The sequence below is a fragment of the Aciditerrimonas ferrireducens genome (assembly GCF_023130475.1).
Classification (GTDB): domain Bacteria; phylum Actinomycetota; class Acidimicrobiia; order Acidimicrobiales; family UBA8190; genus Aciditerrimonas; species Aciditerrimonas ferrireducens.
This window is the reverse complement of sequence record NZ_JAKHEX010000002.1, coordinates 1-194,661: the sequence shown is the minus strand read 5'-3', so window position 1 is coordinate 194,661 and position 194,661 is coordinate 1. Positions and strand designations below refer to the sequence as shown.

Below are 194,661 nucleotides of genomic sequence, written 5' to 3'. Positions count from 1 at the left end.
TCAGCACCCACCAGCCAGTACCCCTGGCCATCAGGCGCCGCCGCCAACCCCACGATCGGCGCTGCCAGGCGGGTCACGCCCTGGGTTGCCGGGTCGCCGTAGAACGGGGCGCCCCCGACCGGCTCCACCGCCCCCCCGTTGTCCACCATCCAGTAGCCCTTGCCGTCGGCCGGGGCAGCTACGGCCACGATGGGCGCCGGCATCGGCGTCGGAGCCGGACCGGCTGGCGCGGCCGGGGTGCCGGTTCCGCCCGACCCCGAGGCCTGTCGGGTCTCCGACGGCCTCCCACCGGAGACCGTCGACGAGGTCGACCCACCACCTCCGCTTCCTGCCGAAGCGGAGGCGCTGCCGGACCCCCCGGCGCCAGCGCCGCTCTGGGAGAGCGGGGCGAGGCTGGCGCCCCCACCCGAGCCTCCCCCGGCCGAACCACCCGAGCCGACCCCGCCGCTCGCCGTCCCGCCTCCCGAGGAGCTCCCGCCCGCCGTCGCACCAGCACCAGCACCAGCACCGCCACCGCCCAGTGCCGTCGCCGTCCCGCCTCCGGTCGAGGTCGACGCAGCGGCGCCGAAGCTCGCCGTGGTCGCCGGGCTGGAGCCCATGGTGAACGACACGGTGACGTTGCCGCTCGGTGACAAGGTGAAGAACGGATTGCCCATCGGCGTGTTCCCCAGGCTGGCCGCCTCGACATAGATGTTGCCCTGCCCGGCACCGCTGGCGTCGATGGTCACCGTCCGGCTGCCGTTCGACAAGGTCGCCGAGGTGAACTCCGGGCTGCCCACGGCCATGACCGTCTCTCCAGGGATCTCCGGGTAGATCCCGAGCTGGGCGAAGACGTCCCAGGAGGACACCGCACCCAGCTCGTCGTGGCCGGGCATGCCCGTCACGCCTCCGACGAAGAACCGTTGCACGATCTCGTTGGTCACTTCCTCGGTGAGCGCCGGGTCGCCCATCCAGTCGCCTTCCCACGGTGCTTCCAGATCATCTTCGTTCGTCACGGCGAAATTGGGCTCGTTTGCCGAGGCGTCCAAGTGCTCGAGGAAGCTGCTCAGCGCACTGGCTGCTTGCTGCTCACCCCCGAGGGCGGTGACGAGCTGGTCGAGGTGCTCGGGGTCGAGCCAGGTGTACTGCGCAGCGTTGCCGTCATCGAACCCTTGCTGGCTCCACTGGCCACTCGGCGCCACACTGCTCACGTCGAAGAACTGGCCAGTGTTCCACGGTGGCGGTGCCTGCCGCTGTGCTCATCCAGACGTCACCGCGCACAGCTCGTAGATTGCCCAGTCGTCCATGGCCAGCTGCTCGGACAGGCTGGTGTAGCCAGCCACGTAGCCGGTCGAGAGGAACTGACCGCCGTAGTAGCGCTCGTAGTACCAGCTCTGCCCGAGGTCGGACCCGTTCTGGGACTGCGTCGCCCCCTTGACCGCGAGCTGCAGGGCTTGCTGCTGCTCGGTGCTCGTCAGATCGCCCCAGGCGGCGGCGTCGGCCAGGAGCACGTCCGCCGGGTCGCCCTCCATCATCCCGGTGTAGGAGTTCGCCACCGACCAGTCCGGGAGCCAGCCTCCCTGTTCGCCGTCGTTGATGAGGCTCTGGACGAACTGCTGGGTGTGCCCCGGGTAGAGCATGGCCAGCAGATTCATCTTTGCGATCTGCCAGTCCCAGGAGGCGAAGTCGGCGTACTGCACCTGGCCTGACGGCTCGGTGTGCACCTGGCCGTCGAACCCGAGGTACTGACCGTTGGCGTCCGAGAACGTCTCGGGTGTCAAGAGGACGTGGTAGAGCTCACTGTAGAGCTCGACCTGCTCGGCAGGTGTGCCTCCTTTGACCTGCACTCTGGAGAGCAGCGCGTTCCACTGTGCCTGCGTGGCGCTGGCCACGCTGCTCTCGCTCCAGCCCGGGTCCTCAGCAGCGAGGTTGTCCTCGGCGTTCGCCACGGACACGTACGAGATGCCGGCCTTGACCCGCACGGTGAGCGAGGAGCTGGGGGTGCCCCAGGAGAGGACGGCGCCAGCTCCCTGCCCGGACGCCTGGTACACCGAGGTCGAGGCGGCTGGGGTGCTGGGGTCGACCTCCAGAGCAAAGTAGACCGTGTAGTGCACCTGGGACTCGCCGCACAGATCGCCGCTGGTCGCCGAGCCCGTGACCAGGGTCGGGGAGTCGACGGTGACCGTCGCGCCGCTGTTGCCGTTCAAGCTGTCACCGGCCTTTACGACCAGCTGGGCCGGCTGCCCGGCGGGGAAGGTCATCTTCATGATGCCGGTCCGGGTGGTGGCGGCCAGGTCGACGAGGACCCCGCCGGCAACAGCCGAGTAACTCCCTGGCGTCCCCTGGCCGTTCAAGAGGGAGTCGCTCGCCGCCCCAGGGTCACTCGGGAGCGAGCCGCTGTAGGGCAACAGGGGGACATCGCCGAAGATCGGGCATTGGGCTCCGGGGAGGTCCGTCAGGGTGAAGCCACGAGTGTCGGTGCCGAGGTTGTAGTTGCCGACCGGGTTCCCGACCGACCCGGGTCCGAACTCGACCATGCCGAAGGGAGCGGCAGCCGCCGGGGTGTCGGTGTTGTAGATGTTCGACCCGACATTGACGTTCACCAGGCTTGCCGGGTCGCTGGTGGCGAGGCTCGCCGCACTGGCCTGCGGGGACGCTGGCAACGAGAGGTCGAGTCCGCCGGTCTCGGCCACGATCAGCTCGCCGAGTGCGCCGGTAGTCACGGGCCAGGGTTCACCCAAACTGGACGCGCTGCTCCACATGGCCAGGGCGTCCTGGGTGGCTTGGGCCGACTGACCACTCTGGTCGAGGCCCCACAGGACAACGCCGTAGATGGACTCCGTCGGTGCCCAGGTGAACAGCCGCCACGCGTTCTCCACGGCGTCGGGGTACGCCGTCGTGGCGGGGTCCGAGGACCACGACACGTCGTCCTCACCGACCCCACCGTTGAACGATTGGGTCTGTGGGTTCCACAACCTCAGCTGGATTGCCGCCTCGAGCTCCTGAGCGGCAAGGACCGCCTGCCCCTCAAGGGTGCTGTCGCCTGCGACGGCGAAGAGATTCGCCGCCGCCAACAGACCCCCGTAGTCCTCGGCGTTGTCCATGGCCATCACCGCGTCGTAGGTCGGTGTGCCGTAGAAGAGGCCATCGGGCTGCTGGGTGGTCATGAGCGCGTGGAAGGCGTTGCTCGCTGCGGTCACCACCCAGTTGTCCGCTGCCGGGATCGTGTCGCCGGCTGCCTTGACGGTCTCATAGGCAGCCAACAGGAACATGGCTGCATAGGCGTCCGTCGAGTCGTACTTTCCGGTGCTCTGGGCCCCAACCCCTGCCGGCAACGGCACGTTGAAGTCGGTCTCGTAGCCCGTGTAGGGCTCCTCGTGGCGGTAGTAGAAGTCCAGTTCCTTCCAGGCAGCTTCGACGTAGGACTGGTTGCCGGTGACCATGGCGGCCCGGGCCAGACCGAGCACGGCATAGTTGGAGACGTAGGTCGTGACGAAGGCGCTCGGCGGGTAGCCCGGTGCTTCCGGGATGGCCCCGTCGGCCAGCTGCGAGGAGACGATCCAGTTGGCCTCGGCGGTCACGGCCTGGTCCACGCTGGCGCTCGTGGCGGCTCCGGCGGCGCTGCTGGCCCCGCCGAGGAGGGCCAGGACCAACCCTCCGGCCATCCCGACCACGGCCCAGGCCCGGAGGCGACGGGTCGGCGTCCTCGAGTGGCTGGTCCCTCGTCCGTCCTTGGCGCGTCCCCAGCGCATCCCGGCTCCCTCCTCGGTCGCGTGCGCGGCGTCACGCGGCCATCGGCGCCAGGGGACGGCCGGTCCACCGGCCGGGGAGCGGGTTGCGGCCCGGTTGAGCCGATCTGTCGGCTCCTTGGCCGACGTCGAGGGTTTCGAGGGCTGCCCCCCGGGGCCTGCCGCCCCGGCTCGGTGCCCCGGCCAGGCTCAGGCAGGAGGCAGGACGGCGACCAACAGCCCGTCGTGGCCCTTGGCGCCCACCGTCTGGAGGACGCTGGCCACCACGCCCTCGGCCCGGGCCACCGCGTCGAAGAGGGCCCGCGTCCCGGCCACGTCGGGGGTCGCCTCACCCTCCTCCAGGATCCGGCCGTGGCGGACGACGTTGTCCACCACCACGAGCCCGCCGGGTCGCGCGAGGCGGCGGGCCCAGCCGAAGTACTCGGCGTTCGACGGCTTGTCGGCGTCGATGAAGCAGAGGTCCACGCTCTGGGCACCGAGCTCGCGCTCGAGGGCCGGCAGGAGGTCGAGGGCCCGGCCCAGGCGGACCTCCACCCGGTCGGCGAGCCCCGCCCGGGCCACGTTGGCCCGGGCCAGCTCGGCGTGCCGGGGTTCGACCTCGAGGGTCACCAGGCGCCCCTCGGGGGGCAGCGCTCGGGCCAGGCAGATGGCGCTGTAGCCAAAGAGGGTGCCGATCTCGAGGACCCGCCGGGCCCCGATGGCCCGGGCGAGGACCTCGAGCAGCCGGCCCTGGAGCGCCGAGACCTGGATCTCCGGGAGGCCCGCGGCCCGGGCCGTCGCCTCAGCTTCGGCCAGGACGGGGTCGGGCGGCAGGAGCCAGCCCACCAGCGCCTCGTCGATGGCCGCCCACAAAGGCGACCCCTGGTCCTCGCCCTGGCCGGGGCGGGGGGCGGGTCCCTCGGGGTCGGCCACGACCGGAGCCTAGCCAGGCACGGGTGCGACACTGGGCCCCATGGAGGAACGCGCTCCACGCCCGCCGCTCGGGCCCGAACGACCCGAGGCCGACCTGGCGGCCGCCCAGCGGCTCGTGCGCCAAGCCCGTCGGGTCCTCGCCCTGACCGGTGCGGGGATCTCCACCGACTCGGGCATCCCCGACTTCCGGGGCCCCGCGGGCCTCTGGACGAAGGACCCCACCGCGGAGCGGCGCTCCTCGATCCACCACTACCTGGCCGACCCCGAGCTCCGCCGCAGCATCTGGCGGGACCGCCTGGCCCGCGGCGGTCCGCCCCCTGCGCCCAACGCCGGGCACCGGGCCCTCGTGGACCTCGAACGCCAGGGCCGCCTTTTACTCCTGGTCACCCAGAACACCGACGGCCTGCATCTCGACGCCGGCCACGACCCGGCCCGAGTGGTCGAGCTGCACGGCACCTCCCGGGCGGCGTCCTGCTTGGACTGCGGCACCCGCTGGCCCATGGCGGAGGTCCTGGCCTGGGTGGCCGCCGGCGAGGACGACCCCCACTGCCCCTGCGGGGGCCTCGTCAAGGCCGCCACCGTGAGCTTCGGCCAAGCCCTCGACCGGAGGGCCCTGGCCCGAGCCGAGGAGGCTGCCGAGGCCTGCGACCTACTCCTCGCCGTCGGCAGCACCCTGGCGGTCTACCCGGCAGCAGCGCTCGTGCCCCGTGCCGCGGCTGCCGGAGCCAGCGTGGTCATCGTGAACGGTAGTCCGACGGCCATGGACGACCTCGCCGACGTCGTGGTCCGGGGCCCCATCTCGACGGTCCTGCCGGCCCTGGTGGCCGCCTGAGGGTGCCGCCTCGGCTCGGCGGCCGGCCTCAGCCCTTGGCGGCCCGCTGGCGGCCCCATCGGGGCTTCAAGGCGAACCACCAGACACTGGCGATGGTGCCCAGCGCTGCCAGACCCGCCGCCACCTGCTTCACCGTCTTGGACGCTCGCACCTCTCGCACCCTAGCCGGACCCCCGGGTCACCGGTCGGCGGCCGATTGCCCAGCTCCCGGGTGGCCCGGCAAGATGAGCGGCCGTGGCCGATCCCCCCCCGCCGACAGCGCCGCCGCCTCGCGCCGGGACCGAGCACCGGCGCACCCGGTGAGGAGACCGACACCGACGTTGGGGTGGCGGGCCGGCTCCGCCTGGTGCGGCCCCAGGGCCGGTTGGCCTTCGCCACCCTCGACGACCCAAGCGGCCAGGTCCAGCTCTTCGCCCGGGACGGGGTCACCGCGGACTTCGAGCAGTTCGGCAAGCTGGCCATCGGCGACTGGGTGGGCGCCCGGGGCCGGGTGGTCAAGACCCGCCGGGGCGAGCTCTCGGTGCTGGTCGAGCGCTGGGAGCTCCTCGCCCTGGCCCGCCGGGGCTTCGGCGACAAGTGGCGGGGGGTCTCGGACACCGAGACCCTCCTACGCCACCGAGAGCTGGACCTGTGGGTCGGGGACCGGACCCGGGAGGTCCTGGTGCTGCGCAGCCAGGTCCTCGCCGCCCTGCGCCGGGCCCTGTGGGACCGGGGGTTCCTCGAGGTCGAGACCCCGGTCCTCCACCCCATCCCCGGCGGGGCCACCGCCCGGCCCTTCGTCACCCACCACCGGGCCCTCGACCTCGACCTCTACTTGAGGATCGCCCCCGAGCTCTACCTCAAGCGGCTGGTCGTGGGGGGCCTGGAACGGGTCTTCGAGCTGGGCCGGGTCTTCCGCAACGAGGGCATCTCCCCCCGGCACAACCCCGAGTTCACCATGCTCGAGCTCTACCTGGCCTACGCCGACTACCAGGACCTCCTGGGGCTCACCGAGCAACTGGTGGCCGAGGTCACCCGGGCGGTGCTCGGCCGGACCACCCTCGAGGTCCACGGCCGGACCCTCGACCTGGCCCCCCCTTGGCGCCGGGCCACCATGGCCGAGCTGGTCTCCGAGGCCCTCGGGCGGCCGCTGGACGTCCACAGCCCCCGGCCGGTCCTCGAGGAGGCGGCCCGCGGCCTGGGCCTCGTGCCCGAACCGAGCTGGGGCCCGGGCAAGCTCCTCCTGGAGCTCTACGAGAAGGCCGTCGAGCCCACCATCGTCGGCCCCCTGGCGGTGCTGGACCACCCGGTCGAGGTCTCGCCCCTGGCCCGCCGCCACCGGGAGGACCCCGAGCTGACGGAGCGCTTCGAGGTGGTGGTGGCCGGTCGGGAGCTGGCCAACGGTTTCAGCGAGCTCACCGACCCCGAGGACCAGCGGGCCCGCTTCGAGGCGCAGGCCCGGGCCCGCGAAGCGGGCGACGAGGAAGCCATGGTGGTCGACGAGGACTATCTCTGGGCCCTCGAGCTCGGCCTGCCCCCCACGGCCGGTCTCGGGCTCGGCGTCGACCGCTTCGTCATGCTCCTCGCCGACGCCAGCCACATCCGGGAGGTCATCGCCTTCCCCACCCTGCGGCCCGAGGCCCCCGGCGCCTAGCCGGCCACCGGCAGGATCGACGGCTCGTCGACCTCGCCCAGCTCGACCGCCACGGCCAGGGTCTCCTGGGCGATCCACTCCCGGTGGGCCAGTAGGGCGGCCGCCGCCGCCGGCAGGACCAAGCGGATCCGGTCCGTCAGGGCCAGGCCCATCTCCTTGCGGCGCCGGTTGACCGAGTGGACCAGGTCGTTCACCTGGCCTTCGAGGGTCAGTTCCTCGTCGAGGGCGGTGTCGAGGGCCACGGCCACCTGGCCGTCGGAGGCGAAGGACCAGCCCTCCCGCGGGATCCGCTCCACGAGCACTTCCTCGGGGCCCAGGTGCTGGCCGGCCACCCGCACCGAGCCGTCCGGGTCGACCTCGAAGGCCCCGGCCGCCAGGGCCGCCCGGACCTCGGCCACCGCCGGGCCGAGCTTGGGGCCGAGGACCCGCAGGTTGGGCCGGACCCGCAGCTCGGTGGCCTCGATGGGCTCGAAGACCACCTCCTTCACCCGCAGCTCCTCGGCGATCTCCCCGGCGTGGGGGGCGGCGGCCGGCGCCCCGTCGACCACGAGCCGCCGGAGCGGCTGGCGGACCCGGATGCCGCTCTCCGCCCGGGCCTGCCGGCCCAGCTCGACCACCGCCCGCACTGCGGCCTGCTCGGCCAGCACGGCTTGGTCCGCAGCCAGCTGGTCCGCGTCGGGCAGGCTCGGCCAACCGGCCAGGAAGACCGAGTCGGGAGCCGACGGCACGGGGTCCAGCACGAGGCGCTGCCAGAGGTGCTCGGCCAGGAAGGGCACGACCGGGGCGGCGAGGCGCACCCAGGTCACGAGCGCCGACCACAGGACCGCCAAGGCCGCCGGGTCCCCGTCCCAGAAGCGCCGCCGGCTCCGCCGGATGTACCAGTTCGAGATGTCCTCCAGGGCCGAGTCCAGGGCCCGGAGCACCTCCACCGTCAGGTAGGCCTCGTAGCCGGCGGTGGCCTCGTGCACCAGCTGCCGGACCCGGGCGGCCAGCCAGCGGTCCAACGGGGCCTCCAGGCCGGCCGGCTCCCCCGCCAGGTCCGCCAGGTCGGGGGTGAACCCCTCCACCAGGTTGGCGTACTGCACGAGGAAGGCCACGCTGTTCCACAAGGTCAGCAGCCGCCGCTTCACCTCGTGGGCGGGCCCGAAGCCGAACAGGAGGTTCTGGGTCGGGGGCTGCTGGCAGTACAGCCAGCGCATGACGTCGGCCCCCATCCGCTCGAAGGCCTCGTCGGCGTCGATCATGTTGCCGTGCGAGCCGTGCATCTCCTGCCCGTGCTCGTCCAGCATCTTCTCGTAGGTCAGGACCCGGCGGTAGGGGGCCCGACCGGTCAGGACGACCGACATGAAGAGCTGGGAGTAGAACCACAGCCGCACCTGTTCCCGCATCTCGGAGACCAGGTCCGCCGGGAACCACTGCTCCCAGTAGGCGTGGTCGGGCAGGTCGGCCACCGTCAGCCCGGCGGCCGCCCCGGTCCCGAGGCCACCCGAGACCCGGACCGGGTTCTGCCAGCCCAGGGTCGAGAACGGCACGATGCCGGCGTCCAGCCAGACGTCCCCGACTTCCTTCACCCGCTCCACCGGGGCCCCGCACGCCTCGCAGCGCACGGTCACCCGGTCGATCCAGGGTCGGCGGAGCTCCGGCAGCTCCCCGACCGGGCCGACCGCCCGCTCCAGGAGGTCCGCCTTGGACCGCAGCACCGTGAGGTGCCCGCAGCCGCAGGGGTAGAAGGGCAGGGGCATGCCGTAGTAGCGCCGCCGGGAGATGTTCCAGTCGGTCATGTTGGCCAGCCAGTCGTCCATCCGCTTGCCGACCGAGGCCGGGATCCACTCCACCGTCTCGTTCGCCCGTCGCAGCTCGTCCCGCAGGGGGTCCACGGCGATGAACCAGTCGTCCGAGAGGCGGAAGATCAGCGGGGTATGGCAGCGCCAGCACTCCGGGTAGCGGTGCCGGATGGTCGTGGCGGCGACGAGGAGGCCGCGGCGCTCGAGCTCGGCCGGCACGAGGGTCCGGGCGTCGTCGGTGCTCCGCCCGGCGAGCGAGCCGTACTCGGGGAGGAAGCGCCCCGCCTCGTCGACCGGGGTCAGGACCGCCAGGCCCTCCCGCCGGCCCAGCTCGAAGTCCTCGGCGCCACAGCCCGGGGCGATGTGGACCAGGCCGGTCCCCTCGTCGAGGGCCACGTCCTCCCAGGCCACGACCCGGTGCTCCACCCCCTGGCCGGGCCCGAGGTCGTCGAAGGGCCCCTGGTAGCGCCAGCCGACGAGCTCGGCACCGGGCCGCACGTCCTCGAGCTCGGCGCCGGCCCCGCCGGGAACGGCAGCAGCCCGCTCCACGGCCACCCAGTCCCCGGTGCCGGGTCGACGGCCGTAACGGGCGTCGGGATGCACGGCGACGGCCACGTTGGCCGGCAGGGTCCAGGGGGTCGTCGTCCACACGACCAGGGACTCCCCGGGTCGGTCCCGCAGGGGGAACCGCACGAACAGCGAGGGGTCCTCCCGGTCGACGTAGCTGCCCACCAGCTCGTGGGCCGAGATGGAGGTGCCACAGCGCGGGCACCACTCGGTGGGACGGTTGCCCTGGTAGAGCAGGCCCCGGTCGGCCACCGTGCCGAGGAAGCGCCAGATGTACTCGATGTTGGTGTCCGAGAAGGTGAAGTAGCTGCGCTCCCAGTCCATCCACATGCCGAGGCGGATGGAGCCCTTGGTGAGCTCGGTGGACGACCAGACCACCACCTCCCGGCACTTCGCGGCGAAGCGCTCCAGTCCGTACTGCTCGATCTCCCGCTTCGAGTTCAGCCCCAGGGACCGCTCGACGCCGACCTCGATCCACAGCCCCTGGCAGTCGAAGCCGTTCTGCCAACGCAGCTCGTGGCCCCGCAGGGCCTTGTAGCGCTGCACGACGTCCTTCAGGGTGCGGCCCCAGGCGGTGTGGACCCCCAGGGTCTTGTTGGCGGTCACCGGCCCGTCCACGAAGGAGAACCGGGGACCCCCGGCCGTCCGCTCCCGGAGCCGCTCGAAGGTCCGGTCCCGCTCCCAGCGCTCGAGGACGTCCCGCTCGATGGCCCCGTGGTCCGGCTTCTCGGGCAGCGGTGCGAACACGCCCCCGAAGCCTACTGGCGGGGTTCCCCCTGCCCCGACCCCGCGACCGGGCTCAGAAGGCCGTCAGGGGGTCCCGGGGCCCGTGGACGACCTCGAGGCCGGCCGGGAGGCCCCGGACCTCGACCTGGTCCCCTTCGACCTCGATCTCCACCCGGGCCCCGGCCAGGGGCACGCCCCGCAGGGCCAGGCGGGGCACCCCCTCGGGGAGGGCCGGGGCCAGCCAGAGCTTGCCCTGGGGCACGTAGGGGTCCAGCCGGAGCAGCGTCCGGAGGCACAAGAGGGGCGCGGCCGACGCCCAGGCCTGGGGGGAGCAGGAGGTGGGGTAGGCCACCGGGCTGGCCAGCTCGGCGCGGTCCAGGCCGCTGAAGAGCTCCGGGGGCCGACCCCCGAAGGCCACCGCAGCGTCGAACAGGCCGCTCACCAGTCGTTGGGCCTCCTCGACGAACCCGTAGCGGGCCAGGCCGGCGGCCACGATGGCCGTGTCGTGGGGCCAGACCGAGCCGCAGTGGTAGCTGATGGGGTTGTAGCCCCCCATGCTGGTCGCCAGGGTCCGGACCCCCCAGCCGCTGTAGAGCTCGGGGGAGAGCAAGCGGGCCGCCACCTGGGCCGCCTTGTCCCGGTCCAGCAGGCCGGTCCACAGGCAATGGCCCATGTTCGAGGTCAGCGAGTCGATCGGCCGCTTGTCGGCGTCCAGGCCCACGGCCAGCCAGCCCCGGTCCTCCAGCCAGAAGTCCTCGTTGAACCGGGCCTTCAAGGCCGCGGCCTTCTGGCGGTAGCGCTCCATGGTGGCCAGGTCGCCCCGCTCCCGGGCCACGTGGGCCCAGGCCAGGTAGGCGCCGTAGACGTAGGCCTGGACCTCGCAGAGGGCGATCGGGGCGCTGGCCACCCGTCCGTCCGCGTAGCGGATCCCGTCCCAGGAGTCCTTCCAGCCCTGGTTGGCCAGGCCCCGGTCGGTGGCCCGGAGGTACTCGACGTAGCCGTCGCCGTCCCGGTCCCCGTAGCGCTCGATCCACGCCACGGCGGCCTCGGCGTTGGGCAGCAGCTCCTCGACCGCTTCTCGGGCCAGGCCCCAGCGGCGCAGCTCGCCGAGGAGCATGACGAACAGGGGAGTGGCGTCCGCGGTGCCGTAGTAGCGGCTGCCCCCGCCCAGGCTCATGGAGGGCGCTTCGGCGAAGCGCATCTCATGGAGGATCCGACCCGGTTCCTCCTCGGTCCGGGGGTCCACCTCCTTGCCCTGGAAGCGGGCCAGGGTCTGGAGCACCCCGAGGGCCAGGTCCGGGTCGAGCAGGAGGGCCATCCAGGAGGTGAGCAGGGAGTCCCGCCCGAAGACCGTCATGAACCACGGGGCCCCCGCGGCCACCACCGCCCGGTCGGGGAACTCGGGGTCGAAGATCCGCAGGGCCCCCAAGTCCTCCACGCTCCGCTCCACCACCTGGTGCCAGCCCTCGTGCCCGATCTCCACCGTCGGGGCCAGCCGACGCCACCGGGCCAGTCGTTCGCTCGGGGCCGCCCGCTCCACCGGCTGGCCGCAGCGGTACCGGGGTTCGATCACCACCTGGTCGATGACGGCGGCCACCTCCAGGCACACCGACCACGAGCCCCGGGCCGGCACGATGGCCTCCCACGCCACCAGGCCCTCGGCGGCGCTCTGGGCTTCGGGGGAGAACCGCACCAGGCAGCCCCGGGCGACCGGTCCCCGCCGGTAGTCGAAGCGCAGCTCGGCCGGGGACTCGACCCGGTCCCGCTCGCCGTCTCGCTCGGTGGGTCGGCCCTCCTTCACCGCGAACAGGTCGGCGAAGTCCGCGTCGAGGAACAGCTCCAGGCGGCAGAAGGTCGGCTCGTCCCCGTAGTTCCGCACCACCAGGTCCTCGCGCAGGCCCCGGCCCACGTAGCGCGAGCGCAGCAGCACCAAGGTGGAGTCGGCCCGCCCGCCGTCGGGGACCTCCCGGGAGACGAACGTGGCGGCGAAGGGGTCGGTGGTGACCACCCCCAGGAGCTCGGGGCGGCGGCCGTTCAGGCGCAGCTCCAGGCGGGAGAGGACCCGGGTGTCCCGGACGAAGAGCCCGTGGGCCCCGCCGGGGACGAAGTCTCCCTCGGCCGAGGAGATGGCGAAGGTGGACTCCTCGACGAGGGTCACCGACCCCCCGCCCCGGGCCAGCGCCACCGGCTGGCCGCTGAAGGTCCAGGGCGCGCTCACGCCCCCCGCCCCCTGGCCGCGGGTCGGCTGCCTCCTCCCTGGGTGCTCCCAGCCTTCGGCACGCCGCAGGACGCTACCCAACCCGGCCGCCCGACGCACCCCATTCCCACTACCTCCATAGTGCAAATGGGGCGGGGCCGGCTAGACTCGGGGCATGGCCGCCGAGCGCTCGGACCTCGACACGGGAGCCACGCCTCCCCTGCTCGCCCTGGAGGGACTCTGCGTGGCCGCCGAGGACCGGGAGATCCTCCACGGCCTGGACCTCGAGGTCGGGTCCGGGGAGGTCCACGCCCTCATGGGTCCGAACGGGTCGGGCAAGTCCACCCTGGCGAACGTGATCATGGGCAACCCCGCCTACCGGGTCACCGGGGGCCGGATCCGGTTCAAGGGGGAGGACGTCACCGACTGGCCCACCGACGTCCGGGCCAAGGCCGGCATCTTCCTCGCCTTCCAGCACCCCGAGGCGGTGGCCGGCGTGCCGGTCGTCCAGTTCCTCCGCCAGGCCATGGCCGCCCGAGCGGGCGAGGACCGTTCGGTCCTCGAGGTCCGCTTCGCCATGCGGGACTGGATGACCCGGCTCGGCATCGACGAGGCCTTCGCCCAGCGGCCCCTCAACGAGGGGTTCTCGGGCGGCGAGCGCAAGCGCAACGAGGTCCTCCAGCTGGCCCTGCTCCGCCCCGAGCTGGCCATCTTGGACGAGACCGACTCGGGCCTGGACATCGACGCGCTGCGGATCGTGGCCGAGGGGGTCGAGGCGGTCCGGGCGGAGAACCCGGACCTCGGGATCCTCCTCGTCACCCACTACCGCAAGATCCTCGACCTGATCCGACCGGACGTGGTCCACGTCCTGGTCGACGGCCGCCTGGTGGCCTCAGGGGGCGAGGAGCTGGCCCGGCGACTGGACATCGAAGGGTACGAGCCGTGGCGGAGCTGACCGCACGGAGCGACCCTCGCGCCGCCGAGCTCGACGTGGCGGCCATCAAGCGGGACTTCCCGGTCCTGGCCGAACGGTTCCGGGGCCGGCGCCTGGTCTACCTTGACTCGGCGGCCTCCGCCCAGCACCCCCTGCCGGTCCTGCGGGCCCAGGAGCACTACTACGAGCACGCCCACGCCAACGTCCATCGCGGGGTCTACGCCCTCGCGGAGCGGGCCGACCAGCTCTACGAGCGGGCCCGGCTGACCGTCGGCCGTTTCATCGGGGCGCCCGACCCGGCCCGTGAGGTGGTCTTCACGAAGAACGCCACTGAGGGCCTGAACCTGGTGGCCCAGGCCTGGGGTCGTCGCCACCTGCGGCCGGGCGACGTGGTGGTGGTCACCGAGCTCGAGCACCACGCCAACCTTGTGCCCTGGCTCATGCTGGCCGAAGAGCGCCAGCTGGAGCTGCGCTGGCTGGAGATCGACGAGGGGTTCCGCCTGGACCTCTCCCGGCTCACCGAGGTCCTGCGAGGAGCCCGGGTGCTCGCCATCTCGGCCATGTCGAACGTCCTGGGCACCATGCCCCCGGTGGCCGAGCTGGCCGAGGCGGCGCACCGGGCCGGGGCCCTCGTGGTCGTCGACGGCGCCCAGCTGGTCCCCCACCAGCCGGTGGATGTCGGGAGCCTCGGGGCGGACTTCCTCGCCTTCTCGGGCCACAAGATGTGCGGCCCGACCGGCATCGGGGTGCTCTGGGGCCGAGCCGAGCTCCTGGCGGCCACCCCGCCGTTCCTCGGTGGGGGCGGCATGATCAAGGACGTCCGCCGGGACGGCTTCGTCCCCGACGATCCGCCCCAGCGCTTCGAGGCGGGCACCCCGCCGATCGCCGAGGCGGTGGGCCTGGCCGCCGCCATCGAGTACCTCCAGGGGATCGGCCTCGACCGCATCGCTGCCCACGAGCACCACCTCACCGCCTACGCCCTCGAGCGCCTGCAGCAGCGCTTCGGTCGCGACCTGGTCATCCACGGACCCCGGGAACCCGAGGCCCGAGGCGCCGTCTTGTCCCTGGCCTACCGGGACGTCCACCCCCACGACCTGGCCCAGGTCCTCGACCAGGCCGGGGTCTGCGTCCGCGCCGGCCACCACTGCGCGAAGCCCCTGATGCGCCGCCTCGGGGTGGCCGCCACGGCCCGGGCGTCTTTCTACCTCTACAACGACGAGGACGACGTCGAGGCCCTGGCCGACGCCCTGGCCTCGGCCGGTAGCCTCTTCGGGTAGCGCCCGAGGGCAGCCGGGCCGATCGGTGCGACCGGTGGCCCGCCGCAGCCCTCGGGACCGGCCAGCCGAACGGAAAGGGCACCCGGCATGAACGACCTGGAGGACCTCTACCGGGAGATCATCCTCGACCACTACCGCAATCCCCGCCAGCGTGGCGAGCTGCCCACCCCGCCGGCGACGCGGGCCGAGGGCTTCAACCCGCTGTGCGGCGACGAGGTGGTGGTCTTCCTTCAGGTCGAAGGGGACCGGCTGGTCGACATCCGCATCTCCGGGCAGGGCTGCTCCATCAGCCAGTCCTCGGCTTCGCTCATGGCGGCCGCCGTGAAGGGCAAGTCCCTGCCCGAGGTCCGCCGGCTCATCGCCACCTTCAAGGCCATGATGTCGGTCCACGGCACCGCGCTCGGCAGCGACGCCGACGGCGAGGAGCCGAGCGGGGAGGCCGAGGACGCCTCGGGGATCGTCCCGGTGGACCTCGACAGTCTCGGGGAGCTGGCGGCCCTGCAGGGCGTCGTGAAGTTCCCGGTCCGGATCAAGTGCGCCACGCTCTCCTGGAACACCTTGGCCCAGGGGCTCGACGAGCTGGCCGCCGCCCGCTGACCAGCGGGACGCCGTCCGCTCGGCCTCAGCCGGCTGTCCCGGGCTCGTCGGCGCCCTCGGCTTCGACGCCCAACGCGGCGGCCAGGCCGGCGTAGCCGGTCCGTTCCAGCTCCTCGGCCAGCTCGGGGCCCCCGCTTTGCACCACGCGGCCGCCGAGCAGCACGTGGACCCGGTCGGGGACCAGCTCGCTGAGGAGTCGGGGATAGTGGGTGATGGCCAGCACGGCCAGGCCTCGCTCTCGGACCTCCGCGAGGACCCGCCGGGCCACGGCCCGCAGCCCGTCCACGTCCAGACCCGAATCGATCTCGTCGAGCACCGCCACCCGGGGGCGGACCACCGCCAGCTGGAGGACCTCGCTCCGCTTGCGCTCGCCGCCCGAGAGGTCCACGTTCACCGGCCGGTCCAAGAAGGCTGGGGCAAGGCCCACGGCCCCGGCCGCGGCCACCAGGGCGTCCGCCGGCGGCGCGGCCTCGCCTCGGGCGGCCAGGGCCTCGGCGAGGACCGCCCGCAGGGGCACCCCGGGCACCTCGGTCGGCACCTGCGGCGCGAGGAACAGGCCCCGCCGAGCCCGCTCCCAGGTGGCCAGATGCCCCAGCTCCTCCCCGTCGACCAGCACCGAGCCGCCCAGGACCTCGTAGCCCGGCCGGCCCATGAGGACGTGGCTCAGGGTACTCTTGCCTGCCCCGTTCGGCCCCATGACGGCGTGGACCTCCCCGGCCCCGACGACCAGATCGACGCCTCGGAGGACCTCCCGGCCGGCGACCGCGGCCCGAAGGCCGCGGACCTCGAGGGCCGGTCGTGCCCCGCTCACGGCAGCTCCAGTTCCACGACTCCCTCGACCACGCTCACCGGGAAGACCGCCACCGGCTCGGTGGCCGGCAGGGTCCGGGGCTCGCCGGTCCGCAGGTCGAAGGTCGAGCCGTGCTTCGGGCACTCCAGCTCCCGTTCCTCGACCCAGACCTCGCCTTCGGCCAGGGAGGTCTCCTCGTGGCTGCAGGTGTCCTCGATGGCGTAGACCTCGTCGTCGATCCGCACCACGGCCACCGGCCGGCCCCCGACCACGAACCGCCGGGCCTCCCCCGAGGGCAGCTCCTCCAGCTGGCACACCCGCACCCGCTCGCCCATCCTCAGCGTCCCTCCTCCCGCTCGGCCTGCCCCAGGCGGGCAGCCACCGTCCGATCCAGCCACGCACCCACGGTCGCGATCGGTGCCCGGCTCACCAGGTCCCCGAAGAAGCCCCGCACCACCAGCCGGTCGGCCACCGCCGGCTCGATCCCCCGGCAGGCCAGGTAGTAGCGCTGCTCCTCGTCGATCGGCCCGACCGTGGAGGCGTGGCTGCAGCGCACGTCGTTCTCCTCGATGTCGAGGTTCGGCACCGAATCAGCCCGAGCGCCCTCGGCCAGGACGAGGTTGTGGTTCGTCTGGTAGGCGTTCGTGCCCCGAGCGCCCCGTCGGACGCGGATGAGACCGCTGTAGACCGACCGGGCCCGGTCGCCCACCGCCCCCTTGAACAGCAGCTCGCTCTCCCCGAAGGGCGCCTGGTGGTCCTGGAACGTCCGGAAGTCCAGGACCTGCCGGCCCTGGGCGAGGAACCCGGCCAGGAGCTCGCTGCGGGCCCCCTGGCCGAGCACCGCGGCGTCGGTCCGTACCCGCGCCCACCCGGCCCCGGTCGCCGCGGTCAGGGCCCGCAGGCGGCCGTCCCGCTCGACCCCGCTCGCCTGGAAGACCACCGCGCTGGCCGAGCGGTCGAGGGCCTGGATCCCGCCGTAGTCCAGCTGACCGCCGGCCGCCACCTGCCAGCCGCTGACCAGGACGGCCAGGGGTCCCCCAGGGGGACCCGACCAGACCGCCACCTCGTGGTCCGTCCCCGGTCGGGCGGCGCCCCGCTGGCCAGGGACCGGACGCTCCCCCTCGGCCACGTCGGGAACCGCCGAGCCGTTGCGGGAGGCCCCTGTGCTCGCCGCCGGGCCGCCCGGCGGCAGGCTCGCCAGGACTTCGACCAGCCCCAGCCGGGCACCCTCCCCGACCTCGACCCGCAGCTCCGGGAAGACCGCTCGACCGACGCCTTCCAGCGGTGCCTGACGGATGGCGTGGACCACCAGGACGAGCCCCTCGACCTGCCGGCCGTTCCCCACCCCCACGAGCACCGGGTCAGCGCTGAAGGCTCGATGGAGCACCCCGAAGGCGTCGGGTGGGTCGCCCGGACCGAGCGCAGCCGCCCGCCGAAGCGGCACCGCGGAGCGCAGCCCGCTGCGCACCTGCAGGCCGGCGGCCGGCCCTTCGCCGTCGAACCCGCCGTCCACCTCGGCCAGCGACCCGGACGCCACCACCAGGCGGCCGTCGAGGGTGACCACGGTGGCCACCGCCGGCCCGAGCGCCTCGGCCCACTGCCTGGCCAGCGCCTGGGCGGGCTCGACGTCCTCGCCGTCGCCCTCGCTCACCACCGGCGCGAACCGGTCGGGATCGAAGCGATCGATCCCGCTGTAGCGCCAGTCCTCCTCGGCCTCGGCCGGCCAGGCCAAAGCGGCCAACTGGGCACCGGCCTCCCGGCGGGCCGCCACCAGCCAGGGCGGACCGGCCAACCTGGCCGCTTCCTGTTCTGCGAACCGCGTCAGCGCCCCACCTCTCCCTCAGGCCATCGACCCGGCCGGCAGCGACCAGCGGCCACCGGCTTCGGTCGGGTCCGTCCGATGCTACCGGGGCCAGGGCACCGAACCGCCGGGCCGCTACGCTTCCGGCGTGCCCGCACCCGACCCCAACGCCTCGGCCGCTGCCGGCCCCGCTCTCTCGGTCCTCAGTGTCCAGGTCGACCGCGACCGGGGGGTCGGCTGGCTCTGGCTTGACCGAGCCGAGGCCCGAAACGCCATGGGCCGGGCCTTCTTCGCCGAACTGCCCCAGGCCATCGGGGCGCTCGGCGCCGATCCGGCGGTCCGGGCGGTGGTGGTGGCCGCCCGAGGACCCCACTTCAGCGTGGGCCTCGACCTGAAGGAGCTCGGGTCCACCCTGGCCGGTGGACCGACGGCCAGCGGCGAGGACCAGGCGACCGACCCCACGGCTCCACGTCGGTCCTCGCCGGCAGCGCGGGCCTTCGCCACCCGCCGATCGGTCCTCGCCATGCAGGCGGCCATCACCGCCGTGGCCGACTGCCCGAAGCCGGTGCTGGCAGCGGTCCACGGTGCCTGCGTCGGCGGCGGCGTCGACCTCGTCACCGCCTGCGACATCCGCCTGGCCTCGGCCGAGGCGTTCTTCTCGGTCCGGGAGACGAAGGTGGCCATCGTGGCCGATCTCGGGACCCTCCAGCGCCTCCCCCGCATCGTGCCAGCCGGGGCGGTGGCCGAGCTCTGCTTCACCGGCAAGGACGTCCCGGCCGAACGGGCCAGGGCCCTCGGCCTGGTGAACGACGTCCTGCCCGATCCCGAGGCCCTCTGGGCGGCGGCAGGGGCCATGGCAGCCGAGATCGCGGCCAACCCGCCCCTGGCGGTCCAGGGAACGAAGGCCGTCCTCCGGGCCTCGGCCGACCGGACGATCGCCGAGGGCCTCGACTACGTGGCCACCTGGAACGCCGGCATGCTCCAGTCCGACGACCTGGTCGAGGCCATGACCGCGTTCGTGGAGAAGCGCCCGCCCCGCTTCACCGGCACCTGAGCCCCGACGACGCTCAGCGCCGCCGCCACGGCGGCCAGCGGCGTCGCCCCTGCCGCCGTTCCTCGACCCGGCGCTCGTGCTCCACCTCGGCGAGCACGTCGGGGGCCACGGCGGTCACGATCCGCTCGGCGTCGTCGAGCAGCTCGGCGATGTGGTCGCCGGCCGGTTCGTCCTCCACGGCCGGTTCCACCAGCGTGCCGTGCACCCATCCGGCGTCGGCGAGCCGGCGCTCGTAGCGGGGACAGTCGGCCGGGCAGCGCCAGGGCGCCTCGGGAGCCAGGTCAAGCTCGCAGAACCGGGCCACCTCGCCCGAGGCGTAGGTCCGGCTCTGGAAGTGCTTGCACTCCTCCCGCATGGCCACGGCGCCATCATGCCCCCCCGCCGAGGCCCCGGGCCAGCGGTCCTCAGCCCACCGCCCCGTCCATCTGCAGCTCGATCAGCCGGCTCCACTCCACCGCGTACTCCATCGGCAGGGTCCGGGTGATCGGCTCGATGAACCCGTTCACCACCATGCTCATGGCCTGGCTCTCGGAGAGTCCCCGGCTCATGAGGTAGAACAGCTGGTCCTCCCCGACCTTCGAGACCGTCGCCTCGTGCCCGATCTGGGCGTCGCGCTCCCCGACCTCCATGTAGGGCTTGGTCTCCGACGTCGAGTCCTCGTCGAGGATCAAGGCGTCGCAGCGCACGAAGCTCTTCGCCCCCTTCGCCCCCTCCTGCACCTTCACCAGGCCCCGGTAGGTGGCCAGCCCGCCGTCTTTCGAGATCGACTTCGAGACGATCGTCGACGTGGTCTCCGGGGCGGCGTGGATCATCTTCGCCCCGGTGTCCTGGTGCTGGTTGGCCCCGGCGTACGCCACCGAGAGCACCTCCCCGGAAGCCTTAGCCGATGTTGCCGTCGATCCACTCCACGTGGGCCTCGGCCTCGGCCCGGGCCCGCTTGGTGACCAGGTTGTAGACGTTCGTCGACCAGTTCTGGATGGTGGTGTAGGTGATCCGGCTGCCCCGCAGGGCCACCAGCTCGACCACCGCCGAGTGCAGCGAGTCCGTCGAGTAGACCGGCGCCGAGCAGCCCTCGACGTAGTGCACCTGGGCACCCTCGTCGGCGATGATCAGGGTCCGCTCGAACTGGCCCATGTTCTCGGCGTTGATCCGGAAGTAGGCCTGCAGGGGCATCTCCACCTGCACCCCCGGGGGCACGTAGATGAACGAGCCTCCCGACCACACCGCCGAGTTCAATGCCGCGAACTTGTTGTCGTTCGGGGGGATCACCGTGCCGAACCACCGCCGGACCAGCTCCGGGTACTCCCGCACGGCGGTGTCCATGTCGCAGAACAGCACCCCACGGCGCTCCAGGTCCTCCCGGTTCCGGTGGAAGACCACCTCGGACTCGTACTGGGCGGTGACCCCGGCCAGGTACTTCCGCTCGGCCTCAGGGATGCCCAGGCGCTCGTAGGTCCGCTTGATCTGCTCCGGGAGGTCCGACCAGTCCTTGACCTGGGACTCGGTCGGCTTGATGTAGTAGTAGATGTCGTCGAAGTCCAGGTCCGGCATGTTCACCGCGAACCACGGGGCCATGGGCTTGGCGAAGAACCGCTTGAGGGCCCGCAGGCGGAACTGCAGCATCCACGCCGGTTCCCCCTTGATGGCCGACATCTCCCGGACGATCTCCTCGGAGAGGCCCTTCTTCGGCTTGAAGACGTAGTCCTCCCGGTCGCTCCACCCGAGCTTGTACCGTCCGAGGTCCAGGTCGATGGTGGCCATGGTCCGCTCCCGCTGCCTGGCGAGCCGCGCCGTCGGACCGGACCGACCGGGCGGCCGGGCCGGCAGGCGCCGGGACCCGCATTTCCACTACGGCCATAGTAACAACCAGGGCGGCTCCCCGTGCCAGGCCCCCACCGGCGAGGCATCATCGCCCGGTGACGACGGACCGCCCTTCCTCACTCCGGCCTCGCCCCCCCAGGGCCCCGAGCCGGTCGCAGCGCACCACGGTCCATGGCCAGGTGCGCCTGGACCCCTGGGCCTGGCTGGCGGACCTCGAGGACCCGGCGGTCCTCGCCCACCTGCGGGCCGAGCAGGCCCACACCGAGCAGGCCACCGCCCCCCTGGCCCCCCTGGCTGCCCAGCTCTTCGAGGAGATCCGGGCCCGGGTGGCCGAGACCGACCGCTCGGTGCCCGTGGCCTGGGGCCCGTGGTGGTACTACCGGCGGACCCTGACCGGCCTCGAGTACCCCTTGCACTGTCGGGCGCCCCGCCGCCCCGAGGACTTCGACCCTCCGGACCCCGGCAACGCACCGCTGCCCGGGGAACAGGTCGTCCTCGACGAGAACCGTCTGGCGGACGGCGCCGCCTACCTCGACGTGGCGGACGTCGTGCCGAGCCCTGACCACCGGCGGCTGGCCTACACCGTCGACCTCCGGGGCGCGGAGCGCTACGTCCTCCACGTCCGCCTCGCGGACCAGCCCGACGCGCCGTGCGAGCGGATCGCCGAGGTGGCCGCAGGGGTGGTCTTCCTCGACGACCGCCACCTGCTCTACACCCGGGCGGACCACGCCAACCGTCCCTGGCAGGTCCTTCGCCATCGCCTCGGCGACCCCCCCGAGGCCGACGAGGTCCTTCTCCGCGAGCCCGACGAGCGGTTCCACCTCGGCCTCAGCCGGACCAAGGACGGCCGCTACGTCCTCGTGGAGTCCCACGCCAAGGTCACCTCGGAGATCTGGGTGGTGCCGACCGACGACCCCGGGGCCCGGCCCGCCGTGCTCCTGCCCCGCCGGGAGGGGGTTTCCTACGTCGCAGAGCACCACCGCGGCTGGTTCCTGCTCCTCACCGACGACCAGGCCCCCGAGTTCCGAGTCTGTGGCCTGCCCGCCCAGGCCACCGGGGAGCTCCCGCCCCGCTGGCGGGAGCTGGTGCCCCACCGTCCCGACGTCCACCTCGAAGCCCTCGAGGTCGTCGCCGACCATCTCGTCCTGGCCGAGCGGGCCGGGGCCAGCCCCCGCTTGTCGGTCCTGCCCCTGCCCGAGGACCTCGGGTCGGCCGACCTGCCGCTTCCCGAGGGCCGAACCGTCCCGACTCCTCCCGACCCGGCGGCCTGTTGGCTGGGGCCCAACCCCGACCCAGCCAACCCCACCCTGCGCTACGAGCACACCTCCCTCCTCGTGCCCCGGACCACCCTGGACCTGGACCTTCGAAGCGGCCGGTCCCAGGTCCGCAAGCAGCAGGACGTCCTCGGGGGCTACGACCCCGATCGGTACGACGCCGCCCGGCTCTGGGCCCGAGCCCCCGACGGCGAACGCATCCCGGTGTCGGTCGTCCGCCGAGCCGACGTGCCCCTCGACGGGCGCGCCCCCTGCCTCCTGATCGGCTACGGCGCCTACGGCCACAGCCTCGACCCGGTGTTCTCCTCGGCCCGTCTGAGCCTCCTCGATCGGGGGGTCACCGTCGCCCTGGCCCATGTCCGCGGGGGCGGCGAGCTGGGGCGGCGATGGTGGGAGGGGGCCCGCCTGACCGCCAAGCCGACCTCCTTCACCGACCTCCTCGCGGTCGCCGACCGGCTGGTCGACGCGGGCTGGGCCGACCCGGAGCGGATCGTGCTCCGCGGCGCCTCGGCCGGCGGCCTCTTGGTCGGGGCCACCCTCAACCTGGCCCCCGAGCGCTTCGCCGGGGTGGTGGCCGAGGTCCCCTTCGTGGACTGCCTCACCACGATGCTCGATCCCACCCTGCCCCTCACGGTCACCGAACGCGACGAGTGGGGGGACCCCCTCGCCGACCCCGAGGTCTACCGCGTCATGGCCTCCTACGCCCCCTACGACAACGTTCGCCCGGTCCCCTACCCCCCGGTCCTGGCCACCGGCAGCCTGGAGGACAGCCGGGTGGGCTGCCACGAGCCGGCCAAGTGGGTCCAGCGGCTCCGGGCCGCCCACCCCGCCAACCAGGTGCTCCTCCGGGTGGACCTCGGGGCCGGCCATGCCGGGCCCTCGGGCCGTTACGCCGCCTGGCGGGAGGAGGCCTTCGTCCTGGCGGTGGTCCTCGCTTTTCTGGGCCTCGCCAGTGTCCCTCGGCCTCAGTCCGAGGAGGGCTCGAACGTCACCTCGTAGGGAGCGTGGTGCCCTGCCGGCAGGGCGAGGGGCTGGCCGTCGACCGTCACCGACGCGTCGGCCGCCCCCATCCGCAGGAGCACGGGCCCTTGGAAGTCGAAGGTGTGCTGCTGGCCGGCGTGGAGGATCCCGGACCACACATCCGTCCCGCTCGTCGTCTCCAGACCCTCGATCCAGCAGATCCCGCTCACCGACACCTGGACCCGGTACGAGGCTCTCGGGACGAGGACCGTGGCCGCCTCGGCGCTGGCCGTCACCGGCTGGAGCGGACCGGTCTGGTCGCCGACCTGGGGCTGGTCGGACCCGCTCCGCGTGGTGCCGTCCTTGGGGCCCCGGCGGGTCGCTGGCCGTGGTGCGCTCGCCACCTCCGCTGTCCCGGGCCGTTGGAGAGCCAAGACCACGGTGGCCACCGACAAGCCCAGCACGCAGACCGCCACCCCGACGACCACGCCGGGGAGCAGCCGCCGGCGGGTGGCGCTCGGCGACCCGCTGACCCCGGCGCCCGACGGCGCCGCCGTGCCCGGGGCCGGCGCGAACCAGGCGGGGACAGCGCCCGGGCCGGGGCCCAGCCCCTCGTGCACGACCGGCCCGGGGCCGAGGTCGTCGAAGACCAGGGCGACTGGGGCGGTGGTCTCGCCGGGCCCCTCGTGCCGCTCGGGGCGCCTGGGCCGGGGGGTCGAGGGTGCCGTCTCGGCGCGCTGAGCGCCCCCGGTGTCCGACGTCCGGGCACCGGGCCAGCCCCCCGGCTCGGGGAGGGCGCCCCTCGCGAGGGGACGTCGGACCCGCAACGGGGAGGGTGCCCCCGAGGGGCTCGCCCCGAGCGCCGACGCCGCGCCGGCTGCCCCCTCGGCAGCGCCGCCGTTCCGGGAGGCCAGTCCCTGGAGGGTGCGGAGGGCTTGGTGGTAGCCGTCCACCGACCGCTCTTCGCCCGAGGAGCCCCAACGCTGCCAGGCGAGGCGCGCCACCCCGACGAGGGCCGCGGCGCCGAGCACCCCCAGCAGCACCACCACGGTCCCATTCAAGCAAGCAGCGCGCCCGAGCGCGCCGCGCCCCGTGCCCCGGCGGCCCGATCCTTACCTCCGCAGTCCGGCCCGGGGTCGAAAGGCTTCGGGGATCTGGTCCCGTCGGGGATTGTTCTGGTCTCGGGCCGAGAGCACCGGGTCGCGAAGGCCCCAGTCGGCGCCGATGGCCGGGTCGTCGTAGGCGACCCCGAGCTCGTCCGCCGGGTTGTAGTACCCGTCGACCAGGTACCACAGCAGGACGTCGCTGAGCGCCGCGAACCCGTGGGCGACGCCGGGGGGGATGAACAGGCCCCGGTCCTCGGCACCGTCGAGGTCGACGCTCCAGGTGACGCCCTCGGTCGCCGAGCCCACCCGCAGGTCGTGGAGGACCACCCGAGCCCGGCCTCGCAGGACGTACCAGTAGTCCGCCTGATGCAAGTGGTAGTGGAGGCCGACCACCGCTCCCTGGCGCTTCTCGGAGCGGTTGGCCTGGATCATCTCTCGGCCCAGAGGGAACCAGGAGCGCCGGTAGGTCTCGACGAAGCGGCCCCGGTCGTCTCCGTGGACCTCGGGCTCGACCAGCACGACGTCGTCGATGGGCGCAGGGGTCAGGCGGGCCACGAGGGCACCCTAGTCACTCGGCCCGAGCGGCCCCGGCGGCTCGCCCTCGGCGGCCAGGAACCGGCCGAAGCGCCCCCGGTAGTAGAGGAGGGGCTCGCCCTGGCCAACCCCCAAGGCCCGGACCTCGCCGACCACAAGCTCGTGGTCTCCGGCGTCGTGGACGACCACGAGCCGGCAGTCCACCCAGGCCAGGACGCTACCCAGCAAGGGGGCGCCGCTGGGGGCCCGCTCGAAGGCCACGCCGTCGAACTTGGCGCTGGGCGGTTCGGCCGGGGTGGCGAAGCGACGGCAGAGCTCTTCTTGACCCGCGGCCAGGACGTTCACGCAGAACGCGCCGGCCTGGGCGATCCGCGGCCAGGAGGTCGAACCCTTCGCCGGGGCCAGGGCCACCAGGGGCGGCTGGAGCGACAGGGAGGTGAAGGCCTGGCAGGTGAAGCCCACTGGGCCCTCGACGGTGGTGGCGGTCACCACCGTCACCCCGGTGGCGAAGCGGCCGAGGACCGCCTTGAAGGCCTCGGCTCCGGGCCCGACGGGGGCCGGCTCGCCGGCCGCCCCGGCGCTCACCCCTGCTCCCCTGGGCCGTCCGCCCCTGGGCCGTCCGACCCTGGGCCGTCCACCCCTGGCCCCTGCCGGCGCGCCTCGTGCCCGGACGACGGTGTGACCGTCCCGGGCTGGACCTCGAGCACCATGCCCTCCTGTGCCGAGAGCACCCTGGCCAACGTGGCGGCCTCCGGCTCGGCCTGGGCTGCCGCCCACATGGCGTCGAGCTGCTCGTCGAGGTGTCGGGGATCGTGGTGGAACAGGACCAGGGTCCGGGCCCCGGCGGCAGCCGCCACGTGGACGGCGTAGGCCGGGGTCGAGTGGCCCCAGTCCGCCTTCGCCCGCAGCTCCCCCGCCGTGTACTGGGCGTCGTGGATCACCAGGTCTGCCCCGTCGCAGAGGGCCAGCACCCCAGGGTCGACGACCCGGTCGTCCTCGGGCTGCTGGTGGTCCGAAAGGTAGGCGAGGGTGGCGCCATCCGCCTCCACCCGGAACCCCAGGGTCCGACCGCTGTGGGGCACCCAGCGAGCCAGGACCCGGGCACCGCCGATCTGGAGGGTCCCCTCCGCCAGGTCGTGGAAGGCCACCGCCCCCTTCAGCTCGCCCACCTGCACCGGGAAGAACGGCGGTTTCACCACGGCGTCCACCACCTCCTGGATGGTCCCCTCCTCCTGGGCCGGGCCGTAGACGTCGAGGTGACCACCGATCTGGAGGATGGGCTCGAAGAAGGGCAGGCCGATGAGGTGGTCCCAGTGCAGGTGCGACAGCAGGGCCACGAAGCGTCGGTCCGCCTCGCTCGCCCCCACGCGGTCGGCCAGCTCCAGCCCCAGGGGTCGCAGGCCGGTCCCGAGGTCCAGGATCAGGGTCGGCTCGCCCGGCCCGAGCTCGACCGCCACGCACGCCGTGTTCCCGCCGTAGCGCCGGTGGCCCTCGCTGGAGCAGGGGCAGGAGCCCCGGACACCGTAGAAGGTCACTCGCACCGCTGCCCTCGCTCCTCTCCTCCGGCGCCGCCCGTGCGCGGCACTCTGGGCCCGGCCCCGCGCCGGGCAGGCTAGCCGTCGACCCCGGCTCGGTCGCCGGCCAGGCGCAACGACCCGGCGGCGTCGAGCTCGGCCAGGCCGTCTCGGATCAGGCGGGCCGCGATCCGGGCTGCCCGATCGGGCTCATCGGGCCACCCGGCCGCCTCGGCCCACGCCCCCGCAGGGACCGGGCCCTGGCGCAAGGCAGCCACCAGGCGACCCCGCCCCTGGCGGTCCGAACCCTCGAAGGGTCCTTGCCGGGCCATCCCTCCGCCGGGGTCCGGCCCGCGATGGCCGGCTGCCCGCCATCGGCAGAGCCCGGCCAGGGGGCAGGCCGCGCAGCGGGGCCGCCGGCTCGTGCAGGTCTGGGCCCCGAGGTCCATCAGCGCCTGGTGGTAGTCCCAGGCCCGCTCGGCCGGCACCAGCCGGTCGGCCTCGGCCTGCAGGGTCCGGGGCGGGACGGCCCGCCCCAGCCAGGCCCGTTGGAGGACCCGGCGGACGTTCGTGTCGACCACCCCCACCGGCTGGCCGAAGGCGAAGCAGAGCACCGCCCGTGCCGTGTAGGCCCCGACCCCCGGCAGCCCCTCGAGGGCAGCGACGTCGCTGGGCACCTGGCCGCCGTGCTCGTCGACGATCCGGACCGCCGCCCGCTGGAGGGCCAGCGCCCGACGGTTGTAGCCCAGGCCGGCCCAGCACCGCAGCACCTCGGCCGGGCTGGCCGCCGCGCAGGCCGCTGGGGTCGGGAAGCGGTCGAGGAACCTGCCGTAGGGTCCCACCACCCGAGCGGCCTGGGTCTGCTGCAGCATGACCTCGCTGACCAGCACCGCCCAGGGATCCCGGGTGGTCCGCCACGGCCAGGGCCGGAGCCGGGCCGACGCCTCGAGCACCGCCGCCTGGAACGCTCCGGCGGCGGCCGGGGCGTCAGGACCAGACGTCGTCGCCGTAGGGGCGCCGCCTGGCCGGGAGGGCCTCACGCTTCCAGACCATCACCTTGCGCCGGAAGCCCCCCGGTCCGGCTTCGACGACGAGGGCACCTTGTCCAAGACCTTGGTCTCGGCGTAGATGGTGTCGCCGTGGAACGTCGGGTGCTTGTGCACGAGGGACTCCACCTCGAGGTTGGCGATGGCCGACCCGCTCACGTCGGGCACCGACATGCCGAGCACCAAGGAGTAGACCAGGTTCCCCACGACCACGTTGCGCCCGTGGACGGTCTCGTGGGCCGCGAACCACTCGTTGGTGTGCAGGGGATGGTGGTTCATGGTCAGCATGCAGAACAGGTGGTCGTCGTACTCGGTGATGGTCTTGCCGGGCCAGTGTCGGTAGACGTCGCCCACCTCGAAGTCCTCGAAGCAGCGGCCGAAGGGTCGGTCGTAGGTCGTCATGGCGCTCGGTGTAGCCCGCCGGGACCGTCCCCGTCCAACGGGCCGCTGCCCGCGGGATCGACCCGGCCCTGATCGCCCGGTTCGACGACCGGTGCTGGGCCGTCGGCCGGCGGGCTCGAGCTGGCCCGGCTGGCCGCCGCCAGCCCGCCAGCCGCCCAGCGACCAGCCAGCGCCAGACCCACCAGGCCGCAGAACGTTCCGGCGCGCGCCGGCGCGGTGTCGACGAGCGGCTGGAGCACCGGGGCATCCCACCCTTCGGCCACCAGGGCAGCGGCCAGCACGAGGAGGCCCACGGCGACCACCCCGGCACTGCCCCCGCCGACGACCCCCCGCTGCCGGCCCACGACGAGCAGGCCGACGACGGCCACCGCGAGGCCCAGGCCGGCCGGCCAGAGCCCGGCGGCCACCACCTCGTGCCACGCGTCGTCCAGACGGGTCGGGATCGAGCCCGGGGCGGGCCCGACCCGGACCACTGCCGCGCCCTTCAGGGCGGCCACCACCGGCCAGGCCACCGCGGCGGCCACCCCGGCGAGCAGACCGGCCGTACCCACCACCCCGGCCAACAGGCCCCGGCGGCCGAGGACCCGGCGCCGAAGCACCAGGGCCAGCACCAAGCCGACCATGGCCACCGACCCCATCGGCGCGGCCAGCGCCCCGACCACGCCGAGCAGCAAAGCGGCCCGCACGCTCCAGCCCTGCCAGGGCACCACGAGCCCGAGGAGGACGGCCGAGGCCGCCGGGACCGCCCAGAGGGCACCGAGGGACCCATCGACCAGCTCGGCCCCCAGCAGCGCCGCACCTGCCAGCACCCAGGCCATCCCCAGCAGGGCACCGACCAGCCGCCGGCTCCGACCGCTCGCCCAGGCCGCCTGGACCGCCTCGGTCATCGCAGCACCCCCGACCCCGAGGGCCGCCAGGACCACCCCGCCGACCGCCCAGGTGGCCAACAAGGGCGAGCGGGAGCGCGTGACCAGCCACGTGACCGCTCCGACCCCTGCCCCGAGCGGCGAGGCGAGCAGCCGCTGGGCCTCGGCCGGGCTCGCCAGGGCGGGCTGCAGGGCCCGGTGGCCCCGCACCAGCAGCCCGGCGAGGGGGAGCCAGTGCTCGGTGGCCCCCGCCGCCGCTCCCCGGCCGGCGAGGGCCGAACCGGCCAGGGCCACGCCGAGCAGCACCGGTGCGGCCTCGAGTGCCAGCCGCCCGAGGTTCCGACTCCGGGCCCGGGTCCCCGGGGGGGCTTCGGCCCTGCGCTCCGCCGGTGCCGCCAGGGACGCGGCGGCCGCAGCGTTGGCGGCCGCGGCGAAGGCCACGAACCAGCGCAGCGGCTCGCTGGCCACCCCGACGGTCACCGCAGCCGACACCCCCGCGATCGCCCCGCCGAGACACGGAGCCAGGAAGAGCGCCACGGGTCGTCGGCCCGCCAGGCGCCAGGCCGGCAGCAGCCCGACCACCGCGAGGAGCCCGATCGCCACGACGCCCCGCCAGAGGGCGAACGGGGGAGCACCGGCTCCCGCAGCCACGGCCACGGCCCGCTGGCCACCAGCGACCGCCCGGTCCCCCAGCAAGGCGCAGCCGGCGAGGGTGACGATCGCGCCCCCCACTCGCCGCAAGACCGGACCGACCGACCGTGCGTCCCCCCCCTGCCCCGCCGTCACGGCGGCCTTCGCTCAGGCCGGGGGCAGCGGCCGGGTCGTGAAGGCCAGCGCCCAGTCCTCGTTCGCCTCGCCGTCGATCGAGAGCCGCCAGATGTAACGGCTGTCGGGCTCGAGCGGCAGCGGACCCAGGTTGACCGCGAGCGCGACGTCGATGGGCGTGCCCTCGGGGACGGTGGTCGGGCGGGTCACCTGGAACTCTCCTCGGACCTCGACCGGCTGGCTGCCCTCGGGGGTCGCCACGAGCACGGGACGGCCGTCGGCGTCCTCGAGGAACAGCTCCCAGTGATGCGGGGTGTCCACCTCGTGCCATCCGACCTCGACCTTCAAGGCGATGGCCGAGGGCACGGGCTCCGGGCCGGTGAGCGACCAGCCGCCACCGAGGATGTAGAGCTTGCCGTCGGCGACCTGGGCCGCGTCGCACAGGAGCATGGTGACCTTCACGGGGCCGCAGGCTAGCCGCCAGCACCCGCAGGCTCCGGCCCCGCCCGGTGGGTCCAAGCAGGCCCTGGCGAGGCGGGCGGGACCGCTAGCGTGGCCCCCGTGCCCCACGCCCTCCGGGACGACGTCTATCGCCGGCCCCTGGCCACCGCCCTGGCCCGCTTGGGCGTCGGTCGGGGCTGGCGCTGCGTCGACGTGGGAGCCGGCCAAGGCGACGTGACCGTGGCACTGGCCGAGCTCGTCGGCCAGGACGGCCGGGTCTACGCGGTCGACAGCGATCCCCGGGCCCGCGACGAGGTCGCCGCCCAAGCGGCGGCCTTCGCCCAAGTCGTGGCCCTCACCCAAGCGGTCGAGGACCTCGTCCTGCCCGAGACGGTCGACCTCGCCTTCTGCCGCTTCCTGCTCATCCACGTCCGGGATCCCCTCGTGGCCCTTCGGCGCATGGCCAGCGTGGTGCGACCGGGGGGCTTCGTCGTGGCCCAGGAGCCGGTCACCTCCGCCGGTCGCGTGGCTGGCCGACCGCTCTCGATGCCCGACGCCCGCCACCCCGACGTCGGGGCGGTCCTCCCGGCCCTCGTCCAGCGGGCCGGGCTCGCCTTGGTGGACGCCTGGGCCGAGGCCCCCGCCGGAGCCGGCCCCGGACCGGTCCACGACTACCTGGCCGAGCTCACCGGCGTGCCCCCCGAGGACGACCCCGTCCTCCTGCCCCCCTTGGTGACCGTCCTCGCCCGTCGATCCCCCGACCCCGACGGGCCGTCGGGCCTGGCCTGAACCGCTCGGGCCAGCCCCACGGCACCCGCCCCCACGGGGCCCCCAGTGACGGCGGGGTAACCTCCGGGGCGTGCCTGCCATCCCCCCTGCCGACCTCGAAGCGGCCCGGTCCGCCACCGACTGCGCCCTGGCCGTGACCCAGGCGGCGGCGGCTCGCCTGGCGAGCGGAACCGACCTGGACGAGCACCAGGTCGTGGCCTACGACCTGGCCCACGCCGCTGCTGCCGTTCGTACCGCCCAGGCCGCCTTGGTCTACGGCGCGAGCGGCCCCGAAGAGGCCGCGCTGGCTTGCGTCTTCGTGGCCGACGCCCTGGCCGAACTGGCCGGGCGGGTCGTCGGGCGGGAGGAGGCCTGGGGCGTGGACCCCGACTGGCTGGCGCCGGCCCGCGCCTTCCTCGCCACCTGGCGACGGCCCGAGACCCTCGCCGCGCTCTGCGGCGTCGAGGGCGACCGGCACCTCGACCCCGACTTCGAGCTGGTCCGGGACACCTTCCGGCGTTTCGCCGAGGAGCAGCTGGCTCCCCGGGCCGAGCACATCCATCGGGCCAACGCCGACATCCCCGAGGAGATCATCGCCGGTCTGGCCGAGCTCGGCGCCCTCGGTCTCTCGATCCCCGAGGAGTACGGCGGGTTCGCCAGCGGCGGGGAGCACGATTACCTCGGCATGGTGGTGGCCACCGAGGAGCTCTCGAAGGCCTCCCTCGGGGCGGGCGGCTCCCTCATCACCCGGCCCGAGATCCTCGCCCGGGCCCTGCTCGCCGGGGGCACCGAGGAGCAGAAGCGCACCTGGCTGCCCAAGCTCGCCAGCGGCGAGGTCATGCCGGCGGTGGCGGTGACCGAACCGGACTACGGCTCGGACGTGGCCCGGATCACCACCAGCGCCACCCCGGTGGAGGGTGGCTTTCGGATCAACGGGGTGAAGACCTGGTGCACCTTCGCCGCCCGGGCCGACGTGCTCATGCTCTTGGCCCGGACCGACCCGGACCGCAGCAAGGCCCACCGAGGGCTTTCGCTGTTCATCGTCGAGAAGCCCCGGGGGGACGGCAAGGGGTTTGTCTTCACCCAGGACCCCCTCGCCCAGGGGTTCAGCGGTGGCCCCGGCCGCATGGAGGGCCGGCCCATCGACACCCTGGGGTATCGCGGCATGCACTCCTACGAGATCGCCTTCGAGGACTGGTTCGTGCCGGCCGACCATCTCATCGGCGGGGAGGCCGGCCTGGGTCGCGGCTTCTACCTGCAGATGGCCGGGTTCGAGAACGGCCGCCTCCAGACCGCGGCCCGGGCCCTCGGGGTCATGCAGGCCGCCTACGAGGCGGCCATGGCCTACGCCGCGAACCGGGTGGTCTTCGGGCACCCCATCCTCGACTACCAGCTCACCCGGGCGAAGCTGACCCGCATGGCCGCCCTCATCCAGATGTCCCGCCAGCTGGCCTACGAGGTGGCCCGCCTCATGGCCAAGGGCGAGGGCAGCCTCGAGGCCTCCATGGCCAAGGCCTACGTCTGCCGAGCCGCCGAGTGGGTCACCCGGGAGGCCATGCAGCTCCACGGCGGCATGGGCTACGCCGAGGAGTACCCGGTCAGCCGCTACTTCGTGGACGCCCGGGTGCTCTCCATCTTCGAGGGCGCCGACGAGACCCTGGCCCTCAAGGTCGTCGCCCGCCGGCTGGTCGAGCAGGCTGCCGGAGGCTGATCGCCTCGCCGCACTCCCATCGGGCCGGGGCAGGGCGGTCCCCGGTCGCCCTTCGGGTAGGACACCATCGGGGGGAACCCCGACTCCAGGTGAGCCCCCATGGTGGCGTCGCAACGGGAGGTCGTCATGGCAGATGCATCGGAGCACCAGGACACTCCCCCGAACGCCGGGCCCGCGGCCTGGCCCTGGTCCTCACCCGCGACCACAGCTCCCGGGCCCTCCCCGACCGGCACGAGCCCCTGGCCCTCGCCGAGCCCGGGTCCTGTGATCCCCCCGGCCGCCGGCCACGACGGGAAGACCGGGCGACGCCGGGGCACCCCGTGGCTGGCGGTGGCCCTCGTGGCGGCCCTGGTCGGCGCGGTGGTCGGGGGCCTAGTCGGCGGGGTGGTCGCCACCAGCGGTCAGCGGACGATCGTCGAGCAGTTCCGACCCACCCGTTCCGACCTCGGGGTGCCGGGCGCGCCGGTCGACGTGGCGGCCATCATCCAGAAGGTCCTCCCGGCGGTGGTCTCCATCCAGACCACCAGCTTCGAACCGTCGGTCGTCGGCGATGAGACCGTCGTGGGGGCCGGGAGCGGCATGATCGTGACCCCGAGCGGGGAGGTCCTGACCAACAACCACGTCGTCGCCGGGGCCGTCTCGGTCCGGGTCACCCTCTACGGACAGACCGTCAGCCACCCCGGGAAGGTCATCGGGACCGACCCGGCGAACGACATGGCGCTGGTGCAGATCGAGGGGGTCCATGGCCTGCCCACCGTCCACTTCGCCCGACCCTCGAGCATCGCCCTCGGGGCGGGCGTGGTCGCCATCGGCAACGCCCTCGCCCTGGCCCCCGGCAGCCCGTCGGTGACCAGCGGCATCGTCTCCGGGCTCGACCGGGCCTTCAGCGCGCAGCTGCCCGACGGCTACACGGAGCACATCACCGGGGCGATCCAGACCGACGCCGCCATCAACCCGGGGAACTCCGGCGGGCCGCTGGTCGACGTCCACGGCCACGTCATCGGCATGGACACCGCGGTGGCGAGCAGCTCGCCGGGCAACGCGCCGGCCCAGAACGTGGGCTTCGCCATCCCGGTCACCCAGCTCGAAGCGGAGCTGCCCAAGCTCGAGGCCGGGGCCGGCCGGCCCACCGCCAAGACCTACCTCGGGGTGGTGGTGACGAGCATCACCCCCGCGCTCCAGGCCGAGTTCGGCCTCCCCGCCACGACGGGGGCTCTGGTCCTCGAGGTCGTCCCGGGCTCCCCGGCCGCGGCCGCCGGCCTCGTCGCCGGCGACGTCATCGTCGGTCTCGACGGCCAGCCGATCGACTCGCCCACCGCCTTGGTCAGCGCCGTCCAGCACCACGCCCCGGGCCAGCAGGTCACCCTGGCGATCCTGGCGGACGGCAAGACCCGGACCGTCTCGGTGACCCTCGGTTCCGAGGAACTGGCGGTGCCGTGAGCCTCCTCGGCCAGAGGGGTCCAGGAGGGCAGCGGCCCGCCCGGCGGCCGCAGGCCGCTAGCGAGCCGAACGGGTCAGGCCGGCCCGCTCGCCCCGGCTCACGAACTTCACCGCCATCTTCCGGCTCGCCTCGTCGATCATCTCGTCCCCGAACATGACGGCGCCCCGGCGCTCCTCCTCGGTAGCCTTCTGGTACGCGTCGAGGATGTCCCAGGCCCGGTCGAACTGCTCCTGGGTGGGCGAGTAGATCTCGTTCAGGACGGTCACCTGGTCCGGGGTCAGGGCCCACTTGCCGTCGTAGCCGAGCACCTGGGTGCGCTGGGCGAAGTCCCGCAGACCGTCGAGATCGCGCACCTTGAGGTAGGGCCCGTCGATGACCTGGAGGCCGTTGGCCCGCCCGGCCATGAGGATCTTCGAGAAGACATAGTGGAAGTGGTCGCCTGGGTACTCGGGGATCTGCACCCCCCCGGTCAGCACCGGCATCTCCATGGAGGCCGCGAAGTCGGCCGGGCCGAAGATGATGGTCTCCAGGCGGGGCGAGGCGGCGCAGATCTCCTCGACGTTGATCAGGCCCAGAGTGGTCTCGATCTGGGCCTCGATGCCGATGTGCCCGACCGGCAGGCCGGCCTTCTTCTCCACCTGGGTCAGGAGCAGGTCGAGGGCCACGACCTCGGCGGCCCGCTGCACCTTGGGCAGCATGACCTCATCGAGCCGCTCGCCGGCGTTGCCCACCACCTCGACCACGTCCCCGTAGGTCCACTCGGTGTCCCAGGCGTTCACCCGGACGCAGAGCACCCGGTCGTCCCAGGGCAGGGTGCGGATGGCCTCGACCACCTTGGCCCGGGCCGCCTCCTTCTCCTTCGGGGCCACCGAGTCCTCGAGGTCCAGGAACGACATGTCGGCCGGCACGGTCGGGGCCTTCTGCAAGAAGCGCTCGTTGGAGCCCGGCGTGGAGAAGCACGAACGGCGCGGCATGCTGCGGGTGCGTGCGGACATGGCGGCAACTGTAGTGCGCGGCGCGAGCACCCCTCCCAGGCCCGGGCCGCCGCCGGTCGGGTCCAGGGGGCTCAGGCCGGGGGGACCAGGTCGGCGGGCAGGAGCTGCTCGCTCACCAGCCGGGCGAAGCGACGAAGGTCGCCGGCCACGAACCGCCGGCACAGCGGCAGGCCGGCGACGTAGCAGGTGATGTAGGCCCGCCAGGTCGGGTGCTGGAGGAACTCGACGGCCTTGGCCGCCCGGGCCCGGGGCACCAGGGCGAAGCGGGCCAGGTCCTCGGTCACCTCATCGGCGTCGGCCCCCTCCACGTGTAGCCGCCACGCCGCGTTCGCCCGGGCTGCCGAGAGCACCTCGGCCGGTTCGGCCACCGCCACGGCCAGCTCGGCGTCGTAGCGCACCCCCGCTCCCCGCAGGACTTCGGCGACGACGAGCGGGTACGTGGGCCCGAGGAGCGCCTCGGCCCCGAGGTCGGCCAGCCCCTCGGCCACCAGGCACTGAGGGGTGCCGACCAGGAAGATGCTCTCCTCCCACCAGCCCCGCCCCCGGACCAGCCGGACCTCCTTCCGGCTGTGCTCGGTGTGGTGCCCGGGATACGCCTCGTGGGCGACGAGCATGGGGAGGCTGAGGGAGAGCACCGGCAGGTCGGTGTTGATCGAGACGGTCGAGCGCAAGCCCCCGTGGTAGCGGTTGAACCCCGACCAGGGCTGGCCTTGGACCAGCTCGAAGTGCACCTCCTCGCCCTCGGGCAAGCCGAGGTGCGCGGCGGTCCGCTCTCGCAGCACCTCGGCCAGGGCCTCGATGCACCGGGGCAGGCGCTCGGGGGGCACGGCATGGGCCTCCCGCCAGGCCACCCAGCGCTCGGCCAGCGGCCCGCTGCCCGGCACGAGGCGTTCCAGGGCCCGGTGGGCGTCGGCCAGCTCGTCCTCGGGCACCGGCGCGGGCCGGACCCCGTAGCAGGCTTCCACTTCCTCCACGTAGCCGACCGGCTCCCCCGCCAGCCGTCGGGCCGTGGTCAGCAGCCCGGTCGTCTGCCCGAGCAGCCAACGCCGGCGCTGGCCCTCGCTCGCCCCTTCGCTGCCTCCGGACTCCCCGTCCAGCGGGGCCCCGGCCTCCAGGTCGGCGAGCAGCCGCCGGGCCTCGGCCACCAGGGTCGGCAGCGGACGAGGCGGGCCAGCGGCTGCCTCCTCGGCGAGCCGGGCTGGGCCGTAGTAGGCGTCGACGAGGCCGTCGAGATGTCGACCTAGCTCCAGCCCCAGCCGCACGTACCGTTCGACCAGGCTCTCGGGGTCCTGGCGAGCCACCGCCCCGTCCTCGTCCGCCGCAGCGCCGGCCCCTCAGGCCAGCTGGGTCCGGAGGAAGTCCAGGGTCCGGCCCCAGGCGAGGGCCGCGGCCTGCTCGTGGTACACCTCGGGCCGGTCGTCGTTGAAGAACGCGTGGCTGGTCCCGTCGTAGACGAAGATCTCGGCCTGCTTCCCCAGCCGACGCAGCTCCGCCTCGAGCTCCCGGGCCTTCTCCGGGGGGAAGAAGTCGTCGTGCTCGGCGAAGTGTCCCTGGACCGCCCCGCTCAGCTGGCTGTAGTCCGGGGTGGCGTTCGGCCAGGGGATGACGCCGTAGAAGGGCACGCAGGCGGCGATGGCGTCAGGGCGGCGACACGCCAGCACGAGCGCCAACCCACCGCCCATGCAGAAGCCCACGACGCCGACCCGGTCCCGGCCGCTGCGCCGACGCAGCTCGTCAGCCGCCCCCGACATGTCCTTGGCGGCCTGGTCCAGCTGCATGGCCATCATGGCCTTCCCGGCCTCGTCCGGCTCGCTCACCTGCTTGCCGTGGTAGAGATCCGGCGCAAGCGCCCAGAACCCCTCCCGAGCCAGGCGATCACAGACGTCTTTGATATGGGGCACCAGGCCCCACCACTCCTGGATGACCAGCACACCGGGCCCCTGTCCACCGGCCGGCTCAGCGAGGTAGCCGGGGCAGCGACCACCGTTGCTCGGGAACTCGATCATCTCGCCCATGGCCTCGACGCTAGCGCCGCTGGGTCGCCACCGGGCCCGGGGGTGCCGGACTCGGACCGGTCTCGCCCCACGCCGACCAGCTGCCGAGCACGCCAGCGAGCACGGCCTCGACGTCGACCTGCCCCCGCGGGTCGGGCCGGGCTCGGCGGAGCCGACGGGCCAGGAAGCCAGCCGCCAAGAGCAGGGCCAGGCCAGCGACGGCCAGGGTGCCCGGAGGCAGCACGAAGCGGGTCAAGCGGGCCCGAAGGATCGTGCCGCCGGCCACGACCTCGATCGTCCCGTGCACCCGGCCGACGCTCGGGACCGGCAGCTCGACCGGCACCGTGAGCGTCCGGCGGCTCCCCGGCGCCAGCACGCCGATCGGCGCGGCCCCGACGGCGCTCACCGTCCCCGGGCCGGCCCCGAGGCGCACCGCTGGCCTGCCCACCTCGACGGGCACGCTGCCCCGGTTCACGACGCTCAGCTCGACCAGCGCCCGACCGCCGAGCCCGACCCACGCAGCCAGCCCACCGACCGGGCCGCGGAGCCGGGCCCCAACGAGCGCCACGTCTGGTCCACTCGTCGACTCCGATCGCTGCAGCGGCGCGCTGGGCGCGTCGAGGAGCCGGAGCGCGGTGATGGCGCCGGGAACGGCCGCTCCCTGCACCGTGGCCTCGACCACACAGGGACACGGCGCCGGCGGCACCGAGGCCCGCAGCTGGACGACCAGGTCGCCGCTTGGGGAGGTGGCCCCACCGGTGGCCCCGGCGAGCGCGCAGTCAGCCGATCCTTCGAGCCCGAGGTCCCCGCAGAGGGCCACCACGACGTCCCGGCTGCCCGGCAAGCCCACCCCGGTGACGGTCAGCACCTGGCCCGGGAGCGCCGTTGCGGGCTCGACGACCAACGCCGCCCGCCCCCCAGCCCAGCTCGGCGGGCTCGGGACCGCCAGCAGGCCGACCGCCCACGCCAGCGAACCGAGCAGGACCGCCGCCGCCGACGTGACCCAGGACCGTGGCCTCATGGGGCGACCGGCGCGTGGTGCTGCCGCTCCCTCGACGGCGCGGGCCGCGCCCGACGACGGCCGTGGCGCCGCCGACGCCGCAGGAGGACGAGGGCCGCCAGCAGCACGAGGACCAGGAGACCCAGTCCCCAGGGCACCGACCAGGTCGACCCCCCACCGCTCGCCCGAAGCCCACTGTTCGTCGTGATTTGAGCGCTGACGGTTGTCGGCCCTTCGATGGGCCGGAGGGTGGCCGGCACGCTCAGCACCACGGTCGCGCCCGGCAGGAGGGTCGCCAGGTGCAGGGTGCGGAGCTCCTCCCGGCCCCCCACCGCAGGGTCCAGGGAGGTCCGGAGGGTCACCTCGTCGATGACGCTGTTGCCGGTGTTCGCCACCTGGACGTGGACCTCGGCCCGTCGGCTGGCCCCCAGGGGCCACAGCCCACCGCCCTTCGGGGTCACCCAGACGCGTCCGACGGCAACGGCGTGGGTCAGGTGCCCCAGAACGGTCATGAACACCCGAGCCCCGATCCCCTCGTGGAGTTGCAGGAAGTTCTTCGACGTCGGCGACCCGATGGTCGTCACGTCCAGGGCCACGATGCCAGCGGCGTACGTGCCGGGGGCGGTGCCCGAGGGAGCCGTCACCGTGAAGGGAATCCGCCACGCCGTGTCGGGGGGCACGACCACCGAGCCCCCGGGGCCCACCACCGATCCGCGGACCACCAGGTCGATCCAGCTCGCCGGACCGTCCTGGGGGCCGCCCGGGGCCCGGTACGCGAAAGCCCCGCCGCGGGGCTGGTTGTAGACGTCGGTGGCGTAGAGCTTGAAGGTCTGGGGAAACGAGGAGCGGTTCTGCAGGAACAACGCGTCCCCCACGGCCGTCCCCGGCTCCAAACTGAACGAGAAGTCCGGTCGCGGCGCGGTCCCGGGCAAGGCGTAAGGACCGAAGGAGAACGAGATCGGCCCCGGCCCCCCGGTCGCCGCGCCGGCCGGGCCCGCCCACCCCAGCACCCCGCCGAGGCTCCCCAGCAGCAGGAGCAGGCCCACCAGCCACCCGCGGGCCAGCCAGCCGCCCCGGTCCCCTCGATCCCCCGCCCGCTGGTCTTGACCCTCGTTCGTCCAGCGGCCGGCGGCCGCCCTCGGCCACCGGACCGTGCGCGCTGCCCTCCGTTGCCCCACGACCCTCGTCCTCCGTCACCTCGATCGACTGCCCGACACCGCCACCCCGCCTCTCGACCCCCTGGCCGCCGGTCGCTCCGCCTGGCCTGCCGAGCAGGGCGGGGCCCGGCCACCGCGTCTGCGGCAGCCGGACCCCGCCAGTGCTCGTTGCCGGGCCGACGCGGATGGGGCGCCGACCCTCGGTTCCCGCCGGTCCTTCGGACCTCAGCCCACCACGAGGTTCAGCGTGGCGGCGTAGGTCCCCGCCGCCACCCAGGGCGGCACGTTCAAGGACACCGGTGCCGAGCAGACGAAGGTGCCGCCACCACCACCGGCTGCCGCCTGGCAGAGGGTGGTCGGGCTGCTCGACGACAGGCTGCTCGCCGCACCCGCCGTCACCTCGTTCGCTCGACCCTCAGGCACCGTCTGGCCGTTGAAGGTCTCGGTCGCCGGCGCCGCCGAGGGCGTCCAGCTGAACTCGTCGGCTCGGATGTAGTTGTCCTGCGGGTTGCCCACCGGCGTCTCGTTCTCGAACGCCCCGGGGTTGCCGTTCGGGTTGCTGGCCCAGTAGCCGGTCTTGGACCGGGCGGTGAACTGCCCGGTGACCGTCCAGCCGGCCAGGGTGCCCCGAGCGTCCACGACGGTCACCGGGTTCAAGGTGCCCGTGGTGGTCTGCCAGCTGCCGTTCAAGGTGACCTTCGAGAGGACCACCTGGGTCTGGGTGTTCGCCGTCCCGCTCGCCGCGTTCTCGGTGATGGTCAGGGCGGCCCCCTGGACGCTCACCGTGGCCACCTGGCTGATGGAGCAGGACGTCGTGCCGGTCGTCCCGTCGGTCGTGCAGGTGTAGGGCGCCGTCACGGTGTAGGTCGCCGAGGCGCTGAGGGTGATGCCGTCATAGGTGTAGCTCGCCACCAGGGGGTTCACCCCGGTCGCCTCGTTGCTCGTGCCGATCGTGCCGCTGATGTCCCCCGAGGACGTCGAGGTCACCGTGGTCGAGTCCACCGTCTGGCCCGACGCCGGGGTCGTGAAGGCCACCGTCACCGTCTGGTCGGGCTCGTACCCGGTCCCGGTGAAGCTGACCGTGGTGCCCGGGTTCCCCGAGGTCGGGGTGACCGTCAGGGTCGGCGTGGGCAGGTTCACGGGGCTGTAGACGAAGACGGTCACCGGCAGGGTCAACGTCTGGGTCGCCCCAGCCAGCACCGCCTCGGCCAAGGCGCAGCCCTCACCGGACCCGTTCGTCGACGAGAGCGCCACTGGCGTCGAGGCCTGGCTCACGGTGCCCTGGGCCTCGGCGTAGGTGAGGTTCACCTGCGTGGGCGCCGAGATGGTGCCGCTCACGTCGAAGGGCTGGGTGTAGGTGCAGAGCCCGGCGGCCCCGGTCGCTGCCGTGTTGTCCAGGGTGACGGTCAGGTTGCCGGTCTCGGTCACCGCTCCTGTGCTCGGGTCGTAGGTGCCCGTCACCGTCCCGTCGTCACTGATCTGGATGGTGGCGGTCACCCCCGAGAGCGAGCCGGTCAGGGTCGAGACCCAGGTGGCCTGGCTCGCCGGGAAGCTCACCGCCCCGGTGCTCGTGTTGAGCGACCCCAGGAAGTCGTTGTAGACCCCGCTCAGGGTCAACGGGGCGATGCTGGAACTAGCCGGGGTGACGGTCAGGGTCCCCCCGCTGCTCGTGGTGGCGTTGGTGCCGCCGTCCACACAGATGTTGTTCGTGCTGCTCAGACTGCTCGAGCAGTCGAACCCGTTGTTGAACTGCGCAGCGCCTGCCACCCCGCCGCCGGCAGCCACCAGGGCTGCACCGGCGAGACCTGCCACCGTGGCGGCAGCCAGGCCGAGGCGGGCGGCGCGGCGCCCGTACGTTCGTCGTTGCACTCCTCGCTCCTTGGTCGGTTCGGGGGAGGTCGGCTTCCCATGGGGCCGGGCCTCCCCGAGTTCTCCCCTGGCGGCGCCGCCTCGGGGACGACGACGCGCGGCGAACCCAGCGCGTGATCCCACGCGCTCGCTCTCCCACCGATCAGCAGCGACCGGCACCCACAAGGCGCGATCTCGGGAAACCGGCGGCCGCTTGACGCCCCCCTTGGCGGGCAGTGCGGCCAGAGCACCGTGCTCCTGCCGCCCTCACCGCCCGATCACTGGCAGCACGCCGTCGCGTGCCGTGGCATCACCCCCCGATCTCGCCACGACTTCCGAAGCTGGGAGCGCCGGACCGAGCCCCCTGCACGTTCGGTGATCTGGACCCCCATCCCCGGCAGGCACCACACCACCGTGTCACCACGTATCGTGCTCGTTGTTGAGCCACCGTGGTGACTGACGGAACGGTAACAAGGCGGCAGGCAGCCGTCAAGGGTCGGTGCTGCCCCGCTGCCCGGGTCGACCGACGACCCCAGGCGACCTGGCACGTTCCCAGCGTCACGACCGTTCGGTCGAATCGGTGAGCTCGGCGAGCTCGAGATCGTGGATGCGGCGCTTGTCCTTCACCGTGGCCGCCTGCCGGCCGATGCCCGGTCATGGCCTCCCGCCTCGCTCCTTCCACCGCCGGGCCGGATCCGGTGCCGGGAGGGGCGCGCCGGGTCGCCAGACGGCTGGTCGGTGGCCTGGTCGTGGCGGGGCTCGCCCTGGGTGGCCTCGGGCTCGAGGCCGGGGCGCTGGTCCTGACGAGCCGGCAGGCCCCACCCTCGCCCGCCGCCGCAACCCCGGGGCGGCGCCACCCCACCTGGGCCGCTGCGGCCCCGTCGACGTCCCGCCGAGGCCTTCTGCCCTCGTCGGGCGAGGCGACCGATCGGGTCGACCTGCGGGTGGTCGGGGGGCCCGGGCCGGAGGTGTTCCCGAGGACGGTCGTCGTTCCGCTCCACCGGGCCGGGTCGGCCCTGGTGGGCTCGCTTCCGTCGATCATGGTGCTCGACGCCCAGGGCACCCTGAGCGGTTGGACGCTGGTCGCTCGTCTGCGTGGGGAGGCGACCGGTCCCGCGGTCCTGGTGCCCGCCCCCCCTCGCGCGGCGGGTGGGCGCCCCGACGAGGTCAGGGCTGGTGCCCCTGGTCCGCTTCGCCGAGGGCGACCAGCCGTCGTGGCCGTCGCCCCCGCTGGCGGCGGCGACGGTCGCTTCGAGCTGGGCGGCGAGCTGCTCCTCCCGGCAGCCGGCCAGCAGCCGCCGCGGGCTCTCCGGCTGGTCCTCAGCGTCCGGGCCGGTGGGCCTCTGGCGTCCCCCAGACGTCCGCCCAGCCGGTGAGCTCGGGGGGTTCCGGGCAGCTGACCCGGGCGAAGACGGCCGCCAGGGGCAGGCGACCGAAGGGGCAGACCACCGCCTCCACCCCCTCGAGGGGCTCCAGGCCTCGCCCCGGGGGCAGGCGACGGCGGAGCGCCGCGAAGAGGCTGGGGGGCAGCACCGTCCCCACTCCGGCCACCAACCAGATCGCCGGCCCGAGCTCCCGGGCCCCGGCGAGGAGCGCGGCGCCGTCGGCGTCCACCAGGAAGCCCTCGGGGCCGAGGGCCTCGACCGGCACGACGACCAGCTCGGCTCGCGCCAGCTCCTCGACCGTCGCGCCCCGGGCGACCGCCCGCTGATCCTCGGCGAGGGCGACCCCGAGCTGCGCCCGGCTCGGATCCTCCTCGAGCAGCGTCGCGCAGCGCTCGGCGGCCGCGGCAGGGTCGGGGGCGCCGAGCACCTCGGCCGCCACCCACCACAGGGCGGCGCACGAAGGTCGGCGCTCGAGGAGCCGCCGGCACGCCGGCAGGAGCGCCCAGGGCTCGCTTCGGGCCAGCGCCCCGAGCGACCAGGCTGCCTCGGCGGCCACCTCCGGCGCCGGTGCCCACTCGGCCCGAGCCACCCACCGCAGCTGCTCGATGGGGTGCACGAGGGCAGGCTAGCGACCCCTGGCGCTGGTGGACCTCAGCCCGGGTCCCCCAGGCGCCCGGGGGGCACCGCCCCTTCGGCCCCAGGCGTCCGGGGACCGGGGGGTCGCCGGAACCGGAAGGGGACGGGGGGCCGGCCGGCCTGGACCACCACGGCTTGCCCGACGGCGTCGGCCGCCGCCACCCGCACCACGGCCTCGGCCACCGCCCGGGCGTCGATCAGCGGGAAGTGGGCCTCGGCCAGCATGCGCCGGACCTCGGGGCCGAGGAGGGGCGTGTCGACCATGCCGGGGCAGACGGCGTGGACCCGGACCCCCCGTTCGGCCATCGACGGGGCCACCGCCCGGACCAGCCCCACGACCGCGTGCTTCGTGGCCGTGTAGATGGGGTCGCCGGGCAGGGGGACCAGGCCAGCGAGGGAAGCCGTGGCCACCACGGCCCCCCCGCCCTGGGCGGCCAGCAGGGGCCCGAGGGCGCCGAGCCCGAAGACCACCTGGTCGAGGTTGACGCCGAGGACCCGCCGGTACTGGTCGACCGGCAGGGCGGCGAGGTCCTCCACCCCGCAGGCCACCCCGGCGTTCAGGTGCACCAGGCCCAGGCCACCGGCCCGTTCGGCCGCCGCCCGCAGGGCCGGCCAGCTGCCCTCCTGGGCGACGTCCGCCACCACCACCGCAGCACCCAGCTCGTCCCGCAGCCGCACCAGGCCCTCTCGTTCGCGGTCGACCCCGAGGAGCCGACCACCGGCGCCGACCACCAGCTCGGCCGTGGCCCGCCCGATGCCCGACGCCGCCCCGGTCACCACCGCCAGCCGACCCTCCAGGGCCCCAAGGGCCACGCCCAGGGGTGGCAGCAGCTCGTCCTCGGGCTCCTCCACGCTCGGGGTCCTTGCACCCTCTGCCATGCTCGCTCCTCCCGGCTCGGGCCCGTCACCGGGGCGCGCCCCCGGGCCTACCCGGCGACCCTAGGGCGAGGACCGGCCGGCCGCCAGGACCACTGCCGCCTGGCCGCCCGAGCCGAAGAACCGCCAGCCAGTAGATTGGGGGACGGTGAAACCGATCCCTGTCGTCTTCCACATCTGGAAGCTCCAGATCCACACCTACGGGATCGGGCTGGCCATCACCTTCTGGGTCGCCTACCGCTACTTCGACCGGCGGCTGCGCAAGTGGGGCTACCCCACGAGCTGGCTGACCGGGGCCTTCGTCTGGATCATCGTGGCCGCCGTGGTCGGGGCCCGGTTCATGCACGTGGTCTCGAACTGGTCGGCCTACGCGCCCGACCCCGTCCAGGTCTTCGCCATCTGGCAGGGTGGGCTCTCCTCCTTCGGCGGTCTGCTCTTCGCCATCCCCACCGGTCTGGTGGTGGCCCATCGGCGCTGTCCTGAGCTCCACCTGATCGACGCCTTGGACCTCGTCTCCCCGGTCCTCATGGCCGGCTGGGCCCTCGGCCGGCTGCTCGGGCCCCAGCTCATGGTGCGGGGCGGCGGCCACCCGACGACCGCATGGTTCGGCATGTACTACGCCGACCAGGTCGGCAAGCGGCTCCCGGTGCCGATCTTCCAGGCCTTCGACAGCTTCGTCATCTTCGTGGTCCTGCTCTGGATCGAACGCCACCTGACGGAGCGGCCCAAGGGGTTCGTGCTGGCGGTCACCGCCTGCCTCTGGGGGCTGGCCCGGTACCTCGAGGAGCACCTCTGGCTGAGCTACCCCGGCCACCTGGGCTCGGCCCTGGTCCAGGACACCGGCCTGGCCCTCTGCGGCGCGGGCCTGTTGGCCGCCGTGGCCCTCTGGCTCAACCGGCGTCGCCTGCCCACCGCCCCGGCGCCGCTGCCGACCGTCCCGAGCGGCGAGCAGGCCGCCGAGGGGACCGAGCCGGCGCCCTCGACGGTGCCCTTGGGCGGTGAGGCCGCCACTCGGTGAGCAGGCCCTCGGCCGGTGGCCCCGACCGGTCCCGACCCTCGACCTCGCCTGGCCCCGCCGAGCCGGCACCGGCGCCTCGCTGGCTCAGCCCGGTGGAGCTGCAGGCCTGGCGATCCTTGTTGGCCGGCACCAGCCGCCTGCTCGCCCGCCTGGACGACGAGCTGCACGCCACCACCGGCCTGCGGCTGGTGGACTACGGCGTGCTGGTGACCCTCGCCGAGGCTCCTGAGGCCCGCCTCCGCCTCCACGAGCTGGCCGAGCGCATCATCTTGTCCCCGAGCGGCCTCACCCGGCGGCTCGACAGCCTGGTTCGGCGGGGCCTGGTGGAACGCCAGCGCTGCCCGGAGGATCGTCGCGGCACGTACGCCGCCTTGACGCCGGCCGGGCAGGCCCGACTCGCCGAGGCCGCTCCCTGGCACGTCGAGCAGGTCCGTCGCTACCTGGTCGACCGTCTCCGACCCGACCAGCTGGCCGCCCTCCAGGCCGTCATGGACGAGGTCCTGGCCGGCCTGGCGACCCCGGAGCGGGGCGAGGCCGGGGACACCCGTGCCTGCTGCTCGGAGACGGCCTGAGCCCTCCCCGACCGGTCCGGCTGCCCCGGCCTCGCCTGCTGCTGCGGGCTCACTCCTGCTCGTTCGGCGGGGTCTGGGCCAGTTTCTCCCCGATCATGTTCACCACGGTGGGATCCAGCAGGGTGGTCACGTCCCCCAGCTCCCGGTGCTCGGCGACGTCCCGCAGCAGGCGGCGCATGATCTTGCCCGAGCGGGTCTTGGGCAGCTCCGGGGTGAGGATGATCTGCCGGGGCTTCGCGATCGGCCCGATCTCCTTGGCGACGTGGTTCCTGAGCTCGCCGACCAGGACGGCCCCCGCCGAGGGGTCGTCCGCGGCCTCGCCCTTCACGGTCACGAAGGCCACGATGGCCTGCCCGGTGGTCGGGTCCGAGGCCCCGACCACCGCGGCCTCGGCCACCGCCGGGTGCCCCACCAGGGCGTGCTCGACCTCGGTGGTCGAGATCCGGTGCCCCGAGACGTTCATGACGTCGTCCACCCGGCCCAGCAGCCAGATGTCGCCGTCCTCGTCCCGCTTGGCCCCGTCCCCGGCGAAGTACCAGTTGGGGAACCGGCTCCAGTAGGTCTGGCGGTACCGCTCGGGGTCGCCCCAGATCCCCCGGAGCATGCCCGGCCAGGGCTCGGTCAGGACGAGGTAGCCGCCCTGCCCGTTGCCCACCGAGCGTCCCTGGTCGTCGACCACGTCGGCCGAGATGCCCGGCAGGGGCCGCATGGCCGCTCCCGGCTTCGTGGCCGTGATGCCCGGCAGGGGCGAGATCATGATCCCGCCGGTCTCGGTCTGCCACCAGGTGTCCACGATGGGGCACCGGTCGCCCCCCACGTGGCGCCGGTACCACATCCAGGCCTCGGGGTTGATGGGCTCCCCGACCGATCCGAGGAGGCGGAGCGAGGAGAGGTCGTGCCCCTCCAGGTACTGCTCGCCCCACTTCATGAAGGTCCGGATGGTGGTCGGTGCGGTGTAGAGGATCGTCACCTTGTACCGCTCGACGATCTGCCACCAGCGGTCCCGGGTCGGGGTGTCGGGGGTGCCCTCGTACATGACCGAGGTGGTCCCGTTGGCCAAGGGCCCGTAGACGATGTAGCTGTGGCCCGTCACCCAGCCGATGTCCGCTGCGGTCCAGAACACGTCCCGGTCCGGCTTGATGTCGAACACCAGCCGGTGGGTGGCGCTCACGTGGGTCAGGTAACCGCCCGAGGTGTGCAGGATCCCCTTCGGCTTCGCGGTGGTCCCCGAGGTGTACATGATGTAGAGGGGGTGCTCGGCGTCGAAGAGCTGGGCCTCGTGGGTGGTGGGCTGGCGCTCCACCAGGTCGTGCCACCACACGTCCCGCCCTTCCTGCCAGGCGACGTCCTGCCCGGTCCGGCGCACCACGAGCACCGAGCGGACGTTCGGGCAGCTCTGGAGGGCTTCGTCGACCGCAGGCTTCAGTCCCGAGGGCGCCCCCCGGCGGTACCCGCCGTCGGCGGTGATCACCACCCGGGCGTCGCAGTCCTGGATCCGTCCCGCCAGGGCCTCGGCCGAGAAGCCCCCGAAGACCACCGTGTGGGGGGCGCCGATGCGGGCGCAGGCCAGCATGGCGGCCACCGTCTCGGGGAGCATCGGCATGTAGATGGCCACCGTGTCCCCGGCCCGCACCCCGAGGGACTCGAGGGCGTTCGCCGCCTGGCAAACCATGCGCTGGAGGTCGGCGTAGGTGATGGTCCGGGTGTCCCCCGGCTCGCCCTCCCAGTGGACCGCCACTCGCTCGCCCAGACCAGCGGCCACGTGGCGGTCCACGCAGTTCACCGACACGTTCAGCTTGCCGCCCACGAACCACTTCGCGAAGGGCAGCTCCCAGTCCAGGACCCGCTCCCAGCGCTGGCCCCATTCGAGGCGCTCCGCCTGCTGCTCCCAGAAACGCAGCCGGTCCGCAGCGGCTTCCTCGTAGATCCCCGGCTGGGCGTTCGCCTGGGCGGCGAATGCCGCCGGCGGCTCGAAGCGCCGCTGCTCGTGCAGCAGAGCTGCGAGGGACTCCCCTCCAGGGACGGTCTCGTCGGCCATGGTGCCACTCCTCCCCTCGTCGTCCTCACCGATCTTCGCGCTCAACCCCCCGAAAGGGCGGGCTCACTGCAACATGGGCTTGCCGACCGGGGCGAGCACCCGACCGGTCATGCCGTTGATGACCCCGGCCGACGAGGTGTACCAGGCGACCACCGCCGTGATGACCCCCACGATGCCCCCCGCCTTCACGATGTTCGTCTGGGCCTCGAAGTTGCCGATCACGAGGAGCACCTCGGTGATCTCCAAGGTCAGGAACACCGCGAAGACCGCCTTGTTCACGAACAGGCTCCACAGGAGCATGTAGGTGTTGAAGAGCAGGAAGGCCAGCAGGATCCACGCCAGGTCGTTGTCGATCTGCGCCGGGGTCGCCTTGTCCGCCGGGATGACCACCAGGACGTAGATGCCGAGCCCGATCCAGAACCCGCCGTAGGTCGAGAAGGCGGTCGAACCGAAGACGTTGCGGTTCCGGAACTCCCACATGCCGGCCAGCAGCTGGCAGAGCCCGCCGTAGGCCAGGGCGTAGCCCAACCAGGCGTCCGTCCCGTTCGTCCAGCCGGCGTTCTTGGCCGACAACAGGAAGGTCGTGAGCGCGAAGGCCGCCAGCCCCAGTGGCGCCGGGTCCGCCGGCGGCGGCAAGGCGGTGATCGCCGTGGGCTGCGCTTCCCGTTGGCTGCCGACGTCCATGACCGATGCCATGTCCCCTCCCCTTCGTTCGGGCGCCGCTCTCCCATGCCCTCCCCGGACCCGAGCAGCGCGTGCTTCGGCGCCCTCATGGTGGACCGGTCGTCCGCGCCCCACAACGCTCGGCGTGGAGTTCTCGACGAGCGGCAGGTCCTCGTCGACGAACGGTCGTTGCCAGGCGACGAGCGGCCCGCCCGCGAGGACTGCAGGTCGCTGGCCGCCTGTGCCACACTGCGTCCTGTCGTCACCCGCCGCGCGCCAACGGTGGCGGGTGCCATGGAGGGGAGCTGAGGGGGAGGACCATGCGGGTCGTCCTGTGGGTGGCACCAGCGCTGCTGCTCGTCGGCCTCGTCCTCGTGCTGCGCTTCGTGGTCCGGGGCGGCCGTCACCTCGGCACGCCAGGGCAGCGAGCCACCTATGCCGCCCTGCGGCGCGCCAACCTGGCGACGCCGGCGCTGCGAGCCGGCTTGACCCCGACGGCAGCCAGCCGGGTCGCGCCCCACCTTCAGGCCCTCCTCGGGACCCCGGGCGTCCTGTTGGCCGACGGCGACGGGGTCCTCGGGGCGGTCGGGGTCGACGAGGAGCACGCGAAGCTCCTCGAGCCCCATCTGGCCTCGGTGCTCCAGACCGGCCAGCCGACCATCCTGCCGGCCTCGGCCCTGGCCTGCCGGCGTCCGGCCGGCTGTCCGCTCACCGAAGCGGTGGTCCTCCCGCTGGCAGTCGACGGGCGGGTGGTCGGAACCCTGGCCGCCCTCGACGACTCGGCCCCGGCCGGACTCCTCCGGCTCGGCGGCGAAGTGGCCCGGTTCGTGGCGACCCAGCTCGAGCTGGCCGAGCTGGACCGCTCCCGCGAGCGGGCCGCCCGGGCCGAGCTGCAGTTCCTCCGGGCCCAGATCTCCCCCCACTTCGTCTACAACGCCCTCACCGCCATCGAGTCCTACGTCCGTTCGGACCCCGACCGGGCCCGACGCCTGCTCGTCGGCTTCGCCGAGTTCACTCGGGCCAGCTTCAAGAGCCACGGGCAGTTCACCACGATGGCCGAGGAGCTCCGCCTGGTCGACACCTACCTGGAGCTCGAACGGGCCCGCTTCGGCGACCGCTTCGACGTGACCCTCCGGGTTGCTCCCGAGACCTTGAGCGTCCGGGTGCCCTCCCTCATCCTGCAGCCCATCGTCGAGAACGCCGTCCGCCACGGCCTCGAGCCCCGCCGGCGGGGTCGGCTCACCATCACGGTCGAGGACGCCGACGCCGAGGCGGTCGTCTCGGTCGACGACGACGGCGTGGGCACCGACCCGACCCGTCTGCAGCGGATCCTCTCGGGCACGGCCGACGAGGGTTCGGTCGGGCTCCGCAACGTCGACGAACGCCTCCGGGCGGTCTTCGGCGACGACCACGGCCTGGTGGTCGAGACGGGCATCGGCGCGGGCACCCGGGTCTCCCTCCGCATCCCCAAGTTCCACCTGGCCACCGCGCAGGTCTCGTGAGCACGGACCTGACCGCCGTCCCGACCCCCGGCGGGCTGCGCGTCCTGGCCGTCGACGACGAGGCCCCCGCCCTCGACGAGCTCGGCTTCCTGCTCGGCCGCTCCCCCCACGTCGGCCGCGTGGCCCTGGCCTCCGACGCCACCGAGGCCCTCCGGGCCCTCCAGGACGAAGCCTTCGACGTCGTGGCGCTCGACATCCGCATGCCCGGCCTCGACGGGCTCGAGCTCGCCCGGGTCCTGGCCCGTTTCGCTCGCCCGCCGGCCGTGGTCTTCGTCACCGCCCACGAGGCCTACGCGGTGGACGCGTTCGCGGTGGACGCCGCGGGCTACCTCTTGAAGCCGGTCGACGAGGACCGTCTCCACGCCCTGCTGGACCGACTGGCCCGCCAGCGGCCCTCGGCCGGCCCGGGCGGGCCCTCGCCGACCCCCGAGGAGGGTAACCTCGAGACCATCGCCGTCGACCTCCCCGGCCGCACCGTCCTGGTGCATCGGCGGGAGATCGCCTGGGTCGAGGCGGCTGGCGACTACGTCCGCCTGCATCGGCGGGCCGGCGAGGGCTACCTCGTCCGGGTCCCCCTCGGGCTCCTCGAGGAGCGCTGGGCCCCCCACGGTTTCGCCCGGATCCACCGCCGCTTCCTCGTCCACCTGCCCGACGTCACCGAGCTGCGGGTCCTCGACGGCCACGCCACGGTCCTGGTCGGGCCGACCGAGCTGCCGGTCAGCCGTCGGCACCTGCGGGACCTGCGGGAATGGCTCGCCCGGGCGGCCCCTCGGAGCCATCGGTGAGCCCCGGCCCCCGACCGCCCGGGCCTGAGGAACCGCAGGCCACCGTCGCCCGACGAACCGTGGTCCGGGCGACCGTGCCCCGGCCGGGCCGGCGCCCGGCCGGGCCGCAGGTGGCCGACCTCGACGGCCGCAGCGCGTACGGCCCGGCCCTCCTCCGCTCGCTCCTGCGGGCCCAGTTGGCCACCACCATCGCCGTCCTGGCCCCCGCCGGCATCCTCGTCGCCCTCTACCCGCTCCTGGCCGTCCTCTTCCCCCCGGTGGCCACGGCCACCGTCGGCCCCCTGCCCCTGGCCGCCGTGGTCCTCGGCGGGGGCATCTATCCGCCCCTCGTCGCCCTCGCCTTCTGGTACGCCCGGCGGGCGAGGCGGGTGGAGGAGCGCTTCGCCGAGATCCTGGAGGAGGGCTAGTGGTCGAGCCCGTGGCCGTCGGCGCCGTCGTCGCGGTGGCCCTCGTCACCTTGACCCTCGGCGCCCGGGGGGTCCGCGTGTCCCGGACCCCGGCCGACTTCCTCGTCGCCGCCCGCCAGGTCCCCCCGGTGACGAACGCGTCGGCCATCTCCGGGGAGTACCTCTCGGCCGCGTCGTTCCTCGGCATCGCCGGCCTGGCCCTCCAGACGGGCCTCGGCGCCCTCTGGTACGCCGTGGGCTACGCCGCGGGGTACCTGGTCCTGTTGGCCACCGTGGCCGCCCCCCTCCGGCGCTTCGGGGCCTACACCATCCCCGACTTCGCCGAGGGCCGGCTGGACTCGGCCCTGCTGCGCAAGGCCGCCACTGTCATGGTGCTGGTCATCTCCCTCTTCTACGTCCTGCCCCAGCTGAACGGGGCCGGCATCACCCTCCAGGAGGTCTTCGGCTCGCCCTACTGGCTCGGGGTCGTGGCGGCCGGCAGCGTCGTCACCCTGGCCATCGCCAGCGGGGGCATGAAGAGCATCACCGTCGTCCAGGCGTTCCAGTTCTGGCTGAAGCTGGTCGCCCTCGGCGTGCCGGCCCTCCTCCTCCTCACGCTCGTCCGCCATCCCCCGCTGGCCCAGGTGGCCGGCCCTGCCCCCGCGGTCTTCCCCCGCCGGACCCTGGTCCGCTTCCCCAGCGCCGAGGTCCTCCATGTGGCCCACCCTGTCCTCGTCACCGCCCGCGGCCTGGTCGACGGGGTCCGGCGCCACGGCCCGCTGCGGCTGGCCGGCACCGTCCGGGTGGGGGCTGGCGCCGCGCTGACCTTCCCAGCCCACGCCCCGGCCCCCGCCGTCGGCTCGGCCCCGGCACTGAGCGGCCGGGCCTGGAGCCTGCCACTGGTCCGCATCGACGGCCGCCTCGACCACCCCCTGGCCGCCACCTACGGCGTCATCGTGGCCACCTTCCTCGGGGCGCTCGGCCTGCCGCACATCCTGGTCCGCTTCTACACGAACCCCGACGGCCAGGCCGCCCGGCGGACCACGACCTACGTGGTCCTCCTCCTCTCCGCCTTCTACCTGCTTCCCGGCCTCTTCGCCCTCCTCGGGAGGCTCAGCGCCCCCGGCCTCTACCTCTCGGGCCGCTCGGACGACGTCGTCCTGGCCCTGCCCCACCTCGTGGCCGCCGGGGCCCTCGCCCGGGCCCTCGGCGCCCTCGTGGCCGCCGGGGCCTTCGCCGCGTTCCTCTCCACGACCTCGGGCCTGGTCATCGCCATGGCCGGGGCCCTCTCCCACGACGTCGTCCGGGGCGGCACCACCGCCTTCCGGGTCGCCGCCCTCATCGTCGGCACCCTGGCCACCGTCGGCGGCCTGGCCGTCGGGGACTTCTCCATCAACATCCTCGTCGGCTGGGCCTTCGCCGTGGCCGCCTCCTCGTTCTGCCCGCTCCTCATCCTCGGCATCTGGTGGCCCCGGCTCACCTGGGTCGGGGCCCTCGCCGGGATCGCCGTCGGAGGCGCCGCTTCCTCCGGGGCGGTGCTGGCCACCATGGCCGGGGCCGGCAGCCGTGGCTGGCCGGCGGTGCTGCTCGGCACCCCCGCCATCTGGACGGTGCCCCTGGCCTTCCTCACCATGGTCCTCGTCTCTCGGGCCACCCCCCAGGCCCTCCCGGCCGACGTCACCGGCAAGCTGCTGGCTCTGCACCTCCCCGAGCACCTCCGGCCCGGCCGACGGGCCGAGGCACGCGAAGGCCGGACCGAGCGGGTGCCGGCGTCCTGAGACCCGGCCGACCCCCGCCAGCCCGGCCCGAGGACTGGTCGGGCGCGTGCCCAGCAGCGAGCCTTCGCCCTACCCTGAGGAGGCGGTGAGCACCCCGACCACCAGCCCCGCTCCCCTCGTCGCCCGGCTCCTCCAGCGGGCCAGGGTCGACTTCCCGGCCCGTCCCGCGCCGCCCCGCACCCGTGCCGTGGTCCTCGCCACCGCAGTGGCCGCCCTGCTGTCCCTGGCGGCCGACACCGGCCTGGTGGCCGTCGGCCACGCCGCCTTCCCCGCCACCACCCACTACAGCCACTTCGCCTTCTGGGACTACGGCAGCCTCACCGTCCTCGGGGTGGCCGCCGCGGGGGCCGCCTGGGCCGGGGTGGCCCGCATCTCCTCCGAGCCCCGCTGGCTGCTCGGCCGCCTCGCCGTCGTGGTCTCCGCGGTCCTCCTCCTGCCCGACCTCTGGCTCGTCGGGGACCACAACCCCATCGGGGGCGTCGGGATCCTCATGTCGATGCACCTGGTCATCGCAGTCATCACCTTCGTCGCCCTCGTGACCCTCGCCCCGGCCGGTCGGCCCGGGCCGGCCGACACGCCGGGGTCCCCGGCCCCGACGCTGCCCCGTCGGGCACCCGAGCCCACCCACCAGCTCACCCCGACCGGCCCCGGTGGTCGGCTCTTCGAAGGCCGGGTCCTCTGGACGGCGCTCCTCGCCGGTGTGCTGGTCGAGCTCGGCCTCGGGGCCGCTGCCTTGTTCGTGGCCCCCCTGGGCCGCCCCACCGGGCTCGTGCCACATCGCGGCCAGCTCGCCTACCTCCTCCACGCGGTCATCGGCATCGTCCTGGCCGGCCTCGCCCTCTGGGCGTGGTCCGCCAGCCGCCGCCTCCCGAGCACCGGGAGGCACCGCGACCGGCGCCTCGGGGCCAGCCTCGGGCTGGTCGGCCTCCTCCTGGCCGGGCTCGGCGGGGCGGCGACGGTCGTCCACGGCTCGCTTCGGGTGGTCGGGCTCGGCCTCATGCTCCTCGGTACCGTGACCGCGCTCCTCGCCTACTCCCTGCCCCTGGTCGGCCCGGCCCTGGACCCCACCCAGCTCCTCGTCGCCACCGCCGACCACTCGAGGCCCGCGGCCCCGGATCCGGCGCCCGGGAGCGACGTCGGGCGGGACGCCAGCGCGACGGGGAGCACCGACCAGGACACGACCGCCACCGTGGGTCCCACGGAGCCGGCGGCGAGCACCTTGCCGCCGGGCTGGGCACTCGCCGCCCCCTCACCCCGCCAGCTCCGCAAGGCTGCTCGCCGGGCCCAACGGTCTTCGTGAGCCACGGCCCTGACCACGGACAGCCGGGAGCACCAGGGGCGGCAGGACCCCCACCGCACACCGCTGGCCTCGGGTTCTCGATCCGCGAAGCCGCTGTCTCGAGGTCGAGGAGAAGATCGAACGTCTCCAAGGTGCGCCAGGCGGTCGGCTGCAAGACCACCTCCAGCAGGGCCTTTGTCAACCCCGTGCCGCCGGCCAGGTCGCACGGCAACCAGCTGCCGGCGTGGCTGACGACCCCTTGGCGCCGGCAGTCACTGACAGGCGCGGACGTGTCGAGGGAGCGCTCGCCTGGGACCTGCCCTCCGGGGTCGGCGAAAGGGTTGTTGCCAGACACCGTTTCCGCCCGCCAGGAGGGCTTTTCCGTGGGATTCCGCCCGCGTTCAGCTCCGAGTTGCTGACGCGGTCCGATTCACCGTCCCCCTGTCGCGATCGCAATCGCTACCCTCAGCCGTCACCGACCGTCGGACGACCCGACCGGGACCGCGGGTCATCGGGTCGCCGGCAGGCCAGCTCGTTCGGCAATACCGGGTATACTGCGCAGGTGGCCAAGGTCATGGTGTCGCTGCCCGACGATCTCCTCCAGGCCCTGGACAGGGAGGCGAGCCGGCGCGGCACGACCCGGAGCGGCTATCTCCGGGAGCTGGCCGAAGAGGCGTTGCGCCGGAGGAGTGCCCGGCGCGCCGAGCGGATGGCTGAGATCGAGGCTATGGACGGCCCGCTCAGGGGCCACGGCGGCGGTGCGGCGGGCCTCGTGAAGGCGAACCGGCCCGAACGGTGAACCTCTGGCTGCTCGACGCCAGCGTGCTGCTGGCGAGCGAGGACCCCGACGACGAGCACCACGACGACTGCCGTCGGCTCCTGGCCGGTGCCGATCCCCTCGCCACCCTCGACCTGGCCTTCTATGAGGTGACGAACGTCGCCCTTCGCTCGTGGCACGACCGCGCCGCGGCACGTCGGCTGCAGGCACGCGTGAGCGCGCTCGGCGACGACGCCGGACTGGTCCGAGCCAATGCCCGACTGCTCGAGGACGCTGCGGCGATCGCTGACACGCACGGCATCTCGGTCTACGACGCGGCCTACGTTGCGGCGGCGCAAGCCACACGTGGCCGACTCGTGAGCTGCGACGAGCGCGACCTGGTGTCCCGTGAGCTCGCCGTGTTCCCCCGCGTCGCCGTCTGGCACTCGATGAGACGGCACGGCCCGTACCCCGGCAGCCACTGACCCCACCCGACCCGATCGGCCCGGTTCGTCGCGTCGATCCGGTGGGGGTGGAGGGACTCGAACCCTCACTGCGAGCGGTTTAAGCGCCCTGCCTCTGCCGGTTGGGCTACACCCCCGTGGCGCCCATCGTGGCAGGCCGCCGAGGGCCCGTCGAGCACCGGCAGTACCATCGAGCCGTGGCCGAGGCCCGACGCCAGGGGGAGCCAGTGGAGGCGAGCCTCGTGCCCCTGCCCCGGACCGATCCGCCGGCCGATCCCGGTCCAGCGGTGGCGGTCGAGGACCCGCCGGCCCCCTTCGAGGGGCAGCGGCGGACCGACGTGGACCACTGGGGACGCTCGGAGCGGGTCCGGCAGGTGGCCCGCACCCTCTTCGCCCCGTTCTACCGGCACTGGTTCCGGGTCGAGTGGGAGGGCTTGGAGAAGGTCCCTCGACGGGGCGGGGCCCTGCTGGTCGCCAACCACGCCGGGGCCATCCCCTCGGACGCCCCGGTCATCATGCACGGCATCGAGGAGGAGCTCGGCCGCCCGGTCTACGGCATGGCGGACTTCTTCTTCCGGCAGGTCCCCTGGGTCGGGACCCTCTGGTCCCGGGCCGGTGGGCTCCCGGCCCACCCCGAGAACGCCCTGCGGCTGCTGCGGGACGAGCAGCAGCTGGCCCTGGTGTTCCCCGAGGGCACGAAGGGCCCCTCGAAGACCTTCACCGACCGCTACCAGCTCCGCCGCTTCGGCCGGGGCGGGTTCGTGGAGATCGCCATGCGGGCCGGGGTCCCGGTGGTGCCGATCGCCGTGGTGGGGGCCGAGGAGTCCATGCCGATCCTCTTCCGCCTCCCGACCCTGGCGAAAGCCCTCGGCCTGCCCTACTTCCCGGTGACGGCCAACATGCTGCTCCTCGGGCCTCTCGGGGTCGTCACCTACCTGCCCGCCAAGTTCCGTCTCAGGGTCCTGGACCCGGTGGTCTTCGACGTGCCCCCCGGCCAGGACCGCTACCGCAAGTCCCTGGTCATGGACGAGGCGGAGCGGATCCGCCAGCAGATCCAGGACGCGCTCCACGAGATGCTCCAGGAGCGCAAAGGCGTCTGGTTCGGGTGAGCCGGTGGGCCGACGGATCCTGGTGACCGGCATCGACACCTTCTGGGGTGGCCGCATGGCCCAGGCCCTCGAACAGGACCCCGAGGTGGAACTGGTGCTCGGATTGGGCCGAACCCCCCCGAGGGTCCGCCTGGAACGGGCCGAGGTGGTCCGGACCGACCAGGCCTACACCCTGCTCTCCCGCATCGTCCGGGCCACCCAGGTGGACACCGTGGTCCACACCTTCTTGGTCGTGGACTCCACCAAGGCGTCAGGACGGGCCCTCCACGAGATCAACGTCATCGGCACCTTGAACCTCCTCGCCGCCTGCAGCCAGCCCGAGGCCGCCGTCCGGCAGGTGGTGGTGAAGTCCTCGACCCTGGTCTACGGCGCCTCGCCCCGGGACCCGGCCTGGTTCGACGAGGACCACCCGCGGGTCGCCCAGGCGGCCACCCGCCTCGAGCGGTCCCTGCTCGAGGTCGAGGGCCTGGTCCGGGACTTCGCCGAGGACAACCCCGGCATCGTCGTGAGCGTCCTGCGCTTCGCCAACGTCCTCGGCCCGAACATCACCACCCCGCTCAGCACCGGCCTGGCCCGCCGGCTCGCCCCGGTGATCGGCGGTTTCGACCCCCTGCTGCAGTTCGTCGAGGAGCACGACGTGGTCCGGGCCCTGGCCCACGCCACCACCGAGCGCCTTCCCGGCACCTACAACGTGGCCGGCGCCGGCAAGGTGCCCTGGCGGGAGGTCCTGGCCACCTGCGGCGCCCTGCCCCTCCGCCTCCCACCCCTCGGCACCCAGCTCGCCGCCGCGCCCCTGGTCCGCCTCGGGGTCCTGGAGTTCCCCCCAGAGCTCGACGCCCTGCTCCGCTACGGCCGGGGGGTCGACGGCCGGCGGTTCGAGGCCACCGGCTTCCGCTACACGGCCACCACCGCCGGGGCGGTCGAGCGCTTCGCCCGGGCCCTCCGCCTGCGCCGCTCCGTCGGCCAGGAACCCCCGGGCTACACCTACGAGCAGGACGTCGAGGAGTTCTTCCGCCGCTCCCCCGCCGTCGTGGTCCGTCCCGAGGGGGTTCCGGCGGGCCCGGCCCGTTCCCACCAGCGCTGAAGGGGTCGGTCCGGGGCGAAGGCCGGGCCTGGTGGCACCTACGCCGCCCAGGCCTGCCAGAGGTCCGGTCCGCGCTCCGCCCACTCCTCAGCGGTCATGGCGTAGCGGACGTGGTCCTCCCAGCGGCCGTCGATCTCGAGGAACCGCACCGCCACCCCCTCCTCGCGGATGCCGAGCTTCTCGACCACCCGCCGGCTCCGCCAGTTGCGGGGCACGATGGCGATCTCGACCCGGTGCAGGCCCAGGTCCTCGAAGGCGAAGCGCAGGACGACGACGACCGCCTCGGGCACCAGGCCCTGGCCGGCGTAGGCCTGGTCGACCCAGTAGCCCACGAAGCCGTTCTGGAAGGGGCCCCGCTGGATGGAGGAGAGGGTGATCTCCCCGACCAGGCGGTCCCCGAGGAAGATCCCGAAGCCGTAGCCCCCGCCGAGCTGGCGTTCCCGGGCCCGGGCGGCGCAGCGGGCGGCGAAACTGGCCCGGTCCTCGCTGGCCGGCGGGGTGCCGGCCGGTCGCGGCTCCCAGGGCACCAGCCACTCCCGGCACCGCTGGCGGATCTCGAACCAGGCCGGGTAGTCCCGCTCCTCCAGGCCCCGCAGGAGGATCCGCCGACCGCGCAACTCCCCGGTGGCGCTCCGACCCAGCCGGCCGATCACCGTCCCAGGACCTCCCCGAGGGCGGCGAGCACCGTCTCGACGCTCCGCTGGCGAGCGTTGTGCCCCATGCAGCCGATCCGCCAGATCTGCCCGGCCAGCTTGCCGGCCCCGGCGCCGATCTCCACCCCGTGCTCCTCGAGGAGCCGCCGCCGGACCCCTTCCTCGTCCAGCCCGCCCGGCAGGTCGGCCGGGACCTTCACGGTGACCAGGGACGAGAGACGGTGGCCCTTGGCGGCGAAGAGCTCGAGGCCGAGGGCCTCCAGCCCGTCTTGCAGCGCGCGGCCGGCGGCCTCGTGGCGGGCCCAGCTGGCCTCGAGCCCCTCGGCCAACAGGGCCTGGAGGGCGCCGTGGAGGACCTGGACCATGAGGACCGGGGCGGTGTGGTGGTAGGCCCGGCCGCCGCCGGCCTCCACGTAGCCGGCGATGAGGTTGAGGTCCAGGTACCAGGTCGGGGGCCGTTCCCGCAGGGCGGCCCGGGCCCGCGGCGACACGGTGATCGGCGCCAGGCCCGGCGGCGCCCCCAGGCACTTCTGGGAGCAGCTGTAGCAGACGTCGGCCCCCCAGCGGTCGACCTCCACCGGCACGCCCCCGAGGGAGGTCACGGCGTCCACGACGAGCAGGGCCTCGCCCTTGCCTGCGGCGACCGCCGCCACGTCGTTCTCCACCCCCGTCGAGGTCTCGGCGTGGACCACGCAGATGATCCGAGGGGCGGGGTGGGCCCGCAGGACCGCATCGGGATCCAGGGGCTGGCCCCAGGGGGCCTCGACCCGGACCACCTCGGCGCCGAGCCGCCCGGCCACTTCGCAGAGCCGCTCGCCGAAGAGCCCGTTGACCCCGACCACCACCGGGTCGCCGGGTCGGACCAGGTTGGCCAGCGAGGCCTCCATGCCGGCCGACCCGGTCCCCGAGAGGGGCAGGGTCAGGCTGTTCTCGGTCCGGAAGACCTGCCGGAGCTCCTCGCACGTGGCGTCCAGGACGTCCAGGAAGGCCGGGTCCAGGTGACCCAGCATCGGGGACCCCGCCGCGGTGACGGCGCCCGGGTAGGGGTTGGACGGGCCGGGGCCCATGAGCAGGCGGTCCGGGGGGAGCGTGGCCACCGCCCGATGGTACCCGGGGGTCCCCGGCGAGCGCCGATCCGGTTCCCGGTCGAGGGGGCCGGCTCCAGGAGGTGGGCTCAGGGTCCCGGGGGACGGGCCGACGACCGGCGGAGCGACGCCACGAGCCCGTCGAGGATGTCCTCCTCGGAGGCCAGGCAGGCCGCCTGGTCGAAGACCGCGAGGGCCTCCGCCAGCACCAGGGCCCCCCCGACGATCACGTCGGCCCGGCCCTCGACCATGCCGGGTTCCCGACGTCGGGCGGCGACCGGCTCCCCGGCCAGCCGGGCCAGCCACGACTCGACCTCCTGCCGGCTGATCCGCTGGTGGTGGACCAGCTCCCGGCGGTAGTGGCCGACGCCGCGGGCCAGCATGACCAGGGTGCTGACCGTGCCGGCCAGGCCCACCAGGGTGCCGCCGGGGGCCGGGGTCGGGAGGACCTCGCGGGCGGCGCCGAGCACCGCTCGCACCTCGGCTCTGGCGGCGCCGAGGGCGGCGGCCGAGGGGGGGTCCTCGGCCAGGAACCGCTCGGTCAGCCGGACGCAGCCGAGGTCCACCGAGACCGCCCGGACCGCGTCGGGCTCCTCGGGACGGCCCACGGCCAGCTCGGTGGACCCGCCCCCGATGTCGACCACGAGCACCGGCCCGGCGGCCGCCAGGTCGGGGGGCAGCTGGGCCGTGGCGCCCTGGAACGACAGCCGCGCCTCCTCCTCGCCGCTCAGGATCTCGGGGTCCACCCCGGTGGCCTCGGCCGCGGCGGCCAGGAACGCGGCGGCGTTCTCGGCGTCCCGGGCCGCCGAGGTGGCGGCGAGCCGAGCTCGGGTGACCCCCAGCTGGGCCATCTCGGCGGCGTACTGGCGCAGGACGGCCACCGTCCGCTCGATGGCCTCGGGGGCGAGGCGACGGGTCCGGTCCACGCCCTGGCCCAGGCGGGTGACGGTCATCCGGCGGGTGAGGACCCGGCCGTCCTCGTCGACCACGAGCAGGCGGGTCGAGTTCGTGCCGCAGTCCAGGGCGGCCAGCACCTCAGCCACCGGACCGGTCCTCCCCCGGGCGCGCCCTTGGGCCCGTACTGTCGAGCCCGAGCTGGGCGGCGGTCCAGGCCCCCACGGGGTCCTCCCCCCCGACCAGCCACCAGGCGAGGTGGGCGTGGAGGCACTTGACCCCGCGCCGGGTGCCCCCGACCCCGCCTCGGGGCCAGGGGCCAGGGGCCTGGCCGCCGAGGCGCTCGACGATGGCCCGGGCCACCTGGTCCCGCTCGGCGGCGTAGCGGGCGTGGGCCTCGGCCAGGGCCGCCGCGGGAACCGCCGCCTCCGCCCGACGGACCCCGCCGATCGCCTCGACCCGGCCCACCGCCCGACGCAGCTCGGGGTCGACCAGCCAGTAGCGGGTCGGCATGGGTGTCCCGTCGTCCAGCCAGGGCGCGTTCTCCAGCACCACCGGTCGGCCGTCGCCGTCGCGCCGGACCACCCAGCAGGCCCCGGCCGGCGGCCGCCCGAGGAGGGCCGCCACGCCGGCCCGTTCGTCCCCGAGGAGGCCCGCGGCGCCGCTCACCGCCAGAACTCGAGGGTCTGGAGCACCCTCGTCAGGAAGCCCGCGCCCTTTTTCGCCCTGGCGGCGGTCGGCGCCCCGGTCGTCGGCGCCTGGGGCGCCAGGCCGTAGGCCACGAGGGGCCCGCCGGCTGCGGGATCGAGCGCGGGGGCGTTCGGGTCCATGCCGGGAGGCAGGGAGCCGCCAAGACTCGGGGCGCTGCCGAGCTCTCGCTCGGCCAGGGCCTTCGCCACCGCCGGGTTCGACAGGGCCTTGACCTCGGCCGCCAGGCGCTGGTCGACCCGGTGCAGACGGGTCACCGCCGCGGTCGTGGCCCGGGTCTGGGCCCGCTGGTGCAGCAGGGTGCCGAGGGGGAAGGTGGTCCCGAGCACCACCCCACTGAAGACCGCGGCTGCGGCCAGGGCCTGGCGGTGCCGGGGCCAGCGCCAGGGCGCCTCGAGCCGGCGGTGGCGGCCTGACCGGTTCGCCCCGGGCCGAGGGGTGCGGGAGGCAGGGGTGCACCTCACGCGCCGGGCTCCGACCCCGCGGCGACCCACTGCCCGAGCCGGAACGCCCCCGGGCCGGCGAAGCGCGCCGCGTCACCCAGCTCCTCCTCGATGCGCAGCAGCTGGTTGTACTTCGCCACCCGATCGGTCCGGGCCGGTGCCCCCGCCTTGATCTGGCCGCAGCCCGTGGCCACGGCCAGGTCGGCGATGGTGGTGTCCTCGGTCTCCCCCGAGCGGTGCGAGACCACGCACGCGTACCCCTGGCGGGTCGCGAGGGCCATGGTCTGGAGGGTCTCGCTCAACGAACCGATCTGGTTCACCTTGACCAGCAGGGCGTTCGCCACCCGGCGCCGGATCCCCTCGGCCAGCCGCTCGGGGTTCGTCACGAAGACGTCGTCGCCCACCAGCTGCACCCGGTCGCCGAGCTGGGCGGTCAGCTGGGCCCACCCGTCCCAGTCCTCCTCGGCCATGCCGTCCTCGATGGACACGATCGGGAAGTGCCCGACCAGCTCCGACCAGTAGGCGCAGAGCCCGTCGGCGTCGAGGCGCCGGCCCTCGCCCTTGAAGTGGTAGGCCCCGTCCTCAAAGAGCTCGCTCGTCGCCGGGTCGAGCGCCAGCGCCACGTCCCGGTGGGGGCGCAGCCCGGCCGCCTCGATGGCCGCCACCAGCACCGCGCAGGCCTCCTCGGTGGCCTGGAGCGCCGGCGCGAAGCCACCCTCGTCGCCGACCGTGGTGGCCAGGCCCCGGGCCCGCAGGACACCCCGGAGGGCCTGGTACACCTCGGCGCCCCAGCGCAGGGCTTCGCCGAAGGAGGCCGCCCCGAGGGGCACGATCATGAACTCCTGGCAGTCCAGGGCGTTGTCGGCGTGCACCCCGCCGTTCAGCACGTTCATGAGGGGCACCGGCAGGACGTGGGCTCCCACGCCCCCCAGGTAGCGGTACAGGGGCAGGTCCCGCTCGGCGGCCGCCGCCCGGGCCACCGCCAGGGAGACCCCGAGGATGGCGTTGGCCCCGAGCCGGGTCTTGCCGGGGGTGCCGTCGGCGTCGCAGAGGGCCTGGTCGATGAGCTCCTGGTGGCTGGCCTCCAGCCCGCGCACGGCCGCGGCGAGCTCCCCGTTCACGTGGGCCACCGCCTGGGTCACCCCCTTGCCGCCGTAGGCCGAGCCGCCGTCGCGCAGCTCCAGGGCCTCGTGGCTGCCGGTCGAGGCCCCCGAAGGCACGATGGCCCGACCCCGGGCCCCCGATCCCAGCTCGACCTCGACCTCGACCGTCGGGTTCCCCCGGGAGTCGAGCACCTGCCGGGCGTGGACCGTCGCCACCTCGCTCACCAGTCCGCCCCCTGCCCCCTGGGCTCCTCGGGCGTCCCGGCTGGCTCCATCGCACCCTCCTCGTTCCTGCCCGGCTCCGACCCGCCTGGCGGCGGCGGGGCCCGACGTTACCGGCTCCGCTCGACCTGGTGGCGGAACCGGGCGGTGGCGGCCCGCAGGGCGGCCTCGGCGTCCACCCCGAGCTGGCCGGCCAGGGCCACGAGCGAGAGCAGGGCTTCCCCGACGGCCCCGGCAGGGTCCGCCGCCGTGGCGGGCTCGGCCCCGGACTGACCCGGCGCGTCCGGCCCCGGGGCGCTCCCCGGGCCCCCGTGGGGCGAGGCCCAGGCCCCCGGGAGGGCGGCGGCCCGCCGGAGGACCTTCGCCGCCTGGGCCAGGGCCGGGAGAGCGCTCGGGATCCCCGCGAAGGGGTCCGAGCGGCCCTCCTCGGTCAGCTTCCGCCGTTCCCAGCCAGCGGCCACCTCCTCGGCGCTCGAGGCGGTCTCGGACCCGAAGACGTGGGGGTGGCGACGGACCAGCTTGTCGTGCACCCGCCGCAGGACGTCAGCCCAGGTGAACCAGCCCCGCTCGGCCGCCAGCCGGCTGTGGAGGGCCACCTGGAAGACCAGGTCGCCGAGCTCCTCCTCGAGGTGGTCGACGGCCGCTGGCAGGTCCGGATGGTCCTCGGCCGGGTCCTCGGCGAGCAGCCGGGCCACCGTCTCGACCGCCTCGAGGGCCTCGTAGGCCTCCTCGAGGAGGTGGGGGGCCAGGGACCCGTGGGTCTGCTCCCGGTCCCAGGGGCAGCGGGTCCGCAGCTCCCGGACCAGCTCCTCGAGCCGAGCGGCCTCGGAGGACACCGTCGGGGCGAGCCGGGGCACGTAGAGGGAGGTGAGGTGGTCGGGCTCGACGCTGCGGTCCAGCTCGGGCCAGGGGACCGACACGACGAGCTGGTCGGGCAGGCCGAGGTGGTGCAGCAGCACCCCGTCCGGCGGCTCGACGCCGGCCAGCTCGCACCACTCGGCCACCGCCAGCTTCACCGCCGAGAGCAGCTCGGGCTGGTCGCACTGGCCGACCAGGAACGGTCCGGGTTGCCCGGCAGCCTCCACGGCGAAGTCGCCGGCGTCGACGAGCCGCACCCCGGCCTCCAGGGGATCGACCCCGAGGGCCGCCCAGGCCAGGTCCAGGAACGACGGGGCGGCCACCAGCCGGAGCCGCACCCGGGGATCGACCCGCAGCGCCCGGACCGTCGCCTCGGCCACGAGAGGCGAACCCGGCACGGCGTAACAGGTGGGCTGGCGAGCCGCTTCGGCCACCAGGTCCTCGACCATGGACCGGTAGGCCTCGTCCAGGGTGCCTGCCGTCTCGTAGTGCTGGTCCAGGGAGCGGACCCGGACCCCGCGGGCTCGGGCCTGGGCGGCCAGCTCGGCGGCTGCCGGGTGCCGCTCGGTCCGCAGGACCAGGAGGGTGCTGCGGGTCGCGGCGTCAGCGGCGGCCGGGGGCAGCCAGCGCCCGTCCGCCGGGCCGAGGCCGACGACGACCAGCTCGGGCGGGTTGGCCTCGGGCACCGCTCAGCCCGAGGCCGGACCGGTCGCGGCCAGGGCGGCGGTGGTCACCGCCGAGGGATCGAGCAGGTCGGTCCGGGGCGGCACCGGCGGGGGCACGAGCCCAGCGTCGCCCCGCCAGCTGCCGTAGCGGGCGGCCACCTCGACGGGGCTCTTCGCCAGCAGGGTCCGCAGGGCGCGGTCAGCCGCTTGGGTCGTCCCGGCCAACAAGGTGGCCCGGATGTCGCTCGCCACGTTCACGAGGGGGGCCTGGGGCAGGGCTTGGACCCGCAGGACCAGCCAGTACGAACCACCGGTGCTCGGGTCCTGCCAGGCGAGGGGGGCCAGCAAGGTGCCGGGCTTCGAGGCGTAGATCCGCGCGCTGGTGCTGGCCCCGAAGGTGGCGGTGATGACCGAGGGGAGCTCGCAGGGCAGCTCGCCTCCCCCCGGCGGGGTCAGCTGCTGGTCGACGCCAGGACCGGTGGCCGCCGCCACAAAGGACTCGCCTCCGGCGATGGCCTTCTGCACGGTCGTCGCCGCCGCCTGGCTGTCGGTCACCAGCACCTCCAGGCAGGCCTGCTCGAAGCGGGCGTGGTGGGCCGAGTAGTAGGCGGCGATGGCCGCCGGCGAGATGTCGACGTGCCCGACCTCGGCCCGGAACTGCTCCTGCACCGCCAGGAACCGAGCCATCTGGGCCACGAAGCCGGCTGGCGCCGCCGCCAGGGGGTTGCTGCCGGCACTGGCGCACGAGGGGGAGACGACACCCTGGCTGGACTCGGCGGAGAGGGCGTCGCTCACCTGGCTGGCCAGGTCCGACCGGGCGGCGGCCAGGGCCGAGCTGGTCAGGGCGACGTGGTGGCTGGCCAGCTGGTGGCGGAGGAGGTGCTCGAGGACCAGGCTCTCCACCTCGGCGTCGGCCACCTGGGTCGTCACCGTCCCCTGGCCGGCACCCTGCACCGGGGCGTCGATCCCGAGCACCGCCGAGAACACGCAGGCCGCTGCCGGATGGTCGGCGAGGACCGCGAGCCGGGAGGTGACGGTTCCCTGGCCGATGGCCTGCCCGTCGACCACGGCAGCCGGCGGGGTCGGTTGGCAGGCGGCGAGGGTCAGGGCGCAGGCCAGTCCGGCGGCCAGCGCGACGAGACGAGTGCTCCAGCGGCTCACGGGGCGCTCATGCTACCGGGGGCCGCCTGGGCGGCGGGTGGCGGCACGAGTTGGCGGAGCACCCCGGTGAGCCAGTCGGCGGCGTCGCGTTCCTCCGGCGGCACCGGCAGGATCAGCTGGCCCAGGTCCTCCTTGTAGACGGCCCGGGGGTGCAGCCGGGCGAGGCGCACCTTGGCGCTGGCCGGCAGGGCCAGGGGTGCGAGCCGAGCCACCTGGCGCCGCTTCCCGCCGGGTCCGACCACCCCGCCGCTGGCCGTCACCGTCACCTCGTGGATCCCGACGCGGACGCACTCGGCCCGCAGGCGAGCCACCGCCAAGAGGCCCTCGGCCGGCGGGGGCAGGGGTCCGAAGCGGTCGAGCCACTCCGCTCGGATCTCCTCCACGCTCTCGGGGTCGGCAACGGCGGCGAGGCGCCGGTAGGCCTCGAGGCGAAGGTCCTCCCGGGCCACGTAGTCCGCCGGGAGGAAGGCCACGCTGGGCACGTCGATGCTGACCTCGGCCGGTGGCCGGATGGGCTCGCCCCGGGCCTCGGCCACCGCCTCGGCCACCATCTGCACGTAGAGGTCGTAGCCGACCGCGGCGACGTGGCCCGACTGGTCCTCGCCGAGCAGGTTCCCCGCCCCCCGGATCTCGAGGTCCCGCATGGCGATCTTGAAGCCGCTGCCCAGCTCGGTGTGCTCCCCGATGGTCCGGAGGCGCTCGTAGGCGGTCTCGGGCAGGACCCGGTCGGGCGGGTGGAAGAGGTAGGCGTAGGCCCGCTGGCCCGAGCGCCCGACCCGGCCCCGCAGCTGGTGCAGCTGGCCCAGACCCAGGCGGTCGGCCCGGTCCACCACCAAGGTGTTGACCGTCGGCATGTCGATGCCCGACTCGATGATGGTGGTGCACACCAGCACGTCCAGGCGCCGCTCCCAGAAGTCCAGCACCACCTGCTCGAGGGCCCCTTCGTCCATCTGGCCGTGTGCCACCCCCACCCGGGCCTCGGGCACGAGCTGCCGGATCCGGGCGGCCACCTGCTCGATGTCGGCCACCCAGTTGTGCACGAAGAAGACCTGGCCCTCCCGCAGCAGCTCCCGCCGGATGGCCTCGACGACCGCCGCCTCGTCGTACTCGCCGACGTAGGTCAGGATCGGCTGGCGCTCCGCCGGGGGGGTCTGGATGAGCGAGAGGTCCCGGATGCCGGTCAGGGCCATCTCGAGGGTGCGCGGGATGGGACTGGCGGTGAGGGTCAGCACGTCGACCCCGGTGGCCAGGCGCTTCACCGCCTCCTTGTGCTGGACCCCGAAGCGCTGCTCCTCGTCCACCACCAACAGGCCCAGGTCCTTGAAGCGCACGTCGGCCGCCAGCAGCCGGTGGGTGCCGATGACCACGTCGACCGAGCCGTCCGCCAGCCCGGCGACGACCTCCCGCTGCTCGGCCGGGGTCAGGAAGCGGGAGAGGACCTCGACCCGGACCGGGTAGGGGGCGAAGCGGGTCGAGAAGGTCTGGTGGTGCTGCTGGGCCAGGAGGGTAGTCGGGACCAGCACGGCGGCCTGCTTGCCGTCCTGGACGGCCTTGAAGACCGCCCGCAGGGCCACCTCGGTCTTCCCGAAGCCCACGTCCCCGCAGACCAGCCGGTCCATGGGCCGGGGCTGCTCCATGTCCCGCTTCACCGCCTCCACCGCGGCCAGCTGGTCGGGGGTCTCCAGGTAGCCGAAGGCGTCCTCGAGCTCCCGCTGCCACGGGGTGTCCGGGGCGAAGGCGTGGCCGGTGGCCGTGAGCCGGGCCCGGTAGAGGGCGACCAGCTCCTCCGAGAGCTTCCGGACCGCCGCTTGGGCCCGGGCCCGGGTCCGCTGCCAGTCGCTGCCCCCCAGCCGGTGCAGGGTCGGGGCCTCCCCGCCGCTGTAGGGGGTCAGCATGCCGATCTGGTCCGAAGGTAGGTAGAGCTTGTCGCCGTCCCGGTACTCCAAGAGGAGGTAGTCCCGGGCCGCGCCCCCGACCTCCCGGGTGACCATGCCGGCGAAGCGCCCCACCCCGTGCTGGCGGTGCACGACGTAGTCGCCGGGGCTCAGGTCGTCGAAGAACCCCTCGGCCGGTCGGCTCCGTGCCCGGGCCCGCCGGTGCGGCCGTCGTCGGCCGCTCACGTCGGCCTCGGCCACCACCGCCAGGCCGGCGCCCGGCGCGAGGACCCCGTGGTCCAAGGAGGCCACGGTCACCACCACCGCACCGCCGCCCGGGAGGTCCTCCAGGCCGCCCGTGGCGTCGCGGACCTCGAGCCCTTCGGCCCGGAGGTGCTCGGCCATCCGGGCCGCTGCCCCGGCGCCCTCGCCGCAGACCACCACCGTGTTGCCCTCGGCCGCCAAGCGACCGAGGCGGCTGGCCAGGGCGGCGCGCTCCACCCCGGCGAGGGACCAGCCGCGGACCCCGACCTCCGGGGTGGCCGGGCCGTCGGGCACCGGGGGGAGGGCCACCACCGGTGCCGGGCAGCGGGCCAGGAGGCGATCGAAGCCCAGGTGCAGCCGGGGCACGTCGTCGGCCGAGCCCGGGAACCCCCAGGTGTCGGCCAGCGCCCCGACGAGGGCCGCTTCGTCGGCCACGAGCTCCTCGGCCCGGTCCCGGGCCCGGCGGGGGTCGACGAGCACCACCCGGGCCTCGGCCGGCAGGAGGTCGGGGAGCAGGCGGGCCTCCTCGTCGAGCCAGGGCCAGAAGGCTTCCATGCCGTCGAAGACCTCGCCGTCGGCCAGCCGGCGCCACTGGGCGGCCGCCCAGGGCTGCTCCTCGAGGAGTCGGGCGGCCCGCTCGGCCACCGCCGGGGTGGGCAGCACCTCCCGGCACCCCACCAGGAGCACCTCCGAGAGGGCCTCTCCCGAACGCTGGTCCCCGGGGTCCAGGACCGCCAAGCGGTCGACCTCGTCGCCGAAGAAGTCGATCCGGACCGCGTCCTCGCCATCGGGCGGGAAGACGTCCACGATGCTGCCCCGCACCGCGACCTCGCCCCGGTGCTCGACCTGGTACTCCCGCCGGTACCCGAGGGCGACCAGCCGGGCGACCAGCTCGTCCCGGCCCATCGAGGACCCCAGGGCCACCCTGACCGGTGCCGTCGTCTCCTCGAGGACCCCGAGGCGCTGGAGGACGGCCCGGACCGGGGCCACGACCACCGTGACGGGGCCCGCGGCGGCGGCCGGATGGCCCTGGAGACGCCAGAGGACCCGCAGCCGCTGGGCCATGGCCCAGGACTCGGGGCTGACCCGCTCGAAGGGCAGGGTGTCCCAGGCCGGGAACAGCTCGACCTCGGCGGCGGGCAGGAAAGCCCGCAGGTCGTGGGCCACCCGCTCGGCGTCGGCCTGGGTCGGGGTGACGACCAGCAGCGGTCGGCGCCCCCCGAGCTGGGCCAGGGCCCCGAGCACGAGGGGCACCCCGGCCTCGGCCACCGCCACCGCCGGCTGGGCGGCGTCCACCAGCGCCGCCATCCCCGGGTCCCGGGCCAGCCGGCCGAGCAGGCCGGCCAGGGGCGGGCGCGCCTCCCTCTCCGTCCGCGTCTGGGCCTGCGTGGAGGTCGAAACTGTCCTCACCTCACCGTTGCGCCCGGGCCGCCCCGTTCACCGCCGTCATGGCCGCCGCCACGCCCTCGCGCACCAGCAGTTCCACGGCGTCGGCCGCCAGCGCCGAGGCTAGCGCCAGCTCCTCCGCGTCCCGGCCGGCCAGCCGCCGCAGGACGTAGTCGGCCCCGGCTCGCGGGTGGGGCGGCTTGCCGATGCCGATCCGCACCCGGAGGTATCCGGAGTGGTGGAGGTGGGCTTGGAGGGACCGCAGCCCGTTGTGCCCCGCCGTCCCCCCGCCGAGCTTCAGCTTCAGCTGGCCCGGAGGCAGATCGAGCTCGTCGTGGACGACCACGAGCCGGGCCGGGTCGGCCAGCCGGTAGCGGCGAACCAAGGCTGCGGCGGCGAGGCCCGAGTCGTTCATGTAGGTGGTCGGCACCGCCAGGATCAACCGGCCCGCCTGGCCCCCGGGCTCGTCCCCGGCCAGGGGGGCCCAGGCGACCTCCGCCCAGGTCCCCCGCTCGGGGCTCAGCCGGAGTCCCCGGCGACGGGCCAGCTCTCGCACGGCGGCCGCCCCGACGTTGTGCCGGGTGCCCTCGAACTCCCGGCCCGGGTTGCCGAGCCCCAGGACCAGCAGGTCGGGACAGGGCCCCTCGGGGACCGGCCAGCCGCCCCGGCTCACCCCTCGGCGCTGTCCTCGGCCACCTCGGCCTCGCCCTCCTCGCTGCGCTGGCCGGCGCCGCCCGTCACGACCACCGTGTCAGGGTCCAGCTCGCAGGTCGCCCCCGCCGGGAGCCGCAGGTCGGCCACCCGGATGACGCCGCCGACCGTCAGGCCCGAGACGTCGACCTCGATCGCCGAGGGCAGCCCACCGGGGGTGGCCGTCACCGGCACGGTGAAGAGCTCCTGGTCGACCACCCCGTCGGCGTGGGCCACCTCGACCGCCTCGCCGACCAAGGTGACGGGCACCTCGGCGGTGACCCGCTCGTCGGGGTTCACGACCTGGAAGTCCACGTGGAGGAGGGTGCCCCGCACCGGGTGGCGCTGGAGCTCCCTCGCCAAGGCCAGGTAGCGCCGGCCGTCCACGTCCAGGGCGAGCACCGCGTTCAGCCCGGCAGCGGTGGAGAACGCGGCCCGCAGGTCCCGGGCGGCCACCGCCACCGGCAGGCCCTCGACCCCGTGGCCGTAGACCACACCCGGCACCTTGCCCTCCCGGCGCAGCCGCCGGGCCGCCGCCGACCCGACCGGTCGCCCGGTCTCCGCCCGCAGCTCGATCTCAGCCATCGCTCCGCTCCTGCGTCGTGCCCTGGTGCTCACCCCGGGGGCCCGGAGGAGCCACGCCAGGATAGTCCTCCAGACGCGAGGCCCGGCCGCCGACACCCTTGTCGTGGGGGAAGGGCGGTCGAGCGAAGCCGATGGGTCCCGGGGTCGGCGCGGGGGGCCGCTGGACACCGGCCAGGCCCTCGCGGTCCTCCTCGAGACGCATCCCGACGCCGACGTCGCGGCCATCAACGGTTCGGGGGTGGCGGTGCCGGTCCCCGCCACGGTGCCCCTCGGCCGTCACCGCCCCCTGCTCATCCCCACCACCTTGGACCTCGTGATGCCCGCCGACCGGGTGGTCCTCGTCGACCTCTACGCCCGGGCTCGGGCCGCGGGCTGTGCCAGCGCCCCGGTCCGCCGGGTCGAGGACCCCGGGCAGCCGGTCACGGTCTTCGCCGTCGACGTCCGACGGGAGCACGGGGTCATCGTGCTGGTCTTCGCCGGCGACCTCGAGAACGAGACGGCGTCCCTGGTCCGGGCCGCCCAGGCCCCGACCCCGCCCCGGGTCGCCCGGGCCACGAAGGACGCCTCGGCCGTCTTCACCTGGGTGGACGACGCCCTGCCCCGCATCCTGGGCTGGCGACCCGAGGAGCTCGTGGGGCATCGCTCCCTGGAACTGGTCCACCCCGAGGACCAGGAGCTGGCCATCGCCAACTGGCTGGACCTCCTCGAGACCCCCGGCACCGGCCGACGGGTCCGCCTCCGGCATCGCCACCGGGACGGCCGCTGGGTCTGGCTGGAGATCACGAACCACAACCACCTCGACGATCCCGACCCGGCCGCCAGCCCACCAGGAGCTCCGCCGGGCCAGATCGTGGCCGACATGGTCGACATCTCCGACGAGATGGCCGCCCACCAGGCCCTCGAGGCCCGGGAACGCCTCCTGGCCCAGCTGGCCGAGACCGTACCCCTCGGCCTGCTGCACGCCGACCAGCGAGGCCACCTGCTCTTCGCGAACGACCAGCTCCACCGGATCCTCGCCGCTCCCCGCACCGCCAGCCTCGCCCGGCTCTTCGACCATGTCCTGCCCGAGGACCACCCGGCCATCGAGCAGGCGCTCGCCGACGCCCTCGGGGGAAGCCCGAAGGACCTCGAGGTCCGGGTGGTGGCCGGCAGCGAGCTGCGCACCTGCCTGGTCCGGCTCCGGCCCCTCCACGGGGCCCCCGCCGCCGAGCCCAGTGCGTTCGACGGCCTGGTGGGCTGCGTCGAGGACGTGACGCTCAGCGTGCGGCTCCGGCGGGAGCTCGAGCAGCAGGCGACCTACGACCCGCTCACCGAGTGCCGCAACCGGGCCTCGACCTTCGCCGCCCTCGAGGAGGCCCTCGCCCGGTCGGGCCGCCGTCCCGGCGGACTGGCGGTGCTCTTCGTGGACCTGAACGGGTTCAAGGCGGTGAACGACCGTCTCGGGCACCGGGCCGGCGACCAGCTGTTGTGCGTGGCGGCACGCCGCCTCCAGGAGTCGGTCCGGGCCGGGGACGTGGTCGGTCGGATCGGGGGCGACGAGTTCCTCGTGGTCGCCCCGGGGGTGCGCCGGGCGGCCGACGGGCTGGCCCTGGCCGAGGTCCTCGCCGCCCGCCTCGCCGAACCGATCCTCCTCGAGGGGCACCGGCTGACGGTGACCGCCAGCATCGGCGTGGCCTGGACCGCCGACCCCGCGACCCCCGGCGACGGGCTGGTGGCCGCCGCGGACACCGCCATGTACCGGGCCAAGCAGCGGCGAAGCGGCCCGTGCCTGGCCGACTGGCGGGCCCTGCCCGCCGCCCCACCCCCGAGCTGAGGGCCGCGGGGCCCTGTGCCGGACGACCGGCCGGCGCCGGGGTCAGGCCCTCGAAGACGGCGTCGATGGCGTCGGCGATGAGCCCTGCGACGGAGAGCACCTCGAGCTTCTCGATGCGCCGCTCGGGAGGGACCGGCAGGGTGTTGGTGACCACCACCTTCGAGATCGGGGCCTTCTCGAGGCGCTCCAGGGCCGGATCGGAGAGCAGGGCGTGGGTGGCCATGGCCCAGACGTCGGCCGCCCCGTGCTCCACCAAGAGCTCGGCTGCCGCGCAGATGGTGCCGGCCGTGTCGATCATGTCGTCGATCAGCACGCAGGTCCGCCCTTCCACCTCGCCGACCACGTGGAGGGCCTCGACCTCGTTGGCCGTGCCCCGGGGCCGACGCTTGTGCACCAGCGCCAGGTCGGTGTTGAGCTGCTGGCTGTAGCGCTCGGCCACCTTCACCCGGCCGGCGTCGGGGGCGACGACCACCAGGTCGTCGGTGCCGTGCCGGCGGAGCTCGGCGAGGAGGACCGGCATGGCGGTCAGGTGGTCGAAGGGAAGGTCGAAGAACCCCTGGATCTGGCCCGAGTGCAGGTCCACGCTCACCACGCGGTCGGCCCCGGCGGTCTGCAGCATGTCCGCCACCAGCTTGGCGGTGATCGGCTCCCGTCCGGTCGCCTTCCGGTCCTGGCGGGAGTAGCCGTAGTAGGGACAGACCGCCGTGATCCGCTTCGCCGACGCCCGTTTCGCCGCGTCGATCATGATGAGCTGCTCCATGAGGGCGTCGTTCACCGGGTTGCAGTGGGTCTGCACGATGAAGACGTCGGTGCCCCGCACCGAGCTGCCGTAGCGGCAGTGGATCTCCCCGTTCGAGAACTCCCGCAGGTTCGCCTCCCCGAGCCGGACCCCCAGGTGCTCGGCGATCTCCTGGGCCAGCTCGGGATGCGATCGGCCGGAGAACAGCTCCAGGCGGCGGCGAGGGACGAGCTCCACGCGCCCGACGCTAGCAACCCCTCCGGCGTCGTTCCCTCAGGCGGCCTGGGGACCGGGGGGCCGGAGCTGGTCGCCGTCTCCCACCACGGCCCCCTCGGCCAGGGCCACGAACGGCCCGACCATCGCCCCCTCGCCGATCCGGGCGTGCCGGGCGTGGCTGGCGACCACCCGGGCGCCGGCACCCACCTCGCAGTCCACCAGCAGGCAGTCCGGCCCGATCTCGGCCCCGGTGCCCACCACGGTGGCACCCTGCAGGATGACCCCGGGCAGGAGGACCGTCTCGGGAGCCAGCTGCACCGTGGCGTCGACGTAGGTCCGGGCCGGGTCCCACATGGTGACCCCCTTGCGCATCCACTCCAGATTGATCCGTCGGCGCAGTTCCGCCTCGGCGACGGCCAGCTGCGCCCGGTCGTTCACCCCGGCTGCTTCCTCGGGGTCCGAGAGGGGCACCGAGGCGAGGGAGTAGCCCGCGCCCGACAGGACCCCGTACACATCGGCCAGGTGGTGCTCCCCGTCGCGCCCCGACGGTCCGATGCGCCGGAGGGCTGGGGCCAGGACCCCGTGCCGGAAGCAGTGGACGGTGGTCGCCACCTCCACATGGCTCGCCGGGGGGGCACTCGGGTCCTCGCCGGCGTCCTCCGTAGCTCCTCCTGATCGGCCCGGGCGGCGTCGTGCGCTCCCCCGACCGGCCGGCGTCGCCCCCGCCTCCGCGAGCCGGTGGGTGTCGGCAGCCGGGACCACCTCGACGACGCTGCCGTCCTTGCCCCGGACCACCCGCAGCCCGGCACTGGCCTCCTCGACCCGGGTGGTCAAGAGCGTGGCTGCCGCCTCCTCGAGTCGATGGACCCGGATCAGGGTCGCCAGGGTCTCGGCCCGCAGCAGCGGGGCGTCCCCGGGGAGGACCAGCACGTCCCCGTCGGCCTCGCTCATCCGGTCCGACAGGGCGGTCAGGCCGACGGCCAGGGCGTCCGCCGTGCCCCGACGCTCGGGCTGCTCCACGAAGGTCAGGGACAAGCCTGCCGGGGCCTGCTCGGTCACCGCCTTCGAGACCCACTCCCCCCGGTGGCCGACCACCACCACCACTTCCTCCACCGGGAGCTCGGCCAGGGCGTCGAGCACGTAGAGGACCATGGGCCGGCCGCAGAGGCGGTGCACGGGCTTGGGTCGGTCCGAGCGCATCCGGGTACCGTCCCCGGCGGCCAGGACCACGGCAGCCAGCGGTCGGTAGGCCATGGACCTAGTCTGTCAGGGCGGCGGGTCGCAGCGTTGCCAGTCCCGGGAGGTCGTTCGACGTGGACTTCCAGGAAGCCGAGGAGCACGCCCTGCTCCGCCAGGCGGTCGCCAAGCTGGCCGCCGAGTACGGCCACCAGGCCTTCACCGCCGCTGCTCGTCAGGGCACGAAGCTCGACGAGCTCTGGCGCGCCCTCGGCGAGGCGGGGCTCCTCGGGGTGGCCGTGCCCGAGGAGTTCGGCGGCGGGGGCGGGGGGATCGTCGAGCTGGCGATCGTCTGCGAGGAGCTCGCGGCCGCTGGTTGCCCCCTGCTGCTCCTCATCGTCTCTCCGGCCATCTGCGCGTCGATCATCGCTCGCTGTGGCACCCCCGAGCAGCAAAGACGCTGGCTGCCCCGCTTCGCCACCGGCGAGCTCACCATGGCGTTCGCCATCACCGAACCCGACGCCGGCTCCAACAGCCACCGCATCTCGGTCCAGGCCCGTCGCGACGGGGACGTCTACCGGCTCTCGGGGACGAAGTACTTCATCTCCGGTTGCGACCAGGCCGAGGCGGTCCTCGTCGTCGCCCGCACCGGCACGGACCCGGCGACGGGCCGGGCCCAGCTCTCCCTGTTCGTCGTGGACCTCGCGGCGCCGGGGGTGTCCCTCGCCCCCATCCCGGTCGAGATCTGCTCACCGGAGAAGCAGTTCACCGTGTACCTCGACGACGTGGCGGTACCCGCAGATCACCTCGTCGGGACCGAGCACCAGGGCCTCCGCCAGGTCTTCGTGGGCCTGAACCCCGAGCGGATCACCGCCGCCGCCCTCTCGGTTGGGATCGGCCGCTACGCCCTGGAGAAGGCCGCGGCCTACGCCCGCGAACGACGGGTCTGGGACGTCCCGATCGGTTCCCACCAGGGCCTGGCCCACCCCCTGGCCGAAGCCAAGGTCCACCTCGAACTGGCCCGGCTCATGATGCAGCGGGCGGCCTGGTGCTACGACCACGGGGTCGAGGCCGGGGAGTGGGCCAACATGGCGAAGCTCGCAGCAGCCGACGCCAGTCTCGAGTGCTTGGACCGGGCCATCCAGACCCACGGGGGCCTGGGGCTCACCCGGGACGTGGGCCTGGCCGACCTCTGGGGTTTGGCCCGGCTGCTCAAGACCGCCCCGGTCAGCAGGGAGATGGTCCTGAACTTCGTGGCCCAGCACAGCTTGGGCTTGCCCCGCTCGTACTGACCGGCAGGATCGGCAACCCGACGTCGTCTCGGCTCCTCGCGGGCCACGAGGAAGGCCGGACTCAGCTCCGGCTCGAGACGGTGACGCTCATCTCGCTGGCGGCGGTCGACCCGGTCGGGCCGACCTCGATCGAGATCGCCCAGGTCGCCGACTGCCAACCCTGCAGGGTGGTGTGGCTGCCGGTGACACTGCTCTGCTCCGTGAACCCCGCGCCGCGCAGCGCCGCGTCGTAGCCGGCCAGGGCGCTGCTCGCCGCGCCCGCCGTGGCGTAGCGGTAGATCAGGTTGAAGCTCGGACCGGAGGGGCCTGGCCCGGTTTCGGCGAGCTGCAACCTGCCGTCCCGTGGGCGCGGCACCGACGAGGGGAAGCCGCTCGGCACGGCCACTGCGCCCCCGCCACCGGCGACCGATTCCGAGACGCCCGGGGCGCTGAACTGCGCATTGCCGTTGTGGTGCACGGTGATCGTGCCCCCCTTTGTGGAGATCGTCGTCCCTCCGCTCCCGCACGCCGCTAAGGCGACCGCCGCCACGACGCCCGCCCCGAGCGCCCCGAAGCGTCGGGAGGTTCTTGCCCGGGTTCTCGATCCACCCGGCCAGCTGCCGCACCGCATCGTTCCGCCTCCGTGCTTGTTGCGTCGAGGGACCAGGTCCCATGACGGTCGATTCGCAGCCGGCGTCACCATCGCCATTTCGCCGGGTCGCAGAAGCGTAGTCGATCCCGGCCAACGGCGGCGGTGATGAAGCGATCCTCGTGCACCACTCGCCTCGGCGTTCAGCTATCCCTCCCCGATCGATCGCTTCGGTTTGCAGCGGGACGACGAGCGCAGCCGCTTTCGCCGGCGACCGTGACCGGCACCGGGGTCGGTGGGGGACCGTTCAGCGCCGACCGGTCTCCCCGGGATCCGCAGGTGGGTCGCCCTCCGGAACCGTGCGGTGCCGCTGGAACCGGCGGGCGTCCTTTGCGGCGTAGACCGCCACGGCGGTGTCGCTTTCGACGGTCCGCTCCACCGCCTCGACGGTCGCCGCCAACTGGGCACCGGGGAGCGCGCAGGTCATCTCCTCGGGCCGCATGCCGGTCCGGGCTCGGCTCAGGGCGCAGCCCACGCTGGCCGCTGGCACCCCCTGCTGGGCGAGGGCGACGATGTGGCACTGGGGCTTCCCCTCGATGCGCAACGCCGGCAAGGCGTCGCGCAGCACCATGAGCTGCCGGGCCTGGACCCGCAGCAGGAGCACGTCGGGGGGGACCGGCAAGCTCGTTCCCGGGCCATAGACGATGGCCCCCGGAGCCGGCCGCACCCGGGGCAGGGAGGCCACTGCCTCGGGCCCCACCCATCCCTCGGCCACCAGGGCGGCCACGTCCTCCCGGTCGGCGAGGTCCTCGAGGTCCGCCAGGCCGTGGGTCAAGAGACCCACCGAGCAGTTGCCGTGGTCCTCGGGGGCGGTCTGGAAGCTTCCCCGGAGGCCCTCGACCCAGAACACGCAGCTGGCCGGCACCCGCCCCCGACGACCGTCGGGCCCGGGCGGCACCAGGGGGTGGTCGAAGGCCGGGAGATCCGCCACGGCCGTCGCCCGGAAGGCGATGCCGACCGGGGGCACCGCCAGGTGCAGGGCGCTGGTCAGGCGAGCCGCCAGGGCCCGATGATCCTGGTCTGCGGCGGCCATGTCGGGTGCCATCGCCGTATGGTGCTCCCCGCCCGACCCGCCTGGCCAGCCGGGCGGACCGACCAGGGCGGCCGGGGGCCAGCCGGATCGGTCGGCGCTGGACGCGCTCAGCCGGGCAGGAACGACAGCCGCAGCTGCCGCTCAGGGTTGTCACCGTTGGGATCGACCAGGACCACCCGTTGCCAGGTGCCCAGGGCCGGCCGGCCGGCGATGACCGGGAGGACCAGGGACGGGGAGACAAGGACCGGGAGCAGGTGGTCGGCCCCGTGGCCCGGGCTCCCATGGCGATGCCGGTACGGGGCGCTGCGAGGCAGCCAGCGGGCCAGCGCGTCGGCCAGGTCCTCCTCGGAGCCCGAGCCGGTCTCCATGAGGGCGACGCCGGCGGTGGCGTGGGGGACGAAGAGGTGGCAGAGTCCGTCGCCCCGATCGCGGCAGAACCGGGTCACGGCATCGGTGACGTCGCTCACCAGCCGGTTCCCGGTCCGAAGCGAGAGGAGCTCGCTCTCCACGGTCCTGCCCCTCACTCCCCGGCCCGAGCGACCAGGGCGGCCCGACGCCTTGCCTCCTGGTCCACCAGCCAGTCCGCCAAGGACCCGAGCGAGTCCAGCACCGCATCGGGCGCGACCGGCCACACCACCGGCACCGCCTCCCCGCCGAGGCGCTCCTCGGGCACGGCCAGGCAGGTCATGCCCGCCGCCTTCGCGGCGGCGACCCCGGTCGGGGAGTCCTCGATCGCCAGGCATCGCCCCGGGGGCACCCCGAGCGCCTCGGCCGCACGCAGGTAGACCGCAGGGTCGGGCTTGCCCGCCCCAACCTCCTCTGCCGAGCACCAGAGCGCGAAGCGGTCGCTCAGCCCCTGAGCGCCCAGGGCCACCTCGATGAGCCGGCGGGGCGAGGACGAGGCCACGGCCCGGGGCCACCCACGGGCCTCGCAGGCCCGGAGGGCCGCCTCCACCCCGGGCTTCTGGGTCGCCTCGGTCGCCAGCAGCGCCGCCACGGCCTCGACGACCTCCTCGGCCAGCTCGCCTGGGTCCAGGTCGTCCCGCCCGAAGACCCGCACCCAGTGGGCGGTGACCTCCCCGACGAACCGGCCCTTCGTCGATCGGCACTGGGCCACGCTCAGGGCGATGCCGTGGCGGGCGAAGACCGCCCGCTCGGCCCGGTGCCAGAGCGGTTCGGAGTCCACGAGCAGCCCATCGAGGTCGAAGACCACCGCCGACCAGGGCAGCCCCCCGGATCCCTGCGCAGGTCCCCAACGGTCGCCGACGGCCACGGCTCGACGCTAGCGGTCCCGGCTACGCCGCGATCGGGGGGTGGCTCGACCTGGGGCGCTGATCGTGCTTCGATGGCAGGAGGAGTCCCGTGCCCGTCGCCCGACGGGTGCCGCAGAGGGGCTCTGGAGGCGAGTGCCGAAGCGAGGTCGACGATGCCCGGGGTGATCAAGCGGATCTCAGCGATCGTCCAGTCCAAGGCGAACAAGGCTCTGGACAAGGTCGAGAACCCGGTGGACATGCTCGACATGTCCTACGAGCAGCAGCTCCAGAACCTGCAGAAGGTCCGACGGGCCCTTGCGGACGTGGCCACCGCCCGCAAACGGCTGGAGCTCCAGGCCCAGCAGCTCCAGCAGCAAGCGGACAAGCTGCAGCAGCAGGCCCGCCAGGCCCTGGCCCAGAACCGGGAGGACCTGGCCAGGGAGGCCCTGACCCGCCGGGGCACCATCGCCGAGCAGCTCCAGAGCCTCGGCCAGCAGCACCAGCAGGTGGAGCAGCAACAGCAGCAGCTCGAGCTCACCGCCCAGAAGCTCCAGGCCCAGGTGGACGCCTTCCGCACCCGCAAGGAGACCTTGAAGGCCACCTACACCGCCTCCAAGGCACAAGCCAGCATCGGAGAGGCGGTCTCGGGCATCTCCGAGTCCATGACCGACGCCGGCATGACCCTCCAGCGGGCCCAGGACAAGATCGCCGAGATGCAGGCCCGGGCCGGGGCCATCGACGAGCTGCTGGACACCGGGGCCCTCCCCGACCTGACCGGCACCGCCGACGACGACATCACCCGGGAGCTGAACGCCACGGCCACCGCCAACCAGGTGGACACCGAGCTGGCGGCCATGAAGGCCGAGTTGGCGGCTGGGCAGCCGGCTGGCTCCCTCGGCCCCGCCCAGGACGCCGCCGGCCAGGCCCCGAACGACCAGGCCGCCACCGACCAGGCCGGGACGGCCGCCACCCCGGGGGACAGCGCCGAGCCGGCGTCGGCCACCGACGGAGCGGGGCCGGCGTGATCGTCCGGATCCTCGGCGAGGGCCCCTACGAGGTGCCCGACGAGGAGGATCGGGCCCTCGGGGAGCTCGACGGCCAGCTCGAAGCGGCCATCGAAGCGGGCGACCAAACCCGCCTGGACGTGGTCCTCGGCGCCTTGCTCGAGCGGGTCCGGGCCCAGGGTCGGGCCCTCCCCGCCGACGATCTCCGACCCTCGGACCTGGTCCTCCCCCACGAGGGCTCGACCGTGGCGGAGCTCCGAGCGCTCCTCGCCGAGGGGGCGACCGCGAGCGGCCTCGCCACGGAGCCCTGACCCGACTCGGACGCTGACCAGCCGACCGACCCGTCGGACCCTCAAGCTCGTCCCAGCTCCCCTGGCTGGACCGGTGGTGCCCGGGCGTAGGACGCGCCCGGCGGGATCAGGACGAAGGAGGTCGGAGGTGGCGAGCACCCCGGAGCTCGAGCTCGAGGGACTCCCAGGTCACCCCTTCTTGGAGTTCCAACCGGCGGTCGACCTGGCCAGCGGCTTGCTGCTGGGCTTCGAGGCCCTGGTCCGCTGGCAGCACCCCGAGCGCGGCCGGATCGACCCCGGGGAGCTCATCCCGTGGGCCGAGGCCCACGGGGCGATCCTGGACCTCAACGCCTGGGTCCTCGAGGCGGCGTGCGAAGAGGCCCAGCGCTGGCCCTCGGGCATACAGCTGGCCGTCAACTGCTCCATCGTCCAGCTCCGCCGGGGCGAGGCGTCCCGGTCGGTCGACCGGGCCCTGGCCGCCACCGGGCTGCTGGCCGATCGGCTCACGGTCGAGGTGACCGAACGAGCCATCGCCGACGACAGCGCGGCTGCGGACCTTCGGGCGCTGGTCGAGCGGGGCATCCACCTGGCCGTCGACGACGTCGGCACCATGTGGACCAGCCTGGAGGTGCTTCGACGCTTCGCCGTCGACACCGTCAAGATCGACGCCGCATTCGTCCGGCACCTCGAGAGCGACGAGGGCGTGAATCGGGCCATCGTCGACGCCATCGTCCACGTGGGCCACTCCCTGGCCATGAGCACCGTGGCCGAGGGCGTCGAGACCGCCCGGCAGGTCGAGATCCTCCTGGAGTTCGGCGCGGACGTGGCCCAGGGCTACTACTTCGCCCGGCCCATGCCGGCCGACGCCGCCCTCGCCTTGGCCCGGGTCGAGCCCCGAGCCGTCCTCCCCTTGGCCGAGGGCGACGCCCTGGCTCCCTCCGGCGCCGAGCGGGGCCCCGCCTCGGGCTTCGGCCCGCTCCCCTTCGACCACTGAGAGTGGAATCGAGCACGCTCTTCGCAAGATCGGTGGTACGGGGGGGAGCGGACGTGGTCTGATTGGCGGCCATGAAGCTCGCCGTCCCGACCGAGACCCGCCCGGGCGAGCGCCGGGTGGCCATGGTGCCGGAGGTCGTCGGCCGACTGCCGGGAGTGGAAGTGGCCGTCCAGGCCGGGGCCGGGCGGGCCGCCCACTTCGGCGACGACGCCTACCAGGAGCGGGGCGCCAGCGTCGTCGGCGACCTCGCGGCCCTCCTGGAGGGGGCCGAGGTGGTGGCGAAGGTCCAACCGCCCACGCCCGAGGAGCTGGCCAGCTGGCCCGAGGGCCTCACCCTCGTGAGCTTCCTCGCCCCCCTGGCCCAGCCCGAGGTCGTGCAGGCCCTCGCCGACCGACGGGCCACGGTCTTCAGCCTGGACCTCCTCCCCCGGATCAGCCGGGCCCAGGCCATGGACGCGCTCTCCTCCCAGGCCACCGTGGCCGGCTACCGGGCCGCCCTGGCCGCTGCCGAGCTCCTCCCGAAGTTCTTCCCCCTCCTCATGACCGCGGCAGGCACCGTCCCCCCGGCGAAGGTGCTGGTGATCGGGGCCGGGGTGGCCGGCCTCCAGGCCATCGCCACCGCCCGCCGTCTCGGCGCCCAGGTCCGGGCCTACGACGTCCGGGCCGCTGCGAAGGAAGAGGTCCAGTCGCTAGGTGCCACCTTCGTCGAGCTGCCCCTCGAGACCCAAGAGGGCGCGGGGGGCTATGCCCGGGCCCAGTCCGAGGAGTTCCTGACCCGCCAACGGGAGCTCCTCGCCAAGGAGGTGGCCGCCGCCGACGTGGTCCTCACCACGGCCGCCGTGCCCGGCCGGCGGGCCCCGGTCCTCGTCACCCGGTCGATGGTCGAGCAGATGGCGCCCGGCTCGGTCGTGGTGGACCTGGCTGCCGACTCGGGGGGCAACTGCGAGGTCACCCAGGCCGGCCAGGACGTCGAGGTCGGCGAGGTCGTCGTCCGGGGCCTGAGCAATCCCCCTTCGGGCATGCCCACCCACGCCAGCTTCCTCTACGCCCGCAACGTCGCCAACTTCCTCGCCCTCCTTGTCCGCGACGGGCAGCTGGCACCGGACTTCGACGACGAGATCGTGAACAGCACCTGCGTGGTCCGCCAGGGCGAGGTCCTCCACGGCCCCACCCGGGAAGCCCTCGGGCTCCCACCCCTGGCCCCCTTGGCCGATCCGGTCACCGACTCCGCCGGCACGGCCCCCCCCACCGAGCCATCGAGCCCGACCAAGGAGGCCACCTCATGACCAGCAGCCCCGGGATCGTCGAACTGCTCACGATCTTCGTCCTCGCCGCCTTCGTCGGCAACGAGGTCATCTCCAAGGTGCCGAGCATCCTGCACACCCCCCTCATGTCCGGCTCCAACGCCGTCCACGGGATCATCCTCGTCGGGACCATGCTGGTCCTGGCGAACGCCCACGGCACCGCCGAGCTGGTCCTCGGCTTCTTCGCCGTCCTCTTGGCCACCTTGAACGTCGTCGGCGGCTTCGTGGTGACCGACCGGATGCTGGAGATGTTCAAGTCGAAGGGACACGGGCCCGAGCGACGCCAGGAGGCAGCCGACCGGCGGGACGGCGACGGCAAGGAGGCGGCGTGAACCGCTTGCCCGCCGCCGTGGACTTCACCTTGGCCGACGGCCGCGACCTGGTCTACCTGCTGGTCATCGCGGGCTTCGTCCTGGCCCTGAAGGGCCTCTCCTCGCCCCGGGGGGCCCGCCGAGGGAACCTCATCGGGGCCGCGGCCGCGCTGGTCGGTATCGCCATGACCTTCACCGACCCGGCTTTCCGGACCCCAGCCCCGGGGGTGGACCACGCCCTCAACCTGGCCCTCATGCTGATCGCCATGGCCCTCGGCGCGGCCATCGCCGTGCCGGCGGCTCGGCTGGTGAAGATGACCGCCATGCCCCAGATGGTGGCCGTCTTCAACGGGGTTGGTGGCGGGGCGGCCGCCCTGGTTTCCATCACCGAGTTCCTGAAGTTCCCCCACGGCACCGTGGCCGTCTACAAGATCTTCGAGGTGGTCTTCGGGGTCGTGGTGGGCTGCGTGTCCCTCACCGGCTCGGCGGTGTCCTTCGCCAAGCTCCAGGAGCTCGTGACCGGCCGACCCATCACCTACAAGGGGCAGCAGCCGGTCAACGCCCTGGTCGGCCTGACCATCCTGAGCCTGGTCCTGGCCACCTTGGTCACCGGCTCCACCCCCCTGCTCGTGGTGGTCCTCGTCCTCGGCCTCGTCCTCGGGGTCATCTTCACCCTCCCCATCGGCGGGGCAGACGTGCCGGTGCTCATCTCGCTCCTCAACTCCTTCACCGGCCTCGCCGTGGCTGCTTCGGGTTTCACCTTGGACTCCAACCTGCTCATCGTGGCCGGCACCCTGGTCGGGGCCTCGGGCATCCTCCTCACCAGGCTCATGAGCAAAGCCATGGGTCGCTCCTTGCCGAACATCCTCTTCTCGGCCTTCGGCTCGGTGGTCACCGCCGGGGCGGCCACCGGCGCCGACGCCCGACCGGTGAAGGCGGGCACACCCGAGGACGTCGGCGTCCTTCTGGCCTACGCCCGCAAGGTCGCCATCATCCCGGGCTACGGCCTGGCCGTGGCCCAGGCCCAGCACGTGGCCCGAGAGCTGGCCGATGCCCTCGCGGCGCGGGGCGTCGAGGTCTTCTACGCCATCCACCCCGTGGCCGGCCGGATGCCCGGGCACATGAACGTCCTGCTGGCCGAGGCCAACGTCCCCTACGAGCAGCTCAAGGAGATGGACCTGGCGAACCCCGAGCTGCCCACCACCGACGTGGCCCTGGTCGTCGGGGCCAACGACACCGTGAACCCGGCAGCCAAGTCCACTCCCGGCAGCCCCATCTACGGCATGCCCATCATCAACGCCGACCAGGCCGGCGCCGTGGTCTTCTTGAAGCGTTCCATGCGGCCGGGCTTCGCCGGCATCGACAACGAGCTGCTCTACGACCCCAAGACCACCCTCCTCTTCGGGGACGCCAAGGAGACCCTCACGAAGCTGGTCCAGGCGGTCGAGGCGGCCTGAGCCGCCCGAACGATCCCCCAACCGCAAGTTTGCGACCCCCTGGCAGTTCCCTTGAGTGCCGTGGCGCGTGCGAAACCACTCCCATGGGTGGCTCGGACGTGTCCTGGCGCCACGAGGGGGGACGGGAGCGTCGGTGCTGGTCCTCGACCGGCAGGGGATGCCCCCCAACCCTCCGCATCGACCAACAGGGCCGACCACCTGCGGGGCGGCCCGGAGCGATCCACGGAGGACAGCACATGGCATCGAAGTCACGGAGACGCCGGGGCCTGCGGCCCGCTCGGCTTGCCGGGGCAGCGGCCCTGGGCCTGAGCGGCGCCGGCCTGGCCACCGGCCTCGGCCTGACCGCCTTCAGCGCGGCTGCCCAGGCCAGCGCCCAAGGAACCCTCAGCCTGGCCTCAGCGAGCCTGCCCAGCCTGCCCAGCCTGCCCGGGCCGCTCGCCAACCTCCTGCCGACCGGCCTGCCGAGCTTCCCCGGCCTGCCCGGGCTCGGGAGCCTGCCGAGCCCGTCGTCGCTCGGCAGCGGCGCCCAGGCCCTCCAGAGCGCCCTGGCCCAGAGCCAGCAGGAGCTCCAGAGCAACCTCGCCAACGGCCAGCAGCAGCTCGAGACCCTGGTGAACGACCTGAAGAGCGGGCAGCTGCCCTCAGGCATGCAGTGTCTGCCCTTGCCGGCCCCGCCGAGCCTGCCCGGGCCGCTCTCGGGGCTCGGGAGCTTCGGGCTGACCGACACCGCCGTCGGCTCGGCCAACGGGCAGGGCGTGAGCCTGGTGGTCGAGCTCAGCTCGAGCCAGGGCCTGACCCTCTGCATCACGCCGCCGGCCGCGCCGAGCAGCTCGGGAACCAACCCGGCCGCCGCGCTGGAGCAGGCCTTCCAGCAAGGGGCGGCGAAGCTCCAGAGCGCCCTGGAGACGCTGGCGAACGAGGTGCAGTCGCACCTGCCGAGCCCACCCACCCCAACCACCAACAGCCAGGGCCAGACCTGCTACACCTTCAAGGCGCCGGCGTCCCTGCCCTTCGGCTCGGGAAGCGGGACGATCTCGGTCGGCGGCGGGGTGAACCAGGAGACCGGCAGCTTCACGCTGAGCGTGGGGACCAGCGGCGGTGAGTTCTGCTACGCCCTGCCGAACCTGCCGAGCGGCACGAGCCTGCCGAGCCTCCCGGGCCTGCCTGGCAGCGGCAACAGCGGCACGCCCAGCCTGCCGAGCCTGCCGACCTCGGGGAGCTTCTCCATCCCTGGCCTGCCGGTGTCGTTGCCGGGGGGTTCCTCGGGCTCTGGGGGCCTCTCGGTGAGCGGGTTCGGCGGCCACCTCTCGGTCAGCCTCGGCACGAGCGGCGGCTCGGTGTCCTACCAGCTGCCGAGCGCGCCGAGCGCCAGCAGCCTGCCGATCGGCCCCTCGACGCTCACGAACGGGCTCTCCGCCCTGAAGAGTGCGCTGAGCGGCGGACCCAGCGAGCTCGAGGGCGCGCTCGGGAGCCTGGCCGGTGCTGCGGGCTCGGGCAACCCGCTCGGGAGCATCCCCGGTCTGTGAGCTGAACACGACCGTCCTCGATCCTGCGTGCCGCAGGTGTCGTCGCCGGTGCCCGGTCTCTCTTCTCGGGGGACCGGGCACCGGCGCGCCCGGGCGGCGTGCGCTGCCGAGCCCGACGGGCGCTCAGCCGACGATGGGCGCTGGCCGGCCCAGGTCGGCCAATTCGGCGAAGACCAACCGGCCCTGGCTGGTCCTGCGGCTCCCCGAGACCACGACCGCCACCCGCTGCTCCCCGAGGTGGGCCTCGGCGCCGTTCACCACCACCATGGTCCCGTCCTCCAGGTAGCCGACCGCCTGGCCGGGCCGCTGCCCGGGCCGCACCAGGTCGACCTCGAGAGCCTCGCCCGGCAGGTGCTCGGGGGCCAGGGCGTCGGCAAGCTCCCGCAGGTCGACGGCCTCGACCCCCGCCTGCCGAGCCCGCCGCAGGGCGCTGCCCGAGCAGCTGAGCAGGCGAATCCCCCGCCGGCGGGCCAGGGCCACGGCTGCCGCCTCGGGGCCCTCGGCCCCGGCCGCGTCGGTCTCCCCCTCGACCACGACGGCCACCCCCTCGGCCTTGGCGTCGGCCAGCAGCTCGAGCGCCCGCCGGGCCCGGCGGCGAGTCGTGGCCTCGGGTGCGTCGGCCAGGAGGCCCACCTCGTCGACCACCGCCCGAGGCAGGCACAGCCCACCTTGGAGCAGCCCGGCGTGGCGGAGGACCGCCACCTGAGGACCGAGGAGGGCCGAGGTGTCGAGGACCACCGCCGCGCTGGAACGCTGGTCGGCTCGGGGGTCCAGCAGCTCGGCGATGCCCGCCGCTCGGGCCACGTCCCGGCCCTTTGCCGCCCCGAGGCGGGCCCCGAGCACGCCACCGGACCAGGCCAGCAGGCCGACCACCGGCCCGTCGAGCGAGGAGCGCACCAGAGCGATCAGCGGCAGGCCGAGGACCAGGCCGGCCAGGGCGCCGCCGGTCCCCACCACGGCGGCTGCCAGGATCTCGGTCGCCGGGACGGCCCGGAGGCGCCTCGCCACGGTGCCGGCGCCGCGATCGAGGAACCGACCGAGGACCCCCCCGAGCACGTACGCGACGCCGGCCCCCACCACCAGCCCGACCACCGAAGCCGTGCCACCCCGGCTGACGGCAGCGCCGGCCCGCTGGCCCCCGAGGGCCCCGAGCACCACCACCAGCAGCCGGAAGACTTCGACGACCACCATCGGCCTGCGCTTCCCCCGTTCGTCGACCTGGGGCGCACCGCGCCCGCTCCCCCACTCTATCGGTACGTGAAGTGGTTTTATCGATACGTATCGTGGTATCAGCGGCGGGGGGGATTCAGGGGAGGGGCGGTCGTGCCGATCCCCTGAGGCGAGCCCATGCCGTTCCGTATGCCTCGCCGCGACGCCCCGGACCACCCGGAGCGGATGACCCTGCCGCCGGCCCCCGGGCTGGTCAGCGCGCTGCTCGTCCTGCTCGTCCTGGCGGTCGCCGGGGCCGGTGCCCTCGGTCTGGCTGGCCTGACCCCGGTTCGGCCTCGGCCCCCGAGCCTCCCCGCCGCTGGGCTGCTCGCCGAGGAGGTGGCCGCGGGGAGCGCGGCCGCCCTGTCGCTCCCGCCTGCCACCCGGCCCCCGGTGCCCCTCGCGGCCGCCCTCCGCCACCAACCCCCCTTGGCGCCCCGTGAGACCTTCGGCTTCCTCCCCTACTGGACCCTCCCGAGCCTGCCGACGGCCGATCTCCAAGGGCTGACCACCGTGGCCTACTTCAGCGTCGGCGTCGACGGGGCCGGCCAGGCGGTGGAGAGCGGACCGGGCTGGACGGCCTATCGGAGCGCGGCCCTGGCCCAGGTGGTCTCCGAGGTCCATCGGGCCGGCGGTCGAGTGGTCCTCACCCTCTCCTGCTTTTCGCAGACCGCCCTCGACCAGCTGACCACCGACCCTGCGGCCCAGGCGACCCTGGCGGCGACCACCGTCCACCTCGTGGCGGCAGCCGGGCTCGACGGGGTCAACCTCGACCTCGAGGGGACCGGCTCGGCCGACCGGGCCGGGCTGGTCCAGCTCGTGGCCACGGTGGCCTCGGCCGTGCACCACGTCGACCCCGCCTGGCAGGTCACCGTGGACACCTACGGCTCCTCGGCCACCGACCCGGGCGGGTTCTTCGACGTGCCAGCGTTGGCTCGGGTCGCCGACGCCCTCGTGGTCATGGCCTACGACATGCAGGACCCCCGCTACCCCGGACCGACTGCCCCCCTCGACGGACCCGGCGAGACCGACCAGGCGGTCCTCGCCCAGTACCTCGCAGCGATCCCCGCCAGCCAGGTCATCGTGGGGCTGCCCCTCTTCGCCGTGGCCTGGCCCACCACGGGCCCCGAGGCCGGGGCCGCCGCGAGCGGCCCCCCGACCTACCTGACCGACCTGGCGGTCCCCCGCCAGCAGGTCTACTGGGACCCCACGACCCAGACCCCCTGGGCGGTGATCGGCGCGGGCAACGCCGTCGACCAGATCTGGTTCGACGACCAGGCCTCCCTCGCCGCGAAGGCCCGCGCCGCCCTGACGGCGGGGGTCCGGGGAGTGGCCCTGTGGGCCCTCGGCATGCCCCCCGCCGGGTCCCCGCCTCGGGACACCCGAGCCGCCCCTCGTCCCCATCGCTCCTCGGGCCCCGGGCCCACCGGCCGCACCCCCGACCCCCGCAAGCCCCGGGCCGTCCTCGTCGACCGCCACGGCCGGCTCCTCGGCCTCGTCGTCGACGGGGTCGTCCGGGGGGTCGTCGACGGGGTCGAGCTCTGCGCCACCGGCCTCGAGCGAGCCCGGGCGCGCCTCGACCGCCGGTCAGAGCACCGGCGGGCCGAGCGGCTCCTCGATCCCCTCCGTCGGCTCCAGCGGCTCGGGCACCAGCGAGGGGAGCAGCGGGGGCGGCCCATCCTCGCTGAGCGGCGGCGCCCTGGTCGGGTCGGGGGCCGGGCTCCTCAGCGGCGGTGCGAGCCCGTGAGGGCCAGCCGGCGCGCCCGGTGGAAGGTGGCGAGGAGGCTCTCGTCGGGCAAGGGCGCGGCGAGACCCAGGCTGAGTTCCCCGGGCAGCCCGGCCAGGGAAGCCGGGAGATCGGCAAAGCGAGCCTCGGCGTCGGCCAGGCTGGTCCCCACCAGGACCAGGCCGCACCCCCGGCTACCGAGCAGCACGCTTCGGTCCCCGGGGCCCAGACGGCTGAGGACCAGCCGCTGAAGCAGCCGGACCGCCACCTCACCGCTCAGGGGCTCGGTCGACGCCAGGCCCCGGGACGCCGAGCCTTCGAGGACCTCGGCGTATCCGAGCACCACGGGCTGGCCGGTGGCCACCACCGCGGCGGCCGCGCCGAGCAGGACCTGTTCCCCGGCGAGGGCCGGGTCGGGGGGTCTGCTCGCCTCCGACGGGCGCTGCCCCCCAGTCGGGGTTGCCGGCTCTGGGACCGGCTCGACCGCTTCGGCCCCGGGGACTGGCCCGCCTGCGTGGCCCGCCGCGGTGCTCGACGCCCCACGGGGCCCCTGGCCCGGCACGCCGGAGGTCAGCTCGGCCCGCGCCTGGGCGAGCCGAGCGGCCAGCCTCTCGGCGACCGCCGGGGCGAAGGCCTCGAACACCTCCAGGGTCACGGCGGCGAGCCGCTCGCTCAGTTCGGTCGGGGCCGCGACGATCTGCTCGACCAGGGCGTCAAGCCCGGCTCCGACCTGCCCTCGACTCCCTTCGGACGCCTCGGCGTCCGGCATGCCAGCCCCTTCCGTCGGCACGGTTCGACCGATCGAAGAGGGACAGCCCGCCTTGCGGTCGCCACCCTCGCTACGGCGTGCGCAGCTGGTGCCCCGTGGCGGCTCCGGCCGCCGCCCTCCAGCGTAGCAAGGGGTGCCTGCCGTCTCACCCTGCGCGCCCGCAGGGGGTGGCCGGGTGGTCGCTCAGCCGGCGCTGGCAAGCAGCTTCTGGAGGCGGCTGACGCCTTCTTGGAGGTCCTCGTCGGCCAGGGCGTAGGAGAGGCGCAGGTAGCCAGGGGCGCCGAAGGCCTCGCCGGGAACCACGGCAACCTTCGCCTCCTCGATGGCCACCTCGGCAAGGGTCGCCGAGGAGTCGATCCGGCGGCCGGCCAGCTGGCGGCCCAGCACCCCCTCGACCGACGGGAAGGCGTAGAAGGCCCCCTCGGGTTCCTGGCAGGTGACTCCTGGACACTCGTTCAGCATCCGGTGGATGGTCTGGCGGCGCCGGTCGAAGACGGCCCGCATGGCGGCCACCGGCTCCAGGCCACCGGTCAAGGCGGCCAGGGCGGCCTGTTGGGCGACGTTGGCGACGTTCGAGGTGGCCTGGGACTGGAGGTTCGTGGCTGCGCTCACCACGTCGGGGGGCCCGATGAGCCAGCCGACCCGCCAGCCGGTCATGGCGTAGGTCTTGGCCACCCCGTTCACCACCACCGCCCGGTCGGCGATCTCGGGGGCGACTGCCGGCAGCGACCAGAAGCGGTGGGGGCCGTAGACCAGGTGCTGGTAGATCTCGTCGCAGAGCACCCAGATGCCGTGCTCGGCCGCCCAGGCACCGATCGCGGCGGTCTCCTCCCGCCCGAGCACCGCGCCGGTGGGGTTCGACGGCGAGACGTGGACGAGCACCTTCGTCCGGGGCGTCCGCGCCTGCTCGAGGGCCTCGACGGTCACGTGGAAGCCGTCGGCCGCTGAAGTGGGCACCGGCACCGGCACCCCGCCGTTCAAGGCGGCGGCCTCCGGGTAGGTGGTCCAGTAGGGCGCGGGGATCAAGACCTCGTCGCCCTCGTCGAGCAGCGCAGCGAACGCGTTGAAGATGGCGTGCTTGCCGCCGTTGGTCACCAGCACCTGGCTCGCGGAGACCTCCAGGCCCGAGTCCCGGGCGGTCACGGCGGCGATGGCCTCGCGCAGCTCGGGGAGACCGGCGACCGGCGTGTAGCGGTGGTTGGCCGGGTCGGCGCACGCCGCCTGGGCCGCAGCCACCACAGCCGGGGGGGTCGGGAAGTCCGGCTCGCCGGCCCCGAATCCGATGACGTCCTCGCCCGCAGCCTTGAGGGCCTTGGCCTTGGCGTCCACCGCCAAGGTCGCGGAGGGGGCGAGGGAAGCCAGCCGGGCCGAGACCCGGCGGGCGACCACCGTGGCCTCCGAGGACGAGCCGTGTTCCGCAGAGCCAGCCATGCCTGCCATGCTTGCACAGGTGAACCCCGGCCACGCCCGCGCCCCGAGGACCGACCCGTCGCCGATCCCGGCCATCGTCATCCCCGAGCACCTGCGGCCCGCCGACGGGCGCTTCGGTTCGGGCCCCTCGAAGGTTCGTCCGGAACAGGTCGCTCGCCTCCAGGAGCTCGGCCGGACCTTCCTCGGCACGAGTCATCGGCAAGCCCCGGTGCGCAACCTGGTCCGCCACATCAAAGAGGGCATGGCCGAGCTCTTCGGCCTGCCCGAGGGCTACGAGGTGGTCCTCGGCAACGGCGGGGCCAGCTGCCTGTGGGACGCCGCCACCTACCGGCTGGTGGAGCGCCGCAGCCAGCACCTGGTCTTTGGGGAGTTCTCGGCGAAGTTCGCAGCGTGTGCCCGCCAGGCCCCCTGGCTGGAGGAGCCTATGGTCCTCGAGGCTCCCCCCGGCAGCCGACCCGAGGTGGTGCCGACCGAGGACGTCGACGTCTACGCCTTCACCCACAACGAGACCTCGACGGGGGTGGCCATGCCGATCCGGCGGCCCCCCGGTCCCCCCGCCGAGGCCGGCGGGCCCCTGGTGGTAGTGGACGCCACCTCGGCGGCCGGCGGCCTGGCCGTCGACCCCAGAGAGTTCGACGTCTACTTCTTCTCCCCCCAGAAGTGCTTCGCCGCCGACGGGGGCCTCTGGCTGGCGCTGTGCTCCCCGGCGGCCCTCGAACGCGTCGAGCGCCTCCACGCGGGCGGTCGCCACGCCCCGGCCTTCTTGGACCTCCAGCTGGCGGTCGAGCAGTCCCGCCAGGACCAGACCCTCAACACCCCGGCCCTGGCCACCTTGGTCCTCCTGGCCGACCAGCTGGACTGGCTGCTGGCGAACGGCGGCCTGCCCTGGGCCGTCAACCGCTGCAAGCGCTCCGCCGAGATCCTCTACAGCTGGGCCGAGGCCTCGGACTTCGCCCGCCCCTTCGTCGAACGGCCGGCAGACCGCAGCCCGGTGGTGGGCACCGTCGACTTCGTGGACGCCGTCGACGCCCGCACCCTGGCGGCCGTCCTGCGGGCCAACGGCATCGTCGACACCGAGCCCTACCGCAAGCTCGGCCGCAACCAGCTCCGGATCGCCATGTTCCCGGCCGTGGACCCCGAGGACATCGCCGCCCTCTGCGCCGCCATCAACTACGTCGTCGGGGCGCTGAGCGCCTGAGCCTCGGGCTCCTCCTCGACGTCGCGCCCCTCGAAGACCACCGTGCGGCTCCGGCGCCGGCCGGTCAGCCAGGCGAAGCCCACCCCGAGGACGATCATGACTGCCAGCGTCTGGTCGATCCCCCCGCCGATGGCCTTCGGCCCCTCGAAGAAGAACGTCACGAGCAACGCACCCATCATGAGGCAGGAGAACAGCGCCCCGGCCAGGAGCCAGCGGTGCCGGTGGGGCTGGAGGGCCACGTCCGGCAGGCGGCGGTGGCCGACGGTGAGGAACACGACGGCCGTCAGGCAGTCGAGGAAGAACTCGGCCAGGAGGAAGAACCCGGCCGCCGAGAGGACCAGGTTGAAGAACGAGCCCAGGGAGCTCACGAAGGTCTCCAGGGCGACCACCACCAAGGTGGCCCCGAGGACCACCAGGGTGGCCAGCTGCGGGGCTCGGTGGCGGTTCGTCCTCCCGAACGACTTCGGGATGAGGTTCTCCCGGCCCATGGCGTAGAGGGCACGGGTGAGGATGTAGGTGGTCAGCCACAGACCCCCGGCGGTGGAGCCCAGGATGGGGATCAGGATGGCCCAGTGCTCACCGGGCAGGATCCGGTGCGCCCAGAGGGCCAGGGGGTCGCTGTCGTTCGGGCTCGCCAGGAGGCGCATGGGGGTCTCGGCGAACATGAGCGGGTAGAGGACGGCGTAGAAACCCAGGGCGAGGAAGGCTCCGACCAGGCCGCTCAGCCCCGGGTCCTTCCGGGGACGGGTCGACTCCTCGGCGGCGTAGGAGTCGATCTCCCAGCCGTCGAGCACCGTGGCCGCCACCACGGCCACCACCAGCATCCCCCCGATGGGGGCCGGCCCGAAGTGCACCGGCACCCCCACCTGGTGGAGCTTCACCAGGCCGAGGACCCCGAAGGCCACGAGCGAGACCATCTCGAGCACGAAGAACGCCTTCGTGATCTGGGCGGTCGGCCGGGCACCGAGCAGGAGGGGGATGGCGGCGAAGCAGATCCAGAACAGGACCAAGGCCATCTGGACGACCTCGGGGGCGTGGTAGTGCGGGGCGATCAGGGCCAAGGTGTAGCTGGCCGCCGGGATGGCGATCGGAGGGATCGAGGTGAAGTAGGCCAGGATGAGGATCCAGGCCTGGTAGCGGGAGACCCGTCCCCCCATGACCCGGGCCGACCAGTGGTAGGAGGCGCCGGCGTGGGGGAAGTGCTTGTTCAGCAGCCGGAAGACGAAGCCGGCGATGACGAAGGGCAGCGCCAGGGCGGCGATGGCCGGCAGCGTCCACCAGCCGGCGTCGGCCGCCATGACCCCGCCGGTGGCGGCCACCGAGAAGACCGGCCCGATGCTCGACACCGAGAGGGGGAAGAGGTCCGTGAGGTGCAGCACCTGCGAGAGCCGGTGCCGACCACCCTCGGCGTCGTTCACCGGGTCGTTCCTCGGGGCGCCCTCGCCGATCGCCGCCTCGGTCACCTTCATCTCCTCCGTCGTCCTCGTCACATCCGTGGCCCCATGGGCCAGTCGAGCCAAGGACCCGGCTTCCGTGGCACTGCGCCGCGAGGGACCGGCCGCACCCGGCCGGTCAACCACCGTGGGGCGACCTGCTGCGACCTCCTCGCATTACGGAGCGTAACAGTAGCCGACAGGAAGAGGTCGTGCAACCAGGGTGCGGCAGCACAACACTCGGCGACACCCGCCGTTCCTCCTCGCTGGGCTTGGCCCCGATGGCCTAGGCTCCACGCAGGCCACGGAAGGAGGGGCCGTGCGTCGTCTAAACCGTCGGGAGTTCCTGGCAGGAGTGGTCGGGGGGGCCGCGGCCCTGGGTCTGGCGGCCTGCGGGTCCGGGTCCAGCGGCACCTCGGTGGGCCTCCCCGCCGCCCGGCCCCGCCGGGCCCCCGGCACCCGGCCGTACCCGAAGCGGCCGGTCGGGTACGACTCGATCCCCGAGATCCGTCACGTACTGGTCTTCATGCAGGAGAACCACTCCTTCGACAACGTCTTCGGGGTCCTGGGCCGAGGCGACGGGCTGACCATCGGGCCCGACGGCCTGCCCACCAACACGAACCCCGGGCCGGGCGGGGAGCTCGTCCGGTCCTTCCCCATGCCGACCCCGTGCCAGCTGCCCCACCAGCCGTCCCAGACCTGGAACGCCAGCCACCTGCAGTACGACCACGGGACGAACCAGGGTTTCGTCAACAGCCCGAGCGGGCCGGTCGCCATGGGCTACTTCACCGAGCAGGACCTGCCCTTCAGCTACCGGCTCGCCAGGGTCTTCCCCCTCGGCGACCGCTACTTCTGCTCGTTGCTCGGCCAGACCTTCCCGAACCGGCGCTACCTGCTGGCCGCCACCTCGGTCGGCATGGTCAACGACGTGGTGGCCCAGCTCGACACCATGCCCGCCCGGGGCACCATCTTCCAGCTCCTCACCAAGGTCGGGATCCCGTGGCGGAACTACTACACGCCGCCGAGCCTGCCCACGGCCGACGTGTTCCTCCCGCAGATGAACGACCCGGCCATCAAGGCCAACGTCGTGCCCATCGACCAGTTCTTCACCGACGCCGCCACGGGCTCGCTGCCGGCGTTCGCCGTCGTGGACCCGAACTTCTCGAGCACCTCAGAGGAGAACCCCCAGGACGTCTACCCCGGGGACCAGCTCCTCGCTCAGGTGGTCCACGCGCTCTTCGAGAGCCCGGCCTGGCCCCACACGCTGCTGCTGTGGACCTACGACGAGCACGGCGGGTACTACGACCACGTCCCCCCGCCCGCCGCTCCGGTCCCCGACGACGTCCCCCCGGCGATCACCGTTCCCCCCGACCAGCCCGGCACCTTCGGCCGCTACGGGTTCCGGGTCCCTGCGGTGGTCGTCTCCCCCTACGCCAAGCCCCACCACGTCTCCCACCAGGTCTACGACCACACGTCGGTCCTGGCGTTCATCGAGCGGAAGTGGAACCTCCCCGCCTTGACCTACCGGGACGCCAACGCCAACGACCTGAGCGACTTCCTCGAGCTGGGAGCCCGCACGCCGCCGTTCCTCACCCCACCGGACCTCCCCACTCCCCCGGCCACGACCCCGCTCGAGGCCTGTGACGCGACCGGTCCCGGCACGATTCCCCTGCCGAGCGCCGTCGTGCGCCGCTAATCGCTCGGGGGGCCTCAGCCCCCCGAGACGTCCTCCAGGCGCTGTCGGCCGGCGCTGATGAAGGGCATCATGGCCCGCAGTTCGCTGCCGATCCGCTCGATCGGGTGTTCCCGCCCGGCTCGGCGCAGGGCCTCGAACCGGGGCCTTCCCGCCTCGTTCTCGGCGATCCACTCCTCGGCGAAGCGGCCGGAGCGGATCTCCTCGAGGATCTCCCGCATGGTTCCCCGGACGTGGTCGTCGATCACCCGGGGGCCCCGGGTCAGGTCCCCGTACTCGGCGGTGTCGGAGATCGAGTAGCGCATCCCCGAGATGCCCTGCTCGTACATCAGGTCAACGATGAGCTTCAGCTCGTGCAGGCACTCGAAGTAGGCCGACTCGGGCTGGTAGCCGGCGTCCACTAGGGTCTCGTAGCCGGCCTGCACCAAGGCAGTCAGCCCGCCGCAGAGGACCACTTGCTCCCCGAAGAGATCCGTCTCGGTCTCCTCCGCGAAGGTCGTCTCAAGCACCCCAGCGCGGGTGGCCCCGATGCCGTGGGCGTAGGAGAGGGCCAGGGCATGGGCCTTGCCGGTGGCGTCCTGGGCCACGGCCACCAGGGCCGGCACCCCACCGCCCTCGACGTAGGTCCGCCGCACCAGGTGCCCGGGCCCCTTGGGGGCCACCATGGCCACGTCGACCCCCGCCGGCGGGGTGATCTGGCCGAAGCGCACGTTGAAACCGTGGGCGAAGAACAGGGCGTCGCCCTCTCGGAGGTGCGGTGCGACGTCGGCCTCGAAGACCTCCTTCTGGCGGGGGTCGGGCAGCAGCATCATGACCAGGTCGGCCTCGGCACAGGCCTCGGCGGTCGGCAGGACCCGCAACCCGGCCTCCTCGGCCTTCGCTGCCGAGGGGGAACCGGCCCGGAGACCGACCCGGACGTCCACGCCGGACTCGGCCAGGTTCAGGGCGTGGGCGTGCCCCTGGGACCCGTAGCCCAGCACCGCCACCTTGCGTCCCTGGATCAGGGCCGGGTCCGCGTCCTTCTCGTAGTAGAGCTTCGCCATCGCTCCTGCCTGTCGCTCGGGCCGGCGCCTGCCGGCGTGGTCTGCTGCCTTCGAGGTCTCCTGGGATGCTGACGCGTCGCGCCGTGACCTGTCCACTACGCCCTCCGCCCTCGGGCGGGAGCGGCCCTGGCTCAGGCCGACCGGTCGGCGACCGGGGTCAGGCGTCGGCGGGCGCCCAGGCGGGGGAGGGCCACCCGGCCGGTTCGCTGGAGCTCCACGATCCCGAAGGGTCGCAGCAGGTCCTCGGCGGAGTCCAAGGCCTCGGGGGTGCCGGTGACCGCCACGGTCACCTGGTCCGGGCCCACGTCGATGACCGACCCCTGGAAGATGGCCACGAGGGTCGCGACCTCCACCCGTGCGGGTCCCTCGGCCCGCACCGTCGCCAGCAAGAGCTCTCGCTCGATGGCCGCCTCGGGGGCCAGCTCGGAGATCTGCACCACGTTGACCAGCTTGTCGAGCTGCCGGATGATCTGTTCGAGCGGTGCGGACTCGACGTCCACCACGATGGTCAGCCGGCTGAAGCGCTCGTCGTCGGTCGGCGCCACAGCCAGGGAGAAGATGTTGTAGCCCCGCCGGCTGAACAGGCTGGCGACCCTCGCTAAGACCCCGGCCTTGTTCTCCACCAGGACCGACAGGATGTGGTGCCGGCTGCCGCCGTGGACCGTGGCGCTGGTGCTCATCGACCCCCCTCCCCCTGTGCCGGGCCTTCGATGATCTCGTCGTTCGACGCCCCAGCCGGCACCATGGGGTAGACCTTCTCGAAGGCGTCGGTCCGGAAGTCGATGACCACCGGCCGGTCGTCGATCTCGTTGGCCTTCTCGATGGTGGGGGCCACCTCCTCGGGGCTCTCCACCCGGAAGGCCCGGCAGCCCATGGCCTCGGCCCACTGCACGTAGTCAGGCAGGTCCGGGGAGAGATACACCTCGGAGTAGCGCTCCTCGTAGAAGAGCTCCTGCCACTGGCGCACCATGCCGAGGTACGCGTTGTTCAAGATCGCCACCTTCACCGGGATCCGCTCCGCGGTAGCGGTCACCAGCTCCTGGGCGGTCATCTGGAAGCAGCCGTCGCCATCGATGGCCCAGACCGTCCGGTCCGGCCGACCGACCTTCGCGCCGAGGGCCGCCGGCACGGCGAAGCCCATGGTCCCCGCCCCGCCCGAGGTCACCCAGGTCCGGGGCTCGGCGAAACGCCAGTACTGCGAGGCCCACATCTGGTGCTGTCCGACCCCCGTCACCACCACGGTGTCCGGCGGGCTCAGCTCCCGCAGCGTCTCGACCACGAACTGGGGCTTGAGCGGCCCGCCCTGGGTCTGCTCGTAGCGCAGCGGGTGCGCCTGGCGCCACTTCGCCAGCTGGGCGTGCCAGGGACCGAGGTCCGGGCGGCTGGCCGCCGGGGTCCCCGGACGGGCCCTGCCCTCCGGGGTCGAGCCCAGTTCCTCCAGGGCCTCGCAGAGGGCCTCGATGGCCACCTTGCAGTCGGCCACGATGCCCACGTCGGCTCGCCGCACCTTGCCGATCTCGGCCGGGTCGACGTCCACGTGCACCACCTTCGCCCCCGGGGCGAAGGTCGCCACCTTACCGGTCACCCGGTCGTCGAACCGGCTCCCGAGCGCCACGAGCAGGTCGGCGCGCTGCATAGCCGTGGTCGCTGTCCAAGTCCCGTGCATCCCCGGCATGCCCAGGCAACGGGGGTCGTCGTCGGGGAACGCACCCCGGGCCATCAGGGTCGTCACCACCGGGGCCCCGCTCAGGTCCACCAGGCGGCGCAGCGCTTCGCTGGCCTCGGCCTTGATGACCCCGCCCCCGACATAGAGCACCGGTCGTTCCGCCCCGAGCAGCAGCTCGGCTGCCCGCCGGACAAGACCTGGCTCCGGAGCCCGGGGCAGCCGGTAGCCCGGGAGGTCCAGGTCGTCCGCCGACGGCCAGTACCACGACGTCCGCGCGTTCGAGACGTCCTTCGGCACGTCCACCAGGACCGGGCCCGGCCGGCCGCTGGTCGCCACGTGGAACGCCTCGGCCACCACCCGGGGCAGGTCGGCCGGGTCGGTCACCAGCCAGTTGTGCTTCGTGATGCCCATCGTGATGCTCGTGATGGCCGTCTCCTGGAAGGCGTCGGTGCCGATGGCCGTCGTCGGCACCTGCCCCGAGACCACCACCAGGGGCACCGAGTCCATCATGGCGTCCATCAGGGGCGTCACGATGTTCGTGGCCCCGGGACCGCTCGTCACCATGGCCACCCCGGGACGCCCGGTCACCTGGGCGTAGCCCTCGGCGGCGTGCCCCGCCCCCTGCTCATGGCGCACGAGGACGTGACGGATCGAGGAGTCCAGCAAGGGGTCGTACACCGGCAGGATCGCCCCGCCGGGCAGACCGAAGACGACCTCCACCCCCTCCATCTCCAGGCTCTTGATGAGCGCCTGGGCCCCGGTCAGCTCCATCGTTCGCTCTCCTCGCTCTCCTCGTCGGCCGGGTCGGCCAGTTCTCGGTGGTCGAGCCCCCGCCCGGAAACGAAAGGGCCTCCCCGGAGGGAGGCCACGGCGCGCACGCGGACGACCGACGTGCGCTAGGTCAGGCGTACCAGTCGGGTGGGGGCAGCAGTCGACACCAAGAAGAGTCTGACACGGGGGACCACCCACTGGCAAGGCAATCCGGATGGCTAGCGCCTGGCCAGGAGACGCCCCAGAGGTCGAAGACGTCGGTCAGCTGGCGGGTCAGCCGCACGCCGGGCCGGGGCCGCAGGACCGGGCCGCAGGGCTCGCCGAGAGCCGCGCGCAGCAGGGCCCCGACGAGGTCGGCGCCGGCCACCGTGCCCAGCAGGACGAAGTCCGAGAACCCGAGGCCGACGTCGAGCACTGCCAGGTTCCCCTCGGCGTCCCGAACTGCCTGCAGGTGGAAGGCGCCCCGAATGGCCAGCGTCCGGGCTACCGCCTCGGCCACTTCATGGCCACCCCGGGTCGTCGCGGAAACGAACGGTGCGATACCAGGTCGCGATTCTCCCCATCCAACGAGACTTGATCCCTCGCCGGGAAAGCCTCAGCGAACCAACCGAGCCAGCAACCGCCGCAGCCCCGGCCAGCCCAGCAGCAGCACGCCCCCGCTGCCCATTGCGACCAGGTACGGCGTCGAACCAGCGAACCAAAGCCCGGTGTGCACCGTCGTCGCCGAAGGCCCAGTCGCAAGGCCCGATGCCGACGTCGACGAACCTGCGCTCGTCGACACGCTCGGCACCGAACTCGTGGAACCCCCGATCGAGGTGCCCGACGAACCGCTCGCCGTCGACACCGGAGACGTCCCCGTCGACCCCGACAACGGATTCGACGACGACCCCGACGACAACCCCGACAACGGATTCGACGACGACCCCGACGACAACCCCGACAACGGATTCGACGACGACCCGGTCAAGCTGGGAGTTCCGCCCTGGCTCTGCGTCGAGCCGCTGCCGCTTGCGCTGACGGTGGCCTGGGTCAGGCGGATCGGCTGGTTCGAGGGGCGCTGCCCCCCGAGGAGGCCGGGCAGGGTCCCGGCGAGTGCGGATGCGACGACGAGGGCCCCACCGGCGGCCGCGATCCCTGCAACCGGTGCAGGGAGCCGTCGGCTGGTGATGGCCGATGACGATGCCTCACTCGGTCGCTGCGTTCGACCCACGGTGCTCTCCCTCCCGCGAGACGGTGGATGCCGGGGCAACCACCGGGGACCACCTGGAGGAACCCGGCACAGGAACGAGCACGGTCGTCCGTTCGCGAGGCCCGCGCCAGGATCCCCCACGTCGTCCCTCCGACGTTCACCCTGGGAACCGTCCAGGGCAGCGAACCTTGCGCGCTGGGGCCGGGTCGAGTGAGCGAAGGTCGAGCGGGCGTCCCGGGAGGGTCAGGGCAGGGTGACGGCGCCCCGGTCGGCGCCCTGCACTAGCCGGGCGTACTTGGCCAGGACGCCGGTGGTGTAACGAGGCGGGGGAGCCTGGACCAGGGCGCGGCGGCGATCGAGCTCGGCCCGGTCAACCAGGAGGTCGATGCGATGGGAGGGCACGTCGATGACGATGCGGTCCCCGTCGGCCACCAGGGCGATGGGACCGCCGTCGACCGCCTCGGGGGCGACGTGGCCGACGCAGAAGCCGTGGGTGCCGCCGGAGAACCGGCCGTCGGTCACCAGCGCGCAGTCCGACCCGCGCCCGGCCCCCTTCATGGCCCCGGTGACGGCGAGCATCTCCCGCATGCCCGGACCGCCCTTGGGTCCCTCGTAGCGGATGACCACGACGGTACCGGGCTGAATCTCGCCCGCCAGGATGGCGTCGAGCGCGCGTTGCTCGCCGTCGAAGACCCGGGCGGTGCCCTCGAAGTGGTCCACGTCGATCCCGGCGACCTTCACCACCGAGCCGGCGGGGGCCAACGAACCGCTGAGGATGGCGATACCGCCGCTGGCGTGGATGGGCTCGGCGAGGTCGTGGACCACGACGCCATCGGGTCGGGGCGGGTCCAGGGCCTGGAGGTTCTCGGCCATGGTCCGGCCGGTGACCGTGAGGCAGTCCCCGTGGAGCAGGCCGGCCTCGAGCAGCTGGCGGAGCACCACCGGCACCCCACCGACTCGGTCCAGGTCGGTCATGTGGAACTTGCCGTGGGGTTTCATGTCGGCGACGTGGGGCACCTTTGCCGCGACCCGATTGAAGTCGTCGAGGGCAAGGTCGACCCCCGCTTCGTGGGCGATGGCGAGCAGGTGGAGCACGGCGTTGGTGGAACCGCCGAGAGCCATGACCACAGCGATAGCGTTCTCGAAGGCGGCTTTCGTCATGATCTGGCGGGGCCGGATGCCCAGTTCCAGGAGTCGGACGACCGCCCGCCCGCTCTCGTAGGCCAGGTCCTCGCGCCGGCGGTCCACGGCGGGAGCGGAGGCCGATCCCGGCAGGGCCATGCCCAGGGCCTCGGCCACCGACGCCATGGTGTTGGCAGTGAACATGCCGGCGCAGGAGCCCTCGGTCGGGCAGGCGTTCCGCTCGATGCAGGCCAGTTCCTCGTCGTCGATGGCTCCCGAGGCGTGGGCCCCGACGGCCTCGAAGACGCTCACCACGTCGAGGGCCTGGTCCCGCCAGCGCCCGGGCAGGATCGAGCCCCCGTAGACGAAGACGGCCGGGAGGTCGAGGCGGGCAGCCGCCATGAGCATCCCCGGCAGGGACTTGTCGCAGCCGGCGAAGCTCACCAGGGCGTCGAAGCGCTCGGCGTGCATCATGGTCTCGACCGAGTCCGCGATGACCTCCCGGGAGACCAGGGAGGCCCGCATGCCCTCGTGCCCCATGGAGATGCCGTCGGAGACGGCGATGGTCACGAACTCCACCGGGAACCCCCCGGCGGCCCGGACCCCGTCCTTGGCCCGCCCGGCGAGGCGGCCGAGGGGCAGGTTGCAGGGGGTCACCTCGTTCCAGGAGGACGCCACGGCCACCTGGGGCTTCGCGAAGTCCTCGTCCCGCATGCCGATGGCCCGGAGCATCGCCCGGGCCGGTGCCCGGGTGGGCCCCTCGGTGACCTCCTGGCTGCGGATCTTCAAGCGTCGTCGCCCGTCTTCCCCGGCCTGCACCAGGCCCGAGGAGCGGTCGGCGTCGGCGAGGTCACGAGGGTCGTCGGCCATGCCCCGAGCCTAGGGCGACCAGACCCCTCGGCTCACTCCCAGTCCAGGGGCAGGGCCAGCAAGGCGTTCTCCACCACCTCCGAGAGGGCCGGGTGAATCCAGTACTGCCCGCGGGCCATGCTCTTGGCGTCGAGCCCGAAGGCCATGGCCTGCACGAGGGGCTGGAGCAGCTGGGGTGCCTGGGGCCCCACGACGTGCGCCCCAAGGATCTGCCCGGTCTCGGGGTTGGCGACCACCTTGGCAAAGCCCTCGGTTTCCTCCATGGCCCAGCCGTAGGCCACCCCGGCGTACTCCTGTTGGCCCACGGCCACCGGACCGCCAGCCGCCCGCGCCTCTCGCTCGGTCAGGCCGACGGCCGCCACCCGGGGGGAGGTGAAGACGGCGTGCGGCACGGCCCGGTGGTTGGTCCGCACCGGCCGGTCCGGGTGCAGGAGGTTGTGCTGGACCACCCTGGCCTCGTGGTTCGCGACGTGCTTCAGCATGAAGGGCGAGCTCACGTCTCCGAGGGCGAAGACCCCCGGCACGTTGGTCTGCTGCTGGTCGTCGACCTGGATCCGCCCGTCGGGGGTCAGGGCCAGGCCCCCGGCGCTCGCTTCGACCAGGTCAGCGTTTGGGACCCGGCCGACAGCGGCCAGAACCACGTTCCCGGCCACGAGCTCGCTGCCCTTGGGACCCTCGAGCTCCAGCTCCACCCCGCCCCGCACCGCCCGCGCCCCGACGAGCTTCCGCTGGAGCCGCAGGTCGAAGCGCCGGTCGAAGGCCTCGGTGACCCGGCGGGACACCTCGTCGTCCTCGGCTCGCAGCACCCGGTCGCCTCGGCCCACCACGGTCACGGCCGCCCCGAGGCTGCCGAAGACGTGGGCCAGCTCGCAGGCCACGAAGCCCGTGCCGACCACCACCAGGTGCTCGGGCACCTCGGGGAGCCGCAGGATGGTGTCGCTGGTGTGCACCGCCGGTCCGGCCTCGGCGAGGACGGCGGGCACCACCGGGCGGCTGCCGACCGCCACCACCACCTGCTCGGCCTCCAGGGTCACTGGCCCCTCGGCGGTGGCGACCTCCAGGCACTTGGGCCCCACGAACCGGGCCCGACCCTCGAGCAGCTCGACGTTCGCCATCCCCGAGACCCGCCAGGCCCGGCCAGCATCCGCGATGGCGTCGATCCGCCCGAAGACCCGATCGACGATGCCTGGCCAGTCCACCGACCGGAGCTCCAGGCCGACTCCGAGCGCCTGGGCGTGCGCCGGGGACTCGGCCAGGTCGGCGCTGTGGACCAGCATCTTCGTCGGGATGCACCCCACGTTCAAACAGGTGCCCCCGAAGGAGCCCCGGGGCCCCACCCCCCGGTCCACGATCGCCACCCGCCGGTCGGCGAAGCGTTCGTCCACGATGCTGTTGCCCGACCCGGCCCCGAGCACCACCACGTCGTACCGTCGGCTCTGCGCCACGACCTGGTCCAACCCCGAGAGCTCCGGACCGATTCCCGCCGGGTCCGGCGGCCGAGGAGCGAAGGCGCCGCCTGGCGCCTCAGCTCGCCGCGTGCCGACCCCGACCCCCAAGCGCAGGCCCGACCACCAGGCACTCGGCGATCGACTCGGCGTGGCCGGCGGCCACCTCCTGCGCCAAGCCCACCAGCGTCGCGACGCGGTCGTCGGCCACTCGGTAGTAGCTGAAACGGCCCTGGCGCCGGACCTCCACCAAGCCGCAGGACACCAGGCACGCCAGGTGGGCCGAGACCCGCCCCTGGGACAGCCCGGCCCGGGCGACGCATTCCCGGCCGGTGGCCTCCCCGACCTCGAGCAAGAAGGCCAGGAGGTCCAGGCGGGTCGGATCCCCGAGGGCCCGGAAGAACCGGGCCAGGACCGCCCGGCCGAGGGCCTCCTCGGGACCCGTCGGCGCCCCGGCCGGCACCACCGGCAAGGTGCTCGCCCGCCGGCTCACGGTGCTCCCGCCTCGGCGGCCCGACGGGTCGCCAGTTCGGCGGCCACCAGCTTGCCGTCCGCCTGGCCCCTGGTGCGGCGCATGACCTGCCCGGTGAAGAACCCGGCCAGCTTCTCCTCGCCCGCGCAGAACCGGGACCACTCCTCTGGGTGGGCCGCCACCACCTCCGCCACCACGCTGGCCAGGGCGCCGCGGTCCAGGCCAACCAGGCCGAGCCGCTCGGCGATGTCGGCCGGGTCCCCCCCGTGCTGGAGCAGCTCGGCGAGCACGGTCTTCGCCTGGGTGGCCGAGAGCCGGCCTTCCTGCTCCATGCGCAACAGGGCCACGTAGGCCCCCGGGTCCACCTGGCGGGCCGCCTCCGCCTGGGCAGCCGCTTCGTTGGCCGTCCGGGCCAGGGCCAACGCCGGGTCCACCCCGGCCTCGGCCGCGGCCCGCACCAGGGCGTCCAGGCCCAGTTCCAGGACGGTCTCCGCCTGCTCCGCCCGGGGACCCTCCAGACGCGCCGCCCCGAAGAGCTCGGCCAGGGCCTGGCGTCGAGCGGCGGGCAGGGGCGGCTGGGACGCAGCCACCGCCTCGCGCCATGCCGGCTCGGGGGCCAGGGCCACGAGGTCGGGCTCGGGGAAGTAGCGGTAGTCGAAGGCCTCCTCCTTGGACCGCAGGGCCACCGTCACCCCCCGGTCCTCGTCGAAGTGCCGAGTCTCTTGGACCACCGGCTGGCCGGCCTCCAGCAGGCCGACCTGGCGGGCCACCTCGTGCTCGAGCGCCCGGACCAAGGAGCGCAACGAGTTCAGATTCTTCACCTCGCAGCGGGTGCCGAGCACGTCGCTGCCGGCTCGCCGGACCGAGACGTTGGCGTCCACCCGCAAGGAGCCCTCCTCCATGCGACCGTCGGAGGCGCCGGTGGCCACGAGCACGCCCCGCAGCTCGGCCACGTAGGCCCGGGCCTGCTGGGCGCTGCGGATGTCGGGGGCCGAGACGATCTCCACCAGGGGCACCCCGGCCCGGTTGTAGTCCACCAGGGCGTAGCCGGCCCCGTGGATCCGGCCGCTCTCCCCGATGTGGCTGGTCTTGCCGGTGTCCTCCTCGAGGTGCGCCCGGACGATCCCCACCCGGCTGCCGTCGGGCAGGGTCAGGGCCCCCTCGACGCAGATCGGCTCGTCGTACTGGCTGATCTGGTAGTCCTTCGGCATGTCCGGGTAGAAGTAGTTCTTCCGGTGGAACACCGAGGGCTCGATCCGACAGCCCAGGGCCAGGCCGATCCGCATCGCCAGCTCGACCGCCTGGCGGTTCAGGACCGGCAGCGAACCGGGCAGGCCCAGGCAGACCGGGCAGACGTGGGTGTTCGGCGGGGCCCCGAACTCGTTCCGGCACCCGCAGAACAGCTTCGTCCTGGTCCGCAGCTCGCAGTGGACCTCGAGGCCGATGACGGCCTCCCAGCCGGCCGGGGTCACCGGGGCACCCCCAGGCGCCAGCTGGCAGCCACCGGCGGCGGGGGCAGGGCCGGCGCTGATCGTTCCAGGACCGCTCCGGCGGCCACCAGGCTCGGTTCGGCCAGCGCCGGAGCCAGGAGCTGGACCCCCACGGGCAGGCCGGCATCGTCGGTGCCGAAGGGCACGCTCAGGGCCGGGTGCCCGGCCAGGTTGGTCGGGATGGTGAAGACGTCGCTCAGGTACATCGCCAGGGGGTCCTCCACCTTGGCCCCGAGGGGGAAGGCGGTGGTCGGCGTGGTGGCCCCGAGCAGGAGGTCCGCCTGTTCGTAGGCCCGTTCGAAGGCCCGCACGATGAGGGTCCGCACCCTCTGGGCCTGGGCGTAGTAGGCGTCGTAGTAGCCGGCCGACAGGGCGTAGGTGCCGAGCAGGATCCGCCGCTTCACCTCCGGCCCGAAGCCCGCCGCCCGGGTCCGGGCCTGCATCTCCTCCACGTCGGCCCCATCGACCCGCAGGCCGTAGCGCACCCCGTCGTAGCGGGCCAGGTTCGAGGAGGCCTCGGCCGGTGCGATCAGGTAGTAGGCCGGCAGGCCCAGGGCCAGCTCGGGCACCGAGACCGGCTCGACCGTCGCACCGGCGGCCGCCAGGGCCTCTGCCGCGTCCTCCACCCGCCGACGGACCCCAGGCTCGATGCCCTCGGCCTCCACCAGCTCCCTGACCAGCCCGATCCGCAGCCCGGCCACCCCCCGGTCGAGCGCCCGGTGGCAGGGCAGGACCCCTTCGGGGAGGGAGGTCGAGTCCATGGGGTCGTGCCCGGCGATGGCGTCGAGCAGGGCGGCGGCGTCCTCCACGGTCTGGGCCAGAGGGCCCACCTGGTCCAGGGAGCTGGCGAAGGCGATGAGCCCGTAGCGGGAGACCGCCCCGTAGGTGGGCTTCAGGCCCACCACCCCGCAGAGGGCTGCCGGCTGGCGGATCGAGCCGCCCGTGTCGGTCCCGAGGGCCAGGGGCACCGCCCCTGCGGCCACGACGGCCGCCGAGCCCCCGCTCGAGCCCCCGGGGACCCGGCTCGGGTCGTAGGGGTTGCGGGTCGGCCCGAAGGCCGAGGTCTCCGTCGAGGAGCCCATGGCGAACTCGTCCAGGTTCGTCTTGCCCACCACCACCGCACCGGCTGCGACCAGGCGGGCCACTGCCGTGGCGTCATAGGGCGGCCGCCAGGAGGCCAGGATGCGGGAGGAGCAGGTCGTGGGCACCCCGGCCGTGCAGAGGTTGTCCTTCACCGCCACCGGCACCCCGGCCAGCGGACCGAGCGGCGCGCCGGCCGCGACCTGGGCGTCGACCGCCTCGGCCTGGGCCCGAGCCAGCTCGGGGGTGAGGGTCACGAAGCACCCCAGCTGGCCCTCGACCTGGTCGATGGCCTCCAGGCACCCCTCGAGGACCTCGCTGGCCCGGACCTCCCCGCTCCGCACCGCCGCGGCGATGGCGGACGCCGTCGGCGCCAGGCTCACGGGGCCTCCCCCAGGATCGGCGGCACCTTGAACCGGCCGTCCTCGGCCGCCGGTGCCTCGGCCAGGACCACCGCCGGGTCCAGCGAGGGGCGGGGCTCGTCGTCTCGCAGCACGTTCACCAGGGCGAAGGGGTGCGCGGTGGGGGGAACCCCGGCGGTCGGGGCGGCCGCCACCTGGGCGGCGTGCTCCAGGACGGCCGCCAGCTGCTGGGCGTAGCGGTCCAGCTCCTCGGGGGACAGGGCGATGCGGGCCAGCCGGGCCACATGGGCCGTGGCCTCCCTCGTGATCCGGTCCGGCTCCTGACCAGCATCTTTTGTCCGTCTCCCGGGCACGCTGCCACGGTAGCGCGCTGCCGCGGACCCCCCGGCGGCCCCGGTCCCGGTCGGGGAGGCCCGGCGGCGGCGCGACGCTCCGGCCCGGTCAGGCCCGGTTCGGTAGGGTGGCGGCGACCCAGCCCGGGCCGATCGACCTGGAAGGAGCGCTGTCCGATGCCGTCCTACCCCTTCCTCAGCGACCAGTGGGTCGCCGAGGCCCGCCGTATCCGGGACGAGCTGGCCGGCCCCCGCCCGGCAGTACCCCACCAGGTCCGCATGAACCTGGTCGTCACCGAGGTGCCCTTCGGCGAGGACCCGGTCCATGCCCACCTGGACACCTCCTCGGGCCTGGTCGAGCTGGACCTCGGCCACCTAGCCGACCCGGACCTGACGGTGACGGTGGACTACCAGACAGCCAAGGCCATCCTCGTGGACGGGAACCCCCAGGCCGCCATGCAGGCCTTCATGGCCGGCAAGGTCCGGGTCGATGGGGACATGAGCAAGCTGGTCCTCCTCCAGACCCTGCCCCCCGACCCGGCGGCCGCTGAGCTGGCCCAGCGGATCCGGGGCATCACGGCCTGAGCGACCGGCCGCTCAGCTCGGGACCCCGGGATCCGCCCCGGCCAGACCGGGCAGGGCTTCCAGGAGCTCCCCCACGCTCCAGCGACCCTCCTTCGCCAAGGTCTCGGTCATCGTCCAGGGCTGGAACAGCCGGACCGTGCCGCCCTGGACGAAGAAGACCTGGCCGCTGACCCGGCTGCCGGGGGCCACGAGGGCCACCACCAGGGGTGCCACGTTCGCCGGGTCCCAGACGTCGAACGCCTCGGGGTCGGCCGGGGGCCGCACGATGTCAGTTAGCCCCGGGGTCTGCTCGGTCAGCCGGGTCCGGGCCGCGGGGGCCACGCTGTTCACCCGGACGCCGTAACGGACCAGCTCCCGGGCGGCGATGACCGTGAGCGCAGCGATCCCGGCCTTGGCCGCCCCGTAGTTCGCCTGCCCCGGGTTCCCCAGCAGACCCGAGGTCGAGGTGGTCGTGACCACGGCGGCATCGGGGGTCCGTCCGGCCTTCGCCTCGGCCCGCCAGTGGGCCGCGGCGTGGTGCAGAGGAGCCACGTGGCCCTTCAAGTGGACCCGCACGACCTCGTCCCAGTCCTCCTCGCTGAGGTTCACCAGCATCCGGTCCCGCAGGATGCCGGCGTTCAGCACCAGGCCGTCCAGCCGGCCGAAGTGCTCGAGGGCCTGGTCCACCAGCCGCTTGGCCCCGGCCCAGTCGGCCACGTCGTCGGTGTTCGCCACCGCCTCGCCCCCCGTCGCCGCGATCTCCCGTGCCACGCTCGCCGCGGCCCCCTCGTCGGCCCCGGCCCCGTCGGGCCCCGCGCCGAGGTCGTTCACCACCACCCGGGCCCCCTCGGCCGCCGCCAGCAGCGCGTACTCCCGTCCGAGGCCCCGGCCACCGCCGGTGACCACCACGACCCGTCCCTCGAGCACGCCCATCGCTCCCCTCCCTCGTGTCCTTCCCTGTCGTCCTGCCGATCCCGATGCGCCGGTCCCTGCGTGGGGGAGCCGGTCACTGGGTGTAGACCGTCACCACCGTCCCTCGGGGCACCACCTGGCCCGGGCCCGGGCTGGTGTGGAAGACCACCCCGCCGCCAGGCCCGTACACCGGGCCGACGACCAGGCCCGCGCCCTGCAGTTCGGTCACGGCCTGGGGCAGGGGCACGTCGTTCTCGACGTTGGGCACCGTGACCGGTGGCGGCCCCGAGGAGAGCACCACGGTCACCGTCGAACCCGCCGGGGCCCGGCCCGTGGGGCTCTCCGAGAGCACCGCTCCGGCCGGCTGGGCGAGGGAGGGCTGGGTGCTGCACGCCGCTCGCAGGCCGGCGGCCTGCAGGGCGCTGGCCACCCCGGCGCAGCTGCTGATCCCGGCCAAGCTCGGCACGGCCACGAGCGGTGGGCCGCTCGAGACCACGACGCTGACGGTCGAGCCCTCGGGGGCCCGACCCGTCGGCGACCACCGAAGGACCCGGCCGGCCGGCACGGTCGTGCTGCTGGCCTCCCGACAGCTGCCCCGCAGCCGGTGGGCATCGAGGAGCGCCACCACCGCCGAGCAGCCCCCCGAGACGCTGCCGAGGTCAGGCACCGACACCAGCGGGGGCCCCAGGGAGACCACCACGGCTACCGTGGCCCCTTGTCGGAGCCACGTGCCTGGTGCTGGGATCTCCCGCAGGACGTCACCGGCCAGGCTCTCGACCTGGTACCGCCGACGCAGGACCCGCAGCCGCAGGCCCTCGGCACGCACCACGCGAGCCGCCTGGGTCTCGGGTCGCCCGACCAGGCTGACCAGCCGGTGTCGGGGGAGGAGCACCCCGCTTCGCCAGACCCCGACCCCGGCCAGTGCCGCCAGCACCACCAGCAGGGCCGCGGCGATGAGCCACCCTCGCCGGCGACGGCCCCGCGGCAGCGGAGCCGGGACCGGGTCCTCGGCCGGCGCCGGGGCAACGACACCGGCGGCCGTGGCGGGCGCCAGCGCCGGTGCCGGTTCGGTGCGCTCGAGGGCCGGGACCGGCGCGCCCCGCAGGGCGAAGCCCCCGATGGCCTCGGGTGGGGGCAGTCGGCGGCCGAGCTCCTCCAGGGACCGAGCCAACTCCTCCGCGCTCGGCCGGTCCGCCGGTTCGGGGGCCGCCGCCTGGGCCAGCAGCGCCTCGAGGGGCCCGAGGGCCGGCAGGGGCGGCAGCCGCCGACCCACCCGGCCGAGGACCGTGCCGAGGGGGCTGTCGGCCACGAGCGGCACCGTGCCGGTCACGGCCTCCACGAGCACCAGGGCCAGGCCGTAGACGTCGGCGCGGTCGGTGGCCGGGCCGCCGCCGGCCCGTTCGGGCGCGGCGTAGCGGGCCGTGCCCAGCACGGCGCCGACCGGCTCGGTCCAGCTGGCCGCCTCCAGGGCCCGGGCCAGGCCGAAGTCGCCCACGGCCGCCCGGCCGTCCTGGTCGAGCAGCACGTTGCCAGGACTCAGGTCCCGGTGCACCAGACCCCGGCGGTGCGCGTAGGCCAGGCCGCCGGCCACCTGGGCACCGAGAGCGACCGCCTGGGCCAACGAGAGCCGCTGGCCGCCGTCCAAGAGGTCTCTAAGCGAACCGTCGAAGCGCTGGAGGACCAAGAAGGGTTGACCGCCCTCCTCTCCCCAGTCGAAGACCGCCACCACCCCGGGATGGGTCAAGGCGGCTGCGGCCCGAGCCTCGGCGGTGAAGCGCCGCACGAAGGCCGCGTCCTCAGCGAGGGAGGGATGGAGCAGCTTCACCGCCACCGGCCGCTCCAGGACCAGGTCCACCGCGTCGTAGACCCGGGCCGAGGCCCCCAGACCCAGGAGGCCCTGGAGTCGGTAGCGGCCGGCCAGCACCCGGCCGGTGTCGTCGGAGACGGTCGCCATGGCAGGAAGGGGCGGGCGCCCGGTGACGCCCGAAGCCGTCAGGCTAGCGGTTTGAGGCCGAGAGCTGGTGGTTCTCCGCTCATGAGGGCAGTTCGCCGCTGCGTAGCAGCTCCTCGAAGCGCTCGCCGGGCACCACCGGGATCCCCAGTTCGGCCGCCCGGGTCAGCTTGCTGGCCCCCGGGTCGGCGCCCGCCACGACGACCCATGTCCGTCGCGAGACGCTCCCGGTCGGCTTGCCCCCGGCTCGGCGCACCGCCTCCTCGGCCTCCTCCCGTGTGAGACCCGGCAGGGTCCCGGTCACCACCACGACCCGTCCCGCCAGGGGACCCTGGCTGGGCCCTTCGGCGCGGTCCGCGGCAGCTGGCCGGTCCTCGCCGAGGGACACCCCGGCGGCCCGTAGCTTCTCCACCAGCTGCCTGTTGGCCGGCGCGGCGAAGAACGCCGTGACGCTGCGGGCGATGACCGGCCCGATGCCCTCGACCGCAGCCAGCTCCTCCTCGTCAGCACCCCGCAGGCGGTCCAGGTGGCCGTAGCGAGCGGCCAGGGCCCGGCTGCCCGTCGGACCCAGGTGCCGGATCCCGAGGGCCACGAGCAGCCGCCACAGCGGCCGCGTCCGGGCCTGGTCGATGGCCTGCACGAGGTTCGCCGCTGAGAGCTCGCCCATGCGGTCCACCTGGGCCAGCTCCTCGGCTCGCAGCGAGAACAGGTCGCCGGGATCGTGCACCATGCCGAGGTCCACCAGCTGGGCCACCCGTTTCTCCCCCAGGCCCTCGATGTCCATGGCCCCCCGGGAGGCGAAGTGGACGATCCGCTGGATCACCTGGGCGGGACAGTCGACCGTGGTGCAGAAGGTGTCGGCCTCCCCGGGCAGGCGCACCAGGGGGCCCCCGCAGCTCGGGCAGGTGCGGGGGAACCGCCAGGGGGCCAGACCCGGTGGTCGTGCCGAGAGCACCGGCCCGACCACCTCGGGGATGACGTCCCCGGCCTTGCGCACCACGACCAGGTCGCCGGGGCGGACGTCCTTCAGGCGGACCTGGTCCTCGTTGTGCAGCGTGGCCATCTGGACCGTCGAGCCCCCGACCACCACCGGCTCGAGCACGGCGAAGGGGGTCGCCCGCCCGGTCCGGCCGATGGAGACCTCGATGGCCCGCAGGGTGGTCGTCCGTTCCTCGGGCGGGAACTTCACCGCCAGGGCCCAGCGGGGGGCGTGGCTGGTGGCCCCCAGACGGGCCCGCAGGGCCAGGTCGTCGACCTTCACCACCACCCCGTCGATCTCGTAGTCCAGGTCGTGGCGGTGGGCCTGCCAGTGCTGGCAGTAGGCCACGACCTCCCCCACGCTGGCCACCGTGGCGATCTCGGGGTTCACCGGGAAGCCGAGCTCCCGGAGCAGCGCCAGCCAGGCCGAGTGCCGGTCGACCCCGACCACCTCGCCGACGGCGGCCACCTGGTAGGCGAAGAACGCGAGCGGCCGGCTGGCCGTCACCGTCGGGTCCTTCTGCCGCAGCGAGCCGGCCGCCGCATTCCGGGGGTTGGCGAAGAGCCGCTGGCCCTCGGCCAGCAGCCGGGCGTTCATGGCCTCGAAGGCGCTGACCGGCAGGTAGACCTCGCCCCGGACCTCCATGACAGCAGGGACCGGGCCCAGGCGCCTCGGCCAGGCCAGCTCCTTTGGGATCGCCCCGATGGTGGCCACGTTCGGGGTCACGTCCTCCCCGACCCGCCCGTCGCCCCGGGTGGCCGCCTGGGTGAACCGCCCCCGCTGGTAGGTCAGGGAGATGGCCAGCCCGTCGATCTTCGGTTCGCACACGAAGGGCCCGGCCGCCGCTTCGGGCACCAGCCGGCCGATCCGCTCCACCCAGGCCTCGATCTCGGCGACCTCGAAGGCGTTCTCCAGGCTCAGCATGGGTTCCCGGTGGGTCACCGGGGCGAAGCGCGCTGCCGGGGGCGCCCCCACCTCCTCGGCCACCGACTGCTCGCCGGCCAGCTCCGGGTGGGCGGCTTCCAGGGCCCTGAGCTCGGCCACCAAGGCGTCGTAGTCGGCGTCGGCGATCTCGGGGTCGTCGTCCTGGTAGTAGCGCCGCCGGTGCCGGGCCACCTCGGATCGCAACCAGGCCAGCCGGGCGGCGGGGTCCGAAGCGGGCGGGCCCTGTTCGGCCACCACGCTTCGGACCACACCCGCCCCCGGCCCCTCAGGCGTCATCGCCGCGCTCCCCAGCCGGGCCCCCGCCCGCGGACGGAGGACCGGCCCTCCGGTCCGTGGCCACGGCCGAACCGAGGACCCGGTCGGGGTCCGCCGGGTCGTAGAGCGCGACCAGCTGGCCCGGGGCCACCGGCCGCTCGGGCCGCTCGAAACGCACCCCGTCGGCGGCGAGCCAGCCCGCCCGGGGAGCGCCGTGGGCCGAGACCTGGGCCAGGACCGGACTGCCGACCGTCAGAGGCTCGTCGACCCAGGTCCACCCGGTCAGGGCCACCTCCTCCACCAGGGCTCGGCGAAGGGGCCCCACGAGCACGACCCGCCGCGCCACGTCGACCCCGACCGCGTAGCGCCGGCTTCCCCCGCCCCCGGGGGAGATGCCCCGGCGTTGGCCGACCGTGACCAGCTCGACCGCAGGCACCTCTCCGACCTCCTGGCCACTGTCCACGTCGACCAGGCGACCGGGATGGAGCGCGAGGGCTCGGCCCAAGAATCCCTCGCGGCCCTCACCGGAGGGGATGAAGCACACGTCCTGGCTGTCGGGCTTCCCCGCCGTCGGCAGCCCCCAGCGGGCCGCCAGGGCCCGAACCTCGGCCTTGGTCAGCTCGCCAACCGGGAACCGCAGGACCTCCAGCTGGGCGCGTCCCAGCATGGCCACCACGTAGGACTGGTCCTTCGCCCGGTCCCGGCCCCGCCGCAGCTCGGCGCCTCGCGGGCCGACGGCCACGCGGGCATGGTGGCCGGTCGCCAGAGCGTCGAACCCCAGCCGCAGAGCCCGGTCGAGCAGCAGACCGAACTTCACCTGCCGGTTGCAGGCCACGCACGGGTTCGGGGTCCAGCCCCGGGCGTGCCCGGCCACGTAGGGCCGCACGATCGGCCACCCGCCGAGCGTCCTCGACGTCGGCCACCGAGCAGCAGCCCGAATCCGACGGGCCGCCCCAGAGCTTCAAGGTGGCACCCACCACCTCGTGGCCCTCGGCGGCCAGCAAACCGGCTGCCACCGAGGAGTCGACCCCACCGGACATGGCCACCAGGACCCGCACGAGCCAAGCCTAGGGCTCCGCCCAGGACCGCCTCGGCGGAGCCGGACGCCGGCGGGCCGCCCCTGCCTTCCCCTGCCCGCCCCGACGTGCTACAACGAGGGAAAGCGCAGGGTGTCGACTACATCACACTCTGTGAGATGATGGCGCAGGTTGGCGGCAGCAAGGACGGCTGCCGATGCACCGAGGGGCGCAGGGAGGCGCCGGGCCCGACACCCCCCCGGAGGGGGCGGAGAGAAGGACCGGAGATGGACCAGGCCAAGCAGCCCAGGCAGCCGTCGGCCCCGGTCGCCGGGGCGTCGACCGACGCGACGCGGGGCTTGCCTCCGGGTCTGCCCGACGTGCTCGAGCCCTGGGCCGAGCGCTGTCGGGCCCGGGGCCTTGCGACCGGCCCCGGGGCGGGCGCCGACGCGCTCCTGGCCACCTTGGCCACCGCCCTCGCCCAGGGCGGCCAGACCGCCCAGCTGGGTCGCTCCGCTCGGAGCTGGGGGGCAAGAGCCCAGTCCCCGGCGGACGTCGTGACCGCCCTGGCCGCCCTGCGAACCCTGCTCGGGGAGGACCCTCGGTCCCTGGTCGCCCTGGGGGTCCCGTCCGCACCGGCCGGCCTCTCCCCGGCGGTGCTCCACGAGCTGCTCGACCAGGTCATGTTCCAGGCGGTCGACGCCGCGGCCGGTCAGCTCTCGGCCATCGCCCGCACCGATCCCTTGACCGGCTGCCGGAACCGTCGGGCCCTCGCCGAGGACCTCCGACGAGCCCTCGCGGCCGCCGAGGAGGCGGACCTGGACCTGGCCGTGGCGGCCATCGACCTGGACGGCCTGAAGACCATCAACGACACCCGGGGCCACGCTGCGGGCGACGCGGCCCTCAGCGCCCTCGTGGCCACCTTCCGTCGGGAGCTCCGGGACGCCGACGACCTCTACCGGACCGGCGGTGACGAGTTCGTCCTCCTCCTGCCCTTCACCGATGCCGCTGGAGCCCGGGCCCTCCTGGGGCGCCTCGAACGAGCCGGGGGACCGGCCTTCAGCTGGGGAGTGGCCGCCCGGCCCCGGTCACCGGGCAGTGCGCCCTTGACCCCCGACGCGCTCGTGCACCTGGCCGACCTCGACCTCTACCGGCGACGCCGGGAGCGCCGTCGCCGTCGAGCCCGCCAGGCCCGTTTCCGGCGGGGCCTCGGGGCGGCCTCGGCGGTGGCCTCCCTGGCCGCGGCGGTGACCGCCTTCGACGTCGCCCAGGCCTCCTCCCCGCCGGTCCCGGCCTCCGTCGGTGCACGCCCGGTCGGCGCAGGCCCAGTCGGCACAGCCTCAGCGGGCTCGGCCCGGGAGGCCACCCGCCGAACGGGCACCCCCGGGGCCAACTCGAGCACCTCGTCCTCCGGCACCCTGGCGGCCCACCAGCTCGGGTCCGCTGACCAGGCCCCTGCCAACCTGCTCAGCGCCCTCCAGCGGGCCAGCATGCCCGCGGGCCAGCTTGCGACCGGGGTCTTCACCTCGGCTGCCCCCAATGGACCAAGCCATCGCGGGCCCGGCAAGCCTGGAGCCAGCCCCAGCGGGCCCGGCCCGGTGGGGACCCGGCCCCCCGGTCTCGGGTCGGGTCACCCCTCCCCCCCGGCTGGGCCCCTAGGTCTCACCCCCGCCGGCCCACCAGGCCGTCAGGGCGGCCCCCGGCACGCTCGCCTGCACCCGCCCCGTCCTGGCGTCGGCGCGCCCGGCCCCCAGCAGGGCCGCCCCCCACAGGGCGCGGCGCCCCCGGCTCAACCGGTGCCGCCCACCCCCGGGACCGCGCCCGGCCGGCCGCTCGGCCCTCCTGGCGTGCTCCGCCGGGGAGCCGGCGTGCTCGCCGCCGAGGCGAGGGTCGGTCCTCTCGACCGGGTCCCCTGATCCCTGATCCGCTCGTCCCCCGGGGCTTTCGACCGCAGGGCACGGACCACCCCGGGGACCACGGCCAGGGCCCGGTCCACCTCGGCGTCGCTCGTCGTCCAGCCGAGGCTGAAGCGAAGGCCGGTGCGGGCCTCGGTCTCGGGCAGGCCGATGGCGGTCAGGACGTGGCTGGGCTCGGGGGCACCGCTGGCACAGGCTGCGCCGACCGAAGCGCAGACTCCGGCGACGTCGAGCCCGACGACCAGCTCCTGGGCGGCGACCCCGGGGAAGCGGAGGTGGGCGAGGTCCACGGCGGCGCTGTCCCACGCCGCACCGAGGGTGGGGACCGCCCCGGCCTCGGCCACCAGGCCCGTCACCAGGCGGCGCCGCAGGGCAGCCAGACGCGCCCGAGCGGCCACCCGATCCTCCCACGCGGCCTGGAGGGCGGCGGCCATCCCGACGGCCAGGGCGACCGGCACGGTCCCCGGGCGCCGGCCCCGCTCCTGGCTGCCGCCCCGCAGCAAGGGCGCCAGCTGGGCCGGTCGTCGGACCACCAGCGCCCCGATGCCCGGCGGACCACCGACCTTGTGGGCGCTCAAGGCCACTAGGGCGCAGCCCTGGGTCAGCTCGGGGAGCTCGACCCAGGGCAAGGCAGCCACCGCGTCGCAGAGCACCAAAGCCCCCGGGGCGGCCCGGGCCACCTGGGCCACGACCTCGGGGACCGGCTGGACGGTGCCCAGCTCGTTGTTCACCGCCATGACCGCGACGAGGGCCACCGGCGGGCCGGGCGAGTCCAGGGCCTCGGCCAAGGCGGCCAGGTCCAGGATCCCGGTCGGCTCGACCGGCACGGTCGCGCCCCCAAGAGCCCGGCAGGGCTCGAGGACCGCCGCGTGCTCGATGGCGCTGCACAGCAGTCGACCCCGGTCGCGGGCCGCATGCACCCCCAGGTTGGCCGCCTCGGTACCGCCGCTCGTGAAGACCAGCTCGTCGGGCCGGCACCCCACGACCGCCGCGATCTGCTCCCGGGCGTCCTCCAAGGCGGCCTTGGCTCGCCGGGCCATCCGGTGGGACCCCGCCGGGTTGGCCGGCTGGCCAGCCAGCCAGGGCAGCATGGCCTCCAGGGCCTCAGGGCGCAGCGGGCTGCTCGCCGCGTGGTCCAGGTACACCGGGGCCCCGCCCGGCTCCCTGCCGGCCCGCGCCGTGGTGTTCATCCTGGGTGGGCCCCCATGATCACGGCCGCCGCGCCGACCAGGACGAGCACCCCGGCGGCCCCGAGGGCCATCCGTCGGCCTTCTCGGGCGACCTCGGGCCCGGGAGTCGGTTCGCGCTCGTCGGCCAGGACCCGGGCCAGGCGCCGCTCGCCGCGCAGGACCAGGGCCTCGCTCAGGAGCACGGCGGCCACCCAGAGCCCGCCGCCCATCTCGACGAAGGGGTCGTCGAAGGCGAAGCGGCCGTCGCTCAGCCAGACCAGGGCGGCCCCGAGCAGGGGCACAAGGTAGACGGCCCGGGCCGCCCAGTTCCGGGGGGTGGCGAAGAACCGGGCCAGGTGGGCCGGGAGCGGTCCCACCGGGAGCCGGGCCAGGCGGGCCCCCTGGACCCCGGTCACCAGGACCGAACCGAAGCCCACGAGGACCGCCGCCACGTGCAGCGCCAGGACGATCCCGAACGCCGGGCTGTTCACTCCGACCCCGGCCAGCCAGACCTCCCCGGGCAGCAGCACGACCTCATGGTGCCCCAGCGCCCGAGGGCCGGGGAGTCGCCGGCCCGGGCCGCCCCGTTCCCCAACGCCGACCCAACCGGGCCGCCGAGTCCTTGGCTCGGGGAGCGGGCCTGCCGAGGTCTTCGGTGTGCCATCCCCGCCGGCCCGCCGCCCGCTAGCCTGAAGCCAACGAGAGACGAGCAGCGCGGGGCAGTCAGCCGGCCCGGGCGATACCCGGACCGGGTACGAGGAGCGTGATCGGCCAGTGAGGTCCGTCGCCGTAGCAGCAACGCCGAGGAGGGCCCGGTGAGCCAGCTCCGCCTTGATCCGCTGACCGGCCGTTGGGTGGTCTTGAGCGTGGACCGGTCCGAGCGGCCCTCGGCTTTCGCCCCTCGGCTCTCGGTGGTCCAGGCCGACACCTCTCGCCCCTGTCCTTTCTGCCCGGGCAACGAGGAGGCCTCCCCGCCGGCCCTCGAGACCTACGGGGCCGGTGGACGGTGGGCCGTCCGGGTGGTGAAGAACCTCTACCCGGCGTTCGAGGGGGACGAGCCCTTCGTCGTGGAGCACCGCGGGCCGGTCTTCACCCAGGCGAACGCGGGCGGCATCCACGAGGTCCTGGTCCTCTCGCCGTCGCACGCAGACGGCTGGGACGCCATCAGTGAGGACCAGGCGGCCTTGGTCATGGCCGCCATCCGGGATCGCGTCGAGGAGCACGCTGCGGTCCCCGGTCTGCGCTACAGCCAGGCCATCGTGAACAGCGGCCGGGAAGCCGGCGCCTCCATCGAGCACCCCCACGGCCAGCTCCTCGGCATCCCCTTCGTGCCCCGGGAGCTGGTCGACGAGCAGGCCGGGTTCGCCCGCTTCGCTGGCCGCTGCTTGCTGTGCGCCACGGTGGCCGCCGAGGAGGACGCCGGCCACCGGGTGGTCCTGGCCGACGACCGGGTCCTCGTGGTGGCCCCCTTCTGGAGCGGGGTGCCCTACGAGATGCTGGTCCTGCCCCGGGCCCACACCGCCCACCTGCACCGGGCCCACCCCCAGGACCTGGCCGGGGTCGGCCAGGCCATCCGGGAGGCCCTCCGCCGGCTGCGCCAGCGGCTCGGGGACGTGGCCTACAACGTGGTCTTCCACGCTGCCCCCTACCGTGCCCCCGAGCCCTACCACTGGCACGTCCACATCCTCCCCAAGCTCACCACCAGGGCTGGTTTCGAGCTGGGCACCGGCGTGGCCATCAACATCGTGGCTCCCGAGACGGCCGCTGCCGAGCTGCGGGCCGCCGACCCGGCCGAGAGCACCCCGGCGCAGGCCGTCGCCGGCCAGGCCTGAGCGCCGGCACGCCCCCGGCAGCCCCCCTGGGACGGCTACCCAGGCGGGACCTCGGCGAGCGCGGCGCCCGGCTGGCCCCGGAGGGCTTCGCCTGCGTCGAGCAGCAGCGTCCGAGCCGCCTCGTAGGGTCCCACCTGGCCCCGCTCGACCGCCGAGAGGAGCTCGGCCCGGTCCCCGAGCTCGAGGTCCCGGACCACCCGGGCGAGCTGGGCCTGCAGGATCCGCTCGAGCTCGGCCCGGGCCCGGGCCCGCCGGCGGCGGTCCCGCTCGCCGCTTCGGACCAGGTAGTCCTGGTGCGCCTCGATCGCCGCCCACAGCTCTGCTACTCCCCGGCCGTCGGCCGCCACGGTCTCGACCACCGGCGGTCGCCAGGCCTCCGCCGGGTCGCCTTCCTGCTCGCCTCGCCGACCGGGCCGGGGCCGGCCCGCGAGGTCCAGCATCTGCTCCAGGTCCCGCCTGGCCTCCCGGGCGCCGGGCAGGTCGGCCTTGTTCACCACGAAGACGTCCGCCACCTCCATGAGCCCGGCCTTGTTGGCCTGGACGGCGTCGCCCCACTTCGGGTTCACGACCACCACGGTCGTGTCGGTGGCCGACGCCACCTCGACCTCCACCTGGCCGACCCCGACGGTCTCGACGAGCACCAGCGGGACGCCGGCAGCCCAGAGCACCCAGATGGCCTCGGGGACGGCCACCGACAGCCCGCCCAGGTGCCCGCGGGTGGCCATGGACCGGATGAAGACCCCGTCGTCGCCGGCGTGGTCCTGCATCCGGACCCGGTCGCCGAGGACCGCCCCGCCGCTGAAGGGGGAGGTGGGGTCGACGGCCACCACCGCCACCCTCGGGGCCCCCCGGCGCCGGGCCTCGGCCACCAGCCGGGAGGTCAGGGTCGACTTGCCGGCCCCCGGAGCCCCGGTGATCCCCACCGTCCAGCCCTCCTGGCCGGCCGCCCGGGCATGGGCCAGGGCCGAGAGGGCCTGCCCCTCGGCGCGCCCGGCTTCGACGAGGCTGAGGAGGCGGGCCAGGGCCCGACGGTCCCCCGAGCCCGCCTGGTCCAGCAGCTCGGCGGGGTCCCGCGAGACGCGACCCGGCCCGGGGCGGGGCTCGGTCGAGACGGTGGCGAGATCCTCAGCCATGGCGCCTGGAGCGTAGGGGACCGGCCCCGGCGCTCACCACCCGGCCTCGGCCATGGCGAGCTCCCCCTCGGGGTGCTCCCGCCACACCGGGGCCCCGAGGGACCGCAGCTTGCCGACCAGGTCGTCGTAGCCCCGGTCGACGTGCTGGGCGTCGAGGACCACCGTCTGCCCCTCCGCCACCAGCCCGGCCAGCACGAGGGCTGCCCCGGCCCGCAGGTCGGTGGCCCGCACCCGGGCTCCCTGCAGCCGGGGCACCCCCCGGACCACGGCGTGGTGCCCCTCGATCCGCACGTCCGCCCCCATGCGCCGCAGCTCCTCGACGTAGCGGAACCGCCCCGAGAACAGGTTCTCGGTCACGATCCCCACCCCCTCGGCGACGCTCAGCATGGCCACGATGAAGGGCTTGTAGTCGGTGGCCACGCCGGGGTAGGGCAGGGTCGAGACGTCCACGCTCCTAAGCCGTCGACGGCCGGCCGCCCAGATACCCTCGGCGTCGCCCTCGACCTCCAGGCCCATGGCCCGCAGCTTGCAGACCAGCATCTCCATGTGGGCCAGGCGGCCGTCCGCCACCCGGACCTCGCCGCCGGCCATGCCGACCGCCGCCAGGAAGGTGGCCGTGACCACGCGGTCCGGGACGACCCGGTGGCTGGCACCCCGGAGGGCCCGAGCACCCCGGACCACGACCCGGGAGGTCCCGGCGCCACGAACCTCGGCCCCCATGGCCTCGAGGAATGCCGCCAGGTCCTGCACCTCGGGCTCCCGGGCGGCGTTCTCGATGACCGTCGTGCCCTCGGCCAGGGTCGCCGCCATGAGGAGGTTGTCGGTCACCGTGTGGCTCGGGTAGGCGAGCCGGATGGTCGTCCCCTGCAGCCGCCGGCCCGGGACGGTCCCCGCCAACCCCCCGCCCTCGGCGGTCTCGAACCGGGCCCCCATGGCTGCCAGGCCCTCCAGGTGCAGGTCGATGGGCCGCTCCCCGAAGTCGTCACCCCCCGGCATGCCCACCACCGCCCAGCCGCAGCGGGCCAGCAGGGGCCCGAGCACCACGATCGAGGCCCGCATCTTCGCCACCAGGCTCATCGGCGCCACCGGTTCGAGCGCAGCCGGCACGGTCACGACCAGGTCCCCAGGGTCGTCGGGACCCGACGGCTCCTGCCGGACCACCTCGGCCCCCATGGCCCGCAGCACCTCGGCCATGAGGCCCACGTCGGTGATCCGAGGCACGTTCCGCAGCACGAAGCGACCCTCGGCCAGGAGGCAGGCCGCCATGAGCTTGAGGGCCGAGTTCTTCGCCCCCCCGGCCCGCACCACGCCCCGCAGGGGGCCCGAGGGACGGACCACGACCTGGGAGCAGGGGGAGGGCTCGGGCACGGGCTCCAGTATGACCCCCCGCCGGGGCCGCCGATGGAGCCCCTCCTGGGTTATCGTCGGGCCGTGGCTGGCACTCCTCAAGCCCCCGACCGCAACCTGGCCATGGAGCTGGTCCGGGTGACCGAGGCGGCCGCCATGGCCGCGGGCCGCTGGATGGGCCGGGGCGACAAGAACGGGGCCGACAACGCGGCGGTGAACGCCATGCGGGTGGTCCTCGACGGCGTGGCCATGGACGGCATCGTGGTCATCGGGGAGGGGGAGAAGGACCAGGCCCCCATGCTCTACAACGGGGAGCGGGTCGGCAACGGCAGCCCGCCCCAGGCCGACGTGGCCGTCGACCCGATCGACGGCACCACCCTCACCGCCCTCGGCCGGGGCGGAGCCCTGGCCGTCATCGCCGTCTCCGAGCGGGGCACCATGTTCAACCCCGGTCCCTGCGTCTACATGGAGAAGCTGGCCGTCGGCCCGAAGGCGGCCGGCGTGGTCGACCTCCGGCGGCCACCGGCGGAGAACGTCGAGGCCGTCGCCAAGGCCCTCGGCAAGTCCGTCCGGGACGTCACCGTCGTCATCCTCGACCGGGAGCGCCACCGGGAGCTCATCGCCGAGGTCCGGGGCATCGGGGCCCGCATCAAGCTCATCACGGACGGGGACGTCGCCGGGGCCATCTCGACCGCCTGGCCCGACTCGGGCGTGGACCTGCTCCTGGGTACCGGCGGCACCCCCGAGGGGGTCCTGGCCGCTGCCGCCCTCAAGTCCATGGGAGGGGAGATCCAGGGCCGCCTGGTGGCCCGGGACGAGGACGAGCGGGCCCGGGCGCAGGCCCAGGGCTACGACCTCGACGCCATCCTCACCACCGACGACCTGGTGCGCGGGGACAACTGCTTCTTCGCCGCCACCGGCATCACCGACGGCGAACTCCTCCAAGGCGTCCGCTACCACGACTTCGGGGCCACTACCCAGTCCCTCGTCATGCGCTCCCGCTCGGGCACCGTCCGGCTCATCTCGGCTCGCCACTCCCTCCACAAGCTCCGGGAGTTCAGCTCCGTGGCCTTCGACTGAGGGTCAGCGGACCGCTCCGGCTCGCCCGCCTCGACCTGACGGGAACATGACGGGGCGACCCCCGGTCCCCGCCGCCGAGGGGTACCCTCGGGCATGATCCTCGCCGTCCTGCTCAGCGTGGTCGTCAGCGGGCTCATCGTCGGTGGCCTCGGCCGGCTGCTGGTCCCGGGCCACAGCCGCATGGGGATCGGCGCCACCATCCTCATCGGCTTCGCCGGTTCCGTGGTCGGCAACATCGTGGGCGCCATCCTGGGAGTCGGCCCGATCATCGATTTCGTGCTGGCCGTCGGGGCGGCGGCGGTCATCGTGGCCGGCACCCACGGCCACCGCCACTTCCGCCAGCGCCGCCTCCCCCCGGGGAGCGGCGGCTCCCTCGGCGCCTGAGCCTCCCCCGAGAGCGCCGCTGGAGCCGGCCTCGGGCCCCGGACCCGAGGCGGGTGCCGGGCTCTTGGCTCAGGGGTCGCCCAGGGCGGGCAAGCCGTCGATGCTCCGGGCGTTCTTCGCCGCCCGGTAGGCGGCCAGGCCCTCGGGGCCCTTGCGCTCCGCCCAGTCGTCCAGCTGCGACCGGTGCCCTTCGAAGCGCAGCAGCGGGACCCCGTAGCCGCAGGAGCTCGAGACCCGCTCGACCTCGAGGACCACGACGGCCCGCACCCCGGCCGGCACCGGCGGCGGGGTCCTGCCAGGGCTGCGCGGTGCGAAGGCCGGGAGCTGGCGGGCCAGGTCGAGGAACTCGGGCGTCGCTCGCTCCGCCACCCGCCCCCGGCCGTGCACCCGGACGATCCGGGGCGGCCCCGAGAACGCGCAGGCCATGAGCACCAGCCGGCCGTTCTCCCGGAGATGGGCGGCGGTCTCGGCGCCACTGCCCGTTTGGTCGGCGTAGGCCAGGAGCCGCGGACCGAGGACCTTGAGCTCGCCCCGGTTGCCCTTCGGCGAGCAGTTCACCCGGCCGTCGGCCGCCAGCGGGGCGCTGGCGACGAAGAAGACCGGCTGGGCCTCCAAGAAGGCAGCGGTGGTCGAATCGATGCGGTCCTCCACGCGGCCCATGCGACAGGCTACCGAGCCCAGCCGAGGACCTGCTGGCCCTCGAAGTCCACCATCACGACCTCCACGGCCAGGGCACCGTCCACGAAGGTCCGGCAGGCCGCCCGGGCCTGCTCGCAGAGCAGCTGGAGGGGCGCGAGGAAGCCCTCGGCCAGGCAGACCTCGCAGAAGTGCCGGGCGGTGGCGGTGGCTCGGGCCGCGGCCACCACCGCCGGGGGCGCGCCGGTGGCCCGAGCCGCCTCCTCGAGCAGGCCGGTGTCGACGTCGGAGCGGTGGAAGTGGGTCATCATCACCCCGGCCGCCAGCTTGCTGACCTTGCCGGCCATGCCCACGAAGACCACCTGGGCCACCCCCTGGCGGACGCAGCGCCGCAGGGCCACCCCGGTGAAGTCCCCGACCTCCACGAAGCACACCGGGTCCAGCCCGGGGTGCAGCCGTTCGGCCGCGGCGAGGGAGCGGGCCCCGGTGGCGAGGACCACGGTCCGCTCGCCCTGGGCGCTGGCCACGTCGACCTGCTGGACCACCGAGGCCCGGTAGGAGGCGGTCGAGAAGGGGCGGACGATGCCGGTGGTGCCCAGGATGGAGATGCCCCCGAGGATCCCCAGCCGGGCGTTCGTCGTCTCCTCCGCCATCCGCTCCCCGTCGGGCACCGAGAAGGTCACCACCAGGGGCTCGGGGCTCACCTCGGCCAGGGCGGCCAGGATCATCCGGCGGGGCACCGGGGTGATGGCCGGACCGCCGACCGCCAGGCCCAGGCCGGGCTTCGTGACCGTGCCGACCCCCTCGCCGGCCAGCAGCTCGGTGCCCGGCCCCCGGCCAGGGGCCACGGCAGCCGTCATGCGGGCCCCGTCGGTGCAGTCCGGGTCGTCGCCGGCATCCTTCACCACCACCGCCCGGCCCTCCTGGTCCCATTCGACCGGGAACCGGACCCGCTGGCCGCTCGGCAGGCCGACCTCGACCTCGGTCGGGCGCTGACCGGTCCACGCGGCCAGGGCGGCGGCCTTGGCCGCCGCGCTAGCGCAGGTGCCGGTGGTCCAGCCGGTGCGCAGGCCCCGTCGACGACGGGCCACCTCAGGGCTGAGGGCCGGCTCGTGGGGTCGCCGGGGCGCGTCGGGCACCCCGCCAGTCTGACGCCCCGGGGCGACCGGCCGCCAGCGTTGCCCCCTACCTGGGCCTCCGCTACCGTCAGCCCATGGACCGGCCCGCCCCGCGGCCCCGGACCCGCGCCCCGCACGCTGACCACCACCACGGCCTTGGGCACGGCACCGCTACCGACGAGCGGGCCCTCCTCCAGGCCCTGGTGCTCATCGGGGGTTTCCTGGTCGCCGAGGTCGTCCTCGGGGTCCTCGCCCACTCCCTGGCGCTGCTCGCCGACGCCGGCCACATGCTGACCGACGCGGGGGCCCTCGTGGGGGCCGTGGCGGCCATCCGGCTGGCCCGCCGACCCGCCGGGGGTCCGTGGACCTACGGCCTCCAGCGGGCCGAGATCCTCTCGGCCGCGGCGAACGGGATCGCCCTCGTGGTGGCCGCCGCCCTGGTCGTCGAGAGCGCCATCAGCCGCCTCCTGCACCCCGCGGTTCGGGTCGAGGGCGCCACGGTCGTCGGGGTGGCGGCCGCCGGGGTCCTCGTCAACCTGGCCGCCACTGCGCTCCTGACGAAGGCGGACCGGGGGTCGCTGAACGTCGAGGGGGCCTTCCGCCACATGGTCGCCGACCTGGCTGCCTTCCTCGCCACCTTGCTCGCCGGGGTCCTCATCCTGGTCGCCCACGTCGAGCTGGCCGACACCGCGGCGTCGCTCCTCGTGGTGGCCCTCATGGTCCGCACCGGCTGGGACCTCCTACGGCGCTCGGGTCGGATCCTCCTCCAGGCCGCCCCAGCCGAGGTGGCCTTGGCCGAGGTCCACCAGCACCTCCTGGCCCTGCCCGGCGTGGTGGCCGTCCACGACCTCCACGCCTGGAGCCTCACCTCAGGCCTCCCGATCCTCACCGCCCACGTGGTCGTCGACGACCGCGTCCTCCAGAGCCGGGCCGGCGCCCTCCTCGACGACCTCCAGGAGTGCCTCGCCGACCACTTCGACGTCGAGCACTCGACCTTCCAGATCGAGCCGGCCAGCCACCTGGACCACGAACGGGCCGTGCACCCCTGAAGTCCGCGGGGCCGGCCCCGGCGGCTCAGCTGCCGGTGCCCGGCCCGCCGCCAGCGGCCACCTCCAGGCGGAGCTGAGCCCGGGCCAAGGCGGCCTCGACCGCGGCCAGCTCCTCGGGTGGGGCCTCGGCGTTGCGCAGCTCGGCCAAGCGGGCCTCGGCCCGCTCCCGGGCCCGCTGGGCCCGGGCCACATCGATCTCCTCGGCTCGCTCGGCCACCGGGGTCAGGACCACCAGGCCGGCCTGCTCGACGTGGACGAACCCGCCGTGGACCGCCAGGCGCTGCTCGCCCTCGGCCTCGACCACCCGCAGCAGGCAGGGCACGAGCGCCCCGATCAGGGGGGTGTGGCCTGGGAGGAACGCGGCTTCGCCCTCCTCGGTCCGCAGGTGGACCTCGGTCGCCTCGGTCCGCACCAGCACCCGCTCGGGGGTCACGACGGCCGCCGGCAGGGCCACGGCTACTCGGCCTCCTTCTGGAGCTCCCGGGCCTTCGCCAGGACCGACTCGGCCCCCCCGACGTTCAAGAAGGCCTGCTCGGGCACGTCGTCCAGCTCGCCCTTCAAGAGGGCCTCGAAGGACTCCACGGTCTCGGCCACCGGCACCGTGACTCCCTTCAGGCCGGTGAAGGCCTCGCCGACGTTGAAGGGCTGGGAGAGGAACCGCTGGATCTTCCGGGCCCGGTTCACCGTCAGCCGGTCCTCCTCGGAGAGCTCGTCGAGGCCCAGGATGGCGATGATGTCCTGGAGCTCCCGGTAGCGCTGGAGGACGCTCTGGACCCCCCGGGCGACCTGGTAGTGCCGCTCGCCGACGACCTCGGGGGTCAAGATGTTCGAGGTCGAGGCCAGGGGGTCGACCGCCGGGTAGATCCCCAGGGACGCGATCTGGCGGGACAGCTCGGTGGTGGCGTCCAGGTGGGTGAAGGTGGTGAAGGGGGCCGGGTCGGTGTAGTCGTCGGCCGGCACGTAGACCGCCTGGAGCGAGGTGATCGAGCGGCCCCGGGTCGAGGTGATCCGCTCCTGGAGCTGGCCCATCTCGTCGGCCAGGGTCGGCTGGTAGCCGACGGCCGAGGGCATCCGGCCCAGCAGGGTCGAGACCTCCGAACCGGCCTGGACGAACCGGAAGATGTTGTCGATGAAGAGCAGGACGTCCTGGCCCTTCACGTCCCGGAAGTACTCGGCCATGGTCAGGGCCGAGAGGCCGACCCGCAGCCGCACCCCCGGCGGCTCGTCCATCTGGCCGTAGACCAGGGCGGCCTTCTCGATGACCCCCGACTCCTGCATCTCGAGCCAGAGGTCGGTGCCCTCCCGGGTCCGCTCGCCCACCCCGGCGAAGACCGACACCCCGCCGTGGTTCGTCGCCACCCGGTTGATCATCTCCATGATGAGCACCGTCTTGCCCACCCCGGCCCCGCCAAAGAGGCCGATCTTGCCGCCCCGCACGTAGGGCTCCAGGAGGTCGATGACCTTGATGCCGGTCTCGAACATCTCGGCCCGGGGCTCCAGGGCGTCGAAGGGCGGGGGGTCCCGGTGGATCTCCCAGCGCTCCTCGACCGCGCCGATGTCGACGGTGTCGAGGGCCTCGCCCAGGACGTTGAAGACGTGGCCGAGCACGGCGTCGCCGACCGGCACCGCCAGGCCCCGGCCGAGGTTCCGCACCGCCGTGCCCCGGCGGAGCCCGTCGGTGGGCTTCAGGCAGATGCAGCGCACCCGGCCCTCACCGATCTGCTGGGCCACCTCGGCGGTGATGGTCACCGTGCGGCCCTCCAGCTCCACGTCCATCTCCAGGGCGTGGTTGATCTCCGGCAAGCCGTGCGGCGGGAACTCCACGTCGACCACCGGGCCGGCGATGGCCACGACCCGGCCGTCGGGGAGCCCGTTGGCCCGCTGGGCCGCCTGGGCTGGGGCTGTCGTCGTCATCCTGCCTCGCTCCTCGTCTCTGGCTCGTCTCTGGGTCCCGAACCGTTCCTGACCAGCCTGCCGCCTAGCTGGCCTCGGCTTCCTCGGCTTGCCGCAGGGCCTCGGCCCCGCCCACGATCTCCATGATCTCGGTGGTGATGGCGTCCTGCCGGGCCCGGTTCATGACCCGGGTCAGGGTCTTGACCAGCTCCTCGGCGTTGTCCGTGGCCGCCGCCATGGCCCGCTGGCGGGCGGTGTGCTCCGAGACCGCCGCCTCGAGCAGGGCCCCGAAGATGGCCGCCTCGGCGTAGCGGGGCACCAGCTCGCCCAGGAGGTCCTGGGAGGCCGGCTCGAACTCCACGTACCCCTGTCGGTCCTCGGGCCCGACGGTGCCCGGCGGCAGGTCCTCGCCGGCCGCCGGGGTGCGCGGGGTCGCCTCCCCGTCGGCGCTCGGGTCGGGCAGGGGCAGGAGCTGGCGCTCCTCGACCACCTGGGTACCAGCCGAGCGGTAGCGGGTGGAGACCACGAGGACCTGGTCGATCTCCTCGGCCAGGAAGGGGGGCACCACTGCCTCGGCCACCGCCCGGGCGTCGGCGAAGCTCGGGCGGTCCGAGAACCCCCCGAAGCTCCGGCTCACCTCCACCCGCCGGAACCGCAGGTAGGGCGGGGCTTTGCGGCCCACGGTCACCACCTGGACCGTCGCCCCGGCCTGCCGGCGGGCACGGACCAGCCGCTCGGTGGCCCGCAGGACGTTGGCGTTGTAGCCGCCGCAGAGGCCCCGGTCGGCCACGAGGCACAGCACGAGGATCCGTCGGGGGTCCTCCGGGGTGCCGAGCAGCCGGCCGGCCTGGTCGCCGGCGTCGGCGGCCGCCTCGGCCAGGACCTCGGCCAGGCCCCGCTGGTAGGGCAGGGCGGCGGCCAGCCGGTTCTGGGCCCGGACGATCTGGGAGGCGGCGATGAGCTCCATGGCGCGGGTGATCTTCTGCGTCGCTTGGACGCTTCGGATCCGGCGCCGCAGCGCCCGTTCCTGGCCGCCGGGCACCTCAGCTCCCCAGGCCGGCGGTGAACCGCTCGGTGAACGTCGAGAGGACCTGGTCCAACCGGTCCCCCTCGGGCAGCTGCCCCGTGTCCCGGATGTGGGCCAGCAGGTCGGCCTGCTCGGCCCGCAGCCAGGCCAGCAGCTCCTGCTCGTAGCGCCGGACCTCGGCGACCGGGACCCGGTCCACGTAGCCCTTCGTGCCGGCGTAGATCACCACGACCTGCTCCTCGACCGGCATCGGGGCGTTCTGGGGCTGCTTGAGCAGCTCGGTCAGCCGGTAGCCCCGCTCCAGCTGGGCCTGGGAGACCTTGTCGAGCTCCGAGCCGAAGGTGGCGAAGGCCTCCAGCTCGCGGAACTGGGCCAGGTCGATCTTCAAGGTCCCCGAGACCGACCGCATGGCCCGCACCTGGGCCGCCCCACCGACCCGGGAGACGGAGATGCCCACGTTCATCGCCGGCCGGACCCCGGCGTAGAACAGCTCGGACTCCAGGTAGACCTGGCCGTCGGTGATGGAGATGACGTTCGTCGGGATGTAGGCCGACACGTCGCCGGCCTTCGTCTCGATGATCGGCAGGGCGGTCAGCGAACCCCCGCCCTTCTCGTCGGAGAGCTTGGCCGCCCGCTCCAGCAGCCGGCTGTGGAGGTAGAAGACGTCGCCCGGGTACGCCTCCCGCCCCGGGGGCCGCCGGAGTAGCAGCGAGAGCTGCCGGTAGGCCTCGGCCTGCTTCGAGAGGTCGTCGTAGACGATCAGGGCGTGCTCGCCGTGCTCCATCCAGTGCTGGCCCATGGCGCAGCCGGCGTAGGGCGCCAGGTACTTGAACGGGGCAGGCTCGGAAGCCGCCGCGGCCACCACCACCGTGTACTCCAGGGCCCCGTGCTCGGCCAGGGTGGCCACCGTCTGGGCGATGGACGACCCCTTCTGCCCGATGGCCACGTAGATGCACTTCACGCCCTGGCCCCGCTGGTTGATGATCGTGTCGATCGCCACCGTGGTCTTGCCGGTCTTGCGGTCCCCGATGATCAGCTCCCGCTGCCCCCGGCCGATGGGGGTCATGGCGTCGATGGCCTTGATGCCGGTCTGCAGCGGTTCCTTGACCGGCTGACGGTCGACGATCCCGGGGGCCTGGACCTCGAGCCGGCGGGTCTCGGTGGCCTGGATGACCCCCTTGCCGTCGATGGGCTCCCCGAGGGGGTTCACCACCCGGCCCAACAGGCCGTCGCCGACCGGCACCGAGAGAATCCGCCCGGTGGCCCGGACCAGCTGCTCCTCCTCCAGGCCGGTGTCGTCGCCCAGGACGACGCACCCGATGGTGTCCTCGTCGAGGTTCAGGGCCAGGCCGACCGTCCCGTCCTCGAACTCCAGCAGCTCGTTCACTGCCGCACCGGGCAGTCCCGAGACCCGGGCGATGCCGTCGCCGACCTCGACGATGCGGCCGACCTGCTCGGCGGCGACCCCCGGCTGGTACTCGCTCACGTGCCGCGCCAGGACGGCGGCGATCTCCTCGGCGTTGATGGTCAGCTCAGCCACGCTCCGATCCCTCCTGTCCCAGGGCCCGCCCGCTTGGGCCGCCCGTGGGCCGCCCCGCACCGGGGCGACCTGCCGCTTCGAACGCGGCCCGGACCGCCCCTTCGGGCACCCGCAACCGCTCGCCCACCTCGGCCAGCCGGTGAGCCGTCGTGGCGTCCACCAGCAGGTCCCCGATCTCGACCCGGGCGCCGCCGAGCAGCGCCGGGTCCAGCGTCACCTGCAGCTCGACCGGCCGACCGGTCAGCTGCTCCAGGGCCGCAGCCAGGGCCCGCTGCTCGTCCGCGTCGACCTCCCGGGCAGCCGTCACCCGACCGATCCGCCACCCCCGGGCCTCGGCGGCCCGCTCGGCCAGCCAGTCCAGGACCCCGACGGCGTCGCGCAGCCGGAGCCGGACCGCTTCGCCGACCACCGTCACGGTCGCCGGATGGGCCCGCTCGGCCAGCAAGGAGCGCACCAGGGCGACCCGCCCTCGGGCCGGCACCCCGTGGTCCCGCAGGGCCCGCCGCAGCTCCCCGTGGGCCTCGACGATCCGGGCGAAGCGGAACAGCTCGTCCTCGACCTCCCTGAGGGTCTCGGCGTCCTCGACCTCCTCGAAGGCGGCGGCCGCCACCCCCCGCAGGAGCCGGCGCAGGGCCCCGTGCCCGAGGGGTCGGTCGTCCTGCGCTTCGACCTCCTCGGGCCGCTCCGCCTGCAACCGGACCAGCTCGACCACGGCCAACAACGCGCTCAGCAGCTCCGGTGCCCGTTCGGTCTCGACGGTGAACCGCACGACCCGCCAGGTCGCCGGCGCCACCCGCTCGGCGAAGAGGTCCTGCAGGATGGCCCGCCGCGCCGGCAGGGCGACGGCCACGTCGCTCACCGCCATGGCCAGGTCGGCTTGGCCTTCCACCAGTTCGCTCACCTGGGCCAGCTCGTCGGCCAGGCGCCGAGCGACATCCTCGCTGCCCTGGCGGCAGACCGTCAGGGTGTAGCCCCGGGTCGCCAGGTCCATCGTCCTCTGCCCTCGCCTCTGGCCGCCTCAGTGCGCGGCGTTCGCCGCGGCCGAGTCCGTCGAGGCCCGCAGGGCCGCCGCCGCCTCGTCGAGCAAAGCCCGATGGGCCTCGGCGTCCACCTCCCGACCGACGACCTGCCGGGCCACCGCCAACACCAGGGCACCGACCTGGGCGCTCACCTCGTCCACGGCTCGCTGGCGGGCCTGGGCGATCTCCTGCTCGGCCGACGCCACGATCCGGTCGTGCTCCTCCTGGGCCCGCCGCTGGGCCTCCTCCCGGAGACGCTCGGCCGTGGCGTTGGCCTGGGCCACGATCTCACGGGCCTGGGCCCGGGCCTCCTCCAGGATCTGCTCCCGCTCCCGCCGGCGCGCGTCGGCCTCGGCCCGGGCCGCCTCGGCGGCCTCCAAGGAGGCCTTGATCTGCCCTTGGCGCTCCTCCAAGGCCTTGTTCAGGATCGGCACCACCTTCCAGCCGATCACGGCCAGGACGATCAGGAAGGCGATGATCTCGACGATGAAGGTCCCGTTGGGGACCAGGAAGTTCGAGGCGATCACCGCGTCGCACCTCCCCTCGGCCCCTGCCGGCCGACCCGGCCCGGCACCTCCCAGCCGGCCATCCTCAGCCCTTCTTGTAGAGCGAGAAGACGAAGAGGGCGGTGAAGGCCAGGTTGATGAAGTACATGGCCTCGACCAGGCCGACGGTCAGGAACATGATGGTGAACAGCCGTCCCTGGGCCTCGGGCTGGCGGGCGACCCCGGCGATGGTCTGGCTCCCGGCCAGGCCGTCACCGATGGCGGCGCCGACGGCGCCACCACCCATCAGGAGGCCGCCGCCGACCATGGCGCCGGCGAGGCTGATCGCCTGGTCGAGGGCTTTGTCCGCTGCCATCGTGGTCTGCTCCTTCTCGGGGTTGCTGGGTCGGGGGGAACTCGGTGCCGCCAGCTCGGCGGCGCGCCTTCGGGCCAGCCGTCGGCTGGCCCAGCGGCGGGGTCAGTGGGCGTCGCTCATGGCTGCATCGAAGTAGAGGATGGTCAACAGGGAGAAGATGAAGGCCTGGATCGCCCCGATCAACAAGTCGAAGAGCTTCCAGACCGTCTCCAGGAGCAAGGTGGCCACGTCGCCGATGGGGATGTGGGCGATCGTCCACGCTGCCAGAGCGGCCAACAGGGCGATCATGAGCACGCTGGAGAGCAGGTTGCCGAAGAGCCGCAGGGCCAGGGTGATCGGCTTGGCGATCTCCTCGACGAGGTTGATCGGGAACAGGAAGGGGTACGGGCTGAAGTAGTGCTTCACGTAGCCCCGAAGGCCTCGGGTCCGGATCGACGCGACGTGCACCGGGACGATCACGATGACCGCCAGGGCCAGGGTGAGGTTGATGTCGGCGGTCGGCGGCCCCAAGGGGTCGATCTTCGCCCCTATCTCGAAGGTGGTCAGCCAGTTGGCCACCAAGATGAAGACGAACAGGGCCAGGGCCAAGGGCACGATCGACCGGCCCCGCGGCCCGACCGAGCCTTCGAGCTGCCGGTTGATCGCATCCACAGCCATCTCCCACATGAGCTGCAGCTTGCCCGGCACGCCCGAGGTGGCCCGCCGGCTGACGAGCAGCCCCAGGCCGATGACGACCAGCATGGCCACCCCGGTCTCCCAGAGGGTGTCCAGGTTGAAGGTCAGGCCACCGGCGGCCACGTGCAGGTGGTCGCCGACGCTGATGTTCGTGGCGAGGATCGGCAGGCCCCCGCCCAGCCGGCCCAGGCCGCTTCCCAGCAGACTCACGACCGACCGTCCTCCTCGGTCCGAAGGGCCCCGTCCCGCAGCAGCGCGGTCACCACGTTGGCCAGCAGGGCGAACTGGAAGAGGGCGAGGCCGACGATGGTGCCGAACCCGAGGGGTCGGACCAGCCAGGCCAGCAGGAGGGCCACCACGCTGATGGCCCCCAGGCGTCCCAGCGTCGAGGTCACCAGGGGCCGGCGCCGAGCCGGCTCGGCTGCCGCCGAGGCTCGAGCCGTGGACCGGGCGATCAGCCGGAAGTTCACCAGGGCCATGGCCAGCCCCAGGCACACCCCGAGGCCGGCCAGGGGCATGCCCAGCACGAAGGTCACGATGAGGGCCACCACGCCTACCCCGAGGGCGACCAGAGCAGTCCGCCGGGCCAGGACGGAGAGCTGGGGCACCGAGAGGGCCGAGAGGACGTTCACCATGGCGCCCGCCCCCCCTCCTCGGTGCCGGGCGGGTTCAGAGGTAGCGCCGCGAGCGGTCCCAGAGCGCCAGGCCGGCGAAGACCACCCCGAGGCCCAAGCCGCAGAACGTGGCGATGGGCGAGCTGCCCAGCCAGTCGTCCACCAGGAGACCGATCCCCAGGCCACCGCCGACCAGCAAGGCCATGGTCAACCCCAAGGCCAGCAGATCGAACAGCCCCGGGGACGGCGGCTGCCCGGGCCCCTGCGGCCCGCTCGACTCCCCGCCTGCTGGCCTCGCGCGCGCCACAGCGCAGAGCGTACCGAGCCATCGCTCCGCCCCGCCGCCGTCAGCCGGCCACCCGGCGGCGCCCCGTCAACGGGCACGTCACCGGCGCCATGGTCGACGCAGGTTCGGGATACGGCACGGGCGCCATGATGGCATCGCCCGGCGGCCGGTGCCAAAACGGCCACTGACCAGGGCGCCTGCGGCGCCTAAGCCCAGGGGTCCTGCGGGGTGGCCCGCGGGCCGCCGCTTCCCGGCGCCCGAGGGCCAGGCGGGACGGTCTCCAGGACAGCCGTCGGCTCGGCGGCCCCCGGTTCGTCCCCGTGCAACGGCCCAGCCCCCGGGTCTCCCTGGCCGACGCCCGTCGTCGCCCCAACCTCGCCCGGATCGCCGCCCCGGTGCAGGCCCGGGTGGAAGAACGTGTAGAGCAGCAGGCCCAGCACCGCCGCCCCGAAGGGGATCACCGCGTTGCCGGCCGGCACGAACAAGGGCGTCAGGACGAACCCCGAGAGCACCGCCGTCCACGCCCACAGGATCACCACCGTCCGCCGGTGCCCGTGGCCCAGCCGCAGCAACCGATGGTGCACATGGTCCTTGTCCGGGGTGTGGAACCCCTGGCGACGGGCCGTCCGGCGGACGATGGCGAAGACCATGTCGGCGATCGGCACCCCCAGGATGAACAGCGGGATGAACAGGGGCGCGAAGAAAAAGTAGGTCTGGCCGCTCACCACCTCGCTGGTCCGCCCGCCCACCACCATGGTCGCCGCCGCCATCAGCAGGCCGAGGAGCAGCGCCCCGCTGTCCCCCATGAACACCTTCGCCGGGTGGACGTTGTGCGGCAGGAACCCCACACACACCCCGACGGTCACCGCCGCCAGCAACGGTCCCAGGTTGTCCGCCGGCAGCGAACCGTCGTGGATCAGCCGCAGCCCGTAGACGCACAGGGCGGCCGCGGCGATCCCCACCACCCCGGCAGCCAGGCCGTCCAGGCCGTCGATGAGGTTCACGGCGTTGGTGATCACGATCACCCAGAGGGCCGTCAGCAACGGGATCATCTGGGGCGAGAGGACCACGAACCCGGCGAAGGGAACCTTCAGCTGGAACAAGGTCACCCCGGTCACCACCAGCACGCTGGCTGCCAGGACCTCCCCCGCCACCTTCGCCGGGGCCGACATCTCCCGGAAGTCGTCGATCAGCCCCACCCCGAAGATCACCGCCGCCCCCAGGCAGACCCCCAGGGGCTCCGAGCTGCCAGCCGTCACCCGCCCCAGGCCGGGCAGCAGACCGGCCACGGCCATCGCCACCACGACCCCCAGGAGCATGGCCGCCCCGCCGCCCAGGGGGGTGGGTCGCAGGTGCACCCGCCGACCCCCGGGCCGGTCCACCAGGCCCACCCGGGGAGCCAGGGCCCGCACGCCGAAGGTGCCGGCGAAGGTCACCACGGCGGCCACGGCCGCGACGGCCAGGTAGCCGCCGTCGGGCACGATCTCAGGCCTCCTGGGCCCGTTCCAGCTCCGGGTAGGGCGGGAAGCTGGCGCAGAGCTCGGCCACCTCGGCTCGCACCCGGGCCACCTCGGCGTCCTCGTGCCGGCACCGCAGGGCCCGCACCAGCAGCCCGGCGATCCGGGCCATCTCGCTCGGCCCCATGCCGGCCGTCGTCTCGGCCGCCGTCCCCAACCGAAGACCCGAGGTCACGAACGCCGAGCGCGGATCGTCCGGGATGGTGTTCCGGTTCACCGTGATGCCCGCCCGGTCCAGCACCTCCTGGGCTTCCTTGCCGGTCAGCTCCGGGTCGAAGGGCCGCAGGTCGACCAGCACCAGGTGGTTGTCCGTCCCCCCCGAGACCAGCCGGAAGCCCTCGGCCGCCAGGGCCTCGGCCAGGGCCCGGGCGTTCGCCACCACCGCTGCGGCATAGGCCTGGAAAGAGGGCTGCAGGGCCTCGCCGAAGGCGACCGCCTTGGCGGCCACCACGTGCTCCAGCGGCCCACCCTGCAGGCCGGGGAACACCGCCTGGTCGATCCGCTTCGCCAGGTCCTCCCGACAGAGGATGGCACCGCCCCGGGGCCCCCGCAGGGTCTTGTGGGTGGTGAAGGTCACGACGTCGGCGAAGGGCACCGGGCTCGGATGGGCCTTCCCGGCGACCAGCCCGGCGGGGTGGGCGAGGTCGACCATCAACAGCGCCCCCACCTCGTCGGCGATCTCCCGGAACGGCTGGGCGTCGAGCACCCGCGGGTAAGCGGTGGCGCCGGCCACGATCAGCCGGGGCCGCTCCCGACGGGCCAGCTCGGCCACCTGCTCCAGGTCGATCACCTCCCCGGGACGGGCCGGGTCGGCCGAGGCCGGCGTGACCCCGTAGGCCACGAAACGCCAGATCTTCGAGGTGATGCTCGCCGGGGCGCCGTGCGTCAGGTGCCCGCCCTGGTCCAGCCGCATCGCCAGCACCGTGTCACCCGGCTCCAGCAGGGCCTGGTAGACGGCCAGGTTCGCCGAGGCCCCCGAGTGGGGCTGCACGTTGGCGTGCTCCGCCCCGAACAGTTCCGTCGCCCGCCGCCGCGCCAGGTCCTCCACCTCGTCGATGACCTGGTTGCCGCCGTAGTAGCGCCGCCCCGGGTACCCCTCCGCGTACTTGTTCGTCAGCACCGACCCCGTGGCCGCCAGCACGGCCGGCGAGGTGAAGTTCTCCGAGGCGATCAGCTGCAGGCAGGTCCGCTGCCGCACCGCCTCCTCCCGCAGGAGCTTTCGGACCTCGGGGTCTCCGGCGAGCCAGGTGTCGAACGGCGTCGCCAACGGCTCCACCTCCACCCGCTCGCCCATCCAACCTCCTCTTCGCCAGCCGGCTCCTGCCGGGAACGACGCAGCGAGCTTAGCCAGCACCCCGCCCGGCGCCCCGCCGCACGTCCCGGCCCCCTGGGAAACTGACTCGCTAATCGATAAGCTGGGCGCATGGCCCTCGACCCGCGAACCCCGGTCCTCGTCGGCGCTGCCCAGGTCACCAACCGGCCCGGTGCACCCCGCGTCGGTGGGCTCACGCCCCGGGACGGCCTCGAGGTGCCCCCCGGTGTCGAACCGGTCGAGCTGGCCGCCCTCGCCGCCCAGGCCGCCTTCGAGGACACCGGCGCCGGTGCGCGTCTACGCGGGGCCCTCGGCTCGCTCCGCATGGTCCGGCCCCTCAGCTGGCACTACCGCAACGCGCCCCTCCTCCTGGCCCGGCGCATCGGCCTCGCCCCGTCCGAGCTCGTCCAGTCGACCATCGGCGGCAACAGCCCCGTCGCCCTCACCCTCGCCGCTGCCGAGGCCATCGCCGCCGGCCACCACGACGTCGTCCTCGTCGCCGGCGCCGAGTGCACCGCCAGCCGCCTCGCCCACCGGCGAGCCCACGACGGGGCCGAACCCCCCTGGACCACCCAGGGGCCCGACACCCCTGAGCCCCGCCTCCACGGGGTCGACCGACCCGGCTCCTCCGAGGAGGAGCTGGCCGTCGGCCTCGGCCTGCCCATCCACGTCTACCCCCTCTTCGAGGAGGCCCTCCGCGCCGCTGCCCAGCGGGACCAGGCCGCCCACCAGCAGCTCGTCGGCCAGCTCTGGGCCCGTTTCTCCACGGTCGCCGCCCGCCACCCCTTCGCCTGGGACCCCACTCCCCGTTCAGCCGAGCAGCTCATCACCCCCGGCCCGGCCAACCGTCTCATCGCCACCCCCTACACCCGCCACCTCGTGGCCTACGACCGGGTCGACCAGGCCGCCGCCCTCGTCCTCTGCTCGCTCGACACCGCCCGGGCCGCCGGGGTGCCCGAGGACCGCTGGGTCTTCCCCCTGGCGGGCGCCGAGGCCACCGACCACTGGTTCGTCTCCGAGCGGCCCGAGCTTCACCGGTCCCCGGCCATCGCCGCCTGCGGCCAGGCCCTCTTCGCCCACCTCGGCCTCGGCGTCGACGATCTGGCCCACTTCGACCTCTACTCCTGCTTCCCCTCGGCCGTCCAGATCGCGGCCTCCGAGCTCGGGCTCGACCCCTTCGACCCCCGCCGGGACCTCACCGTCACCGGGGGCCTCACCTTCTTCGGCGGGCCCCTCAACGACTACGCCGCCCACAGCCTCGTCACCATGGCCCACCGTCTCCGCCAGCACCCCGGCGACCTCGGCCTCGTGAGCGGCCTGGGCTGGTTCGTCACCAAGCACGCGCTCTCGATCTGGTCCACCAGGCCCCCCGAGCGGCCCTTCGCGCTCCTCCACCCCCAGCAGCACGTCGACCAGCTCCCCCGCCAGCCCCAGGCCCCCAACTACCAGGGACCCGCCACCATCGAGGTCGCCACCGTCGTCCACGACCGCCAGGGCCAACCCGAACGGGCCGTGGCCGCCGTCCGGACCCCCACCGGCCAGCGGGCCTGGGCCCAGAGCACCCACCTTGAGGTCCTCGCCGGCCTCCTCCAGACCGACCCCCTCCGCCAGCCCTGCCACGTCCAGCCGGGCCGGGAGCTCCGGCTCGCTTAGCTCGCCCCTCCCTCAGCGGCCCCCGCTCACCGCCGTCGGGTGTCGGCCCAGGGCCTGCTTCTTGGCGTACATCGCCCGGTCGGCCCGTCGGACCACCTCCTCGGCCCCCTCACCCGGGGCCGCCAGCGCCACACCCACGCTGGCCTGCAACGACGCAGGGCCGGCCCGGGTCGCGAACGGTTCGGCCAGGGCTGCGGCCACCCGCTCGGCCACCCGGTCCACGAACGCCTGATCCGGCGGGTCGGCCAGCACGACCAGCAGCTCGTCGCCGCCCCAACGGGCCACCAGGTCCCCCCGACGGACGCAGCCTCGCAGCCGGCGCCCGGCCTCCACCAACACGTCGTCCCCCGCCCCATGGCCCAAGGTGTCGTTCACCACCTTGAACCCGTCCAGGTCCACGAACAGCACCGCCACCTGGCCGACCGCCGGCGCCTTGCCCGCCACGCGCCAACGGTCGAGCAGCACCTCCAGGTCCTCCAGCGCCCCTCGCCGGTTCGCCAAGCCCGTCAGGGCGTCGCTGCGGGCCAACACCTGCAGCTGCTCGGCCAGGGCCCGGTGGTGGTCGATGCTCCGCAAGGTCACCACCAGCTCGGTCTCGCTGCCGCTGCGCAGCGGGCTGGCCAGCGCCTCGTACCATCGGTATTGCCCGTCGGCGTGCCGGATCCGCAGCTCCACGGGCCGGACCGGGCTGTCCGCCGGCTCCTCCAGCCGCTCAGCCGCCCGCGTCGCCGCCCGGACCTGGTCGTCAGGATGCACGAAGTCGAACGCCGAGCGACCGACCATGGCCGCCACCGGGTAGCCCGCCCGCTGGGTCCAGGACCCCGAGACCATCCGGATCTCCCCGCTGGGCCCCAGGACCAGCACCAGGTCCCGCAGCACGCCCAGGATGGTGGCCAGCCGCTCCCGTTGGGTCTCCTCCCGGGCCTGGGCGGCCAGCTCACCGGTCAGGTCCCGCACGGTCCGCACCAGGCCCAGCGGGCGACCCGCCTCGTCGGTCAGCCGACTGATGGTGGTCTCACCCAGGAAGACCGTGCCGTCCCGCCGCAGGTGTTCCGCCACGCCCCGGGCCGTCCCCTCCTTGAGGGCCCGTTGCCGCAGCGGCTCCAGCTGCCGGCGGTAGGCCTCGGGGCGGTGCAGGACCGAGATGTGCCGGCCGAGCAGCTCCTCTACCGGCCACCCGACCATGGCGGCCCCCGTACCGTTGATGAACACGATGCGGCCCCGGGTGTCGGCCACCCCCACGCCCTCGCCGATCTGCTCCACGATCCGCCGCAGCCACTCGGCTGGCGGGCCCGAGGGTTCCACGTCCCCGGCATCGGCACGCCGCGCCCGGAGGTGAAGCGACCTGGTGTCGAGAAGGGGCGGTGGGGTGGGGACCGTGTCCGGCGTTGTGGAGTTTGTGTGACATGTTGTGATTCCGGGCCTGACCGCCGCCCACCCCAGCTCGACGGCCCCGACCAGACGACCGCAGGCGGCGGGGGTTCAGCGAGCGAAGAAGTGCCAGCCCAGCCAGAGCCACCCGAGGAGGAGCAGACCCCGGGCCCAGGGGCGCTCAACGGCGCGGCGGACCAGCTGGCCGAAGGGCTGGACGAGCGGTGCGGGGCGGTCGACCGGGCGGGGCAGGTGGCTGGCCACCACGAGGCCGACGAGCCCAGCGGCGAGGGCGGCCCAGAGCGCGTCGAGGGCGATGGTCACCAGCACCCGGTCCACGTCCTCACGGGTTCCCTCGAGGCCGCCCTGCCAGGGCGAAGCTGGCCCCGAGGGCCAGCCAGCCGAGAAAGAGCAGGGCCCGCAGCACGGGTTGGGCGTCCACCGCGGTCTCGAAGGAGCTGATGGTCGGGAACTGGGCGCGCTGGCCGTCGAAGCCGGCGAAATAGGTGGCCAGCTCGAGGGCCCCGGCCAGGGCGAAAAGGGTCAGCCAGGGCCAGCTCCGGGCCGGCGGGTGGCAGTCGGGCTGGGCCGGGGCCGACGCGACCCCGGCCGGCGGCCCGAGGTCTGCCGAGTCGGTCCCACGGGGCCGTTGGCGTCGCCACTCGAGGACGGCAGGTCCGAGGACCAAGACGAAGCCGGCAGCGGTCTCGGCGTCGGCCGCGTCGGTGAACGGCCGGCTGGTCGCCGCCAGGCCCGCGAGGAGCAAGCCCAGGAGGACCAGGGCGGCCCGGCTCACGACCCGCCGGCCTCCCCGGCGTCGCCGAGGGCGGCGAGGAGCGCACCCGAGGGTATGGCGCCTTCCCGGAGCACCCGGGGCGCGGCGCGGAGGTCCAGCACGCTCGAGGCCAGTTGCCCGCCGACGCCGCCGTCGACGACCAGGGCCACCGCCTCACCCAGGGTGGCGACGACAGCTTCGGCCGTGGTCAGGGGCGGCTCGCCGTGCCGGTTGGCACTGGTGGCCGCAAGGGGCCCGACCCGGCGGCAGAGGGCCTGGAGCCAGGGGTCGTCAGGGCAGCGCAGGCCCACGCTGTCCTCCTGCCCACCGAGGTCGAGGGTCACCCCGGGTCGACGGGGCAGGACGACGGTCAGCCCCCCGGGCCAGAAGCGGTCCAGGAGCCCGGCGATCGGTCCGGTGAGCGTTCCCGGGGCGGCGAGCGCCTCGGCCTGGGTCCGATCCGCCACGAGCACCTGCGTCGGGGTGGCCTCGTCCCGGCCCTTGGCCCGGCTGAGGGTCGCCGCCGCCTCGGGCAGGGAGGCCCGCACCGCCAGGCCGTAGACGGTGTCGGTCGGGAGGGCCACGACCGCCCCTGCGGCCAGGGCCTCGGCCACGCGATCGAGGGCCGCTGGTCCCCGGGGCACCAGCCGCGCCGGCGTCGCGCCCAGGGGCCCGTCGGGGTCAGCCACGGTGCTCCTCCTCGTCGTCGGTCGGGTCCTCGGCGGTGGTGCCCCAGCGGCGAGCGATCAGGGCCCGGGGTCGACCGGCGAGATCGTGGCGGACGACAACGGCGTCGAAGCCGTCGACCAGGGCCCGCAGGGCAGCGTCCTCGGCCTGGCTGGGGGCCAGCTCGACGACGAGCACCCCCCAGGGGGCCAGCCAGCGGCAGGCTTGGGCGAGGATCCGGTCGACCGCTTCCCGGCCGGTCGGGCCCCCGACGAGAGCCCGTCGGGGCTCGTGGTCCCGGACCGTCGGGTCGAGCGCTCGCCACTCGGCTTCGGCCACGTAGGGCGGGTTGGCCACGGCCAGGGTCACCTGGCCGGCCAGGTCCCCGGGCAGGGCGTCGAACCAGTCCCCCTGGCGCAGCTCCACCGGCGCCGCACCGGGATGGCGCTTCCCGAGGGCCTGGAGGTTGGCGGCTGCGACCTCCAAGGCGTCGGGGGCGTCGTCGACCGCCAGGACCCGCAGGGGTCGGTCGCCGACGCGCGCCGGACCCTCGACGGCCAGGGCAGCGGCGATGGCCCCCGAGCCAGTCCCGAGGTCCACGGCCAGGACCTCGGCGTGCGGGCTCTGGCCGAGGGCGGCGGCCAGGTCGAGCGCCGGGCCGAGCTCGTCGAGGGCGTGGCCGACGACGACCTCGGTCTCGGGTCGGGGGATCAGCACCCGGGGGTCGACCCGCAGTTCGATGCCCCGGAAGGACCAGCTGCCGAGCACGTACTGCAGGGGTTCCCCGGACAGGCGCCGGTCGACCAGCCGATCCAGGCGGGCCAGGGCACCGGGGTCGAGCCGAGCGGCCCGTTGGGCGAGGAGGATCGCGCTGGTGCCCTGCCCGAGGACGTGTTCGAGGACCCAGCGGGCCTCCATGGCCGAACCGAGCTGCCGGGCTGTCCGCAGGAGCACGTCCCGGACCTCCTGCCCGTGGTCCTCGCCGCTCCCCGGGTCTGGGGCGAACCGTGACTCCGCCATCGTGTCTCCTCGGGGATCGGCTCAGGTCAGGGCCCGACGGGCCCCACTCGGGGTCGGCGTAGCCGAGGCAGCCTCGGCAAGGGGTTGGGCCAGCTGCTCGGCTCGTTCGGCGGCCAGGAGCGCGTCGACGAGCTCGTCGAGGTCGCCCTCGAGGATGCGGTCCAGCTTGTAGAGGGTCAGCTGGATCCGATGGTCGGTGACCCGGTTCTCCTTGAAGTTGTAGGTCCGGATCTTCTCCGACCGGCCGCCGCTGCCGACCTGGCTGCGTCGCAGGGAGCTGGCCTCGGCCTGCTGCCGTTCCTCCTCGAGGCGCCGCAGCCGGGACCGCAGGACCGCCATGGCCTTCTGCCGGTTCTGGATCTGGCTCTTCTCGTCCTGCATGCTGACCACGATGCCGGTCGGCAGGTGGGTGATGCGGACCGCCGAGTCGGTGGTGTTCACCGACTGCCCCCCTGGCCCGGTCGACCGGAAGACGTCCACCCGCAGGTCCGCCGGGTCGATCTCGACCTCGACCTCCTCGGCTTGGGGCAGCACGGTCACGGTGGCCGAGGAGGTATGGATCCGCCCCTGGGACTCGGTGGCCGGCACCCGCTGCACCCGGTGCGGCCCGCCCTCGTGCTTGAGCCGCTGCCAGGCGTCGGGTCCCTTGACCACCAGGGTCACCTGGTCGATGCCCTGGAGGTCCGAGAGCGTGAGGGAGAGCACCTCGACGTCCCAGCCCCGCCGCTCGGCGTAGCGGCGGTACATCTCGAAGAGATCGCGGGCGAAGAGGTTGGCTTCCTCGCCACCCTCGGCGCCGCGGATCTCCAGGATCACGTCCCGGCCGTCGTCGGGGTCCTTCGGGACGAGCAGGGAGCGCAACGCCGCCCAGGCCTCCTCGAGCACCGTCTCGGCGTGTTCGAGCTCTTCCCGAGCCAGGTCCCGGTCGGGCCCCCCACCGGCGTGGGCCACCAGCTCCCGGGCCACCGCCCGGTCGGCCTCGGCCCGCTGCACCGCCTCAGCGGCCTCGACGAGCGCCGCCAGCTCCTTCTCCCGACGGGAGACCTGCCGGAGCCGGGCCGGGTCCCGCAGGACTGCCGGGTCGCTCAGCGCTTCGAGGACGGCCTGGTGCTCGGCTCGCCAGGTGGCTGTTTGCGCCGCCAGCTCGGGGGCCTCCACGGTCCCAGGGTACCGAGCCTCAGGCTGCAGCCCGCGACGGCGCGGTGCTCAGCTGCCCCGGTGCGCAGGACCCTGGAACCGACCCGAACCAGACGAATGGCGTACGGCCTCCAGGGGCCTCAGGCCCGGCTGGCCGGGCGCCGCCGGGTAGCCCGCTGGCCGTAGCGGCGCTGGAAGCGCTCCACCCGCCCACCGGAGTCCACCAGCTTCTGCTTGCCCGTGAAGAAGGGGTGGCACTCGTTGCAGAGCTCCACGTGCAGCTCGGCCTTGGTGGAGCGGGTGGTGAAGGTGTTGCCGCAGGAGCAGGTCACCCGGCTCTCGACGTAGGCGGGGTGGATGTCGGCTTTCATGGCAGCTTCCTCTCCTTCTGTGACCGTCGTCCGTCGGGGCCGGCGAGCTCAGGCCACCGGGGCGGGGCCCTTGGCGATCTCCGCCAGGAACTCGTCGTTGGACCGGGTGGTCTTGATCTTGTCCAACAGCAGGTCCAGCCCGGCAGCCGCGTTGCCCTCGGCCGCCAGGGCGTTCAGCACCCGCCGCAGCTTCCAGACCTGCTGGAGCTGGCCGCGCTCGAACAGCAGCTCCTCATGCCGGGTCGAGCTGGCGTTCACGTCGATCGCCGGGTAGAGGCGGCGCTCGGCCAGCCGCCGGTCGAGGCGGAGCTCCATGTTGCCGGTGCCCTTGAACTCCTCGAAGATGACCTCGTCCATCTTCGAGCCGGTCTCGACCAGCGCGGTGGCCAGGATGGTCAGCGAGCCGCCCTCCTCGATGTTCCGAGCGGCCCCGAAGAACTTCTTCGGCGGGTAGAGGGCCCCGGAGTCGACCCCACCGGACATGATCCGCCCGCTGGCCGGCTGGGCGAGGTTGTAGGCCCGGGCCAGCCGGGTGATGCCGTCCAGGATGATCACGACGTCCTTGCCGAGCTCCACCAGCCGCTTGGCTCGCTCGATGACCAGCTCGGCCACCTGGGTGTGCTCGTCGGAAGGTCGGTCGAAGGTCGAGGCGATCACCTCGCCCTTCACCGACCGCCGCATGTCCGTCACCTCCTCGGGCCGTTCGTCCACCAGGAGCACCATGAGGTGCACCTCGGGGTTGTTGGCCTCGATGGAGTGCGCGATCTGCTTCATGATGGTCGTCTTGCCCGCCTTTGGCGGGGAGACGATCAGCCCCCGCTGCCCCTTGCCGATCGGGGCCAGGAGGTCGATGATCCGGGCCGTCAGGTTGTCCGGAGAGCCCGGGGTCTCCAGGCGCAGGCGAGTGTCGGGGAACAGGGGCGTCAGGTCCTCGAACCGGGGCCGGCTCCGGGCTTCCTCGGGGGACATGCCCGACACGGAGTCGATCCGCACCAGGGCAGGGAACTTCTCGCTGTTGCCTGCCGGCCGGCAGGCCCCTTCCACCCAGTCGCCCTTCCGCAGGGCGAACCGGCGGGCCTGGCTCATCGAGACGTAGACGTCCCGCTGGCTCGGGAGGTAGCCCTCGGCCCGCAGGAAGCCGTAGCCCTCCTCCCGCAGGTCCAGCAGCCCCCGGACCGGGACCAGCTCGCCCTGGTAATGCTGCTCGTTGCCGTGCGGCTCGCCCCGGTCCTGTCCCCGGCCCCGCCGCCGCCGGCCCCGCCGGCTCCCACCGGGTTCGAAGCGGGGCCCACTGGGCCCGCCGCCCTCACCGTTGGCGCTCTGCCCACCGTTTGGGACCACGGTCGGCAGCCCGGCCGGACTCAACGACTGCCCGTTGCTGCTCGAACCTCCCGGACCTGCATCGGTCCCGGCCGCCGAACCCGGAGACGGAGCGGCGGTCGGCCCGCCTCTCCCCTCCTCGCCAGCGGCCACCGGACCGGCGCCGTTGCCCCGGGTGCCGACGCTGTCGGGTCCGCTGGACCCCGCCCCGATGGCGCTGCCGTTCGCCACCGGCGGGACCCCTCCCTGGCCGTTGTTGGCCTGGCCGCTCGCCTCGGTCGCCGCCTGGACCGGATCGTTGCCGTCCGGGGTGGCCTCGCTGTCCCTCGGCCTCTCCCCCAGGCCAGGGGTTCCCGACCCTGCTCGGGCTGCCTCGGGCTCCACGACCCGTGCGTCCGACCCTTCGGTCGCCTCGGCGAAGAGGGATTCGCTCGGGGCGGCGTCCTCGGCAGCCTTCCGTCCCCGCCCCCGACCGCTTCGGGGCGCGCTCGTCACCCCCTCGGCGTCCGGGGACGGCGCTTCGACCCCAGCGGCCACGAGGATCTTGGTGATCAGATCCGCCTTCCGCATCCGGGACGTCGCCTCGATGGCCATCGCCTGGGCGATTGCCCGGAGTTCGTCCCGCTCCTTGCGCTCGAGCACCGAGCGCTCCAGCTGCTCTGCAGCCATTGCTCCCTCACACGCTCGCGCCGCACTGCCCCGATCCTCGGACAGGCCAACGCAGCCAACGACATCCATGGGCCGCCCACCCGTTCTGCCAGCCGACGAGCGTTGCTCTCGACCCCCGCTCACCGAGCTGCCGACCCCGTCCGGTCGCACCACCCAGGGTTCCTGGGGGCTGCTGCCGCACCCTCGAAGCAGAGCCGGGCGGCGACCCTCATGCTAGAGCATGCCGACGGTCCCCGCCAACCATCGGCCTGGTCGGAACCCCTGGACCGCCCAGCTGCTGGCCACGGACACGCCGTCCCACCCCCGGCAGCGGGCCGAACGGACCCACCTCCAGCCTACAGGCCGAGGGCTTCGGTCACTGCGCCGAAGGTCGGCTCCACGGCATCGGGCACCTGGATCTGGCTGATGGCCAGGTCGGGGTCCTTCAGGCCGTGGCCGGTCAGCACGCAGACCACCGTTGCCCCGCGGGGCACCTCGCTGCGCAGCAACCCGGCGACGGCCGCTGCCGAGGCGGCCTCGCAGAAGACCGACTCCTCGACGGCCAGGAACCGGTAGGCGTCGAGGATCTCCTCGTCGGAGACCGCGGCGATCGCCCCGCCGGACTCGGCGGCCGCTGCCTCGGCGCCCCGCCAGGAGGCCGGGTTGCCGATGCGGATGGCCGTGGCGATGGTCTCGGGTCGCTCCACGACTCGACCCTCCACGATGGGGGCGGCCCCCTTCGCTTGGAACCCCAGCATCCGAGGCAGTCGGGTGGCCCGGCCGGCTTCCCGGTACTCCAGGTAACCCCGCCAGTAGGCCGTAATGTTCCCGGCGTTCCCCACCCACGATCTCGAAGGCCCCGGTCTTCTGCCCCTCGAGCCGGTCCGGGTTGACCGAGTTCACCACCGTGACCGGGGCCCGTTCGCCGAGCTCCCGGACGATCCGGAGGGCCTCGTCGAAGTTCCCTCGCACCTGGAGCACCCGGGCCCCGTGCACCAGCGCCTGGGCCAGCTTGCCGAGCGCGATGTGGCCCTCGGGGATGAGCACGGCCGCCCGGAGGCCGGCCCGGGCCGCGTAGGCGGCGGCCGACGCCGAGGTGTTGCCGGTCGAGGCGCAGACCACCGCCTTGGCCCCGGCCTCCAGGGCCTTCGTGATGGCCATGGTCATGCCCCGGTCCTTGAACGAACCCGTCGGGTTCATGCCCTCGAGCTTCAGCAGCACCCGGGCTCCGACCCGGGCCGAGAGCTTCGGGGCCTCCAGCAGCGGGGTTCCCCCCTCGAGGAGGGTCACCACCGGGGTCCGGGGCCCCACCGGCAGGAACGCCCGGTAGGCCTCGATGACTCCAGGCCAGCCCAGCCGACTCACTCGGACCCCCTCGCCCAGCCAACCCGAGCCCGCCGCCGGTCGCCGGCCCGTGGCGCGCCACCAACCGGCCCTTCGCGACGGGGGCCGCCGGCCCGGTTCGCCCCCCGGTCGGCCTCACCTGGCTCCTCAGCCTCCTCCACGCCGGCCACCCGGATGGCGGCCCCGATGTGCCGGACGGCGTCCAACCGAGCCAGCTCGGCCAAGGTGGCCTGGACGTCACCGTCCCGGGCGCTGTGGGTCAGGAAGATCAGCCGGGCCTCGTCCCCCTGGCCGTCTTGCTCCATGGACCGGATCGAGACGCCGTGGCGACCGAAGACCGAGGCCACCGCAGCCAGCACGCCCGGGCGGTCGGCGACCTCGAGGCTCAGGTAGAACGGGCAGCGCAGCTCGGCCAGCGGCTGGATCCGGGCCGGCCCGAGCACCGGGGCCGGGGCGGCCGTGCCGCTCAGCCGGTTCCAGGCCGCGTCGATGAGGTCGCCGAGCACCGCCGAGGCCGTGGGCGCGCCGCCCGCACCCCGACCGTAGAGCATGAGCTCCCCGCAGGCCTGGCCCTCGACGAACACGGCGTTGAAGGCACCCCGGACGGCCGCCAGGGGGTGTTCCTGGGGCACCAGGGCCGGGTGGACCCGCACCGAAACCGCCCCGCCGTCGACCATCTCGGCCACGGCCAGGAGCTTCACCTCGAACCCCAGGCGCCGGGCCGCCGCGACGTCGGCGGCCTGCAGGCCCTCGATGCCCTCTCGCGACACGTCCTGGTCCCGCACGGCGCAGCGAAAAGCCAGACCGGCCAGGATGGCCGCCTTCTGGGCCGCGTCGTGGCCGCCCACGTCGGCCGTCGGGTCCCGCTCGGCGTACCCCAGCCGCTGGGCCTCCGCCAGGGCCGCCTCGTAGGGCTCACCGGCCTCGGCCATCCGGGTCAGCACGAAGTTCGTCGTGCCGTTCACGATCCCCGCCACCCGTTGGACCCGCTCCCCGGCCAGGGACTCGCGCAGCGGACGGATGATCGGGATGGCCCCCGCCACGGCCGCCTCGTAGAGCAGGTCCACCCCGGCGGCCGCCGCCTTCTCGGCCAGGTCGGGCCCGCAGCTGGCCACCAGGGCCTTGTTCGCCGTCACCACCGCCTTGCCCCGGGTCAGGGCCTCCTCGACCAGCTCCCGGGCCGGGGAGAGGCCACCGATCAGCTCCACCACCACCTCGACCGTCGGGTCGGCCACCAGCTGGGCGGCGTCGCCGGTCAGCAGCGCTCGCGGCACCCCCGGCCGGTCCCTCGTGGGGTCGGCGACCGCGACCCCGACCAGCTCCAGGCCCACACCGGCCCGGTCGGCCAAGCCCTCGGGGTCCTCGAGCAGCAACCGGACCAGTGCCCCGCCCACCGTGCCACAGCCCAAGACGGCCACCCGCACGGTCCCCCGTCGTCGGCTCTCGACCACCGGCTCACGCTACCCCGGCGTCCCCGGGCCCCACGTCGAGGCGCAGCAGATCGTCCAGGGTCTCCCGCCGGACCACCACCCGGGCCCGGCCCTCGGCCACGAAGACGACCGCCGGACGGGGCACCTTGTTGTAGTTGGACGCCATGGCGTAGCCGTAGGCCCCCGTCACCGGAGTGGCCAGCACGTCGCCCACCGCCAGGTCCTCGGGCACCCGGGCGTCGGCCACCACCACGTCGCCACTCTCGCAGTGCTTCCCCACGACCCGCACCGCCCTCGGGCGGGCCGCCAGGGCGGCCCGGGGCAAGAAGGCCTCGTACCCCGAGCCGTAGAGCACCGGCCGGGGGTTGTCGCTCATCCCCCCGTCGACCGCCACGTAGGTCCGGATACCCGGCAGCTCCTTCACCGTCCCCACCCGGTAGAGAGTCATGCCGGCCCGGGCCACGATGGCCCGCCCCGGCTCGGCCGTCACCCGGACCTCCGGCCCGATCCCCGCCGCCTCGCAGGCCCCCCGCACCGCGGCTGCCCACTCCGCCATCGTCGGGGCCGGCTCGCCGGTGACGTAGGGCACCCCGAGGCCACCACCGACGCAGAGCTCACCCAGACCCAGGGGCCGGAAGAACTCGGCCAGGACGGCCACCGCCTCGGCGAAGGAGGCCACCTTGAACACCTGGCTGCCGATGTGGGCGTGCAGCCCGACCAGCTCCAGACCCGCCAGGGCCCGCACCCGGGCCACCGCCTCGGCCGCCGCCCCCGAGGCCAGGCCGAAGCCGAACTTCGAGTCGTCCTGGCCGGTCCGGACGAACTCGTGGGTGTGGGCCTCCACCCCCGGGGTCACCCGCACCAGTACGGGCTGAGGCACCCGGCGCTCGCCCACCCGGCCCGACCGCCCGAGCAGGGCCCCGAGCCGGTCGATCTCGTCGAAGGAGTCCACCACGATCCGGCCCACCCCCAGCTCGAGGGCCTGGGCCAGCTCCTCCTCGGACTTGTTGTTGCCGTGCAGCACCAGCCGCTCCGGGGGCACCCCGGCCGCCAGGGCCACGTGCAGCTCCCCCCCGGTCGAGACGTCCAGCCACAGCCCCTCCTCGACGGCCAGGGCGGCCATGGCCCGGCAGAGGAAGGCCTTGGTCGCATACGCCACCCCCTCCCCGAATGCCGCCCTGGCCTCCCGGCACCGCCGCCGCAGGTCCAGCTCGTCGTAGACGAACAGCGGGGTCCCGAAGCGCTCGGCCAGCTCGCAGACGTCCAGGCCACCGACCCGCAGCCGTCCGGCACCGTCCACCTCGGCGGTCTCCGGCAGCAGGACCCGGGGCACCGGCGCACTCGACGGCTCGGGCCCCTGGCCAGCGAGGAGAGCAGCGGGGTCGAGCACCGCCGCAGGTTACCGTCGGGTCCCCGCCGGGCCACTAGGATGCCAGGCTGGCAACCTTCGGGGTCCAGCCCGTCCCGGCGCCGAGCCCCGTCACGCCCCCGTAGCTCAGTGGATAGAGCACCGGCCTCCGGAGCCGGGTGCGCAGGTTCGAGTCCTGCCGGGGGCGCTCGCTCGTACACAAAGCAGAGGGCTGGTGGCCCGACTTCTGCTCACCAGCGCTCTGCGTCGCGTCGGTGCCACGACGATGATCTCTCGCCAGCCGAGGCGGTGTCCTCCGGGATGGTGGCTGAAACGAGAGCAGGGTGGTTGATGGACCGGTTGCGAGCTTCGATCTCCGCGCCTCCAGGGAGCGCCCGCCAGCATGTGGCGGCGTCTTTGGGAACGCCGACGTCGACGACGGGGGCTCGTCGAGTAGTGACGTGCCTCTCGCTTCGTGGCGATGCTGATCCCGCGGAGAGGATGCCGTCATGCCTGCAGCGAGGGAGGGCGATGCGGGAACCTGCGACGAGGCGGTCGGCTTGCGGCAGGGTCGCCGCCAGAGCCCCAGCGTTGCGTTGGCACTCGAGGTCCTTCAGCGGTCCGGAACGCTTTCTCGCACCAACCCGGACATGAATCGGGACTGGACGGCGCTTTTGCCTTTGGAAGGTCTCGAACGACGACCACATGCGACAACAGACGGATACCTGACGGAGCTCAGTGAGCCCGGCCGTGCCGACCTCGCCTCGGCTCGTATCCGACCCCGTCGTCTGCCGTCCGCTGAGTCCGAACGATGAAGTCCACAGCGGGACAGGAACTCGGCCCGACGGGGGCACACCGCAGCCTTTCCGTGCACCCGACGGTCCGGGGGTACGCCGGCTTGCCAATCGGTGGGCTTGCTGACGAGGCTGGAAGCACGCTGCCCCTTTCAGGCCGAGGACGTCGTTCCGTGACCGATCCCCGCACCACCCATTGGCGTCACCCGGTCCGCTACTTCGAGGCGGACCAGCAGGGCGTGGTCTTCAACATGTGGTACCTCGGCTACTTCGACGAGGCCATGACCCAGTTCCTCGCCGAGGGCGGCCTGGCCTACCCGGACCTCCTGGCCGCCGGCTACGACGTCCAGCTGGTCCACAGCGAGCTGGACTGGTCCGGCTCGCTGCGCTGGCCCGACGAGGCTGAGGTGGCGGTCCGGCTGCTCCGCCTCGGCCGGACCTCCTTCACCCTCGGGTTCGAGGTCCGGGCCCAGAGCGCCGGCGGCCAGCAGGTGGCCCGGGGCCAGACCGTCTACGTCGTCGTGGCCACCGACGGCTCCGGCAGCCGCCCCGTCCCCGCGGTGCTCCGCCGGGCCCTCGGACCACCGGAGGCCTGGCCGTGAGCCCCGGTGCCAGCGGTCCGACACCCCCGTCGGCACCCGAGCCCAGCGCAGCCAGCGAGAACCCCAGCGTCGAACGGGCCCTGGCCCTCGCCGCCGCCTTGGCCGAGCACGCCGCCCGTCGCCAGGGGCGCCGCGAGCGGGCCCGGGCCCGGCGCCTCGCCCGTCTGCTGACCGACCCCCAGGCCATGGCCACCGTCGGTGCGCTCACCGACGAGGTCCTCCGCATCCGCCACGCCTCCCGGGCGGCGGCCGTCTTGGCCGAGCTGGCCGAGGCGCCGGGGCGCGGCCTGGGCCCCCTCGACCGCCTGGCTCTCGTTGCCGGGGCCCGCCTCGGTCGCCTGGTTCCCGAGCTCGTCCTCCCCGTGGTCCGCCGGCGGGTCCTCTGGGAGCTCGGCGACGTCGTCCTGCCCGCCAGCCGCTGCCGCTTCGCCCGCCACGCCCGCCGCCGGCAGCGCCAGGGCATCCGCCTCAACGTCAACCTCCTCGGCGAGGAGGTCCTCGGGGACCACGAGGCGGCGGCACGGGTCGCCCGGCTCCGCCACCTCCTCGCCTGGCCCGCCGTCCAGCAGCTCTCGGTGAAGATTAGCGCCCTCGCCGCCCAGCTCGATCCCCTGCGCTTCGACCACGAGGTCGAGCGGCTGACCGAGCGGCTCCTCGACCTCGCCCGGGTGGCGGCCGCCGCCACGCCCCCTAAGGGTCTGGACCTCGACATGGAGGGCTTCCGAGACCTCGAGCTCACCCTGGCCGTCTTCCGCCGGGTCCTCGACCGCCCCGGCCTCGACGCCCTGCCTGCCGGCCTGGCCCTCCAGGCCTACCTCCCCGACTCGCTCCCCGCACTGGAGGAGCTCGCCCGCTTCGCCCACGAGCGCCGGCGTCGAGGGGCGGTGCCCCTCAAGGTCCGCCTGGTCAAGGGGGCCAACCTGCCCATGGAGCGGGTCGAGGCCGAGCTGGCCTGCTGGCCCCCGGCCCCCTTCGACCACAAGGCCGATACCGACGCCCACTACAAGCGCCTCCTCGAGGCGGCCCTCGACCCGGCCAACGCCGGCGCCCTCCGGGTCGGCGTGGCCAGCCACAACGTCTTCGACCTGGCCTGGGCGGTGGTCCGGGCCGAAGACCTCGGTGCCCTCGACCGTCTCCAGCTCGAGATGCTCGAGGGCATGGCTCCGGCCCTGGCCCGCGTCTGTGCCGAGCGCTTCGGCGACCTGCTGCTCTACGCCCCCCTCGTCGACCGCCACGACCTCGAGTCCGCCGTCGCCTACCTCGTCCGCCGCCTCGCTGGCCCGCCAGTTCTCCCTCCGGGTCGGCTCCCCCGCGTGGCGCGAGGAGGCCGACCGCTTCCGGCGAGCCGTCTCCGACGCCGCCCGACCAGCCCCGCCCACCCGCCGCACCCAGGACCGCCGGGCCGAGGAGACCGCCCCCCTGCGGAGCCCGCCCTCCCCCCGGTTCCGCAACGAGCCCGACACCGACTTCACCCGGCCGGTGAACCGCACCTGGGTCCAGGGCCACCTCGCGGCCCGCCGCGCCGAACGCGATGCTCGCGACGCGCCCATCGTCGAGGGGCAGGAGCGGCACGAGGGCACCGTCCTCGTCGAGGGCCTCGACCCCAGCGCACCCACCGGCGGCCCCCCCTCCCGCTGGGCCGCCGCCCAGGAGGAGGTGGTCCTCGCCGCCATCCGGGCCGCCAGGGACGGGCAGGCGGCCTGGGCAGCCACCGACCCCCACGAGCGGGCCCGCATCCTCCGCCAGGCGGCAGCGGCCCTCGCCCGCGCCCGGGGACGCCTGGTGGCCACCATGGCCGTCGAGACCGGCAAGACCGTCCGGGAAGGCGACACCGAGGTCTCCGAAGCCGTCGACTACGCCAATTACTACGCCACGCAGGTCCCCCCGGCGGACCTCGAGCCCCTCGGCACGGTGCTCGTCGCCGCCCCCTGGAACTTCCCCCTCGCCATCCCGGCCGGCGGGGTCCTCGGGGCCCTCGCTGCCGGCAACACCGTCATCCTCAAACCCGCCCCCGAGGCGGTCGCCGTGGCTGCCGAACTGGTCCGGGTGCTCCTCGACGCCGGTGTGCCCCCCTCGGCCCTCCAGTTCGTCCCCTGCCTCGACGGCGAAGCCAGCCAGCTCCTCGTGACCCACCCGGACGTCGACGCCGTCGTCCTGACTGGCAGCTGGGACACCGCCCGCCTTTTCCTCGACTGGCGTCCCCGCCTCGACCTCCACGCCGAGACCTCCGGCAAGAACGCCCTCGTCGTCACGGCCACCGCGGACCTCGACGACGCCATCCGTGACCTGGTCCGCTCGGCCTTCGGCCACGCCGGCCAGAAGTGCTCGGCGGCCAGCCTGGCCATCGTCGAGGCGCCCCTCCTCGAGGACCGCCGCTTCCTCCGCCGCCTGGCCGACGCCGTCCGCAGCCTCCGGGTCGGGCCCGCCTGGGACCTCGCTACCCAGATGGGTCCCCTCATCCGCCCGCCAGCCGATCCTCTCCGGCACGCCCTCGAGCACCTCGAGGACGGCGAGCGCTGGCTGGTGGCGCCTCGCCGTCTCGACGAGTCGGGCCACCTCTGGTCCCCAGGGGTCAAGCTCGGCGTCCAGCCCGGCTCGCCCTTCCACCTCACCGAGTGCTTCGGGCCCGTCCTCGGGATCATGCGGGCCGCGGACCTCGACGAAGCCATCCGCCTCCAGAACCAGCCCCCCTACGGCCTCACCGCCGGCCTTCACGCCCTCGACCCGGCCGAGATCGCCTTCTGGCGCGACCGGGTCCAGGCCGGCAACCTCTACGTCAACCGGCACATCACCGGGGCCGTCGTCGGCCGCCAGCCCTTCGGCGGCTGGAAACGCTCCGTGGTCGGCCCGGGGGCCAAGACCGGCGGGCCCAGCTACGTGCCAAGCCTCACCCGGCCCCGACCCCTCCCACCCGACACCGACCCGGCGGCCTACGCCGCTGCCTGCCGAGCCGCCTGGGGTCGGCTCCGACAACCCGTCGAGCTCGCTGGGCTGGCCGCCGAGTCCAACGTCCTGCGCCGCCTCCCCCTCGACCGGGCCGTCCTCGTCCCCGGCGACGGGGTCGATGCCGCCACCGTGGCCCTGGCCGAGGCCGCGGCCGGGGCCCTCGGGGTGCACCTCCAGGTCCTCGACCAGGCGGCGGCGCTCGGGCGGGTCGAGCTGGGCGGCAAGTGCCGGGTCCTCGGCGAGGTCCCCGGCGCCGCCCTCCTCGCCCTCCTCGACGCCGGTGCCTGGCTCGACACCCGGCCCCTGGCCGCCGATCCCGCCGTCGAGGTCCAGCGTTGGGTCCGCGAGCAGGCCGTCTCCGAGACCCTCCACCGCCACGGCGACCCAAGCCCGCGGCGACCCGGGCTGCGTGCCCAGGCTCCAGCCCCGGTCGGCCAGTAGTCAGGAGGGTCCGGCGCCCGTTGTGGAGTTTGTGTGACATGTTGTGATTTGCAGCCGCCCGTCGGGACCGGCCCCCCGACCCCCGCCGGGACCGCCCACGCTGGCGAATCCCGCGTTCTCGTCCCCAAACGCGGCGGTTAGGCCTCCTCGCCGGCCGCGGCAGCGACCTGGGGAACGCCGGCCAGCCACGCTCGGGTCCGGGCGTAGGCCAGGTCGGCCAGCCGTCCGCCTTGGCGGAAGTCGAACGGCGAGGGCGCCTCCGGGGCGGGCGAGGGCACCAGGTGGAGCCGACCCCCTCGGGCCTCGAGGTCCCGGGCAGCCGCCGCCACCTGCTCCCGCTGCAGCTGAGCGGTGGTCAAGCTGACGCTGTTCATGGCCATGGCGATCGCGCCACGGGGTGGTCGGCGCCGGGGAGCGGTCTGGGTGGTCAGCACGTAGACCTCCCGGGCACCCAGGGCCAGGGCCTCGAGCACGGGCGTCCCCGCCGCCAGGCTGCCGTCGACCAGCCAGCGGTCCCCGATCCGAACGGGCGGGAAGATGCCCGGGATGGCCGAGCTGGCCAGCAGCGCGCTGGCCAGGTCCCCCTCGGTCAGCACCACGGGGTCGCCCCGCAGGGCGTCGGTGGCGACGGCAGCGAAGCGCACCGGGGTGTCCTCGACGCGACGAACCGTCAGGTGCTCCTCGATCCAGGCCCGCAGCCGCCCGGTGCCGACCAGGTGGTCGCCGAGCCCGAGGAAGCCCCCGAGCGCCAGGCCGAGCCGGAAGCGGAAGAGGTCCCGGCGGCGCAGCCGACGCCAGCCGTCCTCAAGGGCCCAGCAGCCCTCGAGCCCCGGCCGGCTGGCGAAGAACGCGCCGTTGATGGCCCCGACCGAGGTGCCCACCACGAGGTCCGGCCGGATCCCGGCCTCGACCAGGGCCCGCAGGGCCCCGGCCTGGAGGGCGCCGAGGTTGCCACCGCCGCTGAGCACGAACGCCACGCTCATGGCACCGCCCGAGAGCAGGTCGGAGAGGGAGCCACGGCGCGATGATGGCACCAGGGGGCGTCGACCAGGGAGGGGGTCCAGATGGACGGGTTGATGCAGCAGGTCCCGCTGACCGTCGGCGGCATCCTGCGCCGAGCCGAGCAGCTCTTCGGGGACAAGGAGATCGCCACCGCCGGTCCCGGCGGGATCCAGCGCACCACCTACCGGGCCTGGGCCGAGCGGACCCGGCGGCTGGGCGGGGCCCTGGACGACCTCGGGATCTCGGCCGACGGCCGGGTGGCGACCTTCGCCTGGAACACCGCGCAGCACCTCGAGCTCTACTTCGCGGCGCCGGCCAGTGGGCGGGTCCTGCACACCTTGAACATCCGGCTCTTCGCCGACCAGCTCGTCTACATCGCCAACCACGCCGAGGACGAGGTGGTCTTCGTGGACCGCAGCCTCCTGCCCGTCCTCTGGCCCCTCGTCGACCGCCTGACCAGCGTGCGCCACGTGGTGGTCATGGACGACGGCAGCCCGGCCGAGATCCCCGTGGACCCCCGGGTCCTCGACTACGAGGCCCTCGTGGCCCAGGCCTCGCCGAGCCCCCTCGACCAGGTCAGCGACGAGAACCGGGCGGCGTCCATGTGCTACACCTCGGGCACCACCGGCAACCCCAAGGGGGTCGTCTACTCCCACCGCTCCACGGTCCTCCACAGCCTGGTGGCCCTCACGGTCGACGGGCTGGGCATCGGCGAGGCCGACCGGGTCCTGCCGGTCGTCCCCATGTTCCACGCCAACGCCTGGGGGCTCTGCCACGCCGCCGTCCTCGCCGGGGCCTCTCTGGTCTTCCCCGGGGCCGACCTCAGCCCCGCCGCCATCGCCGACCTGCTGGTCGGCGAGCGGGTCACGGTGGCCGCCGCCGTCCCGACCATCTGGATGGGAGTCCGGCCCCTGCTCGCCGGCCGGGACACCTCGGCTCTCCGCAGCATCCTCTGCGGCGGCTCGGCGGTCCCGAAAGCCCTGGCCGAGGCGTACCGCACCGAGCTCGGGGTGCCGATCCTCCAGGCCTGGGGCATGACCGAGACCAGCCCCCTCGCCACCATCGCCCGGGTCCGCTCCGACCTCCGCCACCTCCCCGAGGACGCCCAGGCCGACATCCGGGCCACCCAGGGCCTGCCGGTGGTGGGCATGGAACTGCGCATCGTCGACCCGGACACCGGGGAGACCCTCCCCTGGGACGGCAAGGCCTGCGGGGAGATCCAGGTCCGTTCCCCCTGGGTGGCCGCTGCCTACTACAACGACCCTCGCAGCGCGGAGAGCTTCACCGCGGATGGCTGGCTGCGCACCGGCGACGTCGCCACCGTCTCGCCCGAGGGCTACGTCCACCTGGTGGACCGGACCAAGGACCTCATCAAGTCCGGCGGCGAGTGGATCAGCTCGGTCGACCTGGAGAACGAGATCATGGCCCACCCGAAGGTCGCCGAGGCGGCGGTCATCGCCGTGCCCAGCGAACGCTGGATGGAACGGCCCCTGGCCTGCGTCGTGGTCAAACCCGGCGAGCAGCTCGACCCCGAGGAGCTTCGCCGCTGGCTGGCCGACCGGGTCCCGAAGTGGTGGCTGCCGGACCGGGTCGAGCTCATCGACGAGGTGCCCAAGACCTCGGTCGGCAAGTTCTCGAAGCGCCAGCTCCGGGAACGCTTCGCCGACCTCCGCCTCCCCTGAGGCCTTCAGGCACCGCGGCGGCGCCCGCCGGACCGGGCGAAGCCCAGCGCCCAGGCAGTCCTCAGGTGCCGGTTCGCCGCAGGCCGGTCAACGCCGAGGCGAGCCGGCGCCACTGGTCGTCGGGCACCCCCCGCCGCTCGGTCGGCAAGGGCTGGACCCCGACGTGGTCGGCCCCGGCGTCCAGATGGGCCTGGACCCGCCGCACGATGGCCTCCTCGTCCCCCCAGGCCACGAGGGCGTCGACCAGCCGGTCGCTGCCCCCGCCCCGGAGGTCCTCCTCGGGGAACCCCAGGCGGCGGAGGTTCCGGACGTAGTTCGGTTGGGAGAGGTAGAGGGCGGTGTAGGCCCGGCCCACCTCCCGGGCCCGGCTGGGGTCCTGCTCGAGCAGGACGGCCTGTTCGGGGCAGAGCAGCCGGTCCGCTCCGAGGGTGGCACGGGCCGAGGCGGTGTGCTCGGGGGTCACGAAGTAGGGGTGGGCCCCGTCGGCCGCCTCGGCCGCCAGGGCCAGCATCTTCGGACCGAGGGCCGCCAGGACCCGCCACGGGGCGGCCGCGGGCCGCTGCGCGGTGTAGGGGCTGGCGTCGACCGCTTCCAGGTAGCGCCGCATGGCCGTCAGGGGCTGCTCGTAGCGGTGGCCCCGGAGGTCCTCGACCAGGTTCTTGTGGCTGACCCCGAGGCCGATCACCACCCGGTCCGGGAAGGCCTCGGTCAGGCCCTTCATGGCCCCGGCCATGGTCACGGCGTCCCGAGCCCAGATGTTGGCGATGCCCGTCGCGCCGATCAGCCGCCGAGTGGCCGAGAGGAGCAGGGCCAGGTGCACGAAGACGTCCCGGCCCGCCACCTCGGGCAGCCACACGGCCCGGTAGCCCAGCTCCTCGAGCTCGGCCGCCAGCTCCTGGGCCCGGGCGGCCGGCACCATGTCGAGCTGGCCCGTCCAGATGCCGACCGGCGCCAGGGCCACCCGAAGGGCCGCCCGCCGCTCGTCCCGGCCCGGTTCCTGCAGCGCGCCCGTGGCCGCCCGGGCGTCCTCAGGCATCCTCGCCTCGACCCTCCTGCGCCTCGGGCGCTCCGCTCCCGCCCGGCTCGACTGCTCCGCTCTCGCCGGTTCCCGGACCGGCCCGCCCGGCGATGCCGCCCAGGGCGTCCTGCAAGAACCGGTGGATGCGGCCCAGCTCGGCCATGGCCGCCTCCCGGCGCTCCTGCAGCGCCGCCAAGGCGGCCTGCTGCTCGGCCCGGGCGGCGTCCAGCTCCTCCAGGACCCGGCGTCGGTGCTGCTCGGTCTCGGCCGCCACCTTGTCGGCCCGCCGCCGGGCCTCGACCTCGGCCTGCTCCAGGATCTGCCGGGCTTCCTCCCGGGCCCGCTCGGCCGCGCCCTCGGCCTCCCGCCGCAGCGCCTCGGCCGCCTCCCAGGCCTCCTCGAGGATCCGGCTCACTCGCTCCCCGAGGGCCGCGATCGAGGGGGGCGGGGCCGGGTCCCGCAGCCGCTCGGCCTCGCTGGCCTGCAGCCGGGCCTCCAGCTCCTCGACCCGTCGCCGCTCGGCTGCCAGCTGCTCCAGGGCGTTGCGCAGCTGCCGTTCGGCGGCGTCGGCCTGGCCCTGGAGGAAGGCGAGCTGCCGCTCCCGGTCCTCCACGTAGGCCTGCACCTCGTCGGGGTCGAAACCCCGGCGCACCACGCTGAAGGCCGGCAGCTCCACCTCGCCGGCCTCCGGGGACCACGCCCCGGCAGGATCCGGGCTCGCCGAACCGGTCGGACGGGTCGGGGCCAGACGGTACGCCTGGGTCCGAGGCTCGGTGCCCTCCGACGGCCGGGGCGTCTCGCCGGGCTGGCCCACACCAGCCGGGCGCCCGGCCACGGCGGCACCCGACGAAGAGGCCAGCACGGTCACCCCTTCGCTGGCGCGCTCCTCGCCCGACACCCAGCTCGGCGGGGCCACCTCCGTGTCCCCCTGTCCGGTCTGGCCGAGTCCGGCGGCCTCGCTGCCGCCACCCAGGTCGTCACCTGGCCCCTCGGCCGGTCGACGCCGACCGCTGCGGCCCTCGGTCGGGACGTTCGGTTCGACCACCCTGGCCAGGACGGCGTCGTCCTCCTCGAGGTCGTAGGGCGGAGGTCGCCGCCAGTCGACCCCGGCCGAACCGTTGCCCCACTGCGAGCCTCGTGCCATGGTTGCTCCTCGCCCTCGTCCTGGGTCCCTGGGCCCACGCCCGGTCGAGCCACCCTCCCCTCGGCACGTCTCGGCCGACCATCGAACCTCGCCGGTGCGCCCGGCCCGCGCCAGTCCCCTCGGACCCTACCAGGGCACTTCCCCGCATCGGTGGACGCTCGCCACCCACGCCAGCGCTGGCCCCCAGGCCTCCTCGAGCTCGCGCCAGCCCTCGGCCAGACCTTGGACGAGGACGAGGCCCGGGTCGACCGTCGGCAGGACCACGACCCGGCACCCGCTGGCCTGGGTCAACGGGCCCGGCGCCGGGCTCCTGGCCAGCACCGTCGCCAGCGCAGTGCCCACCACCCGAGCACCGCCCAGGCCCGCGGGACCGCCGAGCGCCGGGTCGTCGGCCGCGAACCGCAGTTCGTGGCGCACCACCGGCCACCCGGCCCGATCCACGGCCAGCCGAGACCGGCCACGCCCCCCCGATTCGCCGCTCCGGCCCAGGATGGTCGCCTCCCGCCACCACAAGCCGGCCCCCTCGGCCAGCTCCAGGGAGCTCGCCGCGTCGTGCGTCGCCCCGTCGGCGACCACGGTGGGCTCGACCAGCCAGCTCAGCCACGCTCCCTCTTCCACGGTGGCCCGGACCTCGAGGCGCGACGGCGCCCCCCTCGGTCCCCGCCGGGCGACACTGGCCGCCGCCGACCGGACGACCAGCCTGGCGCCCGCCTCCACGGCGAGCCGCAGCGTCACCTCGTCACCGCCGAGCGGGGTGGCCGCCGGGGAGACGAGGTGGAGGCCCGCCGGGGTGGGTCGCAAGGCCAGCAACGGACCTTGCCGCAGCACCCGGTAGCGCGGCCGACCATCCGGCCCGGGGGCCACCACGACCTCGGCACCCCTCGGGCCGGCCACCAGGGTCACCGTCGATCTCGCCAGGCCGCCAGCTGCGCCCGAAGCCAACCAGCGACCGGTTCGGCTCCCTCGGGGCCGACCAGGCTTGTGAAGACCGTCGGCAGCTCGCCCCGCTGGGCCCGCGCATCGCGGGCCATGACGTCGAGGTCCGCCCCCACCAAGGGGGCCAGGTCGGTCTTGTTCACCACCAAGAGGTCGGCTCGGGTCACCCCCGGTCCACCCTTGCGGGGGACTTTGTCGCCCCCGGCCACGTCGACGACGAAGATCTGCCGGTCCACCAGGGCCTGGCTGAAGATGGCTGTGAGGTTGTCCCCACCGCTCTCCACGAGCGCCACGTCAGCCCCCGGGAATCGGCGTTCCAGTCCCTCCAGGGCGTCCTGGTTGGCCGCGATGTCGTCGCGGATCGCCGTGTGCGGGCAGCAGCCGGTCTGCACCGCAACGATCCGCTCCACCGGCAGGACGCCTCGACGGCGCAGGAAGTCGGCGTCCTCGGTGGTGTAGACGTCGTTCGTCACCACCACGAGCTCCAGCTCCTCGCCGAGCAGCCGGCACAAGGACGCGACGAGGGCCGTCTTGCCGCTGCCAACCGGTCCCCCGATGCCCACCCGCAGGGTCTGCCGCCCGTCCCGTGGACCCACATCCCTCGGGCCGGTGCGATCGTCGAGCGTCCTCGTCACGCAGCGTTCCTCCTCCCGTCGCCACCGTCACGAAGCGAAGAGCCGGTCGGGCCGGGCGGCTTGGCACTCCAAGAGATGGTCCAGCATCGCCCCGGCTGTCGCCGGCAGCTCGGCGAGGCTCGCCGGCCAGTCCTCCAGCACCGTCGCCGACCGAGCCGCCGCTTCCGATGCCAGGGCCTCCATGTGGTCTGCTCGGCCGGCCAGTAGGCCGGTGGCAGCCACGGGGTCCAGGCCGAGGAGCCGAACAGCCCCCTGGACGACCGCGCTGGCCACCCCCAGCACGGCGAGTAGGGCAGCCTCGTCGGCTCCCCCGCCCACGGCGGCCACGACGGCACCGAGGGCCAGCACCTGCTGCGGTCCTGCGGGCCCGTCGGCGGCCGCTCGACGGGCCGCAGCCTCGGCCGACGGACCGAGCGCGGCCGCTGCCCGCAAGAGGTGCCGCCCGAGCAGCCGAGCGGTGTGCCGGGCCCATGGTGACGCGGTCCTGGCGTCGATCTCGGCGTCGAGCCGCAACCAGCGATCGATCGGCGCCTCCGCCCGTTCCAGCTGCCATGCCGCCGCAGCGGCGTGGGCTGCCAGCACCCCGCTGGTGGCCAGCACGCCGTCCACGTAGGCAGCCGTCGTCGCCAGGTCGACGACCAGCCCCTGGCGCACGGCCTCTTCCAGGCCGAGGGCGTGGGCGTAGGTCCCGGCGGGGAACCGGCCGTCAGCCAGGACGAGCACCGAGACGAGCCGGCCCATCAGAAGAGGAAGTAGCGCTGAGCCATGGGCAAGCTGGTCACCGGGGGCACCTCGATCTCCTCGCCATCCACCCGGACGCTGAATCGTTCCGGGTCCACTTCGATTCGGGGACAGGCGTCGTTCAGCGGCAGGTCGGCCTTCGACCGCCGGCGCACGTCGGCCAAGGGAGCGAGCGGCCGGGATCCGAGACCCAATTCGGCCAGCCGTTCGGCCAGGCCGCCCTCCAGGGCCAAGGGCGCCACGAAGCTCAGGCTCCGCTCGGCGGCCACCGTCGGCGCCGCGCCCCACATGGGCCGAGGGAAGACCGGCTGGGGCGTCGGGATCGACGCATTGGCGTCGCCCATGGCCGCCCAGGCCACCATGCCGCCCTTCAGGACCACCTCGGGCCGCACCCCGAAGAAGCCCGGGCGCCACAGCACCAGGTCGGCCAGCTTCCCTGGCTCCACCGAACCCAGCACGTGGTCGATGCCGTGGGCCACCGCCGGGCAGATGGTGACCTTGGCCACGTAGCGCCGGGCCCGCAGGTTGTCCGCTGGTCCGTCCCCCGGCAGAGCGCCGCGGTGCCGCCTCATGACGTGGGCGGTCTGCCAGGTCCGCAGCACGATCTCCCCGACCCGGCCCATGGCCTGGGAGTCCGAACCGACCATGGCGATGGCCCCGAGGTCGTGCAGGACGTCCTCTGCAGCGATCGTGCTCGGGCGGATCCGCGACTCGGCGAACGCCAGGTCCTCGGGAACCCCAGGGTTCAGGTGGTGGCAGACCATCAGCATGTCCAGGTGCTCGTCCACCGTGTTGACCGTGTAGGGCCGCGTCGGGTTGGTCGAGGAAGGCAGGACGTTCCGTTCGCCGGCTACCACGATGATGTCCGGCGCGTGCCCCCCGCCGGCTCCCTCGGTGTGGTAGGCGTGGATCGTCCGACCCCCGATGGTCGCCAGGGTGTCCTGCACGTAACCGGCCTCGTTCAGGGTGTCGCTGTGCAGGGCGACCTGGACACCGGTGGCGTCGGCGACCCGGAGGCAGGCGTCGAGGGCGGCGGGCGTGGCCCCCCAGTCCTCGTGGACCTTGAAGCCACCGGCTCCCGCCCGGACCTGCTCCAACAAGGCCTCCTCAGACACCGAGCTCCCCTTGCCCAGGAGCACGAGGTTCAGCGGCAGGCCGGCGGTGGCCAGAAGCATGCGCTCGAGGTGCCAGGCCCCGGGGGTGACCGTCGTGGCCTTCGTACCCTCTGCCGGTCCGGTGCCCCCACCGATCCAGGTGGTCACGCCCGAGGCCAGCGCCTCCTCGGCCTGCTGGGGACAGATGAGGTGCACGTGGCAGTCGACCGCGCCGGCCGTCAGGATCAGGCCGTTGCCGGCGAGGATCGTGGACGCCGTCCATGATGTCGGGGTTCCCGGCCTTGCCCAGGGCCACGATCCGACCGTCCCGGACGCCGACGTCGGCCTTGACCACGCCCCAGTAATCCAACACCACCACTCCTGTGATCACCAGGTCCGGGGTGCCCTCGGCTCGGGTGGCACGGGCCAGCCCCATGGACTCCCGGAGGACCTTGCCTCCGCCGAAGACCGCTTCGTCCCCGCGCCCGCAGCGATCCTCGGTCACCTCGATCCACAGATCGGTGTCGGCCAAGCGGATCCGGTCCCCGACCGTCGGTCCGTACAGGGCGGCGTAGCGGGCCCGGTCGATCTCAGTCACGCTGCCCCTCCCGTGCCTGGCCCGGATCGTCGGCGACGTCCAGTGGTTCGCCGTCTCGCAGACCGGGGAGATCCCGGCGCAGACCCAGGACGGTTCGTCGGCCCCGGAGGGGTACGAGGGCCACTTCCCGTTCGATGCCTGGTTCGAAGCGCACTGACGTCCCGGCCGGGATGGCCAGACGACGGCCGAGGGCTCGGGACCGGTCGAAGCGCAGGGCAGGATTCGCCTGGGCGAAGTGGTAGTGCGATCGGGTCGCTCGCCAGCCACAACTCGCCAGGCACCAGCCGGTCAGGCTCGGATGGCGGCACTGGGGAACCGCCGGTCACGGTGCCGGCCGATGGACGGTCACGAGCTTCGTCCCGTCGGGGAACGTCGCCTCGACCTGCACCGGGTCCAGCAGCTCGGCGACGCCCTCCATGAGCTCCTCCCGGCGCACGGCGTGCCGGGCGCTCTCCATGAGCTCGGCCACGCTTCGACCCTCCCTGGCCCCTTCGAGCACGAACGCGCTGATGATGGCCACGGCTTCGGGATAGTTCAGCTTCAAGCCCCGCTCCCGCCGGTCGCGGGCCACCATGGCCGCCACCGAGACCAGGAGCCGCTCCTGTTCGTGCGGAGTCAACCGCATGACCGCATGCTAGGCGCCGCGTTCCCGAGGGGCCCGTTGAACGTCGAAACGGGACCCGCTGGCAACACAATGTTCACACACGGGAAAACCGCCGGAAACAGGGGTCGTGGACACTGTCTACGACCCGCTGGGAATCGGCGGGGCGCACCTAGGGTTCCGCCACCTCGACGGTGGGTCTGGTCCGAGAGGTGCAGGCGTCGTCGCGGCCAGCGGCGCTCGCTCCACGGCGGGACAAAAGCCCGGGAGAGCGAAGGAAACGTCCAGCCGGCGGTCCCAGCCGCCCTCGCTCTCGGAGGTGCACCGTGACCCACCGCGACCCAGACCCCCGGACCCTCCTCCACGACCGTTACGGGCCCGAAGCGGCCTACGCCGTCGCCCGGGAAGCCGAGCTCCCCACCGCCCGCTGGGAGGCCGAGGTCCGACGGGGTCTCGAGCTCGGCCTCCCGGGCGCCGACTCCATCGTGGACCGCCGGATCCCCACGTTCTCCCGCGGGGAACTGCCGCACTTCGCCGGCATCAACACCTTCCTCAAGGCCCCCTTCCTCGAGGACGTCCGTCGCTGCGGCGAGTACGACGTCGCCGTCCTCGGGGCACCCTTCGACGGGGGAACGACCTACCGTCCCGGCACCCGCTTCGGCCCGCAGGGCATCCGCCGCATCTCCGCCCTCTACGGCCCCTACAGCTTCGAGCTCGGCGTCGACCTCCGGGAGTCCATCACCATCGCCGACCTCGGCGACGTGTTCACCATCCCGGCAAACATCGAGAAGACCTTCGACCAGATCAGCAAGGCCGTGGCCCACGTCTTCGCCTCGGGCGCCTTCCCCGTCGTGCTCGGCGGCGACCACTCCATCGGCTACCCGACCGTCCGTGGCGTGGCCCAGCACCTCTCGGGGAACCTCGGGATCATCCACTTCGACCGGCACGTCGACACCCAGGAGACCGACCTCGACGAGCGGATGCACACCACACCCTGGTTCCACGCCACCGACATCCCCAACGTGCCACCCAAGAACCTCGTCCAGATCGGCATCGGGGGCTGGCAGGCACCCCGGCCGGGGGTGAAGGTCGGTCGGGAGCGCGGCACCACCATCATGACGGTCACCGACTGCGTCGAGATGGGGATCGAGCAGGCGGCCGAGCGGGCCCTGGAGGTGGCCTGGGACGGGGCCAAGGCAGTCTGGCTCAGCTTCGACGTCGACTGCCTCGACGCCGCCTTCGTGCCCGGCACCGGCTGGCCCGAACCAGGCGGCTTCCTGCCCCGGGAGGTCCTCAAGTTCATCCAGCTCGTCGCCGAGCGCCCACTGGCCGGCATCGAGGTGGTCGAGTGCTCCCCGCCCTACGACAACGCCGAGATCACCTCGCTCATCGCCACCCGGGTCATCTGCGACACCCTCGGCTGCCTAGTCCGCGCCGGCCACCTCCCCCGACGGCGGACCACCGACGCGGGGGCAGGAGCGGCCCGATGAGCACCGTGGCCCTGCTCGACAGGATCCCCTCGCTCGGCCTCCTCGACCCCGCCGGTCGCTGGGTGGACCGTCGACTCGTCTACCAGGACCCCGACTTCCTCGCCCTCGAACGTCGGACCCTCTGGCCCAGCCACTGGCTGGCCGCCCTGCCCCTCGAGGACCTGGCCCGACCCGGGGCCGTCGTCCCCCTCGACCTCGCCGGTGTCCCCCTGCTGGCAGTCCGGGACGCCGAGTCCGTCCGGCTCCTCTCGAACGTCTGCCGCCACCGGGCCATGCGTCTCTGTGCCACTGCGGGCCAGCACCAGGCGCTCACCTGTCCCTACCACGGTTGGCGCTACGCCCTCGACGGCCAGCTCCTCGTGGTCCCACAGCGGGCACGCGAGCTCCCCGACCTCGATCCCACCCGGCTCCGCCTCGCCGAGGTGCCGAGCACGGAACTTGCCGGCCTGCTCCTCGGGCGCCTCGAGTCCCCCGGTGACGCCGCCCCCAGGTCGTTCCCTTCCGACTCGGACGACCCCGTCGCTCTCGTCGCCAAGGAGCTCGCCGATCACGACCCCCCCACCTTGCCGGTGGTGCTCCGCCGCACCCTGGTCGCGGCGTGCAACTGGAAGCTCCTCGTCGAGAACCACCTCGACGGCTACCACCTCTGGTACCTCCATCAGCGGTCCCTCGGTGCCTACGACCACCGGCGCTTCACCAGCCGGCTCCGACCGGATGGCATCTGGACCAGCTTCGAACCGCTTCGCCCGGCTGCACCGCCCCCAAGCGGCCTGGTGCCCGTTCCGAACCTCGGCCGAGTCGGCATGGGAGCCCACCTGCTCTTCCCCGGCCTCCTGATCGTCACCACCCCCTGGTGGCTGGCCACCGCCTGGCTCGAACCCCTGGCCCCGGACCGGACCCGCCTGCACCTCGTCGTCCGCGGCACCGAAGGCTCTGACCCCGAGGCCCTGTTTGACGACGTCCTCGGGTTCGTCCGGGAGGACATCGACGCCTGCGAAGCGGTCCAGGCCGCGCTCGGCAGCGGCGTGCCCGAGGGACCCCTGGCTCGAACCCTCGAGGCGGACCTCGTCGGGTTCCGACGCGTGGTCGCGGAGATCTGCGGTGCGCCAGCCTGAACCCGGCTCCGCTCCGCCAGCCCCCGCAAGCATTCGGGAAGGGCCGGTTCCCGACTGGCTCTCGGGCGCCTGGTGGCGAACCCGCCTGGTCATCGCCGGACGGGTCGTCCGCCACGCCGGGACGGCGCTGTGGCTCCAGGACGGGACGAGCTTCCTCGACCTCCGCGGGCCGGGACCGACCGGCCTCGACGGACCTCGCATCTTCGCCGGCCGCACCAGCTGGGCCCCGCCCCATCTCCGCTGGCACCATCTCCTGGACTCCCTGCCGGCCGACGATCCCGACGTGGGTCGGATCGCCCGCCGGGACGACCAGGTCCTCGTCGAGAGCGGCATCTTCCCCGGCCCCGAGGGCACCCTCGCCTACCGGGAACGCTGGGAACGCCTGCTCGGCCCGAACGAGCTCAGCATCCGGCTCGACGACCAGGGCGTCCTGGTCCGAGCGGCCCGCCCGCTCCCCCTCGAGCTCCGGGTCCTCGTCCCCGCGGCGGCCCGGCCCCGAGCTCGGGACCCCGCGGAGCACCACCCGCTGCGGACCAGCCCCGTCGAGCTCAGCGAACGCCCAGCGAAGGCCGGACCACCCCACCCGCCCGCGACAAGGAGCAACCCATGAGCCTCACCCTCCGCCCCACTTCCCCGCCGAGCGCTGACGACGCCAGCGTGGGCCTCCAGCGAGACAGCGCGGTTCCCAACCACGTCGTCGCCCAGGGGATCATCGCCAACGGCCCCTTGCTCTGCATGGGTGCCGTCATGACCTCCGCCGCCATCTACGCCCGGGGTGCCATGCCCCTGGCCTACCTCCTCGGGGCCGTCCTGGTCTGGCTCTGGGTCAACACCCCCCTGCAGTACTCCAGGAAGCTCGTCAGCTCCGGTGGCATGTTCTACTTCGTCACCAAGAGCACCTCTCCCTTGGTCGGCTTCGTGACCGGCCTGTCCTACGCCATCTACTACTCGGCCTTCGCCGCCGCCGGGGCCGTCTACTTCTCGGTCATGGTCCAGTCCCTCCTCCAGCAGTTCGGGGCCTCGACCGGACCAGGCTGGGTGTGGGTGGTCTTGCCGGTCGCCGTCCTGGCCGTGCCGATCGGGCTCGTCTACCGGGGAATCCGACCCTCCCTCCGCTACGGCCTCGTCACGGGCCTCATCGAGCTGGTCCTCATGGTCGGCACTGCCCTCGCCATCGTCTTCCTGGCGGGCCACGCCAACACCGGCCGGGTCTTCGAACCCTCCCTGGCCCACAACGGCTTCGCCGGTGTCGGCATCGGCATGCTCCTCGCCGACTTCTCCATGTCCGGCTCCACCGCCACCGTCTACCTCGGGCACGAGGCCAAGCTGCCCCACCGTTCCATCCGCCGAGGCCTGGTCCTCTCCACCTCCGCGGTCGTGGTCGTCTTCATGCTGGTCTCCTACGCCATGACCGTCGGCTGGGGGCCCACGAAGATGGCGGCCTTCGCCAACTCGAACATCCCTGGCCTCCTCGTCATCCACCACTTCCTCGGTTCGGCCGTCGAGATCCTGGTCGCCATCTTCATGGCAAACTCCATCATGAGCGCCATCGTGGCCTCGACCTTGGTGGTCAGTCGAGTGTCCTACGCCATGGGCGAGGCGGGTCTCCTGCCCGGCGCCCTGGCCAAGGTGAACCCCCGAAGCGGCAGCCCGAAGGTCGCCGTGGTCACCACCTTCGCCGCGGCGGCGCTCGGCACACTCCTGACGGGGGCCATCGGGGGCATCGACACCGCCTTCACGGTCCTCATCCTGATCGGGACCATGGGCGAGTTCGTCGGCCACATCCTCGGCAATGCCGCCCTCCCAGCCTTCGCACGCCGACGCCGGATCACCAAACCGGTCGTCCACGTCATCCTGCCGCTGGCCTCGCTCGTGACCACCCTGCTCGGCATCTACTACACCTTCTACCCGGTCTCGTTCCCCACGGCCTGGGGACCGGTCGTCCTCCTTGGCGGCTTGGCCCTCGGGGCGGTCTACTACGTGACCCGACGGCGACCCACCACGAGCGCCGATCGGGCCGCGCAGCGGGCGCGCATCGACGCCACGGGCTTCGACGCCGACCACCTGCCCGAAGGGGAGCAGACCGAGCCGGCCGTCGCCCCCGCGGCGAGCTGAGAACCCACGATGGCGGACACGGTCGGCCCCCACGGCCCGCAGAGATCCGACGTGGTCTGGCGCACCGGGGTGTCGACCGTGTCCCCATCACCACTGCGACGAAAACCCCGTCCCGAGCGAGCTCGACGCCGTTACCTCGACGTCGCCGAGCAAATCCTTTCTGGCTTGATCCTTGACCACCACCGGGCGGGCGATCGGCTTCCCGACGAGCGGACCCTGGCCGATCGGTGCCACGCCGCCCGCTCGACCGTTCGGGAAGCTCTCTTGGCCCTTGAGCTCGCCGGCATCGTGGAGGTCCGCCGAGGAGCAGGCCACTACCTGACCGGCGTCGGCCTCCCCGGTCCGAACCCCCCGATCAGTTCGGTCACTGCTGCCGCGCCGGCGGAGCTCCTCCAGGTCCGTCGGCTCCTCGAGCCCGAAGCGGCGGCGCTTGCGACCACGGCTGCTGCCTCTTCGGAGCTGCGTCACCTCCAGGGTCTCGTCGAACGATCGGCGGCGCTCGCCTCGCAGGACAGCGACGCCGATCTCGACGATTTTCTTCAGCTGGACCTTGCCTTCCACCGGGACCTGGCCAGGATGAGCCGCAACCTCGTCCTGGCCGGACTCGTGGCCCAGCTCGTCGACGCCGGCCAGCACCCGCTCTGGCTGCTGGCGCACCGGGTCGCGCTCCGGCACCCCGAGGCCCGCCTGGCGCAGGTCGAAGAGCACCAGCTCGTGCTCGACGCCATGGTCGCCGGCCGCACCGAAGCAGCAGCGCGGAGCATGGCCGAGCACCTCGGCGAGCTCTCGGCCCGCCTCGCCGCCGACCCGGCCGACAGAAGCGCAGGCCGGCTGAACCGTTCCCCCTGATCACCCGGCGGGGCTCACCACCCCAGCGCGCAGCCGTCCTTCCGGGGATCCGACCCGCCGAGCAACCGTCCGTCCTCCGACCAGATCAGCTGGCCGCCCCCGAAGTCGACCCGGTCGGCGTCCAGCACCACCGGGTAGCCGGCAGCCGTCAGCGAGGCGGCTTCGGGCCACTGGCCCCCCTCCAGGTGGACGGCGCCGTCCTCGACTCGGAACCGGGGCCGGTCGAGGGCCGCCTGGGGGTCCAGCCCGTCGTCCACCAACGACGACACCAGCTGGACGTGGGCCTGGGCCTGGAGGAAGCCGCCCACCACCCCGAACGGACCCCGAAGCTGACCGTCGGCCAGCAGCATCCCGGGGATCGTCGTGTGGTAAGGCCGTCGTCCGGCGCGCACCTCCCCCTCGACGGCGAAGCAGGCCGCCCGGTTGTTCAGCACGACCCCCGTTCCCTCCGCCACCACCCCCGAACCGAAGTCCTCGTAGAGGCTCTGGATCAAGGAGACCGCCATGCCCTCCCCGTCCACCACGGCCACGTAGACCGTCCCCCCCGCCAGCTCCCCCAGGAGCGTCGGCGACGCCTCGGCCCGGTCCGCCAGGACTTCGGGGGCGAGCAGGTGGTCGACCCGGGCCCCGTCCCGGACCACTCGCCGGGCGTCTTCCAAGGCCAGGGCGACGGCGCGCACCTTCGACACCAGGCCCCGGTCCGGCATCAGGGCCAGCAGCCCAAGCCCTTCGAGCGCGGCCACCCCCTGGGTCGGCGGGGGCATCTCAAGGACCTCGAGGCCACCGTAGGTCCCGCGCATCGGGGTGACCCATCGGGCCTCGAAAGCGGCCAGGTCCTCGGGTGCCAACCAGCTGGCCCGCACCAGCGCGTCGGCCACCGGCCCTACGTAGAACCCCCTCGGCCCTTCCTCCGCGACCCGCCGCAGCGTCCCCCCGAGCTCGGGGAGGCGGAAGACCTCGCCGACCCGCGGGGGCCGACCGAGAGCGGCAGGCGCCACTCGACTCCCCTGCCACGCAGCGGCGCAGTGGGCGCCGGCCGCCACGCCACCCTCGGCGGCGTCGATGGCCGGGGCCAGGACACGGTCCAGGCCGAGGCGCCCAAAGCGTTCCAGCAGCGCCGACCACGCCCCGACCACCCCGGGCACCACCACCGACCGGGGACCCCGCTCCGCCGGCGGGCCGCTCGCCGACCGCGGTGCGGCGCCCCCGCCGTCCAGGCCCACTGGCTGGTCGCCGTCGTAGACCAGGGCGAAGCAGTCGCCCCCCAACCCCGTGGCCATCGGCTCGGCCACGCAAAGCACGGCGGCGGCAGCCACCGCTGCGTCGGCGGCCGAGCCGCCGGCCCGCAGCGCCCCGAGCCCGGCCAGGACCGCAGGGACCTGGCTGGTGGCCACCATGCCATCCCGAGCCACCGCAGGTGGCCGACCCGGCGCCCAGCGCATCGTCCCCATGTCGTCCCTCCCGTGTGGACCGGCGAACAGGTTGGCACGCGCCCCGGCGTCGGGCGGCGGGGTGCAGGGACCACCCGGCCCGTTGCCGGGCCCGATCACCCGTTCGGTCCTGACCGACCCCTCACGATCCCCTCATCGACCCCTCACACGATCGTCGCACTGTCCTCACACCGCTGGCCGATGCTGCTGGCATGGCAGGCTTCCCGCCCACCACGACCCCGCCGACCCGTCGCCCCCGACGGTCCCGGCTGCGCCTCGCGCTGGCTGCCCTGCTCGCCGGAGGTCTCGCCGTGGGGGCCCTCCTCGGGACGGCCGGCACGAGTCGGTCGGCGCACGATCCCGGCACGGTGCTGAACATGACCACGGACCCTCTCCCGGGAGGACCGGTCACCTGGATGCTCTCGGTCGGAGCCCTCGGACGGATCGACCAGGCCGGCCTGCCCCCCAGCCTGGTCTCGTCCTTCTTCGACCAGCGAAGCACCATCCTCCTCGGCGCCACCGGGGCCGGGAGCGACACCCTCGCCCCCCACGCCCAGGCCGCGGCGGACTTCACCAGCGCCCAGGCCCTCATCGCGGCCCTGGCCGACCATCGGGTGCCCGCCTCGGTGCCCGACCTGGTCCTCGACCTCGAGGCCTGGCCGCTCACCCCGACTGCCGAGCAGGACGACCCCATCGCCGCCGCCGGCCAGGCCCTCCGCGCCGCGCAGGCGGCCGGCAAACGCCTGATCTTCACCCCCGGGGTCGACCTGGTCCGGGTGCTGACCGGCCAGCACCTCCAGGGACCCGCGCTGCTCGCCGCCTACGACCGGCTTCTCGCCGGCCCCGGCGCCAAGGTCAGCAACGTCTTCGAGGTCCAGGCCCAGGGCACCGAAGGCACCGCTGACGCGACGAGCTTCACCCGCGGCGCCGTCCGGGCGGCGCAGACCGCCCACTCAGGCATCCCGGTGCTCGTCGGCCTCTCCACGAACCCCTCGGGCCGGCGGGTCACCCCGGCCGATCTCCTCCAGGTCGCCGAGGCTGCCAGGGCAGCGGGGGCCAGTGGGTTCTGGCTTAACGTCCCCGAGGCCGGGGCAGCCTGTCCGCGCTGTGGCCAGCCCGAGCCCCAGGTGGCCGTGGCCTTCCTCGAGCAGCTCGCCCGCGGCCACGGCCCCCACCCCGGGGCGCCGAGCAGCCCGGTGAGCAGCGTCACCTCGGCTCGGGGGTCCCTCCTCGACGCTGCCGGTCAGCTCCTCGCCGCGAACGGGCGCCCCGCCGACTGGATCCTGGCCGCCTCCCAGTTCGCCGCGGTGGTCGGCCAACCGGGCGTGGCCCGCCTCATGGGTGGCGGGACCGTCTTCGAACCGGTCTCACCACGGCAGGCACCGAGCGGTCTTCTCCCCGTCACCCCGACGCTCGTGGTCCACAGCGAGGGCCTCTTGGCGAACCAGGTAGCCGCCGGTCAGGTCCGAAGCGACATCCGAGCCGTGCTCTACGACAACGAGCGCTTCCCCGACACCCCCTCGGTCGAGCAGGCCAACCCCCTGGCCTACGACCAGCGGGTCGCCGCCCTCGCCGCCGAGCACCACTGGGTCTCCATCTGCGACCTCATCGAGCCCGACCGTCTCCCCGCCGATCAGCGAACCCCGAAGGACGAGGTGCCACCCTGCAATATCATCGGCCTCAACACCGTCCAGCAGTCCGAGCGCCAGCCCGCCACCTACGAGGCCCTGGTCGCCCGGGCGCTGGCCACGATCCACGCCGTCCGCCCCGATGCCATCGTCCTCGCCGGCCTCTCGGCCAACCCCCGCGGCGGCCCGGTCACGGCGGCCGAACTCGCCGGCGACATCAAGGCCACCCACGACCTCGTCCAGGGCTACTGGCTCAACGTCCCCTCGCCCGGGATCGGTTGTCCGGCTTGCGGGCAGCCCGATCCGGGCCTCATGGCGACGGCCCTCCAGCTCCTGGCCCGCTGACCGGGCCGCCGCGCCGGACGAGTCGAGGCCGGACGAGTCGGGGCTGGCCGCTCACCAGACCCAGTACGGGAGGAACTTGCCGCTCAGGGTCAGCACTACCCGGTCGCCCTTCGGGTCCGGCTCTCGCCGGAGGTCCATCTCGAAGTCGATGGCGCTCATGATCCCGTCGCCGAACTCCTCGGCCACCAGCTCCGCCACCGCAGAGCCGTAGACCTGCACGACCTCTTCGAGCCGGTAGACGACCGGTTCGCTGCGGTCCACGGCCGCAGCGCCGCGCACCGGCGGGAGGCAGAGTCCCTCGACCACCTCCGGTCCCAGCGAGAGCTCCTTGGCCACCAGCTCGGCCTGCTCCCGTCCGAGGGGCTGCTGACCCAGCAGGGCCGACGTGGTCCACACCACCGACCGCCCAAGCAGCTCGGCCAGCTCCGACCATCGCCGCCCCCGTGTTCGCACTGCCCGTCGAACGGCTTCACCGGCTTCCAAGCGATCCATACGCCCATCGCGCCCGCCCCATGGGTCGCCCAGGTTTCGAGCCTGTGAACTCCTCGTGAACCTCGGTCCGACACGTCCTGTTCACACCCCGGCAACCCGCCGGCAACGTCTGCTCGGTACGGTCCGACCGTGGCCGTCGAGGCACCCATCGAACGTCCGACGAGGACCCACGGCGATCTTCCGGTCCCTGGTCGCTGCCCGGAGACCGCACCCGAGGCACCCCTCGACGAGTTCTTCGACAGCTCGGGCCAGCCACGGCCCCACGCCGCGTGCCTCTCCGCGTTCCTGGAGGACCTCGGGTCCGCGGGGCTCCTGGGCCGGCAGGTGGCCGCCCAACGCCAGCTCGCCCGCCTCGGGGTCACGTTCCCGCTCGCCAGCGACCCCGACCCCGACCCCGAGCGGATCTGGCCGTTCGACGTCCTGCCTCGCCTCGTCGCCCTCGCCGAATGGGAACGCCTCGCCGCCGGCCTGGCCCAGCGGCTCGTGGCCCTGAACGCCTTCGTGGCCGACTGCTACGGTCCGCAGGAAGCCCTCCGAGCCAAGGTGGTCCCGCCCGAGGTGGTCCTCGGTTCCCGTCACTTCGAGCCAGCCCTGCTCGGCACCTCGCCACCGGCGGGCATCTGGACGCATGTCGCCGGCACCGACGTCGTCCGGGACGGGAGCGGCCAGTTCGCGGTCCTCGAAGACAACCTCCGGGTCCCCTCGGGGGCCGCTTCCATGCTGGTCAACCGGCAGGTCTCGAAGACGGTCGTCCCCGAGGCCTTCCGGGAGGCGAGCGTGCTCCCCGTCGAGCCCTACCTTGACGCCCTCGGCGAGGGCCTCGCGGCGTTCCGCACAGGCAGCGACGACGACCTGGCCGTCCTGCTCACGCCCGGCCCCGCAAACCCGGCCTGGTTCGAGCACGTCTTCTTGGCCCGCCAACTCGGCATCCCCCTGGTCGAGGGCGCGGACCTCCTGGTCGACGACCAGGACCGTCTCCAGGCCCGGACCGTCGAGGGGCTCCGGCCGGTCGACGTGGTCTACCGGCGGGTGGCCGACGACTATCTCGACCCCGAGCTGGGCCGTCCCGACTCCCTCGTCGGCGTCCCGGGGCTGCTCCGTAGCTGGCGAGCCGGTCGGGTGGCCCTGGCCAACGCCCCGGGGACCGGTGTCGCGGACGACAAGGCGGTCTACGCCTTCGTCCCGGCGATCATCCGCTTCTTCCTCGACGAGGAGCCCATCTTGGCGAACGTCCCGACCTGGTGGTGCGGGGACCCCGAGCAGTGCCGTTTCGTCCTGGCCCACCTGGCCGAACTCGTCGTCAAGCCCACGACCGAAGGCGGCGGCTACGGCGTCGTCGTCGGTCCCGACGTGCCCCGAGCGTCCTTGACGGCGGTCGCCGCCCGCATCCAGCAGAACCCGGCCGGCTGGGTCGCCCAGCCCACCTTGGAGCTCTCCACGACCCCCAGCCTGACCGGCGACGGGACGTTGCAGGCCCGCCGGGTGGACCTCCGCACCTTCACCGTCCTGACCCCCGCAGGCGCCACCAGCGCGGCCGGCGGCCTGACCCGGGTCGCACCCTTCGGGAGCCGAGTGGTCAACTCCTCCCAGGGCGGCTCCTCCAAGGACACCTGGGTGGTCGACGATCGCCTCCCCGCTGGCCGGCCCGGGGCCCGAGTGCTCCCATCCCCCCTGCTCGGCCCCGGCCGGCCGGCGCCCCTCGATCCCCGACCCGGTAGGACGCAGGACCCCCGGTGACCACCACCGCACTGCCCGTCCACCGGCGGGAGCAGCCGCTCCTCGCCCGGATCGCCGACGCTCTCTACTGGCTTGGCCGGTACCTCGCCCGAGCCGAGGGCACCGTCCGGGTCGTCCAGGCCTACCACGACGCGCTCTTCGACCTGCCGGTCGGGGCCGAGCTCGGCTGGACGGTCCTCCTGCGCTTGAGCGGCACCGAGGAGCTCTTCCGCGACCGCTACCAACCACTCCTCGGCGGCGAGCAGCTCCCCGACGCCGGCCCCGGCGAGGACCAGGTCCTGCCCTTCTGCCTGCTGGACCTGTCCAATCCCAGCGCGCTCCGCTCCTCCCTCCGGGCTGTCCGGGCGAACGCCCGGACAGCTGCGGCCCTCCTGCCGATGGAGGTGGCGGCAGCCGTTCACGACCTCTGGCAACTCGCCCAGGACGGCCCCGTCGTGGTGCCTGACCGGGCTCGTCGCCTTGCGTGGCTGGGCGATCTGCTGGTCGCGACGACCGCCGTTGGTCGGGTGGCGGAGGAGACCCTCGGACGCGACCAGCCCGGCGTCTTGCTCGGGCTCGGTCGCGCCCTGGAGCGAGCCGACCTCACCTGCCGGGTCCTCGAGGCCTGGGCGCCCGCCCTGGAGAGGACCGCAGATCCCTTCGCCGCGATTCATCGGGCCACGGTCCTGCGAGCCCTCCACGCCGAGGCCGTCTTCCGACGGGGCGGCTGGCGGCTCCAGAACCCCCTCGCTGTGCCGCTCTTCGTGCTGCTCGAGGAGGCCTTCCCCGGCTCGGTCCGCTCCGAGCTCGGCACCTGCCTGACGCTCCTCGAGGCGTTGCCCTTCCCCTGTCGCGCCACCGCCGCCCTGCTCCAGGCCGGCACCGTCCTGGACGACGCCGTCAGCACCGCCGAGGCCCTCCTCCCGTCGGTGGTCGCTCCGGCCGTCCGGACTGTTTTGACCGGCGTGCACGGCCAGCTGACCCAGCTCTGGAAGCTCCCGGCCTCCCCGCCGGGCACTGCGGCGACCGCCAGCCGCGCCCGTGCGCGCCGCGTTCCCGTCGGACCTCGCCGCCTCCGAGTGCTCCACCGCTCCCGCTACCGCTACGAGGAACCCGCTAGCGCCTCGACGACCGAGGACCACCTCCGACCCCGAGCCACCCCCCGCCAGCGCCTCGTCGCCCATCAGCTCACCGTCGACCCTGCCCCGGCCACCACGACCCCGCTCCTCGACCCCTTCGGCAACCACCTCGTGGTCTTCAGCGTCGACGAGCCCCATCGCGCCCTCGAGGTCACCGCCTCGAGCACCGTCGAGCTGCTCCCCAGCGCATCCCCCGCCTCCAGCCCACCCTGGGAGACCGTCCGTCACCTCCTCCAGCTCGACCGCCACGCCGCGGTGCTCGAAGCCCGCCGGTTCGTGCCCGGGAGCCGCAAGGCCCCCGCCTCGCCCACCTTGGCGGCCTACGCCGCCGAGTCCTTCCCCCCGGGTCGGCCCCTCCACGAAGCCGCCCTGGACCTCGCGTGCCGCATCAGGCAGGACTTCGCCTACCTGCCCGGCTCGACCACCGTCAGCACCCCCGTCGAGGAGGTCTTCGACGCCCGCCGCGGGGTCTGCCAGGACTTCGCCCACCTCGCCGTGGCCTGCCTCCGCTCGCGCGGCCTGGCCGCCCGCTACGTGAGCGGCTACCTCCTGCTGGCCGCCGGGACCCCGGTCGATCCGAGGGCCCAGGCTTCCCACGCCTGGTTCGCCGTCTTCGTGCCCGGCGCCGGCTGGCTCGACCTCGACCCGACCAACGAGCCCTTGGTCTCCGACCACCACGTCACCCTGGCCTGGGGCCGGGACTACGACGACGTCGCCCCTCTCCGGGGCACGGTCCGCGGCGGGGGCACCCAGCACCTCGAGGTCGAGGTCCTCGTCGAGCTCGTCGACGACTGAAGGCCAACGCGCGGCTCGGACGGGTCCGGTGCCCGCGATCCTGCAGCCTGCAGGATGTCGCTTGTCGCCTCGGGCCGTAGCGTCAGCGGTGGCCCTGGCGTACTCCGCAGCCACGGAGCCAGGACCACCGCCTGTTCCACCGAGAGAAGGAGGAACTACCATGATGCTACCCCGACGAGTGCTGGCCCCGCTGGTGGTCGGGGGTCTCCTGGCCACCGGGGGCTCGGCCTTCTTGGCCGTCAACACCCAACCGGCGTCGGGCGAAGGGGTTTCCAACGGCGTGGTTGACGGCTACGCCATCTCGAACATCCACTACACCGTGGACCCGCCGCCGCCCCCGAACAACAGCAGCGTGCCGCCCCCGCTCTCGGTGGCGTCAGTGAGCTTCACTGCCACCACGACCTCGGCTGGGGAGCTGGCTGCCAGCCAGGCCTTCGTGCGTCTCGACCCACCGCCCCCGGCGCCTCGTCAACCCTGGACGGTCTGCACCGTGTCCCCAGGTGGGACATCGAACAGCACGAACTTCACCTGCAGCTTCAACCCGGGCATCCCGGTGAACATGCAACCCCAGCCGGGTTCCGGCGTCGGCTGGATCAACAACCTCGAGATCGAGGTCAACCAGTAGTCGCACCGACCATCGACCCCAAGCGAACGGTGGTTGGCCGACCCTTGCGGGTCGGCCAACCACCCGCCGCTCTCGGGTCCCCCAACGATCGACCAGTGCCAGGAGGGCCATGCGCTTCGTCGGCCTCCGAGTCATCGCAGCGCTGCTGATGGCGGTTGGAGTGCTCGCGGCGTGGTGGTATCTCGCACCTCGGAGCTTGGGAGGTCGGGACACCTACGTCGTCGTCGACGGACCCAGCATGGAACCCATTCTGTGGAGCGGTGACCTCCTGATCCTCCGCCAGGCTCCGGTCTACCGCGTCGGGCAGATCGTCGGCTACCGGACCCCCCAGCTGCGCGCTCCGATCGTCCACCAGATCATCGCCGTGCATCGGGGCCATTTCTCGACCAAGGGGGTCAATAACGCCTTCGTCGACCCCGCTCAGCCCACCTCCCGCGAAGTCGTGGGGCGACTCTGGCTCGACCTGGGCCGGCTCGGCACGGTCCTGCGGACCATGCAGCACCCAGCCGTCGGCGGGCCGCTCCTCGGCCTGGGGGCCGCGACCGCCGCTGTCCCCCGACGGCGCCGTCGCCGACGACCACGACACCCCTTCCCGACCGAAAGGAGGCCCGATGGCCTTCCGATCCCCGACGGGCACGAGGCGACCGGCTCGCCCCCCACGGGTCTGGACCTCTCGGGACAGCATCGAGCAGGCCAAGCAGCGCCTTGAGCGACTGGCGGCTCGAGCGGTCACTCTTGCTCTTCTCCTCGTGGCCACCCTCGTCCTCCTCGGGGTCGCCGCGAGCCGACCGGTGACCCGGCTGCGCCCGGCACCCCTCGACTACCGGCTGACCGTCCAGGTCGACTACGCCGGAACTCCCATCCCGGGTTCGGTCTATGGCACGGTCACCGTTCGCGCCGGGCAGCCTCTGCTGCTCGGCCAGCTCCGCTCCGTGGGTTTCGCCGTCCGCGTGGCCCTCGCCGCTCCCCGGCCACAGCTCCACAGCAGCCTCGGCGCAGCCCTGGTCCTGGAGGACCAGGGCCTGACCAGGACGCTCGCGAGCACCCCCGTTCAGCCCTGGGACTCGGCCGCCACCGTCCTCGACGTCGCGCTCCCCCTCACCTCCTACCAGACCATCCTCACCAGCCTCGACGACGCCTTCGGCCCGCAGAACGCCACCTTGGCAGTGGTAACTAACATTTCCCTTCACGGCACCCTCGCCGGGCGTCCCCTCGACCGGACCCTGGCACTCAGCGTGCCCTTCAGCGCCACCAACGGTTCGCTCGTCCCAGCCAGCACGAGCAGCGCCGACGGCTCGACCGCGACCGGAGCGGCCGCCTCCGATCAGCCCCCCTCGACACGGCTCCAGGCCACGGCCAACGGCTTCCTCCCGGGTCTTCGCGCCACCCCGAGCACCCTCCTCGACCTCCCGGTCCTCGTCGTCCGCTTCGCCGCCGCCGGTTTCGCGGCCCTCCTCGTCCTCGCCCTCGCGGCGCTCCTCCGGGCAACCCGTCGCCTCGCGCTCGCCGAACCTCGGGCCGTTCCCGAACTGCTCTTCGGACGTCTGCTGGTTCGCAGTGCCTCAGCTGTCCTCCCCACGGGGGCCGTGGTCGTCCCCGTCTCCGACCGCCGGGACCTCGCCGCCTTGGCCAAGCGGCTCGAGCTCCCCCTCGTCGCCAGTGACCTCGACGAGCACCGCAGCGTCTACTGGGTCCTCCTCGACCAGACCTGCTACCGCTGGAGCTGTCCCGACCCGCCACCCCCACCCTCAGCGCCCTTGCTCCAAACCGACCGATCCAAGCGGGAACAGCGAACCTAGGGATGGGCGCCACCGGGATCGGTGGACCAACGTCACGGCCTCCTGCTGCGAGTGGACCTCCAGCTTGAGCAGGATGCTCCGCACCTGGCTGCGAACCGTCGTCTCCGAGACGACCCGCTCCAGGGCGATGCCGTGCACGTCCAACCCGTGGGCCAGGAGCCAAAGCACCTCCTGCTCGGCGCTCGTGAGTCGCGCCAGCTTCCGCAGCAGCGGTTCCCGGGTCCGCTGGTCCCGGAGGTAGTGCTCGCGCAGTTCCTCCCGCTGCCGTCGACCCGGTGGTTCCCGACCCGCCAGCAGATCATCCACCACCGCGAGGACGTCCTCCAAGGGAGCGTCCTTGCCGAGCACAGCCCGTGCGCCCGCGGCGATGGCGCCGCCGAGTCGGAGCCGGTCGACCACCCCGCTCAGGACGGCTGCCGGCAGGCCGTGACGGGCAAGGAGCCGGATCACCTCCACACCATCGAGCTCTGCTGCGAGGTTGAGGTCCACCAGGCCCACCAGGGCAGGCACCGAAGGCCGTCCGGCGGCAACCGCTAGGGCCACCATTGCCGGTATCTCGCCGAAGTCCCGCACAACGCCGTCGATCACCTCGACCTCGCAGCCCTTCTCACGCAGCAGCGCCGCCAGGCTCTGGCCCAGCAGGCGGTGGTTGTCGACCAGTAGGACCCGGCCCTCCACGTCCCCTCCCGCTGCTCAGGCCGATACCGTGGTCGGCCCCCGGTGGTCGTCGCCGGTCCGGTACCCGGGGCGGGGCGCGTGGGCCGCCCGTTGCAGGCGGAGCTCCACCCGAGCGCCACCGAGCTCACCCCGTCCGAGCACCAGGTGCCCGCCCTGGGATTCGAGAAGGGTCTGCACCAGACTGAGACCCTGTCCAGGCTCGGCGACGGTGCCTGGGGAGCCGGACCTCCGCATCAGGGGATCCGGTTCACCCGGCGACGGGAACCCGGGGCCGTTGTCGTCGAGTCGGATGCGCACGGTCTCGCCCTCCTCGAGGAGGTCCACGACCAGCCGAGCCGCAGGGGCGTGCTCCACCACGTTGCACAGGACCTCCCGGAGGGCCTGGCTGAGCACGAACGGGTCCGCTTCCGCCATCACCGGAGACGCCGGGCCTCGGACCTCCACCGCACGCAGCCCCAACGTGCGAGCGCCGAGGAACTCCAGGTCGAGCACGGCCCGGATGTCGATTCGGTGCACACCCTGTCGCTCGGCTCGCACCAGGGCCGCCAGGGAGTCGCACCCATGCCGCAGGAACCGGATTGCATCGGACAGCGACGGGTCGCCGTTGCGAGCACCCCACGCCTCGATCTGGGCGATGCTGCTCCGCAGGACCAGCATGGTGGCCTTCATGCCATGGGCCATGTGCCGCTGCTCGGCCCGCAGAGCGTCCGCTCTGGCCACCATGGCCCGAAGCCGCCGACTCTCCCGCTGGTGCCTGCGCTGCTCCTCTCGCCACGCGCCCCGCAGGGTGGAAAAGAGGCCTACGCCGACCCCGACGGTCGCCTCCCAGCGGAACGAGCTCCCGGCGAGGTCACCCAGCCACGACGGGCTTCCAGCCGAATCCAGAAGCGGAACGAAGCCGTTCTGGAGAAGGATGGCCACGGCCGCAAGCACCCATGGGGGGGACGAACACCCGTCGGCGGAGCCAGAACGACCCGAGGGCGAAAACCAACACGCACAGGGAGACCAGTCCGAGGGCCTCGGCGAGCCGAACCCGATCCAGCCACGGCCACACCCCCAAGACGAGGGCCACCGTCGCCACCCCGGCAGCCGAGAGCACCACGGTGGGCCAGCGTTGGCGGGCTCCCCAGTCCCCAACGCCCCGTTCACCGAAGGCTTGGGAGGCCACGGTATCGGCCACCCAGACCGACAGGCAGACCGCCAGCACGACCCCCGAGGCCGGCATGGCCGCCTCTGGCCGGGCCCACTGCCCGAGCGGTCCCGAGGCCCCCGGGGACAGCTGGCGGAGAAGCAGCTCCCCCTCCAGGCCCGCGCCGACCACCAAACCCACGGCCAGCACCAGGAAGCCCGATCCTTGTCCCACAACCCGATGGACCAGGAGGGCCAGGAAAGCCCCCAAGGTGGCGGCTGTCACCGTCAAGAGGCTCAGGACCTCGGAGACTCGAACGACGATGCGGCCCTGGGCCAGCCCGGTGAGGCCCGCGGCGCCCACCAGCGCCCAGGTGAGGGCTGCGAGCACGAACCCGACTCCGAGGGGCATTACCACGCTCGCCGCGTCCTCGGACGGCCGCACCCGCGACCTCTGCGCCGCCAGGGTGGCCGCGCCCGTTCCCTGGGCCCCCACGAATGACCTTGTCGACCCCGTTCGCTGGCCACGATCCGACGATGAGCAACGGGGTGGCCCCGGAGGCAAGCGCTTCCATGCCATGGCACCCCCCTCCGTGAGCGCGACGCACGGTCGCACCCAACGAGACAAGCGTACCAACGCGTCCACAAATGCCCATCGTCCGTCCCGGAGGATGTCCGAGGGTCCGACATCGGCCGTTCATCCCCCGTTCACCCGTTCGAAACACGGCCCTGCGAGGGTGAGGGGGTGCAATCCTTGACAGTTTGTTGCACAGGGCGTACGGTGCGGCGCAGGAGGGTCGCCGGTCAGCTGCCCACAGCCGGCCGGTGCTCGCCCCTGCCAGTCGGTGGCCAGGGGCCAGGGGGAGGGGGAACGGTGCACCAGGACCGTTCTGGTGAGTCGAGCGCCGCCGAGCCGGCTTGGGCCCGGTGGTCGTCGTCGGCGTCCTCCCCGCTCCTTCGCTCTCCCGGGGCGCTGCGTCACCGGCCTCGAAGGCCAGGGGCCGTCCCCGGAGCCCGCCCCCGCATCACCACGACCGACTACGGTGCGCCGACTGGGGGCGGCTGGCGCCCGAGTGGACCCGGAGGACCGACGAAGGAGGGGACGATCCATGGCCAGTGACGCTGCCTCGGCGGCGGTGGGGACGACGGTGGGCGGCGGCAGCGCCCCCTCGGAGGACGCCTACCAGGCCTTCAAGGTCGAGAGCCGGGGGATCGAGCTCATCCCCGACGACCAGCGGCCCATGCGGCCCTCGGACCTCTTCTGGCTCTGGGCCGGGGCCATCTGGAACGTCGAGTTCCTCGTCTACGGGGCCCTCATCGTCTCCTTCGGCCTCTCCTTCACCCAGGCGGTCATCGCCATCCTGGTCGGCAACGTCTTCTACGTCCTGCTCGGCATGGCCTCCATCCAGGGCCCCGAGGCCGGCACCACCGCCTTCGGGGTCAGCAGGGCCCCCTTCGGCATCAACGGGAACCGCGTGCCCTCGCTCTTCAACTGGATCACCCAGGTGGGCTTCGAGGTCGAGGGACTGGTCCTCGTGGTCCTGGTCGTCGAGGCCATGCTCTCCCACGAAGGGGTCTCGGCCGGGACCGGGATCAAGATCGGGCTCATCCTCTTCGCCGTGGCCGTCCAGTTCATCGCCCCGTTCCTCGGCCACGCCACCATCACGAAGCTTCTCCGCTACCTCTCCTTCGTCTTCATCGTCGTCTTCGCCATCATGGCCGCCCTGGTCATCCCCCACGTCCACCTCGGCACGTACCACAAGAGCGCCACGTGGGAGATCTGGACGACCGCCGTGGTCCTGCTGGTCTCGGCCGGCGGGTTGGGCTGGACGGAGAACGGCAACGACTACTCCCGCTACCTGCCCCGCCAGACCTCCAAGGCCAAGACCCTCTGGGCCGCCACCCTCGGGGCGGCGATCCCCTCGATCCTCCTCGAGCTCCTCGGCGCCGCCGCCTACATCGTGAGCCCCAAGGCCACCGCGGTGACCGGCCTGCCGGCGTCCTTCGCCAGCTGGTTCTTCTGGCCGTTCCTCATCCTGGCCTTGCCCCAGATCTTCGCCATCAACAGCCTGGACCTCTACTCCTCGGGGGTCACCCTCCAGGCCCTCGGGGTCCCCGTGAAGCGCTGGGGTGCGGTCATCATCGACACCATCGTGGCCGGTGCGGTCACCGCCCTCGTCATCTTCAAGGGCAACTTCTACACCGACCTCTCCGGATTCCTCGACTACATCGTCGTCTGGCTCGCGCCCTGGTTCGCCATCGTCTTCGTGGACTACCTGCTCCGCCGGGGCCGCTACGACCGCCAGGCGCTCTTCGCCGAGCGGGGCGGCACCTACTGGCGCAACGGCGGCGTGAACTGGAAGGCCATCGTCTCCCTGTTCCTCGGCATGGCCGCGGCCATGATGTGGATCGACGCCGCCTTCTACGTTCCCTCCTACACCGGGCCGCTCTCCAACGCCACGAACGGGGCCGACTTCAGCTGGGTCATCGGCATGCTCGTCGGCGGCATCGCCTACTGGCTCCTCTCCTTCCGTTCCGTTCCGGCCGAGGCCACCCTGCCCCTGGGCGGCAGCCTGCCCGGAGTCGGCGCGGGCCAGGCCGCCTCCTGAGCGTCTCGGCTCCTGGGGGTCCCGGGAAGGCAGGCCTCGCGAGCCGTACCTCGTCCCACCCACGCCGACCGCCCCACCCCGAAGGGAGACCTCGTGTCCCGTACTCGTCTTGTCCCGTCCCTCCTCGCCGGCCTCGGTCTCCTGGGTGCTGGCGCCGGCCTCGCCGCCTGCGGCGCCAGCCCCTCGGCCAGCGCCGCGGCCGCCCGGCTCGGCCCCGGCACCCCCCTGGTCGGCATCGTGAACGCCATGGGCATGGAGCAGGCCCCGATCCTGGCCGCCATGCACGTCACTGGCAGTCGGATCGTCGACGGCTACCGGTTCTTCCTCGGCACCATCGACGGGGTGCCGGTGGTCGACGTCCGCTCGGGGGAGAAGGAGTACGCCGCGGAGCTCGCCACCACCCTCATGGACCTCACCTTCCACGTCCGGGCCGCCATCCTCACGGGCACCGCCGGCTCGCGGAACCCGGCGGTCAACGTCGGGGACGTCGTGGTCAGCGGAGCGGTGGTCGACAAGTCCTCCATCCACTTCCACGACCGCGGCTACCTCTCGCCCTACACCGGCGTCGAGATGGAGGTCACCCAGCGCAGCGACACCGAGGGCGCCATCGTCGGCGGGTACGGGGCCGTCGGGCCCACCCCGAAGGACGCCGCCACCTACGGCGCTGGTCCCTCGACCACCACGAAGCGGTACGTCTACGTCGAGGACCTCGCCGCCCCCGAGGCCCTGGTGGACGACGCCCTGGCCCACGCCCCGGCACTCGGCACCATCTCCGTTGCCGATGCCACCGGGAACACCAGCGCGACCGGCACCCTCACGAACCACCTGCTCGTCGGGGTCATCGGGAGCGCCAACCAGTGGACCGAGCCGCTCGCCGACCAGGAGATCCAGAACGCCCTCTACCAGAGCGACGCCGGGGAGAACGAGGGCATGGGCTTCGCCTACGCGAACGCCCAGCTCGGCGTGCCCTGGTTGGTCGTCCGGGGCATCTCCGACAGCCCCTGGTACCCGAACGCCTACCAGGGGGTCCTGGCCGCCGATCGGGCCGCGGCCGTCGGGGTGGCGGTCATCGAGCACCTGCCCCACCACCTCCCCCGCACCCCCACCCCCTTCTCCCTCCTCTGGCCACAGAGCAACGCCGCTCGGGCCGGCTACATCGTCGCCAGCAAGGTCCAGATCAGCCCGAGCAACCTGCCGACCGCGGTCACCTTCACCAACCAGAGCGGGGCGACCGTCACCGAACCCTGGCCGTTCGCCAGCGAGTACCAGTTCAGCGCCGGCACCGCCACCACCGGCGGGTCCTGAGCCCGGCCGCCTCGTGCTCAGCCGGGCCCGGCGCCGCCGTCGCCCAGGAAACGGGACAGGGCCCGGCGCAGCTCGACGGTGATCCGGTCGGCCCGCGTGTGGACCTCGACCGGCAGCGTCAAGGACAAGCGCAGGTCGTCCAGGGCCTCTTGGACCGCCAGGTCCTCCTCCAGGATCCGCTGCTCGTAGGCCACCGCCTCGGCCATGGCGGCCTCGTCCCCACCGAGGTCGTCCCGGAACAGCGACGAGTAGATCCGGCAGCGCTCGGCGGTCTCGGGTTGGACGGCCAGCACGATAGTGTTCGTGCCCCCGGCGTCCACGAAGTCCAGCCGCAGCCGGGCGAAGAACGGCGGCGTGTACTCGTAGGACATGACCCGTCGCTGCCGCAGGGGCCGCTCCCCTCGAGCCACCGCCGGGTCCTCCCGGTTGGCGAACCAGTGCTCGAGGCGCAACCGCACCACGTTCCCCTCGACCTGCGGTGCGTAGGGCTCGACCTCCCGCTCCTCCTCGGCTCCGAAGGTGCCCCGGTGGACGAAGGGGAAGTGGGCGAAGTCCAGGAAGTTGTCGAGCAGCATCCCCGCCGAGCACCGGGCTTCCCGCACCGGCAGGTCCCCCCGCTCGAACCCGGGGTCCTCGGCCTCCGGCACGACCGGCAGCGATCCCCGGGGTGCCTCCGGGGCCACCCAGACCAGACCCAGGTGGACGGCCACCGCCGCCGCCGGCACCAGCCGGGCCTGGGGTGGCAGGGCGGCGCCAGGCCCGAGAGCCGGGATCTCCACGCAGCGGCCCTCGCCGTCGAAGCACCAGCCGTGGTAGGCGCAGCGCAGCACCCGGCCGTCCTCCACCGCCCCGAGCGACAAGGGCACCCGCCGGTGGGGGCAGCGGTCCAGGAACGCCCGGACCCCGCCGCCCAGCCGGACCAGCACCCAGGGCTCCCCCAGCAGCCAGCGCCGAAGTGGCCGCTCCCCGAGCTCCGCCACCCTCGCCACCGGGTGCCAGGCTCGCCGCAGCCGGCGATCGTCGTTCGCCAGCCAGTCGACGGGTCCCTCGACCATCAGGCCTCCTTGTCGGCCTCCACGCCCTCATCGGCCAGGGTCCCCGTCGGCCAGCCCAGCACCCCCGCGGGCCGCGGGAGGTACCGTCCCCGGCCGGGCCGGCCCACGAACCGCCCGTCGCGCACCACCACCTCCCCCCGCTGCACCACGCTGCGCACGACGCCGGTCACCACCATGCCCTCGTAAGCCGAGTAGTCCACCGCCATGTGGTGCCGACTGGCCGACAGCTCCTGGCGGGACCTCGGGTCGTAGACCACCAGGTCGGCGTCGGCCCCGGGCAGCAGCGAGCCCTTCTTCGGCCAGAGCCCGAAGAGCCGGGCCGGCGTGCTCGCCGCCAGCTCCACCATCCGCTCCAAGGTCAGCCGGCCTTCCACCACCCCTTGGTGCAAAAGGTCCAGCCGGTGCTCGATGCCCGGCAGGCCGTTCGGGATCTTCGAGAAGTCCACCCCGACCCACGGGGCCCGTTCGGCCAGGCAGAACGGGCAGTGGTCGGTGGCCACCGTCTGGAGGTCCCCTCGGGCCAGTCCCCGCCACAGGGCCTCCTGGTGCCGCGTGGAGCGCAGCGGCGGCGAGCAGACGAACCGCTCCCCGCCGGGCCCCCCCAGCAACCCCTCGTCCAGGAACAGGTACTGCGGGCAGGTCTCGGCGAACACCGGCTGGCCCCGTCGCCGGGCCCGGCGCACCGCGGCCAGCGCCTCAGCCGCCGACAGGTGCACGACGTAGAGCGGGCAGCGGGCCACCTCGGCGAGGCAGATCGCCCGCTGGGTGGCCTCGCCTTCCAGCACCGAGGGCCGGGTCGTCCCGTGGGCCGCGGGCCCCAGCTCGCCCCGGGCCAGGGCCTGGGCCACCAGCACGTCGATGGCCAGCCCGTTCTCGGCGTGCACCATGCAGACCATGCCCAAGGCTGCCGCCTCCTGCATGGTCCGCAGGATCCGCCCGTCGTCGGCGTAGAGCCGCCCCGGGTAGGCGGTGAAGACCTTCACGCTGCTCACCCCCTCGGCCACCAGCGCCGGCAGGTCGGCCAGGGCCGCCTCGCTCGGGTCCGAGAGGATCGCGTGGAAGCCGTAGTCGCACACCGCCCGGCCCTCGGCCAGCTCCCGCCACTCGGCGAGGCCGGCCAGCGGGCTCTGCCCCCGGGGCTGCACGCAGAAGTCCACCACCGTCGTCGTCCCCCCCACCAGCGCGGCCTCGGTGCCACTGGCGAAGTCGTCCGCGCTCCGCAGCTCGCCCAGGGGCATGTCCAGGTGGGTGTGCACGTCCACGCCGCCGGGTAGCACCAGCATCCCCCGGGCGTCCAGCCGAGTCGCCCCCGGTCCGGCCAGCACGCCGGCCTGCCCGGGGGCGACCAGCCCGGCCACCTGCTCCCCGGCCACCACCACGTCGGCCGCCACCACCCCCTCGGGGGTCACCACCTGGCCGCCTTCCACCACCAGCGTCACCGGTCCTCCCGACACGCCCACGCCAGGACCCCCAGTGCCGGTGCTCCCAGTGCCGGTGCTCATGGCCACAGCCGCCGGGCCCGCCGAGCGAGCTCCGCCCGGGCAGCCCCGAGGTCCACGCGGGTGGGTTCCCCGCCCTCCACCACCACCTCGCCGCCCACCAGCAGGGTCCGGCAGGGCCGCTCGGGTCCCAGCACGAAGGCGGCCACCGGGTCGGCCACGTCCCAGGCGTCGCCCAGGTCCCAGACCGCCAGGTCGGCCCGGGCCCCGGGCTCGAGTCGGCCCACGTCCTCCAGGCCCAGGCAGGCCGCCCCTTCCGCCGTCGCCATGGCCAGCACCTCCGCGGGCTGCAGCGCCCCGGCGTCGCCGGCGGCCAAGCGGGCCAGGACGAGGGCCTGGCGCAGCTCGGGCTGTAGCCGGCCGCACTCGTTCGAGGCTGCCCCGTCCACCCCCAGGCCCACCGGCGCCCCTGCTCGCCGGAGGGGCACCACCGGGCAGATCCCCGAACCCAACCGGCCGTTCGAGGTCGGGCAGTGGGCCACCCCCGTCCGGGCCGCCCCCAGCCGGGCCACCTCGCCGGCATCCAGGTGCACCCCGTGGGCCACCCAGACGTCGGGCCCCACCCAGCCCAGCTCGTCGAGCACCGCCACCGGCCGCCGCCCGAAGCGGGCCAGGCACTCCCGCTCCTCGTCCTTCGTCTCCGCCAGGTGGGTGTGCAGCCGCAGGCCCAGGCGCCGAGCCAAGGCGGCCGACTCCTCGAGCAGGGTGGTCGACACCGAGAACGGGCTGCAGGGGGCCACGTTCACGAAGACCCGCTCCCCGTCCTGCAGGCGCCCGGCCACCGCCTCGGTCGAGGCCAGGATGGCCTCGGTGTCCTCCACCACCTGGTCCGGGGGCAGGCCGCCGTGGGACTGGCCCAGGTCCATGGATCCCCGGGAGAGGTGCAGCCGGACCCCCACCGCCCGGGCCGCGTCGGCCAGGGCGTCGAACACCGAGTCGTCCCCGCCGGGCACCACGTAGTGGTGGTCGGCCACCGTGCTCGCCCCCGAGACGGCCAGCTCCGCCAGGCCCACCCGGGCGGCCGCCGCCACGTCCTCGGGGTCGAGGCGGGCCCAGACCGGGTAGAGGGTCACCAGCCAGCCGAAGAGCCCCTGGTCCACCGCCCGGCCCCGGGTCAGCCACTGGTAGAGGTGGTGGTGGGTGTTCACCAGCCCCGGGGTCACCAGGCAGCCCTCGCAGTCCAGCACCTCGTCCCCGGGCTCCGGGGGCACTCGGCCCACCGCCTCGATCCGTCCGTCCCGCACCGCCACGTCCCCCGGGGCCCGGGCCCCCCGCAGCACCAGCCGGCTCACGACGCCGCGCCCCCCGCCGCCACCGCCTCGGGGTCCCGGCCCACCAGCCGCCGGTAGGCCTCGGGGTCCGTGGCCCCCTCGGTGCAGAGCAGCAGGACCCGCTGCCCCGGCCCGGCCCGCAACAGGCGCCGGCGCTCGGCCGCCCCGGGGCCGTCCAGCACCACCCGCAGTCCGGCCAGGGCCGCCGCCCCCGTCTCCCCGGCCACCACGCCCTGGGCGGCCAGGGCCACCATGGCCGCAGCTGCCTCCTCGTCGGTCACCGCCACCGCCCCGCTCAGCCCCCCGGCCACCAACGGCCAGGCCACCAGCGACGGGGTCTCACAGTTCAACCCGGCCATGATTGATGGCCGGTAGTCCCGAAGGGTCCGCCGCTCCTTGGCCCGCAGGGACTGGCCCACGCAGTCAGCCCCGACCGGCTCGACCCCCAAGATGGCCGGCGGGTCAGCCAGGCCGGGGCGCCGGTAGTGCCGCACCACCCCGGCGGCCAGGGCCCCGACCCCCATGGGCACCACCACCAGGTCCACCGGCCCCTCGCCCCGGGCAGCCAGGGCTTCGTCGACCTCGGCCAGCATGGTGCTGTAACCCTCGCTGACCCAGCGCGGCACGTCCTCGTAGCCCGGCCAGGAGGTGTCCGAGACCACCAGGGTCCGGCCGCTTCGGTCCTCGGCCGCCTCGGCCGCCGAACGAGCCACGGCGGCGTCGTAGTCCCCCTCGACCACCTCGCAGCTCGCCCCCTCGCCCTCGATGGCCGCGATCCGGGCGGCCGCGGTGCCCCGCGGGACGAAGATCCGACAGCCCAGGCCCAGCTGCCGGGCCATGGCCGCCACCGCCCGGCCGTGGTTCCCGTCGGTGGCCGCCACCACCCGCAGGGGCAGCGCCGGCGCCAGCCGCTCGGCCAGCTCCCCGAGGTTCGCCCAGGGCTCCAGGCTCCGGCCCAGGTGGGCCTCGAGGGTCCGGTAGAGGGCCCAGGAGGCCCCGAGGGCCTTGAACGACGGCAGGCCCAGCCGGCTCGACTCGTCCTTCAGCAGCACCTGCCCCACCCCCAGCTCCTCGGCCAGGGCCGGCAGGTCCCGCAACGGCGTCGGCTCGTACCCCGGCAGCCGCCGATGGAACCGCAGCGGCGCGTCGTCCGGTGGGCCCAGGGTCACGGCCAGCACCTCGGGGTCCTGCTGGAGGGGGTTGGGAACCAGGATCCGGTCGATGCCCGCAGGCTACCCGAGCCTCAACAAACTGTCAGGCATCGGTCGGCTCCGGTGGCTCCTCCCGGGTCACCTGCACCGTCAGCCGGCTCGCCCCGGCGGCGAAGGCCGCCCGGACGGCCTCGGCGAGCGCCCGGGCCACCGCCTCGGCCGGCCCCTCCACGAGGTCCCCGAAGGGCCCCACCACGAGCCGCACCCCGGCCGAACGGGCCGCCTCGGCCAGGGCCTCGACGTGGGGTCCCCGCTGACCGGGCACGAAGGGCTCGACCGTCGCCTCGGCCCGCAGCCACGGGGCGGCCGCCGCTTCCCCCTGGGCCTCCGACGGCTGCCCCTCGGCCGTGCCAACCGCGTTGCCGACTGCGTTGCCGACCGCGTCCAGCGCCATGGCAGCAGCCTACTCCGACGGCCTGTTTCCTGCGTGTTTCCGGGCTGTTTCCGCATCGTCACCGTTGCTGCCGATACCCCGTCTCCTGTCCTCCGCGCGTTGACAAAAGGTTGAAAGCCGTGCGACGCTTGGGCGGATGACGGTCACCGTGGCCAGGTCGGTCCCCGAGGCCCTCCAGGCCCTCGCCGCCGACCCGCCCCCCGAAGTCCTCGCCGGGGGCACCGACTTCATGGTCGAGGTGAACTTCGCTCGCCGACGCCCCGAGGCGATCCTGGCGGTGTCCCGGATCGACGCCCTCGGGCAGTGGCAGCAGAGCGACGGCCAGCTCCGGCTTGGGGCGGGGGTCACGTACACCCAGCTCCTCGAACCGCCCCTGGCCGAGCTGGCCCCAGCCCTCGCCCAGGCGGCCCGCACCGTCGGGTCGCCCCAGATCCGCAACGCCGGGACGATCGGCGGCAACCTCGTGACCGCCTCGCCCGCCGGCGACACCCTGCCGGTGCTCCTCGCCCTCGACGCCGAGGTCGAGCTGGCCAGCGCCCAGGGGACCCGGACCCTTCCCCTCGAGGCGTTCCTCCTCGGGCCCAAGCGTTGCGCCCGCCGACCCGACGAGCTCCTCGTCGCCGTCCGGTTCCCCGCCCCCTTCGGCCGCCAGGAGTTCGTGAAGGTCGGGACCCGCAACGCCATGGTCATCGCCGTGGCCAGCGTCTGCGTCGTCCTCGACCCGGGGACCGGCCAGGTCCGCATCGCCCTCGGCTCGGTCGGCCCCACCCCCCTGCGGGCCCGGGCCGCCGAGGCCTACCTGGCCGAGCAGCTCGTGCCCCAGGGCACCGGGCCCACCGCCACGTCCGCCTTCGAGCTTCGCGACGGCGACGCCGCCCTGGCCGAGGTCCGGCGCCTGGTGGCCGAGGCCGCCCAGCCCATCGACGACCACCGCTCCAGCGCCGCTTACCGCCGCCACGCCGTCGGGGTCTGCGTCGCCCGGGCCCTCGAGCGGCTCCTCCGACCGGCGCCCGGCGCGGCCCTCGGGGAGGTGGCGGCGTGAGGTACGAGCTCGTCGTGAACGGCACCCCCCGGGAGGTCGACAGCAGCTGGCTCGGCGAGAGCCTCCTCTACGTCCTCCGGGAGCGCCTCGGCCTGCCCGGCTCGAAGAACGCCTGCGAGCAAGGCGAGTGCGGCTCCTGCTCGGTCCTCCTTGACGGTCGCCTGGTCTGCGCCTGCCTGGTCCTGGCGGCGAGCGCCGTGGGGGCCGAGATCACCACCGTCGAGGGGCTCGGGGGCGAGGGTCCCGAGGACCTCGACCCCATCCAGCGGGCCTTCGTCGAGGCCGGGGCGGTCCAGTGCGGGTTTTGCACCCCCGGCCTCGTCGTGGCCGTCCACGACCTGCTCCGCCGGGTGCCCCAGCCGAGTGAGTGGGAGATCCGGGAGGCCATCTCCGGGAACCTCTGCCGCTGCACCGGCTACGGCCGCATCCTCGACGCCGTCCAGCGGGCCGCCCGGGCCTTCGCCGAGCAGGCGGTGACCCGGTGACCGTCCTCGAGCGTCCCCGTCGGGCCACCCGGGGCGTGGGGGTCTCGGCCCCCCGACCCGACGGGGTGCCCAAGGTCCGGGGCCAGTTCCAGTTCTCCTCCGACCTCTTTGCCGAGGGGATGCTCTGGGGCCACGTCCTGCGCTCCCCCCACCCCTCGGCCCGCATCCGCCGTCTCGACGTCGGCCCGGCCTGGGCCATCGACGGGGTCCGGGCGGTCCTGACCGCTGCCGACGTGCCCGGGGCGCCGACCTACGGGCTCGAGATCCCCGACCAGCCGGTCCTGGCCGCCGACGTGGTCCGCTACATGGGCGAGCCGGTGGTCGCCGTCGCCGCCGACCACCCCGAGACCGCCCGCCGGGCCGCCGCAGCGGTCCTGGTCGACTACGAGCCCCTGGACCCCCTCGTCGACCCCGAGGACGCCATCTCGGCCCCGCCCATCCACCCCGACGGCAACGTCTTCCGGCACCTGCGCATCGAGCACGGCGACCCCGAGGCCCGTGGCGAGGTGGTGGTCGAGGGGACCTACGAGGTCGGCATGCAGGACCAGGCCTTCATGGGACCCGAGTCCGGCCTGGCCGTGCCGGCCGAGGACGGCGGCGTGGACCTCTACATCGCCACCCAGTGGCTCCACGTCGACCGGGACCAGGTGGCCCGCTGCCTGGGCCTGCCCCTCGAGAAGGTCCGGCTCCACCTGGCCGGGGTCGGCGGGGCCTTCGGCGCCCGGGAGGACGTCAGCATCCAGGTCCACCTCTGCCTCCTCGCCCTGGCCACCGGCCGGCCGGTGAAGATGGTCCTGTCCCGGGAGGACTCGTTCTTCTCCCACGTGCACCGCCACCCGGCCCGCATCTGGCTCCGCCACCAGGCGGACCGCCAGGGCCGCCTCGTCCGGGTCGACGCTCGGGTCCTGCTCGACGGCGGGGCCTACGCCTCCTCGTCGACCGCCGTCATCTCGAACGCCACCGCCTTCGCCACCGGCCCCTACCGGGTGCCGAACGCCACCGTCGACGGCTGGGTGGTCCGGACGAACAACCCGCCCTGCGGGGCCATGCGGGGCTTCGGGGCCGTCCAGGCCTGCTTCGCCTACGAGGCCCAGATGGACAAGCTCGCGGCGGCCCTCGGGATGGACCCGGTCCAGCTCCGCCTGGCCAACGCCCTGCGCCACGGCGACACCCTCATCACCGGACAGCGCATCGAGGGCAGCGCCCCGGTCGCCCAAGTCATCGAGGCGGCCGCTGGCGCGCCCCTCCCGGCGGTGGGCCCCGAGGCCCTGCCCGACGTGGCCCTCCCCGGGGGAGCCGGCCGCACGGCGACCCGCAGCCGGGTCCGCCGGGGAGTGGGCTTCGCGGTGGGCTACAAGAACCTCATGTACTCCGAGGGCTTCGACGACGCCTCGGAGGCCAGGGTCCGCCTGGAGCTCGCCGAAGACGGCCCCCTGGCCACCGTGACCTGCGCGGCCGCCGAGGTCGGCCAGGGGTTCGTGACCCTGGCCCGCCAGATCTGCGAAGAGGAGCTCGGTGTCGAGCGGGTGGTCCTCGCCCCGCCCAGCACCGCGCGCATCGGCTCGGCTGGCTCCACCTCGGCCAGCCGCCAGACCTGGATGTCCGGCGGGGCGGTGGCCGAGGCCTGCCGGGCGGTGGCCGGCCGGCTCCTCGAGCGGGCTGCCCGCCGCCTCGGCACCGACCCGGGCCGCCTGGTCCTCGCCGAAGGGGCGGTCCAGGCCCTCGAGGGGGCCGACGCGCTCTCGGTCGCCGAGCTGCTCGCCGAGGGGCCCCTGGAGGAGACCGTCACCTTCCACCACCGCCAGACCGAGCCCCTCGACGAGCGAGGCCAGGGGGACGCCCACGTGGCCTTCGCCTTCGCCGCCCACCGGGCCGTGGTCGACGTGGACCTGGACCTCGGCCTCGTGAAGGTGGTCCAGATCGCCACCGCCCAGGACGTCGGCCGGGTCCTCAACCCCCTCCAGGTCCTCGGCCAGATCGAGGGCGGCATCGCCCAGGGCGTGGGCCTGGCGGTCATGGAGGAGATCGTCCTCGACCAGGGTCGGGTCCGGAACCCCTCGTTCACCGACTACCTCATCCCCACCGCCCTCGACATGCCCGACGTGGCCGTCGCCGCCCTCGTCGAGGAACCCGAGCCCGGGGCCCCCTTCGGGGCGAAAGGGGTGGGCGAGCCCCCCACGATCTCCTCCACCCCGGCGGTCGTGGCCGCCATCCGGGCCGCCACCGGCCTCCCCCTCACCCGGGTGCCGGTCCGCCCCGCCGACATCGCCCTCGCCACCCCCGGAGACCCCCGGCCGTGAGCCCGACCAGCGGCCACCCTGACCCCGCACCGACGCCGACCCGCCAGGATCTCCTCGGCCTGCCGACCGTCGAGCTCCACGTCCACCTCGAGGGCAGTTTCTCGCCGAAGCGGGTCGCCGAGCTGGCCCGGGCCGCGAGGGAACCGGCGGTCGAGGCGCGGGTGGCCTGGGCCTTCGCCACCGAGGACCTGGCCGACTTCCTGGCCGCCTTGGACTGGTGGTGCTCCCTGGTCCGGACCGAGGAGCAGGCCCTCGACCAGGCGGCCGGCTTCGCCCGTTTCCTCGGGGCGAGCGGCGTGGCCTACGCCGAAGTCACGGTCAACCCGACCCACTGGACCGGCCTGCCCCGTCCCCGGCTCGTGGCGGCGGTCTGCGCCGGGTTCGACCGGGCGGCCGACGAGGGCGCCGCTGATTGCCGCCTCGTGGTCTCCTTGCGCCGGGACCAGCCCGACGACCAGGTCCGCCAGGTCCTCGCCGAGCTCGCCCGGGAGCGCCCTGCCCGGGTGGTGGGCCTCGGGGTCGACGGGGACGAGCGGGCCCCCGGCGCCCACCGCCCGGTGTTCGGCGAGGCCTTCGCCGAGGCCCGCCGCATCGGCCTCGGGGTCACCGCCCACGCCGGGGAATCCTCGGGCCCCGAGGGGGTGGTGGCGGCCCTCGAGCAGCTCGGGGTCCGTCGCATCGACCACGGGGTCCGGGCCGCCGAGGACCCCGGCCTCCTGACCCGCCTGGCCGCCGAGGCGATCACCCTCTCGGTCTGCCCCACCTCCAACGCCCACCTGCTCTACGGCAGCCTCGAACACCACCCCCTGGCGCTCCTCGACCGGGCCGGAGTGCCCCTGAGCATCGGCACCGACGACCCGCTGACCTTCGGCATCGACCTGCCCGAAGAGCTGGCCCGGGCCGCGGCCGTCGCCCACTGGGGGCTGCCCCGGCTGGCCGAGGCCCAGCGGGCCGGCCTCCGGGCCGCCTTCTGCGACGCCGCCACCCGAGAGCACCTGGCCAGGCGCCTCGAAGCCTGGGACCAGGTCCACGCCGAGGCCAGGGCCTGATGGCCCGACCCCCGGCATCCGAGCGGGCCCTGGCCGTCGCCCGAGGCGAGCAGCCAGCCGACCTCCTCCTGCGAGGCGGCCGGGTGCTGGCCTGCGCCACCCGCCAGTGGGTGCCCACCGACCTGGCCATCGCCGACGGCGTGGTCTGCGCCTGGGGCACCCGGGACGCCGCCGAGGTCATCGACGTCGACGGGGCGGCCCTCACCCCCGGGCTCATCGACGCCCACATGCACCTGGAGTCCACGAAGCTCTGGGTGGACCAGTTCGTGGCCACCGTCCTGCCCCGGGGCACCACGGCGGTGGCCGCCGACCCCCACGAGATCGCCAACGTCGCCGGGGTCCCCGGGGTGGCAGCGCTGGCCGAGGCGGCCCGCCGCCTGCCCTTCACCTTCGGCATCTGCGCCTCCAGCTGCGTCCCGGCCTCCCCCTTCGAGAGCCCCGGCGCCAGCCTCGGCCCCGAGGAGGTCGGGGTGCTCCTCGAGGACCTCGGGGCCATCGGCCTCGCCGAGGTCATGGACTTCCCCGGGGTGGTGGCCGGCGACCCCACCATCCGGGCCAAGATCGCCCGGGCCGGCCGCCGGCGGGTCGACGGCCACGCCCCTGGCCTCCACGGCCCCCAGCTCGACGCCTACCTGGCCGCCGGGGTCGAGTCCGACCACGAGTGCACCACCCTCGCCGAGGCCGAGGAACGCCGGGCCAAGGGCATGTGGGTCTTCGTCCGCCAAGGCTCGGCCAGCCAGAACCTGGCCGCTCTCATCCCCACCGTGCTCCGCCACGGCACCGACCTCGTGGCCCTCTGCACCGACGACCGCGAGCCCACCACCTTGGTGGAGCTCGGCCACATGAACGACTGCGTCCGCCTCGCCATTCGCCACGGCGTGCCTGATACCGACGCCTTCGTCCTCGCCACCGCCAACCCGGCCGCCTACCACGGCTTCACCCACCTCGGTCACCTCGGGCCCGGCTACCAGGCCGACGTCTGCGTCTTCGACCGCCTCCAGACCGTCGAGCCCGC

The 194,661-nt window shown here is 74.0% G+C and carries 164 protein-coding genes, 2 tRNA genes, 10 pseudogenes and 1 riboswitch; of the genes and pseudogenes, 64 read left to right on the top strand and 112 right to left on the bottom strand.

The window, feature by feature from the left end; translation table 11 throughout:
• Positions 1–2,741: pseudogene (locus tag Acit_RS02915) on the bottom strand (glycoside hydrolase domain-containing protein); the annotation flags it as partial.
• Between the two features lie 1,176 nt (positions 2,742–3,917).
• Positions 3,918–4,640, bottom strand: a complete 723-nt coding sequence (locus Acit_RS02910; RefSeq protein ID WP_248105519.1) for an O-methyltransferase — start codon at positions 4,638–4,640, stop codon at positions 3,918–3,920.
• Between the two features lie 40 nt (positions 4,641–4,680).
• Between Acit_RS02910 and Acit_RS02905 the strand changes: the two genes are divergently transcribed.
• Positions 4,681–5,472 (top strand): SIR2 family NAD-dependent protein deacylase, encoded by a 792-nt coding sequence (locus tag Acit_RS02905; protein WP_248105517.1) that lies wholly within the window; start codon positions 4,681–4,683, stop codon positions 5,470–5,472.
• A 28-nt stretch (positions 5,473–5,500) separates the two neighbouring features.
• Here Acit_RS02905 and Acit_RS12750 read toward each other — a convergent pair whose 3' ends face one another.
• The gene (locus Acit_RS12750) at positions 5,501–5,623 is read right to left on the bottom strand and encodes a hypothetical protein (protein ID WP_282436065.1); all 123 of its coding nucleotides are present in this window, start codon (positions 5,621–5,623) and stop codon (positions 5,501–5,503) included.
• 60 nt (positions 5,624–5,683) lie between these two features.
• Between Acit_RS12750 and lysS the strand changes: the two genes are divergently transcribed.
• Positions 5,684–7,105, top strand: a complete 1,422-nt coding sequence (lysS, locus tag Acit_RS02900; RefSeq protein WP_312709262.1) for a lysine--tRNA ligase — start codon at positions 5,684–5,686, stop codon at positions 7,103–7,105.
• Here lysS and ileS read toward each other — a convergent pair.
• Both ileS and Acit_RS02890 read right to left on the bottom strand, forming a co-directional pair.
• Positions 7,102–10,203: an isoleucine--tRNA ligase gene (ileS, locus tag Acit_RS02895; RefSeq protein ID WP_248105513.1), complete on the bottom strand. Its 3,102-nt coding sequence runs from the start codon at positions 10,201–10,203 to the stop codon at positions 7,102–7,104. The two genes, lysS and ileS, sit on opposite strands and share 4 nt — an antisense overlap.
• Positions 10,204–10,255: 52 nt before the next feature.
• Positions 10,256–12,400, bottom strand: a complete 2,145-nt coding sequence (locus Acit_RS02890; RefSeq protein ID WP_248105511.1) for an amylo-alpha-1,6-glucosidase — start codon at positions 12,398–12,400, stop codon at positions 10,256–10,258.
• 154 nt (positions 12,401–12,554) lie between these two features.
• Between Acit_RS02890 and sufC (Acit_RS02885) the strand changes: the two genes are divergently transcribed.
• From sufC (Acit_RS02885) to sufU, 3 genes are all read left to right on the top strand, one after another.
• Complete coding sequence (sufC, locus tag Acit_RS02885) at positions 12,555–13,334, top strand: Fe-S cluster assembly ATPase SufC (protein ID WP_248105509.1); 780 nt, start codon at positions 12,555–12,557, stop codon at positions 13,332–13,334.
• On the top strand, positions 13,322–14,590 hold the full coding sequence (locus tag Acit_RS02880) for an aminotransferase class V-fold PLP-dependent enzyme (protein ID WP_248105507.1): 1,269 nt from the start codon (positions 13,322–13,324) through the stop codon (positions 14,588–14,590). Before sufC (Acit_RS02885) ends, Acit_RS02880 begins: the two co-directional genes overlap by 13 nt.
• 87 nt (positions 14,591–14,677) lie before the next feature.
• Positions 14,678–15,187, top strand: coding sequence for a Fe-S cluster assembly sulfur transfer protein SufU (sufU, locus tag Acit_RS02875; protein ID WP_248105506.1), 510 nt, complete (start codon positions 14,678–14,680; stop codon positions 15,185–15,187).
• Positions 15,188–15,212: 25 nt separating this feature from the next.
• Here the strand turns inward: sufU and sufC (Acit_RS02870) are convergent, their stop codons facing one another.
• The 3 genes from sufC (Acit_RS02870) to Acit_RS02860 are packed head-to-tail and all read right to left on the bottom strand — an operon-like array spanning position 15,213 to position 17,769.
• Positions 15,213–15,998, bottom strand: a complete 786-nt coding sequence (sufC, locus tag Acit_RS02870; protein WP_248105505.1) for a Fe-S cluster assembly ATPase SufC — start codon at positions 15,996–15,998, stop codon at positions 15,213–15,215.
• Complete coding sequence (locus Acit_RS02865; protein WP_248105504.1) at positions 15,995–16,312, bottom strand: non-heme iron oxygenase ferredoxin subunit; 318 nt, start codon at positions 16,310–16,312, stop codon at positions 15,995–15,997. The genes sufC (Acit_RS02870) and Acit_RS02865 overlap by 4 nt, the downstream gene beginning before the upstream one ends.
• A 2-nt stretch (positions 16,313–16,314) precedes the next feature.
• Positions 16,315–17,769 carry a SufB/SufD family protein gene (locus Acit_RS02860; protein ID WP_248105503.1) on the bottom strand — a complete coding sequence of 485 codons (1,455 nt, stop codon included), beginning with the start codon at positions 17,767–17,769 and terminating at the stop codon, positions 16,315–16,317.
• A gap of 157 nt (positions 17,770–17,926) precedes the next feature.
• Between Acit_RS02860 and Acit_RS02855 the strand changes: the two genes are divergently transcribed.
• Positions 17,927–18,832: a crotonase/enoyl-CoA hydratase family protein gene (locus tag Acit_RS02855; protein WP_248105496.1), complete on the top strand. Its 906-nt coding sequence runs from the start codon at positions 17,927–17,929 to the stop codon at positions 18,830–18,832.
• A 13-nt stretch (positions 18,833–18,845) separates the two neighbouring features.
• Here Acit_RS02855 and Acit_RS02850 read toward each other — a convergent pair whose 3' ends face one another.
• Both Acit_RS02850 and sufB read right to left on the bottom strand, forming a co-directional pair.
• A complete protein-coding gene (locus Acit_RS02850; protein WP_248105495.1) occupies positions 18,846–19,193 on the bottom strand; it encodes a hypothetical protein in 348 nt (115 codons plus the stop codon).
• A 43-nt stretch (positions 19,194–19,236) separates the two neighbouring features.
• Positions 19,237–20,593: pseudogene (gene sufB / locus Acit_RS02845) on the bottom strand (Fe-S cluster assembly protein SufB).
• A gap of 155 nt (positions 20,594–20,748) precedes the next feature.
• On the opposite strand from sufB, the gene Acit_RS13420 reads away from it, so the two are divergent.
• Positions 20,749–22,926 carry a S9 family peptidase gene (locus tag Acit_RS13420; protein ID WP_312709256.1) on the top strand — a complete coding sequence of 726 codons (2,178 nt, stop codon included), beginning with the start codon at positions 20,749–20,751 and terminating at the stop codon, positions 22,924–22,926.
• Here Acit_RS13420 and Acit_RS02835 read toward each other — a convergent pair.
• The 8 genes and pseudogenes from Acit_RS02835 to Acit_RS02800 form a co-directional block, all read right to left on the bottom strand.
• On the bottom strand, positions 22,893–23,936 hold the full coding sequence (locus tag Acit_RS02835) for a DUF4115 domain-containing protein (protein WP_248105490.1): 1,044 nt from the start codon (positions 23,934–23,936) through the stop codon (positions 22,893–22,895). The two genes, Acit_RS13420 and Acit_RS02835, sit on opposite strands and share 34 nt — an antisense overlap.
• 63 nt (positions 23,937–23,999) lie before the next feature.
• Positions 24,000–24,548 carry a dTDP-4-dehydrorhamnose 3,5-epimerase family protein gene (locus tag Acit_RS02830; RefSeq protein ID WP_248105488.1) on the bottom strand — a complete coding sequence of 183 codons (549 nt, stop codon included), beginning with the start codon at positions 24,546–24,548 and terminating at the stop codon, positions 24,000–24,002.
• Between the two features lie 9 nt (positions 24,549–24,557).
• Positions 24,558–25,112 (bottom strand): flavin reductase family protein, encoded by a 555-nt coding sequence (locus Acit_RS13415; RefSeq protein ID WP_248105479.1) that lies wholly within the window; start codon positions 25,110–25,112, stop codon positions 24,558–24,560.
• Positions 25,109–26,068, bottom strand: a complete 960-nt coding sequence (locus Acit_RS13410) for an MBL fold metallo-hydrolase (RefSeq protein ID WP_248105477.1) — start codon at positions 26,066–26,068, stop codon at positions 25,109–25,111. Before Acit_RS13410 ends, Acit_RS13415 begins: the two co-directional genes overlap by 4 nt.
• 71 nt (positions 26,069–26,139) lie before the next feature.
• Positions 26,140–26,994 carry an iron-sulfur binding domain-containing protein gene (locus Acit_RS02815; protein WP_248105476.1) on the bottom strand — a complete coding sequence of 285 codons (855 nt, stop codon included), beginning with the start codon at positions 26,992–26,994 and terminating at the stop codon, positions 26,140–26,142.
• Between the two features lie 117 nt (positions 26,995–27,111).
• A pseudogene (locus Acit_RS02810) lies at positions 27,112–27,489 on the bottom strand (MaoC family dehydratase); the annotation flags it as partial.
• Positions 27,486–29,087 (bottom strand): hypothetical protein, encoded by a 1,602-nt coding sequence (locus Acit_RS02805; protein WP_248105472.1) that lies wholly within the window; start codon positions 29,085–29,087, stop codon positions 27,486–27,488. The pseudogene Acit_RS02810 and the gene Acit_RS02805, both read right to left, overlap by 4 nt.
• 66 nt (positions 29,088–29,153) lie before the next feature.
• A complete protein-coding gene (locus Acit_RS02800; protein WP_248105471.1) occupies positions 29,154–29,582 on the bottom strand; it encodes a DUF6941 family protein in 429 nt (142 codons plus the stop codon).
• A 99-nt stretch (positions 29,583–29,681) separates the two neighbouring features.
• Between Acit_RS02800 and Acit_RS02795 the strand changes: the two genes are divergently transcribed.
• The 3 genes from Acit_RS02795 to Acit_RS02785 all read left to right on the top strand — a co-directional run bounded on the left by Acit_RS02795 (position 29,682) and on the right by Acit_RS02785 (position 33,480).
• On the top strand, positions 29,682–30,350 hold the full coding sequence (locus Acit_RS02795) for a class I SAM-dependent methyltransferase (RefSeq protein WP_248105470.1): 669 nt from the start codon (positions 29,682–29,684) through the stop codon (positions 30,348–30,350).
• A 70-nt stretch (positions 30,351–30,420) separates the two neighbouring features.
• Positions 30,421–32,040: an acyl-CoA dehydrogenase family protein gene (locus tag Acit_RS02790; protein ID WP_248105469.1), complete on the top strand. Its 1,620-nt coding sequence runs from the start codon at positions 30,421–30,423 to the stop codon at positions 32,038–32,040.
• A gap of 264 nt (positions 32,041–32,304) precedes the next feature.
• Positions 32,305–33,480 (top strand): S1C family serine protease, encoded by a 1,176-nt coding sequence (locus tag Acit_RS02785; RefSeq protein WP_248105468.1) that lies wholly within the window; start codon positions 32,305–32,307, stop codon positions 33,478–33,480.
• A gap of 57 nt (positions 33,481–33,537) precedes the next feature.
• Here Acit_RS02785 and Acit_RS02780 read toward each other — a convergent pair whose 3' ends face one another.
• The 8 genes from Acit_RS02780 to Acit_RS02745 all read right to left on the bottom strand — a co-directional run bounded on the left by Acit_RS02780 (position 33,538) and on the right by Acit_RS02745 (position 43,375).
• A complete protein-coding gene (locus Acit_RS02780) occupies positions 33,538–34,476 on the bottom strand; it encodes an HpcH/HpaI aldolase/citrate lyase family protein (protein WP_248105466.1) in 939 nt (312 codons plus the stop codon).
• A 71-nt stretch (positions 34,477–34,547) separates the two neighbouring features.
• Positions 34,548–35,777 carry a hypothetical protein gene (locus Acit_RS02775; RefSeq protein WP_248105464.1) on the bottom strand — a complete coding sequence of 410 codons (1,230 nt, stop codon included), beginning with the start codon at positions 35,775–35,777 and terminating at the stop codon, positions 34,548–34,550.
• Positions 35,778–35,810: 33 nt separating this feature from the next.
• Positions 35,811–36,491 carry a dienelactone hydrolase family protein gene (locus Acit_RS02770; RefSeq protein ID WP_248105462.1) on the bottom strand — a complete coding sequence of 227 codons (681 nt, stop codon included), beginning with the start codon at positions 36,489–36,491 and terminating at the stop codon, positions 35,811–35,813.
• 10 nt (positions 36,492–36,501) lie between these two features.
• Positions 36,502–37,491, bottom strand: coding sequence for a hypothetical protein (locus tag Acit_RS02765; RefSeq protein ID WP_248105460.1), 990 nt, complete (start codon positions 37,489–37,491; stop codon positions 36,502–36,504).
• Positions 37,488–38,648, bottom strand: coding sequence for a hypothetical protein (locus tag Acit_RS02760; protein WP_248105458.1), 1,161 nt, complete (start codon positions 38,646–38,648; stop codon positions 37,488–37,490). Before Acit_RS02760 ends, Acit_RS02765 begins: the two co-directional genes overlap by 4 nt.
• A gap of 204 nt (positions 38,649–38,852) precedes the next feature.
• Positions 38,853–40,496 carry a hypothetical protein gene (locus tag Acit_RS02755; protein ID WP_248105456.1) on the bottom strand — a complete coding sequence of 548 codons (1,644 nt, stop codon included), beginning with the start codon at positions 40,494–40,496 and terminating at the stop codon, positions 38,853–38,855.
• A 1,299-nt stretch (positions 40,497–41,795) separates the two neighbouring features.
• Entirely contained in the window at positions 41,796–42,476 is a 681-nt protein-coding gene (locus tag Acit_RS02750) for a hypothetical protein (protein ID WP_248105454.1), read from the bottom strand.
• Positions 42,477–42,511: 35 nt separating this feature from the next.
• Positions 42,512–43,375 carry an SDR family NAD(P)-dependent oxidoreductase gene (locus Acit_RS02745; protein WP_248105452.1) on the bottom strand — a complete coding sequence of 288 codons (864 nt, stop codon included), beginning with the start codon at positions 43,373–43,375 and terminating at the stop codon, positions 42,512–42,514.
• Positions 43,376–43,520: 145 nt separating this feature from the next.
• Between Acit_RS02745 and Acit_RS02740 the strand changes: the two genes are divergently transcribed.
• Together Acit_RS02740 and Acit_RS02735 are read left to right on the top strand one after the other, a co-directional pair.
• Complete coding sequence (locus Acit_RS02740) at positions 43,521–44,390, top strand: prolipoprotein diacylglyceryl transferase (RefSeq protein ID WP_248105449.1); 870 nt, start codon at positions 43,521–43,523, stop codon at positions 44,388–44,390.
• Between the two features lie 92 nt (positions 44,391–44,482).
• On the top strand, positions 44,483–44,962 hold the full coding sequence (locus Acit_RS02735; RefSeq protein ID WP_248105446.1) for a MarR family winged helix-turn-helix transcriptional regulator: 480 nt from the start codon (positions 44,483–44,485) through the stop codon (positions 44,960–44,962).
• A 49-nt stretch (positions 44,963–45,011) separates the two neighbouring features.
• On the opposite strand, the gene acs is transcribed toward Acit_RS02735, so the two are convergent.
• On the bottom strand, positions 45,012–47,000 hold the full coding sequence (gene acs, locus Acit_RS02730) for an acetate--CoA ligase (protein WP_248105444.1): 1,989 nt from the start codon (positions 46,998–47,000) through the stop codon (positions 45,012–45,014).
• Between the two features lie 63 nt (positions 47,001–47,063).
• Positions 47,064–47,696: an acetate uptake transporter gene (locus Acit_RS02725; RefSeq protein WP_248105442.1), complete on the bottom strand. Its 633-nt coding sequence runs from the start codon at positions 47,694–47,696 to the stop codon at positions 47,064–47,066.
• A gap of 287 nt (positions 47,697–47,983) precedes the next feature.
• Here Acit_RS02725 and Acit_RS02720 point away from each other — a divergent pair, with 287 nt between their 5' ends.
• From Acit_RS02720 to Acit_RS02685, 7 genes are all read left to right on the top strand, one after another.
• Positions 47,984–49,165: a histidine kinase gene (locus Acit_RS02720; protein ID WP_248105441.1), complete on the top strand. Its 1,182-nt coding sequence runs from the start codon at positions 47,984–47,986 to the stop codon at positions 49,163–49,165.
• A complete protein-coding gene (locus Acit_RS02715; RefSeq protein WP_248105439.1) occupies positions 49,162–49,950 on the top strand; it encodes a LytR/AlgR family response regulator transcription factor in 789 nt (262 codons plus the stop codon). The genes Acit_RS02720 and Acit_RS02715 overlap by 4 nt, the downstream gene beginning before the upstream one ends.
• Positions 49,947–50,357, top strand: a complete 411-nt coding sequence (locus tag Acit_RS02710; RefSeq protein WP_248105438.1) for a hypothetical protein — start codon at positions 49,947–49,949, stop codon at positions 50,355–50,357. The genes Acit_RS02715 and Acit_RS02710 overlap by 4 nt, the downstream gene beginning before the upstream one ends.
• Entirely contained in the window at positions 50,357–52,114 is a 1,758-nt protein-coding gene (locus tag Acit_RS02700; RefSeq protein ID WP_312709235.1) for a sodium/solute symporter, read from the top strand. The genes Acit_RS02710 and Acit_RS02700 overlap by 1 nt, the downstream gene beginning before the upstream one ends.
• A gap of 85 nt (positions 52,115–52,199) precedes the next feature.
• Positions 52,200–53,414 (top strand): hypothetical protein, encoded by a 1,215-nt coding sequence (locus Acit_RS02695; RefSeq protein WP_248105437.1) that lies wholly within the window; start codon positions 52,200–52,202, stop codon positions 53,412–53,414.
• 541 nt (positions 53,415–53,955) lie between these two features.
• Positions 53,956–54,192: a ribbon-helix-helix domain-containing protein gene (locus Acit_RS02690; protein WP_248105436.1), complete on the top strand. Its 237-nt coding sequence runs from the start codon at positions 53,956–53,958 to the stop codon at positions 54,190–54,192.
• Positions 54,189–54,635, top strand: coding sequence for a PIN domain-containing protein (locus Acit_RS02685; RefSeq protein WP_248105434.1), 447 nt, complete (start codon positions 54,189–54,191; stop codon positions 54,633–54,635). The genes Acit_RS02690 and Acit_RS02685 overlap by 4 nt, the downstream gene beginning before the upstream one ends.
• A gap of 42 nt (positions 54,636–54,677) precedes the next feature.
• On the opposite strand, the gene Acit_RS02680 is transcribed toward Acit_RS02685, so the two are convergent.
• A tRNA-Leu gene (locus tag Acit_RS02680) sits at positions 54,678–54,751 on the bottom strand.
• Positions 54,752–54,811: 60 nt separating this feature from the next.
• On the opposite strand from Acit_RS02680, the gene Acit_RS02675 reads away from it, so the two are divergent.
• Both Acit_RS02675 and Acit_RS02670 read left to right on the top strand, forming a co-directional pair.
• Positions 54,812–55,723, top strand: a complete 912-nt coding sequence (locus Acit_RS02675) for a lysophospholipid acyltransferase family protein (RefSeq protein ID WP_248105433.1) — start codon at positions 54,812–54,814, stop codon at positions 55,721–55,723.
• Positions 55,724–55,727: 4 nt separating this feature from the next.
• Entirely contained in the window at positions 55,728–56,807 is a 1,080-nt protein-coding gene (locus tag Acit_RS02670; protein WP_248105432.1) for an NAD-dependent epimerase/dehydratase family protein, read from the top strand.
• Between the two features lie 38 nt (positions 56,808–56,845).
• On the opposite strand, the gene Acit_RS02665 is transcribed toward Acit_RS02670, so the two are convergent.
• From Acit_RS02665 to Acit_RS02615, 11 genes are all read right to left on the bottom strand, one after another.
• A complete protein-coding gene (locus Acit_RS02665; RefSeq protein ID WP_248105431.1) occupies positions 56,846–57,460 on the bottom strand; it encodes a GNAT family N-acetyltransferase in 615 nt (204 codons plus the stop codon).
• Complete coding sequence (locus tag Acit_RS02660; RefSeq protein WP_282436116.1) at positions 57,457–58,527, bottom strand: pyridoxal-phosphate-dependent aminotransferase family protein; 1,071 nt, start codon at positions 58,525–58,527, stop codon at positions 57,457–57,459. Before Acit_RS02660 ends, Acit_RS02665 begins: the two co-directional genes overlap by 4 nt.
• A gap of 107 nt (positions 58,528–58,634) precedes the next feature.
• On the bottom strand, positions 58,635–59,576 hold the full coding sequence (locus Acit_RS02655) for a Ppx/GppA phosphatase family protein (protein ID WP_376746002.1): 942 nt from the start codon (positions 59,574–59,576) through the stop codon (positions 58,635–58,637).
• Between the two features lie 4 nt (positions 59,577–59,580).
• Positions 59,581–60,108: a DUF501 domain-containing protein gene (locus Acit_RS02650; protein WP_248105428.1), complete on the bottom strand. Its 528-nt coding sequence runs from the start codon at positions 60,106–60,108 to the stop codon at positions 59,581–59,583.
• Entirely contained in the window at positions 60,105–60,611 is a 507-nt protein-coding gene (locus Acit_RS02645; protein WP_248105427.1) for a hypothetical protein, read from the bottom strand. The genes Acit_RS02650 and Acit_RS02645 overlap by 4 nt, the downstream gene beginning before the upstream one ends.
• Complete coding sequence (eno, locus tag Acit_RS02640) at positions 60,608–61,918, bottom strand: phosphopyruvate hydratase (protein ID WP_248105426.1); 1,311 nt, start codon at positions 61,916–61,918, stop codon at positions 60,608–60,610. Before eno ends, Acit_RS02645 begins: the two co-directional genes overlap by 4 nt.
• 107 nt (positions 61,919–62,025) lie before the next feature.
• A complete protein-coding gene (locus Acit_RS02635) occupies positions 62,026–63,459 on the bottom strand; it encodes a MazG nucleotide pyrophosphohydrolase domain-containing protein (protein ID WP_248105425.1) in 1,434 nt (477 codons plus the stop codon).
• A 3-nt stretch (positions 63,460–63,462) separates the two neighbouring features.
• Positions 63,463–64,599: a peptidylprolyl isomerase gene (locus tag Acit_RS02630; RefSeq protein ID WP_248105424.1), complete on the bottom strand. Its 1,137-nt coding sequence runs from the start codon at positions 64,597–64,599 to the stop codon at positions 63,463–63,465.
• Positions 64,596–68,147, bottom strand: a complete 3,552-nt coding sequence (mfd, locus tag Acit_RS02625) for a transcription-repair coupling factor (RefSeq protein ID WP_248105423.1) — start codon at positions 68,145–68,147, stop codon at positions 64,596–64,598. The genes Acit_RS02630 and mfd overlap by 4 nt, the downstream gene beginning before the upstream one ends.
• 1 nt (position 68,148) lies before the next feature.
• On the bottom strand, positions 68,149–68,796 hold the full coding sequence (gene pth, locus Acit_RS02620; RefSeq protein ID WP_248105422.1) for an aminoacyl-tRNA hydrolase: 648 nt from the start codon (positions 68,794–68,796) through the stop codon (positions 68,149–68,151).
• The gene (locus Acit_RS02615) at positions 68,793–69,398 is read right to left on the bottom strand and encodes a 50S ribosomal protein L25 (RefSeq protein ID WP_248105421.1); all 606 of its coding nucleotides are present in this window, start codon (positions 69,396–69,398) and stop codon (positions 68,793–68,795) included. The genes pth and Acit_RS02615 overlap by 4 nt, the downstream gene beginning before the upstream one ends.
• 103 nt (positions 69,399–69,501) lie before the next feature.
• On the opposite strand from Acit_RS02615, the gene Acit_RS02610 reads away from it, so the two are divergent.
• The gene (locus Acit_RS02610) at positions 69,502–71,211 is read left to right on the top strand and encodes a diguanylate cyclase domain-containing protein (RefSeq protein WP_248105420.1); all 1,710 of its coding nucleotides are present in this window, start codon (positions 69,502–69,504) and stop codon (positions 71,209–71,211) included.
• A gap of 61 nt (positions 71,212–71,272) precedes the next feature.
• On the opposite strand, the pseudogene Acit_RS02605 reads toward Acit_RS02610, so the two are convergent.
• Together Acit_RS02605 and Acit_RS02600 are read right to left on the bottom strand one after the other, a co-directional pair.
• Positions 71,273–72,187: pseudogene (locus tag Acit_RS02605) on the bottom strand (ribose-phosphate diphosphokinase); the annotation flags it as partial.
• 36 nt (positions 72,188–72,223) lie between these two features.
• Positions 72,224–73,420, bottom strand: a complete 1,197-nt coding sequence (locus Acit_RS02600; protein ID WP_248105419.1) for an NTP transferase domain-containing protein — start codon at positions 73,418–73,420, stop codon at positions 72,224–72,226.
• A 59-nt stretch (positions 73,421–73,479) separates the two neighbouring features.
• On the opposite strand from Acit_RS02600, the gene Acit_RS02595 reads away from it, so the two are divergent.
• A complete protein-coding gene (locus Acit_RS02595) occupies positions 73,480–74,634 on the top strand; it encodes an acyl-CoA dehydrogenase family protein (RefSeq protein ID WP_248105418.1) in 1,155 nt (384 codons plus the stop codon).
• Between the two features lie 61 nt (positions 74,635–74,695).
• Here the strand turns inward: Acit_RS02595 and Acit_RS02590 are convergent, their stop codons facing one another.
• The 4 genes from Acit_RS02590 to Acit_RS02575 form a co-directional block, all read right to left on the bottom strand.
• Entirely contained in the window at positions 74,696–75,163 is a 468-nt protein-coding gene (locus tag Acit_RS02590) for a hypothetical protein (protein ID WP_248105417.1), read from the bottom strand.
• Positions 75,164–75,509: 346 nt separating this feature from the next.
• Positions 75,510–76,307, bottom strand: coding sequence for a DUF169 domain-containing protein (locus Acit_RS02585; RefSeq protein WP_248105416.1), 798 nt, complete (start codon positions 76,305–76,307; stop codon positions 75,510–75,512).
• 95 nt (positions 76,308–76,402) lie between these two features.
• Positions 76,403–76,804 carry a YjbQ family protein gene (locus Acit_RS02580; protein ID WP_248105415.1) on the bottom strand — a complete coding sequence of 134 codons (402 nt, stop codon included), beginning with the start codon at positions 76,802–76,804 and terminating at the stop codon, positions 76,403–76,405.
• Positions 76,805–76,815: 11 nt separating this feature from the next.
• The gene (locus tag Acit_RS02575) at positions 76,816–77,568 is read right to left on the bottom strand and encodes an HAD family hydrolase (RefSeq protein ID WP_248105414.1); all 753 of its coding nucleotides are present in this window, start codon (positions 77,566–77,568) and stop codon (positions 76,816–76,818) included.
• Between the two features lie 153 nt (positions 77,569–77,721).
• Between Acit_RS02575 and Acit_RS02570 the strand changes: the two genes are divergently transcribed.
• From Acit_RS02570 to Acit_RS02540, 7 genes are all read left to right on the top strand, one after another.
• On the top strand, positions 77,722–78,573 hold the full coding sequence (locus Acit_RS02570) for a PspA/IM30 family protein (protein WP_282436058.1): 852 nt from the start codon (positions 77,722–77,724) through the stop codon (positions 78,571–78,573).
• Entirely contained in the window at positions 78,570–78,863 is a 294-nt protein-coding gene (pspAA, locus tag Acit_RS02565) for a PspA-associated protein PspAA (RefSeq protein ID WP_248105412.1), read from the top strand. The genes Acit_RS02570 and pspAA overlap by 4 nt, the downstream gene beginning before the upstream one ends.
• Positions 78,864–78,990: 127 nt before the next feature.
• Positions 78,991–79,836 carry an EAL domain-containing protein gene (locus Acit_RS02560; RefSeq protein WP_248105411.1) on the top strand — a complete coding sequence of 282 codons (846 nt, stop codon included), beginning with the start codon at positions 78,991–78,993 and terminating at the stop codon, positions 79,834–79,836.
• Positions 79,837–79,907: 71 nt separating this feature from the next.
• Positions 79,908–81,122, top strand: coding sequence for a Re/Si-specific NAD(P)(+) transhydrogenase subunit alpha (locus Acit_RS02555; RefSeq protein ID WP_248105410.1), 1,215 nt, complete (start codon positions 79,908–79,910; stop codon positions 81,120–81,122).
• Positions 81,119–81,472 carry an NAD(P) transhydrogenase subunit alpha part 2 gene (locus Acit_RS02550; RefSeq protein ID WP_248105409.1) on the top strand — a complete coding sequence of 118 codons (354 nt, stop codon included), beginning with the start codon at positions 81,119–81,121 and terminating at the stop codon, positions 81,470–81,472. The genes Acit_RS02555 and Acit_RS02550 overlap by 4 nt, the downstream gene beginning before the upstream one ends.
• Positions 81,469–82,908, top strand: a complete 1,440-nt coding sequence (locus tag Acit_RS02545; RefSeq protein WP_248105408.1) for an NAD(P)(+) transhydrogenase (Re/Si-specific) subunit beta — start codon at positions 81,469–81,471, stop codon at positions 82,906–82,908. The genes Acit_RS02550 and Acit_RS02545 overlap by 4 nt, the downstream gene beginning before the upstream one ends.
• Positions 82,909–83,144: 236 nt before the next feature.
• Positions 83,145–84,434: a hypothetical protein gene (locus Acit_RS02540; RefSeq protein WP_248105407.1), complete on the top strand. Its 1,290-nt coding sequence runs from the start codon at positions 83,145–83,147 to the stop codon at positions 84,432–84,434.
• Between the two features lie 123 nt (positions 84,435–84,557).
• Here Acit_RS02540 and Acit_RS02535 read toward each other — a convergent pair whose 3' ends face one another.
• The gene (locus Acit_RS02535; RefSeq protein WP_248105406.1) at positions 84,558–85,625 is read right to left on the bottom strand and encodes a hypothetical protein; all 1,068 of its coding nucleotides are present in this window, start codon (positions 85,623–85,625) and stop codon (positions 84,558–84,560) included.
• A gap of 156 nt (positions 85,626–85,781) precedes the next feature.
• On the opposite strand from Acit_RS02535, the gene Acit_RS02530 reads away from it, so the two are divergent.
• A complete protein-coding gene (locus Acit_RS02530; RefSeq protein ID WP_248105405.1) occupies positions 85,782–87,620 on the top strand; it encodes a glycosyl hydrolase family 18 protein in 1,839 nt (612 codons plus the stop codon).
• Positions 87,621–88,321: 701 nt separating this feature from the next.
• On the opposite strand, the gene Acit_RS02525 is transcribed toward Acit_RS02530, so the two are convergent.
• Entirely contained in the window at positions 88,322–89,569 is a 1,248-nt protein-coding gene (locus Acit_RS02525; RefSeq protein ID WP_248105404.1) for a pyridoxal phosphate-dependent aminotransferase, read from the bottom strand.
• 64 nt (positions 89,570–89,633) lie between these two features.
• Here Acit_RS02525 and serC point away from each other — a divergent pair, with 64 nt between their 5' ends.
• On the top strand, positions 89,634–90,767 hold the full coding sequence (gene serC / locus Acit_RS02520) for a phosphoserine transaminase (RefSeq protein ID WP_376746001.1): 1,134 nt from the start codon (positions 89,634–89,636) through the stop codon (positions 90,765–90,767).
• Here serC and Acit_RS02515 read toward each other — a convergent pair.
• Complete coding sequence (locus Acit_RS02515) at positions 90,740–92,230, bottom strand: APC family permease (RefSeq protein WP_248105402.1); 1,491 nt, start codon at positions 92,228–92,230, stop codon at positions 90,740–90,742. The two genes, serC and Acit_RS02515, sit on opposite strands and share 28 nt — an antisense overlap.
• Before the next feature lie 289 nt (positions 92,231–92,519).
• Here Acit_RS02515 and Acit_RS02510 point away from each other — a divergent pair, with 289 nt between their 5' ends.
• A complete protein-coding gene (locus Acit_RS02510; protein WP_248105401.1) occupies positions 92,520–93,896 on the top strand; it encodes an alkaline phosphatase family protein in 1,377 nt (458 codons plus the stop codon).
• 14 nt (positions 93,897–93,910) lie between these two features.
• On the opposite strand, the gene ilvC is transcribed toward Acit_RS02510, so the two are convergent.
• The 4 genes from ilvC to Acit_RS02490 all read right to left on the bottom strand — a co-directional run bounded on the left by ilvC (position 93,911) and on the right by Acit_RS02490 (position 97,872).
• A complete protein-coding gene (gene ilvC / locus Acit_RS02505; protein WP_248105400.1) occupies positions 93,911–94,936 on the bottom strand; it encodes a ketol-acid reductoisomerase in 1,026 nt (341 codons plus the stop codon).
• A 131-nt stretch (positions 94,937–95,067) separates the two neighbouring features.
• The gene (gene ilvN / locus Acit_RS02500; protein WP_248105399.1) at positions 95,068–95,616 is read right to left on the bottom strand and encodes an acetolactate synthase small subunit; all 549 of its coding nucleotides are present in this window, start codon (positions 95,614–95,616) and stop codon (positions 95,068–95,070) included.
• On the bottom strand, positions 95,613–97,373 hold the full coding sequence (locus Acit_RS02495; RefSeq protein ID WP_248105398.1) for an acetolactate synthase large subunit: 1,761 nt from the start codon (positions 97,371–97,373) through the stop codon (positions 95,613–95,615). The genes ilvN and Acit_RS02495 overlap by 4 nt, the downstream gene beginning before the upstream one ends.
• Before the next feature lie 130 nt (positions 97,374–97,503).
• The gene (locus Acit_RS02490; protein ID WP_248105397.1) at positions 97,504–97,872 is read right to left on the bottom strand and encodes an ATP-grasp domain-containing protein; all 369 of its coding nucleotides are present in this window, start codon (positions 97,870–97,872) and stop codon (positions 97,504–97,506) included.
• A gap of 208 nt (positions 97,873–98,080) precedes the next feature.
• Between Acit_RS02490 and Acit_RS02485 the strand changes: the two genes are divergently transcribed.
• Positions 98,081–98,776 (top strand): hypothetical protein, encoded by a 696-nt coding sequence (locus Acit_RS02485; RefSeq protein WP_248105396.1) that lies wholly within the window; start codon positions 98,081–98,083, stop codon positions 98,774–98,776.
• Positions 98,777–98,805: 29 nt separating this feature from the next.
• Here the strand turns inward: Acit_RS02485 and ilvD are convergent, their stop codons facing one another.
• The 6 genes from ilvD to gatC all read right to left on the bottom strand — a co-directional run bounded on the left by ilvD (position 98,806) and on the right by gatC (position 105,756).
• A complete protein-coding gene (gene ilvD, locus Acit_RS02480; RefSeq protein WP_248105395.1) occupies positions 98,806–100,554 on the bottom strand; it encodes a dihydroxy-acid dehydratase in 1,749 nt (582 codons plus the stop codon).
• A 32-nt stretch (positions 100,555–100,586) separates the two neighbouring features.
• Positions 100,587–101,999, bottom strand: a complete 1,413-nt coding sequence (locus Acit_RS02475) for a mycothione reductase (RefSeq protein ID WP_248105394.1) — start codon at positions 101,997–101,999, stop codon at positions 100,587–100,589.
• Between the two features lie 79 nt (positions 102,000–102,078).
• Complete coding sequence (locus tag Acit_RS02470; RefSeq protein ID WP_248105393.1) at positions 102,079–102,492, bottom strand: ArsR/SmtB family transcription factor; 414 nt, start codon at positions 102,490–102,492, stop codon at positions 102,079–102,081.
• A complete protein-coding gene (gene gatB, locus Acit_RS02465) occupies positions 102,489–103,943 on the bottom strand; it encodes an Asp-tRNA(Asn)/Glu-tRNA(Gln) amidotransferase subunit GatB (RefSeq protein ID WP_248105392.1) in 1,455 nt (484 codons plus the stop codon). The genes Acit_RS02470 and gatB overlap by 4 nt, the downstream gene beginning before the upstream one ends.
• Complete coding sequence (gatA, locus tag Acit_RS02460) at positions 103,940–105,424, bottom strand: Asp-tRNA(Asn)/Glu-tRNA(Gln) amidotransferase subunit GatA (RefSeq protein WP_248105391.1); 1,485 nt, start codon at positions 105,422–105,424, stop codon at positions 103,940–103,942. Before gatA ends, gatB begins: the two co-directional genes overlap by 4 nt.
• Entirely contained in the window at positions 105,421–105,756 is a 336-nt protein-coding gene (gatC, locus tag Acit_RS13405) for an Asp-tRNA(Asn)/Glu-tRNA(Gln) amidotransferase subunit GatC (protein WP_248105390.1), read from the bottom strand. The genes gatA and gatC overlap by 4 nt, the downstream gene beginning before the upstream one ends.
• A 156-nt stretch (positions 105,757–105,912) precedes the next feature.
• On the opposite strand from gatC, the gene Acit_RS02450 reads away from it, so the two are divergent.
• Complete coding sequence (locus Acit_RS02450) at positions 105,913–106,320, top strand: SCP2 sterol-binding domain-containing protein (protein WP_248105389.1); 408 nt, start codon at positions 105,913–105,915, stop codon at positions 106,318–106,320.
• 12 nt (positions 106,321–106,332) lie between these two features.
• On the opposite strand, the gene Acit_RS02445 is transcribed toward Acit_RS02450, so the two are convergent.
• From Acit_RS02445 to Acit_RS13395, 5 genes and pseudogenes are all read right to left on the bottom strand, one after another.
• Positions 106,333–107,232, bottom strand: a complete 900-nt coding sequence (locus Acit_RS02445) for an SDR family oxidoreductase (protein WP_248105388.1) — start codon at positions 107,230–107,232, stop codon at positions 106,333–106,335.
• 73 nt (positions 107,233–107,305) lie between these two features.
• A complete protein-coding gene (locus tag Acit_RS02440; RefSeq protein ID WP_248105387.1) occupies positions 107,306–109,165 on the bottom strand; it encodes a Stk1 family PASTA domain-containing Ser/Thr kinase in 1,860 nt (619 codons plus the stop codon).
• A gap of 79 nt (positions 109,166–109,244) precedes the next feature.
• Positions 109,245–111,362 (bottom strand): NAD-dependent DNA ligase LigA, encoded by a 2,118-nt coding sequence (gene ligA, locus Acit_RS02435; protein ID WP_248105386.1) that lies wholly within the window; start codon positions 111,360–111,362, stop codon positions 109,245–109,247.
• Positions 111,352–111,492 carry a hypothetical protein gene (locus tag Acit_RS13400; protein ID WP_312709266.1) on the bottom strand — a complete coding sequence of 47 codons (141 nt, stop codon included), beginning with the start codon at positions 111,490–111,492 and terminating at the stop codon, positions 111,352–111,354. Before Acit_RS13400 ends, ligA begins: the two co-directional genes overlap by 11 nt.
• A 228-nt stretch (positions 111,493–111,720) precedes the next feature.
• Positions 111,721–112,381 (bottom strand): annotated as a pseudogene (locus Acit_RS13395) (MnmA/TRMU family protein); the annotation flags it as partial.
• Between the two features lie 155 nt (positions 112,382–112,536).
• Here Acit_RS13395 and Acit_RS13390 point away from each other — a divergent pair.
• A pseudogene (locus Acit_RS13390) lies at positions 112,537–113,388 on the top strand (GGDEF domain-containing protein); the annotation flags it as partial.
• Between the two features lie 758 nt (positions 113,389–114,146).
• Here Acit_RS13390 and Acit_RS02420 read toward each other — a convergent pair.
• On the bottom strand, positions 114,147–115,463 hold the full coding sequence (locus tag Acit_RS02420; RefSeq protein WP_312709191.1) for a cysteine desulfurase family protein: 1,317 nt from the start codon (positions 115,461–115,463) through the stop codon (positions 114,147–114,149).
• Complete coding sequence (locus tag Acit_RS02415; protein ID WP_248105384.1) at positions 115,460–115,972, bottom strand: hypothetical protein; 513 nt, start codon at positions 115,970–115,972, stop codon at positions 115,460–115,462. The genes Acit_RS02420 and Acit_RS02415 overlap by 4 nt, the downstream gene beginning before the upstream one ends.
• Before the next feature lie 285 nt (positions 115,973–116,257).
• On the opposite strand from Acit_RS02415, the gene Acit_RS02410 reads away from it, so the two are divergent.
• Entirely contained in the window at positions 116,258–117,274 is a 1,017-nt protein-coding gene (locus Acit_RS02410) for a galactose-1-phosphate uridylyltransferase (protein ID WP_248105383.1), read from the top strand.
• Positions 117,275–117,309: 35 nt separating this feature from the next.
• Here Acit_RS02410 and meaB read toward each other — a convergent pair whose 3' ends face one another.
• Together meaB and murA are read right to left on the bottom strand one after the other, a co-directional pair.
• Positions 117,310–118,407 (bottom strand): methylmalonyl Co-A mutase-associated GTPase MeaB, encoded by a 1,098-nt coding sequence (gene meaB, locus Acit_RS02405; RefSeq protein ID WP_248105382.1) that lies wholly within the window; start codon positions 118,405–118,407, stop codon positions 117,310–117,312.
• Positions 118,408–118,440: 33 nt separating this feature from the next.
• On the bottom strand, positions 118,441–119,775 hold the full coding sequence (murA, locus tag Acit_RS02400) for a UDP-N-acetylglucosamine 1-carboxyvinyltransferase (RefSeq protein WP_248105381.1): 1,335 nt from the start codon (positions 119,773–119,775) through the stop codon (positions 118,441–118,443).
• A gap of 33 nt (positions 119,776–119,808) precedes the next feature.
• Between murA and glpX the strand changes: the two genes are divergently transcribed.
• Positions 119,809–120,834, top strand: a complete 1,026-nt coding sequence (glpX, locus tag Acit_RS02395; protein WP_376746000.1) for a class II fructose-bisphosphatase — start codon at positions 119,809–119,811, stop codon at positions 120,832–120,834.
• 93 nt (positions 120,835–120,927) lie between these two features.
• Positions 120,928–121,218, top strand: a complete 291-nt coding sequence (locus Acit_RS02390) for a GlsB/YeaQ/YmgE family stress response membrane protein (protein ID WP_248105380.1) — start codon at positions 120,928–120,930, stop codon at positions 121,216–121,218.
• A gap of 69 nt (positions 121,219–121,287) precedes the next feature.
• Here Acit_RS02390 and Acit_RS02385 read toward each other — a convergent pair whose 3' ends face one another.
• Together Acit_RS02385 and Acit_RS02380 are read right to left on the bottom strand one after the other, a co-directional pair.
• Positions 121,288–121,878, bottom strand: a complete 591-nt coding sequence (locus Acit_RS02385) for a pyridoxamine 5'-phosphate oxidase family protein (protein WP_248105379.1) — start codon at positions 121,876–121,878, stop codon at positions 121,288–121,290.
• Between the two features lie 8 nt (positions 121,879–121,886).
• A complete protein-coding gene (locus tag Acit_RS02380) occupies positions 121,887–122,993 on the bottom strand; it encodes a cobalt-precorrin-5B (C(1))-methyltransferase (protein ID WP_248105378.1) in 1,107 nt (368 codons plus the stop codon).
• Positions 122,994–123,067: 74 nt separating this feature from the next.
• Here Acit_RS02380 and Acit_RS02375 point away from each other — a divergent pair, with 74 nt between their 5' ends.
• Entirely contained in the window at positions 123,068–124,021 is a 954-nt protein-coding gene (locus Acit_RS02375; RefSeq protein ID WP_248105377.1) for a cation diffusion facilitator family transporter, read from the top strand.
• Between the two features lie 25 nt (positions 124,022–124,046).
• Here Acit_RS02375 and atpC read toward each other — a convergent pair whose 3' ends face one another.
• The 12 genes from atpC to glyA form a co-directional block, all read right to left on the bottom strand.
• Complete coding sequence (atpC, locus tag Acit_RS02370) at positions 124,047–124,475, bottom strand: ATP synthase F1 subunit epsilon (protein ID WP_248105376.1); 429 nt, start codon at positions 124,473–124,475, stop codon at positions 124,047–124,049.
• A 2-nt stretch (positions 124,476–124,477) separates the two neighbouring features.
• The gene (gene atpD, locus Acit_RS02365) at positions 124,478–125,935 is read right to left on the bottom strand and encodes a F0F1 ATP synthase subunit beta (protein ID WP_248105375.1); all 1,458 of its coding nucleotides are present in this window, start codon (positions 125,933–125,935) and stop codon (positions 124,478–124,480) included.
• A gap of 64 nt (positions 125,936–125,999) precedes the next feature.
• Positions 126,000–126,956: an ATP synthase F1 subunit gamma gene (atpG, locus tag Acit_RS02360; RefSeq protein WP_248105374.1), complete on the bottom strand. Its 957-nt coding sequence runs from the start codon at positions 126,954–126,956 to the stop codon at positions 126,000–126,002.
• A gap of 1 nt (position 126,957) precedes the next feature.
• Entirely contained in the window at positions 126,958–128,481 is a 1,524-nt protein-coding gene (atpA, locus tag Acit_RS02355; RefSeq protein WP_248105373.1) for a F0F1 ATP synthase subunit alpha, read from the bottom strand.
• On the bottom strand, positions 128,474–129,472 hold the full coding sequence (locus Acit_RS02350) for a F0F1 ATP synthase subunit delta (protein WP_248105372.1): 999 nt from the start codon (positions 129,470–129,472) through the stop codon (positions 128,474–128,476). The genes atpA and Acit_RS02350 overlap by 8 nt, the downstream gene beginning before the upstream one ends.
• 27 nt (positions 129,473–129,499) lie before the next feature.
• Positions 129,500–130,027 (bottom strand): F0F1 ATP synthase subunit B, encoded by a 528-nt coding sequence (gene atpF, locus Acit_RS02345; RefSeq protein ID WP_248105371.1) that lies wholly within the window; start codon positions 130,025–130,027, stop codon positions 129,500–129,502.
• A 64-nt stretch (positions 130,028–130,091) separates the two neighbouring features.
• Positions 130,092–130,361: a F0F1 ATP synthase subunit C gene (locus tag Acit_RS02340; RefSeq protein ID WP_282436053.1), complete on the bottom strand. Its 270-nt coding sequence runs from the start codon at positions 130,359–130,361 to the stop codon at positions 130,092–130,094.
• Between the two features lie 102 nt (positions 130,362–130,463).
• Positions 130,464–131,246: a F0F1 ATP synthase subunit A gene (atpB, locus tag Acit_RS02335; RefSeq protein WP_248105370.1), complete on the bottom strand. Its 783-nt coding sequence runs from the start codon at positions 131,244–131,246 to the stop codon at positions 130,464–130,466.
• Positions 131,243–131,671 carry an ATP synthase subunit I gene (locus Acit_RS02330; RefSeq protein ID WP_248105369.1) on the bottom strand — a complete coding sequence of 143 codons (429 nt, stop codon included), beginning with the start codon at positions 131,669–131,671 and terminating at the stop codon, positions 131,243–131,245. The genes atpB and Acit_RS02330 overlap by 4 nt, the downstream gene beginning before the upstream one ends.
• Before the next feature lie 34 nt (positions 131,672–131,705).
• On the bottom strand, positions 131,706–131,957 hold the full coding sequence (locus Acit_RS02325) for an AtpZ/AtpI family protein (RefSeq protein WP_248105368.1): 252 nt from the start codon (positions 131,955–131,957) through the stop codon (positions 131,706–131,708).
• 185 nt (positions 131,958–132,142) lie between these two features.
• Complete coding sequence (locus Acit_RS02320) at positions 132,143–133,417, bottom strand: glycosyltransferase family 4 protein (RefSeq protein ID WP_248105367.1); 1,275 nt, start codon at positions 133,415–133,417, stop codon at positions 132,143–132,145.
• Positions 133,418–133,421: 4 nt separating this feature from the next.
• Positions 133,422–134,747, bottom strand: coding sequence for a serine hydroxymethyltransferase (glyA, locus tag Acit_RS02315; protein ID WP_248105366.1), 1,326 nt, complete (start codon positions 134,745–134,747; stop codon positions 133,422–133,424).
• A 129-nt stretch (positions 134,748–134,876) separates the two neighbouring features.
• On the opposite strand from glyA, the gene Acit_RS02310 reads away from it, so the two are divergent.
• Positions 134,877–136,418, top strand: coding sequence for a TLP1 C-terminal extension domain-containing protein (locus tag Acit_RS02310; protein ID WP_248105365.1), 1,542 nt, complete (start codon positions 134,877–134,879; stop codon positions 136,416–136,418).
• Positions 136,419–136,430: 12 nt separating this feature from the next.
• Here the strand turns inward: Acit_RS02310 and Acit_RS02305 are convergent, their stop codons facing one another.
• From Acit_RS02305 to lysA, 11 genes and pseudogenes are all read right to left on the bottom strand, one after another.
• On the bottom strand, positions 136,431–137,723 hold the full coding sequence (locus Acit_RS02305) for a diguanylate cyclase domain-containing protein (protein ID WP_248105364.1): 1,293 nt from the start codon (positions 137,721–137,723) through the stop codon (positions 136,431–136,433).
• Between the two features lie 177 nt (positions 137,724–137,900).
• On the bottom strand, positions 137,901–138,119 hold the full coding sequence (locus Acit_RS02300) for a DUF6186 family protein (protein ID WP_248105363.1): 219 nt from the start codon (positions 138,117–138,119) through the stop codon (positions 137,901–137,903).
• A 13-nt stretch (positions 138,120–138,132) separates the two neighbouring features.
• Positions 138,133–138,585, bottom strand: a complete 453-nt coding sequence (locus Acit_RS02295) for a hypothetical protein (protein WP_248105362.1) — start codon at positions 138,583–138,585, stop codon at positions 138,133–138,135.
• Positions 138,582–139,253 carry an L-threonylcarbamoyladenylate synthase gene (locus tag Acit_RS02290; RefSeq protein WP_248105361.1) on the bottom strand — a complete coding sequence of 224 codons (672 nt, stop codon included), beginning with the start codon at positions 139,251–139,253 and terminating at the stop codon, positions 138,582–138,584. The genes Acit_RS02295 and Acit_RS02290 overlap by 4 nt, the downstream gene beginning before the upstream one ends.
• Positions 139,246–140,250, bottom strand: a complete 1,005-nt coding sequence (gene prmC, locus Acit_RS02285; RefSeq protein ID WP_248105360.1) for a peptide chain release factor N(5)-glutamine methyltransferase — start codon at positions 140,248–140,250, stop codon at positions 139,246–139,248. The genes Acit_RS02290 and prmC overlap by 8 nt, the downstream gene beginning before the upstream one ends.
• A 21-nt stretch (positions 140,251–140,271) precedes the next feature.
• The gene (gene prfA / locus Acit_RS02280; protein WP_248105359.1) at positions 140,272–141,408 is read right to left on the bottom strand and encodes a peptide chain release factor 1; all 1,137 of its coding nucleotides are present in this window, start codon (positions 141,406–141,408) and stop codon (positions 140,272–140,274) included.
• A gap of 119 nt (positions 141,409–141,527) precedes the next feature.
• Positions 141,528–141,758 (bottom strand): 50S ribosomal protein L31, encoded by a 231-nt coding sequence (rpmE, locus tag Acit_RS02275; RefSeq protein WP_248105358.1) that lies wholly within the window; start codon positions 141,756–141,758, stop codon positions 141,528–141,530.
• A 48-nt stretch (positions 141,759–141,806) separates the two neighbouring features.
• On the bottom strand, positions 141,807–143,747 hold the full coding sequence (gene rho / locus Acit_RS02270) for a transcription termination factor Rho (protein ID WP_248105357.1): 1,941 nt from the start codon (positions 143,745–143,747) through the stop codon (positions 141,807–141,809).
• A 335-nt stretch (positions 143,748–144,082) separates the two neighbouring features.
• A pseudogene (gene thrC / locus Acit_RS02265) lies at positions 144,083–145,109 on the bottom strand (threonine synthase).
• Positions 145,088–146,521, bottom strand: coding sequence for a homoserine dehydrogenase (locus Acit_RS02260; protein ID WP_248105356.1), 1,434 nt, complete (start codon positions 146,519–146,521; stop codon positions 145,088–145,090). The pseudogene thrC and the gene Acit_RS02260 overlap by 22 nt, the downstream one beginning before the upstream one ends.
• 4 nt (positions 146,522–146,525) lie before the next feature.
• On the bottom strand, positions 146,526–147,890 hold the full coding sequence (gene lysA, locus Acit_RS02255) for a diaminopimelate decarboxylase (RefSeq protein ID WP_248105355.1): 1,365 nt from the start codon (positions 147,888–147,890) through the stop codon (positions 146,526–146,528).
• Between the two features lie 94 nt (positions 147,891–147,984).
• Here lysA and Acit_RS02250 point away from each other — a divergent pair.
• The 4 genes and pseudogenes from Acit_RS02250 to Acit_RS02235 all read left to right on the top strand — a co-directional run bounded on the left by Acit_RS02250 (position 147,985) and on the right by Acit_RS02235 (position 152,631).
• Positions 147,985–148,056: transfer RNA gene (locus Acit_RS02250), tRNA-Arg, on the top strand.
• A 759-nt stretch (positions 148,057–148,815) separates the two neighbouring features.
• Positions 148,816–149,244 carry an acyl-CoA thioesterase gene (locus Acit_RS02245; RefSeq protein WP_248105354.1) on the top strand — a complete coding sequence of 143 codons (429 nt, stop codon included), beginning with the start codon at positions 148,816–148,818 and terminating at the stop codon, positions 149,242–149,244.
• Positions 149,245–149,429: 185 nt separating this feature from the next.
• A pseudogene (locus tag Acit_RS13835) lies at positions 149,430–150,458 on the top strand (proline dehydrogenase family protein); the annotation flags it as partial.
• 265 nt (positions 150,459–150,723) lie between these two features.
• Positions 150,724–152,631 carry an aldehyde dehydrogenase family protein gene (locus Acit_RS02235; protein WP_248105352.1) on the top strand — a complete coding sequence of 636 codons (1,908 nt, stop codon included), beginning with the start codon at positions 150,724–150,726 and terminating at the stop codon, positions 152,629–152,631.
• A gap of 137 nt (positions 152,632–152,768) precedes the next feature.
• Here Acit_RS02235 and Acit_RS02230 read toward each other — a convergent pair whose 3' ends face one another.
• Positions 152,769–153,614, bottom strand: coding sequence for a patatin-like phospholipase family protein (locus Acit_RS02230; protein ID WP_248105351.1), 846 nt, complete (start codon positions 153,612–153,614; stop codon positions 152,769–152,771).
• 81 nt (positions 153,615–153,695) lie between these two features.
• Between Acit_RS02230 and Acit_RS02225 the strand changes: the two genes are divergently transcribed.
• On the top strand, positions 153,696–155,315 hold the full coding sequence (locus Acit_RS02225; RefSeq protein ID WP_248105350.1) for a long-chain fatty acid--CoA ligase: 1,620 nt from the start codon (positions 153,696–153,698) through the stop codon (positions 155,313–155,315).
• A 61-nt stretch (positions 155,316–155,376) separates the two neighbouring features.
• Here the strand turns inward: Acit_RS02225 and Acit_RS02220 are convergent, their stop codons facing one another.
• The 8 genes and pseudogenes from Acit_RS02220 to Acit_RS02185 form a co-directional block, all read right to left on the bottom strand.
• Entirely contained in the window at positions 155,377–156,351 is a 975-nt protein-coding gene (locus Acit_RS02220) for a TIGR03620 family F420-dependent LLM class oxidoreductase (RefSeq protein ID WP_248105349.1), read from the bottom strand.
• Positions 156,344–157,477, bottom strand: a complete 1,134-nt coding sequence (locus tag Acit_RS02215; RefSeq protein ID WP_248105348.1) for a hypothetical protein — start codon at positions 157,475–157,477, stop codon at positions 156,344–156,346. The genes Acit_RS02220 and Acit_RS02215 overlap by 8 nt, the downstream gene beginning before the upstream one ends.
• Positions 157,478–157,603: 126 nt before the next feature.
• Positions 157,604–158,371 carry an urease accessory protein UreD gene (locus Acit_RS02210; RefSeq protein WP_248105347.1) on the bottom strand — a complete coding sequence of 256 codons (768 nt, stop codon included), beginning with the start codon at positions 158,369–158,371 and terminating at the stop codon, positions 157,604–157,606.
• Positions 158,372–158,376: 5 nt separating this feature from the next.
• Positions 158,377–159,048, bottom strand: coding sequence for an urease accessory protein UreG (ureG, locus tag Acit_RS02205; protein WP_248105346.1), 672 nt, complete (start codon positions 159,046–159,048; stop codon positions 158,377–158,379).
• A 27-nt stretch (positions 159,049–159,075) separates the two neighbouring features.
• Positions 159,076–159,789: an urease accessory protein UreF gene (locus Acit_RS02200; RefSeq protein WP_248105345.1), complete on the bottom strand. Its 714-nt coding sequence runs from the start codon at positions 159,787–159,789 to the stop codon at positions 159,076–159,078.
• Positions 159,789–161,481: pseudogene (locus Acit_RS02195) on the bottom strand (urease subunit alpha). The gene Acit_RS02200 and the pseudogene Acit_RS02195 overlap by 1 nt, the downstream one beginning before the upstream one ends.
• A pseudogene (locus tag Acit_RS02190) lies at positions 161,474–161,728 on the bottom strand (urease subunit beta); the annotation flags it as partial. The pseudogenes Acit_RS02190 and Acit_RS02195, both read right to left, overlap by 8 nt.
• A 75-nt stretch (positions 161,729–161,803) precedes the next feature.
• Positions 161,804–162,106, bottom strand: a complete 303-nt coding sequence (locus tag Acit_RS02185) for an urease subunit gamma (RefSeq protein ID WP_248105344.1) — start codon at positions 162,104–162,106, stop codon at positions 161,804–161,806.
• A gap of 137 nt (positions 162,107–162,243) precedes the next feature.
• Positions 162,244–162,354, top strand: a riboswitch (guanidine-I (ykkC/yxkD leader).
• A 54-nt stretch (positions 162,355–162,408) separates the two neighbouring features.
• Here Acit_RS02185 and Acit_RS02180 point away from each other — a divergent pair.
• Genes Acit_RS02180 through Acit_RS02160 form a run of 5 tightly spaced genes read left to right on the top strand, consistent with a single transcriptional unit; the run spans position 162,409 to position 167,651 of the window.
• Entirely contained in the window at positions 162,409–163,572 is a 1,164-nt protein-coding gene (locus Acit_RS02180; protein ID WP_248105343.1) for an agmatinase family protein, read from the top strand.
• A complete protein-coding gene (locus Acit_RS02175; RefSeq protein ID WP_248105342.1) occupies positions 163,569–164,687 on the top strand; it encodes an aromatic ring-hydroxylating oxygenase subunit alpha in 1,119 nt (372 codons plus the stop codon). Before Acit_RS02180 ends, Acit_RS02175 begins: the two co-directional genes overlap by 4 nt.
• Positions 164,674–165,297: a hypothetical protein gene (locus Acit_RS02170; protein ID WP_248105341.1), complete on the top strand. Its 624-nt coding sequence runs from the start codon at positions 164,674–164,676 to the stop codon at positions 165,295–165,297. The genes Acit_RS02175 and Acit_RS02170 overlap by 14 nt, the downstream gene beginning before the upstream one ends.
• Complete coding sequence (locus Acit_RS02165) at positions 165,294–166,802, top strand: APC family permease (RefSeq protein WP_248105340.1); 1,509 nt, start codon at positions 165,294–165,296, stop codon at positions 166,800–166,802. The genes Acit_RS02170 and Acit_RS02165 overlap by 4 nt, the downstream gene beginning before the upstream one ends.
• A gap of 9 nt (positions 166,803–166,811) precedes the next feature.
• Entirely contained in the window at positions 166,812–167,651 is an 840-nt protein-coding gene (locus tag Acit_RS02160) for a FadR/GntR family transcriptional regulator (RefSeq protein WP_248105339.1), read from the top strand.
• A 14-nt stretch (positions 167,652–167,665) separates the two neighbouring features.
• On the opposite strand, the gene Acit_RS02155 is transcribed toward Acit_RS02160, so the two are convergent.
• Positions 167,666–169,045, bottom strand: coding sequence for a gamma-glutamyltransferase family protein (locus Acit_RS02155; protein WP_248105338.1), 1,380 nt, complete (start codon positions 169,043–169,045; stop codon positions 167,666–167,668).
• Between the two features lie 248 nt (positions 169,046–169,293).
• On the opposite strand from Acit_RS02155, the gene Acit_RS02150 reads away from it, so the two are divergent.
• On the top strand, positions 169,294–171,054 hold the full coding sequence (locus tag Acit_RS02150; protein WP_248105337.1) for a hypothetical protein: 1,761 nt from the start codon (positions 169,294–169,296) through the stop codon (positions 171,052–171,054).
• Positions 171,055–171,105: 51 nt separating this feature from the next.
• Here Acit_RS02150 and cynS read toward each other — a convergent pair whose 3' ends face one another.
• Complete coding sequence (cynS, locus tag Acit_RS02145; RefSeq protein ID WP_248105336.1) at positions 171,106–171,546, bottom strand: cyanase; 441 nt, start codon at positions 171,544–171,546, stop codon at positions 171,106–171,108.
• A gap of 129 nt (positions 171,547–171,675) precedes the next feature.
• On the opposite strand from cynS, the gene Acit_RS02140 reads away from it, so the two are divergent.
• From Acit_RS02140 to Acit_RS02120, 5 genes are all read left to right on the top strand, one after another.
• Positions 171,676–173,283: a circularly permuted type 2 ATP-grasp protein gene (locus Acit_RS02140; protein ID WP_248105335.1), complete on the top strand. Its 1,608-nt coding sequence runs from the start codon at positions 171,676–171,678 to the stop codon at positions 173,281–173,283.
• Positions 173,280–175,196: an alpha-E domain-containing protein gene (locus Acit_RS02135; RefSeq protein WP_248105334.1), complete on the top strand. Its 1,917-nt coding sequence runs from the start codon at positions 173,280–173,282 to the stop codon at positions 175,194–175,196. The genes Acit_RS02140 and Acit_RS02135 overlap by 4 nt, the downstream gene beginning before the upstream one ends.
• A 163-nt stretch (positions 175,197–175,359) precedes the next feature.
• Complete coding sequence (locus Acit_RS02130) at positions 175,360–175,821, top strand: hypothetical protein (RefSeq protein ID WP_248105333.1); 462 nt, start codon at positions 175,360–175,362, stop codon at positions 175,819–175,821.
• Positions 175,822–175,930: 109 nt separating this feature from the next.
• The gene (locus tag Acit_RS02125) at positions 175,931–176,530 is read left to right on the top strand and encodes a signal peptidase I (protein WP_312709134.1); all 600 of its coding nucleotides are present in this window, start codon (positions 175,931–175,933) and stop codon (positions 176,528–176,530) included.
• Between the two features lie 40 nt (positions 176,531–176,570).
• Entirely contained in the window at positions 176,571–177,620 is a 1,050-nt protein-coding gene (locus Acit_RS02120) for a hypothetical protein (protein WP_248105331.1), read from the top strand.
• On the opposite strand, the gene Acit_RS02115 is transcribed toward Acit_RS02120, so the two are convergent.
• The 3 genes from Acit_RS02115 to Acit_RS02105 form a co-directional block, all read right to left on the bottom strand.
• The gene (locus tag Acit_RS02115) at positions 177,570–178,298 is read right to left on the bottom strand and encodes a LuxR C-terminal-related transcriptional regulator (protein ID WP_248105330.1); all 729 of its coding nucleotides are present in this window, start codon (positions 178,296–178,298) and stop codon (positions 177,570–177,572) included. The genes Acit_RS02120 and Acit_RS02115 overlap by 51 nt on opposite strands.
• A gap of 15 nt (positions 178,299–178,313) precedes the next feature.
• Entirely contained in the window at positions 178,314–179,021 is a 708-nt protein-coding gene (locus Acit_RS02110; RefSeq protein WP_248105329.1) for a sensor histidine kinase, read from the bottom strand.
• 127 nt (positions 179,022–179,148) lie between these two features.
• Complete coding sequence (locus tag Acit_RS02105; RefSeq protein ID WP_248105328.1) at positions 179,149–179,871, bottom strand: hypothetical protein; 723 nt, start codon at positions 179,869–179,871, stop codon at positions 179,149–179,151.
• A 664-nt stretch (positions 179,872–180,535) separates the two neighbouring features.
• Here Acit_RS02105 and Acit_RS02100 point away from each other — a divergent pair.
• Both Acit_RS02100 and Acit_RS02095 read left to right on the top strand, forming a co-directional pair.
• Positions 180,536–182,035 (top strand): purine-cytosine permease family protein, encoded by a 1,500-nt coding sequence (locus Acit_RS02100; RefSeq protein ID WP_248105327.1) that lies wholly within the window; start codon positions 180,536–180,538, stop codon positions 182,033–182,035.
• A gap of 93 nt (positions 182,036–182,128) precedes the next feature.
• A complete protein-coding gene (locus tag Acit_RS02095) occupies positions 182,129–183,340 on the top strand; it encodes a 5'-methylthioadenosine/S-adenosylhomocysteine nucleosidase family protein (protein WP_248105326.1) in 1,212 nt (403 codons plus the stop codon).
• Positions 183,341–183,357: 17 nt separating this feature from the next.
• On the opposite strand, the gene Acit_RS02090 is transcribed toward Acit_RS02095, so the two are convergent.
• The 5 genes from Acit_RS02090 to Acit_RS02070 form a co-directional block, all read right to left on the bottom strand.
• The gene (locus Acit_RS02090; RefSeq protein ID WP_248105325.1) at positions 183,358–184,395 is read right to left on the bottom strand and encodes a Rieske 2Fe-2S domain-containing protein; all 1,038 of its coding nucleotides are present in this window, start codon (positions 184,393–184,395) and stop codon (positions 183,358–183,360) included.
• Complete coding sequence (gene hydA / locus Acit_RS02085) at positions 184,395–185,834, bottom strand: dihydropyrimidinase (protein ID WP_312709126.1); 1,440 nt, start codon at positions 185,832–185,834, stop codon at positions 184,395–184,397. The genes Acit_RS02090 and hydA overlap by 1 nt, the downstream gene beginning before the upstream one ends.
• A 59-nt stretch (positions 185,835–185,893) precedes the next feature.
• Complete coding sequence (locus Acit_RS02080) at positions 185,894–187,186, bottom strand: 8-oxoguanine deaminase (protein WP_248105324.1); 1,293 nt, start codon at positions 187,184–187,186, stop codon at positions 185,894–185,896.
• Positions 187,183–188,343, bottom strand: coding sequence for a diaminopropionate ammonia-lyase (locus Acit_RS02075; RefSeq protein ID WP_248105323.1), 1,161 nt, complete (start codon positions 188,341–188,343; stop codon positions 187,183–187,185). Before Acit_RS02075 ends, Acit_RS02080 begins: the two co-directional genes overlap by 4 nt.
• A 76-nt stretch (positions 188,344–188,419) precedes the next feature.
• Positions 188,420–188,770, bottom strand: coding sequence for a thiamine-binding protein (locus Acit_RS02070; protein ID WP_248105322.1), 351 nt, complete (start codon positions 188,768–188,770; stop codon positions 188,420–188,422).
• A gap of 136 nt (positions 188,771–188,906) precedes the next feature.
• On the opposite strand from Acit_RS02070, the gene Acit_RS02065 reads away from it, so the two are divergent.
• From Acit_RS02065 to Acit_RS02045, 5 genes are all read left to right on the top strand, one after another.
• Positions 188,907–189,812: an FAD binding domain-containing protein gene (locus Acit_RS02065; RefSeq protein ID WP_248105321.1), complete on the top strand. Its 906-nt coding sequence runs from the start codon at positions 188,907–188,909 to the stop codon at positions 189,810–189,812.
• Complete coding sequence (locus tag Acit_RS02060) at positions 189,809–190,297, top strand: (2Fe-2S)-binding protein (protein ID WP_248105320.1); 489 nt, start codon at positions 189,809–189,811, stop codon at positions 190,295–190,297. The genes Acit_RS02065 and Acit_RS02060 overlap by 4 nt, the downstream gene beginning before the upstream one ends.
• Positions 190,294–192,597 (top strand): xanthine dehydrogenase subunit D, encoded by a 2,304-nt coding sequence (pucD, locus tag Acit_RS02055; RefSeq protein WP_248105319.1) that lies wholly within the window; start codon positions 190,294–190,296, stop codon positions 192,595–192,597. The genes Acit_RS02060 and pucD overlap by 4 nt, the downstream gene beginning before the upstream one ends.
• Entirely contained in the window at positions 192,594–193,646 is a 1,053-nt protein-coding gene (gene add, locus Acit_RS02050) for an adenosine deaminase (RefSeq protein WP_248105318.1), read from the top strand. Before pucD ends, add begins: the two co-directional genes overlap by 4 nt.
• A partial coding sequence (locus Acit_RS02045; protein WP_248105317.1) for an amidohydrolase family protein occupies positions 193,646–194,661 on the top strand: 1,016 nt, incomplete at its 3' end. The genes add and Acit_RS02045, both read left to right, overlap by 1 nt.

Bases quoted from the DNA above. Each gene is read 5' to 3' on its own strand.
- Acit_RS02905 (WP_248105517.1), top strand. From the start codon at position 4,681: ATGGAGGAACGCGCTCCACGCCCGCCGCTCGGGCCCGAACGACCCGAG.
- sufC (WP_248105509.1), top strand. From the start codon at position 12,555: ATGGCCGCCGAGCGCTCGGACCTCGACACGGGAGCCACGCCTCCCCTG.
- sufU (WP_248105506.1), top strand. From the start codon at position 14,678: ATGAACGACCTGGAGGACCTCTACCGGGAGATCATCCTCGACCACTAC.
- Acit_RS02865 (WP_248105504.1), bottom strand. From the start codon at position 16,312: ATGGGCGAGCGGGTGCGGGTGTGCCAGCTGGAGGAGCTGCCCTCGGGG.
- Acit_RS02780 (WP_248105466.1), bottom strand. From the start codon at position 34,476: ATGTCCGCACGCACCCGCAGCATGCCGCGCCGTTCGTGCTTCTCCACG.
- Acit_RS02770 (WP_248105462.1), bottom strand. From the start codon at position 36,491: ATGGGCGAGATGATCGAGTTCCCGAGCAACGGTGGTCGCTGCCCCGGC.
- Acit_RS02765 (WP_248105460.1), bottom strand. From the start codon at position 37,491: ATGAGGCCACGGTCCTGGGTCACGTCGGCGGCGGCGGTCCTGCTCGGT.
- Acit_RS02745 (WP_248105452.1), bottom strand. From the start codon at position 43,375: ATGGCAGAGGGTGCAAGGACCCCGAGCGTGGAGGAGCCCGAGGACGAG.
- acs (WP_248105444.1), bottom strand. From the start codon at position 47,000: ATGGCCGACGAGACCGTCCCTGGAGGGGAGTCCCTCGCAGCTCTGCTG.
- Acit_RS02725 (WP_248105442.1), bottom strand. From the start codon at position 47,696: ATGGCATCGGTCATGGACGTCGGCAGCCAACGGGAAGCGCAGCCCACG.
- Acit_RS02720 (WP_248105441.1), top strand. From the start codon at position 47,984: ATGCGGGTCGTCCTGTGGGTGGCACCAGCGCTGCTGCTCGTCGGCCTC.
- Acit_RS02660 (WP_282436116.1), bottom strand. From the start codon at position 58,527: ATGGGCCCCGGCCCGTCCAACCCCTACCCGGGCGCCGTCACCGCGGCG.
- Acit_RS02615 (WP_248105421.1), bottom strand. From the start codon at position 69,398: ATGGCTGAGATCGAGCTGCGGGCGGAGACCGGGCGACCGGTCGGGTCG.
- Acit_RS02600 (WP_248105419.1), bottom strand. From the start codon at position 73,420: ATGGCCTACCGACCGCTGGCTGCCGTGGTCCTGGCCGCCGGGGACGGT.
- Acit_RS02585 (WP_248105416.1), bottom strand. From the start codon at position 76,307: ATGGCACCCGACATGGCCGCCGCAGACCAGGATCATCGGGCCCTGGCG.
- Acit_RS02570 (WP_282436058.1), top strand. From the start codon at position 77,722: ATGCCCGGGGTGATCAAGCGGATCTCAGCGATCGTCCAGTCCAAGGCG.
- Acit_RS02555 (WP_248105410.1), top strand. From the start codon at position 79,908: ATGAAGCTCGCCGTCCCGACCGAGACCCGCCCGGGCGAGCGCCGGGTG.
- Acit_RS02550 (WP_248105409.1), top strand. From the start codon at position 81,119: ATGACCAGCAGCCCCGGGATCGTCGAACTGCTCACGATCTTCGTCCTC.
- Acit_RS02540 (WP_248105407.1), top strand. From the start codon at position 83,145: ATGGCATCGAAGTCACGGAGACGCCGGGGCCTGCGGCCCGCTCGGCTT.
- Acit_RS02535 (WP_248105406.1), bottom strand. From the start codon at position 85,625: ATGGTGGTCGTCGAAGTCTTCCGGCTGCTGGTGGTGGTGCTCGGGGCC.
- Acit_RS02530 (WP_248105405.1), top strand. From the start codon at position 85,782: ATGCCGTTCCGTATGCCTCGCCGCGACGCCCCGGACCACCCGGAGCGG.
- Acit_RS02525 (WP_248105404.1), bottom strand. From the start codon at position 89,569: ATGGCTGGCTCTGCGGAACACGGCTCGTCCTCGGAGGCCACGGTGGTC.
- ilvC (WP_248105400.1), bottom strand. From the start codon at position 94,936: ATGGCGAAGCTCTACTACGAGAAGGACGCGGACCCGGCCCTGATCCAG.
- ilvN (WP_248105399.1), bottom strand. From the start codon at position 95,616: ATGAGCACCAGCGCCACGGTCCACGGCGGCAGCCGGCACCACATCCTG.
- Acit_RS02495 (WP_248105398.1), bottom strand. From the start codon at position 97,373: ATGGAGCTGACCGGGGCCCAGGCGCTCATCAAGAGCCTGGAGATGGAG.
- ilvD (WP_248105395.1), bottom strand. From the start codon at position 100,554: ATGGCCGACGACCCTCGTGACCTCGCCGACGCCGACCGCTCCTCGGGC.
- Acit_RS02450 (WP_248105389.1), top strand. From the start codon at position 105,913: ATGCCGTCCTACCCCTTCCTCAGCGACCAGTGGGTCGCCGAGGCCCGC.
- Acit_RS02445 (WP_248105388.1), bottom strand. From the start codon at position 107,232: ATGGGCGTGCTCGAGGGACGGGTCGTGGTGGTCACCGGCGGTGGCCGG.
- Acit_RS02440 (WP_248105387.1), bottom strand. From the start codon at position 109,165: ATGGCGACCGTCTCCGACGACACCGGCCGGGTGCTGGCCGGCCGCTAC.
- ligA (WP_248105386.1), bottom strand. From the start codon at position 111,362: ATGACGCCTGAGGGGCCGGGGGCGGGTGTGGTCCGAAGCGTGGTGGCC.
- Acit_RS02420 (WP_312709191.1), bottom strand. From the start codon at position 115,463: ATGAACACCACGGCGCGGGCCGGCAGGGAGCCGGGCGGGGCCCCGGTG.
- meaB (WP_248105382.1), bottom strand. From the start codon at position 118,407: ATGGCTGAGGATCTCGCCACCGTCTCGACCGAGCCCCGCCCCGGGCCG.
- glpX (WP_376746000.1), top strand. From the start codon at position 119,809: ATGGAGCCCCTCCTGGGTTATCGTCGGGCCGTGGCTGGCACTCCTCAA.
- Acit_RS02390 (WP_248105380.1), top strand. From the start codon at position 120,928: ATGATCCTCGCCGTCCTGCTCAGCGTGGTCGTCAGCGGGCTCATCGTC.
- Acit_RS02385 (WP_248105379.1), bottom strand. From the start codon at position 121,878: ATGGGCCGCGTGGAGGACCGCATCGATTCGACCACCGCTGCCTTCTTG.
- Acit_RS02375 (WP_248105377.1), top strand. From the start codon at position 123,068: ATGGACCGGCCCGCCCCGCGGCCCCGGACCCGCGCCCCGCACGCTGAC.
- atpD (WP_248105375.1), bottom strand. From the start codon at position 125,935: ATGACGACGACAGCCCCAGCCCAGGCGGCCCAGCGGGCCAACGGGCTC.
- Acit_RS02350 (WP_248105372.1), bottom strand. From the start codon at position 129,472: ATGGACCTGGCGACCCGGGGCTACACCCTGACGGTCTGCCGCCAGGGC.
- Acit_RS02340 (WP_282436053.1), bottom strand. From the start codon at position 130,361: ATGGCAGCGGACAAAGCCCTCGACCAGGCGATCAGCCTCGCCGGCGCC.
- Acit_RS02330 (WP_248105369.1), bottom strand. From the start codon at position 131,671: ATGGTGAACGTCCTCTCGGCCCTCTCGGTGCCCCAGCTCTCCGTCCTG.
- glyA (WP_248105366.1), bottom strand. From the start codon at position 134,747: ATGGGCGAGCGGGTGGAGGTGGAGCCGTTGGCGACGCCGTTCGACACC.
- Acit_RS02310 (WP_248105365.1), top strand. From the start codon at position 134,877: ATGGCCCTCGACCCGCGAACCCCGGTCCTCGTCGGCGCTGCCCAGGTC.
- prmC (WP_248105360.1), bottom strand. From the start codon at position 140,250: ATGGCGGAGTCACGGTTCGCCCCAGACCCGGGGAGCGGCGAGGACCAC.
- rpmE (WP_248105358.1), bottom strand. From the start codon at position 141,758: ATGAAAGCCGACATCCACCCCGCCTACGTCGAGAGCCGGGTGACCTGC.
- rho (WP_248105357.1), bottom strand. From the start codon at position 143,747: ATGGCTGCAGAGCAGCTGGAGCGCTCGGTGCTCGAGCGCAAGGAGCGG.
- Acit_RS02230 (WP_248105351.1), bottom strand. From the start codon at position 153,614: ATGAGCGTGGCGTTCGTGCTCAGCGGCGGTGGCAACCTCGGCGCCCTC.
- Acit_RS02225 (WP_248105350.1), top strand. From the start codon at position 153,696: ATGGACGGGTTGATGCAGCAGGTCCCGCTGACCGTCGGCGGCATCCTG.
- Acit_RS02220 (WP_248105349.1), bottom strand. From the start codon at position 156,351: ATGCCTGAGGACGCCCGGGCGGCCACGGGCGCGCTGCAGGAACCGGGC.
- Acit_RS02215 (WP_248105348.1), bottom strand. From the start codon at position 157,477: ATGGCACGAGGCTCGCAGTGGGGCAACGGTTCGGCCGGGGTCGACTGG.
- Acit_RS02200 (WP_248105345.1), bottom strand. From the start codon at position 159,789: ATGGGCCGGCTCGTCTCGGTGCTCGTCCTGGCTGACGGCCGGTTCCCC.
- Acit_RS02185 (WP_248105344.1), bottom strand. From the start codon at position 162,106: ATGCGGTTGACTCCGCACGAACAGGAGCGGCTCCTGGTCTCGGTGGCG.
- Acit_RS02175 (WP_248105342.1), top strand. From the start codon at position 163,569: ATGAGCACCGTGGCCCTGCTCGACAGGATCCCCTCGCTCGGCCTCCTC.
- Acit_RS02165 (WP_248105340.1), top strand. From the start codon at position 165,294: ATGAGCCTCACCCTCCGCCCCACTTCCCCGCCGAGCGCTGACGACGCC.
- Acit_RS02160 (WP_248105339.1), top strand. From the start codon at position 166,812: ATGGCGGACACGGTCGGCCCCCACGGCCCGCAGAGATCCGACGTGGTC.
- Acit_RS02150 (WP_248105337.1), top strand. From the start codon at position 169,294: ATGGCAGGCTTCCCGCCCACCACGACCCCGCCGACCCGTCGCCCCCGA.
- cynS (WP_248105336.1), bottom strand. From the start codon at position 171,546: ATGGATCGCTTGGAAGCCGGTGAAGCCGTTCGACGGGCAGTGCGAACA.
- Acit_RS02130 (WP_248105333.1), top strand. From the start codon at position 175,360: ATGCTACCCCGACGAGTGCTGGCCCCGCTGGTGGTCGGGGGTCTCCTG.
- Acit_RS02125 (WP_312709134.1), top strand. From the start codon at position 175,931: ATGCGCTTCGTCGGCCTCCGAGTCATCGCAGCGCTGCTGATGGCGGTT.
- Acit_RS02110 (WP_248105329.1), bottom strand. From the start codon at position 179,021: ATGGTGGCCAGAGCGGACGCTCTGCGGGCCGAGCAGCGGCACATGGCC.
- Acit_RS02100 (WP_248105327.1), top strand. From the start codon at position 180,536: ATGGCCAGTGACGCTGCCTCGGCGGCGGTGGGGACGACGGTGGGCGGC.
- Acit_RS02090 (WP_248105325.1), bottom strand. From the start codon at position 184,395: ATGGTCGAGGGACCCGTCGACTGGCTGGCGAACGACGATCGCCGGCTG.
- Acit_RS02070 (WP_248105322.1), bottom strand. From the start codon at position 188,770: ATGGCGCTGGACGCGGTCGGCAACGCAGTCGGCAACGCGGTTGGCACG.
- Acit_RS02065 (WP_248105321.1), top strand. From the start codon at position 188,907: ATGACGGTCACCGTGGCCAGGTCGGTCCCCGAGGCCCTCCAGGCCCTC.